Here is a 225154-nt window from a genome sequence, read left to right as displayed (position 1 = left end):
GCAAGACGTCAGTGCCACCCGCGATCAGCCGCCATTTTCCGCATCTTCAATGGATGGCTATGCACTGAAGGCGACCGAGGTCGAACTGCACGCGATGTTCAAAGTCATCGGTGAGTCCGCCGCCGGTCGTCGTTTCGAAGGCACCGTCGGGCCAGGTCAGGCCGTGCGCATCTTCACCGGCGCTCCGATACCAAATGGCGCAGATTTTGTTGTTATTCAAGAAGATACCGACCGTCGCGGCGACCTGCTGACGATCACGGACGAGCCCGGCACCAAGTCCAACATCCGCCCGGCCGGAATCGATTTTCAAAGCGGCACGCAGATCTCGACGCCGCGCGTTCTGCGCCCCGAGGACATTGCGTTGATGGCGGCCATGAACATTCCGGCGGTGCCAGTCACGCGCAAACCCGTCGTTGCATTGATCTCAACCGGGGACGAACTGGTCATGCCGGGCGAAACCCCCGGGCCCGATCAGATCATCGCCTCGAATACCTTTGGCCTGAAAGCCCTGCTGGAAAACGCAGGCGCGCAGGTGCGTATCCTGCCGATTGCTCGCGACACCGTCGCCTCGCTTGAAACCGCCTTTGGGCTGGCAGAGGGTGCCGATCTGGTCGTTACTATCGGCGGCGCGTCGGTCGGTGAATACGATCTTGTCGCCGATGTCTCGCAATCGCTGGGGATGGAACGGTCCTTCTACAAAATCCGAATGCGGCCGGGTAAACCTCTGATGGCTGGTCGGCTGGGCAATGCCGCGATGGTCGGCCTGCCGGGAAATCCTGTGAGCGCAATGGTTTGCGGCTATCTCTTCCTGGTCCCGATGGTGCGTCGCATGTTGGGCATTGAACAGATTCTAACGCCATTTCGGCGAGCCCGTCTGGCCGAACCGATCACCGAAAACGGCCCGCGTGAACACTATATGCGCGCGATATTGGACGACACTGGCATTCGCGCCTGCACCGATCAGGACAGTTCTCTGCTAAGCGTTCTGGCGCAGGCAAACGCCTTGTTGGTACGCGAACCGCATGATCCCGCGCGCGCCGCCGGGGATAAGGTGCTGTACCTGCCGATTTAGGAGGCGTGCAAATCCGTTGACACAAAACGTGAACATGCGTAGAACAAAAGAAAACGCATGACCGACGAGGTGTGAGCAATGCTGACCAAGAAACAGTTGGATTTGTTGGAATTCATCCACAAACGCGTTCAGGCGGACGGCGTTCCGCCCAGTTTCGACGAAATGAAGGCTGCATTGGATCTGAGGTCGAAATCCGGCATCCATCGCCTGATTACGGCACTGGAAGAACGCGGCTTCATCCGCCGCCTCGCCCACCGCGCCCGGGCGATTGAGATTGTCAAGTTGCCGGAAAGCCTGGGCGGTGAACCTACTGTCGCCTTCAAACCGCGCGTCATTGAAGGCGACAAGCCCGAGGGGCCACGCCCGGCGAATTTCGAACCGGTCACTGTGGACGCCATGGAACTGCCGGTTATGGGTCGCATCGCTGCAGGTGTTCCGATTGAAGCGATCAGTCACGTGTCGCACCGCGTTGCGGTTCCGGGCAGCATGGTTTCGGGCAAAGGTGATCATTATGCGTTGGAAGTCCGCGGGGATTCGATGATCGACGCGGGCATCAATGATGGTGACGTTGTGGTCATCCGCGAAACCAGAGTGGCAGATAACGGCGACATCGTGGTTGCTCTGGTCGAAGATCAGGAAGCTACGCTGAAACGGTTTTTCCGCCGCGGCAACGCTATTGCCCTTGAGGCCGCGAACCCCGCCTATGAAACCCGCGTTCTGCCTGAGGACAAGGTTAAGGTACAGGGACGGCTGGTCGGGCTGATCCGCAGCTACTGAGCCTTTTTTGAGTAAACGTCCCCGGTCAACTCCGGGGACCACAAACGATGGCCGATGACCGCTCGACTGGTTGTAATGCGACCGTTGGATAAAGCGAGACTTCCGGTCTCTTTCAGACGGTCCGGGTCGAAGAGGCCGCAATCCCCAGCGATATCCAAGGGAACGGCAGAAACAACAATCTGATTTTCCCGGCATTCCCCGAAGCCCTGAGCGGCGCGCTTTCCTGTAACGTGGACCAGTTCCTTGCCCTGCCAGACATAACGTTGGATCGCGCCGGACGTATCGGGCCAGCGGCGGGCGGCGTTGGTCTGGTCCGCACCATCGCCGTCGTTTTCAAGCCAAACGGTCGCAATAAACCCACTGCCCTTTTCCTTGCTGAGTGCCCGGCCCTTTTCGGTCATGACGCCCACCAATCCGCCGGAATCCGCTATCAGAACTTCGGGCCGTTGCCCTTGCCCCCAAAGCAAAAACGCCACTGCTACCGGCGCTACTCCGATCCACTTCGCCCGCCCGCGCCACAGCGCCAGCCACAAGGCGCCGAGGGCAAACATCGGCAAAACATAATGCGGCGGGCTAACGACAAACCCTTGAGCGCCCTCCAGGCCGGAGACCCTGTCCGAGACAATCAGAATCCACTGTAACCCCAACCCCATGACGTGTAGCGCCAGTGCCTCCAACCCGAACGGGGCCAACAGCGCCGCAACAAAGGCCGCTGGCACCACAACCGTCCCCATCACCGGCACCGAGAGCAAATTAGCCAACAGCCCGTAATGCGACATCGTGTTGAAGTGGGCCGCTCCGATTGGAGCTGTCGCCAGACCGGCAATGGCTGACGACAGTACCAGCCCCGCAACAGGTTTCGTCCATTTCGGCCCCGGCAATGGACCATAATCCCGCAATTGTCCGAACACTGCCACAAGCGCGGTCGTCGCTGCAAAAGACATCTGAAAGCCTGGGCTCAGCAGAGATTCTGGGCGCAACACTAAGACAATCAAAGCGGCCACTGCAACGACCCGAAGAGAGATCGCGCGACGGTCGATCAGTATTGCCCCAAGCATGACGCTTGCCATGACAAAGGCCCGCTCGGTGGCGACGTTGCCACCGGACAGCATCAGATAGATGACAGCTGCGACAAGTGCGCAGAGTGCCGCCAGCTTACGCACAGGCAGACGCAAGGCCACGGCGGGAACAGCGGACAGGGCCAGTCGGCAGACCAGAAACACGAACCCCGTCAGCAGCCCCATGTGCAGGCCGGATATCGCCAGCAAATGCGCAAGGTTTGATGCGCGCAAAGATTTCAGCGTCTCCTGCCCCATCCCACTGCGGTCACCTGTGGTAACCGCAGCAGCGAACCCACCGATCTCACCGGGCAGGATCGAACGGACCCGTTCAGAGATGGCCATCCTCATCGCCGTGACGCGCACCCCTTCGGTCGCCCCTCCGGGCGGCGCAATTGTCATCACTGGAACGCGGGTGTATCCAACCGCGCCGAGACGCTGAAACCAGGCATGTCGGCGGAAATCGAACCCTCCGGGCTCGACCGGGCCTTGCGGTGGTGAAAGGTGGCCCGTGGTCATAATCCTTTGGCCCGGTGCCAGCGATGCCGGTTCGCCATGTAATGAAAGCCGGACGCGCTGCGGGCGGCGGTCCTCGTGCACGTCCCCTATGCGCACCTGGTCCAGCGTCACCCGCAACGCGTCCGAGGCAGAGCGATCCATGGCCACGACCCTCCCCTCGATCGGACCGTAATAACGCCAAGACAGAACCGGCTCTGCGACCGTGTGGGCCCGCGCGCCGGCCAGTACAAAGCCAGCCGCGATCAGCGCGCCCCCCGTTACCAACGCAGCCCAACCGGTTCGCATCTTGCGACCGGCCCAGACCAGGCCCAACATCAGCGCCAACAGGCATGAATAAACCAGCCAACCCGGTTCGAACCGGAGACTGAAGTACAGACCAATGCCGACGGCCAGACATACCGGAGACCACTGAAACAAATACCCGGTCTGGTTCAGCAATGCGGCCTCGACCCGTGCCAGAACACGCATGGTTGCCCCCGTCCTTCGGGCTCGTTAGACAGACGCCAAACTATGCCAGACACGGTTACCAAAAGGTTAATCCACACAATGTCCGATCAGGTCGTCACCCGTTTTGCCCCTTCGCCCACCGGTTTTCTGCATATTGGCGGAGCCCGTACAGCGCTTTTCAATTGGCTTTATGCCCGTGGGCGCGGCGGCAAGTTCCTGCTGCGGATCGAAGACACCGACCGTGAACGCTCGACCCCCGAGGCAACTGCGGCGATCTTGCAGGGAATGGAATGGCTGGGACTGGACCATGATGGCGACGTGATCAGCCAGTTCGAGGGTGCAGCGCGTCACGCCGAAGTGGCCCATCAGCTGCTGGACGAGGGCAAGGCATACAAGTGCTTTTCGACTCAGGACGAAATCGCCAAATTCCGCGAACAGGCCCGGGTCGACGGCAAATCAACACTGTTCCGCAGCCCTTGGCGTGATGCCGACCCGGCGACCCACCCGGACGCGCCTTTCGTGATCCGCATCAAGGCTCCTCAAGACGGCACAACCGTGATCCGAGATCAGGTGCAGGGCGACGTGACCATCCGCAACGATCAGCTGGACGACATGATCTTGCTGCGCTCAGACGGGACACCGGTCTATATGCTGGCTGTTGTGGTCGATGATCACGATATGGGCGTGACCCATGTGATCCGTGGTGACGATCACCTGAACAATGCCGCGCGCCAAATGATGATCTATGAGGCGATGGGCTGGGATGTTCCAGTCTGGGCACATATCCCGCTGATTCACGGACCGGACGGCAAGAAACTGTCGAAACGTCACGGCGCCTTGGGCGCCCAGGAATACCAGGCGATGGGCTACCCTGCGGCAGGTATGCGCAACTATCTGGCCCGTCTCGGCTGGAGCCACGGCGACGACGAGTTTTTCACCGACGAACAGGCGAAGGAGTGGTTCGATCTTGACGGAATTGGTAAAAGTCCGGCCCGCTTCGACTTGAAAAAGCTCGAAAATCTCTGCGGGCGACATATTGCTGTTTCGGATGACGCTGCACTGCGGCAAGAAATCGAAGCCTATCTGGACGCAGCGGAACTTCCCCGTCTGAGTGCGAAGCAATCAAGCGATCTTGAACGTGCGATGTATTGTCTTAAGGATCGTGCGCGTACATTCCCGGAACTGCTTGAAAAAGCTCACTTTGCACTGATTTCCCGCCCCATTAACCCGGATGAAAAAGCAGCCAAGGCACTGCAATCTGTATCCGACGGTATACTGAAAGAATTGACGCCGCACCTGCAAAATGCTAGCTGGTCGCGAAACGAACTGGAGGAGGCCCTCAACGCCTTTGCAGAGGCACAGGGGATCAAGTTTGGCAAACTGGCCGGCCCTCTTAGGGCGATACTGGCGGGTCGCGCTGTAACACCTTCGGTTTTTGACATGATGCTTGTGCTGGGGCGCGATGAGACTCTGGCGCGGCTTTCCGACGCAGCAAACTAATCCTGGGTTCATATTCAGGTAACGCTGCTCCGCTACGACCCGGTCAGCGCATCCGTGCGTGACCGCCGACCGCACAGCCGATCACTCTTTCGGCACGCGCATGAACGAGGAAGGGACAAAAATGACCGACAACAAAACAGCCACTCTAAAAGTCCATGGTCAAACTTACGAGTTGCCGGTTCATTCGCCAACCGCAGGACCTGACGTAATCGATATCCGTAAGCTCTATGGCCAGGCTGGCGTATTCACCTATGATCCTGGCTTTACGTCGACGGCCAGCTGCGACAGCACCATCACCTATATCGACGGTGAAAAGGGCGAGCTTCTACACCGCGGTTACCCGATCGACCAACTGGCCGAGAAATCCCACTTCCTCGAGGTTTGCTACCTGCTGCTGTACGGAGAGCTGCCAGCCGCCAAGGATCTGGAAAAGTTCGAAACCACCATCACCCGTCACACCATGCTGCACGAGCAGATGCAGTATTTCTACCGCGGTTTCCGCCGTGACGCGCATCCGATGGCGATCATGGTTGGCGTAGTTGGCGCAATGTCGGCCTTCTACCACGACTCGACCGACATTTCGGACCCGCATCAGCGCGAGGTCGCCTCACATCGTCTGATCGCCAAGATGCCGACCATTGCGGCCTGGGCGTTTAAATACCACATCGGTCAGCCCTTCGTGTATCCGCGCAACGATCTGGACTATGCGTCGAACTTCCTGAGCATGTGCTTTGCCGTTCCGGCTGAAGATTATGAGGTCAACCCGATCCTAAGCCGCGCGATGGACCGGATTCTGACTCTGCACGCGGATCACGAACAGAACGCATCGACATCGACCGTGCGTCTGGCCTCGTCTTCGGGCGCGAACCCGTTCGCCTGTATCGCTGCCGGCGTTGCCTGCCTTTGGGGCCCTGCCCATGGCGGCGCAAACCAGGCCTGTCTGGAGATGCTGGAAGAAATCGGCTCGGTCGATCGAATCCCCGAATATATCGCCCGCGCCAAGGACAAGAACGATCCGTTCCGCCTGATGGGATTTGGCCACCGCGTCTACAAGAACTTCGACCCGCGCGCCAAGGTGATGAAGCAGTCTGCAGACGAAGTGCTGGATCTGCTGGGCATCGAAAACAACCCGAAATTGCAGGTTGCAAAGGCGCTTGAAAAACAGGCGCTGGAAGATCCGTATTTCTCCGAGAAGAAACTGTTCCCGAACGTGGATTTCTATTCGGGCATCATCCTCGAGGCGATGGGCTTCCCGACCTCGATGTTCACTCCGATCTTTGCGCTGTCGCGCACCGTTGGCTGGGTCAGCCAATGGAAAGAGATGATTGCCGATCCGCAGAACAAGATCGGTCGTCCGCGCCAGTTGTATCTGGGCGAAACCAAACGCGATTACGTGGACATCGAGAACCGCTGATCGCCGCGATTGAATGCCAAAGCCCCGGACCTGCATCCGGGGCTTTTTTCTATAGCAGGGTCAATTGATCACCAATCTGAGCCGGGCGGGCAAACAAATCGTATCGCAAAGGTGCTGTGCGCGTCGCCAGCCCCAGACGTTTGACCGCCAGCGCGAACCGCTTGGCAATCAGCCCTGCGTATTCCCCTTCACCGCGCATCCGGTGACCCCAGCGTGGGTCATAGTCCCTGCCCCCATGCATTTCACGCAGCTTTGACATGATCTTTTCAGCGCGTGCTGGCTCGTGATCCTTCAGCCAACCCTGCCAAAGTTCCGAAACTTCGCGCGGCAGGCGCAACATTATCCAGCTGGCGGCATCCGCGCCCGCATCCCTGCCCGCCTCAAGCAAGTATTCCAGTTCGTGATCCGTTAGCCCCGGAATCACTGGAGATGTCATGACCCGCACCGGTACACCCGCCTCGGTCAGTCGGCGAATGATGGCCAGCCGCCGCCGTGGTGACGGTGCGCGCGGCTCCATCCGGCGGGACAAATCTGCGTCCAGTGTGGTCAGCGAAATCCCGACCCGAACCAACCCCTTCGTCGCCATCTGTGCCAGAATATCCAAATCCCGCTCAATCAATGCCCCTTTGGTGACAATGCCGACAGGATGGTTGAACTCCTGAAGAACCGAGAGGCAATCTCTCGTTATTTTGCGGTTTTTCTCTATCGGCTGATACGGGTCCGTATTTGTTCCCAATGCGATGGTCGCCACTTTGTAGCTCTTGGCAGATAGCTCTTTGCGTAGGGTATCCGCCGAATTCGGGCGGGCAATCAGGCGGGTTTCAAAATCCAGACCCGGAGACATTCCCAGATAGGCGTGAGTCGGGCGGGCAAAGCAATAAACGCAGCCATGTTCGCACCCGCGGTAAGGGTTGATCGAGCGGTCAAAAGGCAGGTCTGGCGAGCGGTTATACGTAATCAGGCTGCGCGCGACCTCATCTCTGACAACTGTCCGTAAAGGCGGGATATCCTCTTCAATCTCCCAGCCGTCGTCACAGGGCACCGTGTCGAACTGCTCGAACCGACCAGCTGTGTTTGAGGCGGCTCCCCGGCCTCGGATATGCGGTGCAGCCATATTTGTTCCCGTTATGTTCACCTCTTGGTTATATAGGTTTTCATGGAACCCGACAAGCAGGCTGCACAGTTTCGAGGATTTTTCAGCCACTTGATCCCGACGAGACCAGAAAGCAGGAAATTGAACAGAATGCAGGATCATCTTGCAGAAAATTCTGTCGAGCCGAGCAAGAATCTGACGTATAGGTCGGTCTCGAAACTACTGAGGTCGCAATCGTCACAGTCAAACTGCGGCGTTTTGGCCAAAACGGCAAAAATGCCACCACGGGCCGATGGTCCGCACAGCTCAGGGAAGCGCCCCATGTCCGACGAAGAAGACATCGTCCTGTCCGAACTCAACGACGAAGAACTTGTCGAACAGATGTTCGACGATCTTTACGACGGTCTGAAAGAAGAAATCGAAGAAGGTGTAAACATCCTGCTGGAACGCGGATGGACTCCTTATAACATTCTGACCAAGGCTCTGGTCGGTGGTATGACCGTTGTTGGCCACGACTTCCGCGACGGCATCCTGTTCGTCCCCGAAGTTCTGCTGGCTGCCAACGCGATGAAAGGCGGCATGGCCATCCTCAAGCCGCTGCTGGCCGAAACCGGCGCACCGCGCGTCGGCAAGATGGTCATCGGCACCGTGAAGGGCGACATCCACGACATCGGCAAGAACCTGGTTTCGATGATGATGGAAGGTGCAGGTTTCGAGGTTGTCGATATCGGCATCAACAATCCGGTCGAAAACTATCTGGAAGCGCTGGAAAGCGAACAGCCCGACATTCTGGGCATGTCGGCCCTGCTGACCACGACCATGCCTTATATGAAGGTTGTGATCGACACGCTGGTCGAACAAGGCCTACGCGAAGAATATATCGTTCTGGTTGGAGGCGCACCGCTGAACGAAGAGTTCGGCAAAGCGATCGGTGCAGACGGTTACTGCCGTGACGCGGCTGTGGCCGTGGAAATGGCCAAGGATTTCGTCTCGCGCAAGCACAACCAACTGGCCGGCTGATCGGACAATTTATGTGTTCAAGGGTCGTCCGGTTTTCGGGCGGCCCTTTTTTGTTTCCGCAAGCTGCACTATCTGTCGCATAGATTTCCGAGGGGTGCCCGATGCAACAGGACAAATTGCCGGAAGATGCCAGCCTGACAACCAAGGGCTACGCCGCTGACACGCAGGGGCAAATTCTGCTGTTGGCCTGCGGCGCACTTGCGCGCGAGATTCTGGATTTAAAACGCCGAAACGGCTGGGACCACATGGCGCTGACCTGTCTGCCCGCGATTCTGCATATCCACCCGGAAAAGATCACTCAGGCGGTTCAGGAGGCGGTGGCAAAGCATCGCGATCACTATGATCAGATCTTTGTTGTCTATGCTGACTGCGGCACTGGCGGCTTGCTGGAGAAAGCGTGCAAGGAATTGGGCGTTGAGATGGTAAAAGGCCCCCACTGCTATTCTTTCTTCGAAGGAAATCAAGCATTTGAGGCTCGGGGCGAGGATGAAACCACCGCCTTTTACCTGACCGACTTTCTGGCGCGCCAGTTCGATGCCTTTGTCTGGAAACCTCTCGGCCTCGACCGGCACCCGGAACTGCGCGACATGTATTTCGGCAATTACACCAAGCTGGTCTATCAGGCGCAGATCGAAGATCCTGACCTGACCGCCCGCGCCCGTGAATGCGCCGCGCGGATGGGTTTGGAGTTCGAACGTCGCTTTACCGGCTATGGCGATCTCGAATCCACGCTGACTGATTGGGCAAACCGCAAACCGGCTGATTGAACCGCGTCAGGCGTTTTCCTGCGCGACGTCACGGATGCGTTCGATCATCGCACGCAGCCCGTTTGAACGCTGCGCCGACAGGTGATCGTTCAGACCCAGACGCGCCAGTTCACCGCCTGCGTCCACCTTGGGCACCTCGTTGACCGGCAGCCCGTTATACAGCGACCGCAATACCGCGATCAGCCCCCGCACAATCAGCGCGTCACTGTCACCGTCAAAGCGAAAGACACCACCTTCGATAATGGGGTGCAGCCAAACTTGACTTGCGCAGCCGTTAACTTTTGTGGCTGGCACCTTGAGCGCGTCGTCGAGCGGCTCCATCGCTTTGCCCTGATCAATGACATGGCGGTACCGGTCTTCCCAGTCCTCCAGAAATTCGAAATCCTCGACAATTTCCTCAAAGGCAGGCGTGGCCATTTTGCGGCGGTCCTTTTGTTGCGATCACAATTGTGACCTATGCCGCCGACCTGCGCCTGTCCACCCCCAAGCGTGGCTTTTCAAACCGTGGAATTTGCGATAACCCATTGCTGGAATTACTGCTCTGGACGCCTGCACCATGCAAAAAACGTTTACTGTTCTTCTGGTCGCCGCCCTGACCGTCTCTGGCTGCAGCAGCTGGAGGGACTCGCGAGCCAACCCGTCCAACTGGTTCGGGTCAGGCACACCGGTTGAACCGGCAGAAGATGACGCCAACGTTCTGGTTCCGGAACAAAAGGAAGGCGGCGGGCTGTTCTCTCGCCCCGAGGTCGAGGACACCAGCGTTCCGATTGCCAGAATTGACGAATTGCGGATCGACCCAACCGCGGGCGGCGCAATTGTCTATGTAGCTGGAACCGCAGCCCGCCAGGGAGCATACAACGCTCAGCTTGTTCGCACGGTGAGTGACGAGAACCAGAAGAACGGCATTCTGGAATTCACGTTCCGCGTGAATTACCCAACCAAGGCGACCAATCAGGGTACCGAGCGGTCACGCATGGTGTCGGACGCCATCAACATCAGCAGGAAAGACCTGGAGAGCACGCGTTTGGTACGGGTCGTAGGACAGCAGAACGCATTGGAATCCCGTCGCCGGTAACCGGCGTTACAGCGATACAACCTCGACGTTCTGGCCCTTTGCAGCCAGCGCGATCTTGCCTTCGCAGAGTTTCAGGGCGTCTTCGCCAAACACCTCGAATCGCCAGCCAGACATGGAGGGCAACTCCCGCTCGCCCGCTGCAATCTGGTCCAGTTCCGAACTGGTGGCGATCAGCTTGGCAGCCACGCCCGAACTTTCGGTTTTAGACTTCAACAGCACCCGCAGCAAATCCGCCAACGCCGGGTTCACCTTTAATTTGTCACGGCTGTTGTCGACGCGCGGCAATCGGTCCGAGGGACAGTTCACCCCTTCTTTGACGGCCGTTAATATACCCTCGGCAATTGCACCTTTTCGCGCCTCGCGCAGCAGCAGGCGCGAGCCGCCCAGATCGGACGGAGACTTGGGTTTGGTCGAGGCCAGCTCGATCAATGCATCATCCTTGAACACCCGGCTGCGCGGGACGTTGTTTTCCTGCGCATAAGCCTCGCGGAACTGTGCCAGCGCGCGCACCACGGCTAGAAACTTGGCCGAGTTCGTCCGTGTCTTTACCCGTTTCCACGCATCTTCGGGGCGAACATCATAAGTCGTGGGCAAGGTCAGTGTCCGCAACTCCTCGGCCACCCAATGACTGCGCTTCGATTTTTCCAGCTGGGTTGCAAGGTGTTCGTAGATCTGACGCAGATGGGTCACGTCGGCCAACGCATAGGTCTTTTGCGCCTCGGACAATGGCCGCCGGGACCAGTCGGTAAAGCGCGACGTCTTGTCCACCCCCTGCTTGCAGATCTTGCGTACCAGGGTTTCATAGCCCACCTGCTCGCCAAAGCCACAGACCATCGCGGCAACCTGGGTGTCGAACAAGGGCGTGGGAAAGACACCCGCCTCTACCCAGAAAATCTCAAGGTCCTGACGAGCAGCGTGGAAGACCTTGACCACGTTCTCGTTTCCAAACAGTTCATACAGCGGGTCCAGCGACAACCCGTCCGCCAGCGGATCGACTAGAACCGCGCTGTCTTCGCCCTCGGACGGAACTGCCAGCTGAATCAGGCAGAGTTTCGAATAGTAGGTCCGCTCGCGCAGAAACTCGGTATCTACGGTGACATAGTCATATTCCGCCGCGGCCTTGCAGAAATCGGCCAGCTCTTGCGTCGTTGTCAGGGTTTTCATGCGCGATGCTATTCTTGCTCTTGTTTTCTTCGGCTGATCATCTTGTCCGTACCCGGCCGTAGTGCAGACCATAGGCTGATTATGACACATGTGTAAATCACCCCGAGACGTTCAGGGCAGCAACACCGGAGTCCGATCTCCACTGGCGTAACGGCGCAACACTGCGGGATAAAGCTTGTGCTCCCACACCAGCACGCGGGCGGCCAGGTCTTCAGGCGTGTCGCCAGGTTCGATGTTCACCCGTGCCTGCCCTAGGATCGGGCCATCATCCAGCGCCGCCGTAACTTCATGCACCGAACATCCATGTTCGGCATCCCCGGCCTCAATTGCGCGGGCATGGGTATTGAGCCCTTTGTATTTCGGCAGCAGCGAAGGGTGGATGTTCAGCATCCGCCCCTGAAAGCGTGAAACGAAATCGCCGGTCAGAACCCGCATGAACCCGGCAAGGCAAACAATATCGGGTTGCACCTGTTCCAATGGTTTCAACAATTCGGCCTCAAACGCGGCCCGGTCGCCCTTGAAGGGGCGATGGTCTACCGACGCCGTCGGGATGCCGCGCGCGGCCGCTTTTTTCAGCCCGCCTGCCTCGGCGTCATTCGACAGAACCAGACAGGGCCGCGCCGGATGGTCTCCGACCATGCTGTCGATCAGCGACACCATGTTGGAACCACCCCCGGAAATAAGGATGGCGACGCGTTTTTCACTCACAGCAGCTTGCCCGAATAGGTCATGCCGGGGGTGCCGGTGACGGTGCCAAGACGTGAAACCGTCTCACCCGCCTCGGCCAGAAGCGCAGTCAGCCCGTCGGCGCGATCTTCGGCGCAGACTACGATCATACCGACACCGCAGTTGAAGGTCTTCAGCATCTCGGTCTCGGCGATACCGCCAGTTTCGGCCATCCAGCGGAAGACGGGCGGCAGGTCCCAGGCGTTCAGGTCGATCTCGGCGCCCAGCCCCTCGGGCAGAACGCGCGGCAGGTTCTCGGTCAGACCGCCGCCGGTGATATGGGCCAGCGCGTGCACGCCCCCTGCCCGGATCGCCTGCAGCGCTGGTTTCACATACAGCCGCGTGGGCGTCAGCAGTACCTCGCCCAGCGAGCCGTCCCCAAAGGGCGACGCGACATCCCAGCCCAGACCCGACATTTCAACCAGCTTGCGCACCAGCGAATAGCCGTTCGAGTGGACCCCGTTCGAGGCCAGACCCAGCAGAACATCACCCTGCTGAACGTCTGCGGGCAGATGCGCTCCACGCTCCATCGCACCGACCGAGAACCCGGCCAGATCGAAATCACCGTCGGGGTACATGCCGGGCATCTCAGCCGTCTCACCACCGATCAGCGCGCAACCAGACTGCACACAGCCCTCGGCAATGCCTTCGATGATCCGCGCGGCGGTGTCGGTATCCAGCTTGCCGGTGGCGAAATAGTCGAGGAAGAACAGCGGCTCGGCACCCTGGCAGATCAGGTCGTTGACGCACATTGCCACCAGATCGATGCCCACGCCATCGACTACACCAGTATCAATGGCGATCCGCAGCTTGGTGCCAACGCCGTCGGTCGCACCCACCAGAATCGGATCCTGATACCCGGCATCCTTCAGATCGAACAAGGCACCAAACCCGCCCAGCCCGCTCATCACGCCCGAGCGGTTGGTCCGCTTGGCCGCGGGCTTGATCCGGTCGACCAGAGCGTTCCCTGCATCAATATCAACGCCTGCATCGGCATAGGTGATTCCGTTCTTGCCCGTCGTCATGGCCAGCCCCTCATGAATGGTTCCCGCGCGGGTTATTCGATTGTGCGTCCTGTTGCAACGGTCAGGCTTGACGCGGGCGTTCACCGTGATAGGCAAAGCGCTCAGGCGGGCCTGTAGCTCAATTGGTTAGAGCAGAGCGCTCATAACGCTTTGGTTGGGGGTTCGAGTCCCTCCGGGCCTACCAGAAAATCCGCCAACTTATTGTTTTTATTAAGCTTAACTACTTCACGGGGTAAGACTTCCACCCTCAATGGAATCAAACACTTAGGTTGTCGACTACCCCACGAAATTCAAAACCTAACCGAATCCACCTCTGGCCGCCCGGTAGCTTTTCCGGCGCCGGCACGTCGTGGCGTTCCTACCAATCCGTGATCGCTGCCCAATGATCCTGCGTCTTGGTGGTGCACCTGCCGGAATGCAGATCGGTCACGGCATTCTCAAGCTATCGCCACCACTGGATCTTGAGATTCACTCCGTGCAATTTTACCCAGTCGCGCTATGCGGACTGCCAGTCACCGATCGGGCGGTCTTCAAGTTCTTTATCGCCCTCATCGCCACCAATGCTGTTGTCCAGATCAATGTCGGCTCGGGTCCATTTGTTGCCATTGGCGTCCGTAGCCGTGTAGGTGGTCGAGGAGTTCTTCGTTCCGATGGCAGCATATTCTGCCTGTGTCAGGCTCTTGGCGTTGGCCGTCTGATCTGCGCCGGCTACGCCTGTAGGATCGCTGTCGATTGTGTTTGCCTCGGTCCCATCAGCTACGTTCAGATCTGAGCGAACCTCAACCTCAGAATGACCTTCGACCGTGTCGACATCGGTAAATCGGGCAATGTCATTGGCCGCAGGAGTTTCAGAGGTATCAACCGGCGCGGTCGCGTCCGATAAACGCGCCTCAAGCAGATCCTTTGCCAAGCAGATCCTTTACTTTGACGTCTACAGATGATCTGCCATCCAGTCCGAGAAGGTCGGTATATGACCGATCTCTCCGTAAACCTCCACCTGAGACAGTGGAAGCCAACCGCCTCTTCGAAACGACTTATAGCGCTTATAGGCCGAGAACCTCAGGGTTCGAAAAATACAAAAACAAAAGGACCATTAGCGCAATGAATGCCAATGTAAGAATAACCCGCCAAAAAAAGCTGGTAACAACTCCTATTAATGCAGATTGAAACAACAACTCTCCCGGATCGCTACTGTAGTCGAAGAATGACGGAAGAAACACAAAGGCAATTCCTGCGGCGGCAGCACCTACTAGTACTCGCCCCATGTAAGGCCATAGAGCATTTGCAACGAGACCAATGGCGGCAGCCATCGCTATGGGGTACCAAGTTTCGGAAAAATCATAGTTTTCAGTTAGCACGGCGAAGGACAACAACCCAACGCCGGCTCCAAAAACGATACTTGCGGGAGTGTACTCACTCTTATTTACCTGATTGCGTGCTCCTGGCTTTGCCGTCACAGGAGTTTTCTTTTTGGGAGGGGGTGCTGGCTTCGGACTTTCAGGGAGTAAGCCTCTTCCCGCGCAGTTCCAACACGTAACCCAGTTTTCGTGCGTCGATTGACCACTACCCCCACAAGCCGAACATCTGGCCGAAGTATTGGATGCGACGTACCCGTTTCCACCACACCTAATACAAGATTTGTATCCGTCTAAAATCGAACCGGATCCGCTACATGTCGGACAACTCGCCATAACAATTCACCAAATCAAAAAATTGCGTAACAATGTACCAGAAGAGAAAATCTTTAGCTACTCTGGCAGAAATACGGTTCCAACGTTCTCGATCTTAATTTCCCATCTTCCGCATTTTTTTGATGTACCGCTCCAGTATATTGATCGCCGCGCCCCATGTATTGGGACCTTGATTGCTGTTGATGCTCTCGCCGATGTCCTGCGGTGATATTCCCTGCTCACGACATCAGCAGCAGTGTTAAGGGCTTCATCGAACGCCGATATGGAGTGATCATCCTCTAAGATTTTTGGATCTGGCTTCCGGTCCTGCCGCGGGCGCTGTCGGCGCGGTAACCTGGCTGGGTATCGATCGCTTCCACCGAATTTCCATGCTCGTTTCGACGCAGAGCTTTCCCGGGAGGATGTCGCTTCTGGTTTAACCGTTCTAGCCGCCTATCTCACTTTCACGACGCTGATCCGTCGGGCGTCTATTCCGACCTCCTGAAATGCTTCTACTATGGTTTACAACGCGTCGACCAAGGTTGCTTTCAGCTTCCGGGATTTCTGTGTAGGTATGAACCTTGATCTGGTGTCGCTGCGCTGCGACCACCAACCGAGCCGTATGGCAACTACGATTATCTCGTACCCGTAGATACGGTTCGTATCGACCAGATCGCGGACAGGAGTATCGTTGCGCGCACCCACCTTGAATTTCTTACCATTGGCGTGATGGCGGATGATGGGAAAGTCCTTCATACAGCGTTGCCCGACGTCCGCGATATGGCGGGCCTCAATCATCGCCGGATTAACGCCGCCCCCCCTGACCCGTGCTTGCCACCGTCGACGGTTTCCTGTGCGAAAGTGTTGCCGTAGCCCATTTGAGCGAATTCAACGTTACCAACATGGTAGTTTCCAGCCGCCCGGAGTGCCTCAGATCAGCACTTGCGGGACTGGTCAGAGAATTTGAGTAACGGAAGGTTTCTGGCTCATCCGAACCATTGAGGAGTGAAGATGAGACGGAAAGCTGGAACTGCAACATATCTGTCATCTGCCTTAGGGGAAGGCGTCCAGCCTCCAATTCACGTTCCAGTTACCGTCGGAGCTTCAGGGACAGGTGGGCGCAAGCCCAACGCGTGATGTGGCCTAATCTTAGTGTTTTGCCTGAGCCATGTATTGATGACGGCTCGAGCGCGTTGTTGGCGAGAGGACGAAGAACCTTCGCCAACGGCAGCCGCATCTGATAACGTTCGATCCCCAGTAATGCTGCTATTTCCGCCTGAATCCCCGGAGGTATGGTTTTGAGACGGCTGCTTTTTCTCCTTCTCGCGACTGTCGTGACAGTCGTGTCTGCCAATGCTGAGACGGATGTGGAACTGGAACTGGTGTTGCTGGCCGACGCATCATCGAGCATTCGTGGAGATGAATTCGATCTACAGATCGGAGGATATGCACGGGCCTTCCGCGATCCGCAGGTGGTGCGGGCGATAGAGGATCTTGGCGGCAATGGCATTGCCATTACGTTTGTCCAGTGGAGCGCAACATTCCAGCAATTCGATATTGTACCCTGGCGAAGAGTTCATGACGCGGAAAGTGCAGAAGCTTTTGCCGAGGCGATTGAACACCAAGCGCGTCAGGTTGTCAGCTTTGGCACAGCTACGGGCAGTGCCCTTGCCTACGGCGAAAAACTATTTGGTCGTAACGCGTTCCGAAGCAAACGCAAGGTGATCGACATTACGTCGGATGAACACTCTAACCAGGGTCGGCATCCCCGGAACGTGCGCGACGCTATTGTGGAACAGGGCATCACGATCAACGGTCTGGCGATCCTCGATGACAGTTTTAAACTGGAAGCCTATTTCAGAGACGCTGTGATTGGTGGGCATGGCAGTTTCGTTATCGTTGTCGACACATATGCGGATTTCGCTTGGGCAATTCGCCTGAAGCTGTTGCATGAAATTAGTGGTGAGCCAATTTCGTAACGAAAGTCATTGGTAGAAACCGATCTGACGGACGTCCGGAAGCCACTTTGTTGGAACTCTCGAATATCCGCTCTGAACCCCAACAGGTCATTTCGGAGAGGCTGGTTTGCCGCATTCACATTGGCCCGCGCTCCAGTTCCTGGTGGACATTCGCGACCAGATATTGCAATTCCCAAAAGCGCTAAAAAGGCGAGCTTTCAATGTCCCTTCAAGGCGTTGCTATATTGCAGTCGTTCTTCGAATTGACCTGACTTAGCGGTTGAGACGACCGAACAGCCCGACAACGCGCTATTTCATAGATGTTGCTAGAACTTGATCCGCAATCCAATCGAACACAAGCCTGGGACCCCGGCCCGAACTGGTATGGCTCCGTGACATTACATAACCAGCGTCGCTAGTGACCAAATCGTCCGTAACGGTCACCAGAGAGCCTTTGCTGAGCAAATCATCAATCAATCCAATCCAGCCCAAAGCGACGCCATCGCCTGACAAAGCAGCCTGAGTGACCATGTCGTAATTGTTGAAACTGATGTAATTTTTCTTCCTTTCGCCAGTTATGCCAAAGCTATCAAACCACCCTTGCCAGGTTTGCCAGGCTGCGGTTGCAGGTTTTGAAAGGCTCAGAAGTTGAACATCCAGCAAGTCCGCGGGATATTGGATTGGTCCAATCTTCTCTAATAGCTGAGGGCTGCAAACAGCGGCGACGACTTCTTCCAAGAGTAGTATTTCATCAGGTTTGATCCGGTCTTTGGGCGCAACATGGATATGAATGTCGCAATCGGTATCATCCAGACCGGGCGGCACAGTTGAGGCCAAAATCTGAATTTCGATTTCATCCCCAATTTCCTCTCGGAGGTAACCAAGACGCGGTAGCAACCAGAAAGTTGAGAACGCAAAATCGGCTGAGATTCGAACCCTGGGTTTGGTTTTTCGTTCAAGCAAAGAATTTACCGCATAGTTCATCTGCGTCATTGCGGGTCTGACAACATTCAATAGCCGCAACCCCTCGTATGTCAGTGAAACGCCACGGTGTTCTCTCTTGAAGAGGACGACGCCCAGATCAACCTCCAAACCTTTTATCCGTTGCGAGATCGAGGACTGGGTCAGCCCGAGAGCGTCTCCGGCACTTGTAAAGTTCCCGTGTTTCGCAACCATTTCGAACGCATAAAGCGCCACAAGGTTGCGACTTAGGTTGGTATTAACTCTGCTAATGTCATCCATAACTACTCAGCTACTGCAAAAGAGAGAAAATATATACCAAAAACTGTGCTAATGGGCGCGAACGCAGCCCTGTGAGAGAAACACGGGAGCCAATGATAACCAAACAAAGCCGCGGCCATAAGCGCGGACAGACATCCGATTAACGAGATTCACGTGCATACGTTGGCTCTAAGAAGCTGAGAATTTCGGCAAATCTTAACTCCCGGACCCAATGAGATTGGCGAAGCAACTTGTTTGCATCGTTGGTCTCATTGGTTTCCCGGGAATATGGGCGGTCGGGTCAAAACAGACAGACTGCTCGGCCTGAAAACAATAAAAACAGGGAGAAGTTGATTATGGCAATAAAGCCACCTCTTTCAGAGCTTCCGATTAAGACCGCTGATAACGGTTTTTATCGGGGGTTCAGCGTCAACGTCACGGTGATCAGTAAGATCATCATCAGTTTGCTGGTAGTCTGGTGCATCGTGTGGCCAACCCAGGCAGGCAGGATCCTCGGCGACTGGAACGCAGCCATTCTGGCTCAGTTTGCTGCATGGTACATCTGGGTCGTAACCGGGTTTGTTATCGTCTGTATTGGTTTGGCCATCTGGCCAGCCGCAGGACGTTTGAACCTGGGTGTTGACGGTGAAAAGCCGGAATTCTCAAATTTCTCATGGTTTTCGATGATGTTCGGTGCAGGTATCGGTGTTGGAATGTTGACCTGGGCCGTTGCGGAACCTGTCGCGCATTTCAAGAACAACCCATCGGTTATTCAGGGAGTCACCACAGCCTTAGATGCAGACAACGTGCGTACCGCTTACGTCTGGTCCTACTTGCATTGGGGCTTGGGCGCCTGGGCGTGCTACGCGATTGCAGGTCTGGCACTGGCGTTCTTCAGCTATCGCCGTGGGCTACCGCTGACGATCCGCTCATCCCTGACACCGCTTTTTGGCAAGGCACTTTCGGGAAATCTTGGGCACCTGATCGATATCGTTGCCGTTGTTGCCACGATCCTCGGTGTGGCGCAGACACTTGGCTTCGGTGTCGAGCAATTTGTGGCGGGTCTGACACGTATCGGCATTGGCGGTCTGGCAAATACGGACGGTTCAGCCACAACTCTAGGCATCGTAGTCGCCCTACTGGTCATTATGGGGGCTTCGACGATGTCGGCTTTGTCCGGTGTGGGTAAGGGCATCAAGTGGCTTTCGAACATCAACATGGCATTGTCGATCTTCCTTTTGAGTTTCTTCATCCTGTTCGGGGCGACATTCTTTGGTGCCAAGGCCTTTTTTGTCGGCATCTGGGATTACCTGATTGCTTTGCCCTGGCTCAGCTTCAACGTCTATGCATCAGATGGCGTCGAAGGGTCCGAATCTTTCCTGCTGGCACAATGGCAGGGCTGGTGGCCAGTGTTTTACTGGGCGTGGTGGATTGCGTTTGCTCCGTTCGTGGGGCTGTTCCTGGCGCGTATCTCGCGCGGTCGTTCCATCCGTGAGTTTGTTCTGGGCGCAATGATCGTGCCCTCGCTGATGTGCTTTGTCTGGTTCGCATGGGCTGGAGGCACCGCCATCGACCTTGAGCTGAACGGAAACGCGAATGGTGTGATCCTTGATGCAGCCAATGGTGACAAGATCTTTGCCATGACCACGTACATGCTCGCGCCGATAGCGGAGTTCCTTGCATGGGCAATGGCGGTAGTGATCGTGATCCTGTTGATGACGTTCCTTGTCACCTCGGCTGACTCGGCTGTGCTAATCGTGAATACGATCAATGCGGCTGGTGACGAAGGTCCCAAGGCTCGTCCGCATATCATGTTCTGGGGTGCTGCTCTGGCATTGGTGGTTGGTGGCTTGCTGATCTCAGGCGGAACAGGAGCAATCCAAACTGCGATGGTCATCGGGGCGCTGCCATTCTCAATTGTCATGGCGCTAATGTGCATCGCGTTGATCAAAGCGATCTGGAACGATGGGCGCCGCGAAGCCGCCGGCGTCGCATCAACTATTGATCCAGAAACATCGACGATGCCAGCCGAATAATTTTCGTGTATCCAACTGTGACCCCAGGTCAAAACTGGGGTCACGAATAGGATAAAGACATTTGCAGAAATTTACCGAAAATACGAGTTCAAGCGCGGCATACTGACGGCTAAATTATAGTCGAAAACGTTCCGCGGACCGAAGTTTGCAAAGCCTGCTTTGTGCAAAGCTGCAATCGATGATGGTAGATGCTGCAAACGCAGCGAATGGCGGCGTGACGGCCAGTCGCTAAATGCACCCGTTTCAAGGGGAGCGACTCTGGCAACCTTCCCGACCGCGTCACTCATTCTTGCAAGTTATTCTCTGGCAAATTTGGCCGGCTTTTCCGAGGATGCATCGGAAATACTGCCAACCTCGGTGTCCCAATGACATCGAAAGTTGTCTATTTCTTTTCTTCTCAACATCTCTTCAATGAAAAACTTTTTATATTTTGTCTTGCAATGGGTGTTTCTTCCATGAGTCTTTCCCCCTGTGACACTGAAGGAGACGAACGAATGAAACCTCCCGATAACAGCCTCGGACAGCTACTGCCCATCAGCAGGATTGAGTTCTGTGAATGGGCAGCTCGGCAGGACGTCGACCATTGTGTCGAGTGGCCGTTCGCAACCTTTCTCAATGGCTACGGACACATCAAAAACATAGGTGAGGGAACCACGGCTCATAGAGTGGTTCTGATCATGACATCAGGAAACTCACTATCGCCCGATCACATCACAGCACACGAGCCAGTAGTTTTTCACTACAGGTTGCGCGTGAACCCGAAACACCTGCGTTGGGCGACCACAAAAGAAAACTCAGATGACCGGCTGTTAGACGCAACTGTAATTTGAGGCAAAGACGTACTGACTGGTGTATCCGAGACTCCGAGCGAACAGTGCCGCACGTATGTCTATCAGTACAACAAAGGACGTCAAAAGCAGGTCCATCTCGGAGTATTCGAAACCGCTGATAAGGCAGCCGAAGTTGTAACAGCAGCCACGCGTGAAGATTCGTTAGCAAAGGAGCCAATCGTGCTGACAGTTAATGACAGCGACAAAATTTGCTCAGAATGCGGCGGTTCGAACAATGCTACGGCGGCTCGTTGGTGCCAGAAAGAACGAACGAGCCAGCACCTTACCAAGGAAGCAAGACGCGATCTCGTTGAGCTTCTCGCCGGGGATCCCGCTGGTACTGGTCCCGATCATTCCCGCGCGGTTCTGATCGACCTGATCGGCGCGGCAATCGTCAACAACAACGACATCGACGCCACGCCTGAGAGGCAGGCTGATGGTTCGATGAGGCAAAGGTGCAAGGTTAGCTCCGCGGCGTAAGAAAGGGCCCATCGTCCATCCTGCCTCACTTGGGTGCACCCAGCTATGAAATCGACGTGTTGCAGGGCCAAGAGTTGGGCAACGACGAAACCAAGCTCTACATAGAGGAAGCGGAGCGGAGAGCCATCGCATCAAGCCTTGGCAAGTGCATGTCGAGGCTCAAATGGTGAAAACAATTACCCCATGCCGAAAGTTCTAGTTACCTAATGCTCGCCAAAACCCCTTGTTTTTATATTTCTTTTTGACCTGCTCGCAGTCCCTACGGGCGTACCAAAACCGCAATGATCTAAATAAAAAATGCGCACAATCTTCTCAGAACCCCGCTGTGATTTCCAATGGAGTTGAAGATAAATGCTCCGAGAATCCGATTGTTTTTACCCGATTCCGGTTCAAGCTGCCCCGGCGGTGGAAATGGCACCGGCAGTTCTTGGTGCTCAGACCATTCCGCGCAAACAGCCCCCTTTTTAGTTTTGGCTACGGAATCTGACCTTTCCTCAGGTTGCGGCCTCACGCTTCTGGATAGAAGAAAGCCAAGCGGCACGCGCTGCCGCCTAGGGCACGTCAAACCAAAATCAGGATGAGGTACGCAGATAAAGCTGCGAGCAATGCCAGCAGTCCTGCCGTCGTTGGACTTGAATCGGACCGCTTCTGCTCATGAAGAACGCCAGCGATGAAGGAGAGGAACGTCGATGCGCCGATTAAACCAAGCGCGACTATTTTCAACAAAACCGCAAAAGCAACACTCATCTTACTCCCCCCTACCGCAATAAATCTCACGTTGATCCTTTGATAGCTAGCAATATGTTAAAAATATGTTTTTTCTTCCCGGCACCTACTTGGCCTTACGTTATTACAAGGTTCACACGTTGCCTGCATTTTCTGGCGCTTCAGCCCCGGCCCGTCACCTACAAGAGCTTAGCCACTTGGTCTGATAGTCATCTCACCAGCCGACCTGTTCCGAACAATGTCGATCCGTTGCTTTCGGCCAGTCCATCCAAACACCTACTTCTCATCTTGCTTCGTTTCCGGATTCGTTTTCTTCTGCATCCCCGAGGCTGATTGTGAGGTCACATCGACATGGTAGGAAAAAACCAGCCCGCGACCCGTCTTGTTGTCTTCGTCGCCGCCAGCTTCAATATGTCGGCCACAATGGGATTTATTGATCCGTTCCGCGCCGCCAATTACCTGGACGGTCGCTCTTATTTCAGATGGGAATTCGTATCGGAAACCGGAGGGATTTGTGTTTCCAGCAATGGGGCTGGGATTGATACGCAAGCGCTGCGCGATCTCGACCCTGCCGCACCCGACATTGCCATTATCTCGACCAGTTGGAACCCTGAAAAGCATCTGACTGACAAACTCGGTAGCGTTTTGCGCCAATGGGCGCGGTCTGGCACCACGTTGGGCGCGTTAGACACGGGGGCCTTTGTTCTGGCGCAGGCTGGGTTACTGAACGGGCGACGCGCGACGGTCCATTACGAACATATCGACGCCTTTCAGGAGCTTTACCCAGACATTGAAGTGGTCGAAAACCTCTATGCGCTGGATGGCAACCGGATTACCTGCTGTGGTGGTGGAGCTTCGGTGGATTTCGCGCTGCAGATTGTTCAGGGAATCCATGGCAGCGCGCAGGCCAATGCCGCCGCGCGGTATATCTTCCATGACCGCCTCCGAGGCCCAGCCGCCATGCAGCAGCCCGAAGGCAGCGAGCCGCTGGGGGCGCAGGTTCCAGCCACCCTGAAGACCGCCATTCAGGTGATGGAGTCGCATCTGGAAGACCCCCTGCCGATACCCGAAATTTGCGAAAAATCCGGTGTCTCGCATCGCCAACTCGATCGGCTGTTCGCCACCTATATCAAGAAGACACCGGCCCTGTATTACCGCGACATCCGGCTGGACCGGGCGCGTGGGTTGGTGACGCAGACCGAGTTGCCGATTGCTCAGGTCGCTATGGCGTCAGGCTTTGCCAGCCAGGTCCATTTCAGCCGCTCTTACAAGGATCGCTTCGGTCTATCGCCCAGTCAGGACCGGACCGAAGGTCGTATTCCGTTCGAATACCGCGCTTGGCCAATGCACCGGAAGCCCAAAACCTGAACCAACCGTGTGGCGTAAATAGTTAACTAGATGGCGTAAAAAGTTAAGCTTACCTGCGCGGTTTGGAGGAACATAGCTTTAGCAAGCCAACCCTCCGGGCCAAACCCGGACGCGTTACGTGGAGCACAAAAATGAGCGCGCTGCCGTCCAAAGAGCAATTCGACCGGATATCCGACGGGTTCAGCCCCGACCCGTTCAACACCCAATCCCTGAAGGCCGAGGCCTATGTAGACCCAGCCTGGCATCAGGTGGACCTGAACGAAATCCTGGCCAAGACATGGCAATGGGTTTGCCATGTCGAAAAGCTGCGCGCGCCGGGGTCCTATGTGACGACTGAAATCGCAAACCGCCCCGTTGCCGTGGTGCGCGACCGCGAAGGCACGCTGCGCGCCTTCTACAACGTCTGCAAACACCGCGCCCATCATCTGTTGTCTGGTGAGGGTGAAACAACCCGCATAATGTGCCCCTACCACGCGTGGGTTTACAAGCTGGACGGTCAGTTGGTGCGCGCGCCCGAAACCGAGAGCCTGACCAACTTCAAAACCAAGGACATCTGCCTGGATCAGGTACAGGTCGAGGAATTTGCGGGCTTCATCTATGTCAACCTCGACCCCACCGCGCGGCCGTTGCGCGAGGTCTCGGGCAATTTGGAAACCGAAATCCGGCACTGGGCCCCGGATATCGAGAACCTGACCTTCGGCCACCGACTGACCTATGACATCAAGTCGAACTGGAAGAACGTCGTCGATAACTTCCTTGAATGCTATCACTGTCCGACCGCGCATAAGGACTTCTGCGATCTGGTCGACATGGACACCTACAAGGTGACCACCTACGGCATCTACTCCAGCCATATGGCCGAGGCAGGCAAAGGCGCAAACACAGCCTATGACGTTTCGAACGCGACCGTGCGTACCCATGCAGTCTGGTGGTTGTGGCCCACAACATGCCTGATGCGCTATCCGGGACGGTCGTCGATGATCGTGCTGAACATCATCCCGATTGGACCTGATCGTACACTGGAAACCTACGACTTTTTTCTTGAAACCCCGGAACCCGATGAGATGGAGCTGGAGGCTGTCCGCTACCTCGACGAGGTTCTGCAACGCGAGGATATCGACATCGTCGAAAGCGTACAGCGCGGCATGAGCACACCTGCATTTACACAAGGCCGCATTGTGCATGACCCGAACGGATCGGGAAAATCAGAGCACGCGGTGCATCACTTTCACGGGCTGGTACTGGACGCCTACGCGCAGGCTGCACCGTGACACAACCGAATATCGTTGTGGTCATGGCCGACCAACTGGCACCGCATTTCTGCGGTGCTTACGGTCATCCGACGGTGAAAACGCCCCACATGGATGCACTGGCCGCGCGCGGGATGCGGTTCGACGCCGCCTATTGCAATTCTCCGCTCTGTGCACCGTCGCGCTTTGCCTTCATGTCGGGACAATTGATCAGCCGGATCGCGGCCTATGACAATGCCTGCGAGTTCCGCGCCTCGGTCCCCACCTTCGCGCATTACCTTCAGGCCCTGGGCTATCGCACCTGCTTGTCAGGCAAGATGCATTTCATCGGCCCGGATCAGAAACACGGGTTTCAGGACCGGGTGACCACCGACATCTACCCCTCGGATTTTGCCTGGACTCCGGATTGGGAAGCCCCGGACGAGCGTATCGACAAGTGGTATCACAACATGCAAACGGTCAAGGAAAGCGGTGAGGCCATCGCCACCTTCCAGACCGATTACGATGATGAGGTCGAATTTGCCGCCCGCCGCTGGTTGATCGATCGCGGGCGCGACCGGGCCGTCGGAGATGAATCGCCATTCTGTCTGGTCGCCAGTTTCATCCACCCGCATGATCCATACGTGGCCAAACCGGAATGGTGGAACTTCTATTCAGACGACGACGTACCGTTGCCGGAATTCACCCTGACGCCCGAAGAACAGGACCCGTTTTCGCGCCGGGTAATGGACGGGATCGAAGCAAGTTATGTCCCTCTGACCGAAGAGGAAATCCGCCGCGCCCGTCGCGCCTATCTGGCCAATGTCAGCTATTTCGACAGCAAGCTGGGCGCGATGGTGAAGACGCTGAGCGATATCGGAGAGCTGGACAACACCATCGTCATCGTCACTGCCGACCACGGCGACATGCTGGGCGAGCGCGGGCTGTGGTACAAGATGAACTTTTTCGAACACTCTGCCCGCGTGCCGCTGATCATGGCCGGTCCGGGTGTCGCGCAGGGCACCGCATCGAACGCCTGTTCTCTGATCGACATGCTGCCGACCTTCGTGGAAATCGCCGGAGGCAGCGACGCTGCGTTCGGCGAGCCCGTGGACGGTCGCTCCCTGATGCCGTTGGCGCGCGGAGAGGCTGACTCAATCGATGAAGCCATTGGCGAGTACTGCGCCGAGATGACCCCCTACCCGGTATTCATGATCCGCAGCGGGTCATTGAAATATATCCATTGCGATCCTGACCCTCCGCAACTCTATGATCTGGCCATTGATCCGCTGGAAAAAGTGAACCGGGCGCGAGACCCGGATTACGCCGACCAAGTGGCGCAGTTTGCGGCGCGCGTCTCACAGCGTTGGGATAGCGAGAAGCTGCGGGCGGATGTGATTGCCACACAAAAATCCCGCCGCGCCCTGCATGCGGCTATGGAAGCCAACCCGGTTGAGAGCTGGGACTACAACCCGCCACGCGACGCCTCGCAAGATTACGTACGCAACCACATGGACTGGACGGTTGCGGCGACACGCTATCGCTACCCGCCTTTGAAGGAGGCCAAGGAATGATGCTGAAAGGCAAAACCGCTCTGGTCACCGGCGGGCGCGGTGGAATCGGCCGCGCTATCGTCGCCCGGTTTCTGCGCGAAGGGGCACGGGTCTATGCCGCCGACCTGAAGCCTGAAGGGTCTCTGGCCGCGCATGACGACGACGGCAGCATCTTTGTCAAACTTGATGTGACACTGGAAGCGGATGCTATTGCGGCTATGGAGCAGGTCGCACAGGACGCGGGCCAATTGGACATTCTGGTCAACGCAGCAGGGATCGAGATTGAGAAGACGATCGAGGAAACAACACTAGAAGAATGGAACCTGTCCTTTGCGGTCAATGTCACCGGCACGTTTCTGACTTCGAAACACGCGCTGCCGTTGATGCGGAAGGCGGCTAAGGGCGGCACGGCCTCGATCATCAATTTCGGCAGCTATGACGGCTTTATCGCGGACCCCGGCCTTGCCGCCTATTGCGCGACCAAGGGGGCGGTTCATGCGTTGACCAAAGCGATGGCCTGCGATCACGGCCCCGAAGGTATTCGCGTGAACGCCATCTGCCCCGGCTATGTCGATACCCCAATGTTGCAGAGCTTTTTTACCGGCGACGGTTCGGGTGGCGGTGGCAAAACCATCGATCAATTGCAGCAAGCCGTGCGCGATGTGCATCCAATGCGCACGTATGGAACGCCGGAAGACATAGCGAACTTAGTCAACTGGTTGGCCTCTGACGAAGCCCGTTACGCCAGCGGCCAGCTATGGGTTTTGGACGGCGGGCTGAGCGCGCAGGTTCAGCAGATGAAGCTATGAGAAATCTGGGCCGATGGGGGAAGACATGCGGACAAAAATGCTGATCAACGGAGAGATGGTCACCGGCAATGGCGACCCCTTCCCGGTTTTGGATCCGACGACCGGAGAAACCGTCGCGCAGGTGCCCGAAGCCACGCCGGAACAGGTTGAGGCTGCAACACGTGCGGCGCACGAGGCATTTGAAACCTATCGCCTAAGCACTCCCTCTGAACGGGCCGGGTATCTCAACGCGATTGCTGATGTGATTAAAGAGAACATCGAGGAACTGGCCGAGCTGGAAACGCTGGATGTCGGCAAGCCCTGGCCGATGGCCCGGGACGAGGAAATGCCGCTGACCATCGACACGTTTCGGTTCATGGCCGGTGCCGCGCGCACCATGACCGGATCGGTGGCCGGGGAATATGCGGCGGGCCATACCTCAATGATCCGCAAGGATCCGATTGGTCCTGTCGCCTCAATCGCGCCGTGGAACTATCCGCTGATGATGGCCGCGTGGAAAATCGCGGCCCCACTGGCCGCGGGCTGCACCATCGTCATGAAGCCCTCCGAGATTACCCCTCTGGCAACGTTTCGGCTGGCCGAACTGCTGGCCGATGTGCTGCCCAAAGGTGTGCTGAATGTTGTGCATGGCCGGGGGTCGTCGGTCGGGGACAAGCTGATCAACGATCCGCAGATCGAGGGCATTTCGATCACCGGCTCACCTGCCACCGGGATGGCGGCGATGCGGGCGGCCTCGAACCAGATCCGCCATGTGCATCTGGAGCTTGGAGGCAAAGCCCCGGTCATCGTGTTCGACGATGCCGATATCGACGCGGTGGCGGAAACGATCCGTTATGGCTCGTTCTTCAATGCGGGTCAGGACTGTGCCCAACCCTGCCGTGTGATGGTGCAGGACAGGGTTTACGACAAGCTTGTCGCCGCCGTCTCGGATCAGGTCAGCCAGATCAGGATCGACGCCCCCAAGGCCGACGGCACCGAAATGGGCCCCATCGTATCGTCCGCCCAAAGGGACCGCGTTGCGGGGTTCGTTGACCGCGCCCGCTGCAATTGCGAGATAGCGGTCGGTGGACAGGCCGCAGACGGCCCCGGATATTTCTACCAGCCGACCGTTGTCGCCAATGTCGACAATGACGCCGAGATCGCGTGCAGCGAAGTCTTTGGCCCCGTCGTCACTCTGTCGCGCTTCTCCGAAGCAGAAGACGCCCTGCGGATCGCCAATGCCGGGCGCTATGGTCTGGCCTCGTCGGTCTGGACCAAGAATGTGTCGACAGCGATGAAAATGACCGCCCAGCTGCGCTATGGCATGACCTGGGTGAACACGCACGGGATGCCAGCGGCGGAAATGCCTTGGGCCGCGATGAAGGGCTCGGGAACCGGATGCGACATGTCGGTTTATGCGCTGGATGCCTATACATCCGTGCGGCATGTGATGGTGGCGCACTGATGCGGCTGGCTGGGAAAAGAGCACTGGTGACCGGTGGCCGCCAGGGCATTGGGCGCGGGATTGTCGAAGCCTTCCTGCGCGAAGGTGCGGCCGTCACGACCTGCGGACGTGGCCCAAGGCCCGATGGGTTGACGGACAGCGTGATCTGGTATCCGTTGGACGTCACCGACGCAGCCGCTGTCGAAGAACTGGCCAACACGACAGACGGTACAGAGATCCTAGTCAACAACGCAGGCGTTCAGATTGAAAAGTCCGTCACCGACAGCACGGACGCCGATTGGGATGTGGTGATCGGCACCAATTGCCGGGGCGTGTTCAACATGTGCCGCGCCTACATCCCCCGAATGCCCGAAGGTGCGTCGATCATAAATATCGGCTCAATTTCAGGGCAGGTCGCCGACCCGTCGATGGCGCTGTACAACGCGTCCAAGGCGTTTGTGCATGGGCTGACCCGTTCGATTGCCGTGGACCACGGCCCCAGGATACGCTGCAACGCGATCTGCCCCGGATGGATCGAAACGGGAATGCTGGATGCTGGTTTTGATCAGGCGACCCATCCCGAGGCCGCGCGACAGGATGCTTTGGCCCGCCACGCCACGCGCCGCTTCGGCAAGCCCGAGGACATCGCCAGCATGGCGGTCTGGCTGGCCTCGGACGAAGCCGGATTTGCCACCGGCCAATTGTTCACAGTGGACGGGGGCCTGACGGCCGCCTCTCCCCTCAACCCGGGACTGTTCTGATGGAGTTCTCACACACGGCTTGTTTGGGTGGCGGCACCATCGGTGCCAGTTGGGCATCGCTGTTTCTTGCCTCGGGGCGCTCAGTAGCGATGTATGACACGGACCCGGACGTCGAACGGAAAGTGCGGACCTATATCGAAACCGCCTGGCCCACAATGACTCAGCTTGGGTTGGCTACCCAAGGCACGCCCGACGCCATCACGTTTCACACCAGCGCGGCCCAAGCGGTCGAAGGTGCGGCCTTCGTGCAGGAAAACGTCCCCGAACGCCTACCGATCAAACACGCCACCTTTGCCGACATTGAACCTGCTCTGGCCCCCGATGCCATTGTCGCCAGCTCTGCCTCGGGGCTGACACTCAGCCAGATGCAGCCGGGGTGGAAGGACCCTGCGCGATTCGTTCTGGGTCACCCGTTCAACCCACCGCATCTAATCCCTCTGGTCGAGGTTTTGGGCAACGAGCATACCGCCGATGGTGTAGTTGATGCGGCTGAGCGCTTCTATCAGGCGGTCGGCAAAACCACGATCCGTCTGCACAAAGAGGTGCCCGGCCATGTCGCCAACCGTCTTCAGGCCGCGATCTGGCGCGAGGCGATCAGCCTCGTGGTGTCTGGCGTCGCCTCGGTCGAGGACGTGGACAAGGCCGTCTGGGCCGGACCGGGTCTGCGATGGGCGGCCATGGGACCGACCATGCTGTTCAACCTCGGGGCGGGAGAAGGTGGGTTACAGGCCTTCTGCGACCATTTCACGGATACCTTCAACGGCTGGTGGGATGATTTGGGCCAAATCTATCTGACCGATGAGGTCACCCGCATTCTGACACAGGGTGTCGAGGCCGAAGCGGCGGGCAAGTCCCCGTCCGAACTGTCCAGGACAAGGGACGCCCTGATCGTTGCCATGCAAAAATCGGTTGCCGGATTGCGGTGACCGCCATGCCGTCAACGTCCGATGATGATATCCGCACAGAGGCCACCCAGCCGTTCGCTTTTGCTCAGGCGCAGCACGCCGCCATGGGCGCGCGCGATATCCGACACGATGGCAAGGCCCAGCCCGACACCGGTACCCTGATTCTGATTGCGCGCCGGATCAAGGCGCGAAAAGGGTTTCACCGCCTCGGATCGCTGGCTTGGAGGAATGCCCGGCCCGTCATCCTCGACCCGAATACGTATGGATTTCGGAGAAATCGACAGGCTGACATCGGCACGCTTGCCGTATCGCACAGCGTTCCCGATAAGGTTCTCAACCGCGCGCCGAATGGCGGTAGGGCGCAACATGGCCGTTCCTTCCCCGTCGACCGAGATCAGATCAGCTGCATACCCCGCCCGCCCCGCATCTTTGACGATCTGTCGCAACAGGGCTTCGGGATCAACGGATTCGGGCGATCCTTCTGCCGCCCCACGCGAAAACTCGAGGAAAGCGTCCAGCAGCAGCTGCATCTCATCGACATCCTGTTGCAAGGGCGCGGCCTCATCCTCGGGCAGCATCGACAGGCCCAGTTTCAGACGGGTCAGCGGGGTTCTGAGATCGTGACTCACCCCTGACAGCATCATGGTGCGTTGCTCCATCTGGCGTTCGATACGGGCGCGCATATCCAGAAAGGCACTGCCCGCTGCGCGCACTTCGATGGCGCCGCCCGGTGAATAAGGCACCACCCGACCCCGGCCAAAGGCCTGCGCGGCCTCGGCCAGACGGGTGATCGGACGCAATTGATTGCGCATGTAGAGGAACGAAATTGAGGTCATGATGATCGCAAAAAACAGCATCGTAACGATCAACTGATGTGGTGCCACCGGGGAAAGGCGGCGGCGATCAAAGGTCAACTGCAACTGGCCAAGGTCGGTTTGCATATAGACGCGCGCCTCTTGCCCGCTGGGCAAAGCAACCGCAGCAAGGTCCGGCAACAAGGCGCGCAGATCCGCTTCGACCTGCGGTGCGATGAAATCGTACCAGCGGCGTCGCCCAACTGTCGGCTCTTCGTTGATGTCCAGAAAGCGCGCCTTCATATCCAGCGCCTGCAGATCGGGTCGGACAGCCGCCAACGCTTGTTGCTGCGTTTCGGTTGCATTCACCTCATCAACCACCAGCATCACCTCGCGCGAGGCCGCCCGGGTCATTTGCGCAGTGACATCTTCAAGATGCTTTTGCAGGAACGCGACACCTACCACCAAAAGCAGGACGACCACTGGCAGAACCAGTATCAGCGCAGCACGGGCATACAGGCTGCGCGGCATATAGGGTTTGAGCCATTGCGCGGACATGCGCTAAATCTAACGGGCTGTTACGACAAGAGAAAGAGCACAGAATGCAGGCCCCAGACGATTTCGACCCACCCGCCGGCCCAGCCGTTGAACTGCAACCGGGTTTGCGCCGCATTCTGGCCCCGAATCCGTCTCCTATGACCTATCGCGGGACCAATACCTATCTATTGGGAACCGGCGATCTGGCGGTGATAGACCCCGGGCCGCTCAATAATGCGCATCTGGAGGCGATTCTGGATGCCGTGCAGCCCGGCCGGCGCATCAGTCATATCATCGTCACCCACAGCCATCTGGACCACTCTCCGCTGGCGCGCCCACTGGCAGAGCGCACCGGCGCGCCTGTTCTGGCCTTTGGAGGCCCCGAGGCCGGTCGCAGCGCGGTAATGACCAAATTGGCCCAAGGCGGGTTGGCGGGCGGCGGCGAAGGTATCGACACCGCTTTCCGCCCGAATGTCGAGCTGCCCGACGGCGCGCAGATCACCGGCGACGGCTGGCAGCTTGAGGTGATTCACACCCCCGGGCACCTGGGCAACCACATCGCTTTGGGCTGGGGCAACGTCTGTTTCACCGGCGATCACGTCATGGGTTGGTCCAGCTCACTGGTCTCACCCCCGGACGGAGACCTGACGGATTTCATGGCCGCCTGCCATCGCCTGCGCGCGCGCGACTGGTCGGTGTTTCACTCCGGTCACGGCGCCCCGATTCCCGACCCCGCCGCTCGGCTGGACTGGCTGATCAATCACCGCCTGACGCGCGAGGCACAGATTCTGTCGGCACTTGATGACCAACCCGGCACCGCACGTGATCTGGCCAAGCGCATCTATGTGGAAACTCCGGCCGCGCTGTTGCCAGCTGCTGAAAGAAACGTTTTCGCGCATCTGATTGATCTGCTTGGAAAATCAATGGTCGCCACGAATGGAGCGTTATCCGCCGCGACCCGTTTTCACAGACAATCCTGAGGGCGCGGAACTTTTTTGGGAAAACGTCACATTCCCCTCTGGACGGCGAAAAACCGGGTTGTTATATGCGCCTCAGTTCCGGCGTAGCTCAGCGGTAGAGCAGTTGACTGTTAATCAATTGGTCGTAGGTTCGATCCCTACCGCCGGAGCCAATATCCCCAATTGATGACTCGGTTTTTTGCGCAGAACACTAATGTGTTGCGCAGGGTTTGTTGGAGAAACAACCCGTAAACCGACCTTCTCTGATTCACGCATTTTGAGTATGAGTTCACTCTAATCAACTGGCGACACTCATGTGCGTTTCACGATAGCCTGTTTACTGGAAATACCTATTCAAATTCGGAAAAAAAGCATGAGTTGAAAAACCTAAGGCATTGATAATAAGCGAATAATATGGATCAACTTTTCAGCCGGAACCTGAAGAGGTTCTACTGTGAATATCGCCATACGACCTACAAGTTCGGGTTTATTCAGGAATTCCTCAGCAACTTGCATTCGCGGACGATCTCCGTAGTCGTCAAACAAAAGCGTTACGGGGCGTTTAATATTGAATGCTGTAGCCAAGGCGCAACCGACTCGGAAACGACCATCGACCAGAACTACATCAGGGTGCTTGAACCCTTCGCTTTGCCAAATTGACAAAGGGTACCTTGGATACAGATCCGCCCTATCACGGTTTGCGGGAAAACCCCATTTTTTGGTTTGGCCGATATTTACCCACGAAATACTGACCTCAGTTCCTGAGTTAGGTGGGTTTTCCTGGAACCAACGTCGCATTTTGCGGGCCCATCTCCGGTCGCTTTCGACACTAAAAACAGTTTTTGCCTCCATCTCTCCGGCCACCACGGTTGAGCCGCCCGACCCGTATTCGAGGATGACAGAAGCCCCCTCGTAATGTTCGCGAAGGGCTTGTTGGGCCTCTTCAGGCATGGTCAAAACAGGTTTTTCAAGTTCGGCTGTTTTCAAGTTGTTCTCCAGTATTTCTTGGCAATTCACACCTGACGCCGGAATGCTAAGCGAATGGCAAGCCTTTAGTGTATTTATATTGCAAGTCCTCCCACCACAATGAACGCAACTGGAGTGTTTTTCAGGCCTATGCAGAGTGTCTTGGGCCAAGGCGGTTGCTGGCCTGACAGGAAGCGGTCAAAGCCTTCTGGGGTGTTGAGTTATTCCAATACTCTAATCAACGTTTTCTTCGAATATGATCTCGAACGTGGCTGCAAGGTCGCAGATTTTCGACTAGGTGATTTTTCCAAAAAAATCTTGAGGACCTCTCTGGACGCCGCATAAACAGGTTGCTATACGGCGCGAACCGTTCCGGCGTAGCTCAGCGGTAGAGCAGTTGACTGTTAATCAATTGGTCGTAGGTTCGATCCCTACCGCCGGAGCCAAATCCCCATGTTTTTAAGATCAGCCCGTCAAGGCGCCCTCGAAATCCGCACGTAGATTTCGTTTCAGAACCTTCCCCGTGGCGTTCAAGGGCAACGCATCGACAAACACCACCTTGTCCGGCACCTGCCAATTGGCGATCTTGCCGTCGTAGAACGCCAGAATCTCTTCTTCGGTCGGCTCTTCCCCTTCGGCTTTGACCGCGACCAACAGGGGGCGTTCGTCCCATTTCGGATGCGGTACACCTACCACGGCGGCCGTCGCCAGTTTGGGATGTGCGACGGCGATGTTTTCCAACTCAACCGAACTGATCCACTCACCCCCGGATTTGATGATGTCTTTCGAGCGGTCGCGGATGGACATGTACCCGTCGGGGTCCAGCGTGGCCACATCTCCGGTGGCGAACCAACCGTCCTGCAACAGCTCCTGATCCTGCATGTGGAAATAGCTGTCCAGCACCCAATACCCGCGCACCAGAAGATCGCCCTGAGTTTCGCCGTCATGCGGCAGGTCATTGCCACCGTCATCCACGATCTTCAACTCGACGCCGTAACATGGCCGCCCCTGGCTTTCCCTGAGCCTGTGTTGCTCATCCAGCGGCAGGTTTCGATGTTTGGCCAAGGGGTGGTTTGCGGTACCCAGCGGGCTCATCTCGCTCATGCCCCAGGCGTGGACGGTGTCTACGCCATAGGTTTCGCGGAAGGTTTCGATCATCGACGGCGGGCACGCGGCCCCGCCGATAACCGTGCGCTCAAGACTGGCAAGCGTAGTACTGGATTGCGCGGCATAGGCCAGCAATCCCTGCCAGATTGTCGGCACTCCCAAGGCCAGGGTGACACCATATTTGTCGATCAGCTTCACCAAAGCCTCACCATGCAAATCCGGCCCCGGCAGCACCATGCGCGAACCCGACATCGCGCAGGCATAGGGCGACCCCCAGGCATTCACATGGAACATCGGGACCACGGGCATCACCACGTCCATCGCCGAGAACCCGATCACGTCGCGGGTGTTCGACCCAAAGCTGTGCAGCACGGTCGAACGATGCGAATACAGCACTCCCTTGGGGTTCCCTGTCGTGCCTGAGGTGTAGCACAGGCTGGACGCGGTGTTTTCATCGAAGCTGGGCCATTCAAAGCCCGCATCGCCAGTTTCGATCAGGTCGTCATAGAATTGGATGCCGGGGATCTGGGCGACCGCGTCGTCATTCCGCGGCCCCATCAGGACGTAGTGTTGAACTTCGGTCAGATTCTCGTGCAATGCAGCAACAAGCGGAATGAAGGTCGCGTCAAAGAACAGCACCCGATCCTGCGCGTGGTTGATGATATAGGTCAGTTGCTCGGGAAACAGGCGCGGATTTACCGTATGGCAAACGAAACCTGCGCCCGATGTGGCAAAATAGATCTCCAGGTGCCGTCGGTTGTTCCAGGCCAGGGTTCCGATCCGGGCCTGTGGCTCTAACCCCAATGCGGTCAGCGCCGACGCCAGTTTTCGCGCGTTGTTCGCAACTTCTGTCCAGTTTGTCTCGGTCACCGTACCGTCGGTTTCAACCGAATAGATCTCGGTCTGACCATGGTATTTGTCGGCATGATTGATCAGCGACGAGATCAGCAAAGGCTGCGTCATCATCTGTCCCAGCATGGGCGTCCTCCCTTTGGTGGCCCCGCTTCTGTGTGGCGGAACCATTTATTGCCTGCGCCGGAGCTTACGAATGCCCGGGCGTCATGGCTCTTGCTTGGGAGGGAATCCTGCCGACTATTTATTTTTCTGACAACAAAAGAATGCAGCCCGCCGCAGCAACAGCCTGCGAGGTTACGCTTACTTAATCCCTGTGGCGCATCGCATAGGCGACCAGCGCGGCGGTCGAACCGTCCTTGCCGTCCGCGCTTGCCTCACAATCCACAATCGGCCCAAGCGAGGTCGCCAGCTCCTTACCCAACTCCACCCCCCACTGGTCAAACGAGTTGATCCCCAGCAGCACCCCTTCGACAAAGACGCGGTGTTCGTAAAGTGCAATGATCTGGCCCAGCACAAAAGGCGTCAGCTTCGGATAGATCAGGGTCGTGGACGGCCGATTGCCCGGGAACACGCGGTGACGGGCCTGACGCTCCAACTCGTCGCCTTGCAATCCCTTGTCGGCCATGCGCTGCCGCGCCTCATCCAGCGACCGGCCGCGCATCAGCGCTTCGGACTGGGCCAGGCAATTGGCCAAAAGCAACCGGTGGTGGTGGGCCAGTTCGGGCTCATGCCCCTCGGCGGCGACCATGAACTCGCAGGGGATTACGTCGGTTCCCTGATGGATCAGTTGATAAAACGCGTGCTGGCCGTTGGTGCCGGGCTCGCCCCAGACTACCGGGCCAGAGGGCAAGGTAAGCGAGCTGCCATCCATGGCAACGGACTTGCCGTTTGATTCCATCTCGAGCTGCTGGAAGTAGGCCGGCAGGCGCAGCAAGCGCTGATCATAAGGCAAAACCGCTCGACTGGTGTGGCCCAGAACCTGCCGGTGCCAGATGCCGACAAGCGCCAGCATCACCGGCATGTTCTCCACCCAGTTCGCGGCCCGGAAATGCGCGTCCATCGCTTGCCCTCCGCGCAGGAAAGCGTCAAAGGCTTTAGAGCCAACAGCGATCATCACTGGCAGGCCCACCGGACCCCAGACCGAGTAACGCCCGCCGACCCAATCGGCAAAGCCGAACACGCGATCTACGGGGATGCCGAAGGCTTCGGTCTTATCCACGGCGCTGGACACAGCGGCAAACTGCTTGGACGGATCGCCCCCACCGTCCACCATCCAAGCCCGCGCGGTGCGGGCGTTGGTCATGGTCTCGATAGTGGTAAAGGTTTTGGACGCCACGATCACCAGCGTCCGCGTCGGATCAAGCTGTCGCAGCGTATCGGCGATGTGGGCACCATCCACATTGGACACATAGTGCAACCTTGGACCGTCGTGATACGGTGACAGCGCATGTGTCGCCATCACCGGACCCAGATCGGAACCGCCAATGCCGATATTCACCACATCGGTGAAACTGCCCCCTGCCCCGGTGATTGCACCACCGCGCACCTGTTCGGCAAAGACCCGCATTCGCTGTAGCGTGTCCAGCACGTCTGGCATCACATCCAGACCGTCAACCTCGACCGGACCACCGTCCAGGTTACGCAATGCCGTGTGCAACACCGCGCGCCCTTCGGTTTCGTTGATCTTTGCCCCCGAGAACATCGCCTCGCGCCGCTCGGCCAGCCCGGCCGCGTCGCATAACTGGATCAGCGCATTCCGGATCTCTGCATCGATTTGGGTTTTCGAGTAATCGAACAACAGATCACCGGTCGAGGCCGAAAACACCCCGGCCCGGTTTGCATCCTTGCCGAACTGATCGAGGATGGTCTGGTCTTTCCGTTCGTTGGCCAAGGCGGTGAGTCTATCCAGTTGCATCGCGTTTACTCCGCCCAATGAACTGTCATGCCGCCCAGGACCGCCGCAATGGGCGCCTCTTCCGGCGGCAGGGACATGGCCTGTTCCAGCGCGTCTCGCTTGGCCGCGCCAAAGATAATCAAGTGTTTGGACAAGGCGCCGTCCAGAACCGGAGCGGTCAGCGTGATCCGGGGCTCAGGCTGCACATCGGTTCGCGCAACCGCCAGCGGGGGCGCGTGACTGTCAAGCGCGGCCTCAAGCCCATCCATGCCCGGGAACAGAGACGCAGTATGCATGTCCTGTCCCATGCCCAGAACCAACACCGACAAGGGACGGATCGGCGCTATCAGGCTTTCGAGTTCCGGCAGCACGTCCTCGGGCTCTTCGCCGGGCACGTAAAGGGGGATGTATTGCGCCGACGAGGCGCGGTTGGTCAGCAGCCGCTCGCGGATCAGGCGTTCGTTCGAACGCTCATGGTCGCCGGGTACACAGCGTTCATCAGTGGGCAGAACTCGCACCCGGTCCCACTCTAAGTCTGCAGCGCACAAAACGTCGAAAACCGGGCCGGGCGTGGTGCCCCCCGGAACCGCCATCGAGACCACGTCATGATGCAGCAAGGCAGATTCCAGTTCGCCCGCCAACACATTTGCAACGTCGATGGCCAGCATATCCCTGTCGGCGTATTCCTGTAGTTTCATGGGTTTATCCCTTGCCAGCGGCGACCGTCTCGTTTCATCAGCAGCTCGGCGTCGCCCGGGCCAGTGCTGCCACTTTCATAGGGTTTGGGGACATCTCCACGCGCCTGCCAGCCCGCGACGATCGGGTCGGTCCAAGCCCACGCAGCCTCGACCTCGTCGCCGCGCATGAACAGGGTCTGGTTGCCGCGGATCACGTCCATCACCAGCCGCTCATAAGCATCCGGCGGGTCCTGGTTTTCCGGTCCCAGCGCCTCGGCAAAACTCATGTCCAGCGGCACGTCGACCAGACGCATCCCCCCCGGACCCGGCTCTTTGATGGTCACCTTCAGCGTGATGCCTTCGTTCGGCTGCAGCCGGATCGACAACACGTTAGCGTGCCGCCCGGCATCCGCACCAAAGATCGAATGCGGCGCGTCCTTGAACATCACATTGATAACCGAGGACCGCGCCACCAGTCGCTTGCCCGTCCGCAAGTAGAACGGAGTCCCCGCCCACCGCCAATTGCTGACATGCGCCTTCAGCGCTACATAGCTTTCCGTAGTCGAGCGCGGATTGCCCACGACCTCACGATAGCTCGGGCCGTCGCCTTCGAACTGGCCGCGCACGATGTGATGCGGCTCTACCGGGTCCAGCGCGCGAATCACTTTCAGCTTTTCGTCCCGCACCGCATTCGGGTCAAACTTAGCCGGAGGCTCCATCGCGATCAGACAGAGCAGCTGCATCAGGTGGTTCTGCATCATGTCGCGCATGGCACCCGCGCGATCATAGTATTCCTCGCGCCCGTCGATGCCAACGGATTCGGCCACCGTGATCTGGATGTGATCGACATACTGGCTGTTCCAAAGCGGCTCGAACAGCATATTGCCAAACCGTACGGCCATCAGGTTCTGAACAGTTTCCTTGCCCAGATAGTGATCGATCCGGTAAATCTGTCCTTCGGAAAAGTGTCTGGCCAACGTCGCATTCAAGGTTCGGGCACTCTCCAGATCGTGACCGAACGGTTTTTCCACAACAATCCGCGTTTGCTCCGTCGCCAGCTTGTGTGATTTGATGCTTTCCGCCAACGGACCAAACAAGCGCGGCCCGACCGAGAAATAAAAGGCTCGCACCCGTTCGACGGTCAGTTTTGCCGCCAGCAGGTCCCACCCCTCATCCGACAGTGCATCCAGCGGCACATAGTCGACACGTTGCAGAAAAGAATTCAGCGCATCGACATCCTGACATTGCCGGGGCGCATGACTGCGCAACGATTCGGCGACGATGTCCCTGAACGCATCCCGGTCATAGACGGCACGAGCGGCACCGATGATCTGCACGTTATCCGGCCATTGCCCCGCACAAAACCTCCGGAACAGAGCCGGAAGGATCTTGCGCTGTGCAAGATCGCCGGTACTGCCGAAAATGACCAGATCGAACGGGTCAACGGGTATGACACGAGAAACCATGTGTTTTCCCTACCTTACCCCTGCGGACATGTCTAATGTTAGCGCAATCATTTTTGGTATTTTTTTGCTCATCAAAACTCTGTCAGGTGCGGCGCGATGCCCTTAACTAACCGGTACTGAAAGGCTAAGTCACTTCTTAGACAGCACAGAACCGGATACCGGAATGAAAGACAACGCCCCTCAGAGCGCCAATATCGGCAAGTTTCAGGACAAATTAGTGACAGCTGACGGGCAAACGCGGGCCTCCGTTGCGCTCAGCAATCCGGAAACGCTTTGGTTCAACACCGGTACCTTGTGCAACATCGAATGCCTCAACTGCTATATCGAAAGCAGCCCGACCAATGATGCGCTGGTCTATATCACCGCCGATGAGGTGCGGGATTACCTGGACCAGATCGAAGCCCGCAACTGGCCGGTTCGCGAGATCGGGTTCACCGGGGGTGAGCCTTTCATGAATCCCGAAATGATTGCCATGACCCAAGCCGCGCTGGATCGGGGCTACGAAGTGTTGATCCTGACAAACGCAATGCAGCCGATGATGCGCCGCAAGATGCGCGAGGGTCTGCTCAACCTGAAACGTGACTTTGGCGACAAGCTGACGCTGCGGATTTCGGTCGATCATTACCGTCCCGAATTGCATGACGAAGAACGCGGCAAAGGCAGCTTCGCCAAAACCCTGGTTGGAATGGAATGGCTGCGTGACAATGGCTTCAACATGACCGTCGCCGGGCGCACCGTCTGGGGCGACACCGATGCCGAAAGCCGTGCCGGGTATGAGGCGTTCTTCAAGGAACACAGCTTGGACATCGACGCGCAAAACCCCGGTCAAACCGTTCTGTTCCCCGAGATGGACGAGGCTGTCGAGGTTCCTGAAATCACCACCGCCTGCTGGGGCATTTTGAACAAGTCACCCGATGCCGTGATGTGCGCCAGCGCCCGAATGGTCGTGAAACGCAGGGGCGCAAACCGTCCGGCGGTTCTGGCTTGCACCCTGCTGCCTTACGCGCCTGAGTTCGAGATGGGTCATACTCTGGCCGAGGCCGAAGCAGACGTGCACCTGAACCACCCGCATTGCGCCAAATTCTGCGTTCTGGGCGGAGCCAGCTGCTCGGGTTGATCAATTCAGTTCGGGGGATTTCCAGAATTTCGTGCCGGACGCTCCGGCCGAGACCCGCCAGCCTTTCTTGCCCAACACAAAGAACGAGCGGCCATCGGTGAACCGCACGGTCTCTCCGCTGCGGTCTTCGCCGTACATAGCCCCGGTTTCCGCGGTCGCGTCGTAGCCGTGTTCAATGAATTTTTCCAGATCAGCCGGGGTTTCGAACAGGATCACGAATTTGGTCTCGAACCCGCCGATGCCCACAGCCGCGCCAACGCCGCCCGTCCCCATGTTCATATAGGTGTGTTGGCCTGTGTCTTTTGATACCGCCACCCCACGTCCATACCCGGCCGAGACCGGGAACACTGTAACCTTGCGCGAGTCGAACACCGCATAGCCTGCGCTGATGCCGAACAACTCGTCCGCCTCGGGGTTTTCCGCCAGTAGCTGGGTCAGAACCTCGCTGGCCATCAGGTCCAACTTGGCGCGGGTCTCTTCCGGCGTGGCCTCGTTCGTCACCAGATCGGCGGTCGAGTTGACAGTCTCGCTGACGACTTCAGCGCCTTTTTCCACGGTGTCACCCACCGCTTCGGCCCCGTGCCCGATGGCATCGGCCGCGTTTTCCGCACCTTTTTTGATTTTGTCCAGAACGCCCTCGGAGGCGGCAGGTCCACCGATCAACAAAGCGGCAGCAAAAAACAATACTCGGGACATAAAGCGAATCCGTATGTGACCAACAATTTGGTCGACACCATAACCCAAGCACTTAAAAAAAAACGCGTCTCAATCGTTACTGGCCAAAAAACATGGCCTGATACTCAATTTACCCTGAATTCACCCACCATATTGCGCCATTCTCCGGGCGCGATCATCTTGCGGTGCGTGAACCGGACCGAGTGCAGCGGGCCTTCAATCTCGCGCTGCCAGAACTCGACAAATTCGAAGAGCTTCGGATGGTCCGGTGCCAGATCGTAATCCTGCCAGATGAACGTGTTCAGAACGTGGATATAGTCAGGCATGTGGTAGAAGAATTCTGCGGTCGTCAGCCCGTACCCCTTGAGCATCAATTCGGTTTCGCTTTGCTCCATGCAGACCTCCAATTTTGTTGCAAGGTCTCTTCATAGTAGCACAAAAACCTCCTAATCCTTAGTTAACAATATGTTACTCTGGTGTTACCGGTGTTTTTCGTGCTTAAAAGGGTTGCTTGCTTGCACCTTATGTGCCGGGTCTGATAAGGTACATCCACAAGATATAGACCCAGAACAATACACGGGCAGTTTACGTGAGCGATACGCCAGATATTCCTGAAAACATGGATGAAACCCCGCCCGAGCGCCCCGTTTACGACGGCCCGACGGTGTCCATCGAATCCGAGATGCGCACGTCTTATCTGGACTATGCGATGTCGGTCATTGTCTCGCGCGCGATCCCCGATCTGCGCGATGGCTTGAAACCGGTGCACCGGCGCATCCTCTATGCGATGCACGAGACCGGGAACACCCATGATAAAGCGTACCGCAAGTCGGCCCGCCCTGTCGGCGACGTCATGGGTAAGTACCACCCGCATGGTGACAGCGCGATTTACGACGCGCTGGTGCGGATGGCGCAGGATTTCTCCATGTCGCTTCCGTTGCTGGATGGTCAGGGCAACTTTGGTTCGATGGACGGCGATAACCCGGCGGCCATGCGCTATACCGAAGTGCGGATGGACAAACCTGCCGCGTCTCTGTTGGCCGATATCGAAAAAGAGACGGTCGATTTTCAGGACAACTATGACGGCAAGGATCGGGAACCGACCGTCCTCCCTGCCCGTTTCCCAAACATGCTGGTCAATGGTGCCGGTGGTATCGCCGTGGGGATGGCGACGAATATCCCGCCGCATAACTTGGGCGAAGTGGTCGACGCCACTTTGGCGCTGATCGACGATCCGGACCTGACCTCGGAACAGCTGATCGAATATGTCCCCGGCCCGGACTTTCCGACCGGCGGTGTGATGCTGGGCCGATCCGGTGCGCGCAAGGCATATCTTGAAGGTCGTGGCAGCGTTATCATCCGCGCCAAGACCCGCGTGGAAGAAATCCGCAGGGACCGTTACGCAATTGTCGTGGATGAGATCCCCTATCAGGTGAACAAGGCCGCGATGATCGAAAAGATCGCCGAGGCCGTGCGTGAAAAACGCATCGAAGGCGTCAGCCACGTACAGGACGAATCCGACCGCAATGGTGTGCGTGTCGTGGTCGAACTGAAACGCGATGCAACGCCCGAAGTGGTGCTGAATCAGCTCTACCGCTTCTCGCCGATGCAGACCTCATTTGGTTGCAACATGCTGGCGTTGAACGGTGGTCGACCCGAACAGTTGACCCTGCGCCGCTTCCTAACCTCGTTCATCGACTTCCGCGAAGATGTTGTTGCCCGCCGCACAGCCTATGACTTGCGCAAGGCGCGTGAGCGCAGTCACATCCTGTGTGGTCTGGCCGTGGCCGTTTCGAATGTTGACGAAGTGGTTGCCACGATCCGCTCGTCGGCAGACGCTGCTGAAGCGCGCGAGAAACTGATGACCCGCCGCTGGCCTGCATCCGAGATCGAAGGCTATCTACGCCTGATCGACGATCCGCTGTCCAAGATGAATGACGACGGCACCTATAACCTGACCGAGGTACAGGCCCGCGCCATTCTCGAACTGCGGCTGCAGCGTCTGACCCAACTGGGTGTAAAGGAAGTCACGGACGAACTGGAAGAACTGGCCGACAAGATCAAGGAATACTTGGATATTCTGTCTTCGCGTGAGCGCATCATGGGCATCATCGCCGATGAGCTACGCAGCGTGCGCGAGCAGTTCGCTGTCGACCGCCGCACCGAGATCGTTGACTGGTCCGGTGATATGGAAGACGAAGACCTGATCGAACGCGAAGATATGGTCGTGACTGTCACCTCAGGCGGCTACATCAAACGCACCCCGCTGGCCGATTTCCGGGCGCAAAAGCGTGGCGGCAAAGGCCTGTCGGGTATGCAGACCAAGGAAGAGGATGTTGTCACCAATCTCTTCGTGGCGAACACGCATACGCAACTGCTGTTCTTCACCACCGAAGGCATGGTCTACAAGCTCAAGACCTGGCGTCTGCCGCAATCCAGCCGGACCGGTAAGGGCAAGGCGATCGTCAACATCCTGCCGATCCCGACCGGTGTTTCGATCGCGGCGATCATGCCCGTAGATGTGCCGGATGAAGAGTGGGAGAACCTGCAAATCGTCTTCGCCACCAGCGCGGGTGACGTGCGTCGCAATCGTCTGTCAGATTTCACTAACGTTCGTCGCAACGGCAAGATCGCGATGAAGCTGCCAGAGGATGTGGAACTGGTAAATGCCCGCATCTGTTCCGAGGACGAAGACGTGATGCTGGTCACCAATTCCGGCCGCGCGATCCGCTTCCGGACTACAGATGTGCGCGTCTTCAACTCGCGCGAATCCACCGGTGTGCGCGGCATCAGGCTAACCAATGGCGACCGTGTTGTGTCGATGTCGGTGATCCGCCACTTTGAGGCGGGGCCGGATGAACGTGCCGCCTACCTGAAGATGCGCCGCGCCGTGGCTGGCATCGCCGATGATGGCGAGACCGATGAGGATGAAGCAACCCCCGGCACCATCACGCAGGAGCGCTATGCCGAAATGTCGGCCGCCGAAAACCTGATCCTGACGATCACGACGGGCGGCTCGGGCAAGCTCAGCTCCAGCCACGATTATCCGGTTCGCGGACGCGGCGGTATGGGCGTCGCGGCGATGGACAAGGCAATGCGCGGCGGCGCGCTTGTGGCCTCGTTCCCGGTCGAGATTGACGACCAGATCATGCTGGCCACATCCAAGGGCCAGTCGATCCGGGTGCCGGTGGACGGCATTTCCTTCCGATCCCGCAGCGCAGGCGGCGTGAAGGTGTTCAACACCGGCAAGGGCGAAGAGGTCGTCAGCGTTGCCTGGATCGCCGATCAGGGGGACGATGAGGCAGACGCCTAATGTTAACAAAGATGAGCGGCACAAAAGCCGCTCATTTTCTTTTCGGAAAGCAAAATGAAGCACCTCCTTCTTCCCATCACTGCTGTTTCTGCCTTGGCCGCGCAACCTGTACACGCCGAAGAGTTGCTCGGGTCAGCATTAATAGAAGAAATCAGAGGTCAGCATTTTGACTGCATGATGGGAGAGACGCCTCTGGAATGGATCGTTTCAGACGTGACGCTGGACACCACGTCCATTCCTTATTCCGCTATCGTGCGGGGTAAGACAGTAGAGGCTGAATATAGCATAAGCGTCGAAGGTCGCCTCACCTCGGACGGATATGGCGATGAACGCCGGGTCGAAAAATTTGCCGATGGATCGCTGAGCGTTGCGCGTTCCGACGGACGTGTCATGAAATGCACAGCACGCTAAAGCGCCGGGCGCGTTCAGCCAGTACCGATTTTTCGGTCACCAAGCGGGGTAGCCGAGGCCACCCAAATCATTTCAGACCGTACAGCACCCCAAACTTCTCTTCCAAATAGCTGAGCAACGGTTCCGGCCCCGGCTCCATCCCGCCGGCACGACGGATGGTGTCGCGCGGGGCGTATAGGCCGCCGTGGCGCTGCAGGTTTTCGCGCAACCAGCCTGTTGCTCCGGATGTATCACCCGCGGCCAGTTGCTTATCCAGATCCGGTACCGCTACGCGCAAGGCCTGATAAAGGCAGCCAGCATAGACATTGCCCAGCGAATAAGTCGGGAAGTAACCAAACAGCCCGACCGACCAGTGCACATCCTGCAGGCACCCGTTTGAGGGCTTGTCGACCGCGTATCCGAAATCGGCCATGAACCGGTCGTTCCACGCGGCCTCCAGATCGCTGACCTGCAGGTCTCCGGCCATCAGGGCACGCTCCAGATCAAAGCGCAGCATGATGTGCAGGTTGTACTGAACCTCATCGGCCTCGGTGCGGATATAGCCGTTATGGACACCATTGACCGTGGCATAGAAGGCGTCGGCATCCGCGATCCCGAAATCGCCGAATGTCTCCACCATCTGATCGTAGAGCCAGCCGGTAAAGGCGCGTGAGCGGCCCAGCTGGTTTTCGTAAATCCGGCTTTGGCTTTCATGCACGCCCATCGATACGCCCTGCCCCAACGGCGTCAGAGCAAAAGCCGGGTTGATGCCCTGCTCATAGGCGGCGTGGCCGACCTCGTGAATGGTCGAGTAGAAGCAGTTGAACGGGTCGGTCGCGCTGGTGCGGGTGGTGATCCGCACGTCCAGCCCGCTACCCGAGCTGAACGGATGTACCGCCTTGTCTACGCGTCCAGTATTCAGGTCATAGCCGAAGGTCGTCGCCAGTTTCTGCGACAGGCGCATCTGTGCCAGCTCGTCGAACTTTCCGGTCAGAGCTTGCGGCGCAGGTTTGTCCAGAACGGCTGCGCGCAGGGTCACCAAACGCGGGCGCATCTGGTCGAAAATTTCGGCAATCTGTGCGCCTGTCGTGTAGGGTTCGTAATCCTCGACCATGGCGTCATAGACATCACCGCCTTGCGCCAGCGCCGCGCCCTCTTCGCGTTTCAACGCGACAACCTCTTGCAGGACGGGCAGGAACGCGGCTACGTCCTCATCCGCACGGGCCTGCGCCCAAGTTCCCTGCGCGGCAGAAGTTACACGCGCGATGGCTTTTGCCAGTTCAGCGGGCACCTTGACCGTGCGTTCATAGGACCGGCGGATGTCGCGCAGTTGCGCGCGGGCGACGTCGTCTTGTGGGTCGGCCTGCTCCAGCCACTCGGCCACGCGCGGGTTGGATCGGCGGGCGTGCAGCACCGCCTCGATCGCGGCCATCTCCTCGGCGCGTTGCGGGGCCGCGCCGCGGGGCATCACCGTTTCCTGATCCCAACCCAACCGACCGGCAATCTGCCCGAGGGCCGAGGTTTCGCGCTGAAAGGCCATCAGGTCGTCATAGGCGGTCATCGGGGTCAGGCTCCGCGGATTGAGGTGGCGATTGGGTACGCGGTCAGGAACCGCGCGCGCAGGATCAGGGTCCAGACGACAACGGCCATGAACTGGTGGAAGATGGCCAGCTGCCACGGGGCCGCATAGACCACGGTCAGGATACCGATCACAATCTGCAATGACAGCGCCGCAAAGGCCGCGTTGAAAGCGAACCGCGTCTGCGGGTGCGCGCTGGTGCCGCCACGCCGCCAGACGATGATGGCGAAGATGAACAGCAGGTATCCCGCACAGCGGTGGATGAACTGCACCAGACCGGGGCTTTCAAAGAAATTGCGCCACATCGGTTCCAGCATTGCAGCATCAGGCGGCAACAACTGCCCGCCGATCAGCGGCCAGTCGGTGTAAGACCGGCCGGCATCGATCCCGGCCACCAACGCACCAATCAGAATTTGTAGAAACGCAAAGTGCATCAGGCCGGTCGACAGCGAGAACAGTTTCGCCTCTTTCGCGCGGCGTGCCTGCATCAGATCGCGTTCTTCGCGGCCCAGTTCAAAGATGTACCAGGCAAGGAAGCCAAGGATCACGAAGGCCAGGCCCAGATGCACCGCCAGACGATAGCTGGCCACAGCAATCATGCCTTCGCCCTGTGTCACGCCCGACGCGACCATCCACCAGCCAACAACACCCTGAACACCGCCCAATACGCCGGGGATCAGCAGTTTTCCGGTCCATCCGGTTGGGATTTTCCGCGCCACGAGGAAACCAAGGAACCCAAGCGCCCAGACCAGACCGATTACGCGGCCCAACTGGCGGTGGCCCCATTCCCACCAATATATGGATTTGAAATCACTGAGCTCCATCCACTGGTTCTGGATGCGCCACTGGTCGATCTCTTTGTACTTGTCGAACTCGGCTTGCCAGTCGGCCTCGGTCATCGGCGGGATGGCCCCGGTGATCGGACGCCATTCGGTGATCGAAAGGCCACTGTCGGTCAAGCGCGTCAGGCCGCCGACCGCGATCATCACAACGACCAGCGCGAACAGGATCATCAGCCAGACGCGGATCGCACCGCGCGCGCCGCCCCGGCCCCGGTCAATCATGCCGGGCTGCACCGCCTGTTGTTTCTCGGTGTCCGAGACCTCTTCGAAGATGCTGCGCTTACCGCTCATGCCGTCCTCATGTCCTGATTTTCGTCGCAAGCTAGGGCCTGAGTGGAGATAGGTCCAGCCTCAGCCCTTTTCCTTCCAGCGGACCATCTGCCGCATGATCCCGTGCAGCATCTGTACATCCGCCCGCGTCATCCGCATCCGCGACCACAGATTGCGCAGGTTGGTCTTCATCCCTTCGGCCTTTTCCGGCGGATAAAAGAAGCCCGCCTCTTCCAGCCGGTCTTCGTAGTGTTCGACCAGCTTTTCAACCTCGATCCCAGTGGCCCAGTCGCCCTTGCCCAGATCGGTGGCCTCATGCACCACGTCTCCGGTCTGGCGCATCCATTCATAGGCAGTCAGCAGCACGCATTGGCCAAGGTTCAACGAGGCATATTCCGGGTTCACCGGCACCGAGATGATGGCGTTGGCCTTGGCGATATCTTCATTCTCAAGCCCTGCCCGTTCGGGGCCGAAGAGCACCGAGACCTTCTCGCCTGCCGCCACCTTTTCGGCCGCGATCTGCATGGCGCGCTCCGGGCTGAAAACCGGCTTGGTCAGGCCACGCTGCCGCGCCGTCGTGGCAAGGACAAAGGTACTGTCGGCCAAAGCACCACCCAGGTCATCGAACAGCTGTGCCTCATCCAGCAACCGCCCCGCGCCGCTGGACATCGCCACCGCCTTGGGATTCGGCCACCCGTCACGCGGCGCCACGATCCGCATCCGGTCCAGCCCGAAATTCCACATCGCCCGCGCGGCGGCACCGATGTTTTCGCCCATCTGCGGGCGCACAAGCACAAAGGAGGGCTGAGATTTGTCGCTGGGCATGGCTGTCTCCGGAAAACTTCGGGATGCTGTAATAGGCGTACCCCAACAGGGCAAGGCGCTGAGGTGGCAATTTACCCCCCGAATGCCATAAAAGTTTGCTTCCCCTGCGCAATCCGCTAAACCGCGCCAAAGACAAAAGACGAAGGACGCGCCATGGACACCCCTGAGCAGCCGCAGATTTACCTGATTACGCCTCCGGCCATTGCGCTCAGCACTTTCCCCGAGCAGTTGGGCCGCGTGCTGGACAGCACCGAAATCGCCTGTATCCGGCTGGCTTTGGCGGGCAATGACGAAGACACCATCGCCCGCGCCGCCGATGCCTGCCGCGAGGTGGCACATGCGCGCGACGTGGCAATCGTGATCTCGAACCACGTTCTGCTGGCGCAGCGTTTGGGGCTGGACGGGGTGCATCTGGACGACGGTGCACGCTCGGTTCGGGCCGCGCGCAAGGAATTGGGCGCGGATGCCATCGTCGGCAGCTTCTGCGGGGCGTCCAGCCATGATGGCATGACCGCCGGTGAAGCGGGCGCAGATTACGTGGCCTTCGGGCCGGTCGGCACGTCGACCCTAGGCGATGGAACCACCGCTGAAACGGACCTGTTCCAGTGGTGGTCCGAGATGATCGAAGTGCCGGTTGTCGCCGAAGGCGGCCTGACCGCTGACCTGATCCGCAAACTCTCGCCCCATACCGATTTCTTCGGCATCGGCGATGAAATCTGGTCGCAGGACGACCCCGTCGTCGCACTGAAGACCCTGACCGACGCGATGTGAGCGTTAACCCTTGCGCCCGCGTCGGGGCTGCGGCAAGAGTTTGGCATGACTCAGAACAGTGAAATCCTGTGTATCGGCTCGGTCCTGTGGGACGTGATCGGACGCTCGGCCAGCGCAATGCGGCAAGGTTCAGACGTGCCGGGGCGGATCACCCGCCTGCCCGGCGGCGTGGCCATGAACATTGCCATGACGTTGGTGCGCTTCGGCATGACCCCGACCCTGCTGACCGCCATTGGCCGCGACCCCGAAGGCGACGAGCTGGTCAACGCCTGCACCCGACTGGGAATGGTAACAGACCATGTCTACCGCTCTCAGGACTTGCCGACCGATCGCTATATGGCGGTCGAGGGCGCTAATGGCCTGATCGCCGCTATTGCCGACGCGCATTCCTTGGAGGCTGCGGGGGCCAAGATTCTGCGCCCTTTGATGCATGGTCCGTTAGGCAATGAGAATGCGCCGTTCGAAGGCCCCGTCGCTTTGGACGGCAACCTGACGCTGACCCTGCTGGAAGAAATCGCCCAAAGCCCGGCATTTACGCGGGCCGATCTGCGTGTGGCCCCGGCCTCACCTGGTAAGGCCGAACGCCTGTTGCCATTCCTGAAGCACGCCCGCGCGACGCTTTATTTGAACCTCGAAGAGGCAGGCATCCTGTGTCAGCGTGAATTCACGGATTCCGAGAGCGCCGCCAAAGGCTTGCTGGGCCGTGGTGCGTTGCGGGTGCTGGTCACGGATGGCGGCAACTCGGCCACCATTGGTAGCGCAGATGGAATCCTGACTCAAACACCACCGTCGGTTCTGGTCACCCGTGTGACCGGTGCAGGCGACACATTCATGGCTGCCCATATCGCATCAGAATCCGGCGGAGCATCTAACGAGGAGGCCCTGACCCGCGCTCTGAACGCCGCCGCAACATACGTATCCGGAGAAACCCCACTGTGATCGACATCCAATATTCCGCCGAGGTCCGGGCCGCAAAAGACTCAGGCCAACCCATCGTCGCGCTCGAAAGCACTATCATCACCCACGGGATGCCCTACCCGCAGAACATCGAGGTTGCGGCACAGGTTGAACAGGACATCCGCGACGCGGGCGCTGTTCCGGCCACGATTGCGGTGATTAACGGCAAACTGCACGTAGGCCTGGAAGCTGACGAGTTGAGTGCACTGGGTCAGGCCCAAGGTGTTGCCAAACTGTCTCGCGCCGACATGGCCGCCTGTATCGCCACCGGTGGCACCGGGGCCACCACGGTGGCCGCGACCATGATCGCGGCGCATTTTGCCGGGATCGAGGTCTTTGCCACTGGCGGCATTGGCGGCGTGCATCAGGGGGCCGAAACCACGTTCGACATCTCCGCAGACCTGCACGAGCTGGCGCAAACCCCGGTAACCGTTGTAGCGGCGGGCGCGAAAGCGATCCTTGATCTGGCGAAAACGCTGGAAGTTCTGGAAACGCTAGGCGTTCCGGTTATCGCCCATGGTCAGGACGAATTTCCTGCCTTTTGGTCTGCCCAATCGCCCTATGCCGCGCCCCTGCGCATGGACACGGCCGAGGACATCGCCAAAGCGCACGCCACCCGCCGCGCGCTTGGCCTGCCCGGAGGTCAGCTGATCGCCAACCCGATCCCCGCCGCCGACCAAATTCCAGCCGAGGAACTGGCCCCCATCATTGCGTCGGCCCAGGCCGACGCCGACACTCACCGGATCACCGGCAAAGGCGTCACGCCCTACCTTCTTCAGCGGATTTACGAACAAACCGAGGGCCGTTCGCTGACCGCCAATATCGCACTGGTGCGCAACAACGCGAAACTGGCCGCCGGGATCGCGCGGGCACTGAACGCAGACTGAGTGACATAAGCCTATTGTACCAAGGCCCCGGACTGCTTAACTAAATCCGCAAACCGCTCAGGATCGCAATGAACACACCGTTTGACGAAGAACCCCATCGCCGTCCGGGCCTGTTTTCCCGGCTGCGCGCGTCGTTCCTGACGGGCATCGTCGTCATTGCACCTGTGTGGCTGACTATCTGGCTGATCTGGTCGGTAGTCGGTTGGATCGACAGCGCAGTTCTACCGCTGGTGCCGCAACGGTTCCAACCACAGGAATATGTAGGTATCAACCTGCGTGGTGTCGGGGTGGTCATCTTCCTGATATTTACCGTCCTGGTGGGCTGGATCGCCAAAGGCATTCTGGGTCGGTCGCTGATCCATTTCGCTGAAAGCCTGGTAAACCGAATGCCCGTAGTCCGCTCGGTCTACTCCGGGATCAAGCAGATCTCGGAAACGGTGTTTGCCCAGACCGAACGGTCGTTCGAGAAAGCCTGCCTGATCCAGTACCCTCGCCGCGGCATCTGGGCGATTGGTTTCGTCTCGACCACCGCCAAGGGCGAGGTCAGCGAACGCGCTGAAACCGGTGGTGAGCTGCTGAGCATTTTTGTCCCGACCACGCCCAACCCGACCTCGGGCTTTCTGCTGTTCTTCCCCGAAGAGGACGTGATCCTGCTGGACATGTCGATCGAGGAGGCCGCGAAGCTGGTGATTTCCGCCGGGCTTGTCTATCCGAACGAAAAAGACCCGACGCAGCCGCCTGAGTGATCAGCCGAACATTTCGGGCAGGTTGACTGTGCTGCGCTCGCCAAGATCGGCCTTGTGATCATTGATAAACCGATGCGCCGCCGCGCGCCCTGCCTCTTTCAGCTTATGCAGGACCACCGGGTTCGGCACCGTCTTAGTCGCCACCGACAGATCGTTCATCAATTCGTCATCCGCAATCATGTGGATCAGAACGCGGCTCATTTCTCCGGCCTTCAGCTTCCCTTCGGCCAGCAGCCGCTGAACGAAACTGATCGCGCGCAACTCGCGGAAGAGGGAGGAGTTAAAGCTTATCTCGTTGATCCGGTTCTGGATTTGCTGCGGCGTTTTCGGCGCCTCGTCGCGCTCCAGCGGATTGATGTTCACGATCACCACGTCATCTGGCAGATCATTGTTAAACAGCGGGTACAGCGCCGGATTGCCGGTATAACCGCCATCCCAATAAGCCTCGGTCCGGCCCGATTTGGGATCGAAGATTTCAACCGCCTGAAACAGTGTTGGCAGGCACGCCGAGGCCAAAATCGCATCTGTCGAAATCTCATCTCCGGTGAACACCCGAATCTTGCCGCTGCGCACACAAGTCGCGCAGACATGCAAACGCGGGCCTTCGTCGGCGCATATCTCATCAAAGTTGAACCGGTCCACCACCGGCTCCAGCGGGTTGCGGTAGAACGGACCATAGGCATAGGGCGACACCAGCCGCGACCAGGCGTCTCCGACCGAAAACGGCAGAGAGTACTCCATCGCCTGTGCAATCTGCGCCGGCTCTATGGCCTGCATCCAGTTGGCAAGGCGCATGTCACCGACAGCACCCATCCGCTCCCACAGTCCATTCAGATTGGCGCGCGCACCGTCGCGCCCATCCCGGACCATGCCGGACTTGAAAGCCGCCCCATTGAGCGCCCCGGCTGAGGTTCCGGTGATCGCCGCAACCTCGATATCCTCCTCATCCAGTAGCCGGTCGAGAACACCCCAGGTGAACGCCCCATGCGCCCCGCCGCCTTGCAGAGCCAGATTGATCCGTTTCACTGTGGGTCTCTCTTTCGTTGAAGCCAAAGTAGGCGTTGCAGAAACGAAGCAGCCGCAATTCCAAAAACTATAAAACCCAGTAATCGATAGAGGGGAAAACTTTCAGCCGCATGAAGCCCGTCTGACAGTCCCAACCAAACATATGGATCAACCAAATAGGTCAAAAACGAAACTAAAAAGCCGAATGACACTAACGAAAACACCCATGCGATAAAACGCGCCGTCGCCACTTCTTCGCCTGATCCTCGTCCGAAATACTTAACCCAGCGCTTTTTTGCAGTGTTATCGTCGATACACCAAATTCTTCGACCCATGATGGCTGAAGCCAAAAATGCCGAAATCCCCGAAAAAGTCGCGGCACCCGGTGCATCTCCAACGCAAACTTGCCATCCTGCGAGAGCAGCACTGACAATTACCCATAGCCATGGCTTAAATATTGCCCCGAAACTCAACGCTTGCTCCCTTGTGGCGTAATGATCAAAGGGCCGTCCAGCCACCATCCACCGAAATCGTCGTCCCGGTGATCTGAGCCGCTGCGTCCGAGCACAGGAACACCGTGGTGCCGCCCAGCTGCTCAACGGTCGCGAACTCTTTCGAGGGCTGACGTTCCAACATGACGTTCTTGATCACGTCTTCGCGGCTCATGTCGTATTCTTTCATCGTATCAGGGATCTGCGCCTCGACCAGCGGCGTTAGGACATAACCCGGGCAAATCGCATTGCAGGTGATCGGCTCCTGCGCGGTTTCCAGCGCCACGGTCTTGGTCATCCCGACGACGCCATGTTTCGCCGCGATGTAGGCTGCCTTGAAGGGTGATGCCGTCAGCCCGTGCGCCGAGGCGATATTCACGATCCGTCCCCATCCTGCCGCGCGCATCATTGGCAGCGCCGCTGCCATGGTGTGGTAGGCCGAGTTCATGTTGATCGCGATGATCGCATCCCATTTCTCTACCGGGAACTGGTCGATTGGTGCGACGTGCTGAATGCCCGCGTTGTTCACCAAGATATCGCAAGCCCCTGCCTTTTCGATCAGCGCGCGGCATTCGCCGCCAACGGACATGTCCGCCTTGATATAGCGCGCCTTGGTGCCGGTCTCTTGCGCAATCTCAGCGGCCAGCGCGTGATCTTCCTCCCGGTCGGTGAACGAGTTCAGAACAACATCGGCCCCGGCCTTCGCCAGCTCGCGTGCGACGCCCAAACCGATCCCTGAATTCGACCCCGTGATGATCGCTGTTTTTCCCGAAAGGTTCATGGGCTCTCTCCCTCAAAATCTGCTTCCCACGCACAGTGCCATGCTGCATCTGCAAAGAAAACGGGGAAACAACCGGCTTCTATAGCCACACAATAAAATGCCAAAAAAAACGCCCGCACGAAGCGGGCGTTAAGTTATTGAGGCAGGTTTCATACAGGCAAGAAACCTATCGAGCAGTGCACCCTTTATACGCAATTCCCCGCCTTCGTCCAAGCTAAAAGTTTGAAAACAAGAAAAATCATCGGTACGGTGAATCCCAACAAAATAAGGCCAGAGCAGGATTGTTTCCAAAATGTGCCCCGATTTTCTACGACCCGTTCGCCCTGTGATTGCGGGAATCGCTTCTGTTTTTGCCGCCACAATTGCTTATGCAGAATCGGCCCATGGCATAGCTATGTACGGTGACCCTGCCCTACCACCGGATTTTGTGTCTCTGCCCTATGCCAACCCCGAGGCGCCGAAAGGCGGTAAAGTTGTTTTTGGCAATACCGGCGGCTTTAACAGTCTGAACCCCTTTGTACAAAAAGGCACCGTGCCCTGGCAGCTTCGTTTCTGGACGCACGAAAGCCTGATGGGCCGATCCTGGGACGAACCTTTCACTCTTTACGGGTTGTTAGCCGAATCAGTTGAGACCGCTCCTGACCGGTCCTGGGTCGAATTCACCCTGCGCGAAAACGCCCGGTTTTCGGATGGCACCCCGGTAACCGTGGACGACGTTATCTGGTCGTATCAGATACTGGGCACCGAAGGGCACCTTCGTTATCGCGGGCTGTGGGGCAAGATCGACAGTATCGAACAAACCGGCCCACGCTCGGTACGGATTACCTTCAACGAGCCGGATCGGGAACTGGCCCTGATCACCGGCCTCCGCCCGATTCTGCAGAAAGCGCAGTGGGAGGGGAAGAGTTTTGCCGACGCGGCGCTGCATGATGTCCCGGTCGGATCGGGGCCCTATGTGGTCGATGACTATGAGGCCGGTCGCTATGTGACCCTGCGCCGCGACCCCGACTATTGGGGGGCCGATATCCCCTTCCGGCGCGGCACCATGAACCTCGATGAGATGCGGATCGAATTCTACGGCGACGGCACAGTCCTGTTCGAGGCGTTCAAGGCTGGCGAACTGACGGCGGTACGGGAATTCAATGCTGACAAATGGGACACGCAGTACAACTTCCCCGCCGTGCAACGCGGCGATGTCATCAAGACCGAGATCCCGCACGGCAAGCCGTCGGGCATGACCGGGTTCGTCATGAACACCCGCAAAGCCCCCTTCGACGATTGGCGTGTGCGCGAGGCGCTGATGTTGGCGTTCAACTTCGAATACATCAACGATACGATCACCGGCGGCACACAACTGCGGATCACCTCATATTTTTCCGGTTCTGATCTGGGTATGCAGCCCGGTCCCGCCACCGGCCGCGTTGCCGAGTTGCTGCAGCCCTATGCCGACGACCTGCCACCCGGCGCACTTGAAGGGTATGCCCTGCCTGTGGGCGACGGCTCGGCCCGCAACCGCACCAATATCCGCAAGGCGAACCAGCTGTTGACCGAGGCGGGCTGGACCGTCCAGGACGGCGTGCTGCGCAATCAGAACGGCGAAGACTTCACCGTCACCGTCCTGCTGCAACAAGGTGATACCGAGGGCCAGACGGCCATCGAAATTTATACCCGTGCGCTTGAAAGGCTCGGGATTCAGGTCGCCGTCGAACAAGTGGACAGTGCCCAGTTTACCGGTCGTAATGCCGAACTTGATTTCGACATGACCTTCTTCCGCCGTGCCATGTCCCTGTCGCCGGGCAATGAACAGCGCCTGTATTGGGGCAGCGAAAACGCCGACACTCCGGGCACGCGCAACCTGATGGGTGTTGCTTCTCCGGCGGTGGACGGGTTGATCGACGCTATGCTGGCATCTGAAAGTCGCGAGGATTTCATGGCCGCCACCCGCGCCCTGGACCGGGTTCTGACCGCTGGGCGCTATGTCATCCCGATCTGGAATTTCGACGTCGGACGCATCGCTCATGCCAAAGAGCTGAAACAGCCCCAGACCGTGCCAATTTATGGTGATGGGCCGGAGTATATGCCACAGGTTTGGTGGTACGAAGAGTGACCAAATCGGCCGGATCGTTGGCGCGATCGGCCCCATAGCCTCCAACGCGCGGATTGCTCACATCTGCAGGTTAGTATCTTAAGTTGTGTCATGCCAAATGGTCGCACCTTTCGGCGGAATTTGGCACACGCACCAAATACACCCATATATCGTGCAGACATATCTGAAGCCGTCTACATATAGCGGAAACACCCATTTCCAGCTAATGCCCAAAAAATAACCACAAGGGGCTTTACGGATCGCCCCCCAACGATATAGCCTACCCGTGTTTTGGCGCACCGGTTGATCGGATTAATTGTGAAAAATTCGCTAGATAGCTGATCGTTGGACGCGTCAGACCCGAGTTTTGCGGACCGGCCTCCACTCACTCACACCTCAGGTCCGTAGGCCCGTCGCGCGATCAGTGTGGCGGGCCTCTTTAACCTTACGTAAGCCCAAATAAGGTGCGACATTTTGTCATGCACTTGGACCCCTATGCCCTCCGTACGCTTATATGGGGGCCGAGCAGCCGTGAAACCCGAGTTACGGAAGCTGACAAATGTTGAACTGGACTGACCTGACGCAAGACTGGGACGCTATGTACTCTCGTGCTAAACGGCGTTTTCCGAACCTGCGTGATCAGGACAAGGTGCGGCTGAGCAAAGACCGCAAAGGGTTCGAAGCGTATTTGGCCGAACGCCACCACCTGACCGTGAATGAAGCACACGAAGAGCTTGAGGATTTTCTGTTTACCGAAGGCTTGAACCGAGAGTTCAGCCGGTCTTTAAGCAAGTGATGTGACCCAGAGGATCGTTGCATCTTCGTCACTGACCGAAATCACGTTGTGTCCCATGCTACCGTCGTAATACGCGCTGTCTCCCCGACGCATTTCGACGGGTTCGTAGAACTCGGTGTAAAGCTGGACAACCCCTGTCAGCACATAAAGGAACTCTTCGCCATCGTGGCGCACCCAGCCATCAAACTCATCCATTGACCGCGCGCGCACGCGGGCGCGATACGGAAGCATCTGCTTTTTCGTCAGGTTCTCGGCCAGCAGCTCATGTTCATACGTCGTCGTGGGATGCGCGGCCCCTTCGCCCATCCGCGTCACGGACATACGCCCGATTACCTGATCCCGCTGCGGCGGCGTGAACAGTTGCGGCACCGAAATCTCCAACCCGATCGCCAGCTTTTTCAGCGCGTCGTACGTGGGTGACATCTGCCCGTTTTCGATCTTGCTGAGGGTCGAGCGCGCAAGCCCTGCCTGCGAGGCCGCCTGTTCCAGCGTCCAGTTCCGCGCCTTGCGCAATTGGCGCACGCGCGCACCCAGATCGAGCGGTTCAAGCTCGGCGTGGTTGCCCGAGTCCCGCGCAATGCGGATCAGGGAAGGTTGTTCATTGGTGCTCATGCGCAACTCTATAGGCCCAGCCCGTCCCGCTTGCAACGCGCCAAGCACCAAGGTAGCCAGTGGCCATGCTGTCTGTTTTTGATCAGGGGCCGCCCATGGCCTGCCCCGCGCCCTTCAACCTGGCCGCACATGTGCTGCGCCGAACGGATGATGATCCCGATAAGATCGCGCTGTCAGTTCTGCGGTCCGATGGCGCCGAGGACTGGAGCTATCGCGCGCTCAAGTCGGCCATTCTGGGCACCGCCACCGGGTTGCTGCGCGCGGGGTTAAAACCGGGTGACATTGCGCTGATTCGGTTGGGGAACACGGTCGATTTCCCCATTGCCTACCTCGGGGCGATTGCGGCGGGGATCGTGCCTGTCCCGACATCCTCGCAACTGACCGAGCCGGAAACGGCGCGCATGATCGCGGATCTTCAACCAGCCGCCATTTTGCGGGACCCGGCCGTTGCCTGCGCTCCACATCCACTGCAGATCACGATGTCCGAATTGACCGCGATGCGGCCCCTGCCCCCAACCGAGTTTCAAATGGGCGACCCCGAGCGGCTGGCTTATGTCGTCTATACCTCGGGCACGTCCGGCAAACCGCGCGCAGTGGCCCATGCGCACCGTGCGATTTGGGCACGCCAGATGATGGTGGATGGCTGGTACGGGCTGCGGGATACGGATCGCCTCTGTCATGCCGGTGCATTCAACTGGACCTATACGCTAGGCACCGGATTGATGGACCCCTGGACTATCGGCGCGACCGCTTTGATCCCAGAGCCGGGAACCGACCCGGACGCCCTGCCCGCCTTGCTGCGGCGACACCGCGCGACGATCTTTGCCGCCGCCCCTGGCGTGTATCGCAAGCTGCTGAAAACGCCAGAGGACCTACACCTGCCCACGCTCCGCCACGGCCTTTGTGCCGGCGAGAAACTGTCTCGACACCTGCACGCGCAATGGGTCGAGGCGACCGGGACGGAGCTTTACGAAGCCTACGGTATGTCCGAATGTTCCACCTTCATCTCGTCCAGCCCGGCCCACCCGGCGCGGGGCGAGTCGCTGGGACAACCACAACCGGGCCGACGGATTGCGATCCTTGGGCCGGATGGTCCGGTGCCGCAGGGACAGGAAGGCACCATCGCCATTCACCGCTCGGATCCCGGCCTGATGCTGACCTATCTGAACGCGCCGGACGAAGCCGAGGCTCGGATGCAGGGCGATTGGTTCCTGACCGGCGATCAGGGTGCCATGGCCGTCGACGGGCAGATCACCTATCTGGGCCGCGACGATGACATGATGAATGCGGGCGGCTATCGCGTTTCTCCGGTCGAGGTCGAGGCCACCTTGTCCAAATTCCCCGGGATCTCACAGGTTGGCGCGGCGGCTGTTGAGGTCAAAGAAGACACATTTGTGATAGCAGCCTTCTATACCGGGCCGGAAAAGCTGGACGACGTTGCCCTGCAAACCTATGTGGAGGCAAATCTGGCGCGGTATAAACAGCCGCGCGCGTTCATTCACCTGCCCGAGCTTCCGACCGGTGGTAATGGCAAACTCCTGCGCCGGGCTCTGCCGGCCTATTTCAAGGCGACCACACCATGACCCAGACCGTCAAACTCGACATTATGTCCGATCCGATCTGCCCATGGTGCTATATCGGCAAAACCCATCTGGACAAAGCACTGGCCGCGATTCCGGATCACCCTATGGTGATCGAGTGGCATCCGTTCCAGCTGAACCCCGACATGCCGGATGAAGGCATGGATCGGCGTGAGTATCTGGAGCGAAAATTCGGCGGCAAAGACGGCGCCGTGCGCGCTTATGCTCCGGTGGTTGAGCACGCCGAGAAGGCCGGGCTCAGCATCGACTTCGAAGGCATGAAACGCACCCCCAATACCCTGGACGCCCATCGCCTGATCCACTGGGCCGGGATCGAGGGAAAGCAGAATGATGCCGTGGATGCCCTGTTCGATGCCTATTTCGTGCAGGCCCGCGACATCGGCGACCACGAAGTGCTGGCCGATATCGCTGACAGCATCGGCATGGACGCCGCCGTGGTGCAGAAACTGCTGAAGTCCGATGCCGACCGCGAGGACATCCGCAACCGCGATACCCATTCCCGCCAGATGGGCATCCAATCTGTTCCGACCTTCGTCGTGGCCAATCAACACGCAGTTCCGGGCGCGCAACCGCCGGAAATGTGGGAAAAAGTGATTGGCGAGATCATGTCTCAGCTTGAGGGTTCTCCTGCAAATTAGCACAGAGGTCTGTGCGCTTTGATCCCTAGCGCCACCTGATCTGTCGTGATAGCGCGATCAGGTCAGGAGGACGCAATGACCAATCGCATGTCAAAAGGAGAGTTCATCGCTCTTGTCGCAATGATGTTTGCGACGATTGCGTTTTCCATCGACTCGATGCTGCCTGCCCTGCCCGAGATTGGCGCGCAGCTCAGCCCCGAGGACATTAACCGGGCACAGCTGATCCTGACCTCATTCGTGCTGGGCATGGGGATCGGCACGTTCTTCATGGGTCCGCTGTCGGACGCGTTTGGTCGCAAGCCGGTGATTTATGCCGGCTCAGTTTTGTACATCGTTTCAGCTGCCGTCGCTTGGGCCAGTTCTTCGCTGGAACTACTTTTGATTGCCCGGGTCGCGCAAGGGGTCGGCTGTGCCGCGCCACGCGTGGTCGCCATGGCGATAATCCGGGATTTGTACTCGGGTCGTGAAATGGCGCGGATCGTGTCAATCGCCATGATGATCTTCACGCTGGTTCCTGCTGTGGCGCCGATGCTGGGGGCCGGCATGATCGCCCTCACAGGCTGGCGCGGGATATTCGTCTCGTTCATCCTGTTCTCAGCGATCACCGTGGTCTGGATGGGCCTGCGCCTACCGGAACCTCTGAAGCCTCAGAACCGCAGGCCGCTGCGCCTGCCCCTGATGGTCTCTTCCGCGCGCGAGATGTTCGTGCACCCCACCGTCCGGGTTTCGATTTTCGTGCAAACCCTTTGTCTGGGCATGTTGTTCACCACGCTGACCATGGTGCAACCGGTCTATGACGTGATCCATGACAGCGCTGACAGTTTTCCCTTCTGGTTTGGTTTCGTGGCCCTGATCTCGGGGTCTGCCAGCCTGCTGAACGCGGCCCTGGTGATCCGCGTGGGGATGCGGCGACTGGTAACCTGGGCTTTGGGTGCGCAGATCGTCATCACCATGGGCGTCATTGTTTTGAACTCGGTGCATCTGTCGCCGAACCTGTCCTTTGCGGTGTTCGTCTTCTGGCAGACCTCTATCTTTTTCATGGCAGGCATGACGATGGGCAACCTGAACGCCATCGCCATGGAGCCGATGGGTCATATCGCCGGTATGGCGGCCTCAGTCATCGGTGCGGTCTCGACCGTTCTGGCCGCGGCCATCGCAGCCCCCATAGGGTTGTTGTTCGACGGCTCGTTGACCCCGCTCACCACCGGCATTCTATCAATGAGCGTGATCGGCTTTGGACTGATGCTGCATATGGGCCGGATTGAAAACAGACTACCCGCCTGACCTGTGCAGATTACGCGAATCCCGCTAACCTTCCCTTGATCCGAGAGGAGGTTTCAATGCGTTACGATTACGATCTGGGTTCTCATTCCTGTCCGGTCACCACATCCTCGCCCGAGGCGCAGCTATGGTTTGATCGGGGATTGGTCTGGACCTACGGCTATAACCATGAAGAAGCCGTGGTCTGTTTCCAACGCGCGGCTGAACATGATCCAAACTGCGCCATGGCCCATTGGGGGATCGCCTATTCGGCCGGTCCAAACTACAACCTGCCTTGGGATTTGCTCGATGAAAGCGGGCAGCAAAAGGCGCTTGCGCAGGCCTTTGATGCGGCGCAACAGGCGCTGGCTTTGCTGGACAGCTGCACCCCGGTCGAGCAGGCCCTGATCCGCGCCCTGCCCGCCCGCTACCCGCAGCGTGACCCGGTTGAGGATATGCACAGCTGGGACCACGATTTCGCTGACGCGATGCGCACGGCCTTTGCCGAACAGCCCGATCATCTGGACCTGCGCACCATCTATGTCGAGGCGTTGCTGAATCTGACACCCTGGCAGATGTGGGACCTCAAAACCGGCCAACCTGCCCAAGGCGCCGCCACGCGCGAGGCGCAGAAGGCCTTGGAAGACGCGATGGCCTACGACCCCGCTGCGATGTCTCATCCCGGCCTGCTGCACCTCTATGTGCATCTGATGGAGATGTCGCCAACCCCGGAAAAGGCGCTCAAGGCCGGGGATGTGCTGCGCACGCTGGTTCCCGATGCGGGTCACTTGGTGCATATGCCCACCCATATTGACGTGCTGTGCGGGCATTACCACAACGTTGTTTACTGGAACGAAAAGGCCATCGAGGCCGATCTGAAGTATTACGAGCGCGAAGGCGCCTTCAACATCTATACCGGCTACCGCCAGCACGATTATCACTTCGTCATCTACGGCGCATTGTTCCTTGGGCAGATGGAACCGGCCCTGCGCGCAAATCAGGGCATGTGGGACACCACACCCGAAGACATGCTGCGCGTCGAAAGCCCTCCGATGGCGGATTACTTCGAAAGCTACATGTCGATGGGCCCGCATATCCTGATCCGCTTTGGCCAGTGGGAAGAGGCCAAGGCGTTGGAGATACCATCGGACCCCGACCTCTATCGCACGCTGACGGCGACCATTCACTATGCCCGAGCCATCGCCCATGCCGCCACCGATCAGGTCGTCGAGGCAGAGGCCGAGGAACAGCTGTTCCTTTCCGCAAAGGAATGCGTCCCCGAGACACGCTTGCTGCACAATAATCGTGTTGTTGATCTGCTGGAGATCGCCCGCGAAATGCTGCGCGGAGAGATCGAGTATCGCAAAGGCAACTATGAGATCGCCTATGCCCACCTGCGCCGCTCGGTCGAGTTGGATGACACGTTGCCCTACGACGAACCGTGGGGGTGGATGCAGCCCACCCGCCACGCGCTGGGGGCACTGCTGTATGAACAGGGTCATGTGGCCGAGGCCGAAGCGGTCTATCGTGAGGATCTGGGGTTGGGTGGTATGCTCAGCCGTGCCTCGATCCATCCGGACAATGTCTGGAGCCTCAAGGGCCTGCATGACTGTTTGAAAACGCGTGGTGACACCGTTGAGATTGTGCAGGTAAAACAACGGCTCGATCTGGCACTGGCCCGGGCAGATCGCGCGGTGGGTGCGTCGTGCTTCTGCGCCCAAGCGGCGATGAGGGCCGCCGAATGAGAAACGCCTTTTTGTTGACGGCCCTGCTCTGCGGCCCCGCCCTTGCGGATCGTCAATCCTTTCCTCCGGTCGATCAGGCCGCGCGAGATTCCTCGCTGGTGGCCTTCCGCGATGCGCTGCTGGCCGAGGTGGCCGCAAGGGATACCGATGCCGTGGTCGCGGCGGCCTGTCCCGACATCTACCTGAGCCACGGAGGAAATGGTGGTCCAGAAGAGTTGCGCGCCAATCTGATCCTGGATCCGGAAACCCTGTCGGAAGAGAACCGAAAAGACGCGGATGCCTTACGCGAAGCCTATTGGTTGGATCTGGAAAACACCCTCTCCCAGCCCGGCTATTTCGATGACGAGGGCGAGTTCTGGATGCCGCATCAGTGGCAAATCACCCTGCCCGTTTCACTGGACCCGTTCATGGCCTATTTCGTCACTGGATCAGATGTGGCCTTGCGGCAGTCGGCTGATCGCGACGCACCGACCTTGGGCCTCATCAGCCACGAGGTCGCGATCATCCGCGATTTTCAGGACGGCTCGGACTATCAACGGGTGCTGCTGACCGATGGGACCCAAGGCTACATGCACCGTGACTACTTGTGGCCGATGACAGGCCACCGCGCCGCGTTCGTGAAATCGGACGCGGGCGCATGGCAGTTGTGCACCTTTGTCAGCGGAGACTAGGCTTAGGCCTTTTTCTTCTCGGCCATCAGCTTTTCAGCCAGATCCCGAGCGATTGCGAAGGCCCCTTTGATCTTGTCGCTGTCCTTCTTCCAGTCACGGCGCACGACGATCTTGTTGTCCTTTACCTTGGCCAGTCCGCGCTGGTTCTGGATAAACTCGACCAGCCCCTGAGGCGATGCGAACTTGTCATTGTGGAACTGGATCGTTGCACCTTTCGGCCCACCGTCCAGCTTGGCAATGCCCGCCCGCTTGCACATGGCCTTGATGCGGACGACCAGCATCAGGGTATTCACCTCTTTCGGCAGGGTACCGAAGCGGTCGATCAGTTCGGCCGCAAAGCCTTCCAGCTCAACTTTGGTCGAAAGCGACGACAGGCGGCGATAGAGACCCAGACGCACGTCCAGATCGGGCACGTAGTCCTCGGGGATCAGAACCGGCACACCCAGATTGATCTGCGGTGCCCATTGGTCATCCGCGTCGGAAAGCCCTTCCATCTCACCGGCTTTGATCTTGGCAATCGCCTCTTCCAGCATCGACTGGTAGAGTTCATAGCCCACGTCGCGCATCTGGCCCGACTGTTCCTCGCCCAGCAGGTTGCCTGCTCCGCGAATATCCAGATCCTGCGATGCCAGCGTGAACCCGGCCCCAAGCGTATCCAATGAGCCCAGAACCCGCAGCCGTTTCTCAGCTGTGGCGGTCAGCTTTTGGCGCGGCTTGGTGGTCAAATAGGCATAAGCGCGGGTTTTCGACCGCCCCACCCGGCCACGTATCTGGTAGAGTTGCGCCAGACCGAACATATCCGCCCGGTGCACAACCATCGTGTTGGCGGTCGGGATGTCCAGCCCGCTTTCCACAATCGTCGTTGCCAGCAGCACGTCATACTTGCCGTCGTAGAAAGCATTCATTCGGTCGTCGAGTTCCCCCGCCGCCATCTGCCCATGCGCGACCATATAGGTGAGTTCCGGCAGTTGGTCCTTCAGGAATTCCTCGATTTCGGGCAGATCCGAGATGCGCGGCACCACATAGAAACTTTGTCCGCCGCGATAATGCTCGCGCAGCAGAGCCTCGCGAATGGTGACTGCGTCGAACTCGCTGACATAAGTCCGAATGGCAAGGCGGTCGATGGGCGGTGTGCCGATAATCGACAGGTCTCGCACACCAGTCAGGGACAATTGCAGCGTCCGCGGTATCGGCGTGGCGGTCAGGGTCAGGACGTGAACATCCGAACGCAGCTGCTTCAGACGTTCCTTGTGACCGACGCCGAAATGCTGTTCCTCGTCGATTATCAGCAGGCCCAGATTGTTGAACCGTATCCCCTTAGCCAACAGCGCATGGGTGCCGATCACGATATCGACCGTGCCGCGCGCCAGCCCGTCGCGGGTTTGCTGCGCCACTTTGGCAGAGACAAATCTCGACAGCTGGCGCACTTCCAGCGGGAAACCCCGAAACCGTTCCTTGAATGATGCCGCGTGCTGTCGAGCCAACAGCGTGGTCGGCGCTACAACCGCGACCTGAACGCCGGACATGGCGGCGACAAAGGCCGCACGCATAGCAACCTCGGTTTTGCCAAAGCCCACATCACCGCAGATCAGACGATCCATCGGCGCGCCAGAGTGCATGTCCTCTATCACCTCTGCGATAGCGCGCAGCTGGTCGTCGGTTTCCTGATACGGGAAGCGTGCGCTGAACTCTTCCCACGCGTGCGGAGGCGGGTCCATGACCGGAGCCTTGCGCAAAGCACGCTCAGCTGCGATGCGGATCAGCTTGTCCGCCATCTCGCGGATGCGCTCTTTCAGCTTCGCCTTCTTGGCCTGCCATGCACCGCCGCCCAAGCGGTCCAGCAGACCTTCGTCATGGCCGTATTTCGACAGCAGTTCTATGTTTTCAACCGGCAGGTACAGTTTGGCCTGCTCGGCATATTCCAGCAGCAGGCATTCGTGCGCAGCACCTGCGGCGGTGACGACCTCCATTCCCATATAGCGCCCGATGCCGTGATCTACATGCACCACCAGATCACCGGGGCTGAGCGATTGGGTTTCGGTCAGGAAATTCTCGGCCTTGCGGCGTTTCTTGGGCTGGCGGATCAGGCGGTCGCCCAGCACATCCTGCTCGGCGATGACCGTCAAGTCAGGCGTTTCGAACCCATGCTCCAGCGCCCAGACGGCCAGATGCAGCCCGCGTTTGCCGATGCGGGTGCCGTCCGAAACCGGGATTGCCTCGGCCAGACCTTCATCCTCGATCAGACCGGTCAAACGTTCGCGCGCGCCCTCAGAGTAGGACGCGATCAACACCGGTCCCTTGCCCATCTTGTCGGTAATATGGCTTGCCAGCGCACCAAACAGGCTGATGCTTTCCTGTTGCCGCTCGGGCGCAAAGTTTCGTCCGATCCTGCCACCCGCATCGATCACTCCAGGACCGCTGGCCTGTGGCAGAGGGCTGAACTGCAGCACCCGCCGGTCACCCACTGCCTGCTCCCACGCGGCGTCGTCCAGATACAGCAATCCGGGCGGTGTCGGCTTATACACAGTATCCATGCGCGACCGGTTTTCCAGTGCCAGCCGCCGGGTTTCATACTGATCGGCAATCGTATCCCAGCGCACAAGCCGAGCGGGCGTGACCTGATCGTCAACGGTAATCGTGGCATCCGGCAGGTAATCGAACAGGGTTTCAAGTTTCTCATGAAAGAACGGCAGCCAGTGCTCGATGCCCTGATGCTTGCGGCCCGCGCTGACGGCCTCGTATAGCGGATCATCCGTGCCCGCAGCACCAAATTCGATGCGGTAATTCTGTCGGAAACGGGTGATGGCTGCCTCATCCAGAATAACCTCAGAGACCGGAGCCAGTTCCACCACGTCCAGTTTCTCGGTCGTGCGCTGCGAAACAGGATCGAACCGACGCGCGCCGTCCAGAACATCACCGAACAGATCCAGGCGCACGGGACCAGATTCGCCCGGCGGGAAGATGTCGATAATCCCACCCCGAATGGCATAATCACCGGGTTCCATCACCGTCGGGCTTTGCGTGAAACCCATCCGCACCAGAAAGCTCCGCAGCGCGGTTTCATCAACGCGGTGGTCCACGCGCGCGGTAAACGCAGCCTCTCGCAGCACATCACGCGCGGGCACTCGTTGGGTGGCTGCGTTCAGCGTGGTCAACAGCACGAACCGGTCCGGCATCTGATGCACCAGCGCCGCCAGCGTCGCTACGCGGGCTGCTGCGATATCCGCATTGGGCGACACCCGATCATAAGGCAAACAATCCCAGCCCGGGAACACAAAGACAGGCATGTCCGGCGCAAAGAAGGCCAGCGCGGCCCGCATAGCCTCCATCCGCTTGTCATCACGCGCGACATGGGCCACGGGCCCGCCGGAACGCGCGATCTCGTTCAGGACAAGCTGCGCGTCAAACCCCTCGGGGGCGCCGCCAACAGTTACGTGGTTCGGAGCCGTCATCGCCTAGCCTTTCCGAATTTCCTATCCCAGAACCCCAATCGAGAAGTTCTGATACATACCCCAAAGCGACGTGATCAAAATCGAGATCATACCGATGACCTGCGTATAAATCCGGCAGCGGGTCAAAACCTTGCCGACAAACTCAAGCGATCCGTCACTGCGCCGCAATTTATGTGCGGCCCTGATGTTTATGAGCGTCACCAGGCACATGGGAAACAACAGTAAGAATACAGCCTGGGCGAACTCGACCCCATAGTAAAAGCCAAGCATCGCCAGCCCGGTAAAGAAAAAACAACTCAGCCCCAGAATGATCAATCCGGATTTATCAACGATAAACAGAATGCGGTTGCCGTTGATCCGGACGATATCCAGCAAGTCCTGCTCGGTCTGACCTCCGACACGCCGGGCGCGCACCAGCAGGTCGAACGGGACGCCCATAGCCCAGTGGCTTACCGATGACCAAAGCACGGCCAGCACGATCCAATACCACAGATTCGAAAAACTGCGCATATCGATGATTTCGAAAAGCGAAGAGTATAAGTCCAAGCGTCAGCCCTTTGTTCACTGTCCTTAGGGGCCTTCTTTACGCAGGCGCGACCATCGTTACCCTTGAGACCTCGTGGAATTCATGCCACCCAATGCGAAAATATTCAAGGAGAGCGCGACATGAAGCCGACCATCGCCCCCTACCCCCTGACCCGCTTTCGCCGGGCGCGCCAATCCCAGTCCGTGCGCGGCCTGGTTCGGGAAAATACGCTGACCACCGACGACCTGATCTGGCCGGTTTTCGTACGCGAAGGCGAGGGTGTGGAAGAACCTGTGCCGTCGATGCCCGGCGTGGTGCGCCGCTCGGTCGACCTGATCGCAAAGGCCGCGGTTGAAGCGCAGGCCTTGGGTATCCCGGCGATTTGCATCTTTCCCTACACCGACGCCAACCTGAAAACCGAGGATTGCGCCGAGGCCTGGAACCCTGACAATCTGTCCAACCACGCCATCCGCGCCATCAAGGCCGCGGCCCCGGATATCGCAGTGATGACCGACGTGGCGTTGGACCCCTACAACATCAACGGGCATGACGGCTACGTCGTCGATGGCGAAATTGTGAACGATCAGACGGTCGAAGCTCTGGTCAAAATGACGCTCGCGCAGGCCGAAGCTGGGGCCGACATCATCGGCCCGTCCGACATGATGGATGGCCGCATCGGCGAAATGCGGCGGGCGCTGGAATCTGCGGGGCATCAGAACGTGATGATCCTCAGCTATGCCGCGAAATACGCCAGCGCCTTTTACGGCCCGTTCCGCGATGCTGTGGGCGCCTCGGGCGCGCTGACCGGGGACAAGAAAACCTATCAGATGGATCCGGCCAATTCGAACGAAGCCCTGCGCCTGATCGAGCGCGACCTGACCGAGGGCGCCGATATGGTGATGATCAAGCCGGGGATGCCCTATCTGGATATCTGCCGTAGGGTTAAGGACACCTTTGGCGCGCCAACCTATGCCTATCAGGTGTCGGGCGAATACGCGATGATCCAGGCCGCGGCGCAGAACGGCTGGATCGATGGTGAGAAGGTGATGCTGGAAAGCCTGCTGGCCTTCAAGCGTGCGGGCTGCGACGGCATCCTTACTTACTTTGCGCCCGAGGTTGCCCGCATCCTGCAGGGCTAAAACCCCAAATTGTCGCAATTTTTCGCCGATTGTGATCGGCCGCTGGTCAGCTTTCCCGTGACACGCAGCCGCAATCGGCGTACTCTTGCACACAAGATCGGGATCACCCGACATATCAGGCACTTATACAGAGAAAAAACATGAGCAGTTCCAACGCACCCCGACTAAGCCGTCGTGGCTTTGCCTTTGGCATGGCCGGTTTGACGGTAACCGCAGCTTGCGGCAATGGCGTCGGCAATTCCAACGCCGCCACCATCGACGCCCGTGTCGATGCCACGCTGACCGAAATGTACGCGCGCTATCCCAACACGGTTGAGATCGCCAACAAGGCCAACGGTATGCTTGTCATGCCGCTGATCACCGAGGCCGGATTTATCTTTGGCGGCGCGTATGGCCAGGGCGCCTTGCGCATCCAGGGCGCGACGGTTGACTATTATTCCGCAGTGTCCGGCAGTGCTGGCCTGCAGATCGGCGCGCAGCAATACGCGCACGTGCTGTTCTTCATGACCCAGGACGCGCTGAACGATTTCCGCCGCTCCAATGGTTGGACCGCCGGGGCCGATATCGGCTACGTCGTCGATGCAACAGGTGACTCACTCTCGACCGATACCACCACACTGCGCTCTCCGGTTCTGGCGGCGGTCTTTGGTCAGGCTGGCCTGAAATTCGGCGCCACGGTCGAAGGCACCAAATACACGCGGATCATTCCTTAACTCCGGGCTACCACGCGCCCCTCGAACGGTCCCCGCCAACAGCCCACTGTGGCGGGGTTTTTCTTTGTATAGTTCTGTAAACACAAATATTCCCGGACTGTTCCTCTTTCGGTCAGCCCGGCCATCCACTAGTCTTGCCAAAATCGGAAATGGATCGGGATTAAAGGCCACAAATGGGTTTCGTTTTTCGCTGGCTGTTGCGTATTACAACGGGTCTGGTCCTGCTGGCTCTGGCCGCTGTGGCGCTGGTGTATTTCCTGGCCAACCAGTCCCTGCCGGACTACAATCAGACGGTTGAAGTCACCGGTCCAACCGCCCCGGTCGAGATCATCCGCGACACTGCCAACGTCCCCCATATTCTGGCCGAAAACGATCCGGATGTGTTCTTTGGCCTTGGTTTTGCCCATGCTCAAGACCGTCTGTGGCAGATGACCGTTATGCGCCGCACCGCTCAGGGTCGCCTGTCCGAAGTGTTCGGCACCCGCACCGTTCATATCGACAAGCTGCTTCGCCGGCTGGACCTGTACGGGCTGGCCCACCGCTCGGTCGAGGTACAGGACGATTACACCAAAGCTGCGTTGCGGGCGTATGCCGCCGGAGTAAACGCGCGGCTGGATGAGATCAACGAGGCCGCCCTTGGTCGGGGCGCGCCCGAGATGTTCCTGTTCAACGCGCCCGTTTCCCCGTGGCAGCCCGGCGACAGTATCGCGGTGATCAAACTAATGAGCCTGCAACTATCCGGCCATCTTGAGGACGAAGTGCTGCGGGCCCGCACTTCGCTGATGCTGAACGACCCCGCACGGCTGGCCGACATACTGCCGAACGTTCCAGGTGCGGGCATCGCGGCCCTGCCCGAATACGCCGCGCTGTTTCCAGGCCTGCCCCGCTATGCCCGCGGCACACCGATGCCCGACAGCCCGCTGTCGCCTTTCCCAAAACGCGGGTTGGCCGGCGCGTCAAACGCCTGGACTGCCGCGCCTTCGCGTTCGGCCAGCGGAGGCACGTTGCTGGCCAATGACCCCCATCTGGGCTTCACCGCGCCGGGCGTCTGGTATCTGGCCCGGCTGGAACTGGCCAAGGGCGGTGTGATCGGCGCGACAATCCCCGGCATTCCCGCCATTATGACCGGGCGCAGCGATCGGCTGGGCTGGGGTCTGACGTCCTCGTATCTGGATGATCAGGATGTGCATATCGAGCAGCTGAACCCGGAAAACTCCGAGGAATACCTGACGCCGGACGGCTACAAAACATTCCGCACCCGCCCGTCGATCATCGAGATCAAGGACGAGGCCCCGATTACCCTGACCCTGCGCTGGACAGATAACGGCCCCGTTCTGCCCGGCAGCCACTATGATCTGGAGACGATCACACCACCCGGTCACGTCGCCTCTTTGTCTTGGACGGCGCTAAGCCCGCGCGATACGTCGATGACGGCGTCAATGGCGTTGATGAACGCGGACAGCGTCCGGCAGGGCATCGATGCAGCCGAGTTGTTCATTGCACCCTCGCAAAACCTGTCGCTGGTGGACAAGGACACGATCGGCCTCAAGCTGATCGGAGCGATGCCGAAACGCGACCTGCAAAATCAAAGCCGGGGCCGCATCCCGACACCCGGCTGGCTGGCCGAGAACCTCTGGCAGGGCCGCCTGCCCTATGCCGACAACCCGGAATTCGTAGCCCCAGTGGGGGGCATCCTGGGAAATACCAACAACAAGATCATCGACCGCCCGTTCCCCGAGCATGTGTCCTATGAATGGGGCGACACCCAGCGCGTGCACCGCTGGGAACGCCTGATGCAATCGCGTGAGGTCCACACCCGCGACAGCTTTATCGAAGCACAGTTGGATACCGTCAGCTTCACCGCCCGGTCCTTGCTGCCGCTGATCGGCGCAGACCTGTGGTTCACCGGCGCCTCAGCCCCCGAGGGCACGCCCGAACGCCAGCGCCAGATCGCGCTGTCCCTGCTGGCAGAGTGGAATGGCGAGATGAACGAGCATCTGCCCGAGCCATTGATCTATGCGGCATGGTTGCGGGCGTTGCAGATCCGGCTGATCTCGGATGACCTCGGCCCGCTGGCTGCCGAATATAAGCATGTCGAGCCACTGTTCATCGAACGCGTCTACCGTGATATCGATGGTGCGTCGGTCTGGTGTAACGTACGCCAGAGCGCCCCGACCGAAACCTGCACCGACATGGCACGGCTTGCGCTGGACGACGCGCTGATCTGGATTTCCGAGAATTTTGGCAGCGCTCTGAAATCCTTGCGCTGGGGTGACGCTCATCAGGCCACCCATGACCACCCGGTTCTGGGCACGGTTCCTGTGTTGCGGTTCTTTGTCAACATCCGCCAATCCACCAGTGGCGGCGATAATACACTGCTGCGCGGGCGCACTTCGGGCGAAGGCAGGAATCCGTTCCAGAACGTCCACGGTGCGGGTTATCGCGGGGTCTACGATTTTGCCGACCCGGATAGTTCGGTCTTTATCACCGCCACCGGCCAGTCCGGCCATTTCCTGTCTCGCTACTACGACGATCAGGCGCAGCTGTGGCGGCGCGGAGAGTATATCCCCATGTCGCTGGACCTCAATCTGGCCCGTGCCGCGGCCGTGGGTGTGACGAACCTGATCCCGCGCTGATTTCGCCTGTTTCGGCAGGACCTTGCCCCTTTTTCCGGGTGCCGTGGACGCCGACCTGTCTTTTCGCCTACGATCTGGAGGCCAACACGTTGGGACCGGGGGGCACAAATGGCAAGTATACGGGATAGGCTGAACAATCTCGCGCGCGACTACGCAATCGCCTGGAGTTCGGGTGACCCGAACGCGGTGGCCGAATTCTTTGCGCCTGAAGGGCAGATTTCGATCAACAAGGGTGAGCCCATGATCGGTCGCGGGGCAGTAGCCGACGTGGCCCGCGAGTTCTTTGCCGACTTTCCCGATCTGGAACTCAGATGCGATATGCTGCGATGGGCCGGTTCACACGCGATCTTTGTCTGGACATTGGAAGGCCATCACACAGAAACCGGCAACCTTGTGGTCACCCGCGGCTGGGCTGAATGGGAACTGACCCAGGACCACAAAATCCAGTCCTCATCGGACTGGTTTGACGCGGACGACCATCAACGACAGATTGGCAGGACCTAATCTCTAAAGCGCCGCGAACCGAGCCGCCTGTTTGTCGGTCCACAGCACGGTGATCTCAAAACCGTCCTCGGTCTGCTTTTCGGATCGCACAACATCCTGCCTGAACAGCCAGGCGCGCTTGTTGCCTTGGGCGAAACCCAGCATCAGGGTCTCTTCGTGGCGCGCGCCTTGCAATTTGGTTGCGATCTCGGCCAGAAGAGGGTCAACACCCTCTCCCGTCACCGCCGAGATAGCAAAGATCGATGGATCGCGATTCGCGCGTTTGAAGGTGGCTTCGCGTTCGTCTTCATTCAGCAGATCGATCTTGTTCCAGACCTCAAGCCGGGGCCGTTCGTCATCGACGCCCAAAGAGGTCAGGATCGCCTCGACATCCTGCGCCTGCGCGTCGGTTTCCTCATGGCTGATGTCACGGACATGGATGACGATATCGGCACCCAGAACCTCTTCCAGCGTTGCCCGGAAGGCCGCAACCAGTTCCGTCGGCAGGTTTGAGATGAACCCTACTGTGTCCGACAGGATAACCTCGGGTCCATCGGGCAGTTCAACCCGTCTCATGGTTGGGTCCAACGTGGCGAACAGCATATCCTTGACCATCACCTCGGCCCCGGTCAGGCGGTTGAACAATGTGGATTTTCCGGCGTTGGTATACCCCACTAAGGCCACAATCGGATACGGCACCTTGGCCCGCGCGGCGCGGTGCAGCGTGCGGGTCTTCACCACTTTCTGCAACTGACGCCGCAGACGGACCAATTGTTCATCGATCGCTCGGCGGTCAGCCTCGATCTGAGTTTCACCAGGACCACCGACAAACCCCAGTCCACCCCTTTGCCGTTCAAGGTGAGTCCAGGCCCGGACCAGACGCGTGCGTTGATAGCTAAGCGCGGCCATCTCGACCTGCAGCACACCTTCACGGGTACGGGCGCGGTCGCTGAAAATCTCAAGGATCAAACCGGTCCGGTCGAGGATCTTGACCTTCCACGCTTTCTCAAGGTTGCGCTGCTGAACTGGGGAAACCGGGCCGTCGATCAACACCAGTTCAATCTCGTTTTCGTGCAGACGCTGGGCCAGTTCCTCGATCTTGCCGCTGCCGAAAAGCAACCCCGGCTGGGCGCGTTGCAGGCGCACGATCTCGGACCCGATCACATCCAGATCGGGCAAAGCGGCGGCCAGTGCCACCGCCTCTTCCAGCGCCGGTTCGGGGACACGGCGCTGTTCATCTGATTTGATTTCCGGATGCAGCACCCAGGCCCGGGTGCGCGTCCTTTCATGTTCCATCAAGAGGCGTCTTCGCCCTCATACAGGCTGATCGGCTGCGACGGCATGATGGTCGAGATCGCGTGCTTGTAGACCAGCTGCGACTGTCCGTCGCGGCGCAACAATACGCAGAAATTGTCGAACCAAGTGATCACGCCCTGCAATTTCACACCGTTGATCAGGAAAATTGTGACCGGTACCTTTGCTTTCCGTACATTGTTCAGGAACGCGTCCTGAAGATTCTGTCTGTCCGAAGCCATTTTTTATTATCTCGCCATTGTTCTTGCTACGCGCTGCGGACCAACGCGCTCCCTCTGGCTGAGTATGGAGTGGAGTTAACCGAGTTTCCAGATCAAAAATCAGTCATAGCAAATCTGTTGAAAGTTAATCCCGCCAGAGACTTGGCGTAATCAGCGCAATGATCGCCAGCGTTTCCAGCCGTCCGATCACCATCGCCGCGCACATGGTCAGCTTGGCCCCGGCAGACAGGTCCACAATCCGGATCGGGAAATCCGTGGCCAACTCAATCAACGGACCCGTGGTGCTGAGCGAAGCGACAGTCAGTACCATGGCCTGTTCGAACCCCGCTCCCATCAACCCCAACAGAAGGTTGAACAACGCCGCCGTCAGCGCGAACATCATCAAGAAGATCCACGCGATGAAGGCACCGTCGCTCTGAATGCGCCGGTTACCGCCGCCCTCGCCGCTGACCGACGAGGGATAGATCAGCCGGTCAATCTCGCGCGCGCCGTTCAGATATAGGGCGAAAACCCGCAGCAGTTTGACCCCACCTGCGGTGGTGGCGACGCCACCACCGATCAGGGCCAGCCCCATCAGGATCAACCCGGGCGTACCCAACCCCGAAAGCTGCTGCGCGTCATTCCAATTGGCGCTCTCGAACCCGGCAGTGGTCAGGAAGGACAGCACCGTGAATACCATGCCCCAGAACACCTTCACGGCTTCTATTGGGTGCAGCGTGCCGCCGATTTCGTTGACGCCGGCCCATACGCGGAAGAACAGCAGTGTGGCAACGACGATCACGATCACCAAACCGATCCGGAATTCAGGGTCCTTGTCCAGCCGCGAATACCCCGTTGTGGCGGTATCGGTGGAGAAGGTCAGCCGCGACAGAGCAAAAAACAGAAACAGGAACAGGATCGCTTCGCCGGTAATACCGGCCTGCGCGCCTTCCAGCCCGCCCACAGGCGAAATTCCGGACGTGGCCATGGTGGACATGGCATGGCAGACGGCGGTCAACCCTTGCTCACCCACGATCAGCAACAGCAGCCAGATCACCGCCGTCAGCCCCGCATACACCGGCGTCAGCGTCAGTGTCACCCGTATCAGACGCCCGCGAGGGTCGACCTTTTCGCTTTGCGCCACGCCCGAGACCGGACGGCCGGGCTGCCCCCGCGCGGTCACCTCGAACCCGCCCAGCGACAGTGGTGCCAGGATCGCCGCCGCCGAAATCCACATCAGCAAACCACCCATCCAGCCCACTAGCGCCCGCCACAGATGCAGAGGCGCTGTCAGTCGGTCGGGATCGGGGAAAACGTCGGCGCCCGTGGTCGTCAGTGCGCTGACCATATCGAAATAGGCGTTCAGGAAAGTCGTGTTTCCCAACGCATCATGCAGCGGGATGGCAAGGAACACCGGCAGGACTGTAAAACAGCCTAACAGCACCGCCAACTGCCCCAGCGTTCCGCGGCGCGGCACCCGGCTGGACGCTGCCATCGCAATCGTTGCCACGACAAACAGCCCCAACAAACCCGAATAAAAAAACGAACGCGAAGTGTCGTGGTTGTCCAACGCCAGCGCATGAATCGCGGGTATCCACATGGACAGCGAGAAAACACCCCAGATCAGCAGAAACAGCGGCAAGCGCCGCACCAGCCCGATCCGTTGTGTCCTCGCGCGTATCATCAGAAGAAATCGATCGAAACCTGCATCAGTCGCTCGACCTCGGGGACATCCTTGGCCATGGCAAAGATCGCCACCACATCTTTTTCCTCGATCCGCAGACTGCCGGTGGGGCGCAACAACTCATCACCTTTGAGGACCGCCCCCACCAGAACACCCTCGGGGAAGTCGATGTCGCGCAATCTTTGCCCGGCCATGGGAGAGGTTGACAGTACCTCGGCCTCGATCACTTCGGCCTCGGCATCGCCGATGGAATAGACCTGCCGTACACGCCCGTGGCGGATGTGGCGCAGAATCGAACTGACCGTGGTCGCGCGTGGGTTGATATAGGCGTCGATCCCGAGCGGGCCCATCAGCGCCACCATGCTAGGATCGTTGATCAGCGCAATTGCCAACGCGCAGCCTTCTGCCTTGGCCCGCACGGCGGCCAGCATGTTTGCGCGGTCGTCATCGGTGACCGCCAGCATCGCGTCCGCGCGTTCAATACCAGCCTCGCGCAGCAAGGCAGCATCCAGCCCGTCACCGTTCAGAACAATAGTGCGCTCCAGCGCTTCGGCAGCCAGCTCAGCACAGTGACGGTCACGCTCAATAATCTTGGCGCGCACCCGGCTTTCACGCTCCTCCAGCGTTCGCGCGACTTCCAGTCCGACGTTGCCGCCCCCCACGATCACCACGCGATCCTGTTTCTTTTGGGTTTTACCGAAAACCTCCATCGTGCGGTCAACGTCTTTTACGTTAGTAAAGACATAGCATTCGTCACCGACAAACAGTTGATCCTCGGATTCCGGAGCGAACAGGCTGCCGTCGCGCCGAACCCCAACGACAATCGAGCTGAGCGTCGAAAAGAGATCCGTCAACTGTCGCAGCGGCGTGTTTATGATCGGGCAGTCTTCGTCGATGCGGATGCCCAGCAGCTGCGCCTTGCTGTCCATGAACATCTCGGTGTCAAAGGCCGATGGCGCGGAGAGGCGGCGCATCGCGGCGGCGGCCACTTCACGCTCGGGGCTGATCACCACGTCAATGGGCAGGTGGTCGCGGCGGTACAGATCCGAGTGGATTGCCTCGAGGTAGGATTTCGACCGCAGGCGTGCGATCTTGCGCTGGATCGAGAACACCGAATGCGCCATCTGACAGGTGACCATATTCACCTCGTCCGAATGGGTCGCGGCGATGATCATATCGGCGTCGCGGGCTCCTGCTCGCTCCAGCACATCCGGGTAACTGGCGAACCCGGCGATCCCCTGCACATCCAGAGTCTCGGTCGCGCGGCGCACCAGATCGGAGTTGTTGTCCACCACCGTTACGTCGTTGAGTTCGCCCGACAGGTGCCGTGCAATCTGCCAGCCAACCTGACCGGCACCGCAAATTATGACCTTCATGTTTTTGGCCCTTCTGCCTGAAATCTTTGAATGACAGATGCCCCCATAGCGGTCAATTGAATTGTCATACCTGCGCAGCTAAGGCAAGATAAGCCTATGAAAACAGTGCTTCGTCTGCTTGTTCCAATGATTGCCTTGTCCGCATGTAGCGGTCCGCTTTCGCTGTATTACCGCGAAGGCGAAAGCGTATCGCGTGTGCAGTCCGAAACCACGCAATGTCAGGTTCTGGCACTTGAGGACGTGCCGGTGGCTAATCAGGTGCGGCAAAACCCGCCTACCTACTGGCCCGGCCGCACCTATTGCGATGGCCGGGGGCGCTGCTACCGCTCGGCCGGCTGGTGGCAACCAGGGAGCGTGTACACCGTCGACGTCAACCAGGGGCTGCGCAACCTGGTCGAGACGCAGTGCATGGCCAAGAAGGGATTTCGCCCGGTTAGCCTACCGCCCTGCAAGCAGAACGTAAAATCACAGACCGCCGCGGTGCCTACAACAAAACTGCCGCCATTGAGCACCCAGTCCTGTTACGTGAAATTCGACAACGGGTCGTTCCAGATCATAACGCCCGGTCAGGCCGGGTAAGGACCCGGCGAATTATTCCGCCGGTTCCGGTTCGTCCAGTTGCGCCACCCGTGCGCCGGATTTGTTCGAGGTCACCACACCCAGCGATTTCAGTTTGCGGTGCAGCGCGCTGCGCTCCATCCCAACAAAGCTGGCGGTTCGGCTGATATTGCCGCCAAAGCGATTGATCTGGGTCAACAGGTATTCTCGTTCGAACGCCTCGCGCGCTTCGCGCAGCGGCAAGGTCGCAAGGGCCCCCGAAAGAACCACGCGGCCCGAATCGTCGGTCTTTTCCTCTTCTGCCGGCAGTTCCTTGGCCTCAATCGGCCCTGATTCATCACCAAGGATCAACACACGTTCGATCAGGTTCTTGAGCTGACGTACGTTGCCGGGCCAGGTCATGGTCTGCAGCAACGCCACGGCCTCTTCCGAGATTTCGCGCAGGGCCAGCCCCTGAGATTCGTTGCACATTTCAATGAAATGCTGTGCCAGAACCGGGATATCCTCGCGCCGCTCTTCCAGCGACGGCACCGCTATCGGCACCACGTTCAGGCGGTGGTAAAGTTCCTCGCGGAAGCGGTCAGCGCTGATCTCATGCTCCAGATCGCGGTTGGTGGAAGAGATCACCCGCAGATCAACCCGCACCTTGTCCGATCCGCCCACACGTTGAAACTGCTGGTCAACCAGCACGCGCAGGATCTTGGACTGGGTGCCCAGTGGCATATCCGCAACCTCGTCGAAGTAAACCACACCGCCATGGGCCTCCTCCAACAGACCGGATTCGATGCCGCGCTCCGAGGATTCGCGGCCGAACAGCACCTCTTCCACGCGCTCAGGTTCAATCCCGGCGCAGTTCACGGTCACGAAGGGCGCGTTGGCGCGGTTGGAATGAGCGTGAATATACCGCGCCGCGATTTCCTTGCCTGACCCGGCCGGACCGCTCAGCATCACACGGCCATTGGATTTAGTCACCTTGTCCAACTGGCTCTGCATCGCGCGGAAAGCGGCAGATTTGCCAATCATGTCGGAACTGGTGACCTCTTTGCGCTTGAGCGACGCATTCTCGCGACGCAGGCGAGAGGTTTCCATCGCCCGGCGGATCACCACCATCAGTTGGTCGATATTGAAGGGCTTCTCGATAAAGTCGTAAGCGCCCTGTTTGATTGCCGCTACCGCAATTTCGATGTTGCCGTGGCCGGAAATGATAACCACCGGCACATCCGGGTTATCGCGTTTCACCGCTTTTAGAATGTCGATCCCGTCCATGCGGCTGTCCTTCAGCCAGATATCCAGAATCAACAGCCCCGGCGGTTCGGAATTGATCTCGGCCATGCACTCGTCCGAGTTGCCAGCCAGCCGGGTTGAATAGCCTTCGTCCTCCAGAATGTCGGACACCAGTTCGCGAATATCGCGTTCGTCATCTACGATCAGAATGTCGCTCATCTTTGGCCTGCTTTCAGTTTGTTTGTATGAATTGCCTGCTTCTGTGGCGCTGCGGTCGGAGAGAGATTACCCCCCGGCAAACGGATCACGGCCATCGCACCGAAATGGTCCTGTCCGTCAAAGACGGGCGCATCTTCCAGGGTGAGCGCTCCGCCATGTTCTTCGATGATCTTCTTGACGATGGGCAGGCCCAGCCCGGTGCCCTCGTCCCGTGTGGTCACATACGGCTCGAACAGGCGCGCCCGGTCTTCGGGCAGGCCAATGCCGTTGTCTGCAATGGTGATGACCGTCCCCGCATCGTCGCCGGTAACGTCCACTTTGATCTGTGGTTTCAGATTGTCTGGTGGGTCTTTTTTCTTTAAAGTCTCAATGGCCTCACCTGCGTTCTTGATCAGGTTGGTCAGCGCCTGATTCAGCATCGTCGCATCCAGATCCGCCAGGATCGGGTAATCCGGCAGAGTAGCGTCGATCTGAACATCCGGCTGCCCGGCTTGTTGCAACAACACCGCTTCGCGCACCAGTCCGACGACGTCTTCTTCGCGCCGGTCCGGCTCCGGCATCCGTGCGAACTTCGAGAACTCATCCACGATCCGCCGCAGGTCATTGGTCTGCCGCACGATCACGTCGGTCATGGATTCGAGGCTGTCGCAATCCTCTTCATTCAGTTTGCGTGAGAATTTGCGTTTGATCCGCTCGGCGCTCAGCTGGATCGGGGTCAGCGGGTTCTTGATCTCGTGCGCGATGCGCCGCGCCACATCCCCCCACGCGGCCATACGCTGCGCGCTGACCAGATCGGTCACATCGTCGAACGCCACCACATACCCTTCAAGCCCGCCATCCTCACCGCGTCGCGTCGCCATCCGAACCAGCAGGTTTTCCAACCGCCCTTTGCGTGTAACTTTAACCTCGCCCTGAACTGCTTCCTGCCCGCTATCCTTGAGGCTTTCAAACAGCGGAAGAAACTCTGGCACTGCGATACCAATCGAGAGCTTCTCGTCCACATGCGCCCAGTCCAGCAGACGTTCGGCCGAGCGGTTCACGAAGGTCACGCAGCCATCCGGATCAACCCCAACCACGCCAGACGTCACCGAGCTGAGTACCGAATCGAACAGGCGTCGACGGCGTTCGATCTGGCGGGTGTTTTCCAGCAGTGTGTCGCGTTGGCCTTTAAGTTGCCGGGTCATCTGGTTGAAATAACGGCCCAACATGGCGATCTCATCGTCACTGGCTTCTTCGATCACCTGCACACTCAGGTCACCGGCGCCAACGCGCTGCGCCGCCGTGGTCAGCCGCCCAACCGGGCGCGACAGGCGCTCGGCGAACCACATGCCCAGCGACATCGCCGCCAGAATCAGGATCACCGCAAAACTCAGGTACAACAGACCGAACTCGAACAGCACCCGGCCCCGTTCACTTTCAAGCTGCTGATAAAACTGCACCGTCTCCTTGGTGTCGTCCAGCAGCGTCAGCAACTGGCCATCCACCTCGCGGCTAACATAGAGATACCGGTCGAGATAGGCCTGCAATGGTACCAGCGCGCGAAACTCGCTGTTTTGCCAGTCTGCAATTATCAGCAAGCCATTATCCGTGGATTCGACCATCTGTTCGGGTGTGGGCGCCTCGTAATTGAACAGATAGGAACGATCACCACGTGATCGGATTTCCCCACTGCTGTCAATGACATAGGCTTCACGCAGCCCCCGCTGGATTTGCGCCTGCCCCTGAGCCAGAACCTCTCGCAGTTCGGCATCCGAAATATAGTAGTCCCGCGCACGGGCTGCATCCAGGAAACGTGCCAGTACAACCGCGTCCTGCGTCAAACCCTCACGGTGTTCCTGCTCATAGGCCTCGGCTGCTGTCAGGGATGAACCCACAACCTCTCGTACGCGGTCCGAGAACCATCCCTCGAGACCGATATTCACCGTCAGGCCTGCAAAGATCGCAACAGTGACGGTCGGCACCAGGGCTAACAGCGTGAATGCGCCGATCAGCCGAAGGTGCAGACGGGAACCAGCCGATTTCGCTCGGCGGGCAGCGATCAGACTGCCGACCTGCCCCAGAACCAGCGCAGCGACGACAAGCACATAAACAAGGTCTGCAAGAAGGATCAGGCGCAGCGTGGGGGCCGTTGCCCCCAGATCAAACGGACCGATGACAAGATAGGTGGCAAGCGCCAACGCAGGGCCTAGAAGAACCAGCCCCAAGGTGCCGAAATTGCGCAGTTTTCGGGATTTCCGCCACCGATTGATCGCCGGAATCGGCCCGCTCTGTGCCCGGGTTGCCACCGTCTGCCCTCATCCTGATGTGTCGCATGCGCGACGTACCGCCATATGTCGTGGTCCTTGCCGGGGGAGAACCCGGATGCCACGGTTTGTGTGGCGATATTACATCAGTTTGCGTCGACGTGTCACCTGAATATCGAGATCTGTAATTTTTTTCCGCAGGGTATTTCGATTGATCCCAAGCAAATCCGCACATTTCGCCTGATTTCCGCCGGTTGCGTCCAGCGCCAGTTCGATCAACGGCGCCTCCACCTCACGCAGGATACGTTGATACAGACCCGGAGGCGGCAGCAAATTGCCGTGCAGGTCGAAATACCGACGCAAATGGCGCGCCACCGAGGCTGACAGTTTCTCGCGTTCGCCATCGCCCAGAACCGGTTCGGCCTCGGGCTGGCTACCCAGCACCATCTCGACCTCGGCCTTGGAGATTTCATCGGCGCGGCTGGTCAGGCTCAGACGGCGGATCGCGTTTTCCAACTGCCGCACATTGCCCGGCCAGGAATAGCGCCGCACCAGTTCCACCGCATCCGGGCTGAGCCAGCGTTTGGCGCCGTGCTCACGTTCTTCGCGCGCCAGAAAATGATCCGCCAGCAGGGTGATATCGTCGACCCTCTCCCGCAGGGCTGGCACATGCACGGTCGCGCCGCACAAGCGGTAGTAAAGGTCTTGCCGCACCCGACCGCTCTCCATCGCTTCGGTCAGGTCCGACTGGCTGGTGGCCATGAAACGCGGTACGTGATCGCCGGGTGTGTCCATCATTCGGACGATACGAGCCTGCAACTCGTCCTCAATATCCGCGATCTCATCGATCAGCAGCGTGCCGCCACGTACCCGTGCCATCACCCGCGCAGGGCCTTCCAGATCACGCAGATCACCAGCGGTGGCCGTAACAAACGGCAATGTGCGTCGGTCCGAGAAATCGTGAATAGCACGTGCGATCAAAGACTTACCGGTGCCACTTTCACCGGATATCATCACCGACAGATCGGTATTCATCACCCTTGCGACAAGCCGATACAGGGCCTGCATCACCGGAGTCCGCCCAACCAGAGGCAGTTCTTCCGGCCCGTCATCAGTAGTTTCCAACACTTCGGTCTGTACGCGCTGTTTCTGCTCCAGCGCCCGCGCGGTGCGTTTCATAAGATCGGGCAGATCGAACGGCTTGGGCAAATAGTCGTATGCATCGGCCTCCGCCGCCTGAATCGCCGTCATGATCGTGTTTTGGGCCGAGATCACGATGACCGGCAAGCCGGGCCGGTCCTGCGCAATCTTGGGCAGCATCTCTAACCCGTTGCCATCCGGCATGACCACGTCCGAGATCACCACGTCGCCCTTACCTTCCCCGACCCAGCGCATCAGCGTAGTCAACGAGGATGTGGCGTGAACCTTGCACCCGGCCCGCGTCAGGGCCTGAGTCAGAACGGTGCGGATCGTGCGATCGTCATCTGCGACCAGTACTGTGCCATCCATCGGGTGCTCTCCTTATATCGCTGCTCTTGTCGGCTGTTTCAGGTTGCGTCTTTCGGTGCTCGCCTCAGCGAGATGCGGAACACCGTGCGGCCCGGCACCGAGTCGGTGGAAATCCAGCCGTCATGGTCCGAGATGATCTTGCTCACCAGCGCCAACCCAAGGCCGGTGCCGTTTTCCTTGCCCGACACGAACGGGTCGAAGATATCGCTGCGAATCTTCTCGGGCAGGCCCGGGCCGTCATCGATGATCTCGATCTGCAGCGGCAGCGAATGGCCGGAACCGTCACTGCGGCGCAGTCGAAAGGAGTGTTCGAAATAAGTACGCAAGCGAATGGTGCCACCTTTGGAATCAGCGGCTTCCGAGGCGTTCTTGAGCAGGTTCAGCACCACCTGCAAGAACTGATCCGGGTCGCCATAGGCCAACGGTAGCGAAGGGTCGTAATCCTCGATGATCTTCATGTGCGCGCCAAACCCCAGCAGCGCCGAGCGTCGGGCACGATCCAGAACGTCGTGTATGTTGACTGGCTTGAAATCGGGCTGAGAAAGGTTACCAAACTGCTCGACCTGTTCCAACAGCTTCACGATACGGCGACTTTCGGCGACGATAAGATCAGTGAGTTCAAGGTCTTGCTGAGGGATATTCATGCTCAGTAACTGCGCCGCCCCGGTGATCCCGGCCAATGGATTCTTGATCTCATGCGCCAGCATCTCGGCCATGCCAATAGCGGATTGAGCGGCGGACTTGACCGTATTGCCTCGCGTCATCCGCCCCGCCAGTTCGCGCGGAGATATGATCATGATCATCGAGCCCGGATGCCCGACCAAAGGCGCGATCTGCAACGCGCATTGCAGCGGCGCACGGTTGCCCGACCCAGCATCCACGTCGTTGACGAACAGTGGCGTACTCTGCGCCCGCGCGCGCAAGAAGGCTTCTTCCAACGGCGCGTCCACGGCGATCTGGTCCCAGACCGGGTGCCCGATCACTGACTTGCGCGAGGCGTTCAGAAACCCCTCACCAGCCGAGTTTACGTCGGCAATCCGGTCCTCGGCGTCGATGATGAAGGCCGGAACCGGCAGCGAGGTCCAGATGCTTTGATCCGAAATCATGCCGCCACCTCAGTATCAGCGCTCAACGCGTCGCCTAGCAAGCGCAACACTTCATCCGTATCGCGCGAGGTCAGAACGGCGCGGCGCAGCGCGGGGGGCGTTCCGGCCTCCTCCATGTACCAGCCGAGATGCTTGCGCGCGACGCGCAGACCCAGATCATAACCGTAGAATTCGAGCATCGCCTGATAATGCGCGCGAACCATATCGATTAGTTCTTCGCCCGTGGGAATGTCAGGAGCCTCGGCGCCGTACAGGTCGTGGCAGATTTGCGCCAGCAGCCAGGGTTTGCCCTGCGCCCCGCGTCCGACCATGACCCCATCGGCCCCCGACTGATCCAAAGCCCTGCGCGCAGAGCCCGTATCCACAATGTCCCCGTTGGCGATGACCGGGATCGAGACCGCCTCTTTCACCGCCCGAATTGCGCGCCAGTCTGCGTGCCCTTTGTAAAACTGGCAGCGGGTGCGGCCATGGATTGTGACCATGCGGATACCGGCCTCCTGCGCTCGTCGCGCCACGTCAGGCGCGTTCAGCAGGGTGTCGTCCCAGCCCAAACGGGTCTTCAGCGTGACCGGCACATCGACGGCCTTAACCACCGCTTCGATCAGGGTTAGCGCGTGATCCGGCGTCTTCAACAGGGCAGATCCGGAATAGCCATTGGTCACCTTCTTGGCCGGGCAGCCCATGTTGATATCAATCACCCGCGCGCCGCGATCCGCCACCTGACGCGCGGCCTCGGCCATCCAATGCGCCTCGCGCCCCGCCAATTGTACAGCAGTGTTTTCCACATCCGCCGACAGTTCGGCCCGTTCGCGCACGCCGGGCTTGGCCTGCACCATCTCCTGACAGGCGACCATCTCGCTGACAACCAAGCCCGCGCCAAAGCGCATCACCAGATCACGGAACGGCCGGTCGGTGATTCCGGCCATCGGAGCCAGCAGCACCGGCGGGTTCAGGTCTTTTTCGGCGAGTTGAAGAGTCAACGTGCTTAATCCTTGGGCAGTTGTGGCTTTGATATCGAATTCAGCGCATATGAACAACAAAACGGCGGTCATCAAGCCCGCAAAATCATCACATGCCTAATTTTTAGGCAGGTTAGCGCGGGTGATTGCCTCTGCATTCACCGCACCCTAAACATTGCCCTCGAAACACCGGAGTAAATGCCCTCATGACCACCGCCGCCATCATTGTTGCCGCAGGACGCGGGCTGCGCGCCGGAGGGGGAATTCCCAAACAATGGCGCCAGCTGGCCGGGCGGCGCGTCGCAGACTGGACCATTGATCGGTTTCGAGGCCAAGTGGACCACATCGTGCTGGTCCTGTCGGAAGATGACAGCCCCGCGTGGGTTGAATTCGAAAACACCGACCTGATTCTGGCCAGTGGCGGCAGCGACAGGGCGGGGTCGGTCCGCAACGGCCTTGCTGCGCTTGCAGAGCTTGCGGTCGATCATGTCCTTATACATGACGTCGCCCGCCCCTGTGTCGGATTGCAAACCATTCAACACGTTCTGGTCACACTGAAAACTCATTCCGCGGCGGCACCGGGATCGCCGGTGACGGATGCGCTCTGGACCGGGGACGGCGCTGTAGTAACAGGTACGCAGGATCGCTCGGGCCTGTTCGCCGCGCAGACACCGCAAGGCTTTCACTATGATGCAATCGTTGCGGCACATAATGCTCATCCCGGAGGGGCTGCCGATGACGTCGAGGTCGCCCGCGCTGCCGGTCTGGACGTGGCCATAGTGCCGGGCGATGCGGATAACATCAAAATCACACGGCCCGAGGATTTTGCCCGGGCGGAACGCTTATTGGGAACGGATATGGATGTAAGGCTGGGAAACGGGTACGACGTGCATCGGTTTGGCGACGGAGATCACGTGATCCTTTGCGGCGTGACAGTGCCGCATGATCGCGGCCTGCAAGGGCATTCGGATGCCGACGTGGGGATGCACGCGGTGACAGACGCGATCTATGGCGCATTGGCACAGGGCGATATCGGTCAACACTTCCCGCCTTCAGATCCGCAATGGAAAGGCGCGGCCAGCGAGGTTTTCCTGCGTCACGCGGTCGAACTGGCCGAGGAGATGGGCTACCAGATTTCGAATGTCGATTGCACGCTGGTCTGTGAATACCCCAAGATCGGCCCCCACGCGCCTGCCATGCGGGAGGAGATGGCGCGGATCATGGGGCTGCGTGCCGATCAGGTCTCGGTCAAGGCGACCACGTCGGAACGTCTGGGCTTTACCGGCCGCAGTGAGGGAATTGCCTCGCTGGCCACAGCCTGTCTGGTGAAATCATGAATGCCGCGCGTTTGATCGGAACCGTCTTTGGCGTTGGATATCTGCGTCCGGCACCGGGCACATGGGGGTCTTTGGTCGCCCTGCCCTTGGCCTGGGTCTTGCATGTATTGGGTGGCTTCCCGTTACTGGTGATCGCGACCTTGGCCGTGTTTTTCGGCGGCCTCTGGGCAACCCGTGTGATGACCGCGAGCCAGGACAACCACGACCCGTCCGAGATCGTCATAGACGAGGTCGCCGGGCAATTCACCGCTCTGTGGGCGATATCCTATCCTTCCTGGGCGCATGGGATCGAGATCACGGCGCTCTGGCCCGGCTGGATCGCCGGATTCTTGCTGTTCCGCCTGTTCGACATCACCAAACCCGGCCCGGTCGGCTGGGCTGACCGTCGCAACGATGCGTTGGGCGTGATGCTCGATGATGTGATCGCAGGCGTCTTTGCCGGGGTTGGCGTGCTGATCCTTGCCGGTATCGCACACGGAGTACTGGGCCTGTGACCGTCGCCGCGCTTCTTGACCGCGCCAAGGCGCAAGGCGTGATGATAGCGACCGCCGAAAGTTGCACCGGCGGCATGGTCGCCGCGGCGCTGACCGACATCCCCGGCAGTTCCGCCGTGGTCGAGCGGGGCTTTGTCACCTACACCAACACAGCCAAACAGCAGATGTTGGGTGTACGAACCAAGACGCTGGCGGAGCATGGCGCGGTGTCTGAACAGGTCGCAGGCGAAATGGCCGAGGGCGCGCTGCGTAACTCGGATGCGCAACTCACCGTTTCGGTCACAGGTATTGCTGGCCCCGGCGGGTCCGAGTTCAAACCCGAGGGCCGGGTCTGCTTTGGACTGGCCGTTGACGGTGTACCGACCCACACCGAAACGGTGGAGTTTGGCGCGCTCGGTCGCGACAACGTTCGTCGTGCGGCGCGGGATCACGCGCTGGAACTGCTTTCAAAAGGGCTTTTCACTATCGCCCAAAAATAAGGCATCATACACATTATGGCGCGCATTTAATCACCAGTTAACAAAAAGCCGCCAAAACAGGCGCAAACAATCGCGTCTGCCTCTTTTTTCCCCGACCTCTCTCCGCTTCATGGCACCACGCAAGCTGAAGAGGAGACCGGCCGATGAATGGAGCCGATACCGCCTGGATCATAGTGGCAACCGCCCTGGTCCTGTTCATGACACTGCCGGGACTGGCCCTGTTTTATGGTGGCCTCGTGCGGGCCCGCAACGTGCTGAGCGTCTTTATGCACTGCTTTAGCATCGCCTGCCTTATGAGCATCCTGTGGCTGGTCGCAGGATATTCCATCGCATTCGGCGACGGCGGGTCGGGCCTGTGGGGCGGTCTGGGTAAGGCCTTCCTGAACGGTGTCGATGCTGACAGCCTGTCCGGCACCCTGCCCGAGGTTCTGTTCTTTGCCTTCCAGATGACCTTTGCCATCATCACCCCGGCCCTGATCGTCGGTGCCTATGTGGAACGCGTGGGCTATGGCTTTGTCCTGATGTTCTCGGCTCTTTGGATGCTTTTGTGCTACGCGCCCGTCGTTCACTGGATCTGGGGCGGCGGCATCCTGACCGATGGCGGTATCCTGGGTGAGGTCGGTGTCCGCGACTTTGCAGGCGGCATCGTGGTGCACGAAACCGCCGGTCTCGCCGCGTTGATCATCGCCGTCATCCTCGGGCCGCGCCGCAACCGCACCACCCCTCCACACAACCCCGGTTTTGTTATGATCGGCGCCGCGATGCTGTGGGTTGGCTGGTTCGGCTTCAATGGCGGATCGCAACTGGCGGCCGATGGCGGCGCTGCGATGGCGATGACCGTGACACATATCTCGGCCGCGACCGCCTCTCTGAGCTGGGCGCTGTATGAACGCATCAAATATGGCAAAGCCTCGATGGTGGGTCTGGTGACCGGTACAATCGCGGGTCTGGCCTCGATCACCCCGGCCTCGGGCTATGTCGATCCGGTGCAGGCATTGATTATCGGTGCTGTGGCTGGCGTCCTATGTCAGGAAGCCGTGAACGTTATCCGCAACATGCTGAACATCGACGATACGCTGGACGTGTTCGCGGTACACGGTGTGGGTGGCATCTTCGGTACCATCATGATCGCCGTCTTTGGTCTGGGCGCTTGGACCGCGCAGCTCGGCGGGCTGGTGATCGTAGGTGCCTTTACGTCAGTTGTCACATTTGTGTTGATCAAGGTGGTTGCGCTGATCACGCCGCTTCGCGTAGACGCAGAGACTGAAACAAACGGGCTCGATCTGTCGGCACATGGCGAGCGGGCCTACGATATGAGCAGCTGAGCCCACCTTGGCTGCCACCTGCCCGCGAGGGCCAAAGCGGACCTCTTGAAGGGGTCCGCTTTTCTTTTGCGCGCAAGCCTCTCGACTCTGGGTCGAGGGTCAGGCTATCAGCCCGCAACGTCATATTGTCCCGAGGTTGCACCATGATCCCCAGTTCCTTCCCCGATAGCACCGAAATCGCCCGGCTGACCGCGCGGATGCTGCTGGAGATCAAGGCCGTTCACTTCAATTCGCGCGAGCCGTTCACGTTGGCCAGTGGCCTGCCCAGCCCGACCTATATCGACTGTCGCAAGCTGATATCGTACCCGCGTATCCGCTCTACCCTGATGGACTTCCTGACCGTGACTGTGATGCGCGACGCGGGTTTTGAGGCGTTTGATAACATCGCAGGCGGTGAGACGGCCGGCATCCCCTTTGCCGCTATGGTCGCCGAGCGCATGGCCCTGCCGATGACCTATGTGCGCAAAAAGCCCAAGGGCTACGGCCGCAACGCCCGCATCGAAGGCGCGATGAGCGAAGGCGAGCGTGTCCTGTTGGTCGAAGACCTGACCACCGATGGCGGCTCGAAACTGTCTTTTGTGGATGCGATCCGCGAGACCGGCGCGACCTGCGGGCATACAGCGGTGATTTTCTACTACGGCATCTTCCCCGAGACCGAAAAAACCCTCGGCGATCATGGTGTAAAACTGCATCACCTGTGCACATGGTGGGATGTTCTGGCCGAGGCCAAGGCGCAGAAAGCCTTTGACCAAGAGACACTTGATGGCGTCGAGGCCTTCCTGAACGACCCGCGCGGATGGCAGGAAGCCAACAAAAGCTGACGTGACGGCACCTGTTGAGCAGTGTCAAGCACCGTCCGACAGGTCAGTGAAAACCACACAATATGTTGACGGCGGTCCCATTCATGTTTCAACATGATGGGGTCCGGAGATATGCACAGTCTATCCCCAGAAACATACAATTTGCCCCGACTCACGGGGCTCGGTTATGGACAGTGCCCAACAGGCATAGAGAGCAGCAATGAACGAGATCAGCAGCATCGAGCAGGCAGCGGCGCAGATTCAAAATGCCGAAACCATGCCGCATTCTATTGAAGCCGAGCAGCAGCTTCTGGGTGCGATCCTGACCAATAACGACCTCTATGACCGGGTGGCGTCGATCATCGGGTCCGAGCATTTTTATGATCCGGTTCACGCCCGCATCTACGAGGTTGCGGCCAATCGCATCGCCAAGAATGCGCTGGCCTCACCTGTGACGCTGAAATCCTTCATGGCTGAAGACGAGGGCCTGAAGGAGCTGGGTGGCCCGGCCTATCTGGTGAAACTGGCCGGTGCATCGATCAGCGCGTTCGCGGTGCATGACTATGCCCAGATGATATATGACCTTGCCATCCGGCGCGAGTTGATCCGGTTGGGTCGGGACATCTCGGACAAGGCGGCGCGAGTGGATGTATCCAGCGAGCCCAAAGAACAGATCGTCGAAGCCGAACAGCAGCTTTATCAGTTATCCGAGCAGGGCCAGACCGAACAGGGTTTCCAATCTTTCCTCAAGGCGGTCACAGAAGCCGTCAACGTCACCAATGAAGCGTACCAGCGCGGCGGTGGCATGGCGGGGATCTCTACCGGTCTGGCCGACTTGGACAAACAGTTGGGTGGCCTGCACCCGTCTGATCTGATCATCCTGGCGGGTCGCCCATCGATGGGGAAAACCTCACTTGCAACCAACGTGGCCTTCAACGTGGCCAAGGCGTACAAGCGCGGCACCAAGCCCGACGGCAGCGAAGGCGCGATTGACGGCGGCGTAGTCGGGTTCTTTTCGTTGGAAATGAGCGCCGAACAGTTGGCAGGCCGGGTCCTGGCCGAGGCTTCCGAGATCTCCTCGCACAAAATCCGGCAGGGCGACATGACCGAGGCCGAGTTCCGCCGTTTTGTGGACGCCGCCAAGGAATTGGAAGCCTGCCCTCTGTTCATCGACGACACCCCTGCTCTGCCGATCTCGCAGCTTGCCGCCCGCGCACGGCGGTTGAAGCGAACCCACGGGCTGGACTTGCTGGTGATCGACTACCTGCAGCTCTGCCGTGGCATGGCCGATAATCGGGTCAACGAAATCGCCGAGATTTCGATGGGCATGAAGGCCATCGCCAAGGAACTGAACATCCCGGTCATCGCGCTGTCCCAGCTGTCGCGTCAGGTCGAAAACCGCGATGACAAGCGCCCGCAACTATCAGACCTGCGGGAATCCGGCTCGATCGAACAGGATGCCGACGTGGTGATGTTCGTATTCCGCGAAGAGTACTACAAGGAACGCGAAAAACCCGGTGATCACGAACTGGAAAAGATGGAAGAATGGAAGCAGGCCATGGAACGCCTGCATGGCAAGGCCGAAGTCATCGTCGGCAAACAGCGTCACGGTCCCATCGGCACGGTCGAGCTGTCCTTCGAGGCGCAGTTCACCCGCTTCGGCAATCTGGTCAAACCCTGGCAGCAGGACGGCCAGATCGAGAGCTACTGATCTACCACAACTCGGGCCTGTTGAACGCGCTGACACAGCGCGAAGGGCCTTCAATTGGCGTCTCATTACCCCGCAAAGATTGCCCGATCCATCCATGTGGCATACTCAGCGGCATGGGCGGTTGAGCGTCCGCTTCGGTCATCGGCTGAAACCCGGTTTTGCAGTAGAAGGCCGGGTCGCCGTAAGTCACGACAAAATCCACACCATGCAGGCGCAACTGCTCTAGCCCGAAACCGATCAGCTTTTGACCGACCCCTGATTTCTGCCGATCAGTCCGCACCGCCACCGGAGACATCAGGAACACCTGTCGCGGGTCCTGATCATAGTGAAGCCGAGAAAACAGGATACACCCGGCCAGCACGTCGCGGTCCACGGCCAGAACGCCCAGCAGATCCTCCCCGGGGGTCGCGTTCAAAAGATCTGCCGCCAAAGCTCCGACCACGCGCCCTTCGTCCTCTCCCTCGGACGCGGTAAAGACATCCCGAAACAGTCCCGGCAACTCAGCGGCTCTGGCCTTGTAGTCAGCGGTCAGGTTCAACATATTCCGCTCCAATTCAGCAACATCGACAGTCCCCTTCAATGCCCGCAGTTGATCACAGCGCGAACACAATGGCGATACTCAGTGCAAGGCCATAAAGGCCTTTTTTCGCCAAGGCCTTGCGACACTGGCCAAAAGCTGCGCGGTATCGCAACGATATGCACAAGAATTGCCGTATTCCCCCTTGACCTGCCGCGCTCCAATGTCATGAACAGCACCATGAGTACCGCACGTTTGACGATCAATCTTCAGGCGCTGGCCAGCAACTGGCGGGCGCTCAACGCAAAAACGGATGTCGAGACCGGCGCCGTGGTCAAAGCCGATGCCTATGGCCTGGGGGCTGGGCCGGTGTCCGCGACCCTTGCCGAGGAAGGCGTCCGCAAGTTTTTTGTTGCCGTTGCGGAAGAAGGTGTCGCCGTGCGCAAGGCCATTGGCGCCGGCCCCATGATCGGCGTGTTCTCGGGTCATATGGAGGGTGACACCGACCTGCTGCGCGCTCATGACCTGACGCCGCTGATCAATTCACCCGAACAATTTCTGCGCCACCAACAAGCACTGCCGGATCGCCCCTTTGGCATTCAGCTGGACAGCGGTATGAACCGACTGGGTCTGGAACCGGCAGAATGGGCCGAACTGCGCCCCAAGGCCGAGCCGTTGAACCCGGCGGTGGTCATGTCGCACCTGGCCTGTTCGGATGAACCCGACCACCCGATGAACCGCCAGCAACTGAAAACCTTCCACGAGATGACGGACGGCGTCACCGCCCCCCGGTCTCTGGCGGCCACAGGCGGCACGTTGTTGGGACCCGAATTCCATTTCGACTTCTGCCGCCCCGGTGTCGGCCTTTACGGAGGCATGCCCTTTGCCGACGCCAAGCCCGTGGTGACAGTCGATCTGCCCGTCATTCAGGTACGCGCAGTCGAGGTCGGAGAAACCGTCGGCTACGGCAACAGCTGGATTGCCCGTCGCCCATCGCGCATCGCGACCGTGGCAGCAGGTTATGCCGACGGTCTGCACCGTGCCATAGGCGGCGGTATTGACACATTCGCTAGCGGTAAGCCCTGCCCAGTGGTTGGCCGGATCTCGATGGATCTGATCACCGTCGACGTTACCGACCTGCCCGAAGACCCTGAACGCCTGCGCATTCTGAACGGTCACCAAACTGTCGATGATCTGGCCGAGGCCGCGGGCACAATCGGGTATGAAATCCTCACCTCGCTTGGCGCGCGCTTTTCTAGGGGTTACGTGGAATGAACCCGCTCAACCTGCTGGGCGGTCTGGGCCGGGCGGTCCTGGCGCTGTTCGCCACCTTTGGCAAAGTCGCGCTGTTTTCGGTGGATGCGATCTCGCACATCTTCCGCCCGCCTTACTACCCGCGAGAGTTTGTCGTTGCGCTGATGAATATCGGCTGGCTGTCGCTGCCGGTTGTTGGCATGACCGCCATCTTCACCGGTGGCGCGCTGGCCCTGCAAATCTACGCTGGTGGCGCCCGTTTCAACGCCGAGGCCGTGGTACCACAAATCGTCGCCATCGGAATGGTACGCGAACTGGGGCCCGTTCTGGTCGGCCTGATGATCGCGGCACGCGTGACCTCTTCCATCGCGGCCGAGATCGCCACCATGAAAGTGACCGAGCAGATTGACGCGCTGGTCACCCTGTCCACCCACCCGATGAAATACCTGACCGCCCCGCGCGTTCTGGCCGCGCTGATCACCGTTCCGCTGCTGGTCGGGATCGGAGACATCATCGGCATCGCAGGCGGCTATGCGGTCGCGACACAGAATTTGGGTTTCAATCCGGCAAACTACCTGTCGAACACGGTCAATTTCCTTGAAGCCCGTGACATCGTCTCATCGCTGGTCAAAGGGGCCGCTTTCGGCCTGATCGCAGCGATCATGGGCTGCTATTACGGTATGGATTCGGGCCGCGGCGCGCAGGGTGTGGGCCGCGCCACAAAGTCCTCGGTCGAATCCGCCGCCATCATGATTCTGGCCGCCAACTTCATTCTGACAGGGGTGTTCTTCTCGCTATGATCCGGATGGAGAATGTACATAAGACATTTGGCGATAACCAGGTTCTGCAAGGCATGAACCTTGAGATCCCCAAAGGCACTTCGATGGTCATCATCGGCGGTTCTGGCACCGGTAAATCTGTGGCGCTGAAATGTATCCTGGGCCTGATCAAGCCCGACAGTGGAATGATCTACGTGAACGGCAAGGACGCGACCAAGGGCGACCGCGATAAATTTCTGGCCCGGTTCGGCATGCTGTTCCAGGGCGCGGCCCTGTTTGACTCGCTGCCCGTCTGGCAGAATGTCAGCTTCCGACTGCTGCGTGGCCCGCTGAAGCGCCCGCCGGAATACGCCCGCGAGATTGCCATCGAGAAACTGCGCCGCGTGGGTCTGAAATCCGACGTGGCTGACCGCTTTCCCTCAGAACTGTCGGGTGGCATGCAGAAACGCGTGGGCCTCGCCCGCGCCATCGCCGCCGAGCCCGAAATCATTTTCTTCGATGAGCCCACCACCGGCCTTGACCCCATCATGTCCGGCGTCATCAACGACCTGATCCGCGAGATCGTGACCGAGATGGGCGCCACCGCGATGACCATCACCCACGACATGAGTTCCGTCCGAGCCATTGCCGACAACGTCGCCATGCTGCACGGGGGCGTCATCCAATGGACCGGCCCGGTCAGCCAGATGGATGCCTCGGGTGATCCCTATGTGGAGCAGTTCATCAGCGGAAGCGCTGAGGGGCCTATTGAGGCGGTGCGGTGACGAACTTAGTTTCGGACTATTTATTGGGCCTCGGGCTGCTGTTTTGCTGGGCTTTCGCTGCTTACTTTGCGTTGGTGGGGTTTACACGGTTTCGAGTACTGTCCGTGTTGATACTTGCAACCTTTGCCTATGGGGTCCTATACGCTCTTCAACCAAGCTTCGCCCTACCCCAAACACCCTTTCTGATAGGTAACGCCCTGTGTTATGCCGCAATTTCAGTCGTTCTTTTGTGGCCTGGGCGTTTTTTTGATCTAAAGCCTTTTACAAGGCTAGTGGGCCTGGTTTTTATCGTCGCAGGTCCCGCAACAGTGTGGGCAGTTTTTCAGGGTTTAAAAACTGCCGTACCACCCATTGGCTAAGATCATAGCAAATTCTCAGAACACTAATTACGTATCAGTGATGCCAATGACCCTCCGCCTCGCCACACTCTCTCTCCTGATCCTCTACCCCATCGCGTGGTTCGCCCCACTGATGCGCGCTGGCCTGTTGCCGATCTTCGGCCTGTCGGAAATCAGCGTCATCACCGGCCTGCAATCCCTATGGAAATCGGACGTCTTTCTGGCGCTGATCGTCACCATCTTCGCTCTCTTCGCACCCTATATCAAAACCATCGGCACCGCTCTGATCCAATGGGACTTGCTGGACGCACGCGTCCAACCCGCGCTCAACATCCTCGGGAAACTGGCCATGGCCGACATCTTTCTGATCGCGCTCTACATCACGCTGGCCAAAGGAATCTCTTACGCAACTATTGAAACCGCATGGGGCCTCTACCTGTTCACGGCCTGTATTCTGGCCTCAATCGCATTGGGCCACATTACCGAAATGACACGCAGATCACGAAATTCTCAGAGCTAATTGATTGAAAACATTTATCTGAGTATCATTATTATATTTCGAGCAGCAAAAATTTGTAGTTTACGGGTCCGCAGCGGATCATTCTGTGTGTTTTAGGTGTCTCCGCTTGGGCTTGGTGTTAACCGGTTCCAGAAGGAGTTCGTCAATCATGACCGCCCTCCACACTATCACATTGCAATTTCAGAATATCTTTTTAAAACTGACTTTTTTCCTGATATGCTCAACCGCTTTGCTATCCGTCTCAGCCACACTTCTGTCCGCTTTGGGAGTTTTACCTTGGCTCTCGATTCAAGCCGGGTTCGGTGACGGCACGGTAACCGATGCCGGGATGTACGTTCAGATCGGCCTGACCGCGCTGATTCTGATGCTGGCGTTCTACCTGCCAGCCAATGCGCGGATGATGGCGTTGGAAAACAACCATCGAAAGTTCGCGCTGAACATGCATGACATCTCGTCGGCTTATCAGATGGCCCATGCGACCGATCGCGAAGGACTGTTCATGATGTCGTCCGAATTCGACGCGGTCAAAGAGCGGATGGCCTTCTTGCGCCAGCACCCTGACCTTCAATCGCTTGAGCCTGAGATACTGGAGCTTGCAGCTCAGATGAGCCAGATCAGTCACGAACTGGCCGAGACCTATGGCGACGTCCGGGTCAACCGCGCGCGAACCTTCCTGCAGCAACGCCAGGAAGAGATCGAGCTTTTCCAGAAGCGGCTCGAAGAGGCCCGGGTAATCCAGAGCGAACTGCGCCAATGGACGCGGGATGTCGAGTTGGAAGAATCCATCGCCAAATCGCAGCTATCCCGTTTGCGTGATGAACTGTTTGAACTGCTGCCCGAGTTGTCGGCCCAGTTGCAGACCCCTCCGAAGGACAAGACCTCCAAAGCGTCCAGCGTTGTTGCCATGTCGCGACCGCCCCGCGCCGCGGAATAGGTGCGACAGCACCCGCTGCGGACGATGGTCCCGTTTAGGGGCCTGAGGACGCGGCCCCTCACCGGCCGAGATGAAAGCCCGTCAGGGCTTGAAGAAACGCTTGTCCTCGGGCACCAAGGCCCCATGGCAAAGACGACTTTCTCCTGCTCGGCCTGTGGCGCGACACATTCGCGCTGGTCCGGGCGTTGCGACGGATGCGGTGAATGGAACACCATATCGCAGGACGTCCCCCTTTCCGCTGGCCCGGCCAAGAAATCTTTGGGCGGCAAACGCGGTCAATCCATCGCTCTCACCGACCTGTCGACCGAAGAAACGCCCCCGCCGCGTACCCTTTGCGGGGTCGAGGAACTGGATCGCGTGTTGGGCGGCGGACTCGTCCCCGCCTCTGCCCTGTTGGTGGGCGGAGACCCCGGGATCGGCAAGTCCACTCTGCTTTTACAGGCCGCTGCTCGGTTTTCCCGCGCGGGCGTTAAAACCATCTATGTTTCGGGCGAGGAAGCCAGTGCGCAGGTTCGCATGCGCGCGCGCCGTCTTGGTCTTGAGGATGCGCCGGTCCAACTGGCCGCCGAGACAAACCTGCGCAACATCCTGACGACGCTCGAAGCGGAAAAGCCCGGCCTGGCCATCATCGACTCGATTCAAACCATGTGGGCGGACAATGTGGACAGCGCCCCCGGCTCGGTGTCACAAGTCCGGGCCGCAGCGCATGAATTGACCACGTTTGCGAAACGACACGGTGTTTCGATCATCATGGTTGGTCACGTCACCAAGGAAGGCCAGATCGCAGGCCCTCGCGTGGTCGAGCATATGGTCGATACTGTGCTTTACTTCGAGGGCGAGCGCGGCCATCAGTTCCGCATCCTGCGCGCGGTCAAGAACCGCTTTGGCCCCGCAGATGAGATCGGCGTGTTCGAAATGACCGGCAAAGGGTTGGCCCAGGTGACCAACCCCTCGGCCCTGTTCCTGTCGGAACGCGGCACACCCAGCCCCGGATCGGCCGTGTTCGCAGGTATCGAAGGAACACGCCCTGTTTTGGTAGAATTACAAGCACTTGTGGCACCATCCCCTCATTCCCAACCCCGCCGTACCGTGGTCGGATGGGACAGTGGGCGGCTGGCCATGATCCTGGCCGTTCTTGAAGCCCGCTGCGGTATCCCTTTCGCAGGTCTTGATGTCTATCTGAACGTGGCCGGAGGGCTGAAAGTCAGCGAGCCCGCCGCCGACCTCGCCGTCGCTGCTGCCCTGCTAAGTGCCCGTGAAGACACAGCCCTGCCCGCAGATACTGTCGTTTTCGGAGAAATCTCGTTATCTGGGGCACTTAGACCGGCCCCACAGACAGAAAACAGGTTGAAAGAAGCCCAAAAACTTGGTTTCACATCGGCGATCGCTCCGGCGGGCGGCAAAACCGGCACTGTGGCAGGTCTGACACTCACCCGACCCTCTGATTTGGTGGGGTTTGTTGGCGAAACCTTCGGAGCAGGTTAAAGTAACGCCTTGAGGGGCAGAAAAAAATACAGGCGAGGGCCATGGAAGGTTTTACAATAATCGACGGGGTGGTTGCCCTGATCATCGTCGTGTCGGGCCTGCTGGCCTATTCGCGCGGGTTTTTACGTGAGGTATTGGCCATCGCGGGCTGGGTCGCGGCGGCTGTTCTGGCCTTCATTTTTGCACCCCAAGCCGTGCCGCTGGTGAAAGAGATCCCGGTTGTCGGAGATTTCCTGCGCGACAGCTGCGAATTGTCGGTGATCACCGGCTTTGCCGCAGTGTTTGCCATCGCGCTGATCGTGGTCAGCATCTTTACACCGCTGTTTTCGTCGATCGTTCAGCGTTCGGCCATTGGCGGGCTGGATCAGGCACTTGGCTTCTTCTTCGGCATCGCACGCGGCATCCTGTTGGTGGCCATCGCCTTCTTTGTCTATGACACCGTTATGACCGGTCAGTCTTATACGATCGTCGACGAAAGCCGCTCGGCCAAAGTTTTCGAACAATTCAGCGACCGGATCGAAGAACAAAACCCGGAACAGGCTCTGGGCTGGGTCACTCGGCAATATGAGGAGCTTGTGGCAAGCTGCAACGGTGGCACCGAGACTACGGAACAACCGGCGGCACCGGCCACCACCGAATAAGAAATATCGCCCGGCATTGTCCGGGCGTTGTTTTTTGCTGCTGCGCGGCAGGGTTTAGCTGACAAAACCCTCGCCCGAGCAGACTGTACATCTGATGGTTTTAAGACCGAAGCAGCCTTCGCAGCGACCCATTATAGGTTTGCCGTGTATATCGCGGCTCTTGAGGACCTCTCCCGCTCCATTGCAAATTGGGCAAGGCGCGCGTCCCATACCGCGGCATCGATGGCACCGGCGCTTTACAGGCTCTTCCTTTTTTTTTCCTTGCTTGTGTTGCCACATGGCGCTGCCCCAGTCGAACCGAGTTTTATGAAACTACTCATGACTTTCGTCATGACAGCACAAGCCTGCGCCCATGTCACCTTTTGAAGCCGTGACAGGCAAAATACACCCGCAGGAAACAACAATTGTGATCCTTTGATGACACAGGCCCCGTAAGGCATTATGTGGATGCCGAACTGACATGGAATCGGAGCCACCGATCTTGCTGACCCTGTTTACTTTCGCGCTCGCCCTCGTGACGATGACGCGTCTGCACCAACAGCCGGGATGGCGGCAAGGCGAACAGTTACACCCATGCAGATGTTCAGATCATCATCGCTAGTCAAAACGTCGTAGAAGTTGGAGCCCGTACATGTGTGGGATTTTGGGGATCGCAAGCAGGACGCATGATGTCTTTGCGGAAATCTATGACGGGCTGCTGATGCTGCAGCACCGGGGTCAGGACGCCTCGGGCATCGTCACTTATAACGGTGAGTTCTTCCGTGAGAAGAAAGCCAACGGCCTGGTCAAGGACGTGTTCAACGCGCAGGACGCCGAGACCCTGCTGGGCAAGATCGGGATGGGCCATGTGCGCTACCCCACCGCGGGATCGCTCAGCGCAGCCGAAGCGCAGCCATTTTTTGTGAACGCGCCTTACGGCATCTATCTGGTCCACAACGGCAACATCACCAACACCGCCGAACAGCGCGAGAAAGTGACCGCCAAATACAGCCGCCACCTACGCACGACATCGGATTCCGAGATCCTGCTGAACGTGCTGGCCGACAAAGTGGCCGATGCGATCAAGGTGAATGGCAATGCCGAGCCCATCCGCAATCTCTTTGCCGGCGTGAAGATGACGATGGAACGGGTTCAGGGTGCCTATTCGGTGATCTGTCTGGTTGCCGGTGTCGGCATGTTGGCCTTCCGCGACCCCTATGGCATTCGGCCGCTGTCCGTCGCCAAGCGCAACGTGGATGGCAAAGGTGACGACTATGCCTTTGCCTCGGAGGACGTGGCATTCGGTATCAACGGTTTTAAAAAATTGCGAGACGTCAAACCCGGTGAGGCGATCCTGATAGATCTGCAAGGGAACATGCACACGTTCCAGGCGGTCCAAGGGAAACTGACACCTTGTATCTTTGAGTATGTCTATCTGGCACGGCCTGACTCGCTGTTGGACGGTGTTTCGGTCTACAAGACCCAGATGCGCATGGGCCAGACACTGGCCCGGCAGATCGAGGACGCCGGGCTAGATATCGATCGTATCATTCCTGTGCCCGACAGCGCCCGTCCGGTCGCGCTGGAAGTCGCCAAGGCAATCGGCATCCCCTACCGCGAAGGTCTGGTCAAGAACCGCTATGTCGGACGGACCTTCATCATGCCCGGTCAGGAAGAGCGTCAGAAATCAGTGCGTCGCAAGCTGAACGCCGTGCCGCTGGAGTTCAAGGATCACAACGTGCTGCTGATCGACGACTCGATCGTGCGCGGCAACACGATCAAGAAGATCGTGCAGATGTGCCGCGAAGCCGGGGCGAAAAAAGTCTATATCGCCAGCGCCTCGCCGCCGGTGAAATTCCCCAATGTCTATGGCATCGACATGCCCACCAAGCATGAACTGGTCGCTCATGGCAAAGACATTGAAGAAATCAGACAAGAGCTGGGGGCGGATGCCCTGTTCTACCAGAACCTCGAAGACCTGATCTGGGCCGCCAAGGAAGGCAACCCCGAGATCGAGGCTTTCGACTGCTCCTGTTTTGATGGCAACTACATCACCGGCAGTGTCAGCGACGACTACCTGGACAGTCTGGAGAACAGCAGCCGCGTCAGCAAAAAGCGCGAGGACATGCTGGTGCCCGGTGGGTCGTGGAACGGAGCGAAACTGGCTTCGGGATAAGTTCTAAAACCGAATCAATACAGCTTTCGGCCCGCCTCGCTGACGTGACGCGGGCCAATTTGTGCCCGGAATTCAGGTCCATGAGTGGGTTTTCGCGCACAACCCTTCGGTGAAGAAATTGCAATCGCAAGGGTTTCGGCGGGGTTGTGACGCCAGCCGCTTTCTCGTCCTTCGGTCAGGCTTTTAGTCGTGGCTCCGGTTTGCTAGGCCTCCGGCAACCAACCACTCATAACAAGGGGTCGGGCCACCGCGGTCAGGCCGGAATTAATGTCAAACGCAACCGTCACAAGTGCAGCCACGCAAAAGGGTGCGCTGAACAAAAGCTCTGTGTCCGTTCTGGGGGTCTTCGGGTCGAAATCGGATATGCGCGCGCTGGTGCGCATGTCTTCGGGGCGCGTGAAAGAGGTCAAACCGGGCAGCCGGGTCTCAACGGGCACAGTGGTCGCCATTGATGACAAAGGTGTGATGCTGCGACAAAGCGGCCAGACCAAGCGGATCGTTATACCCGGCAGCTAATCCGGCTTGACGCCCTTCGCGCAGGGGTTCAAACCGCTGTCATGACCGATCAGAGTAAAATTGCCCTCGTCACCGGGGCCTCTCGCGGGCTGGGCGCTGCCCTGGCCGAGGCACTGGCACCCGAATATCACATCGTCGCCGTTGCCCGCACCACCGGCGGGCTGGAAGAGCTGGATGATCGCATCCGCGCCAAAGGCGGTGCGGCGACGCTTGCGCCCATGGACATCGCTGATCCGAATGCCATGGCGACCCTGTGCCGGGGCATTCACGACCGTTGGGGCAAGGTGGACCTGTGGCTGCATACCGCAGTTCACACATCCGCCCTGACACCCACGCACTTCATCGACCCGAAGGAATGGACCAAAGCCGTCAACACCAACGCCACGGCCACGTCGGTCCTGATCCCCTATATCTCTCCCCTGTTGGGTGAGGCGGGCCACGCGGTGTTTTTCGACGATCCCAAAGCGGGTGAAAAATTCTATGGCATCTATGGTGCGACCAAGGCCGCTCAGTTGGCGCTTGCGCGCAGCTGGGCGCTGGAAACCGAACGGACCGGTCCACGCGTGACAATTGTCGAGCCCAAGCCGATGCCAACAGCTGTGCGCGCCCGGTTCCATCCCGGCGAGGATCGGGATGCGTTGACCAGCACGGCGGATGAGGCTGCGCGAATTCTGGCGTTACTGTAAGGAATGGCCCATTGGGCCATGCCTCCGGCGAAGGTTTTTTTGACCAGATGAAGCGGGCGGGTTACGCGATGTGAACGCCGTTGCGCCCGGCGAGATCGACAAAAAACTGCCAAGCCACGCGGCCCGAGCGTGCGCCGCGTGTGGCCTGCCATTCTATGGCTTCGGCGCGCAATGTCTCGGGGGCGACGGACACTCCGTAGGCCGCGCAGTAGCGGTCGATCATGGCCAGATACTCGTCCTGATCGCAGGGATGGAAGCCCAGCCACAGGCCGAAGCGATCAGACAGTGAAACCTTTTCCTCGACCGCCTCGGACGGGTTGATGGCGCTTGAACGCTCGTTCTCGATCATGTCCCGCGGCATCAGGTGGCGGCGGTTCGATGTGGCGTAAAAGACGACGTTTTCGGGGCGGCCTTCGATGCCGCCATCCAACACAGCCTTGAGTGATTTGTAGTGTTGATCATCGTGGCTGAACGACAGGTCATCGCAAAACAGTATAAATCGGTGTGGCGCGGCGCGCAGATGGTTCAGCAGGCGCGCGACCGAGCCCATGTCCTCGCGCTGCAGTTCGACCAGCTTCAAGTTCGGATGCTCGGCCTGTAGGGAGCCATGCACTGCTTTGACAAGGCTGGATTTCCCCATCCCGCGCGCGCCCCAGAGCAACGCATTGTTGGCCTTGAAACCAGCGGCGAAGCGGCGCGTGTTGTCCAGCAACGTATCGCGGGATCGGTTGATACCGACCAGCAGATCCAGATCGACACGGTTGACCTGCGTAACAGGCTCCAGCCGATCGGGCTCCACATGCCAGACAAAGGCCGGAGCTGCCGCAAAGTCCGGCGCAGCCAGAGGGGCTGGCGCCATACGTTCCAGCGCGTCGGCGATGCGGTTCAGGGCTTGATCGTCCATTGGGGCCTCCGGTCTTGTCTTGCGGGGTTCAAACCATGTTCCGCCCGGCACAACAAGAGCGCGGCACGAAAAAGGCGCGCCCCGAAGGACGCGCCTGATTTTTAGCAACCGACAGGATTACTTGCCGTCTTCTTCCAGAATGATCTCTTCGTCGGCCTCTTCTTCTTCGTCGTCATAGTAGCCATCTGCGCGCAGTTGCTCTTCGCGCTTTTTCTCGACCCGAGCGACGAGGAAGATCGACACCTCATAGAGCCCGTAAACCACCACAAACAGGATGATCTGTGTGATCACGTCCGGCGGGGTCACCAGCGCGGCCAGCACCAGAATGGCGACCACAGCGTATTTGCGTACCGAGCCCAACCCTTCGGCGGTTACCAGTCCCGCCTTGCCCATCAGGGTCAGCAGAACCGGCAGCTGGAAACACAGGCCAAAGGCCACAATGAACTTAATCGTCAGGTTGAGGTATTCCTGCGCCGAGCCCTGGAATACCACGCTCAACGGCGCCGCGGTTGCGCCCTCGGTCACGGCCTCACCTTCGGCTCCGAATTGCTGGAAGCCAAGGAAGAAGTCATAGGCCAGTGGCGTGACCACATAGAACGCAAAGCTCGCCCCCAGCAGGAACATGAAGGGTGAGGCCAGCATGAACGGCAGAAACGCGTTCTTCTCCGATTTGTACAAGCCCGGCGCCACAAACCGCCACATCTGCATTCCGATATACGGAAAGGCCAGAATGAAACCGCCCAGCAATGAGACCTTGATGGCAACGAAAAACCCTTCCTGCGGCGAGATGAAGATCAACCCGCAGTCCTGTCCTCGTTCGGCCAGAACACTGCACAGGGGGTTGGTCAGGAAATTAAACAGCGGCGTGGCGACCGTAAAACAGATGATCATCCCGACCAGAAACGCCACGACGCAGTGGATCAACCGCGTGCGCAGTTCCGCCAGGTGCTCGATCAGTGGGGCCGAGCTGTCCTCGATCTCGTCGGTTTTGGTCATGTCTTGCTTTCGGTTTTCAGCGCGGCTTCGGCCTCTTCAGCCTTGGCCAGCGCGTCAGCAGCTTCCTTGGCCTTGCGTTCGGCGGCGGCCCGCGCGGTCGAGGCCTGGATCTTCTTGGCCTGCTCGGCCCGTTCAGCGGCCAGCTTGCCGGTCTCGCTGTCAGGGTCAAACTTGGTCGGGTCGATGCTTTTCGCCAGATCCTGCGCGGCCTCTTTTACGCCATCCATTGCAGTTCCGACAGGGTTGGTGGCCGCGTTGAGACCTTTCTTGATCTCATTCACGCCCGCCTGATCGGCGGCCTCGTTCATGGCGCTGGAGAACTCGCGCGCCATGCCACGCGCCTTGCCGACAAATCGCCCGACATTGCGGAACAGCACCGGCAGGTCCTTTGGCCCCACAACGATCAGGGCAACAACGCCGATGACCAAAAGCTCGGTCCAGCCCAGATCAAACATCTGGACTTAGGCCTTGTCTTTGTCGGTCTCAGGAGTGACGTCCTTGGCCACTTCGGCTGCGTCCTGCTCCAGCTCGTCTGCGCCTTCCTTCACGCCGCGCTTGAACGAGGTGATGCCCTTGCCCACTTCGCCCATCAACGAGCTGATTTTGCCGCGGCCAAACAGCACCAGCACCACTACGGCGATCAGCAGAAGACCGGGAAGGCCGATATTGTTGAGCATGTCTCTTCTCCTTGTACGTCGGCGCCTCGCGCCGGGAATGTTGTCTGGCCCCGTGTCTACGCCCACAAGCCCGCGCGCAAAAGTGACGCAAATCAATTCCGCGCCGAATTGTGAACGGATCGTACGTTTTTTACGGGCTGGCCTTCCTCAACTGACAGGTTTATGTCAGTTGCAGGTGGCTAGGAAGAGGGCATCGAAACCTGGTCAACGGAGATTAAAATGACCCATGTTGCAGAAATCGTCACTTTCACCCTCGCCAATGGCACAACGACGGAGGAGTTTGTGAGACTTAGTCAGGCGTCCGAGGCGTTCGTCCGTTCAGCCCCCGGATTTGCCCACCGTCAGCTGAGCCAGGGGGAAGATGGTCGCTGGACTGACTACGTCATCTGGACGGATATGAAGGCCGCGCATGACGCAGCAGCGCAATTCCCGCGGCAGGATTTTGCCCCGGCCCTTATGGCCGCGATCCAGCCAGACAGCGTACAGATGCGCCATGAGAATGTGCTATGGAACATGACCGCCTAAACGCGGTTGGGACGGCGTGTCATGCGCCGTACTGACCGCCTTTTTGATATCATTCAGATCCTGCGCGACGGCAAACTGCACCGCGCGCAGGACATCGCGGACCGGCTCGAGGTGTCGGTCCGCACGATCTATCGCGACATGGATACGCTGGTCGCGTCCGGCGTCCCGGTCGAAGGCGAACGCGGTGTTGGCTATTTGGTGCGCGAGCAGATCACCCTGCCCCCGCTGAACCTGACCCCGGCGGAGTTGGAAGCTCTGAACCTCGGCATGGCAATCGTCGCCGAAGCTGCCGACCCGGACCTCAAAGCAGCAGCCGAGTCACTGGCCGACAAGATCGATGCGGTGCTGCCCACTCAGGTCGTGGCAGAGGCCGATACGTGGAAATTCGCCGTCTACCCTTTTGCCGACGCCGCGCGGGGGCTGGCGCATATGGCCCCGATCCGGGCCGCCATCAAATCACGCCAGAAACTGCGTTTGTCCTACCGCCGTATCGACGGTGTCCTGACGGAACGCACTATACGACCCCTACACATGGAATACTGGGGCCGTGTCTGGACCCTGACCGCCTGGTGCGAGTTGCGCGAGGGATTCCGAGTATTCCGAATCGACCTGATCGAAGCGGTCGAGCCCTTGCCGGAAATTTTCGCCGACGAACCCGGCAAACGTCTGGACGACTTCGATCCACACACCTGACCCGTTCTTCATCTGGCCAATGATATACCCGCCCGCGACATGGCCCGGAGCGGGTCCTTTCCGTCACTTCAAGTAAGGCTCAGGATCAACTGACTCGAATCCCTTGCGCACTTCAAAATGAACATAGGAGTTATCCCCACCGCGCAGGGACGCGATCTGCTGCCCACGGCGCACGCGGTCGCCTTTCTTGACTGTTGCTTTATCGACATTCGCATAAACCGTCAGAAGATCGCTGTTGTGCTTGATCACGATGATCGGCACCTGATCGGCATCCGCGGTGATGGCTGCAACCGTTCCGGCCTCGGCCGCCTTTACGGCAGAACCCGGTGAACCTGCGATATCGATCCCCTCGTTCTTGCCCTTTGCATAAGTCCGAATGATCGTCCCTGTGACCGGCAGGCCAAGGGCCGAGTTGCTCTGACTGGTCGGCGCTTCTGCGGTCACGTCAGGCGCAGGCACGGCCGGGGATATCTGCTCGTCCGGTAGAGGTTGCGTCGCGCTTGGCGGTGTCGGCGTGGGCGATCCCTGCCCCGGCTGCGTGACATTGGTGGCCGGCACAGCGGCCTGTTGCGGCGCTGGTTGGTTCTTGATCGGGATCAGCAGGAATTGATCTTCCCGCACTGTAAAGTCCGGTCCCAACCCGTTCCATTCTGCCAGTGAATCAATCGGCACATCATAGAGCCGCGCAATGGTGTAGGCCGTCTCGCCCCGTTTGACCTTGTGGCGAACCGGCTCTGGCCCCGAGGCGACAGGCGGTGTCGGCGCCGGTGCCGCGACGGGTCGCGCAGGTTCCAGCGTCGATGTCCGAACCGAACCATCCGCCGGAGCCTCGTCAATCGCTGTTCCGGCAATAGTGGCGATATCCACCGTGCTGGCCGCATTGACGGTGCGCGGCAGAGCAATCACTTCGCCGTCACGCAATTGGTCTGCGGGTTGCAACCCGTTAAATCTGGCCAACTCGCCCGCTGGCAGACCGATACGCGCGGCGACATCACTGACCGTGTCGCCCCGGCGCGCGACGGCCACCTGGTAGTTAGGATAGGTAATCACTCCGCGCGCGTCGGGCGTTGGGCGATTAGCGGTCACGCCTCTCGCTGCGTCAGCGGTAGAAAATCCACCGACCTCCCCGCGCAGATCATAGTCGAACGGGCCCTCGCATCCGGCAAGGAACGCCACAACCGCAACCCCTCTCGCGCAGCGAAGCATCGCTGATTTGGAAACTGCTCTCATCTTACTGTCCTCAACGCCTGCCCCTGTTCTCCGGGGTTCCGGCGCTTTTGCAGAATATTTACTTACGCCCCGTCCCTGCCAAGCCCCTCTAACAGGGGCACGAAACGAACGGGCAACAATTCGTCATAGTCCAGACCGGTTTCGGTACGCCGGACCCGGATCAGGGTCTGAACCGCATCCGATTGTCCCACCGGCAACACCATGATACCGCCGATTTTGAGCTGCGCCAAGAGTGGCCCGGGCGGGTCTTCCGCCGCAGCGGTCACAATGATTCGATCAAACGGTGCCTGCTCGGACAAACCGAAAGAGCCGTCCGACAGCATCGCGGTGACATTGGTCAGCCCCAAATCGCGAAACAACTGCCCGGTTTCGCGCACCAGACGCTTGTGACGCTCCACCGTATAGACCCGTCGTGCCAGCTTGGACAGGATCGCAGCCTGATAGCCCGAGCCGGTTCCAACCTCTAGCACCGTATCCCGCGGGCTGACCTCGAGCGCCTGCGTCATCAACCCCACTACCGAGGGCTGGCTGATCGTCTGCCCACAGGCAATCGGCAACGGCGTGTCCTCATAGGCGCGTTCGGCAAACAGACCTTTGACGAACCGGCCCCGATCAATCTGCTCCATCGCCGCCAGCACGCGCGCATCCGTCACACCCCGCGACCGCAAGGCGAACAGGAACTGCATTTTCGTTTCGGGATCCAGTCCGGTCATTCGATTGTCTTCAGTGCCTCAAGCGCATCATGCGCCGTCAGATCGGCCCGCATCGGCGTGACCGAGATATAGCCCGCCAGATTGACTGCCGCATCCGTACCTGGCGCGGTCGGGTTGTGCTGATAGCCGCCCTTGATCCACAGGAACCGCCGCCCTGAAGGCGAGCTGTGCGGTTCGACCGAGAAATGGGTATCGCGGCGATAGCCTTGCGGGGCCACACGCGTGCCCAACACTTCATCCGCAGGCACGGGAGGGAAATTTACGTTATAAAACAGCCGATAGTCGCCCTGCTCTGTCGGAGTCGCATGCAGGATTTTCCGCACCAGATCGGCACCAAATCGGGTCGCAGCCTCGAACGGGTCATCCAATCCCAGGTTGCGCGGGCCGAAGTACTGCGAAAGCGCGATGGCCGGGATGCCCTGCAAGGCGGCCTCCATCGCGCCACCGACGGTACCGGAATAGAGCGTGTTTTCCGCCGAGTTGTTGCCCCGGTTCACCCCTGACAACACCAGATCAGGCCGTGCGTCCTTCATCACGTCATGCAGCCCGGCCAACACGCAATCGGCAGGCGAGCCTTCGGCGGCAAAGCGACGCTCGCCCAGCTTGGCAACCATCATCGGGTGGGTATAGCTGATGCAATGGCCGACACCCGATTGCTCGAAAGCAGGTGCGACCACCCACACCTCTCCATCCGGCCCGGCCAGATCGGCTGCAACCGCCTCCAATGCGATCAGGCCCGGAGCGTTGATGCCGTCATCATTGGTCAAAAGAATACGCATATGCCCCATCCACCGCTGCTTTTTGACCTTGATAGACCCGCCCTAGCGTGGCGGCAAGCAATGCGAACCCGCAATCTGCGGCTTTCGCGCACCACTTGGGCTCAAACTGTGATTTCAGACCCTAATCCGGGAAAACAAAGCACCGATCCCGGCGAACGGTCAACCACATGACCCGCCCCGGATTGGGCACAAAGACATTCGGCACGGTGGCCCGCAGGATCGAGCCATCATGATCCATCCGAAACTCCACCAGGCTTTCATTGCCCAGAAACCGCGCCCGCTCGACCACGCCGCGGGCGGCGACGCCGTCGGTCACCGTAGGCAAAGGTCCCTTGCCGTTGCGATCGAAATCCAGCCGGACGTGCTGAGGCCGAAAAACAATCTCGACATCCGTGCCGTCTGGTACGCCCGGCGCCAGGAACTGACCGAATGGAGTTTTTGTCAGGGCGCCTTCAACTCGACCACGTACCACGTTGACATCACTGAAAAATGCCACCGCAGCCTTGTCGACAGGACGGGTGTAAACGTTGTAAGGCGCACCTTGCTGCACGATCTTACCGCGCCGCATCAGGGCAATCTCATCAGCCATGCGCATCGCCTCTTCGGGCTCGTGCGTCACCAGTACAACAGCGGCGTCCTCTTCCTTGAGGATCGCCAAAGTCTCATCGCGGATACCGTCGCGCAAACGGTTATCGAGACCCGAGAACGGCTCGTCCATCAGCATGATACGCGGGCGCGGTGCCAGCGCGCGCGCCAATGCCACCCGTTGCTGTTCACCGCCGGAAAGGTGGTGCGGGAACTTGTCAATGAAATGGATCAGGTCGACCTTGCGCAGTAGTTCCTCGACACGAGCGCGCTTTTCCTCTTTGCGCCCCGTCAGGCCAAAGGCCACGTTGTCGGCCACGTTCAGATGTGGGAACAGCGCAAAATCCTGAAACATCAGCCCGATCTCGCGGCGCTCGGGCGGTACGCGAAAGACTGTGTCGCAGATCAGCTTGCCGTCCACATAGATTTCACCCGACTCCTGCATCTCGACCCCCGCGATCATGCGCAGAGTGGTCGACTTGCCGCAGCCCGACGGCCCCAGCAAACAGGTTACCTTCCCCGCCTCAACGGTCAGAGAGACGTCGTCCACAACGACCCGCCCCTCGTACCGGGCGATCAGATTGCGGATTTCCAGACGAGGAGGAGTTGCGTCAACTGTCACCGATGGACCCCATTGCCTTTTCCCGATCAAATTCATCGGGCTTCAGGCGGGGATAGCAACCCCGCCCGTTAGGTGCAAGGGATCAGCAACACCCACCCGAGGGTGCCTCACCGGTAGCTTCGAACGGGCTTTCACCACCACAACCTTCGAAGATGCCATAGTGGGTCGAGAAATCACCGATGAAGTCGAAATGCCGGGCAAAACGCGTGTTTTTCAGCATCATCCAGGTGTTGCCACAGACCGGAAACACCTTGCCAGCCTCAATCGCGTGGTGGTCGTCCAATTCGAACAGATGCAGCGCGTTGGGGATGGTGCCTTTGTAGATCACCGCCTGACCATAGTCCTCACATGCTGGTTCCAGTTCAGGCAGCTTGAACAGCCGATACGTGGCAGAGAGGAATTTCAGCGGCGCAACGCGCTGTTCCAGCACTGGGTTTTCGATGGTCAACGGGCGGTGCGTGACGCGGCGCGGATCGCCGAAACCTGCCCTGCGCGAGAGCGTCAGGAAATCGTTCCAATACAGTGCGCCAGACAAGCACTCGCCATACAGCACCTCATCCTCGGCCATTGCGGTCGGGATGCGGCGATCGGCATAGACGTCCGAGAAATACATCTCGCCGCCCTCTTTCAACAGGCGGTGCGCGCCCCGCAGGACAGCCTCTTTATCGGTGGCCAGATTGATCACGCAATTCGAAACGATGATATCAAAGGATCCGGGTTCCAGGTCCAATTCGTCCAGCTTTTCGATATAGCCGTGGTGGAATTCCACATTGCTGGTCGCGTGACCAAAGGCCTGCGCGTGATAATCCTGATGCGTGCGGGCAACGTCCAATTGCTCGGGCGTCATATCGACACCGACGACACGGCCGTTTTCACCCACCATCGCCGACAGGGCATAGACGTCACGGCCCGCACCGCAACCCAGATCGAGGATGCTCATACCTTCCAGATCCAGAGGCGCGATCAGGCCGCAGCCGTAGTAACGGGTCAGCACATCGTCATGGATTTGCGAGAGGATCTTTTTCACATGATCCGGCATGTCGTCGGGCGTGCAGCACGCATTGGTTTGCAGATCTGCGCTGCCTTGCAGCACCTCGCCATAGTAGTTCTGCACCGATTCATGCTTCATCGCGGCTATCCCTTTCCTTACTGGCTGCACCGCAGCTAATACAGCGTTGGCCCGCGTGCAATCCGCACCCATAGAATCTGACGAAAGCGTGAGACGACCGAGCTACTCCAGCAGGTCGAAATCGACACCTGTACGCACCTTCCCGTTCACCTGAATCTCAAGCCGGTGCGTACCCGGGACGAGCTTGAACGTGGTCGCGTTGCCCTTCAGCTTGTGCTTCTTGCTCAGTTTCAGCGTGCCATCCCGCAACGCAGCCTGCTTCAGCTTATGCACTTTCGCTGAGGTTTTACCTCCAGGCCTTTGGAAGTGAACGATATAATCCACTAAAACCGGAGGATTCCCGGCTCCGCTTAATGTCACTTCGAATTCCAGCGCCTCACCGATCCGGGCGTCACCGGTCACCTGTACGTCCGCCGTGACTTTGACATCCGGATCATAGCCCAACATTTTCATGGCGCCCGGGTGGCCAGATTTCACCAACCCCCGCAGAGTATGAGAGGTCATCCAGCGCAATTCATCCTTGCACTGTTGCTTTGCCGAGGCCCAGCTCTGCAATCGGGCCAGCACCAGATCAGGGTCTTTCTTGGAGATGTCGTTCAGGTGGTTCGCCACCGACCGCGTGACAAAGCGCGTCGGGTCCCCATGCAACCTGTCCAGCAAAGGCAGCGGGTCGGTCATGTTCAACCCAACCGCCTGCCCCCATGGCAGTCGCGGTCGTGTGCCTTCACTGACCAATCGGCGCACGTGATAGCTGTCATGGGCACACCATATCTCCATCCGCGCCAGCACCTGATCCGGGTAACGGTTGAGGAAGGGGCGGATGGCCCATTCCATCGAGAACCGCTGCGTCAGTTCTTCAAGTACATCCAGTGCCAGATCGGGATGATCCAACCCAACACTGACCACCCAATCTCCCAAAGGTGCAAAGATGAAATCGCCGAAATCATCATCAGTCTTGGTTGGGTCCAGCGGTGGTGGCAGCGCGCGCAGCAGGGTCAGCGCGATGTCAGGCAAGTCACCGGGCACGGCCTGTTGCAGGCATACAGCGATCCAGGACATGCGTTCTTTCAGTTCAAGCTCCAGCAGGCGGGACATGACGCGCGCCTGGAATGCCTCAACATCAAAGGACGGAACAGCCCCGGCAAAGAGCCCTGCCAGATAGCGGGTCTTTTCGGCATTGAATAACTGATCTTTTAGCGAAAAGTTCTCGGCCATCGTCACATCGTCAAGTTGGTCGCCCCGCCGTCCAACAGGATGTTCTGGCCTACGATGAAGCCAGCATGCTGCGAACACAGGAACGCACAGGTTGCACCAAATTCCTGCCGCGACCCATATCGCCGGACCGGAACCGTCGCCGCGCGGTTCGCGCGGGCTTCGTCAATTGAAATGCCCTGCTGCGCCGCGACACCGCCATCCAGCGAATCCGCGCGATCAGTGGCGTGAATACCCGGCAGCAGGTTGTTGATTGTCACACCATACGGCGCCACCTGTCGTGATGTCCCGGCCACATAACCGGTCAGCCCGGTGCGTGCCGCATTCGACAGGCCCAGCACCGCAATCGGCGCACGGACGGATTGCGAAGTGATGTTCACCACCCGGCCCCAGCCCTTGTCGGTCATCCCAGGCAACAGTGCCTTCATGAAGGCAATCGGCGTCAGCATGTTGGCGTCCAGCGCTTTGATGAAATCGTCACGCTCCCAGTCCGACCACTGGCCCGGCGGTGGGCCACCTGCATTTGTCACAAGAATATCAACGTCCCGAGCTGCATCGATCACCTGCGCCTGCCCCTCAGCCGAGGTCACATCACAAGCCACCGTCTGCACATCCACACCGTGTTCGGACCGCAAGCGTGCTGCTTCGGCCTCCAGCACTTCGGCCCCACGCGCATTCATCACCAGATTAACGCCCGCCTGCGCCAAAGCCTCGGCGCAGCCCAGACCCAGACCTTTGCTGCTGGCACAGACTAGGGCGCGTTTTCCCTGTATTCCCAGATCCATTCAGTCCTCCGCAATTTTTCTGCAAGCACGGAGTGCCTCCAAAGCCATCCGCATTTACCTGTCATATTCTTGATGTTGGCGCAAAAGCTCGCGCATTTCCGCCACTGCCATTAAGGTTGCTTGTGCAAGTCCTATCCACGAGCAGTCGCTGTCGCAACCAACAGGCAATGCCCAATTAAGTCGGTGGTTGGCTCTAAAAGCGTCAACAATTAACACTGCGAAATCTTCGCTCGGCCTCAGAACTCAAGCGATCAACCCTACACCCCTCGATCGGGAATCCCCGCTCTGACACCATCCCAAGGTGTTGCTTGGCAATATGAACGTCGTCCGGGGCAACAAACTGACCATCCGATACTAAATCCGACCCAATAAATGCAATGAGCGCTATAGCACGGTCTCGCGGTTCTGCATGGTTTGGAGAATGCACCAGAAAGACTACTTCGGTCTGCTTAGCCAGTTCCAGAAACTCAGGATCCTGAATGCCCCCCATAAGCGGAATCGGGCGCACACCGCCCGAAGGCGTCATACTTGCATTCTGTTCATCCGCGTTCTGTGCCGTCACTAGCGCACTGGAAAAAGCAAAAAAATCGCAAAAACAGATACATACGACTTCAATCTGATCCTCTCCATCTGTTGTTACCCGCATGCCCGGAAACGGCCAGAGGGAGACGACTAGATTTCAACGCCGATCAGTAAAAGAACTCCTCACGTACGATCTTGCCATTGGTAACGTGATAGACACCAACCTCTTTCATATCGAAGCTCTCACCTGTTTCCTTCACCTTGCCCTGAACCTCGAAGATCACGGCAAAGCGGTCATCGCCGTGCAGGTACGGGTCGCTAACCGTCGCTCCTGCGACTTCGTGGGCGCCTTCCCACCATTCGTGCTTGCCACGGATACCGTCGACACCGTGGGTCTCGCGCCCCATCCCGTCCATGTCCTGGGCTTCGACTGAAACGGCATCCGCCGCGTAGAGTTTCGGCAAGTTCTCTTTGGCGCGGTCCTCGCGACAACCGGCGACCAATTCGGCTGCGATTTCTTTCAAATTCATTGATATTCTCCATGTTTTGTTCACTATATGTTCTTATTGCCACAGCCATACGATTCGAACCAGCCCCTTTGTCTTGCCTCGGCAGGATTCCCCGCCTATACGCGCGAATATGCTTGATACTTCGAACCAACCCACCCTGCCGCCCGAGATCGCCCGGCGCCGGACATTCGCCATCATCTCGCACCCGGATGCGGGCAAGACGACTTTGACGGAAAAGTTCCTCTTGTACGGGGGCGCGATCCAGATGGCTGGTCAGGTGCGCGCCAAGGGTGAGGCGCGGCGGACGCGATCCGACTTCATGCAGATGGAGAAAGATCGGGGCATCTCGGTTTCCGCCTCGGCGATGTCGTTTGATTACGGCGATTTCCGGTTCAATCTGGTGGACACACCCGGTCACAGCGATTTCTCGGAAGATACTTATCGGACACTGACCGCCGTGGACGCCGCCGTCATGGTAATCGACGGTGCGAAAGGTGTGGAAAGCCAGACGCAAAAACTGTTCGAGGTCTGCCGCCTGCGTGATCTGCCGATCCTGACCTTCTGTAACAAGATGGACCGCGAAAGCCGCGATACGTTCGAGATCATCGACGAGATTCAGGAAATGCTGGCTATCGACGTCACGCCTGCCGCGTGGCCGATTGGCGTGGGCCGCGATTTCATTGGCTGCTACGACATGCTGCGCGACCGGCTGGAGCTGATGGACCGCGCCGACCGTAACAAGGTGGCCGAAAGCATCAAGATTGACGGTCTGGACGACCCAAAGCTTGCCGAGCACGTGCCCGAGCATCTGTTGGAAAAACTGCTGGAAGAGGTTGAAATGGCGCGCGAACTGCTGCCCAAACTCGATCCGCAAGCGGTACTTGAAGGGCACATGACCCCGATCTGGTTCGGGTCGGCAATCAACTCGTTCGGCGTAAAAGAGTTGATGGAAGGCATCGGAGCGTATGGTCCGCAGCCGCAGGTTCAGTCCGCTGAACCGCGTCAGATTTCACCGGATGAGAAAAAGGTCGCGGGTTTTGTCTTTAAGGTTCAAGCCAACATGGACCCCAAACACCGTGACCGGGTGGCCTTTGTCCGCATGGCTTCGGGGCACTTCAAGCGCGGCATGAAACTAACCCATGTGCGGTCGAAGAAGCCGATGGCGATTTCCAACCCGGTTCTGTTCCTGGCATCTGATCGCGAACTGGCCGAAGAGGCCTGGGCCGGCGACATCATCGGCATCCCCAACCACGGCCAGCTGCGCATCGGTGATACGCTGACCGAGGGTGAAGCGCTGCGCGTCACCGGCATTCCGTCATTCGCACCGGAACTGCTGCAAGGCGTCCGCGCGGGCGATCCGATGAAAGCCAAGCATCTTGAAAAGGCCCTGATGCAGTTCGCCGAGGAAGGTGCCGCCAAGGTGTTCAAACCCTCGATCGGCTCGGGTTTTGTCGTCGGCGTTGTCGGCGCGTTGCAATTCGAAGTGCTCGCCAGCCGGATTGAGATGGAATATGGCCTGCCTGTCCGGTTCGAGGCGTCTCAGTTCACCTCGGCCCGCTGGGTCAGCGGCGAAAAGGCTGAGGTCGAAAAATTCGTCAACGCCAACAAGCAACATATCGCCCACGACCACGACGGTGACATCGTTTACCTGACCCGCCTGCAATGGGATATCGACCGGATTGTGCGGGACTATCCGGCGCTGAACCTGACGGCGACGAAAGAGATGATGACTTAATGCAACTCTCTGATTGCGCGGGCAAGTTTAGCCATGCCATCTTGCGTGAATGAGCAGCGAAGAATTGACCTATCCGGGCGGTTTGCCCCAAATGCTGGACCGGTTCGAGGGGCGGCGAGCCCCCTTCGATTTCGGTCCCGAGGCCTTGCCTCCTCTGGATGTGAAACTCGATGTGCTTGCTCTGCAAGTCGTGCATCAGAATGCGACGCAGATCACGGCCGACAGTCCCAATACTTCCTGGGCGCGCAAACGCGCCCGGATCGGCACCGAATTCGTTGGGAATTCAGAGCTGGCCTTTCTCAACGCTCAGTTGGTATCGAACCTGCGTAAACGGTCGTACCCCCGACATGCCCCTTCGCTGTTTCAGCGCCTATGGTCCGAACAGTCCCGGCATCTATTGCAGGCTCTGGATTTGCGCTGGCAAGTCTCATCCATACAAACCTTCGCAGATCACGGCCAAACGGCCACCCAACGCGAGGTTGGTCAGGCATTGCGCATGCTTTTTGGCATGATGAAACTCTATGAATTCGAGCGCCTATTCTCAGGTTTCACACCAGAAACCCCGTTCCGGTTCAGACGCAAAGTTAATGCGCCTTTGCCTGTGGGCATGGAGTCATTTTCGCTCGAACATGGGGGGCTGGACATAAACCTGATCGCACCAATTTGGGAAAAGGCCCTGACAGATCCAACGATTGCTCCATTGGCCAATCATCTGTTGCAATCCCTTAACAATGATCCGGGCGGGGTTTTGCGCAGGTTGAAAACCATGCGGGACACCCGCGCAGCCAAGACGTCTCGGGCATGACAAGCTGGGGTATTGTTTCGACGGTTCGGGGCTCTGCATCGGACATTCTACGCTTCGTGGCCTATCACCTCGATCTTGAGGTCGACCGGATGTATATCTATCTGGACGAGCCCAATCCCAAGGCGTTCAACGCGCTGAACCGTCATCCAAAGGTCGAAGTCCGCAATTGCGACGACGGGTTTTGGGCCTATCGACAACGCGAACGTCCAGACAAACACCAGATCCGTCAGACCGCCAACGCGACCTTTACCTATCGCAAGGCCGTTGAGGACTGGTTGGCTCACATAGATCTGGACGAGTTCTTCTGGCCGGACCGTCCGATTGCTCAGCTGTTGGCCAAGGTCCCGGATGACATCAACGTTGTTCGTGTCCGCCCCGACGAGGCTCTGGCCAGTGGCGAAGACCTGTACAAGGCCTACATCCCGTCCGGTCCGGACCGCGTGGACATCGTGCAAGCTCTGTATCCAAATTTCGGAGCCTTCGTGAAGGGCGGCTTTCTAAGCCACCTGCAAGGCAAAGTATTTGCTCGCACAGGACTGCCCCGGATCAACTTCCGCATCCACAGCCTGTTTCAGAATGGCGAGAGGATACCTTGCAGGACAGAATTGCCCGGTGTTGGTCTGTGTCACCGGCACGCCCCCGATTGGGACCATTGGCTGGCCCACTACCGGTTCAGGCTGGAACGCGGCTCGTACCAGAGGGGCATGTCGCCCAATGTCCCGCGCGAGCGTGGCGGCATGAACATGAATGAATTGCTCACTTGGATCGAGGCGGAAGAAGGCTGGGACGGACTGCGTGCTTTTTTCAATGAAATGAGCTGCGCGGACCCCGAAGGGCGGGCCCGACTGGAAGACCACGGCATGATCCTTCACCGGCCGCTGTATCTGGAAGATAAACTCAGGAAACACTTTCCCGGAAGTGTCTGAATTGTTGCGAGAAATCCGCACCGCTGGGCCTCAGAAAACCCTAAAGGGGTCTTCATTTGACCCCGATCAACGTTTTTGTTATGTCCCCCTCAAGCCGAAGTTCGCAATGACGCGTATGGCCATCCGGGCCCGGCAAACCTCTGACGCGCGGGCCAGGTAAGTGTCCGCAAAAACCGGACATACATGACAAAGTTTAACGAACTGAACCTGAACCCGAAGGTCCTCAAAGCCATTGAGGAAGCCGGATACGAAACCCCCACCCCGATCCAGGCCGGAGCAATTCCGCCTGCGCTTGAGGGCAAGGACGTTTTGGGGATCGCCCAGACCGGCACTGGCAAGACCGCCAGCTTTACCCTGCCGATGATCACACTGCTGGCACGTGGCCGCGCCCGTGCGAGGATGCCGCGCTCGTTGGTCTTGTGCCCGACGCGGGAATTGGCCGCGCAGGTGGCCGAGAATTTCGACACATATGCCAAAAATGTGAAACTGACTAAGGCGCTGTTGATCGGCGGTGTCAGCTTCAAGGAACAGGACGCCCTGATCGACCGTGGTGTTGACGTGCTGATCGCCACTCCGGGCCGTCTGCTGGACCATTTCGAACGCGGCAAGCTGCTGCTGACCGGCGTTCAGATCATGGTGGTGGATGAGGCCGACCGGATGCTGGATATGGGCTTCATCCCTGACATCGAACGCATCTTCTCACTGACGCCGTTCACCCGCCAGACGCTGTTCTTCTCGGCCACCATGGCGTCTGAGATTGAGCGGATCACCGACACGTTCCTGTCCGCCCCGGCCCGGATCGAGGTTGCCCGTCAAGCCACCGCATCCGAGACCATCGAACAGGGCGTGGTCATGTTCAAAGGTGGCCGCCGCGACCGCGAAGCCAGTGCCAAGCGCAAGGTTCTGCGCGCGCTGATCGATGGCGAAGGCGACAAATGCACCAACGCGATCATCTTCTGCAACCGTAAGACGGATGTGGATATCTGCGCCAAATCGTTAAAGAAATACGGCTACAATGCCGCCGCCATCCATGGTGATCTGGACCAATCGCAACGGATGAAAACGCTGGACGGATTCCGCGATGGCTCTCTGCGCCTGCTGGTTGCCTCGGATGTGGCCGCGCGCGGGCTGGACATTCCGTCGGTCAGCCACGTGTTCAACTTCGACGTGCCTGGCCATGCCGAAGATTACGTTCACCGCATCGGCCGTACTGGCCGTGCCGGGCGTGAGGGCAAGGCAATCACAATCTGCTCTGGCCGGGACGAAAAGGCCCTGGATGCGATCGAAAAACTGATCCAGAAAGATATCCCGCGACTTGATAATCCCGTCAAGGAAGAGCCGAAGGACGAAAAACCGAAGCCTGAGAAAAGATCCAGATCTTCGGACGAGAAAAAGAGCGACAGCAAGAAAGGCGACCGCAAGAAGGACAAAGAGTCCAAGGGTCGCGGTCGCCGCGATGACAACGGCCCCGCCATCGTGGGCATGGGGGATCACTTGCCCAGTTTTATAGCGCTGAGCTTTGATGAACGCCGCGCTGGCTAGCCGGGTTTGATTGCATTGAAACGGATTTCGCTGCCTCTCGCCTGTCGGCTTCAACGCAGAATTCCAGTGGTTCCGAGATCCTGAAATCAAACACGACCTAAATTGCCAGCACCAATGCCAGTATCGACGCGCCAAGTAACGTCATCCCGGCAATCTCTCGCCGGGTGATGGTTTCACGGAAAAACAGCAGCGAAGCGAACAGGCTGAGCAGCAGTTCGACCTGCCCCAGCGCTTTGACATAGGCCGCGTTCTGCAGCGTGAAAGCAAAGAACCAGCAGAACGAGCCGCAGAGGCTGGTCAGGCCAACAAATACGCTGGTTCGGCGGGTCTGCCACACTGCAATCAGTTCTGATCGGTCGCGCCATAACAACCAGATCCCCATGCTGAGAAACTGGAACGTCACTACGAAAGCCAGCGTAACCAGCGCGCGGAACCACGCGTCGATATCGCCAAGCTCCAGCGAAGCACCGCGATAACTGACCGATGAAAACGCGAACAGCACACCCGACCCCAGCCCCAGCCGCGACGCGCGGTTGGTCAGGTGCTTCCACCATGCTCCGTCACCTCCGGGTGATTTTGACAGCAGCAGCACCGCCATAAGACCCAGAATAATCGCCGCCAGCGCCCCGGCCGAGACCTGATCGCCGAGCACCAGAAAACCGACAATGGCGGTCTGGATCACCTCGGTTTTCTTAAAGGTAATCCCGACGGCAAAGTTGCGTTGTTTGAACAGGGCCACCACGCAGATGGTCGCCAGAATTTGCGCCGTTCCACCGATCACCGCAAACAGCCAGAACTTTGCCGTCAAAGTCGGCAGGCTGAGCCCGGTCAACTGCAGCGCCAGAAACAGCCCCAGCAGCGCCAGCGGCATCGAATAGGCAAACCGGGAAAAGGTCGCGCCAGCCGCAGTCAGTTTCACGGTGCTGAGCGACTTTTGCAGCATGAACCGCACGGTCTGGAATGCGGCGGCGGCGATTGTGACGGGAATCCATAAACTCATGGATTCCCTTGTGTCGTCAAATCAACCCTTTGGCCATAGAGGATGCGCTACTGGGTCTTTCGATCTCAGGAAGTATGACCGGAAAATCTGCGCGTATGAACGGTAAACATAGGCCTCATTCCGGGCCTGATACTGCTCTTTTTCAGCGCGGTACAGCGCGGGCAACCGATACCAAGGCGCGCCGGGTTTCATATGATGAACGACGTGCAGATTGTTGTTCAGAAACAGAAAAGCCAGCGGTCCACGATCTTCGATGATCACTGTACGGGCGCCGGAGTTTTCATGCGCGCGGTGCTCCAGAAAGGTGCGGATTTTCACCAGACCCAATCCGAAATAAGCGGATAGCACATAAGCCCAGATCGGCATTTGGGACTGCGCGACAATCCACAGGACCACAACGACTCCGGGCAGATGAAGTGCCCAAGCCTGCAGTACATCACGACCGCCACGCAACTCATTGCGTATGAAAACGGCCTGCCCGATGGCTGGACCCAACACGATCCGCCCCAGCAGAGTATTGTTCACACTCAGTAACCGCCTTTGCCAACCGGGCAAGGTGCTCCAGACCTGCGGGTCCAGATAGTTGGATTCGGGATCGTCATAGGGATCGGTCAGCGTTTCATCCCGGTGATGCGCCAGATGCAGGTCGCGGAATCTCTGATACGGGATGAACAGGGTCAATGGCAGCGCCATCAGCATCTCGTTCAGCCATTTTGTACGGAACGGGTGCCCATGCAACGCCTCATGCGTGAGTGAAGAGTGCAGCGCTGCCACCACTGCCATCATCGGAATCGCCAACCACAGCGGCAGCAGAAACACAACAGCCAGCCAGGCGCCATAACACGCCACGATCAGGGCCAACGTGCCCCACTCGGGGGTTGATGGCCTAAACATTGCGGCCCCACGAAATACCCGACCAGATACGTTCGTAAATCACGTACATGGTCAGACCGATAGCCGTATTCACAATCGCCAGCGTGCCGCCAATCGCCGCCGACCCGGTGGCCAACAAACCCACCAGCGTCATCACGATCAGGCCCATTACATTCCACAGCACCGCTTTCACGACTGATCTTCGTCGTGTTTCCATTCCGTCACCCATATTATTGTTATGTATTTAAAATTACGGGTTGCCGCGCCCGTTGAAAATTCTGAATATGATTAACAAAACTCATCATCTGTGATATTTTCCATCAAATGCAGGATAAAATCGACAAACGAGACCGCGCAGCGCAGTTCCGCCTGCGACTTGCCCGGGCCATGGAAGAGCGTCACGTCAGCCAAAGTGCGTTGGCGCGACATATCGGTGTGGATCGCTCGACCGTATCGCAGCTTTTGACTGATGAGGGCGCGCGCCTGCCGAATGCGCATGTGGTTGGTAGCTGCGCGTCGGCCCTTGGGGTGTCTGCAGACTGGCTGCTGAGCCTTTCAGATCGACCGGAAAGTGCGGCGGAATTGCTGGCCAGTTCCCTGACCATGACCGAGGCCCCACGCGCACTGGTGGACGAGCGTATTTTCGAATGGCACCAGGAGGCTGCGGGCTATAAAATCCGTTACGTTCCAGCGACTTTGCCAGATATGTTAAAAACTCGTGCCGTGCTGGAATGGGAATACGCGCCGCATCTTGGCCGGACTGCGGATCAGGCCATCGGTGCCTCGGCGGACCGGCTGACATGGATGCGCAGTGCCCAGTCGGATTATGAAATCGCCATGCCACTGTATGAGATTGACAGTTTCGCCTACGCCTCGGGCTATTACGAAAGTCTCTGCCCCAACATAAGGCTGGAACAGATTGACCACCTGCTGGAGATTTGCGAACAGCTCTACCCCCGTCTACGCATTTATCTTTTTGATGCAAAAAGGCTCTATTCGGCCCCGGTGACCATTTTCGGCCCACTTCTGTGTGTGTTCTACGCAGGCAGCCACTATATGGCCTTCCGCGACCGCGACCGGATCGAGATGTTTACACGTCATTTCGACCGCCTGGTACGCGAGGCCGACCTGACCGCGCGCGACTTTCCGGACCACCTCAGACAGCTGCGCGCGGCGATTTCCGGCCCACCCCAGAGTTGAGGATGCACCTGCGGCGTTCTTGTGCTATCGTCCTTCGGCGCGAACCTTCGGGTATTCCGATCATAGACGGGAGGACGACAGGAATGGACGCACTACAAACCGCTCAATACGCACGAGCCCTCTATACCGCTCATGGTGATCAGGCCGAGGCGGAAGCTGCAAAGAAAATGCGCGAATGCGAAGCCGCCGGGAATATGCAGCAAGCGCAGGACTGGCAGGCGGTCCGTCAGACCATCCGCCAGTTTCGTGGGCCAAATCAGGGCTAATTCGGTTTAGATTTTCGGGTCAGGGTTCACCGTATGACCATCTACGGCTATCACCTGGCCCGACACCAACCGCGCCGCGTCCGAGGCGAGGAACACGGCCATATTGGCAATATCCTGCCCTTCGACGAACCGGCCCATCGAGGTGCCGGCAGCATAGCCGTCATAGACCTGATCCCGGGTCATGCCCTTGGCGGTCGCTTCGCGGGCCAGCACGCCCTCCATCCGCGGGCCTTCAACCGCACCGGGGCAGATGACGTTGCACCGCACACCGTGTGACCCAAGCTCCATCGCCAGCGTCTTGCCCAATCCGATCACGCCCCATTTCGCCGCCGCATAGGGCGCGCGGTTGGGGTATCCGTATTGCCCGGCGGTGGATGACGTGATCAGTACCGCTCCGCCGCGTTGCCGTTTGAGGATCGGTGCCGCGTATTTCGCGCACAGGAACGCCCCCTCTAGGTTGACCGCTAGACAGAACCGCCACTCATCCAGCGCCACGTCCTCGACCAAAGCGGTTGGGCCAGCAACGCCTGCATTTGCACAAAGCGTATCCAACCCGCCCCACGTAGCTTCGATGTCTGCGAACAACGTGGAAACGGCAGTTTCGTCCGCCACGTCCACGTCCGAGCGCTGCCAATGCCCAGGACAACCGTCCAGCGCGGCCTTGTCCACATCCGCCACCCACACTTGCGCGCCAGCTGCATCGAAGGCTTTAGCCATGGCCCGACCAACGCCCGAAGCACCGGCGGTGATCAGAACGCGCCCGCTCATGCTGGTTTCCGGATCGCGGCACCGGCGCCTTCCGGATACGGCAAACCGGCCTGTGATTCGGCGATACGGGCCATTGCGGCCTCGATTTCGGCCGAAGGAGCGCTGGGGCGACGGGTTTCAAGGCTGACATGCAGCAGGAAGCTTTCTCCTGTAGCGATCAGCTTGTCGCCCTCATACATGCTGTGGAAGACATGCAGCTTCTTACCCTGCCCCAGCAGCATCTGCGTGCGAATCTCGATCTTTGCGCCCGCGTGAACCTCATCGATGTAGCGGATGTGGTTTTCGGCAGTGAAATAGCTGCCGCCCGAGGCGATATAGTCCGCGTCACAGCCGATGATCTCCATGAACCGGTCGGTCGCGTCCGCGAAGGCCTCAAGGTAGCGCGCCTCGTTCATGTGACCGTTATAGTCGGTCCAGTCCAAGGGCACCGCGCGGGAAACGGTCAGGATCGGCTGGCTCAGATCAGCCTGCTCCATCGTCGGCAACGCGCCGGGTTTCAGCGCCGCGTCATGCTGGTTCAGCACCGCGCCCGCACCCCAGTTCTGCGCCTTCAGGGCCCGCATCATGCCAACAAGGTTGTTGTCACGAATACGCTCCAATTCGCGGATCGAATGCATCCCCGATTGCGCATCCGACTGATCGGCAATCATGTCGACCAGCTCATCCGTGAACTCGGGCACGTCCATCAGCTTGGTCCATGGCCATTTTAACGCAGGCCCGAACTGTGCCATGAAATGCCGCATCCCGGCCTCGCCCCCCGCCACGCGGTAGGTTTCGAACAGGCCCATCTGCGCCCAGCGGATGCCAAAGCCCATGCGGATCGCTTCGTCGATTTCTTCCGTCGTGGCGATGCCGTCCTTGACCAGCCACAGTGCCTCGCGCCACACGGCCTCAAGGAAACGGTCGGCGATATGCGCGTCGATTTCCTTTTTGACATGCAGCGGGAAGAAACCGACCGATTTCAGTAGCTGCTGCGCGCGTTCAATCATTTCGGGTGCGTTTTTGTCCGTAGGCACCAATTCGATCAGCGGCAACAAGTAAACCGGGTTGAACGGATGCGTCACCACGATCTGTTCCGGGCGCAGAGCACCGTACTGCAATTCGGACGGTTTGAACCCGCTTGTCGAAGAGCCAATGATCGCGCTTGGATCACATGCCTCTTGCAGGCCCTTGTAGACCTTCAGTTTCAGGTCCAGCCGCTCGGGCACGCTTTCCTGAATCCACGCTGCATCCTGCACCGCCTCAGCCATGTCATCATGGAAAGTCAGCGCGCCTTCGGGCGGCAAAGGCACATTGCTCAGTCCGGGCAGCGACCGCCGGGCGTTGTCCAGAACCTCGCCAATCTTGCGCTCGGCCTCGGGGTCCGGGTCAAAGATCCGAACATTCCAACCGTTCAGAAGAAACCGCGCGGCCCATCCGCCGCCGATAACACCGCCGCCAATGATCGCTGCTGTATTTGTCATTTCGCTCTTTCATTCAGATAAATCCTCCGGTCAGGAACCAGAGAAACGTCAACATCCAACCGCCTAAAAAGGCGATCCCGGCAACTTGGCCTGCGTTGCGGAAGCGACGCAAAACAAGCGCTGAAACGCTTCCGATCCCAATGATGACAGCACACCACCAAGCGCCAACTACAAGAAAGGCGGCAGGTGATGTAAAGCCGGTCGCTTCGGTCAGCGGCACAAAATAAGCGGCCAAATAACCCAAAACGACCAGAAGAACAGCCCATGCGGGGCCGGTCCACCAACGGGCTTCAGATTGAAGATAAGCAGTCAAGCCAAGCATCGACGCGACGAGAAGAGAAAAGAAAAACAGTATAGTCATTCTTAACTCGCTACCGCCCTAGAAAACGTTTGTCACGCCGAGTTTTGCCGCTTTACGCACTGACCGGCGCTCGCTTCACCAGCCCCAGCTTGTCACGCACTTCCTGAGCACCGATCACCCGCGCGCCCATGTTTTCGATGATGGTTCCGGCACGCTCTACCAGTTGCCAGTTCTCCGCCAGCACGCCCTTGTCCAGCCACAGATTGTCTTCCAGACCTACGCGCACATTGCCTCCCGCAAGGACCGCGGCCGCCGCAAAGGCCATCTGGTTACGCCCCAATGAAAACGCGCTGAAGGTCCAGTCGTCCGGCACATTGTTCACCATGGCCATGAAGGTGTTCAGATCATCCGGCGCGCCCCACGGCACTCCCATACACAGCTGGACCAGAGCATTAGGTTCCAGAATCCCTTCTTTCACCAATTGCTTGGCAAACCACAGATGACCGGTGTCAAACGCTTCGATCTCGGGCTTCACGCCCATATCGGTCATCATCTGCCCCATCGCGCGTAACGCGCCGGGGGTGTTGGTCATGACATAATCGGCCTCGGCAAAGTTCATGGTGCCGCAGTCCAGAGTGCAGATCTCGGGCAGGCACTCGGCGATATGGGCGACTCGCTCCGAGGCCCCGATCATATCGGTCCCCGCCTCGTTGACCGGAAATGGGTTTTCGACGCCACCGAACACGATATCCCCGCCCATCCCGGCGGTCAGGTTCAGTACCACGTCCACTTCGGCATCGCGAATACGGTCCGTCACCTCACGATACAGGTCCAGACGGCGGCTGGGTGCACCGGTCTCGGGGTCCCGCACATGGCAATGCACCACGGCCGCCCCCGCCTTGGCCGCGGCAATAGCACTATCGGCAATTTGCTGCGGCGAGCGCGGCACGTGCGGGCTGCGATCCTGTGTTCCACCAGAGCCGGTAACGGCGCAGGTGATGAAGACTTCGCGGTTCATTTCCAGAGGCATGACGTTTTCCCCAAGTTATACCCGGTTTTACCGTGGGTTTTCCCCAGGCTTCTCCCCGGATTCCGAATTGCGTTACCCTCAACTCTGACGCAGCCTTGTAGAAACACTTGCCAGAATGCGAATCGAACTTGATGAAATCCGCAAAAAACATACTCCAACCCGAACATCGCGCCCTGAAAACGGCGGTGCTGGTGCTGGACGAATGCAATACGCTCAGCTTCGCCTCGGCTGTTGATCCGATGCGCGCTGCCAACCGGTTGGCTGACCGTCCGGCATTCGATTGGGACTATGTGACCGCAACAGCAGAACCAGCGATGCTGACAAGCGCGCTGAGCGTGCCGGGCATCCCCCTGGCAAGGTTGCAAAGTTGTGATCTGATGATCGTGGTGGCCGGATTCCAGCTGGCGCGCCACGCCACACCCAGCCTGCTGGCCGGCCTGCGCCGCATCGCGGGCACCGGCGCGACGATGGCCGGCATTGACGGGGGGCCCTGGCTGCTCGCCGAGGCCGGACTGCTCGACGGCCACACCGCCACGACCCATTGGGAAGACCTCGACAATTTTGCGGCCCGTTTCCCCCAAGTGGACGTGCGACCTGACCGGTTCACCGTGTCGGGTAACCGCCTAACGTCAGGTGGTGCGATTCCGGCAGTCGAAATGATGCTGCACATCATCGCCGCCCGCCACGGCGCAGGTTTTGCCGCGCGTGTGTCCGGCCTGTTCCTTTATGACGGTATGCCGGACCCCGCAAAACCGCAAAGCCGGACCGGAGCCCCTCATCGCCATACCGCCCTGACTTCCAAGGCGAATTCGCTGATGCAATCGTCCCTCGACGAGCCGCTTCCGCTGGCTGATATTGCCGAAACCCTGGGCACCAGCCCCCGCACCCTGCAACAGCAATTCCGCCTGCGCCTGAATACCACGCCGCAGGATCACTACCTGCAATTGCGCCTGGCCGAGGCCCGCCGTCTGGTCACCGACACCGACTTACCGCTGATGGACGTGGCGCTTGCTACGGGGTTCGCCTCTCAGTCCAGCTTCGCCCGCGCCTTCCGCACCGCCCACGGCCTGTCGGCCCGCGACCTGAGGCAAGAGCGCACGCAGCCTACCCATCACTGACGGAATCCTCTTACAAAGGCCAGAAATATACCCCCGGATTGCCTACAACGCAGCGGGGGCAATCCCCCTAATACGGCATCGGATACGCGCGGTGCGTCTGGCCAATCTCGGCCACGACCTCATCCGACAACCGTTGGTCTTTTCCAGCCAGAATATGCTCTAACTGAGCCACGGTGGTCGCTCCAAAAATAGCGGACATCATGAACGGTCGCGTCTGACACCAGGCCAGCGCCATGTGAACCGGGTCCAGCCCATGCCGATCGGCGATCTCAAGATAGGCTGCAACTGCATCAAAGACCCGATTTGATTTCCTCCCGCCCATCTCGGCTACCAACGACATTCGCGAACCTTCGGGAACTGCTCCACCCTGATATTTGCCGGTCAGAAAGCCCGCTCCCAGTGGAGAAAAAGCCATAAGCCCTACACCCTCGTGTACGCTGAGTTCCGCCATATCCGTATCGAAATGACGGCAAAGCAGTGAGTATTCGTTCTGCACTGAAGCCACCCGCGGCGCGCCCATCTGCTCGGCAATCCGCAACCATTGCGCGGTGCCCCAGGCGCTTTCGTTCGACAGGCCAAAAGCGCGAATGTTGCCCTTGTCGACCTGCGCCTGCAGCGCCGCGAGGCAGTCCTGCATGTTGTCCAGAACTTCGTTGGTGTTGTGTCCTGATGGCGAATAGTTCCAGTTCTGCCGGAACATGTAACTGCCCCGGTTCGGCCAGTGAAACTGGTAGAGGTCAATGCAATCCGTCTGCAAGCGCCGCAGTGAGCCTTCAATCGCATCGGGAATGGTTTCACCCGAAATCCACGCACCATCGCGGGCATGAGCGAACCCAGCGCCCGAATGCTTGGTCGCCAGAACATAGTCGCCCCGCCGCGACGGGTTGGCGCCGTTCCAATTGCCCAAGATCTCTTCGGTACGGCCCACGGTTTCTTTCGAGATTGGGTTGACCGGGTACATCTCTGCGGTGTCGACGAAATTGATTCCGGCTTCCAGCACCATGTCCATTTGCGTGTGGGCATCGGCCTCAGAGGTCTGCGTGCCAAAGGTCATCGTGCCAAGACAAAGGTCGGTCACCATAATGCCGGTGCGGCCCAACGGCTTCATTTCCATCTGTCGCTCTCCTGAGGTTCTTTTTTAGCCCGCGACTTATGCCTCGGCCTTTTTCTCCCACCGGCCCGATTCCTCGGACCAGTATTGCGCCGCGCAGCCCGCGCCGGTCAGGGCTTTCCATTGTCCCCGCGCTTGCTGAACGGCTTCGCCATCATTGCCGTCGAACAGGATACAGACCCGTTCCAACGCCGTCACTTCATCCGGGTCCACCGGTGCCCCGTCCACGGCCATGACACAGGCCGGTTCATTGGCGGCCACGGGTCCGGTTGTCAGCAAAATGGGCTGCGCCGCGTCATGCGCGCCACCTTCGCGGCCATGTGGCAGGAAACCTTCGTCAGGTCCCAGCCACAGCTTTTCATCCAGCCAGTCCATCCGTGCGGGATCGGTGCCCCGCACGGCGATCTTCCACCCGGACTGTCGCGCCTTATCCAACAGAACCGGCAAGGTGTGTTCCAGCGGTTGCCGGGTCAGGTGGTAGAAATATACGGCGCCCATAGGATTACTCAAAATTGTCCTGCACAAGACGGCTGAGTGCGCGAACGCCCCAGCCAGTGGCCCCTTTGGGCGCATAAGAGGTCTCGGACGACACTGACGCCACACCCGCGATATCGAGGTGAATCCACGGCGTCTCCTCTTTCACGAACCGCTGCAGGAACTGCGCGGCGGTGATCGAGCCCGCCGGGCGACCGCCCACGTTCTTCATGTCCGCGATGCGCGATTTCAGTTGCTTGTCATAGGCCTCGCCCAGCGGCATACGCCATGCACCCTCGTCCTCGACCTTGGCCGATTTCAGGAAGGCATCGCAGAACGTGTCGTTGTTCGAGAAAACACCCGCATTCTCATGCCCCAGACCGATGATGATCGCACCGGTAAGCGTTGCCAGATCAATCATGCCCACGGGCTGGAACCGCTCCTGCGCGTACCACATCACGTCGCACAGAACCAAACGGCCCTCGGCATCCGTGTTGATGATCTCGACCGTGTCGCCCTTCATCGATTTGACCACGTCACCCGGACGGGTCGCGTTGCCTGAGGGCATGTTCTCGACCAGACCCACCAGCCCGACCACATTGGCCTTGGCCTTGCGCTTGGCCAACGCGCGCATGGTGCCCGCGACGACACCCGCGCCACCCATGTCCATGGTCATGTCTTCCATACCGCCCGCGGGCTTGAGCGAGATACCACCGGTATCGAACACAACCCCCTTGCCGACCAAGGCCAGCGGTGCGTCGTCCTTATCGCCACCGTTCCACTGCATCACCACAACCTTCGAGGGGCTGACCGAGCCCTGCCCCACGCTCAGCAGCGTACGCATGCCAAGTTCGGCCAGTTTGTCCTCTTCCAGCACTTCGACTTCGAGCCCCAGCGCCTCCATCTCAGCAAGACGGTCGGCGAATTCGGTGGTGGTTAGAATATTGGCGGGTTCGTTGATCAGGTCGCGGGTCATACGCACACCGTCGGCCACAGCGTATTGCGGGGCAAAGGCGGCCTCGACCTCATCGGCCTTCTGGTGGCTGATTGTAACGGTTCCGACCTCGTCCGGTTCCTTGGTCTTGTGCGCATCGAAATCATAGCTGCGCAGGGCGATGCCCATGGCGATGTCCTCGGTGCGCACCTGATTGCCCGCCATCACCAGCAGGGCTTTACCTCCAGCCAGCTTGGCCAGCGCGGCACCGGCCCTGCGCGCCTCGGCCGTGTCGGGACGGCGCGGCAGAACCACGATGTCCAGCGCCTCGGCCGCCATACCGCCGGGCCACGCCAGCGAGATCACATCACCCGATTTGACCTTTTCGAAGCGGGCGCTTTCGATCAGCCGAGCAACCGCACCGCGGGTCAGACGATTGGCGCGACGCACCGCAGGGCTCATTTTGCCCTCGGGCGATACGATCACAACCACACGCCCTTCCGCCTGTGCCATTATGTCCACGTCAAAGGTTTGAAACCGGATCGGTACAAGACTGCTCATTGCAAACTCCTCAAAATCTGTTCCCCAAGACCTAGCCCGCGCCGGGCGGCTTGACCAGATAGCAGTTTTCCCCGCGTACCAATTGCATTACAGTCCCCGAAAAATTCCGGCAGGATCGGGGGAGAACGAGTTGGCGAGACAGGGCAGGCATAAGCCGGTGCGCATCCGCGCAGGCGACGGTGAATCCGGCCCGATGATCGCCCGTTTCCCCAAGAATGCCCGCTGGGCGGAGGCGCATTCGTGATCCTCGACCGCTATTTCGCCCGCCGGTTCATTCAAAGCTTTCTGGTCATCGGCGGCATTTTCCTGACCCTGCTGATTCTGATCGACCTGGTCGAACAGGCCCGCCGGTTCGACTCGGAAAACCTGTCCTTCGGCGCACTGTTGCACCTGACCTTGCTGAATACACCAGCGGCGATCAGCGAAATGCTTCCGCTGCTGGTGATCTTGTCTACCATCGCACTGTTTGTCGGGATGGCGCGCAGCTCGGAACTGGTGGTGACCCGCGCCATCGGGCGGTCGGGGATCCGGGCGCTGCTGGCGCCCGTGACACTGGCGCTGGTGATCGGTGCTCTTGCAGTCGCCTTGCTGAACCCGATTACCGCCGCCACGTCCGAGGAGTTTCGGCGCCTCTCCGACACCTATAAGAACAATGGCGACTCCGTCCTGTCCATCACCAGCGAAGGGCTTTGGCTGCGTCAGGGATCGGCAGATGGGCAATCAGTTATTCATGCCCGCGGCACCACGAATGCTGATACGCTGGAGCTGATCTGGGTAACAATCATCTCGTTTTCGCCGGATGGCAAACCGACGCAGCAGATCGTTGCCAATCGGGCGCGGCTGTCAAACGGTTCGTGGATTCTGTCCAACGCAAAAATCTGGTCTCTGGCCGATGACGTGAACCCCGAAGCCGTCGCCAAGGCGCACGCGCAGATCGAAATCCCGACCACCCTGACACGGCAACGCATTCTGGACACGCTGGGTCAGCAGGATTCGGTCTCGGTCTACGACCTGCCTCAACTGATCCGCGACCTCCGCGAAGCTGGGTTTTCCACCAAACAATATGAGGTCTGGCTGCAGGTACAGCTTGCGCGGCCCTTATTTCTGATGGCGATGGTGATGATCGGCGCGGCCTTCACCATGCGCCATGTGCGCTTTGGCGGCACTGGCATAGCGGTTCTGTCCGCCGTTCTACTGGGCTTTGCCATCTATTTCGTTCGCAACTTTGCCCAAATACTCGGGGAAAACGGTCAATTGCCAATCGTCGTCGCGGCCTGGGCTCCGCCCTTTGCAGCCATTCTTCTGTCCCTCGGCCTTCTGCTTCATGCGGAGGACGGCTGATGCGGATCATATCCCATCTTCTGCTGTCAGGCGCCGTTGCTCTGGCACTGCCAACCGGTGCCGTGGGCCAAACCCAACCTACTCCCGGTCCGGCGCAGGATGTCCAACAGGAAGACCAGCCCGCCCTGCTGGTCGCGGACGAGATTTTCATCACGCCCGAACGCGTGCTGGTGGCCGAAGGCAATGTCGAGGCCTTTCAGGGCGATGTCAAAATCACTGCCGACCGCATCACTTATGACCGCGAGACCGGTGCGCTGTCGCTGGAGGGTCCGATCCGGATCGATGAGGCAGGCGCGACGACGATCCTGGCAGATTCGGCGGAACTGGATGACAGTATTCAGAACGGTCTGCTGATCGGTGCCCGGATGGTGTTTGACCAGCAGGTTCAAATCGCCTCGGTTCAGGCCACCCGCGCGGCGGGCAGATACACGCAGTTCAGCAAGGTCTCTGCCACCTCGTGCCACGTCTGCGCCAATGGCAAACCACCGATCTGGCAGATTCGCGCGCGAAAAGTCACGCACGATCAACTGGAGCGTCAGCTCTATTTTGAAGGGGCGCAGCTGCGGGTGCTGGACGTGCCTGTGTTCTATTTCCCCTATTTGCGGCTGCCGGACCCGACCCTGGAACGCGCAACCGGATTTCTGGTGCCATCGATCCGGACAACATCACAACTGGGAACCGGAGTACAGGTGCCCTATTTCATCAAGTTGGGGGACCACAAGGACCTGACGCTGACCCCCTATGTCTCGTCCAAGACCAAAACGCTTGGACTGCGCTATCGGCAGGCGTTCAAGAACGGTCGCATCCAGCTTGAGGGCGCATATACCCGCGACGACCTGCAACAGGGCGAGGATCGGGGATACCTGTTTGCCAATGGCTGGTTCAACCTGAACGACGGATACCGATTCCTGTTCAACGTCAGAACCACGTCCGACGACGCCTATCTGGCTGACTACGGCCTGCCTGATCTTGACCGGCTGCGAAGCGAGATCGCCCTTGAGCGGATCAGGCGCGACACTGCCTTCCGCACCAGTTTTATCCACTACAAAACTCTGCGCGATAGCGAAAACCAGGATGAAATCCCGTCCCGGATCTTCGACCTGTACTATCAGAAACGCATGTTCCCCACGACTCTGGGCGGCGAGGTCCGGCTGAGCTTCATCACGCACGCGCATGAGCGTACCAGCGATGAAGACGTCCTCGGCCGCGATATCGCCCGCGCCACCTTTGATGCGGAATGGCTGCGCAACTGGACCTACGCGTCAGGTCTGCGGGCTGAGGCGCGTGTGGGTACGTCAGTTGATACGTTCAACATACGCCACGACAGCAATTTCCCAGATCAGGTGACCCGGGCCACGCCCCGTGCGGCGCTGACGCTGCGCTATCCGATGCGAAAACGGGAAACGTCCGGAGCGACCCAGATTCTTGAACCGATTGCGCAGGTTGGCTGGACCCATGTGACCGACGACGATGTCCCCAACGACGAAAGCACCTTTCAGGAATTCGATCAGGGTAACCTGTTGTCATTGTCCCGATTTCCGGCACCGGACCAGCGCGAAGACGGCTTGACCGGCGTCATTGGCGTCAACTGGTCGCGCTATTCCGCCGGCAACTGGCGGGCTTTGGCCACGATCGGCCAGGTGTTTCGCGCCGATGCGGATCCAAATTTCAACCTGACCTCCGGTTTGCAGGGCACGAGCTCGGATCTGTTGCTGGCCGGTCAGATTCAGACCCCAAATGGCTGGTCTCTGGCCGGACGCGGCCTTCTGAACGGGGATTTCAGCTTTGCCAAGGCCGAACTTCGTGCCGCATGGCAGCAATCAGAAATGGGCGTCACCGGCAGTTATGTCTGGCAAGAGCCCGATCCGGCGGAAAACGTGGATGACGAGATTTCCGAGGTCTGGTTGACCGGACGTTACCGTGTGGATCAGAACTGGAACACAACCGCCCTGGCACGCTATGACCTGAGCGAATCCGAACCGATCCGTTATGGGTTGGGGGTCACGTATCAGAATGAATGTGTGCAGGTTAACATGAACGTCAGCAGGCGCTATACCTCGTCATCAAGTATTGAGCCTTCGACAGAATTCGGCTTTACCGTAGCCCTGACGGGTTATTCCGTTAACAGTGGCGGCCAACAGTACAAGAGAAGATGCAGTTGATTTCAGGTTTCACCAGTTTCCTTCGCTCCGGTTGGCTAAAACCGGTCACCCCTTTGCTGGTCGGGGCAATGCTGGCTTTGACGTCGCCTCAGGCCGATGCGCAAAGCCTGTTTTCGCCGGCGATCAAGGTCAACCAGGATATCATCACGTGGTACGAGCTGGACCAGCGGCAACAGTTCCTGACCGCTCTGGGTGCACCCGGCGCGTCTGAGGACGCAGTGCGCAAGACTTTGATAGACGAGCGGCTGCGCAAACAGGTCATGCGCGACGCCGGAGTTCAGGCCGCGCCCGAAGACATTCAAGTCGGCATCGACGAATTTGCCGCGCGAGGACAGTTGTCGACCGATCAGTTCCTGCAATTGCTGGCCGATCAGGGCGTCGATCGTGAAACAGTTCGTGATTTCGTCGCCGATCAAATTACCTGGCGCGACTATGTCAGCGCGCGTTTCCTGTCGCAGGCGCGCCCGACCGATGACGAGATCAACCGCGCGCTGGGACAAACCGACAGCGGCGGCCTGCAGGTCCTGTTGTCAGAAATCATCATCCCGGTGAACCAGCAGACCGTGGCACAGGCCGAGTTGCTGGCCGAGGAGATTTCCCAGTTGGAAGGCTTTGATGCTTTTTCAGCTGCAGCGACTCAATATTCGGCCGCTGCCACGCGCGATAATGGCGGACGGTTGGACTGGCTGAACCTCTCGAGCCTGCCACCGGCGCTGCAACCGGTGATCATCGGGCTGAAAAACGGCGATATCACCCAACCACTGACCCTGCCCAATGCCATCGCTCTGTTCCAGATGCGCGGCCTGCGCGAGGTTGCGACAGGCACCACCCGCTATTCCGAAATTGATTATGCAGTCTACAACATGCCCGGTGGCCGCAGTGCCGACACCTTGGCCAAGGCGGCCCGGCTGAGGGAAGAGATCGACAATTGCGATGACCTCTACGGCATTGCCAAGGATCAGCCCGCCGAAGTGCTGCAGCGTATTCAGGCCAGCCCTGGCGAGATCCCCCGCGATGTGGCGCTGGAGCTTGCCAAGCTGGATCTGAACGAAGTCTCCACAACGCTGACCCGAAACAACGGCCAGACATTGATGTTCCTGATGCTCTGCACCCGTACCCGCGACCTGGGCGAAGAGACGACGCGCACAGACGTGGCAAACGCGCTTACCCAACAACGGCTCGAGGCCTTTGCGAACAGCCTGCTGGCGCAGCTTCGCGCCGAAGCAACCATAATCGAACAATGACAACCCCGATCGCGCTCAGCTGCGGAGACCCGGCCGGTATAGGTCCGGAAATCGCAGCCAAAGCCTGGTCGGAACTGCGCGACACCTGCCCGTTTTTCTATATCGGTGACGCCACCCATTTGCCGTCCGACACACCGGTTGCGCGCATCACGCACCCTTCCGAGGCGGCGAATATCTGCGCCAACGCCCTGCCGGCTCTGCATCTGGAGTTTCCTGCCCCCAACGTTCCGGGTCAGCCGGACCCGGCCAACGCGCCCTACGTCATCGACGCTATTGAACAGGGTGTCTCGCTGGTACGATCCGGTGCGGCCTCGGCGCTATGCACTGCGCCCATCCACAAGAAGGCCCTGATCGACGGGGCGGGGTTTGGCTATCCCGGCCATACAGAGTTTCTGGCCACCCTCGCGGATCGCAAACACGTGGTGATGATGTTGGCCAGCGACCAATTGCGCGTGGTGCCCGCAACCATTCATATCCCTCTTTCGCAAGTACCCTCGGCCCTGACACCGGATCTGCTGTGCGAAACCATCTCCATCACTGCCGACGGCCTGCGCCGCCAGTTCGGTATCTCACATCCCCGCATCGCCGTTGCGGGACTGAACCCTCATGCGGGCGAAGGCGGCAAGATGGGCCGGGAAGAGCTGGACTGGATCACCCCGCTGATTGAAACACTGACCACCGACGGCTACACGGTCACCGGCCCGCACCCCGCGGATACGATGTTCCACGCCGCCGCTCGCGCGACTTATGACGCGGCGATCGCGATGTATCACGATCAGGCGCTGATCCCGATCAAGACGCTGGATTTTGATCGCGGCGTGAACGTGACGCTGGGCCTGCCCTTCATTCGCACCTCACCCGACCACGGCACCGCGCTTGATATCGCGGGAAAAGGCGTCGCCACACCCACCAGCCTGATTGAGGCCCTGAAACTCGCGCAACGCATGGCACAAAGCTCTTGATCCTTCACTTGGCTCCAAATATCCCCGCCAGAGTCAAAAAATCTCTGGCGCATTACCCGAAACCCGCGCCACGGTAACCGGATCATGAGCGCAATAGACAACCTCCCCCCTCTGCGCGAGGTCATCGCAGCACACCAGCTCTCAGCCCGCAAGTCGCTGGGCCAGAACTTCCTGCTGGACCTGAACCTGACCGCCAAGATCGCGCGTCAGGCCGGAGACCTGACGAGTTGCGACGTGCTGGAAATCGGCCCCGGTCCCGGAGGTTTGACCCGCGGGCTGCTATCCGAAGGCGCGCGCAAAGTCGTGGCGGTCGAAAAAGACACCCGCTGCATCGCCGCCTTGAACGACATCGCCGCCGCCAATCCCGGTCGGCTCGAGGTGATCAATGGTGACGCATTGGAAATCGACCCGCTGGCGCACCTGACCCCGCCGATACGAATAGCGGCCAATCTGCCCTATAACGTTGGCACTGAGTTGCTGGTCCGCTGGTTGACCCCACCCGAATGGCCGCCCTTCTGGCAGAGCCTCACCCTGATGTTCCAGCGCGAGGTCGCCGAGCGTATCGTCGCCCAGCCTGGCAGCAAGGCCTATGGCCGCCTCGCCATCCTCGCCCAATGGCGGGCCGAGGCGCGTATCGCCATGTCCCTGCCCCCCGGTGCCTTCACCCCGCCGCCAAAAGTGTCGAGCGCGGTGGTGCACCTGACTGCTCTGCCCGAGCCCCGCTATCCTGCCGACGCCGCGACCCTGTCACGCGTCGTCGCGGCAGCCTTCAACCAGCGCCGTAAGATGCTGCGCGCCTCATTGAAAGGCGTCGCCTCGGATATTGAAGATCGTCTTTTGGCGGCTGGTATCCAGCCCACGGAACGGGCCGAGCAAGTACCGCTTGAGGCATTCTGCGCGCTGGCCCGTGAAGTGAAAAAAGGCTGAGTACAAATGAAAAAGCCCCGGAAATCCCGGGGCTTCTGCAATTTCCGTACCAGCGCTTACTCGGCTGCTTCCGGCGCGTCCCCATCCGTCTTGGGCGCATCCTCGGCAGGCGGTGCTTTGGGTTTACGAGCCCGGGGCTTACGAGCAGGTTTTTCCTTCTTCTCCGGTGCCGGGGCCGACTCGGACCCTTTGTTTTCCGGCGTCTCGACCAAACCGCTTTCGGGTGCGGCCTCGGGCGCGCCGAAATCCATCACGTCGGGCTGCGGCGCATCGGCCGGGTCGGCCTGGCGGGCCGCTTCGCGTTCCTGGCGTTCGGCGCGTTCGCGGTCACGCTCGGCCTGCCGCTCGCGATTCTGGCGCTCCTGCTCCTCGCGACGCGCTTCCATCTCGCGCTGCGCTTCACTCAGAAGGCGCAGGTAATGCTCGGCGTGCTGCTGAAAATTTTCGGCAGCCACACGGTCATTCGACAGCTGTGCATCGCGCGCCAACTGATTGTATTTATCAATGATTTGCTGGGGCGTACCGCGCACCTTGCCTTCAGGACCCGAGCTGTCAAAAACCCGGTTAACAACGTTGCCGCCAGAAGGACGATTGCGGTTATTCTTGGCCCGCGAGCGGGATTTGGAAGATCTCATCTTACTTTACGTCAGCCTTGTCATTCGGTGCCGATGAAGTCGCGTCCTGCACTGCTCAATGGCTTTAGCCGTCACGCGATGTCGACTTTTTTGGGCTTGGCGTCAGGGGCCCGCTGAAACAGCGTCAACCTCTCCGACTATCTCTGAGTAAGCATGTCCAGCGCGCGCAGACAAGAGGTTTGTCCAAAAATTTGCAGCTTTTTTACATTAATCGGCGTTTTTCAGCCTCACCTCACGCCGTATTTACGGCAATCTGGCAAGAACTACACGATCACGGCCATCCAGATCGGGAATGATACGCGTTTCGGCCAATCCCGCCGCCTGAAACAAGGATGCGACGCTTTGACCCTGTGTCGGGCCAATTTCTACCAGAATCCGCCCACCCGACATCAGGAAATCCGGCGCTGCGGCCGCAATATGGCGGTATGCGCCAAGCCCGTCGCCCTCATCCGTCAGGGCCATCCGGGGCTCATGCTCACGCACTTCGGGCGACAGGTCGTCCATTTCGGAAAGCGAAATATACGGTGGATTTGAAACAATCAGGTCGAATTCGCCTTCAATGTTCTCAAACCAGTCCGAGCGCAATATCTCAACGCGTCCCTGCACCTGATGCTGTACCGCGTTGGCGCTGGCTTGCAAACAGGCGGATTCGCTCAAATCCGCACCGATCCCACTGGCGCTGGTGCGCTCGGCCAGCAACGTGATCAGGATGCAGCCGGAGCCAGTGCCCAGGTCCAGCACATGCTCGAACGGTTCGCTTAGCGCCGCCTCGATCAGGGTCTCGGTTTCGGGCCGCGGGTCCAGCACGTCACGGCTGACACGAAACTGGCGACCATAGAATTCACGCTCACCCAACAGATGCGACACCGGCACCCGAATGGCCCGCAGCGAGATCAACTGGTCATAGCGTTCGGCAATTTCGGGCGAGAGTTCCTCGGGCGCGATCAGCGTGACACGGCTGGCCTCGATCCGTGCGGCATGGGCCAGCAATACCCGTGCGTCCCGCGCCGGATCGGCCACCCCTGCGGCACGCAGGCGCGCGGTGGCGACGACCATTGCCTGCGCTGCTGTCAAAGCTGCGATCATTGCGCCATCTCCGCCAGCAAACGCGCCTGATCGTCGGCGGTCAGCGCGTCGATTACCTCGTCCAGATCGCCCTGCATGACCTGATCCAGCTTATACAGCGTCAGATTAATGCGGTGATCTGTCATACGGCCCTGCGGGAAGTTATAGGTTCTGATCCGTTCGGACCGGTCGCCCGAACCCACCTGACTGGCACGATCCGCAGAGCGTTCGCCGTCGATGCGTTGCCGCTCCAGATCATACAGGCGCGTTTTCAGCACCTGCATCGCGATCTCGCGGTTGCGATGCTGAGACTTCTCGGAACTGGTCACCACCAGACCGGTCGGTAGGTGCGTGATCCGCACAGCCGAATCTGTGGTGTTCACGTGCTGCCCGCCCGCGCCGGAACTACGCATGGTGTCGATGCGAATGTCATTGGCATCAATCTGGATGTCCACATCCTCGGCCTCGGGTAGAACCGCGACGGTGGCGGCCGATGTATGGATGCGCCCGCCGCTTTCGGTTTCCGGGACACGCTGCACCCGGTGTACTCCGGATTCGTATTTCAACCGGGCAAAGACATTGTCGCCCTTTATATGGGCCACCACTTCTTTGATCCCGCCCAAGTCCGACGCCTGTTCCTCGATAATCTCGAACTGCCATCCGCGTGCTTCGGCATAGCGCTGATACATGCGCAGCAAGTCGCCTGCGAACAGGGCTGCCTCGTCCCCGCCGGTGCCCGGACGGATTTCCAGCATCGCGGGCCGGGCATCGGCCTTATCCCGGGGCAGCAGCGCCAGTTGCAAGGCGTGTTCCGCCTGGGGGATGCGGGCCTGAAGGTCGGGGATTTCCTCCTCGGCCAGTTCTTTCATGTCGGGGTCGGCCAGCATCACCTCGGCCTCGGCCAGATTGGCGACCAGCTGCCGCCAGGCCATGATCTGATCAACTACCGGCTTGAGGTCCGAGTATTCCTTGGCCAAAGCCGCAATATCGCCGCCCGAGGCGCCGTCTGCCATGGCCGCTTCGAGGTACTGGAATCGCTGGGTTATCTGTTCAAGGCGTTCTTCGGGGATCATTCGCGCGGTGTCTATCAATCCGAAGCTTTGGTCAAGTGCCGTCCCTGTGCTAAGCTGACGCGTATGACACGTTTGGCGCTTGTATTCCTGCTGTGCGCGACCCCTGCCATGGCCGATGTTGTCGGCCCCAAAGGCAAGGTACAAGACTGTTATTGCACCGATAAATCGGGATCGCGCATCGAGTTGGGCGAGATGATCTGCCTGCAGGTCGATGGACGCATGTTCACCGCCCAGTGCCAGATGTCGCTGAATGTACCGATGTGGCGCGAGGTGCAGGAGGGGTGTTTGTCTTCAAATTTACAAACTGACAGGCCTACCCCGGACGCGCCCAATAATCTTGCTAGCGCCCTATAGGTGTCAAAAGTCTTCCCAGTTGCTTAAATTCTGCCGCTTGCGCTGCCGAAGGATCGTGATTTCGGACAATCCCGTAAGAAAATAACCGAATGCAGCGGACATCAGAACGAACATCGCCAGCAAGCACATTGGAACATCGGTCACCAAGAACATTGCCAACCCCCAAACGCCACCAAGGATCAGTGGATCATAGGCAAATCGAGATACTGTCGTTCGGTAATACTGAGGTCGTGGCTCGAACCCGATTTTCCTGAGAATACGGGTAATCGGCGGCGTCACACCCCTTTCCTGTAGTCCCGCATTCTCCAGCTCCGCAGTTGCGCGTTGACACTTTCTTTCATAGTCACTCATACTACCCATATGGGAATAAATTACGTGAATTCAACCTATTGAAGAACCGCCAGCCACCCATCGACCCGGGTTTTGTTCACGCCAAAATCCTTCCGGCCGAACCTCAGGCGGGCGTGGATTCGAAGTGTATCCTCGTCCTGCTGAACGGTTGTGTAATCGGGAAAACCGATCACCTTGGTTCGGGTGACATAGGTGATCATCCCCTCATCCACCGATCCGGCCAGCACCGTGGTGCGTGGCGTCGCCTTTGCAATGGCGTCCAGCCGGGCCAGGCCGTCCGGCCCGGTTTCTATCACCCGAAGGGCGCCGCCTTGCATGTCGAGATCGGCCCCGCCCACAGGTGCCACATGCCATATCCCGGGGTCGGATGGGGCCAAACGAATATAGGCACCCACAAGCACCACCGAACCGACGATCAGCCAAAACACCTTCTTCTTCATCCCGAATCCGTTCTTTTCGAAAGCATTATTCGCAACGGCGCGCCGGACAAGGTAGCGATCCCCCTACCGTTGCGTCACGCCGGGCAGGATGCACAGCATCTCGAACAGCAGGTTCGCGGCCGTCAGCGCCGTGTTGCCCGAGGGGTCATAGGGCGGAGAAACCTCAACCAGATCGCAGCCCACCACGTTCATTCCGGCCAGTGCATGGATCAGTTGCAGCGCCTGCGGTGTCGTCAGGCCTCCGATCTCGGGTGTGCCGGTGCCGGGTGCAAAGGACGGGTCCAGGCTGTCGATGTCATAGGAAATATAGGTTGGGTGGTCCCCGACCGTTTTGCGGATTTGTGAACCGATCTCAGTCAGGTTCTGCTGCCACAACTCCCACGCCGGGAACTGGCGGAAGCCCCAGCCCTTGGCCTCGGTAAAATCGCTGGCAGCATAGCCCGAGCCGCGAATGCCGATCTGGAAGGTCTTGTCGGGGACGATCAGCCCTTCTTCGTAGGCGCGACGAAACACTGTACCGTGGGTTTCCTTTTCGCCGAACATCTCGTCATTCACATCCGCATGGGCGTCAACATGCACCAACGCCACCGGGCCGTGTTTGGCCGCGATTGCCCGCAGGATCGGCAGGGTGATCGAGTGGTCCCCTCCCATCGCAACGGGTGTCACACCCTGCGCCAGAATGGCGTCATAGCTTTCCTTGATGATCTTAAGGCTATCGGCCAACGAAAACGTATTGATCGCCAGATCGCCGATATCCGCAATTTGCAGACTGTCGAACGGCGCCGCGGAGTTGGCCATGTTATAGGGCCGGATCATCGCACTTTCACTGCGAATTTGCTTTGGCCCGAACCGCGTACCCGACCGCCACGAGGTACCGATATCCATCGGAATGCCCAGAACGGCCACATCCAGCCCGGCCAACGTATCCGCCTGCGGCAAGCGCATGAATGTATTCGGCCCAGAAAACCGCGCCAGATCATTGCCGCTGATGGGTTGGTTAAAGTCAGTCATTTTCTTCCTCGACAAGCCCCAGAGTGTTTGCTTTACGAACCCTTTCGAAGTTCGCGCAAATTTTCCGAAACATCATCATTATTTGGATAAGAAAAGCTTAACGACATCTGTGCGTCTTCATCAAAATCCCACCGCGCATAAACCACTATGCGGCGTCTTTTGTCGTCTCGAGGGTGGCTCTGCCAAACCATAAATGCCGGCCATGCCTCGATTAAGCCTTCAGGGTCGCGGACCAGATGTGAAAACACTCTTTCGACAAAAACCGAGACCCGCTCATCCATCTCCTTCGCAGATCGCGCATCTAACGCGCGCAGCGTGTCCGTTAAACTACATTCTCGTCGCGAATAGCGTAGCAGCATCACGGATTGAGGATCGGCCCAAGTATAACCTTCTACCGACCTTAACGGAACAAGTGCCTCATCTGGCTCAAGAAATCGTCCTTCTGCGAACGGTAAGCAATACGTTTCAAACAGATCAAGCGCGGATTGAACACGGTCCACGGGTTGGTGAAAATATTCACGTCCGAAATAGCCTATGGGCAGGCCAATCGTAACTATGCAGCACCAGATCAGCGCCTTTTGGATTTTCATACCAGCTTGTTCCACCCCAAAAGGCAAATGATCTGGGTCGCCACATGAGCCCCGGCAATCGCCGTTGCGCCGGATGTATCATAGGGTGGAGAGACCTCGACTACGTCGCCGCCCTTGATGTTGATCCCGGCGATGTCGCGCAGGATGATCTGCGCCTGAATGGAACTCAGCCCGCCCCAGACTGGTGTGCCGGTGCCGGGAGCAAAAGCCGGGTCCAGGCCGTCGATGTCAAAGCTCAGGTAAACAGGGCTGTCGCCGAGGATGCCCTTGATCTTTTGCGCCACGGCGGCGGGGCCGGACTCGTAAACCTCGCGTGCGTCGATGATATTGACACCCAACGTATCCTCGTTGGTGGTGCGGATGCCAACCTGAACCGAGCGTTTGGGGTCGACGATCCCCGACTTAACCGCCTTGTAGAACATGGTTCCGTGATCCACGCGGGTCATGTCGTCATCGGCCCAGGTATCCGTATGCGCATCGAATTGCAGCAGAGACATGGGGCCGTATTTCTCGGCATAGGCTTTCAGGATCGGGAAGCTGATATAGTGATCCCCACCCAGTGAAACCGAGGCCACGTCGGCCTCCAGAATGGTTCGGATGTGATCGGTCAGAGTATCCGGAAAAGCCGGGATATTGGCGTAGTCATAGGCCACATCCCCATAGTCCACGATAGCCAACTCGCTGAGCGCATCAAATGGCCAGCCATAGGGCGCATCCGGTGATTGCAGCGCGCTGGCCTCTCGGATGGCCCGGGGCCCCAGCCGGGTGCCGGGGCGGTTGGTCACCGCCTGGTCGAACGGCACACCGGTCACGGCAATATCGACACCCTTCAGATCCTTGGTGTAAAGCCGCCGCAGAAACGAGGTAGCGCCGCCAAAGGTGTTCTCGAATGACAACCCTTTGAGGTCCGGGTTGGTGAACGCCTCATCCACCTGATTTTTTGCGTCTTCCAGTGCCATGTCTTTCCCCTATCAACCCAGCGGCTGCGCCTTTTCCACGATCCGTGCAAAGAACGAAGCTCCCACCGGCGCGATCTCGTCGTTGAAATTGTATTTCGGATGGTGCAGACCAGCTCCCTCGCCCTGCCCAAGGAACAGATAGGCGCCCGGTCTAGCTTGCAGCATGTACGAGAAATCCTCGGCCCCCATCTCGCGACCCGCATTGGCAGTCACGCGGTCAGCGCCTGAGATTTCGCGGGCCACGCCAGCGGCGAAACCTGCCTTTTCAACGTCGTTGATCGTGGCTGGGTAATTCACCTCATAGTCAAACCGGGCCTCAACCCCGTAAGAGGCCGCCTGCCCCTGCACGATCTGCTCCATCCGTTCCATTACCATTTTCTGAACGGCCGGATCAAAGGTACGCACGGTACCGTTGATGTAGGCCGTATCCGGAATCACGTTATTAACTGTACCGGTGTGGATTTGCGTGACCGAGACGACCAGATCATCCAAAGCATAGTGGTTTCGGCTGACAATGGTCTGGATCGCCTGCGCGATACCACAGGCGGCCATCACAGGATCGCGTGTCTCATGCGGCATAGCCCCGTGCCCACCAACCCCCTGAATATAAACGTGAAACGTGTCCACCGCTGCCATAATTGGACCCGGTGTCGTGTGAAAATCTCCCACAGGAATCCCCGGCGCATTGTGCAGCGCATAGATCTCAGAAATGTCGAACCGGTCCATGATCCCCTCTTCGACCATTACACCGGCACCGCCGCCATCTTCTTCGGCAGGTTGAAAAATCAACGCGACGCGGCCCGCAAAGTTCCGTGTCTCAGCCAGATAACGTGCGGCCCCCAGCAACATCGCGGTGTGCCCGTCGTGGCCGCAGGCGTGCATCTTGCCGGGCTTCTTCGAGGCATATTCGACACCGGTCTCCTCGGGGATCGGCAACGCATCCATATCGGCACGCAAGCCGATGGTCGGGCCTTCGGTCTGCCCGTTGATGATTGCCACAATACCGGTTTTGGCGATCCCATCGTGCATTTCATCCACGCCAAATTCACGCAAGCGCTCTGCGACAAAGGCTGCCGTCTCATGACATTCAAACTCTAGTTCGGGGATGGAATGCAGGTGCTGCCGCCACGCGGCCATATCGGCAGAGAAATCGGCAATTCGGTTGACGACGGGCATCTGGGGTGGACTCCTGATCCTGACTGCGGAATGGATGCATCTGACACCGGAAAGAAAGGGTTCGCAATGGCCGAAAATCCTCTGATCCATGACAGCGATGCGGGTATCGAGCGTTTGCTGGAAATCATGCGCCGCCTGCGCGACCCAGAAAACGGCTGCCCGTGGGACATCGAACAGGACTTCTCGACCATCGCGCCCTACACGATCGAAGAGGCTTATGAGGTCGCGGACGCTATCGAACGAAACGCCTATGACGAGTTGAAGGGAGAGTTGGGCGATCTGCTGTTCCAATCCGTCTTCCACGCGCAAATGGCTGAAGAAGCAGGGCATTTCAGCTTTCAGGACGTGGTACGCACGATGTCGGACAAGATGGTTGCCCGCCACCCGCATGTCTTCGGCGACGAATCCCGTGACAAATCCGCCGAACAGCAGACCGTGGATTGGGAAACCATCAAAGCCGCCGAGCGCGCAGGCAAAGAGCAGAAAGGCGCACTGGACGGGGTGGCCGCAAACCTGCCCGCCCTTTTGCGCGCCCACAAACTGCAGAAACGTGCGGCCCGCGTCGGATTCGACTGGCCCGATGCCAGCCATGTGCTGGCCAAGATCACCGAAGAGGCCGCCGAATTGGAAGAGGCGCGCAACAGTATGGACCAGGACGCGCTCGAGGACGAGTTCGGTGATCTTCTCTTTGTGATGGTCAATTTGGGTAGGCATCTGGGGATCGAGCCCGAGGCCGCCCTGCGCCGCACCAACGCCAAGTTCACGCGACGGTTCGAACAGGTCGAGACACGTTTGGCTGCACGGGGAAAAACCCCGTCTCAAAGCGATTTAGCCGAGATGGACGCGCTCTGGGACGAGGTGAAAACCGAAGAGCATCGCGCCAACGGCAAACTCCCGCCTGTGGACGCCACGACCGGGGCTTGAAACCGCTGGACAAGCGCGGTGACACTTGCGAGTGTCCGCGCTTCAATACCCCGGAGGCAGAGCATGGCAGCCCGCAAAATCATCATCGACACCGACCCCGGACAGGACGACGCCGTCGCCATTCTGTTGGCGCTGGCCAGCCCGGATGAGATTGATGTTCTGGGCATCACGGCTGTGGCCGGAAACGTGCCGCTGGAGCTGACCGCAAAGAACGCGCGGATCGTCTGTGAACTTGCCGGGCGCACGGATATCCCTGTTTACGCCGGGTGTGATCGCCCTTTGAATCGGCCTTTGGTGACAGCCGAGCATGTGCACGGCAAGACCGGGCTGGACGGCCCTGTGCTGCCCGACCCCGAGATGCCACTGACCGATGGGCACGCGGTCGACTTTATCATCGACACCCTGCGCGCGCATGAACCCGGGACGATAACGCTCTGTCCGCTTGGGCCGCTGACCAACATTGCCACCGCTTTCCAGAAAGCGCCCGACATCATCGATCGCGTTCAGGAAATCGTGTTGATGGGTGGGGCGTATTTTCAGGTCGGCAATATCACTCCCACCGCCGAGTTCAACATTTACGTTGATCCGGAAGCTGCTGAAATTGTGTTTAAATCTGGCGTTCATATCGTGGTGATGCCGTTGGATGTCACGCATGATGCCCTGGTCACCAAACACCGCAACGAAGCCTTCCGCGCACTGGACTCAAAAGTCGGCCATGCGGTTGCCGAGATGACAGATTTCTTCGAACGGTTCGATAAGGAAAAATACGGCTCTGAGGGCGCGCCGTTGCACGATCCCTGCGTGACTGCCTATCTGATCCGACCCGAGCTCTTCTCGGGTCGCCACATCAACGTTCAGATCGAAACGCAATCCGACCTCACACTTGGGATGACCGTCGCGGATTGGTGGCGTGTCACGGATCATCCGCCCAACGCCATGTTCATGGGCGAAATCGACGCCGACGGATTCTTTGACCTGCTAACAGAAAGGCTGGCCCGCCTATGAGCGCCGCACTGAAACTCGCCCGCCCCGAAGATCTGGATCGCCTGATGGGGCTGGTCGCGGCCTTTCACACCGAGGCCGGAATTGAGCAGGACGCCGACCATCGCCGCGAGGCATTGGCCCCTCTGCTTGAGGGTATCCCCCACGGCTGCATCTACCTGATCGGACCCGGCCGCGCACCGCTGGGCTATATCGTCCTGACTTTCGGTTGGTCGGTTGAATTCGGCGGCATGGACGGGTTTGTCGACGAGATATACATCCGCCCCGCTGTTCGCGGACGCGGGATCGCGAGCGAAGTTCTGCTGGACCTGCCCAAAGCCTTAGCCGGAGCTGGCCTGACCGCGCTGCATCTGGAAGTCGACCGTACCAACGAAGCCACTCAGAACCTGTATCTGCGCACCGGCTTCAGACCGCGTGAGCGTTACATGCTGATGACCAGAAAGCTCTGACGAACGTCCCCATCACGATCGCAAATATCCATGATTGGCTCAATAGCGCCTAGCGGGACTCGCCGCGGAAGATATATGTGGGCGTGTCCATTTTCTGAACCGGATCATTTGCAGACACCGGATCGCCGGTAATCGGGTAAGTATCCGGCCCTGCGCAAGCCGCCAAGAATACAGTGCCGATCACTGAGGCAACGAGAAGGAATTTCGAACCAGTCATGGTGTTCTCCTTTCTGTACTGCCGGCAGAATATGTCAGCTCAATTTGATACAAATAGGAAAAAGTTCACACATAACCCGATTTATGTCGGCAAAAAGTCCGTTTTCTGAAAAAGTAACCGCCTTTTTAGGACGTTACGCAATCAAGTTTTTCTAGTTTTTTTGGGCGCGAGCCGCTCTTAACCAAGCCTGTCGGCCAGATCTGCAAAATCTTTGGCGACAATATCCCAATTCCCTTCGGCCTGCAGGTCATGGGATTGGGAGGGCCCGTGCTCGGTCGGGCGGGCCACAAAAGCGGTTTTCAAACCGGCCTGCCGGGCCGCGTACAGGTCATCGTTATGCGCGGCGACCATCATGACCTGATCGGGGCTCAGACGCAGCGTTGCACAACTCGCCTGATACACTTGTGGTTTGGGTTTGTAATCCCGCGCAATCTCGGCCCCAAGAATACAGTCCCAAGGCAGTCCGCCATACTTCGCAAGTCGGGTCATCAACGCAATAGAGCCATTGGAACAGGGTGCGACGATCCGATTGCGTTTCAGCGCTAGCAGACCGGCGACCACATCGGGCCAAGGGTCCAGTCTTTCCCATGCTGCCGTCAGATCGGCGGGGTTCGGGACGGTAACACCAAATCGGGTTGCGACGAGTTCCAGGTTTTCGCGGTGCAGGTCGTCCAGGGGCACATAGCCCCTGCCCCCTTCACGGATGGCTGCCATGGAGGGATCGTATTCCGCCCGCCACGCATCGGCGAATTCCAGAGCGTCCAGTTCCGGCAAAACCGTAGCCACTTCGCGCGCTATGGAACTACGCCAGTCAACGCAGGTGCCAAATACGTCAAAGATCAACGCTTCTACCATGACCTGGTCCCCGTCCTGACAAGCCCTGCCCGGATTCAGGCAGGGCTGTGTTCGCCGGATTACCGCTTAAGGATCGAGGCTCCGGCATATTCAGCAACCTCGCCCAGCGATTCCTCGATGCGGATCAGTTGGTTGTATTTCGCCAAGCGGTCCGACCGCGCCAGCGAGCCGGTTTTGATCTGACCGCAATTGGTCGCCACCGCCAGATCGGCAATGGTGGCATCCTCGGTCTCGCCCGAGCGGTGCGACATCACGTTGGTATAACGGGCACGGTGGGCCATATCGACGGCGCGCAGGGTCTCGGTCAGCGAACCGATCTGGTTCACCTTGACCAGCATCGAATTCGCGCAGCCACGCTCGATCCCCTCTGCCAGACGCTCGGGGTTGGTCACGAACAGATCGTCGCCCACCAACTGCACCTTGTCGCCGATCATATCGGTCAAGGCCTTCCAGCCGTCCCAGTCATCCTCGGACATGCCGTCTTCGATCGAGATGATCGGATAGTCGTTGACCAGCGCCGCCAGGTATGCCGCATTCTCTTCCGAGCTCAGAGAGATCCCCTCGCCCGCCAGCACGTACTTGCCGTCCTTGAAGTATTCGGTCGCGGCGCAATCCAGCGCCAGATGGACTTCCTCACCCGGCTTGTAGCCTGCCTTTTCGATGGACTTCAGAATGAAATCCAACGCTTCGCGGGTGCTGGCAATGTTCGGGGCAAAACCGCCTTCGTCACCGACGCCGGTGGCCAGACCAGCGGCCGAGAGTTCCTTTTTCAGGGTGTGGAAGACTTCCGAACCCATGCGCACCGCCTCGCGGATATTCGCGGCCGAGGTCGGCATGATCATGAATTCCTGAATGTCGATCGGGTTGTCCGCATGCTCGCCGCCATTGATGATGTTCATCATCGGCACAGGCAGAACGCGGGCCGAGGTGCCGCCGACATAGCGATACAAAGGCTGCGTGGTGAAATCCGCCGCCGCCTTGGCGGTTGCCAGCGAGACACCCAAAATGGCGTTGGCACCCAGCCGGCCCTTGTTCTCGGTCCCGTCCAGTTCGATCATCGCCTCGTCGATAGCAACCTGTTCGGTCGCGTCGAAGCCCACCAGTTCTTCGGCGATCTCGCCGTTCACGGCGGCGACAGCTTCCAGCACTCCCTTGCCCATGTAACGGGCCTTGTCACCGTCACGCTTTTCCACCGCCTCATAGGCACCGGTTGACGCGCCCGAGGGCACAGCGGCGCGGCCCATGGTGCCGTCTTCCAGGATCACGTCCACTTCGACCGTCGGATTACCCCTGCTATCCAGAATTTCGCGTGCGTGAATGTCGATGATGGTGCTCATGAGGCCCGTCCCTGTGGCTGCAATAAGTTGCATGCCTCATACCATCACCGGGTAAAAAGTAAACCGGTCATGTTATCGCTAACAGGTATATAATCGGAGCTTTAGGGCTAACAGGTTCCTGTTTGCGCCAACGTGCGACGATCCGTCAGGCCGCGACGGCCAGTTCACGGGCCAGCTTGCGCTCTCGGATAAAGGTGTACATGCCCGACCCCATGATCAACGCCGCCCCGGCGAAGGTCAGGAAATCAGGGCGCTCCCCGAACATCAGCATCCCTGCCATGATCGAAAAGATCAGCCGGGTATAGCGGAAAGGCATCAGGGCCGAAGCCTCGCCGATCCGCATGGCGGTGACGATGCCGTAATACCCAAGCACACCGAATCCGACGGCGCCCAGATAAGGGCCGAGTTGCGCCGATTGCAGCGGAATGACGGGCTGCGCCGAAAACACCATCAGCGCCACACCTGATACGGCCACTGCAAGATAAGCCTGCAAAGCCACCACCGAAGACGCGACCCGCGGATCAAGCTTGCGGGTGATCAGGTCCCGCGCGGCGATGGCGATTACGGTTGCCACCACGAACAGGGAGTCGGGTTGAAACCCTTCAAATCCCGGCCGAATGATCATCAGAACGCCGATGAAGCCCAGCCCGACGGCGCTCCAACGCCGCCAGCCGACTTTTTCCCCCAGAAACAGCGCCGCGCCCATGGTGACGGCCAGCGGCATCGCCTGAAACACGGCGGCCACGGTAGACAGATCAACCAGCGACAGCGCGGTGACAAAGGTCAGCGCCCCAACCATCTCGGTCGCAGCGCGGGCCAGCGGCAAGGGCTGCCAGGCCACGGGATCAAGGATGCGCTTGCGGGTGACCACAGCCAACAAACCGAACAGAATCCCACAGACAACGCCCAGAACAACCATGATCTGACCGGTCGGCACGGTGACCGACAGCAGCTTGATGAACATATCCTCAAGCGCAAAAGCCGCCATAGCGCCGACGACCAGCAAAATGCCGTTTACGTTGTTCATGGTCATTTCCGTAAATCTCTGCGGCCCTATTCGCCGCCCCTTATGTCACCCAAAACGCAAGACACTCATTCAAGCAAGCATTATCCCACGGGAAATCATGATTTCCCGTGGGCCTGCCGTTCGAGTTTGGTGATGGATCAGTCCTGGTCCAGCGGCACGCCGTACAGTTCCAGCCGGTGGCCCTTCAGCTTATAGCCCAGTTTGGCGGCTATTTTTTCCTGCAGCGCTTCGATCTCGGGGTCTACGAATTCGATCACCTCGCCCGATTGCATGTCGATCAGGTGATCGTGGTGGTCACGCTCGGCATCTTCATAGCGCGCGCGCCCGTCACCGAATTCCAGACGCTCAAGAATCCCGGCCTCTTCGAACAGTTTCACGGTGCGATAGACGGTAGCGATGGAAATCCCCGAATCCACCCTGGAGGCGCGGGAATAGAGTTCCTCGACATCCGGATGATCTTCGCTTTGTTGCAAAACCTGTGCGATCGTGCGGCGCTGGCCGGTCATGCGCAGGCCTTTGGCTTCGCATCGGGCGATGATCGTGTCGGACATATGTGATCCCCAGAGTAGTTCGGGTTTCTGTCTTAATACGTCTGGGCGGCTGGCGCTACCGGGGAATTGCGGTTTCCCGCGCCGCCCGCAAATCGGCCCAGATCGGCAGGTGGTCAGAGGCGATATGCGCTGGCCGCGCATCGTGGACGCCATGCACCACGGCCTCAAGCCCCACGCCCAGCGCGATCCGGTCCAGTGCCCCCAAGGGTTGCGCGGCCGGGAAGCTTGGAACGGGCGGTAAAAAGCGCATGTCAGGGGCTAGGTGATCCAGCACCGGTTGTCGCGACCATTCGTTGAAATCGCCGGCCCAGACGGTGGGCATATGGTCCAGATCATTGTCAAAACGACGGATATGGGTGATCTGCTGGCGCCGGGACGCAGGCAACAACCCCAAATGCATTCCCATCACCCGCAATGGCCCGATATGTGTGTCGAACTCTACCCGTACCGCGCCCCGGGGCTCCAACCCCGGCAGGTCGTGGTGACCGGCCTGCCGGACCCGGATCGCGTCCCCACGCCAAATCACGGCGTTACCGTGCCAGCCCAGACTGCCCGCGCCGCCCAGATCGACAATCTGCCACCCGGCCTCATCCAGCATGAAATGCGGCAAGGCGGCGGGACGCGGCGGCAGGCGTTTATCGGCTTCTTGCAGCACCACGATATCCGCCTTCATGCTTTCGATGACCTGCATGATGCGTTGCGGTTGCCGTCGAAAATCCAGACCAACGCATTTCTGGATGTTATAGCTGGCGATGCGCAGGGTTGAGGATTGGATCATGGATGTCCTGTGATTGGCATGTAACAGTGCGCGGCAACCGGTTTCTCTCAAAACTGCGTAACCATTAAATTGACGGGTTCGCCCCCTTCGGCGGATGAGGCATGACCCGTTCCGGTAATGTCCTCTGCCCAGAACAGATCACCGGCCGTAAAGTCGCGAACCTCACCCGACCCCGCCTGAACGCGAAACGTCCCCGACAGAACCGTCGCAAGCTGCCGCTTGGGAGAGCGGTGCTGTATTCCTTTCCACCCTGCAGGCAATGTGAGGAAGACAAAGCGCGAGGCGTCAAACTCGCCGGACACATGGAAAGGCGCGGCGGGCGGGGCAAAGGTCTTGAGTTCCAGATCAATGTCCCGGTCTTCAAAATACGAAAGGCCCTCTGCGTCTTCCAACAACAAGGAGTAGCGCATGATGTGCTCCTTAAATCAAATTAGAGTTTTCCCCCGAAACACCCATTATGCAGCATTCTTCTTTGAGGGTAAGTCGGAGGGCGGTTGGATCTGGTGTTTCTTTCAGTTTTCCCCCAGTTCACAAGGTACGACGGGGAACTCTCATTCCTTCCCACATTTCGGCTTCTCTGCCGTTGAGTATCAAAAGGAAGTCATCGTCGATCCGATAACTTGCGTTGCGACATCACCGCGCTGATTTCATCTCCGGGCATCGCATCACGGGCATAAGTGAAGGTTCCGTTGACCCTGACCTCATGCGCGGCACGCTGTAACGCCCCAAACGCAGCGCGGGTGAACGACCCTCCCACGCTGATCCGCCTCACTCCGGCGTCTGACAGTTGCGCCACGGTATACGACGGAGCCTGCAGCCCCATGACGACATTCACGGGCTTGTCCACAGCGCTGCATACCGTTCGAATAGCGTCGATATCCGGAAGACCGGGCGCGTATAAAATATCGGCCCCAGCATCCGAGAACGCCTGCAGGCGGTTGATTGTTTCTGACAGGTCTTTTTGTCCCCACAGAAAACCCTCGGCCCGGGCGGTCAACAGAAATGGTTTTCCCCTAACAGCATCCGCAGCTGCACGAATGCGGTCGACCGCAATGGGTAGCGCGTAGATCGGATCACTTTCATCACCCGTCGCATCCTCGATGGACCCACCGACCAAGCCGACCTCGATCGCCTGCCCGATCGTCTCTGCGCAGGTTTCGGGAGCAGCGCCAAACCCATCTTCCAAATCGGCAGTGATTGGCAAATCCGTCGCCCGAACGATTGCGGCCGCATTTAACAGAATTTCCTCTCGCCCAAGGCTGGCAAATGAATCCCGCTTACCATTGGAAAAGGCGTATCCGGCACTTGTTGTTGCCAATGCGTCGAACCCCATGCTGGCCAGCAACCGCGCAGAGCCCACATCCCAAGGGTTCGGAATAACAAACGCTTCGTCCTTGTCGTGAAGCGCTTTGAAGCGTTCGAATTTTGTATCCTGGTTCACTTTGCATCCTCTTGGCAGCGGGAAGTATATCTATCCGGAACAAGCAGAGAACCCTTTTCTCAGCCGCTTGAAGACCTACTCACGTCCCGCAGAATGTCGCGTGGACCACTTCCTTTTCGGTCGGAGGATAGGTCAGATCGACCGCCTCGGGCTGATCGCTGTAGGGTTGCGCCAGAACCTTAGTCATACGAAGAAACGGGGCATAATCCCCCTGAACGGCGGCCTGTATCATCTGTTCAACCCGGTGGTTGCGCGGGATGAAAGCCGGGTTGGCGTCGTTCATCACCGCCTGTGGGTCCTGTTCCCGTTCCAGTCGTGTTTGCCAGCCAACAGTCCATGCGTCATAGGCCTCGGGCTTCAGGAACTGATCGCGGGCCTTATCACCCCCCAGCGCCCGGAATGTGTTGGTGAAATCGGCGCGGCTCTCGGCCATACGGGTCAGCAGATCGGAGATCAGGGCTTCGTCGCTTTCCTCTTTGGTGGTCAGCCCGACCTTGGCGCGGAACCGCCCCAGCCATTCCTGATGGATCAGACCCGGCATGGCGTGCACGATCTCAGTGGCTTCTTCGACGGCGGCCTCGGGTTCATTGACCTGTTGGATCAGGGCGGTGGCCAGTTGCGCCAAATTCCACACCGCAATGTCCGGCTGGTTGGAATAGGCATAGCGCCCCATCTGGTCGATCGAACTGTAGACCGTATTCGGATGATAACTGTCCATGAAGGCGCAGGGCCCATAATCGATGGTTTCCCCGGCAATCGAGCAATTGTCGGTATTCATCACTCCATGGATGAACCCGACGCTCATCCACTGCGCGATCAAACGCGCTTGCGCATCCCGCACTCCGCGCAGCAGACCCATTGGTCCCTCGGCACCCGGATAGTGCCGGGCAATGGCGTAATCGGTCAGTTTCCGCAGGTTGTCGGTCTGCCCGCGTCCGGCGAACACCTGAAACGTCCCCACACGCAGATGGCTTTGCGCCACGCGGGTCAGCACCGCGCCGGGCATCGGGCCTTCGCGGAAAACGATCTCTCCGGACTCAACCGCCGCAAGGGCGCGGGTGGTCGGAATGCCCAGCGCGTGCATCGCCTCGGACACCACGTATTCGCGTAGCACTGGCCCCAGCCAGGCCCGGCCATCCCCCCTGCGGCTGAACGGCGTCGGGCCAGAGCCCTTCAGCTGGATGTCCCGCCGGATACCATCCGTTCCGACCGTCTCACCCAACAAAACCGCGCGCCCGTCGCCAAGCTGAGGGTTATAGCTGCCAAACTGATGCCCCGAGTAAAGCTGCGCAATCGGCTCGGCCCCCTCGGGCAGCGTGTTTCCAGCGAACGTTTCGGCCATCTCGTGCACGTCACCAGGGGTGACACGCAGAATACGCGCCAATTCCTCGTTGAACGCCACAAGACGCGGCGCGCGCACCGGTATTGGCGCTTGCCGCGCATAGAAGCTGTTGGGAAGCCGGGCGTAGCTGTTGTCAAACGGGATCGTCAGGGTCATGTCGCAAACATATTGCTGAACCACACGAATACCATAGCGGATCGCACCTGCGCGTGCATAATCACCGCATATGACAATGAGGCCCCAATGACCGCGCAAGAAATCATCGATCACCTGAACCTGTCCCGCCATCCCGAGGGGGGCTGGTTCCGCGAAACATGGCGCGCGGATAACGAAGGCCGCGCCACTGGCACATGCATTTATTTCCTGCTGCCAAAAGGTGAGCGCAGCCACTGGCACCGCGTAGATGCGACTGAGATCTGGCTGTACCACGCCGGTGCGCCGCTGACCCTGTCGCTCAGCCCAACGGATGACGGCCCCGCGACCGACCATCTGCTGACCCCGGACCTGACCAAGGGTGCACCGCAGGTCATCGTGCCCAAGAACCACTGGCAATCGGCGCAAACCACCGGAGACTTCACTCTGGTCAGTTGCACCGTCTCTCCAGGGTTCGAGTTCGACGGGTTTGTTCTGGCTGAGCCGGTTTTTGATATTCCCCGCAGCTAAAGCATGGATCACCGCGAACTCATATCGTCGATCCCGCCCGAGGCGAAAGACAACTTGCAGCGTCGCTCGAACACAGCCGGGCTACGGCATCTTGCGCTTTACATCGCTGTGCTGGCGGCTACGACGACCTGGATCGCGCTCAAGATTCCGTATTGGTCTGTGTTCTTGGTGCCCCAAGGGGTGCTGTTGGTCTTCCTCTTCACTCTCAGCCATGAATGCACCCACAAGACACCGTTTCGCAATGGATGGCTGAACGACATAATCGGGCATCTGGTCTCGATCCCCATTGCCCTGCCTTTCAAATGGTTTCGATATTTCCACCTGGCGCATCACAAATGGACCAACCACCCGGAAAAAGACCCCGAGCTTGCGGGTAAACCGCGGCCAGACAACTGGCCCGAATTGTTGATCTATCTCAGCGGTTGGCCCTATTGGACCGGAATGGCAAAGACTCTGCCGCAAAACGCCTTTGGCCAGATCGATGCGCCTTACCTGCCCGCCTCCCAACACCGTGCTATGCGGATCGAGGCACGGCTATTGTTGGCTCTCTACACCTTCTTAGGTCTCAGCCTGTTCTACACGCCGCTTTTTTTCTGGTTGTGGCTCTGTCCGGTCCTGATCGGGCAACCTTTTCTGCGCCTCTACCTGTTGGCCGAGCACGGGTTATGCCCCCCGGTCGCTAACATGCTGGAAAACTCGCGCACGACCTTCACCAACCGAATCGTCCGATTTCTGGCCTGGAACATGCCGTATCACGCGGAACACCATGCTTTTCCGAATGTGCCTTTCCACCAATTACCGGCCTTGCACGACTGGACACGAGCACACCTGAAATCAACCTCGGATGGGTACCCGAAATTCGCGGGTGAGTATGCAAAGTCTCTCAGATGATTTTTTACCTGGGATGCCTTCCCACAAAGATGGCATCATGAAACGGTCGGGCCCACAGTTACGCACGCAGGTTCCAAGCCGGTCTGGCTTCAGGTGACTTTAACAACGCATGCTCCTGTTCAACATAGTCCTTGCAAGCCCGCCACCTGAAAGAAACATATCCACCTTCGGAAAAGTTGGAATTTATCTTCGCGTTGGTTCGGCACTTTTGCAGTTGCCCGCCCTTAAACGGATGCCGTGGGGAAACCGTACCGTATTGGACGCTGAGGCGGTTGTGCAGGTTTTTTGCCCTGCCGATGTAAACAACCGCATCATTTGCCAATATCCAGTATACCCCCGAGGTTTTCGGTGCGTTGATCTTGAACGAGCAATAGGGCACATCATACTCTACCCCAATGGCATAACCTTTTGGGTTCGAGAAACGGTCCTGCGGTCTGAGGTTCAGGTCTGCGACAACGCTCTGTTCACTGTCGAAATTCATCTCTCAACCTCAAACCGCACTCAACACCCCGCCTCCGACCAGGGCCTTGACCCCCGTCGTACCCGGGCAAGAGGTCGGCAGCCCCCTAGCCACGCGCACGGCCAGATAGGCAAATGCCTGCGCCTCGAGCATGTCGCCGTCCAGACCCACGGCCTCAACCGGTTCAACCGGACACTCGAGCGACACCCGCAGCATTTCCATAAGCACCGGATTGTGGCGTCCGCCGCCGGTCACCAGCACGCGCGAAGGCGGTTTTGGGCAGTGCTCCATCCCCTGCACCACGCCGGCTGCACACATTCCCGTCAGGGTGGCCACGGCATCGGCGTCAGAAAGCTCCTGCACCAGTCCGATCATCTCGGCAAAATCGTTGCGGTCCAGCGACTTTGGCGGCATCCGGGTAAAGAACGGCTCGGCCAGAAACAGCTCCAGCGCCCCGGTTTCAACCGTCCCGCCCCGCGCGACTGCGCCGTCGCGGTCCATCGGCAGGCCAAGCCGGGCCTGCATCAGGTCGTCCACAGGCGCATTTGCGGGGCCAGTATCGAAGGCCAACAGCGCGCCCGGCTTTTCGGGCCCGTCAAAGCTGGGGTCTACATAGGTCAGGTTCCCGACCCCACCGAGGTTCAGAAAACAAAGCGGCTCGGCAGCGCCGATCCACTTGGCACAAGCAAAGTGGAAGAACGGCGCCAGCGGAGCGCCCTCGCCCCCCATCGCCACGTCATCGCTGCGGAAATCCCAGACCACTGGCACGCCCAGCGCTTGCGCCAGACCTTTGCCATCACCCACCTGCAACGTTCCCTGTCCGCTTGGTTCGTGCGCAAGGGTCTGGCCGTGGAAACCGATCAAGTCGACGTCTTCAAACTCCGACAGCGCCTCGGCATGGGCAATGGTCACCAACTCGGCCGCCCGGTCCACCGCCGGGCCGTGCCATTGGCCAAGGGCGGCGCGCAGATCGGCGCGCTCGGCATCGGAATAGGCGCGATAGCCGCTGGGGCCAAAGCCGATGATCCTGTTTCCGTCGGTTTCGACCACTGCCGTGTCCACACCGTCCAGCGAAGTTCCAGACATCGCACCCAGGGCCTTGATCGGCCCGCTTTTCCTGATGGCCCGGTTCACGCTCACCTCTTGTGTTTATTGGCGTCGTCTGCACGACGCGGCGCGCCAAACCTGCACGTTTCAGGCAGTCCAAGGCAAGCCAGAATGCACCTTTCGCGTGTATTTTTGACGCAACCTGCGCGCCTGCAACCACATCGCACCCATCGGGACAGTTGCACGAAGACACGGGCTGAGTAACCATTGAACCTAACTGTATCTCAAACGGACTGCCATGACGGACACACAGACACCCAAGCAACCCGCCGAGGGGCGCAATTACCAGTTGATCTTTTGGTCCGGATCATTGGCGACGATTGGCGGGCAGTTGGTGAATCCCAATCTGGTACTGCCGTTCCTGTATCTGGCCCTGGGCGCACCAACGTTTTTCGCCGGACTGCTGTTGCCTTTCGTGACCGGGTCGCGGCTGATCGCCGAGATTTTTATGTCTCCATTCATCAATCGGGTGACCCGCGCGAAATTGGCAGTTTACGTGCCCAACATCCTGACCGCTGGGATTCTGGCCATCGTGGCCCTGTTCGCGACCAATCTGCCCAATTTTATGATAGTGCTGCTGTTCCTCACGACCGCTTTGGTCATGGGTTTATGTCAAGGCATCACCAGTCTGGGCACCAGTCAGATTTACGGCATTTCCGTCCCCAATGAGAAACGCAACCGGATGGTATTCGCGCAGGCTACGATATCGGGCATTTTGGCCATCCTTGTTGTCTGGGTGACCCGGGACCTTCTGGCCTCGGACCTACCGATGCAGCGCCATATCGTCGTTTTGTGGTGTGGGGTCATTGCGATGTTCGCCGCCGGGGTCAGCTTTGCCGGTGTCCGCCTGCTGGAAGAGGAACAGGTCCACGCGCCTGCTCCGAAGGCAAAACCAAAACCGCTGGCCGAGCTAGTGACCGGGTTCAAAACCGGCATGGCCTACGGGTGGTATCGAAAGTTTCTGACGGCCCGGCTGATCTTTGTCTCGGTTGAACTGGCGATGCCCTTTTACACGATCCATGCGGCAACGTTCCATGTAGGGACCAAACACTCGCTGAGTTACTTCGTCATGGCGGCCAGTCTGGGGATGGTGCTCGGCTCGATCATCTGGGGCTGGCTCAGCGGACGGATCTCGGTCAAGCCGGTGATGTGGCTGGGATGCCTGATCTCGGCGGTTTCGGCCATCATGGCGCTGGCCTTCACCTTCATGGGCTATGCGCAGAATGTCTGGATCTATGCTCTGGTCATCCTGCTGCTGTCATTGGGCGGGAACGGCGTGATCTATGGGCGCTACCTCTACATCATCGAAATGACCTCGGAAAAGGAACGCCCGTACCTGGTTGCCCTCGGAGATGTCAGTGCCGGTCTGGTCGGGATGGTCTTTGCCGCAATCCTTGGTGCAGTGGCGCATCTACACGACCCAGTGACGCCGATCATTGCGCTGGCGGTACTGAATCTGATCGCAATGCTCTATGCCTTCCGCTTGCCACCAACCAAAAGCTGACACAGGCCCGCGTAATGTTGGAAAAGGTGCCTTTTCCTTACCCAACGCGCCGCCTATACAGTGCCCCGCAACTTCTACCCAAAGGGCACGCTATGACCTACCATCCCAAATCGGATTTCATCGCCACGATGATCGAGCGCGGCTTTCTTGCCGACTGCACCGATTATCAGGGCCTTGACGAAGCGCTGATGAGTGGATGCAAGCCGGCCTATATCGGCTTTGATGCAACGGCCAAGTCGTTGCATGTGGGCAGCCTAATCCAGATCATGATGCTGCGCTGGTTCCAGAAAACCGGCCACCAGCCGATCACCCTGATGGGCGGCGGCACCACCAAGGTGGGCGACCCGTCCTTCCGCGCGGATGAGCGTCCGCTGCTGGGTCCCGAACAGATCGACGAAAACATCGCGGGCATCAAAAAGGTGTTCTCGGCCTATATCGACTATGACAGCGACGCCGAGAACAAGGCGCTGATGCTGAACAATGCCGAATGGCTGGACGGTCTGAACTACCTCGATTTCCTGCGTGATATCGGGAGACATTTCTCGGTCAACCGCATGCTTTCGTTTGAGTCCGTGAAATCGCGGCTGGATCGTGAACAATCGCTGAGCTTTCTCGAGTTCAACTACATGATCCTGCAGGCCTATGACTTCCTTGAGCTGAACCGCCGCTATGGCTGCGTTCTGCAAATGGGTGGCTCGGATCAGTGGGGCAATATCGTCAACGGGATCGACCTGACCCGCCGCGTGTTGGACCACGAGATCTATGGCCTGACCTCGCCCCTGCTAACCACCAGCGACGGCAAGAAGATGGGCAAGTCTCAGGATGGAGCGGTGTGGCTGAACGCCGACATGCGCTCGCCCTATGAATTCTGGCAGTTCTGGCGCAACACCACCGATGCGGATGTTGGGCGGTTCCTGAAGCTCTATACCGAAATGCCGGTGGATGAGTGCGACCGTCTGGGCGCCCTGAAAGGGTCCGAAATCAATGAGGCCAAAATCCGCCTTGCCAACGAGGTAACCACTCTCGCCCACGGGGCCACAGCCGCCGCGACCGCCGAAGCGACCGCGCGCGAAGTGTTCGAAAAAGGCGGTGTTGGGGGCGATCTTCCCACCCTGACCCTCAGCCCTGCTGAGCTGGGCGACGGCATGTCCATCGTGCAGATTATCGTTAAGTCGGGTCTGGCGAAGTCGGGGAAAGAGGCTAAGCGCCTGATCGCCGAGAATGGTGCCAAGCTGGATGACGCTCCGCTGACTGATGCCGGGCTGATGATCGACGCAGGCGCGCTGTCGTCCCCGATCAAGCTCAGCGCGGGTAAGAAACGGCACGCGCTTGTGCAACTAGGCTAATCCCCGCGGAAACTCACAAAAAATCGGCCACCCAAAACGGGTGGCCGTTTTTATTTTAACCACTTCAGCTTGAAACATCCGCGGGTTTAGCGTTTGCCGCCTTTGCCGCCACCTTTTCCGTCGCCGCCTTTGCCGCCACCGTGGCCACCTTTGCCGCCACCTTTGCCATCGCCGTTGCTGCCACCGTTGCCGTGACCCCCGCCGCCTTGGCCAGAGCCATTGCCGTGACCGTTGTTGCCCCCACCGTTGCCGGTTCCGGGGCCGGATCCGCCGTTGTTTCCTCCGCCATTGCCAGAGTTTCCGTTGTTTCCGTTCCCGTTGCCGGGACCACCATTGTTGCCGCCGTTTCCGCCACCATTGTTGCCGCCGTTGCCACCACCGTTGTTGCCGCCGTTGCCGCCGCCGTTGTTGCCGCCGTTGCCGCCGCCGTTGTTGCCGCCGTTGCCGCCGCCGTTGTTGCCGCCGTTGCCGCCGCCATTTCCGGGATTGCCACCCCCATCACCGGGACCACCTCCGCCATCGCCAGGGTCACCGCCGCCATCACCGGGATCGCCACCACCGTTACCGGGGTTACCACCCCCACCTCCGCCGCCCGAACCCGAGTCATTTCCGTTGTCAGAGTCGAAGCCCGCAAACTGATCATTGCCCCGCGCCTCACCCCGGTTTTCCGACGCACTGATTGAGCCTGTCGGCTGGTCCGTCAGCAATGCTGCCAAACCCGGGCACTGCGCGGTTGTGTTGCGCAGTGTCACTGGGAAATCCTGCCGCGTTTGCAGACGTTTCAGAAAGCTGGGCGTCACCTGCTGGCAATCGCACATCGCCTGATAGTCCCCGCGATTTGCCGCGTCCCGCGCCGTTTTCCAGTTGCACACCTCGGGTGCTGCTGCGGCGCTGCCTGCCGCCATCATTGTCAGAAACGGTGCTGTCACCAGCACGGGAATTCCAACCTTCAAACTCTTAACCATAACGATTGTCTCCTTGCACGACGCCCTTTGGACGCGTCATTTCGCCTGATATCGATGTGAGACCCGCGCATTAAGCATGGTTAAAGGTCTTCTGAGAAAGGTTTGAGAAATGCCTGATTTCCCGGAAAATTGGCGTCAAAATGATGGACAAAATCTAAACCGTCGGATTAAATGAACATACGTTCATATCCTGAAAGGAAGGATCTTTCATGCAATTGTCGACCACAGCTGCGGTCATCACCGGCGGTGCCTCAGGCCTGGGTGAAGCCACCGCCCGCCATTTCGCGGATCAGGGCGCACAGGTCACCATCCTTGACCGTGACGCAGAACGCGGCACTCAGGTTGCCGCGGAAATCGGTGGGTATTTCGCGGAGACGGACGTTACTGATGAGACCTCAGTCGCGGCGGCGATTGCACAGGCGGCGGATCGGATGGGTCGGATCACGGCTACCGTAAACTGCGCCGGCATTGCCTATGGCATCAAGACGGTCGGTAAAGACGGCCCCCACCCACTGGACGCGTTCCAACGCACCATCGATATCAATCTGGTCGGAACCTTCAACGTCTCGCGCCTGGCAGCGGTCGAGATGGCCAAGAACGACCCCGAACCGGATGGCGCGCGCGGGGTGATCATCAATACCGCCTCGATCGCGGCGTTTGACGGGCAAAAGGGACAGTCGGCCTATGCGGCCTCGAAAGGGGGCGTAGTTGGAATGACCCTGCCTATGGCGCGTGATCTGGCCTCGACCGGAATTCGGGTGATGGCCATCGCGCCGGGCATCTTCATGACCCCTATGCTGGCCGGTCTTCCCGAAGAGGTGCAGCAGCAACTGGCCGCCGATGTCCCCAACCCGGCCCGTTTGGGTGACCCGCGTGAATACGGACGGCTGGCCGGGTTCATCGTCGAAATGGGTTACCTGAACGGAGAGGTCATCCGCATCGACGGTGCCCTGCGGATGCGGTAAGTCTGGTGCATGACCGAACGGGAAAAGATGCAGACCGGGCAGTGGTATTGCTGTCTGGACCCGGAACTGGACGCCCTGCGCGCGCAAGCCCGTCGCGTGGTTCATGCGCATAACACCTGTCCACCGGATAGCCGCGGTGCGATGGCACCGGACTTACGGGCGCTGCTGGCCAGCACCGGGCCGGATTGCTTTTTCGAGGCCCCGTTCCACTGCGCCTATGGGATCAACATTCACCTCGGCGCGCGGGTTTACTTCAATGCCGGTTGCGTGGTTCTGGACACCGCACCTGTGCGCATCGGTGACGACACGATGTTCGGCCCGCACGTCCAGATCTATTGCGCCCAGCACGCTCAAGACCCGGCCGAACGGGCGCAGGGTCTGGAAATTGGGTTGCCTGTGACCATTGGCCGGAATGTGTGGGTTGGCGGAGGTGCTATCCTGATGCCCGGCGTCACCATCGGCGACAACGCGACCATCGGCGCGGGCAGCATCGTAACCAAAGACATCGCTGCCGGAGAAACGGTGGTCGGCAACCCTGCCCGACCGCTGCCCCGAACCTAAGCGCCCTCGGCCTTTTCTTCCAGCGTCAACCACTCTTCCTCTGCCGCCGCCAGTTTTTCCTGCCGCTCGACCAATGCCTCGGTCGCCTTCTGGAACTTGACCGGCTCGCGGGTGAACAGCTCGGGGTCAGACATGAGTTCTTCCAGCTTGCCGATCTCGGCCTCAAGGCGTTCGATCTCGGCGGGCAGCTTGTCCAGCCGGTGCTTCTCCGAGAAGGACAGACCCGATTTCGATGGGTTCTCCTGCTTTATCTTAGACTTAGAGGTCTTTGTTTTTTCTTCCTTCTTCGGAAGAAGGTCGCCCCTCTGCGCGATATAGTCCGACCACCCGCCCGCATAGACCGTGGCGCGGCCATTGCCCTCCATCGCGATGGTAGTAGTGGCGACCCGATCCAGAAAGTCCCGGTCGTGGCTGACCAGCAGGACGGTACCGTCATAATCGTCCAACAGTTCCTGCAGCAGGTCCAGAGTTTCGACATCCAGATCGTTGGTCGGTTCGTCCAGCACCAGCAGGTTCGAGGACTTTGCCATCAGCTTGGCCAGTAATAACCGTGCTTTTTCGCCACCTGACAGAGACTTAACGGCCGCTCTTGCCTGCCGTTCGTCGAACAGAAATTCCTTGAGGTAGCCGACCACGTGTTTGGGTTGCCCTCCGACCATCACCTGATCGGCCTTACCCGACACTCGCATCTCGGGGTCGCCGGTCAGGCTGTCCCACAGGCTCATTTCGGGGTCCAGCTGCGCACGGGTCTGGTCGAAAACCGCGATTTCGAGATTGGTGCCCAGTGTCACCGAGCCTTCATCCGGTTGCTCCTGCCCCAACAACATCTTCAACAGCGTCGTCTTACCCACACCGTTAGGGCCGACAAAGGCTACACGGTCGCCGCGCTGCACCAAAAGATCAAAGTTCCGAACAATCTGCTGCGCGTCAAAAGACTTGGCCAACCCTTTAGCCTCAATCACCTTTCGTCCGGATTTCGGCCCTGCCTCCAGTGTCATCGCCGCTGAACCCTGCCGCTTGATCTGCGCCGCCTTCTCGGCCCGCAACGCCTGCAGTGCCCGCACCCGGCCCTGATTGCGTTTGCGACGGGCGCTGATGCCCTCAACGGCCCATTTGGCCTCGGACTTGATCAGGCGGTTCAGCTTATGGCGCTGCTGGTCTTCTTCTTCCCAGACCTTATCGCGCCACGCCTCAAAGGCGCTGAACCCCTGCTCTTGCCGCCGCACCATGCCCCGGTCGATCCACAGCGTTGCGCGGGTCAAAGCGCGCAGAAACGCGCGGTCGTGCGAGATCAGCACATAGGCTGTCCGCGTTGCACCCAATTCACGTTCCAGCCAAGCGATGGCCTCGATATCCAGATGGTTGGTCGGCTCGTCCAGCAGCATCAAGTCGGACGCCTCGGCCATCAGCTTTGCCAGTGCCGCCCGCCGCCGCTCACCGCCCGAAGCGGTTTCGACCGGACGCGAAGGATCGAACTTTAGTCCTTCGCCGGCGCGTTCAACTTTGTACAGCTCGCCCGGCTCCAACCCGCTCGAGGCGTAGTCGCCCAGCGTGGTAAATCCCTCCATACCGGGGTCCTGCTCCATGTATCCGACGGATTTGCCCGGAGGCACCACGATATCGCCGCGATCAGGCTCAACCAGACCGGCCATCACTTTCATCAATGTGGATTTGCCGGACCCGTTCCGCCCGACCAGCGCCACGCGGTCGCCCGGTTGAACCACCAGATCAAGTTCGGAAAACACCGGATCGCCCCCGAAAGTCAGGGATATGCCGGACATCTGCAACAAAGGAATTCTCACCATGCCTGCCAGCTAAACCGGCAGGGCCGAAGCGTCAACTTGGATTACCTGGCCACTGCCCGCAGCAGACGTTTCCGGGCCGGCGGAATCGCGCCAATCTCGAGCCCGGTGAAGACATGCAGTGTGTTCATGTGGCGATCCACCACCGCATGATCACTGACCCAGCCGCCCATCATCAGATAAGTGCGCAGCAAGGGTGGCATCCGCAGCATTGCCATTTTCTCATCCGGGCGGCGGCGCAAACGGGCGGCAAAGCGAAACACATCCGGTGCCTTGACCCGCGGCAGCCAGCGTTTTGGCGCCAAATGCCTTTGTTTCAGCATGGCAAAGGCATCAAGATAATCCGCTGTTTCCGTCCCTGCAAAAGAGGAACAGCCAAACAGCATCTCGACGTTGTTCTGATCGACATAGGTCGTCATTGCCCCCCATGCGACGCGAAGAATGTCCGGGTCGGTCCAGTCGGGATGAATGCAGAAGCGTCCCATCTCGACCATCCGCCCTGTGAACCCTTGAAGGGCAGAAAGGTCATAAAACTGCGCCGAATAGCTGCGGGTGATCTCGGAGCCGTCTTCCATGGTCAGCATACGAAAACAGCAGACCAACTGCCTGCCTTCTCGCATATCTTCGACCAGGATATGGGCACAGATCGAATCGAATGCGTCCTGATCAGTCTGATCGGATCCGAAAGCCATCGTGCGCAACCGCTGGGCAGCCGTCACATCCTGCGGTGTCTGCGCCAATCGCGCGCGATATCGGCCTTTACCAAGCAATAGTGCCATGGTCGCATCCTCCGCGGTTGCTGACCCGTTACGTCTTGCTGTGTCACTATCACATCATGTGTGACTGCCATGTGACCATAGCAAGGTATGGCATTCGTTACTGCGACGCGCCGGGAATATTGGCTGGGTTGAAGTTGCCGATGTTGCCCAAGAGCTGACGAATAAAGCCCTGACCCTGAATTGTCGATTCGGTAATGCGGCGATCCAGCGGAACAACGATACCGTCCTCAAGCCCGAACCGCTCGATGTTCCGAACGACGCCACGGTCATCAAAGCTGATTGCCACCAGCTCACGCGAGACAACTTCGGGTTTTTTCGGGCCATAGTGACGAACGCGTGACCGGACGTAATAGAACCCGGAATCGCGCACCACTCCGGATGAGCTTGGCGCACCAACGGTTTCGAGAACACTGTCACGGGTGTCGACACCCACTTTGATCTCGGCAAGATCCTCAGGGGGCGGGATATACCCGTGATTCTTGAAGACCGGAGTACATGCACTGGCCGCCGCCAGACAGGCCGCAAAGACAAGCGTTCTGGACGCCGGTTTCAACCTGTTCACAACCTTCAACATTTACACCCTCTTGCCTTGGCCCTTTGCGGGCCCTATCCGCTTACATCAAACCGCAGCCCCGGTTCAACACAGGAAAGGGTCACGAATGAGCAACCAGACATCTCTGCGGGTGGCCGACCTGCCCCAAAACGCAGCCACGCCTTTTGACTTGCGCCCGGACAACAAGGCGTTGGAGGCGATAAGGGACGACTTGGGCTTGCTTGGCCTGCGCAAACTCAGCTTTGTGGGTGACGTAAGGGCACAGGGCAAACGCGACTGGGCGCTGAATGCAAAATTGGGCGCTACAGTAGTTCAGCCCTGCGTGGTGACTCTGGAACCGGTGACCACCCGCATCGACATCCCCGTAACCCGAGTATTCATTGCCGACTGGGTTGATCCCGAAGAGCCCGAGTTCGAAATCCCCGAAAATGACGAGACTGAACAATTGGGCGCTGAGATCGACCCGGCACTTGTGATGATCGAGGCGCTGTCGCTGGCCCTGCCCCAATACCCGCGCAAAGAAGGCGCCGAGCTGGGCCAGGCCGACTTTACCGAGCCGGGAAAACAGGCGATGACCGATGAAGACGTCAAGCCGTTTGCCGGGTTGGCAGGATTGCGCGATGCGTTGAAAAAAGACGAGTGACATAGGTCTGTTTTCCTGTCATAGCAGGCGCTCAGAAAAATCGCTTGAACATACCGAGAATCGCAGTATTTTCGCGCGCTCATCGGAATTTGGGTTGGACAACGTGGGGCTCGTACCCTAAACGCGCGTCAAACCACGAGAAAAACGAAGAATGAAACCCGGCCACAGCGAATCTGTCGGCCCTTAGTTAGACAAAGGTTGAGACCATGGCCGTCCAACAGAACAAAGTTTCCAAGTCGCGTCGCAACAACCGCCGCGCACACGACGCTCTGGTTGCTGCAAACCCGAACGAATGCCCGAACTGCGGCGAGCTGAAGCGCCCGCACCACGTGTGCGCGTCCTGCGGTCACTACGATGATCGTGAAGTCGTCGCACAAGCCGACGAAATCGATCTGGACGAAGACGCGGCCTAAGCCTTTTAAAAGCGAAGGCAAGGCATGACTGAACAGCCCACGCACGCCGGACGGATTACCATCTCGGTTGACGCTATGGGCGGAGATTCGGGGCCCGCAACCGTGGTTGCGGGCATCGCCAAATCGGCAAACATAAACCCCGACATCGCGTTCATCCTGCACGGGCCTGAGCAAAGGCTGCGCAAACTTGTCGCCAAACGGCGTGTCCTGCAGGGGCGCGTCGTTTTTCGTGATTGCCCCGACGTAGTCACGATGGAGGACAAGCCCAGCCAGGTTGTCCGCAACGGCAAACAGACCTCGATGTGGTCGACGCTGGATTCGGTGCGCAATGGCGAAGCCCATGGCGCCGTCTCCTGCGGCAATACCGGCGCGCTGATGGCATTGTCGATGATGCGGTTGCGTAAATTGCCGGGCGTGAACCGCCCGGCAATTGCGATTCTGTGGCCGTCGCGCAACCCGCAAGGGTTCAACGTGATGCTGGATGTGGGCGCGGATGTGCGGGCCGACGCCAAGGATCTGCTGCAATACGCGCTGATGGGCGCGTCTTATGCCCGTAACGGCATGGCGCTGGAACGTCCGCGCATAGGCCTGCTGAATGTGGGCACAGAAGAACACAAGGGCCGCGCCGAGCTGAAAGAAGCCCACGCAATGATCGCCGAGTTCGCAGAGCAGGCGAATTTCGAATTTGTCGGCTTCGTCGAAGGCAGCGACATTCCCGGTGACAAGGCAGATGTCATTGTAACCGATGGCTTTACCGGCAACGTCGCGATCAAGACCGGCGAAGGCACGGCCAGCCTGATTGGCGACCTGTTACGTCAGGCGTTCAAATACTCGCCCCTATCGCGCTTGGCCTCGGTTCTGGCGATCACATCGCTCAACCGTCTGAAAAAACGTATCGACCCGCGCCGTGTGAATGGCGGGGTATTCCTTGGCCTCAACGGAATCGTGGTCAAGTCGCATGGTGGCGCCGATGCCACCGGAGTCTCAGCGGCAGTCAAACTGGCCTTTACCCTCGCCCAGTCTGGCTTCGCCGAAAAATTGGCGGCACGGGTTGCATCAACAGCCGAGCTTGCACAAGATGCCGCCCACACGCCGCCAAAGGCCGGCGAATAACAAAAAAGGCAGTACCCAAGCATGGCAGGCCGTTCAGTTGTCGTAGGTGTCGGACATTATTTGCCAGAGCGCGTCGTTCCGAATTCCGAGTTTGAAAAGACGCTCGATACAACGGATGAGTGGATCAAGACCCGCTCGGGGATCGAACGCCGCCATTTTGCAGCCGATGATGAATCCACTTCGGATCTGGCCACCAAAGCCGCCGAGGCCGCGCTAGCCGATGCGGGTCTGACTGCGGAAGACATCGACGCGATCATTGTGGCAACCTCGACTGCCGATCTGACATTCCCGTCTGCTGCAACCATGGTTCAGGCGCGTCTGGGCATGACCAAGGGCTTTGCCTTTGACGTTCAGGCCGTCTGCGCTGGTTTCGTCTTTGCACTCAGCAACGCCAACGCTCTGATCCTGTCCGGTCAGGCCAAACGGGTTCTGGTCATCGGGGCCGAGACTTTCTCGCGAATCATGGATTGGACCGACCGATCGACCTGCGTGCTGTTCGGAGATGGTGCCGGTGCGCTGGTTCTTGAGCTGCAAGAAGGCACGGGCACATCCGATGATCGCGGCGTTTTGGCCACCGACCTGAACTCGGATGGCCGGTACAAGGACCTGCTGTATGTGGACGGCGGCGTGTCGACTCAGTCGACCGGCCATTTGCGGATGCAGGGCAATCAGGTTTTCCGCCATGCCGTTGAAAAACTAACAAAAACTGCGGAAACCGCCCTGGAGACCGCGGGCCTTGGCAATTCGGATGTCGACTGGATCGTGCCGCATCAGGCCAATATCCGCATCATACAGGGCACTGCCAAGAAAATGGGCCTGCCGATGGAAAACGTGGTCGTCACCGTACAGGACCACGGCAACACCTCAGCCGCGTCGATTCCTCTGGCGCTGTCGGTGGGCAAACAGCGTGGCCAGATCAAGCAAGGTGATCTGATCGTAACCGAGGCCATTGGTGGCGGTTTGGCCTGGGGTGCGGTTGTCCTGCGCTGGTAACCGGCGCAAAACGGCTTACACACAGGCCTGCAATTCATTGATATTGACAGTGAAATTGCCTCCACCATATTCTTTGGTATCAACAGGGGAAATGGTATGGGCGATAAAACACTGACCAGAATGGATCTGAGCGAGGCCGTCTTTCGCGAAGTTGGCCTGTCACGCAACGAGAGCGCGCAACTGGTCGAAAGCGTTCTGAACCACATGTCCGATGCGCTGGTGCGTGGCGAACAGGTAAAGATTTCATCCTTTGGTACTTTCAGCGTTCGGGACAAGACCGCTCGGATCGGCCGTAACCCCAAAACCGGCGAAGAGGTTCCGATTCAGCCCCGCCGGGTTCTGACTTTCCGCCCGTCGCACCTGATGAAGGATCGCGTCGCGGCAGGGAACCGCAAATAAGATCAGGACGGCAAGGTTATGAGCAAGTCCCCCGACGCGTTTCGCACGATCAGTGAAGTTGCGGATTGGCTGGGCGTTCAGGCTCATGTCCTGCGATTCTGGGAAAGCCGTTTCAATCAGGTCAAACCGGTGAAACGCGCCGGGGGTCGACGCTATTACCGGCCCAACGACATGCGCCTTCTGGGTGGCATCAAAAAACTGCTGCACGAGGATGGTATCACCATCAAGGGCGTTCAACGAATCCTGCGCGAACAGGGCGTGGCATATGTTGCGGCGCTTTCGCAGGGGCTGGACGAGGTGGCCGAGCCAGAAGCCCCGAAAAACGACAGCGTTGTCGTACCCTTCAACTCAAACTCTGCGCCGACCAGCGAACAGATCAATCTGGATTTGGGCGACTCATCTTCCGAACCTACGTCCCCGCAAACAGCAGAGACTCCGCCGCCCAGTCCCGCAGCACCGAAACAAACCACCCCGATGGCCGCGCCTGAATATCTGGATGAAAGCCCCCTGCTGGGAGGAATCGCAACGCAGGCGTGGAATCGAACCGAATTCGACGACCAGTTGCTGAAACAGATTGCACCGGTGGCTAAAGATCTGCGCGCCGTTCTGAACCGCATTGAAAACCGATCGGCGGGATAAGAAAAAAGGCGATGATTTCCTCTTGCCCCTGCCGGGAAAGTCTTTATGAACACCTCAACGTCGGGCTATGGCGCAGCCTGGTAGCGCGTCCGTCTGGGGGACGGAAGGTCGCAGGTTCGAGTCCTGCTAGCCCGACCAAATCACACCGACGTTTATGGCAGACAGGCCAGATCCCGCTCTGGCATCAGGGGGGATCGGAATGACTGGCGTATGCCCAAACCAACAGATCGAAGGCATGATTGAACGCGGTGAAATCACTTCCAGCCCTCAGATCATCCCTGCTCAGGTTCAACCGGCCAGCCTGGATTTACGCCTGGGAACAGTAGCTTACCGCGTCCGCGCGTCGTTTCTGGCAGGCGAAGGGCGCTCGGTCGCCGACCGCCTGGCCGAGTTCGAGATGCACCGCATAGACATTTCCGACGGTGCCGTGCTTGAGAAAGGCTGCGTTTACCTGGTGCCGCTTATGGAATCGCTGGCCTTGCCCGCCAGCGTGACCGCTGTTGCCAACGCCAAAAGCTCTACCGGGCGGCTTGACCTACTGACCCGCACCATCACCGATGGCGGCACGGAATTTGACCGAGTGCCGGCAGGTTATTCCGGACCGCTTTATGCCGAGATTTGCCCGCGCTCATTCTCGGTTCTGGTGCGTCCGGGAATGCGGTTGAATCAGATACGCTTCCGGCAGGGTCAGGCGGTGCTCAGCGATGCCGAGTTGATGGCGCTCCACAACGAGTCGCCGCTGGTCGATGGCCCGGCGGTAATTCAGGATGGGTTGGGTTTTTCCGTCGACCTGCAACTGCCCGACACCGATCTGGTGGGTTACCGCGCCAAGCCGCATACCGGCGTCATCGATCTGGACAGGATCGGCGAATACGACCCTCAGGAATACTGGGAAGAGGTACGCACCCGCGATGGCCGCATTATTCTGGACCCCGGTGCGTTCTACATTCTGGTCAGCCGCGAGGCCGTTCACATCCCACCGATGTACGCCGCCGAAATGGCCCCCTATCTGGCGATGGTCGGTGAGTTCCGGGTGCATTATGCCGGTTTCTTCGATCCCGGCTTCGGCCACGCCGAAGCCGGCGGTGCCGGGTCGCGCGGTGTACTGGAAGTACGCTGCCACGAGGCGCCCTTCGTGCTGGAGCACGGCCAGGTCGTCGGGCGGCTTGTCTATGAGAAGATGGCAGAAATGCCCACGCAGCTATACGGCGCGGGCATTGCGTCAAACTATCAGGGACAGGGGCTGAAACTGTCCAAACATTTCAAGGCTGTTGGCTAGAACTTCATGAACCGGCGCATTTGGCGGGTCATCCGCTGTGCCTGTCTCAGGTTCTGCGACGGGTGCGGGCCACTGCTGTTCGCGCGGTTGGGGTCGTCAGGCTGTTGATCCGACTTTCCACCCATACGGCTGGCCATGTCAAAGCCCTTGTCCACGCCCTTACTGACAAGGCGGCGCATGACCTGACGTACGATCATGTCGATGATCCGATTGGCGTTCATTGCTCAACTCCGTTTCCTGCTGTCCAACATAGGGGTCTCATGTGACAACAAAAGGGCTATGTGATCACTCTTCCTCGAACAATTCGGTCTGATCCTCGTCTTCTTCGTCCTCACGCCCTTCCCCCAAGGGAATAGTGCCCGGCGGTGGCCTGTTTTCAAGCAACCCTGCGGCGCGCAATTCCTTGAGGCCTGGTAGATCGCGGGCGTTCTCCAGCCCGAAATGGTCGAGGAAATGCGGTGTCACCACAAAGGTCACCGGACGGCCCGGTGTCATGCGGCGGCGGCCCAGCCGGATCCACTCCATTTCCAATAATTGGTCGATGGTCCCGCGCGAAACCGAAACGCCGCGGATTTCCTCGATCTCAGCCCGGGTGCAGGGCTGATGATAGGCAACGATGGCCAGCGTTTCGATGGCGGCCCGACTCAACTTGCGAGTCTCAACCGTTTCCTTCTGCATCAGAAAGCCTAGATCGGGGGCGGTGCGGATGGCCCAGGCCTCGCCCACGCGGACCACGCGAACGCCACGCCCTTGATAGCGTTTTTGAAGCATTTCAACCGCTTGTGCTGCATCGCTGCCATGGGGCATACGGGCTTCAAGGTCACCAACCGTCACCGGTTCAGCACTGGCGAACAGCACGGCTTCGACCATACGTTCCTGTTCCGCAACGGGCGGAGCTTCGAACAGGGTGCCGGTGCCTTCGTCTTCGGGGGCGTCAGTCACGAGTTTCGGTCCTCTTACGCAGATGGATCGGGGCAAAGGTTTCGCTTTGCTTGATTTCCATATGTCCTTCTTTCACCAACTCCAGCGAGGCTGCAAAGGTCGCCGCCGTGGCCGACCGGCGCCGGACCGGGTCGGCGTCCCAACCCTCGGGCAAATATGTCTCCATATCCGTCCAGGCACCGGCAAACCCGATCAGAGGGCGCATCCGTTCCAGCGCCTGTTCCATCGTGAATACGGCGTCGCGGTCCATGACAAAAGGCCGGAATTCGTCACGCGTGCGAATGCGGGCATAGCCCTGCATCAGGTCCAGCAGAGTGGCAGAATAAGTCACGGTGCGGATGCGGGTGACGTCCTCGCCCTGCCCGCGTTTGAAAAAATCGCGGCCCAGCTGATCGCGTGCCATCAGGCGGGCGGCGGCATCCCGCATAGCCTGTAAGCGTTCCAACTGAAAGGCCAGGTGCGCTGCCAGTTCCTCACCCGACGGGCCTTCGTCATCCGGGTCCGGCGGCAGCAACAGACGGGATTTCAGGAAAGCCAGCCAGGCCGCCATCACCAGATAATCAGCCGCTAGTTCAATCCGCAGTGCTCGGGCCTTTTCGACAAAGGCCAGATATTGTTGCGCCAGCGCCAGTACCGAGATTTTCCGCAGGTCAACCTTTTGTGTGCGCGACAGGGTCAGCAGCACGTCCAGCGGGCCTTCGAAGCCGTCGACGTCAACGATCAGTGCTTCGGCCGCAAGGCGATCCGCGACCGAGACCGGGTCTTCGCTGAAAAGATTATCGTTCATATACCTGCCCGCCCATTAGGGCAGATAGTTCCGCCTCGGCGGCCTGGATGTCAAGTTCCGCAGGCTTTTGCCGCATCGTCAGCGCCTTTTCTGCGCGCTTCGCGGCCTGCTCGGTCATTTGTCCGGCCGCGTCCAGCACCTTGGCGCGGGCGTCAAACGTGCCATTGCAGTGCAAAACCACATCACACCCCGCGTCCAGCGCCTGACGGGCAATGTCCTCGGGCGCACCGCTCAGGGCCTTCATCGAGATATCGTCGGTCATAATCAACCCGTCGAACCCGATCTTGTCGCGGATCAGGCCGATCATTGTCGGCGAGATCGTCGCTGGTTGCGGGTCGATCCGGTCATAGACCAGGTGCGCCGTCATCCCCATCGGCAGATCGTTCAGATCGCGGAACGGCACGAAATCGACCTGTTCCAGCGCGTCCTGTGTCAGGTCCACGTGTGGCAGGTCGTGGTGACTGTCGAGCGTGGACAGACCATGGCCCGGCATATGCTTGATGACGGGCAAAACGCCGCCATCCAGATGGCCCCTGGTAACGGCCTTTCCCAGCCGCGAAACCTGTTTGGGATCAGAACCATAGCAGCGGTTTTTCAGAAACGCGTGCGTATTGTCCCGCGCCAGATCAACCATCGGGGCGCAATTGCTGTCAATACCCAGCCCGAATAGCTCATCGGCGATCAGACGATACCGCAGATACATCGCCCGTTCGGCCTGTTCCCCGGCCCGCGCAACGTGATCCAGTGGTGGCAGCCATTCGCGGGCCAGTGGTGCGCGCAGGCGCTGGACCCGACCGCCCTCCTGATCGATTGTGATGGGGCAATTGCGGCCCACGGCATCGCGGAATTCATCGCACAGGGTCCGGACCTGATCGGCGCTGTCGATATTGCGCGCAAACAAAATGAACCCGAACGGGTTCATCTCGCGAAACAGTCTCTTTTCCTGTGGCGTCAGGCGCAGGCCTTCGGCGTCGGTAATGGCCGCACCAAAACTCACCGAGCGGCCACCGGGATGCAATCGGCGCCGCTCGCCTCAAGCGCAGCACAGAACTGACGCGAGTCGCTCAGGTCGTCAAACCCCAGAACGCGCAACCGATAAAAGGTCCGTCCGCCGCGTGAGGTTTTCTGGATAACACGCTGTTTTCCATCCATATAATCCCCAAACTGGCCATTCAGTCGATCCCATTCGGCGCGCGCCACGTCCGAGCTTTCATAAGCGCCAAGCTGCGCCATGCGGGTGCCTTTGGACAGCGTGTCAGGATCAATATCCACCCCAACAGCAGCTTTGACGGCGGCATTGATCGCGTCTTCGGTGCTGCTGTTCGGAGTGATGCGGCTGGGCGTTGCGCGGGCCGGGCGCGTGATCGGGCGCAAAGACCGGCGGACCCCAGGCAATGCGGCCAGTTCTGGATCGGGCAGTTGTGCGGCCAGATCCGTGGGATCGATTGCAGGCTCTTCGTCGGGCAAGGACAAGGCAGCCAGTTGCACGCCTTCGGCCGTCGGTTCGTCAATCCGGGCCGCGTCCCCTGCCAGCTCGGAAACCAGAGCATCCACCGTATCCTGACGCAGCTCGGCGGCCTCTTGGTTGGATATCTCTTCCTGAACCACATGCACAGCCGGAGTGGGTTTCAGAGGTTCAACCGGCGTGTCTTCATCGGTCAGTGAAACTGGGCGCGGCGCAAGGATCAGACGGTCCGCAGGCGGTGCGGCGGTTCCCACCGCAGCCACGGCGTTGACGGCCAGACCCTGATGATCCGCAGGCGTTCCGCCGGGGTTATCGGGCTGAACGCGCATCGGCCCCTCGATGGCCCGCACGACCGGCACACCGGACACATCGCGCATCACCAACTTGTAGCCCCAAACGCCGATCCCGGCGACCAGAGCAAGGGACGCAACCGCGCCCATCGCATTGACGATACGGCTCAGCCCCGCTGCGCGCGGGGCCTCTTCATATCCGTGCATGTCGTCGGAATACTCGTACCCATCCTCAGGATTCGGTTGATTCGTGTAATGCATCTGCTCGGGGCGCATCTGCCCCGAGTAATCGTAACTTGCCATATCCGCCTCACCGCCCGATAGCGCCTTAAAACATGGCGCGCGGGTCATTTCTTGTCTGCCTCGTTCCGGCGGTTCGGGCGGTGTTAGTTACCGCATCTCCTGCGCCGGAGTGACGCCAAGAATACCCAAGCCCGCTGAAATCACAACAGAAACAGCCCGGACCAATGCGATTTTTGACTGGCTTGTGGCAACATCGCCATCCTGGATGAACCGCAGTTGGGTTTCATCGTTGCCCTTGTTCCACAGCGCGTGGAAGTCCCCCGCAAGCTCATACAGGTAGAAGGCAACGCGGTGCGGCTCGTTGGTGCGCGCGGCAATCTCAACCAGGCGGGGCCATTCGGCCAGCTTCTTGGCCACGGTCAGTTCCGAGGCATGGTCGTTCTTGCTCAGATCCGCCCCGATAAGGGTCGCATCATCGGCGGCAATCCCTGCCTCAGCCGCGCGGCGAAGCACGCTCATGACGCGGGCATGGGCGTATTGCACGTAGAACACGGGGTTCTCACGGCTCTGCTCCAGCACCTTATCGAAATCGAAATCTAGGGGCGCGTCGTTCTTGCGGGTCAGCATGACGAAGCGGGTCACGTCCGGGCCCACCTGATCGACCACATCGCGCAGGGTGACAAAGTTCCCTGCCCGCTTGGACATCTTGAACGGCTCGCCATTTTTCCACAGCTTCACCAACTGGGTCAGCTTGATATCCAACGGCACCTTACCATCGGACAGAGCCGAAACGGCTGCCTTCATCCGTTTGACATAGCCGCCATGGTCCGCACCAAACACGTCGATCAAAGCGTCAAATCCGCGGGTCACCTTGTCATAGTGATAGGCGATGTCCGGGGCGAAATAGGTCCAGCTGCCGTCCGATTTCTTGACCGGGCGGTCGACGTCATCACCGTGCTCGGTGGACTTGAAAAGGGTCTGCTCGCGCGGTTCCCAATCCTCGGGCTTTTTGCCTTTGGGTGGTTCCAGCACTCCTTCGTAAATCAGGCCCTTTTCGGTCAGGGACTGAAGCGCAGCCTCGATCCGGCCCGTGCCATAAAGAGATTTCTCCGAGAAGAACACATCCATCTCGACACCCAGCGCCTTCAGGTCGGCCCGGATCAGATCCATCATCGCGTCGGTCGAGAACTCACGCAGTTCATCCAGCCACTCGGCCTCGGGCTTGTCGATCAGGCTGTCGCCGTATTTCTCTTTCAGCGCCTCACCGATCGGGATCAGGTAGTCACCGGGATAGAGACCTTCGGCAATCTCAGGGCTCAGGCCATTGGCCTCGCGATATCGTTCGTACGCTGACCGCGCCAGCACATCCACCTGCGCGCCGCCGTCGTTGATGTAGTATTCGCGGGTCACGTCATGGCCGGAATAGGCCAGCAGGCTCGCCAGAGCATCACCGAACACAGCGCCCCGCGTATGGCCCACATGCAGCGGACCGGTCGGGTTGGCCGAGACATATTCCACGTTCACCCTCTGGCCATGACCCATGGTCGAGCGGCCATAGTCGGTGCCCTTCCCCAGCACCGCTGCCAGCACACCCTGCCAGACCGACGGCGCAAGCCGCAGGTTCAAAAAGCCGGGCCCCGCCACCTCGGCGCTGGTGATCCGGTCATCCGCCGCCAGCTTCCCGGCCAGCACATCGGCAATGTCGCGCGGTTTCATCTTGGCCGGTTTCGCCAGCACCATCGCAGCGTTGGTTGCCATGTCGCCATGCGCGGCGTCGCGCGGCGGTTCGACCGCCACGTTGTCAAAGCTCAGCCCCTCGGGCAGCGCGCCTTCGGACTGCATCTGTGCCAGCGCGTCCAATACAAGGCCGCGGATCTCGGAAAACAGGTTCATTTCGGATGTCCTTTTGCTTGCTCGGCGGTTTACCACGCAAAGCAGCAAGGTCAATGCAAGCGATCAGTTTCCGCTTGGATTAACCGTAAACGGGGCTAAGGTCACAGGAAATACGAACCCGGAGACCGTTTCATGCGCCTAGCCCTGCCCCTTGCCATCGCCCTGACCACATCGCTGCCGGTCTGGGCCGAGATGCCTGCGCCTCAGGGTCACGTTCTGTTGACACTTGGCGGAGCGGTCACCGAGACCAACCTGCCGGCCCGGGGTGAGAACGACGGCGGCCTTTTGGGGTATCTTGAGGTTCAGCACGACGGAGCCGCCGGGTTTGACGCCGCCCTGCTGGATGATCTGGAACAGGTCGAAATCACGATCACCTACGGCCCCGAAGGCAATCAGCGCGACATCGCGTTTTCGGGCCCGCTGCTGTCGGACGTGATGACGATGGCGGGTGCCGCGGGCAAAACCGCAAAGCCAATGGCATTGGATGGCTATCAGTCCGAAATCGCTTGGGAGAGCGTCACCGCGCATCAGCCCATTGTTGCCACCCATGCCGACGGGGCTCCGATGGGAATTGGCGGATATGGCCCAACCATGATCGTCTTTCCCCCGACCGAAGATGCGGAACTGGCACAAAAACAATCTGGTCAACAGGTGTGGGCGCTGGCCTATATCGGGGTTGAGTAATTACCGGGCCGTCAGCCTTTTGTGATCCTGTAGCGCGAAGCGGTCCGTCATTCCGGCTATATAGTCCGACACAATCCGGGCGAGCGCCGTTTCATCGCCGGCCGCCTCGATATCTTCGTGCCAGCGCGCAGGCATCTGCTTGGGATCATTAAGGTATATCGGGAACAAGTCCTGCACGACTGCACTGACCTCTGCGCGCACCTCCATCACACTGGGCGCGCGGTACATCCGCGTGAACAGAAAAGCGCGAATTTCCTTGAGCCGCGCCCACAAACCGTTGGAGAACTGAACCACCGGAAATCCCAAGTGCCGGATCTCCTCGACTGTCTGCGCCCCTGACGCGGCGATCAGCCCGCACGAGGTGTCGATCACATCTGACACCATGACGCCAAACACCCGGCGAAGCGCTTCATGCCTGCGGCGATACGGATCCAGACCAGGGTATTTCCGGTCTACCTCTGCATAGCAGTCGCCCACAATCGGCAATTGCTGGATTTCATCATCCGTGAACAGGTTGGCCCGCAGACCGTCCAGCAGATCGTGGTTGTTGTAGGCAATGTCGTCTGACAGTGCGGCCACCTGCGCCTCGGCACTGGCGTGCGTGTGCAGCTCAAGATCGAAACCTTCGTTGCACTCGGCCAACGCCCACGGCAACTCTCCTTCGACCGGTCCGTTGTGTTTGGCAATGCCTTCAAGACACTCCCAAGTCAGGTTGCAACCGTCGAATTCGGCGTAGTGCCGTTCCAGCTTGGTGACGATCCGAATGGCCTGCGCGTTGTGATCGAACCCTCCATAGGGCTCCATCAACGCGTGCAGAGCGTCTTCTCCGGTATGGCCGAAGGGTGTGTGCCCCAGGTCATGCGCCAGCGCCACTGCCTCGGTAAGTTCCGGGTTCAGGCCAAGCGCGCCAGCAATCGTGCGCGCCACTTGTGCCACTTCGATGGAATGGGTCAGACGTGTGCGGTAGCTGTCGCCCTCATGCTCCACAAACACTTGCGTCTTGTGTTTGAGCCGCCGAAAAGCACTGGCATGAATGATCCTGTCCCGGTCGCGCTGAAAGCATGACCGAAAACTGCTTTCCTCCTCTGGAACAAGCCGCCCCCTTGCGCGGCCCGGGTCCGAGGCAAAACCTGCTCTGTCCAAAGGCCATATCCTTGTCGCCTGTCCTTGCACTTTCTATATTGTAAGGAGTAAAGGAAATAAACCTTTGGAGACTGGCATGAATCTGCCCCCCACAGTCACAGAACGCGCCTTTGACCGCCTCGCCGAGATCGGTGCAGCGGATCAGGGTCAGGCCCTGCGCGTCGCGGTGGAAGGCGGCGGATGTTCCGGATTTCAATACGAAATCGCGTTGGATGAACCCAAAGAGGACGACCTTGTACTGGAAGGCAAAGGCCAAAAGGTGATTGTCGACTCGATTTCACTGCCGTTTCTGGAAAACGCCGTAATCGATTTCACGCAGGAACTGATCGGCGCAAGGTTTGTGATCGAGAACCCAAACGCCACCTCGTCCTGCGGTTGCGGTACTTCATTTTCAATGTGACCTTGCCCTGCCCGCGCGGTTGAGGGATAGATCGACCGGCAGCCAGCCGGAGGATCGCGCATGAAAATCGCCACGTTCAACATCAACGGCATCAAAGCGCGGGCCGAGGCCCTTCCGCGGTGGCTGGATGATGCGCAGCCCGACGTTGTACTGCTGCAAGAGATCAAGTCGGTCGACGAAAACTTCCCGCGCGAGATTTTCGAGGAACGCGGCTATATCGTCGAAACGCATGGGCAAAAAAGCTTCAACGGTGTGGCAATCCTGTCAAAGCTACCGCTTGAAGACGTATCTCGCGGCCTGCCCGGCGACGACGATGACGAACAGGCGCGCTGGATCGAGGCCACGGCAATTGGCAAAAAGGCGCTGCGTATCTGCGGGCTGTACCTGCCCAACGGCAACCCGGCCCCAGGTCCGAAATACGATTACAAACTGGCGTGGATGGAGCGGCTTTATTACCGCGCGCGTGACCTGATGGCCAGCGAGGAACCGGCGCTGATGGCGGGCGACTACAATATCATCCCACAGCCCGAGGACGCAGCCCGTCCGGATGCCTGGCGCGAGGACGCCTTGTTCCGTCCCGAAAGCCGCGCCGCGTTTCGCAAAGTGCTGAACCTCGGGTTCACCGAGGCTTTCCGAGCGCGCATTCAGGGGCCGGGGCACTATTCCTTTTGGGACTATCAGGCCGGGGCATGGAACAAGAATGACGGCATTCGAATCGACCATTTCTTGCTGACACCGCAGGCTGCCGATCTGATGCGCGACTGTCAGATTGATTCAGCGGTGCGCGGGTACGAAAAGCCATCGGATCACGTGCCGGTCTGGGTTGACCTCGACCTGTAACTGTTCACGCCGTCGCGTCGAAGCTGTAGATCCACTCGTATTTCTTCGCCAATTGAGCCCCAACCGCCATCAGAGCCATCTGCGCCGCCAATCGCATTGGTCCGCGCAGGTGGAAGTTGCGCGCATTTGCTCCGGCGGCGGCAACAACTTGCCTTGCCCTGGGGCGGCGCTGCGTTTCGTAGGCGGTAAGGGCTTGTTTCACACCCGATTGATCTTCGAAAGCACGGGCCAGAATCCACGCATCCTCCAACGCCAGACATGCGCCCTGCGCCAGGAAGGGCAGCGTGGGATGGGCCGCGTCGCCCAGCAGCGCTAAACGCCCGTTTTGCCAGCTTTGCGCAACGGGGCGCAGGAACAGGGCCCACAGGTGGGTTTCGGTCACCTCGGCCAGAATATCGTGCACCGGACCGCCGAAATCTGCAAAGCGCGCGCGCAGATCATCGGTGTCGCCTTGCAGACGCCAGCCTTCCTCTCGCCAGTCCGAACGTTCTTCAATCGCCACCACATTCATCAGACGCTGATCGCGCAGCGGATAGGTGACCACATGGCGCCCAGGACCCATAGTCAGCGATGCACGTGGCATCTCTTCGCGTTGCGACCAGGGGATCGTTGCCCGCCAAGCGACCTGATGGGTGAACTGAGGTGCCTCGGTGCCGTTCAGGATCGGTCGGATCGTGCTGCGCCCGCCATCTGCGGCAATGACGCATTCCGACCGCAACCGCTCGCCGCCCTCCAGCACGACATCGGCCTCGCTTGGATGCTTGACAACCTTTGTCACGCGTGCGCCAAGCTGGATATCAACCCCAGCATCCCGCGCCGCCCGTTGCAACAGGTCCAGCAGATCGGCACGGTGGTAATAGTAGGTCGGACCAGCCGCAGGCGCAGGAACCCTACTGATCACGCGGCCCTTGCGATAATCGCGCAGCGTCGTTCCGTGGGACAGCTGCCCGTCCTCGGGCACGCTCCCCACCACGCCAAGCGCCCGTAGAACCGCTACACCGTTGGCGCTGATCTGCAATCCTGCGCCGACCTCGGTCAGGGCCGGAGCCTGCTCCAGAACCGTCACCTGCGCACCGCGGTGCCGCAGCGCCAGAGCAGCCGCCAGCCCGCCGATGCCGCCGCCGATGATACTGAATTTCAGACCGTCGATATTCATGGCACCGCCTTAACGCAAAAACGCCGAGGCCACAGGCCCCGGCGCTGGTGTTTTCCCGAATTTTCCAGCGATCAATCGTCGCGGTGGACCTTTTCGCGGCGCTCGTGGCGCTCCTGCGCCTCAAGCGTCATGGTCGCGATCGGACGCGCGTCCAAACGTTTCAGCGAGATCGGGTCGCCCGTCATTTCGCAATAGCCGTATTCACCCTCGTCAATGCGGCGCAGGGCCGAGTCGATCTTGGCCACCAGCTTGCGCTGACGGTCGCGGGTGCGCAGCTCTAGCGCGCGGTCGGTTTCCTCGCTTGCGCGGTCAGCAACGTCCGGAATGTTACGGGTGTTGCCCTGCAGCCCTTCGATCGTGTCGCGGCTGCCCGCCAAAAGTTCATTCTTCCAATCCAGCAGCTTGCGGCGGAAATACTCAAGCTGACGGTCATTCATGAAAGGCTCATCTTCGGCCGGACAGTAATCCTCCGGCAGAAAAACTTCCTGCTTCATCTTTGCTCCCTCGGTATGGCCAGAAACGTCGGTTGCAGTTGTTTCACCAGACATTTGGCTCTCCCTTCTGCGGAGCGTTTATCTGACGCACGTGCGAATGTCACTACACAAACGTCGTCTTGATACGTCACGTTTCTGACTTGTCTAAATATGATACATGTAACAACAAAAGCTTGTTTTTCTGCGGAATTCATTGGGCATTTTTGCGGCAAATCACAACCAATGGGGCATTCGATTTCAATCGAATCACGCCAAAAGGACTGAAGGCGCAGGTTATTTCGCGGTGCTGGACGTCGCGGCCCCGCTTGTCAAATTCATCGCCTCTCTGTAACCCGAACGGCACAGATTGCGCGAAACCACACGAGGGGCCCATGACCGCACGTTTCCAAGGCACCGCAGAGTATGTTGCCACCGACGACCTGAACATTGCGGTAAACGCTGCCGTGACGTTGGAGCGTCCGCTGCTGGTCAAGGGTGAGCCCGGCACCGGCAAGACCGAGCTGGCGAAGCAGGTAGCCGGTGCGCTGGGGCTGAAGATGATCGAGTGGAATGTGAAATCCACCACCCGCGCGCAGCAGGGCCTGTATGAATATGATGCGGTCAGTCGCCTGCGCGACAGTCAATTGGGCGATGCGCGCGTGCATGACGTTTCGAACTATATCCGCAAAGGCAAACTGTGGCAGGCGTTCGAGGCCGACGAAAAGGTCGTTCTGCTGATCGATGAGATCGACAAGGCCGATATCGAGTTTCCCAACGACCTCCTGCAGGAACTCGATAAAATGGAGTTCCACGTCTATGAGACCGGTGAGACCATCCGGGCAAGGCACCGCCCCATCGTCATCATCACCTCGAACAACGAAAAGGAACTGCCGGACGCCTTCCTGCGCCGCTGCTTCTTCCACTACATCCGCTTTCCGGACGAGGCGACCATGCGCCGGATCGTCGAGGTGCACCACCCCGGCATCAAAGATGCGCTGCTGACCACCGCGCTCACCCAGTTCTATGAAATCCGCGAGACGCAGGGCCTAAAGAAAAAACCTTCGACATCCGAGGTCCTGGACTGGCTGAAGCTGTTGCTGGCCGAGGACCTGACGTCCGAGGATTTGAAACGCGATGGCGCCAACGCCCTGCCCAAACTACACGGTGCTTTGTTGAAGAATGAACAAGACGTGCATCTTTTTGAACGTCTCGCGTTCATGGCGCGTGCCAAACGCTGAGCGCATAGAACAACCGGTGATCGCCGCTTGCTTTGCGCTGGCCTGCCTGTCAGCATTGCAGATGGCGGTCCGGTGTGTCCGGGCTATGTATGACCGGACAAGACGGGACATTCTGAATGGCTGACTCTCTGACCATCCGCGCGTTGCAGCCCGAAGACCGCCCAGACTGGTCGGACATGTGGCGCGACTATCTGGCCTTCTATGAAACAACGGTGCTGGATGCGGTCTATGACACCACCTTCGCACGCCTGCTGGGCGACGATCCGAATGAGTTTTCGTGCTTTGTCGCCGAGACAAATGGGCGACTGGTTGGTCTGACCCATTACCTGTTTCATCGCCACGCTTGGAAAGTTGAATCCGTCTGCTACTTGCAGGACCTTTACGCCCGGCCCGAGACACGCGGCACCGGCGTCGGTCGCGCCCTGATCCAAGCTGTCTATGATGAGGCCGATCGTCAGGGAGCCCCGTCCGTCTACTGGCTGACGCAGGATTTCAATCACACCGCCCGCAAGCTGTATGACCGCATCGGCAAGCAAACGCCATTCATCCGGTACCAGCGTCCATGATGCGTTGGACCGCGATCATTGCCGCTTTGGCGCTGACGGGCTGCGCGACTGTTGAGACAAGCGAAGTCCCGACCCGCGTTCAGGTCATTGAGGAAAAACTGCCGCCAGCCAAAGCGTTTACCCGTTCGACCCCCACGCCTGCGGGCAGGTCGAACGCAAATATCGCGGCTGATTTCGTATCCTTGCATTTCGCGCTGGAAGGGGGCGCTCAATTACCAGTGTTCACGCGGTTCGAAACCCCGATCACCGTCCGCCTGACCGGTGCCCCTACCCCGTCGATGCAGCGCGACCTGACCCGTTTGCTGAACCGCCTGCGCCGTGAAGCCGGAATAGACATCCGTCAAATCTCTGACGGTACGGCCAACATCACCATCGAGGCTGTCAGTCAGGACGAAATCCATGCCATCCTGCCGCAGGCGGCCTGTTTCGTGGTGCCCAACTCCTCAAGTTTTCAGGAATACCGCCGCGACCGACGCAAACGAAAAAGCAGCTGGTCCCGCCTGCGCAGCCGCGAGCGCCTGGGTATTTTCATCCCCTATGACGTCAGCCCGCAGGAAAAGCGCGACTGTCTGCACGAAGAGGTCGCGCAGGCGTTGGGCCCGTTGAACGACCTGTACCACCTACCGGATTCGGTGTTTAACGACGACAATATCCACACCGTTCTGACGGGTTTCGACATGCTGATCCTGCGCACGGCCTATGCGCCCGAACTGCGCAGCGGCATGACCCGCGAACAAGTTGAATCCGCCCTGCCCGACGTTCTCAGCCGCCTGAACCCGCGCGGAGACGCTTTGCCTGCGCAACCGGTTTCCGAGACACCGCGAGAGTGGGTCAACGCGGTTCAGAAATCTCTGCGACCGACACGCGGGGTAAAAAGACGTCTGAGAGACGCCAAACTGGCCGCCCGGATCGGGCAGGAACAAGGTTGGACCGACCACCGCCGCGCCTATCCCTATTATGTGATGGGCCGTATGGAACAGTTCGATAACCCACAGGAGGCGCTGCGCAACTATCAGATTGCCCTGCAATTTCTGCGCGCCACTCCCGGCACCGAGGTCCATCAGGCCTATGTCACCACCCAAACCGCTGCCTTTGCGCTGGCGCAGGGCAAAGGCCCCGAAGCTCTGCCTGAACTGGACAAGGCCATCGACGTGATGACACGTGCCGAAAACGCATCGCAACTGGCCACGTTGCTGCTGCTGAAATCCGAAGCGCTAAATCAGGCAGGCCGGACCGCTCAGGCACGTTCCGTCAGGCTGGACAGTCTAGGATGGGCACGCTACGGCTTCGGCTCGGAAACGGTGGTCCGGTCGCTGATGCAGGACGTTGCGGAAGGACCTCGCAACAACAGGGGCGGATAACGCATGGTCGTGGTTTTGGGAATGGCGATACTGGGGGCGATCCTTGGGGCGCTGACGGCACGCAAACGCAATGGCAATGGTGCCGACATGGCCCAATACGCTGCCGGTTATGGCATTGCCTTTGCACTTACCGGGCTGGTGCTGTCGCTGATCCTTGTAAGGTTCGTGGGGTAAGCGATGTTCCTGCCCTTTTTCGAAAACCTCCGCAAAGCTGGCATTCCCGTATCCTTGCGCGAATACCTGACGTTTCTTGAGGGCATGAAAAAGGGTCTGGCCACCTATGATGTCGAGGCATTCTACTATCTCGCCCGCGTCTCGATGGTGAAGGACGAGCGCAACATCGACAAGTTCGACCGCGCCTTTGCCGCCAGTTTCGAAGGGTTGAACGAAATCAGCTTTGATCAGGTGCTCGAGGCCGTCGATATCCCCGCCGATTGGCTGGCCAAGATGGCCGAAAAGCACCTGTCCGATGAAGAAAAGGCCGAGATTGAGGCCTTGGGCGGTTTTGAAAAGCTGATGGAGACGCTGCGCGAGCGTCTGAAAGACCAGCAAGGCCGCCATCAGGGCGGCAACAAGTGGATCGGCACTGCCGGGACCTCACCCTTCGGGGCCTATGGTTACAACCCCGAAGGCGTGCGCATCGGCCAGAAGGAAAGCCGCCATCAGCGTGCCGTGAAAGTCTGGGACAAGCGCGAATTCAAGAACTTGGACGACACGGTTGAACTGGGCACCCGCAACATCAAGGTCGCGCTGAAACGCCTGCGCCGCTGGGCACGTGAAGGTGCGGCCGAGGAACTGGATCTGGACGGCACCATCCGCGCCACCGCCGAGCACGGCTATCTGGACGTCAAAACCCGCCCCGAGCGTCACAACGCGGTCAAAGTGCTGCTGTTTCTGGACGTGGGCGGCTCGATGGACCCGCACATCAAGGTGGTGGAGGAACTGTTCTCGGCCGCCCGGACCGAATTCAAGCATCTGGAATATTACTATTTCCACAATTGCCTGTATGAAGGCGTCTGGCGCGACAATCGCCGCCGCTGGGATCAGCAAACCCCAACGCATGAGGTACTGCGGACCTATGGCTCGGACTACAAGTGCATTTTCGTCGGCGACGCCTCGATGAGCCCCTACGAGATCGCCTATCCCGGCGGTGCCAACGAGCACTGGAACAAGGAGGCTGGTCAGGTCTGGCTGCAGCGCGCCCGCGAACAGTGGGCATCGAACCTGTGGATCAACCCGGTGCCCGAGAAATACTGGGGCTACACCCACTCGATCGGCATGATTCAGGAAATTTTCGAACACCGCATGGTCCCGATGACGCTGGCCGGACTGGAACAGGGGATGCGAGAATTGACGCGTTAAGTGAAGATTGGCTGATGGCGGCTTTGAGCCCCAAGGCAGACTTTTTCACAGCACTGTGCTAAAGTGCGTCTCACCAAACTTGACGTTTGGCCTCTCGATAGATTGGGAGAGTGAAACATGCGAGCTTCGCGGTTTTTGGGAGTCATTGTCAGTTTTCTAATACTGTTCGGTGGGAGTCCGGATGCAGCGTCAGGACAATCCGAATCCGACGAGCGAGTTGAACTGATCCGGGCCCAAAATTCGCTAAGACTATTTCGAGAATTCGAGCAAAACAGCAGGCACCTCTATTTTCTACAGGCAAATGCCATCATCGCTGTTCAAGGCGGGTGGAACGAAGGTGATTTGGGTTACGGGACCCATGCCGCATTGTTGGGTGAAGCAGCAGAAAGCCTGCTATTACCTAAGTTTAAAAGGCTATCTGCACACTTGGACACGAACGCTGATCTAAATGAAGAAGAAAAAAGGCGTTTGAAAGAGTCTGTAGCACAGGTTCTAGTTTTAGTTGATCTATCCGGGTCAATTTCCGATGCATTGAAAAATGGGGACTTGGAAACAGCCATTTTACTATACCACGACCAAGCCACCCCAATGTTCGAATCCATTTGGGCCACCAATTACACTTTAATCAGTGAAGCTGAACGCAAGTTCCCCCGACGCTAGGAATTGCCCAGATTCTCTTTCGGAAAAGCACCCACTAACAGTCTAGTGGTCAATTTTTCGTAGTGTTCGGATTGCTGCTTTGTCGCGCAAAGCAGACAAAATGCCCAAACCGATATTGTCTCACAACCAGCGTTTACCCATATTTACCTTATGCTTCGCCTAACCCCGATCCTGCTGGCCATAGCCTACGCCGTTGTGATGTACCGGATTTCTGTCTGGCGTACACACAGGGAACTGGACGCGAAATCGACCGAACTGGCCGATCCGGCGCTGAAACGCATGACCGACCGGCTGGCGGCGGCGTTGGAGATCGACCGGGTGCCCGTCTACATCTACGAGATCGACCCGGTGAACGGGCTGGCCGCACCGGACGGGCGGATATTTATCACCCGTGGGTTCTACCGTAAGTTTCGGAACGGAGAGGTCTCGGCCGAAGAAATGGCTAGTGTCATCGCGCATGAGCTGGGGCATGTGGCCTTGGGACACGCGCGGAGGCGGATGATCGATTTTTCCGGCCAGAACGCATTGCGGGCCGCGTTGATGATGTTGCTGAACCGGTTCATCCCGTTCATCGGTGCGTGGATCGCCAATATGCTGACGCACCTTCTGGGGTCGCGCCTGTCGCGCGGGGACGAGTATGAGGCCGATGAATATGCTGCCGCTTTGCTGACCAAGGCCGGGATCGGGATCGGGCCGCAGAAATCCCTGTTTCACAAGCTGGAAGGCCTGACCCAGCAACGCGCCGGAGTGGTGCCCGCATGGTTGATGAGTCATCCCAACACCGATGAGCGGATTGCGGCGCTGGAAGCGCTTGAACAGCGTTGGGGCGCCGGCGGATAGGTTTGGGCCGCGAGGAGGTCAGCCTTTCGCGCTCTCCGGGATTAATTCAGCTAGATGAAGGAAGATCCTGCTTAGTGAGTTAAGGCTTTCCCCAGTCTTGGAAGACGCGCCTTTTTCATCAGGGCGCGTAATGTCCATTGGTCTCCGGACAGGCGGTTGGCCTCGGCCAGCACCCGGTTCGCAAGATCGATCATGCCATCAGTGTCGTTTTGCCAGAAGCCGTGTAGCAAGCTGTCAGGGTCGCGCCGCTCAAGCCCCTCATCCGACAGAATATTTCTTGGGAAATCCTTGGCGTTGACGGTGACGATGACGTCCGCCGAGGCTGCGATGGCCGTGGCGAGAACGTGAATATCGGCGCTGTCCGGCAACCAGAGGCGCTGTTCGAGGCCCGGTTGCGCCGCGCGCTCCGCGTCTGGCCAATGCGCTTGGGTCAGGGCGATTTCGGCGCGGGCCTGTGCCTCGCCATCAGGGCCGAGTTTGCGGGCGGCGCGGGCCCATTCCTCGAGGATACGGGCCGACCAAAGAGGTTGAAAGTGACCGCGCTTGGCCGCGCCCAGCAGCATCTCTCGCATCACCGTGGGGTAGATGACGCAGGTATCCAGAACCGCCCTCACAGCCGATAGAACACAGCTTTGAGGTAACCGCTTTCTGCCAGTTGCGGCAATTGCGGGTGATCAGGTCCGGCAAAGCCTGTGTGGATCAGCAGTGCCTGCCGCCCTGCCCGACCTATGCCGCGCGAGGACGCATCGCGGAAACGGCCAAGATCGGCGGCATGAGAACAGGAACACAGGCCGAGATAACCGCCGGGCTTTACCAAAGGTGCCGCCAGCCGCGCCACGCGTTCATAGGCGCGAAGCCCTGCATCCAGCGCCTGTTTCGAGGGCGCAAAGGCGGGCGGGTCGCAGATGACCACATCAAATTGCGCGTCTTCTTCGCCCAGTTGCGTGAGGACGTCGAAGGCATCGCCCTGCCGGGTTTGGAAACGGTCGGCGCAACCCGAGGCGTTCGCCCCCTGTGTGGCCAGTTCAAGTGCTGCGGCAGAACCGTCAACGGACAGAGCCTGAGCCGCCCCTCCGGCCAGCATGGCCAGACCGAACCCGCCCACATGGCTGAACACGTCGAGCACCTGCGCGCCCGGCTGTACCAGCCGCGCGGCGAAGGCATGGTTGGGACGCTGGTCGTAGAACAGGCCGGTTTTCTGACCGCCGGTCAGGTCGGCCATATAAATAGCCCCGTTCATCGGCACCCGCAGCGGTGCATCGGGCGCGGCGCCGCGCAGAGTTTGGTTCTTGTCGTCCAGCCCCTCCAGCCCGCGGGTGCGGCCCGAGGCGTTTTTCAACACCGTCGTCACGCCGGTGACACGGACCAAAGCATCGGTAAGCTTGTCCAGGTGCGTCTCGGCCCAGGCAGCGTTAGGTTGGATAACGCAGGCGTCCCCGAACCGGTCGATGATCACGCCGGGAAAGCCGTCCGCCTCGGCATGGATCAGGCGGTAATACGGCGCGTCGAACAGGCGCTCGCGCATCTCCAGCGCGCGGCGCAGGCGGGTTTCGAACCATTCGGCGTTCAGCTCGGCATCCAGATCGCGATCCAGAACGCGGCACATGATCTTGGACTCGGGGTTCACCGCAACCAATGCGATGGGCGCGCGTTTCTCGTCCTCGAGCACCGCCAAGGCACCTACCGGGATTTTGCGCGTGCGGCGGTCGGTGACGATGTCATTGGCATAGACCCACGGGAAGCCATGGCGCAAACCACGCGCGTTGGCTTTGGGTTTCAGGCGGATACGGGGGCGGTCGGTGGCTTGGGTCATGACGCCCTCTTAGTGGTGAACGCGTCGGGGGGAAAGCCCTAGCGGGACCGGGATCGCCAGCCGCCGCGCCGTTTCGGTGCCTGCGCCGATTGCAGCCCTTCGGCCAGTACCTGAGTCATCGGGTGATCGGCCTCTTGCGCGGCGTAGGCGGCGTGCAACTCGGTCAGAGCCTGCTTTTGGTCCCGCTCTGCCGGCAGGCTGAGCGCCCAGTCCAGGAAGATGCTGCGGCATTCGGGCAGCGTGATGCCGTCGATGCGATAAGCCTCACGGATCAGGCCCTTGTGATCATTCGGATCGTCACTGCGCGGCATCTTTGCCCTCCTCGATCACGCTGCCGATGATCCCGGCGGCGGTGGTATAACTGTCCTGCAAGGCGGCCTGAAGCTGTTCGACCTGTTCGAACCCGGTCGCGCGGCACAGGAATGCTGCACCACCCTCGCCGATCTTGTCGGCCTCGATCACCTTGCCCGACAGCAGCCGGGCCGCGCATTGCACTGACCAGCATAGTTCGTAGCAATCGTTGAGCGTTTGCGCTTGAGCGACATCCAGCAATCCCGCAGCGACAGCACCGTCCAACCCGGACTGTACGTCACGCTGCGCGACGCCCGACAACAGCGCCCCGGTTTCCGCCATCAGCTCGATATCCATCATCCGGCCCGCACCGTTCTTGGCATCCCATATCCCGGCCGGAGATTTGGCTGCCGCGAGACGAGCGCGCATCTCGGCCACTTCACGCAGGACCTTTCCGCGATCTTCGGGCTTTTTCAGGAAATCGGCGCGGAAGGTCTCGATATCCTGCACCAGCCCAGCGTTTCCAGCCACCACGCAGGCGCGGGTCAGGGCCAGATGCTCCCACACCCAGGCTTCGTTCTGTTGATAATTGGTAAAGCTGGCCCAGCTGGTCGCCACCGGCCCCTGATTGCCCGAGGGGCGCAAGCGCATGTCGACCTCGTAAAGCCGCCCCTGAGACATCGGTGCCGACAGCGCGGTGATTAGCGCCTGCGTAAAACGGGCGTAATAGGTGCGCGTGGCCAGTGGGCGCGGGCCGTCGGACATGTCCTGATCCTGCGGGTCATAGATTACGATCATATCCAGATCGGATTGAGAATTGATCCGCCCCGCCCCGATCGATCCCATGCCCAGCACAGCCGCCCCACGTCCCGGCGCAGGTCCGTGTTTCTTGGCAAATTGCTCGGTCACACAGGGCAGGATCGCAGCGATTACCGTGCTGGCCAGTTCGGCATATTGCTGCCCGGCTTGCGCCCCGTCTATCAACCCGCGCAGATGGTGAACCCCGATGCGGAAATGCCATTCCTTGCACCAGCGGCGGGCGTAATCGAGCTGTGTTTCATAGTCCGCCTCATGCGCCAGCGCCTGTGACAGTTCGGCCTGTAACACCGGCTGCCCGGGCCAGTCAGCGAAGAAACTGCCGCCAATCACCGCATCGAACACGGCTGCATTGCGCGACAAATGTTCGGCCAGCGCGTGCGAGGTCCCCACGATATCCACCAGCAGATCGATCAGTTGTGGGTTGGCTTCGAACAGGGAAAACAGCTGTACCCCGGCGGGCAAGCCTGACAGGAACCCGTCCAACGCCATCAGCGCCTCATCCGGTTTTGCGGTTTTCGACAAACGCGAGAGCAGTTCGGGCTTGAGCCGTTCGAATATCCGTGCGCCCCGCTGTGAGCGCAGCGCCGGATAGGTGGGCCAGCGGGCCAGAACGCTTTGGTCGAACTCGGCTTCTTTGGCCGGTGCTGTGGTTGAAGAGCCGGGGGCAAAAAACCCTTCGGTCAGTTCATGAACCTCGGTCAGGCGGCGCGTCAATTCGGCGGTCAACTCGGCGCTGCCGATCCCCATCAGACAGGCAATGCGTTCGATCCCGTCCTGCGATTGAGGCACCTTGTGGGTCTGCGAGTCATGAACCATCTGGATGCGATGCTCGACCTCGCGATGGGCGCGGTAGTGGTCGGTCAGCTTGTCGGAAACCTCCTGGGGGATCCAACCTTTTTCAGCCAGCGCGGCCAGACCAGGCACGGTGCCCCGCACCCGCAGATTAGGGTCGCGGCCCCCGGCGATCAATTGGCGGGTTTGGGTGAAAAACTCAATCTCGCGGATACCGCCCTGCCCCAGCTTCATGTCATGGCCCGGGATCGTCAGCGCTCCGCCGGTGCCCTTGTTCTCACGAATGCGCAGGCGCATGTCGTGAGCGTCCTGAATGGCGGCAAAATCCAGATGGCGGCGCCAGACAAAGGGTCGCAGCGTATCCAGAAAGCGTTGTCCTGCCGCCAAATCGCCGGCACAGGCGCGCGCCTTGATATACGCAGCGCGTTCCCATGTGCGGCCGAGGCTTTCATAATACCGTTCGGCCGCCTCAGCCGCCATGCAGACCGGGGTCACCGCCGGATCGGGGCGCAAGCGCAGGTCGGTGCGAAATACATAGCCATCGGCGGTCTTGTCGCTAAGCGTGGCGCAGAAATTCCGCGTCGCCCGCACCATGCCGTGCCTAACGTCGTAGAAATCATCCGGGTCAAAGCGGGTTTCATCGAACAGCACGATCAGGTCGATATCCGAACTGTAGTTCAGCTCGTGTGCGCCCATCTTACCCATCGCCAGAATGATCATCCCGGCGGCGGTTTCGACATCATCCGGCCCCATACCGGGCAGCTTGCCGCGCCGGATCAGCGCCGCAATCTCGGCCTTGGCGGCCACATCCGCAGCCAACGCACCGAAATCCGTCAGTGCCGCTGTGACCTTCTCCAACGGCCACGCCCCGGCCAGATCAGCCAGCGCGGTTAACAGCGCCATCTGCCGTTTTGCCTGACGCAATCCCGGCTTTAACTGATCCGGCGGCAAGGCTTTTGCCGCAGCCATGACCTCGGCCAGCGCCTGATCGGGTTGCTGAAGGGCTTGCGGCAACCATCCGCGTTCATGCTCGATCAGGCTCTTCAAGTAGGGGCTGGACCCTGCCGCCCCTGCAATCAACTCGCCCTGTTCGTGAGAAACGTCGGAAACCGCATTCAGCGCCTCTTCACCCAAGGAGGCATCGAAGGCACGCGGAACGCGGTGGATGTTCAGCGGGCCGGTCATTGCGCCTCCACCGGGGTATCCTGGCTGAAACTGTTGACCCAGACGTCCAGGCGCCGCTCCCACAGGGATGAGATCAGCATCGCCTCCCACGTATCTGATCCGGGGCGCTGATAGTCCGCGCGATAGGTCAACAGCACGATGTCACGGGTCAGAACCCGTAGTTTCGTCTCGCTCAACTCATACCGGGCCATGGTCGGCGCATCGGCAAACTGCCCAACATGATCATCCCGATTGGCAAAGCCGGTCGGATACACTCCCAGAAAATCCGCACTCAGCAGCGCCCGGTCGGCCGAGGCATTGCCGTCAACCAGCGCAGCCCAGACCTGCTTTTCCAGAGAAAGAATTTCGTCCAGCGTCGGAGGTGATTTTTGTTCTGTATTCTGCATGCGCAAAACCTGCGCCCGATCCGGGCGAAGGTCAACCGAAGAAGGTCCCGCCGCACCTAATGTGAATCTTTTTCACATCGACCCCTTGCAACGGGCCGCGCGCTCCCCATCTTAACAATGTCAAAACGATTAACATCAACCCCGGAGACCACAAATGACTGCACTATCCGACCCCGCCGTCCCTGAAAACCCGGGATGGCTGCACCGTATCGAAGCCTGGCTTGACGACAAGGGCAAGGGCGCCTGGATCGCCGTCATGGTCCTTGGTTTCATCTTCTTCTGGCCCGTTGGCCTTGCCCTTCTGGCCTACATGATCTGGAGCAAACGCATGTTCAGCAAATCCTGCAGCCGCCGCAAATCCTGGCACAGCCACATGAGCGCGATGAAGCCTTCGGGCAACAGCGCGTTTGACGCCTACAAGGCCGACACTCTGGCGCGTCTGGAGCGGGAACAGCAGGACTTCGAGGCTTTCCTGCGCCGTTTGCGCGAAGCCAAGGACAAGGCCGAGTTTGATCAGTTCATGGATGAACGCGTCCGCGAAAGCCGCGACGAGGCTGAAAACGGCGAGCGCGCGTGATCCAATCTTGCCCTGTCCCGTCTTTCGGGACAGGGTGACCCCAATCAACGACGCGGATTACACTGAATGACTCACCTGCCTGATCCAGACAACCAACCCGAATTCTATCAATCGGTTGCAACCAAGCGCTTTGTTGCATGGCTTTTTGACATCGCCTTTATCTCACTGCTGTGCATCGTGCCGGTTTTTCTGACATTCGGCGCGGGGCTGTTCTTTTTACCGCTGATCTATGGAGTGATCAGTTTCGTCTATCGCGTCGTCACGATTGCCAACGGATCGGCAACGCTGGGGATGCGGTTCATGGGGATCGAACTGCGCGACGCCTTTGGATCTCGCATGGATACGGGTAAGGCCGTGGCCCACACTGCCGGATATTTCATCAGCATGGCGTTTTTCGTGGTTCAGATCATTTCCGTCATAATGATGCTGACCAGCGCGCGCTGTCAGGGCCTGACCGATGCGTTCCTCGGTACGGTAATGATCAACCAGCGGGCATAAAAATCAGCCGATTGAATCACTTGGCGGCTCAAGGAACCGTTGTTATCATCCTATCTCAGGAAACACGGAACCTTCATGCGACACACGCTGCCAATCGCGCCGCAATTCTATGTGACGGCACCCCAGCCCTGCCCTTACCTTGAGGGCAGGATGGAGCGCAAGCTGTTCACCGCCCTGCAGGGCGAAGGGGCCGATCAGCTGAACAACTCACTGTCGCAACAGGGGTTTCGCCGGTCTCAGAACGTGCTTTACCGCCCGTCCTGCACCGATTGTGCAGCCTGTCTGTCCGCCCGCATCGACGTCTCGGCCTTTCGCCCCAGCAAAAGCCAGAAACGCACCGCCAAACGCAATGCGCACCTGCGGCGCCGGGCAAATTCGCCTTGGGCAACGGATGAACAGTACGATCTGTTTCGCCGCTATCTCGATAGCCGCCACGCCGATGGCGGCATGGCCGATATGGACGTGTTTGAATTCGCCGCCATGATCGAAGAAACCCCGATCCGCAGCCGCGTGGTGGAATATGCCGACCCCGAAACCGATCAACTGATTGCTGTCAGCCTGACCGACGTTCTGGATGACGGGCTTAGCATGGTCTATTCCTTCTATGACCCGGAACAGCCCCAAAATTCGCTGGGCACCCATATGATCCTCGATCATATCGACATCGCGCGCGAGGCTGGCCTGCCCTATGTCTATCTCGGCTATTGGGTGCCTGGCAGTCCCAAGATGGGATACAAAGCGCGTTTCTCGGGGCTTGAGGCCTATATGCAGGGCAATTGGAACCGCGTCGACAATCCGGCCGCATTGGCCGAGGCCAGCCATCACCCCCTTTCTACGGCCCCAATCGCGGAACAGGTCGCAGGCATTCAGCTGCCCGACCGCCACCCGACCAAAGGGTGATCCTTCATGCATCAGAGCCTACACGCCGTCACCCTTGTGGTGCCGGATTACGATACCGCCATCGCATTCTACACCCGCACACTGAGCTTCACCCTGACGCAGGACATTGATCTGGGCGGCGGTAAACGTTGGGTGCTGGTGACACCTCCGGGTTCAGCCGGTGCCTCCCTATTGCTGGCCCGGGCTGACGGTCTGAACCAGACCGCCGCCATCGGCAATCAGACCGGAGGACGCGTTGGCTTCTTCCTGCAAACGGATGACTTTGACCGCGACCACGCCGCAATGCGCGCCAAGGGTGTCCATTTCGAAGAAAACCCAAGACACGAACCCTATGGCACAGTTGCCGTTTGGCGCGACCCTTTCGGCAATCGTTGGGACCTGATCCAGTTCACCTGATCCACCTTTCCTCCGGCTAAAACACCTCGGGGTTAAATTGGCCGCAGGCCAAGAAGGGGCTGGTCCCTTCCGCAATTCACCAAAGCAAAGGGGGCCATATGGCCCCCTTTTCTATTTAATCACAGCAACATATCAGTTCGGGATCAGATCCGGTACGATGGTCACAATCGACGGGAAGAACCACAGGATCGCAATCCCAACAACCTGAATGATCACGAAAGGCACGATACCGCGATAAATATGGCCTGTTGTCACCTCTTTCGGCGCGACCCCCCGCAGGTAGAACAGCGCAAAGCCGAACGGAGGCGTCAGGAACGAGGTCTGCAGGTTCACAGCCACCATGATTGTTACCCATTTCGGATCGAACGACCCGCCATAGATCACCGGACCCACAATTGGGATCACGATGTAGATGATCTCGAGGAAGTCCAGCACGAACCCAAGAATGAACAGCACCAGCATCACGATCAGGAAGACCGTGAACTCGTTGTCAAAGCTCTTGAGGAACTGCTGGATATAGTGCTCACCCCCAAACGAGATCACCACAAGGTTCAGCAACTGCGACCCGATCAGGATGGTAAAGACCATCGAGGTCACCTTGGCCGTCTCACGCACCACCGGGGTCAGCACCCCACTGGAGAACAGGACCCAGCAGCCGTAGATCAGGCCGAACAGCGCATACAGGTACGTTGCATAGGCCAGAACGAAGGCAATCCAGGTTTCCACCGTTACGTTGCCTTGGTTGACGCGCAGGTCGAAGTTCACACCCAGAACAAGGCAGATGATGACGGCAAAGGTCGACCAGATGATCACTTTGCCCGAGCGCTCCTGATCCTGCAGCTTGCGATAAGCCGCCAGCATGATCGCCCCGCCTGCCCCCAGCGCAGCCGCCGGTGTCGGGTTGGTGATACCCCCAAGGATTGATCCGAGCACTGCGATGATCAGAACCAGCGGCGGGAAGACCACCCGGATCAGATCGTTGCTCGAACACCGTATCGCCGCCTCCTTAGACCCGTAGATGGCCAGCGCAAACGGTACCGCCAGCAACAGGAACGTGGCCCCGGACGAGGTCGTCGGCGCGATCAAGACCAAATCAACCAGCAGCATCAGCAGCAGGCCAATGGTGCCGACGATCAGCGGCTGCGGCGATTTCGACGGTGCGATACCGCGTCCCATCAGCAAGGTCAGACCCAGCAGCACCACAACCACGGCAACACCATTGCCAATCGGAGCAGCCGCGGCAATCTTGGCTTCCAGAGCTGAGGCCAGTTCTTCCTCGCTCAGGCGTGTGGACGCGGCCGTTCCACCGGCTGCGTCGATAGCCTCTTGCTCGGCTACGGCCTGATCCCATGCAGATTGCCCGTGCAGCTCGATCATCGATGCCTGACACTCCGCCGACACGTTGGTGCGCAGCGAGGCGCCGGCGCCGATATCCGAAAACGCAGAGACATTGATATTCTGGCTGCCTATAACACCGGCGCTGCCCAGCAGAACCGCGCCCACGATCAGCGCGACCGGCGCCCCCAGAAGCCAGGTCAGCCCTTCGGCACGGGTGATCGGCTCACCGCTTCCGCCCGCCATCTCAACCGCTGGTGCCTTTTCCGGGTTCAGCAGCGCATAACCAAAGGCGTAAAGCGCATAGAGCAAGGCCAGCATGATCCCCGGCAATAGCGCCGCCTGGAACAAAGTACCCACCGAGACAACAGCAGGCTCACCCAGATAGGTCAACGCATCAGTGCATCCGGCCTCAACAGCGCGGGTTTCCTGCGCGGTGGAATACAGATCTCCGGCCAGCGTCCCCAGCAGAACGATCACGATCGAAGGGGGAATGATCTGTCCCAGCGTCCCCGAGGCCGCAATCACACCGGTCGCCAGTTCCGGCGAATAGTTGTTCCGCAGCATGGTCGGCAGCGCCAGCAGGCCCATGGTCACAACGGTCGCGCCCACGATCCCGGTCGAAGCCGCCAGAAACGCGCCCACAACCACGATCGACACGGCCAGACCACCCGGCAGGGGGCCAAAGACACGCGCCATCGTGGTCAGCAGGTCGTTGGCAATCTTCGAGCGTTCCAGCGTGATACCCATCAGCACGAACATCAGCACAGCCAGCAGGGTCTCGATGGATTGACCTGCCAGAACACGCTCGTTGATACGGTTCACGATGAACGAGACGTTGCGATCCAACGCGGTTTCCCAACCCTGCACAAAAACAGGCTCGGCGATCCGCGGTAAGTCCGGGTATCGGAACACGGACACGGTATCGGGCTTAACCCCTGAATTGACCAGATCCCGATAGGCTTGTGATCCGGTGTCAATCGCCTGGTGGATCAACAGCCCTGCACTGTCCAGCGCCGCGATGATCCCGAAGGAAATGATCCCTGCCCCACCAATGGCAAAGGCCACCGGAAAACCGGAAAGGATGCCTCCGAAAAGGCAAAAGAATACGATAATGAGGCCTATCTCGACGCCATCAAGTCCGAATAGCATTGTCTTGGTCTCCGTCCTTAATGTGCGCCTTCGTAGGCTTCTTCACCCTCGCCAAGGGTGTCCTTGTCGAGGTATTTTCCAACGCTGTCCGGTCCTTCAACGTATTCCAGATACGATCGGTACAGGAAGGCGATCGCGTGCAAGAACACCATGGCCGCGAAGCAGACCAGCAGGATTTTGAACAGGAAATAAGCGTTGAATCCGTTTGGGCTGAACCCGATGGTTTCCACGTTCCACCGCAGCGCGCGGGACTTCGCGATCAACCGATCCAGCGCGTCACTGGCCGATGGTTTCGGTACGATCAGGTGCCGCCACATGAAATACCAGCCATACATCCATGTCAGCACGGCGATGGGCATCATGAAAAACAACGATCCCAGCATATCGATCACGCGCTTGGCCCGGTGGCTGATCCCGGCATAGACCAGATCGACACGTACATGACCGCCCTGAACGAAGGTGTAGGTGCAGCACAGGCAAACGACCATCGCGTTATACAGCTTCAGCTCTTCCGCGTACCAGCTGATATCCTGATTGAACGGTATGCCCAGACCAAAAGACATGTCCGGCCGCGCAAACACCCGTTGCATGAAAACGATAACGATTTGCTGAATCACCATCAGCAGTCCCGCCCAGGCAAAGAAACGCCCCGTCGTGTTGGCAAACCCTTCAAGGACGCGAACCATCCCCCACATAAAGCTCCGGTAGTAGAACCCGATGGCCGTCAAAACCAGAAAGAAGGTGAATACCACAAAGAAGAACTCGACCGATCCGCCGTAATAGACAAAGCGCATGATTGCTTCTTTGTCCGACCAGTTCAGCCAGAGTTGCGGATGCGTGATGGCGTATCCGAAATTATCGAAGGCTTCGGCGATGTTCTGAACGAACCAGATCAGTCCGTTCCACAGGGCGCCAAAGAACGAGATACCGTTATCGTCCTGCATGTTGTCCCCAGGTCGTATCGGTTGCACTGCTATTGTTTGCGGCTTTGTCCGAACCGCGCATGTGCAACAGGAAAGGTTTCCCCACTATTGCGGGGAAACCAGTCTAGCATAGTTTCAAGAATTAACCGCGTACGCGGTCGCGCTGCGTGGTGTAAGCACCCGACGACAGGTTCAACCAAGCCGACGACGCGGCCATCGACGCCATCGCGCTGTCGTGGATTTTCTTGAACAGTTCATCACCCATGTTTTCATCCAGAACTTCCTGGCTGGCCTGACCGAAGGCATCCCAAACGCTGTCCGGGAATGCCAGAACCTTCACGCCACCCGACTGCAGACGCTGCAGAGCGGCACCATTGTTGGCAAGGAATTGCGCCAGGTTCCACTGGTGCGCTTCGGCGGCGGCAAGCTCGATGATCTTTTGCTGCGCCGGGGTCAGCTCGTCGAAGACATCGCGGTTGGTTGCCAGGGAAAGACCCGCTGCCGGCTCGTGGAAGCCCGCTGTATAGAAAGTCTTGGTGATTTCCTGGAAGCCCATCTTTTCGTCGGCCCATGGACCGATCCATTCGGTGCCGTCGATCGCGCCCGAGGACAGTGCCTGGTAAACTTCGGAACCGGGGATGTTCTGAACGGATGCACCCAGCTTGCCCAATGCCTGCCCGCCAAGACCCGGCATCCGGAACTTCAGGCCCTGGAAATCTTCGGGGCCGTTGATCTCTTTCGAGAACCAGCCGCCCGCCTGCGCGCCGGTGTTCCCGGCGAGGAAGGATTTCAAACCAAAGATTTCACCCAGTTCGTCATGTAGCTCCATGCCGCCGTCATGGTAGTACCAGTTCACCTGTTCCTGCGCGGTCATGCCGAAGGGAACGGCGGTGAAGAAGGCATAGCCAGGGTGCTGACCGACGAAGTAGTAGTCAGCCGCGTGATACATATCGGCCTGACCCGACGATACGGCGTCAAAAACCTCAAACGCGCCAACCAGTTCACCGGCGGCTTTGATGTCAATCGTAAGGCTGCCATCCGACATCGCATTAATGCTGTCTGCACACCGCTGCGCGCTGTCAAACACACCTGCCGCACCACGACCCCACGAGGTCACCATGGTCAGGGTACGATTACCCTGCGCATAGGCCGGAGCTGCCAGCGTGGTGGCCGCAGCTGCCGAGCCGCCCAGAGCAGATGTTTTCAGAAATGAACGACGATCCATATGAGTGTTCCTCCCCTACATATTCTAAACCCGGACAAAATCCGGGCGCGGTCGTTGTCAGTGCGCGTCAGACTAAGGGGCAGGTCCTGAATGTGAATACCTATTACTGCGTAGACGGCCGGGTTTTTCGGGCCTCAACGACTGAAAACGCGCAAGTTACAAAGAATTCCCAAGATTTCTGGCCAATATAATGCGCGTGTGACCCAAAAATTTTGCATTTTCCCGCGCGCTTGCGTATCGATTCGACCATGAGGGGACTTCGAAACCTGATCTCACTGACCTATGGCCAGAAGCTGTCGCTTGTTGCGGCAATTCCACTGGTCGTGGCCGTGGCAGCAATTGCGTTGCTGGTCGCCCATGAATCCCGCGCAACCGCCGAGCGCGAGATTCAGGCGCTGGAGCGCCGGTTGATCGAAGCCAAGAAAGAAGAGCTGAAGAACTACGTCACGCAGGCCAGGAACGGTTTCGCCTATATCTACGGACGTGCCTCGCCTGATGATCATGTCGCCAAAAAACTGGTAACGCAGATCCTGTCCGCAATGATCTACGGGAAAGACGGATTCTTTTTCGTCTATGACTATGACGGCAACAACCTCGTTAGCCCGCGTCAAACCGAGTTCATCAACCGCAACTGGGAGGGCCTGACAGACAGCGACGGCATCCCGATTGTGGACGAGTTCATCAGCCTCGCCCGGCAAGGGGCTGGTTGGCACAGCTTTATGTGGCAAAAGCCTTCGACCGGGGAAGAGGCGCAGATGATCGCCTACGTCGTCGGCCTGCAGGATTGGCAATGGGCCGTCGGCACCGGCGTCTTCATCGACGATATCGTGGCGACCGTCGCCAACGCCCGGGCAGAAGTCGAAGCGCGCGTACAGCGCACCTTCTTGTATATTGGTGGTATCGTTGTGGCCGCCGTGCTGATTGTCTTTGCCTCGGGCATGTTGCTCAATGTCCGCGAGCGACGGCTGGCAGATGCCAAGCTCAAGGAACTGACCCAGCGGGTTTTTGACGCGCAGGAAGAAGAGCGCGGCCGCGTAGCGCGCGAATTACACGACGGGATCAGCCAAATTCTTGTCGGGGTTCGTTACGCGCTGGACAACACAAGGCGACGGATGGATCGCGGAGACGATGATGGCGCCCGCGCGCCCTTGGACAAGGGCATCGACCACCTCGGCACCGCCATCACCGAAGTCCGCCGCATCAGCCGCGATCTGCGCCCCGGCGTCTTGGACGATCTGGGCCTCGGCCCCGCCCTGAAAACGCTGACCGACGATTTCCGAGAACGCACTGGGATCGAGACCGAGTTCACGACGGTGGTGTTCCGAAACCGTCTGGATCAGGACAGCAAGATCGCCCTCTACCGCATCGCGCAAGAGGCCCTGACGAATATCGAACGCCATTCTGGCGCAACCCGTGTTAATATCGACCTGCGCGGCCATAAAAAAGGCGCCACGATGCGCATCACCGACAACGGTCGGGGCCTGCCCAACGGACAGGGTCAGGCAAGCACCGGGATCGGGTTGCGCAACATGCAGGAACGTATCGAACAGCTTGACGGCTCCCTGCGCATTCTGTCATCACGCGGCCCGCGTGGCGGCACCGTGATCGAGGCCAGTCTGCCGCTCAGCCACCTGCTCCCGCCGCGGGAAGATGCATCTCCGAACCGAAAGGCCGGTACATGACAATCCGAGTACTCATTGTAGACGATCACCCGATGGTGGCCGAAGGGATCCAGTCGATCCTTGAAAGCTATCCCGAAATCGCGGTAGTCGGCACGCTCGGCACTGGTCAGGAGGCTGTTGACCAGGCTACAGACCTTTCCCCTGATGTCATCCTGATGGATCTTAACATGCCTGGTCTCGGCGGTCTCAGCGCAACCGAGATGATCCTCGAGCGTTTGCCCAACACCCGCATCCTGATCCTGTCGATGCATGACAGCCCGGAATACATCTCGACCGCGCTCAGCCACGGTGCCAAGGGCTATGTGTTGAAAGACGTCCCGACAGACGAGATCAAACAGGCCATCGATGCTGTGATGCGCGGCGAGCAATACCTGTGCACCGGGGCAAGCGGATCACTGGAACCCAAGAAAGACAGCGCACGCGAGGCGCTGACGGGGCGCGAACAGACGATCCTGCTGGAACTGGCACAGGGTAAATCCAACAAAGAGGTCGCCCTGGCACTGGAAATCTCGGTGCGCACGGTGGAAACCCACCGCAAGAACATCAAGCGCAAGCTGGGGATTTCCTCCACCGCCGGCCTGACCCGCTACGCTCTTGAACATGGGGTACTGCAAGGCACCAGCCCAGGCTTCTAGGCGCACCCGCAGCGCGGCACGCGCTGCCCGGCCCAACCGACGGAGATGTGCCGCAGGCGCGTTGACAGCGGGCGGGAGCGCCTAACCTCTCGGGCGGATGTCCTGACCAAAAAACACCAGCGTGCCATCTTCGTCGATGACATGAAACTCGCGTTGCTGATAGGGCTGATCGAAAGGTGGGCGCACCCGTCCATTGGGAAGATCTGCCAATCGAGTACTCAGGTTCTCATACAGTTCGTCGATCCCATCCACATCTACGTAAAACGATTGATCATCCCCCAACGGCAGGCCGTCGTCGCGCGGTGGGCATTCCAGCAACCGGATGGCCACAGAGCCCAAAGACAGGAACGCGTAATTGTCCTGCCGGAACCCGCAGGAAAACCCCAAACGGTCGCAATAGAATTCAATCTGCTTCTGCAAGGATGAACACAGAACAAAAGGCGTAAGCTGCAATATCTCTGGCACCAGTACCTCCGGCCGCAGAATGACTCAGCCATAGTCTAGCACATCTTAGTCCAGCAACTGATCCTTTCTCAGCCCCTCTCGTTCATGATGACGCGGCAAAACCCGCCCATAGAGTTGCTGCGTGCGTTCGACGCTGCCGCACATCCCCTCGGCCTCGACAAACGAGAATATCCCGACATAACGGTTGCGCGCGCCCTCTACCGGAGCCACCCGGTGCAACGCATATCGCCCCTTGAATATCTGCAGATCACCCGGCTGCAGTTTCAGTTCACGCACTCTCGACATATCCCCGTCCAGAATGGACGCCACTTCTCTGAAATTCTCATCCGCAGCAGTTCTCAGGTTTGGGACATATTCAAATGCTCCCCCGGCCTCACCGTTCTGAATGGCCAAAGTGACAGTGTAGTTGTTGGTGTCGAAATGCCACGGGAACCCCTGCCCCTCTTCCACCACGTTGATGATCACATCGGCCAGTGGATCGTCGTAGCGAAAGAACCGGTCATCAGTTTCATTCAGAGCGTCACGTATAAACGGCATGAATCCCTCGAACTCATATATGCGACGCAATGGGCCGGTTTGGGGAAAGTTATCTGCCGGAACAAACGCGTTCGAGCGGTCGAAGAAACGGCGTATCGGGTGGCCGATCCCAAAGCTCGGATCATCCTTGGTAAAATAGGCGTTTGTCCTGTTGAAAGACCGGTGCGCCCGGGGCGCGACAGCGACTGCTTCTTTGACCAGCGCTTCAAGCCCCGCCTCATGGGCAAACCCTGGCAAAACCGCGCACCCGTCCTCATCCAATTCCCGTCGCAGATCCGAAATCAACTGATCATAGGCGCGCGAGCCCGGGCAATCGATGGGATATCGACCAAGATCCACCAAATCCGCCAACATGAACCACCTCCCTGAACGCACTCTTTGGGAATAGCGTGCATCAGGGACAGGAGGGCCTCATGTCAGTTTAAGACATTGCACTGGCGTAATCTGACAAGTGTGAATTCGGATTCTCTCCCTTCCCACAGACCTTAATTGGCGGATATTCCCAACCTGCGTCAATCTGCGCAATAAAATGTCGCAAAATCCACCCATCAGGTTACAAAATTGGTGCAATTGCCTGTTGACGCCCCGTCGCACCGCTCATAATGTCCCAGCACGCAAAAAAGGAGCCTCTGGCGATGAAAGCGCTAGTCGTAATCGTAGGAACAACGCGCATGGGCCGGTAACGGTAAACCATAATCGAACCCATGCGCCTCCGAAAAATCTCGGGGGCTTTTTTTATGCAAAACGCAAGACACATGTCGCGAACGGAGCAAAGCAGATGACACGTGAGATGACCGGCGCAAAGATGGTGGTTCAGGCCCTCAAGGATCAGGGCGTGGACACGGTATTCGGATACCCCGGCGGCGCCGTGCTACCGATCTATGATGAGATATTTCTGCAGAACGACATCCGTCACATCCTGGTGCGGCATGAACAGGGCGCGATCCACGCCGCTGAAGGTTATGCGCGGTCGACAGGCAAACCCGGCGTAGCCCTTGTGACATCCGGTCCCGGCGCGACCAATGCGGTGACGGGTCTGACGGATGCATTGCTGGATTCGATCCCAATCGTCGTTCTGACCGGACAGGTCCCGACCTTCATGATCGGCTCTGACGCCTTTCAGGAAGCCGACACCGTTGGCATCACCCGCCCCTGCACCAAGCATAACTGGCTGGTGAAGGACACGGATTCGCTGGCCGATACCATTCACGAGGCGTTCCACGTTGCCACCTCGGGCCGCCCCGGTCCGGTGCTGATCGACGTTCCCAAGGACGTGCAGTTTGCCTCGGGCGAGTATTCGCCCCCCAAACCCTCGACCTCGCACTATCAGCCGGTTTTGAAAGGCGATCTGGAAGAGATCACCGAACTGGTCGCAGCTATGGAGACAGCAAAGAAGCCCGTCTTCTACACCGGCGGCGGCGTCATCAACTCGGGTCCGGCGGCCAGCCAGTTGCTGCGCGAACTGGTGGACGCAACCGGATTCCCGATCACCTCGACCCTGATGGGTCTGGGTGCCTATCCGGCATCGGGTGAGAACTGGCTGGGCATGCTGGGGATGCACGGGTTGTACGAAGCCAATCTCGCGATGCATGACTGCGACCTGATGATCAATATCGGCGCGCGGTTCGATGACCGTATCACTGGTCGGATCGACGCGTTCTCGCCGAATTCGAAGAAGGCGCATATCGACATCGACCCGTCATCGATCAACAAGGTCATCCGTGTTGATATACCGATTGTCGGCGATGTAGGCCATGTGCTCGAGGATGTCCTCAAGGTCTGGAAGGCACGCGGTCGCAAGACCGACGCGGCCGCCGTCAAGCAATGGCAGGCACAGATCAGCGACTGGCGCAAGGTCAACTGCCTCGCCTACACCAACAGCGAAAAGACCATCAAGCCGCAATACGCGCTGCAACGACTTGAAGAGCTGACCAAAAACCACGACCGTTACATCACCACCGAAGTTGGCCAGCACCAGATGTGGGCGGCGCAATACCTCGGGTTTGAAGATCCCAACCGCTGGATGACGTCGGGCGGCCTGGGCACGATGGGCTATGGCTTCCCTGCCTCTGTTGGCGTGCAGATGGCGCATCCGGACGCGCTGGTGATCAATGTGGCCGGTGAAGCCTCGTGGCTGATGAACATGCAGGAAATGGGCACCGCGGTTCAGTACCGCCTGCCGGTGAAACAGTTCATCCTGAACAACGAACGTCTTGGTATGGTCCGCCAGTGGCAGGAGCTGTTGCATGGCGAGCGGTACTCGCAATCGTGGTCCGAAGCCCTGCCCGATTTCGTCAAACTCGCCGATGCGTTTGGCGCCAAAGGCATCCTGTGTTCCGATCCCGCCGATCTGGATGACGCGATCATGGAGATGCTCAACTATGACGGCCCGGTGATCTTTGACTGTCTGGTTGAAAAGCACGAGAACTGCTTTCCCATGATCCCGTCGGGCAAAGCGCATAACGAGATGCTGCTGGGCGAGGCCGAGACGCAGGGCGTGATCGATTCCAAAGGCTCGGTGCTGGTTTAAAATTCGACGAATTTTGTCGGGCGTCCCGCGCGCCAGACACCACATGGATGATGAAAGGGACATAAATGTCTGCCCTACATATCAAAAAAGGCTCCACCCGCCACTCGGCCTATAATCTACGGCCCACCTTCTCGGATGTTCAGGAACGCCATACGATTGCGGTTCTGGTCGAAAACGAACCCGGTGTTCTGGCCCGTGTGATCGGCCTGTTCTCGGGCCGTGGCTATAACATTGAAAGCCTGACCGTGGCCGAAGTGGACCACACCGGTCACCTCAGCCGTATCACCATCGTCACCACCGGCACACCGCAGGTGATCGAACAGATCAAGGCCCAGTTGGGCCGTATCGTGACAGTCCACGACGTGCATGACCTGACCGTTGAAGGAGACTCGGTCGAGCGTGAGCTGGCGATCATCAAAGTTGTCGGCGCCGGCGACAAACGGGTCGAGGCACTGCGACTGGCCGATATCTTCCGCGCCAACGTGGTCGATAGCACGCTGAACTCCTTTATCTTTGAAATCACCGGTGCACCGGACAAAATAGACGCATTTGCCGATCTGATGCGCCCGTTGGGCCTGGTCGAAGTTGCCCGCACCGGCGTCGCAGCCCTACTGCGCGGCGAGTGAGTATTGCCCCCACCCTGTCGGCGCGTCCGGCAAGGGTGGGGAATTCGGTTCGTCCATCGAATTTGGCCACCGTGAACGTGCCAGGTGCAATAAAGCCAAAAAGATCACGCAAAATAAAATAAAGCCTATTGCGTTTATAGCATTGAACGTTAGCCTCTGGATAAGACGAGGCGTTGGGATGCGCCCGTTCGTGTCATCTGTACGATTTCTACGTAGTGTCGCCCTGCCGGTCGAACACGTTGCGTATATCGAAACAAGTCGCGAGAACCTGGGACGCCTATGACCAATTCCATCCGTAACCCGGACGAGCTGCGCCGTATGTTCGGTGCGAACCTCAGGCTTCTTGCACAACAGTACACGTCGGTATCCGAACTTTGCCGACAACTCGGGATTAACCGCACGCAATTCAACAGATACTTGGGTGGCGAAAGCTTTCCCCGCCCCGACGTGCTGGACCGTATCTGCCGTTTTTTCGAAGTCGACGCCCGTATTCTGCTGCGGCCACTGGACGAGATTGACCACGCGCCCAAGCACCCGGCAGCCTCGGCCTTGACCGATTTCCTGGGCTCTGGCCCGACGACGCTGACCGAAAGCCTGTTCCCGGCCGGGTTTTATTATGCCACCGAAACCGAGTTGGACGAAACCCAGCCTTCGCGGCACAGGCTGTTTCACGCGCGCCGACTGCCGCAATGTACGCTTGTGCGAGGATACGAGCCACGTCCCGGAATGCCCGGAGCCGCCCCGAACGACCGCGAGGTTCAGGGGATCGCCGCCTGCGCCGGGCGGCAGATCTATATCCTGATGTCCAGCCGAGCGTCGCAGAATAGCCGGATTTATCTGGTGACGCGCGGGTCGGACGGAAACTCAAACCGGTGGCGCGGCGTAGCGATCTGCCTGTCGAAAACCACTGCCAGCGCCACAACGACCCGACGGATTCTTCTGCGCCATCTGGGTGAAAACCCCTCGGCGATACTGGCGGCGGCGCGCACCGCACGCCGCTCGGAAAGGCCTGTTCAGCAGGTCGTCGGATAATTCATCCCGCACCCTGATCGGACGACTGAGTGATTAACCGATACAGGTGCCAGCTTGCGTGACCCAACAGCGGCAACACGATCAACAGCCCCAAAAACCACGGTATCATCGCCACAAACGTCAGGATCGCGATGAACGCAGCCCAGACCAGCATCACACCCAGATGGTCCCGCACATAGGCGAAGCTGGCGATCATGGCGGTCACGAAATCCAGTTCCCGGTCCAACAGCATCGGGATCGAAAGCACCGTGATCATATACAGGATCGTCGCAAACACCGCGCCCACGGCGGTTCCCACAGCCAGCATCGTCAGCCCGTTGGCGGTGAAGTACACTTCCAATGAAGTCGAGACATTGGTCATCGTCGACAGTCCCATGAACAGGGCAAAGATCATATGGCCCAGAAAGAACCAGAACAGAAACATCACCACGATGATCGCGCAGATCGAGGGCAATTGACGCCGCCCCTGCTGTATGACAACGCCGAAAATGGCGCTGAAATCCAAAGTCTCCCCCTGCTCCAGCCGATGCGACACTTCATACAGCCCGACCGCAGCGAATGGTCCCAGCAGGGGAAACCCGATCGCCGCAAGCACCAGCCAGTACGAGGTACCTGTCTGCACCGTAACCCAGGCGATCGCCCATCCCGCCAGCACGTAGAAAGCGGCGAACAACAAGCCAAAAACCGGCGCGCGCCGGAAATCGACCCAAGCCCTGTGCAACGCTTCGCGCAGCATTCCCATGTCCACCGGCCCCATGTCCGGAACGCCGAAGGGTTTGTCCATTATGTCTCTCCTCCCTTGCCGGCCCTGAAATCAGGCCGGTCGTTTTTGCGGCCACCCGGTTGCGGCGTGATAGGCCGCACCGATTGACAGGATATGTGGGTCCGATCCATGCGGGCCAAAGACCTGCATCCCCATCGGCAGCGCCTCGGCCCCGAAGCCAACGGGCACTGACAGGCATGGCAAGCCGATCAGACTGACCGGTACCATGACCTCCATCCATCGATGATAGGTATCCATCTCTGTCCCGGCGATATCCGTCGGGTAAGGCGTTTCAATCTCGAACGGCCAGACCTGCGCTGACGGCAGGACCAGCGCGTCGTAGTTTTGAAACAGTTCCACAGCAATTCGGAACCACTCTGATCGTGTGACGCTGGCCTCGTGCACCTGCATCGCAGTCAGGGCCAGCCCCCGGTCCAGTTCCCACAGCGCGGTGTCTTTCAACGCCGCTCGTTGTTCCGACAACTCTGCAAGGCTGGCGGCCACGCTCCACGCGCGCAACGTGATCCAACTGTCCCAAATCCGGTCGGCCGCAAAAGGCGCAGCAATCGGAACAACCTCGGCCCCAAGTTGCGCAAACACATCCAGCGCGTCCCGGCATAACTCGCGAATGCCGTCCTGAAAAGGAAAGACCCCACTCCAATCATCCAGCCAACCGATCCGCAGTCCGTGCATATCGGCAGCCTGAACCGGCGACACTGTTTGGCTTTTGTTCCCATTAGGCTGCCGCGAATCTGGCCCCGAGATCACATCTAGCAACAGGCCCAAATCCTCGGGGCTGCGCGCCATGGGGCCAAGCGTGGACAGTTGATGCAGATACCCGTCGCCCACAGGTTCGGACGGCACCCGCCCCCAGCTTGGCCGAAACCCGTAGACATTGTTCCATGCGGCCGGATTACGCAGACTGCCCATCATATCTGACCCGTCCGCCAAGGCGACCATCCCGGTCGCCAGCGCAACAGCCGCTCCGCCTGACGACCCACCACAGGTCCGCGCCGAGTTATAGGGGTTGCGCGTTGCCCCATAGACCGGGTTGAAGGTATGAGACCCCAGCCCGAACTCCGGCACATTGGTCTTGCCAATCAGGATCGCCCCCGCCGCCCGCATCCGAGCGGCAATCAGGTCATCGTTCTGCGGCACATGATCCTTAAAAACGGGCGAACCCTGAGAGGACACGATCCCCGCAACATTGACCAGATCCTTGACCGCAATCGGCAACCCATGCAGCGGCCCCCGGTTTGGCCCGGTATCCAATACACGTGCCTCGGCCAGCAAATCATCTGGATCGCGCAAGGCCACAATGGCATTTGCCGACCCGTTGACCGCGTCGATCCGCGCCAAAGTCCGCTGCATCACTTCTACTGCTGACAACCGCCCTGCGGCGATCGCGTTCAACAAGTCGATTGTAGTCGTTTGGCTCAGATCCATTCCCGGCTCGTGCCTCCTCGGGGATCAGCCTAGCCGGGGCACTTCTCTATTTAAACCCACTGTTTGAATACATCTTTTGGCAAAGTCGGCTGGTGATCGGCAGGGCTACTGGCCAAATCTCAAGTTGCTGTCGGGCCCAAGGAAATATTTCATGCACAGAACGATCGACAAGAGGCTGAGGATAAGCCACACACCCCCCCACAGCATGGTGGTGCCACCGAATTCCTCGGCCAACATATATGCGTCCGAACGTATGCCCGAGCGGCGGATCGTGTCGTCAAAAATATCATAGGGAACATAGATCATGCTGGTCAGTCCGATGATCCGGAGAAACAGGTCACATAGAGGACGACTCAGATACCAGCCCATGGCGCACATCCCAACACCAACAACACCGCAGAACAGCATCGCGAATGGCTCGCGGACGTAAAGTAGGGTCACCAACAGCATGACCCCGCCGAAACCGCCCAGCACGGCCCTGTCCCAATGCGTGCGCAGCGCAATGAACAAGAGCCCCATGCCAAGTGCCAATGATCCGAGATAGCCCGCCGACAGGGTCAGAAAGCGATTGCCACCTCGGGCCATCACAAGCCCACCCTGTCGCGGAGAAATGGTGAAGCTTTCCACCGATCCGCCGGTTACGACAACCACGATTGCGTGCGAAAGCTCGTGCAGGAAAACGACAAGAATCTTCAGCGGAAGCACGACCGGAGTATGCCAGAGCGCAAACACCAACGTGACAATCACGATCAATTGCCAGTGGCTTTTGATCATGCTCATCCCTTGTATCCCGCAGGTCTGCAGTTAGCCTTCTCCCCGCGCCTCGGACCGGCTTTTGCCTGCCACGTTCAACGCCAGCGTTGCCGCCATAAACCCATCCAGATCACCGTCCAGTACCCCTTTGGTGTCCGAGGTTTCATGGTTGGTGCGCAAGTCCTTGACCATCTGATAGGGCTGTAAAACGTAAGACCGGATCTGATTTCCCCAGCCCGCATCGCCCTTGGCTTCATGCGCCGCATTTATGTCGGCGTTGCGACGGTCCAACTCTTGCTGATACAAACGCGATTTCAGCGCTTTCATCGCGATATCCCGGTTCTGGTGCTGCGATTTTTCGGACGAGGTAACGACAATCCCGGTCGGGATGTGGGTGATCCGTACCGCCGAATCCGTGGTATTCACGTGTTGACCGCCCGCACCGGACGAACGATAGGTATCGATGCGAATATCGGACGGGTTGACCTCGATTTCGATATTGTCGTCGACCACAGGATAGACCCAGACCGAACTGAACGAGGTGTGCCGCTTAGCCGCCGAGTCATAGGGCGAGATACGCACCAGCCGGTGCACACCGCTTTCGGACTTCAACCAACCATAGGCGTTATGGCCGGAAATCTTGTAGGCCGCGGATTTGATCCCCGCCTCTTCGCCTGCGGTCTCAGATTGCAGCTCGACCGTATAGCCCTTTTTCTCGGCCCAACGCACATACATCCGCGCCAGCATTGAGGCCCAGTCGCAGCTTTCGGTACCGCCTGCGCCCGAGTTGATTTCAAGGAAGGTGTCATTGCCATCTGCCTCGCCATCCAGCAGCGCCTCAAGCTCTTTCTTGGCAGCTTTGGCCTTCAGGCCTTTGATGGCGTTTTCAGCGTCGTCGACAACCTCTTGATCCTCTTCCATCTCACCCAGTTCGATCAGTTCAATATTGTCGCTCAGATCGGTCTTGATCGACTCATAGGTCTCAATCGCATCCACCAGCATCTGACGCTCGCGCATCAGTTTTTGTGCGTTCTCGGGATTGTCCCACAGGTTGGGATCCTCGACACGCGCATTGAATTCCTCAAGGCGATGAGGCGCGGTTTCATAGTCCATACGCTGCGCCAGCAGCTCCAGTGACTTTTCGATTTCCGCCACGGTATTCTGGGTTTCGGCGCGCATGGTCTTGTTCCAACTAGCTCAATCAGGCCTGCGTGATAGCAAGAGGTTCAGGACACCACAAGACAGCGGTGACCCTAAACATTTCTGTTGTCAGTAAAGGCCGCCGGTTGAAAGATCGCCCTGGCTTGCATTGGGCCCAACCGTGACGGTGTTACCGGTCGACGTGGTGACCTGACGGCCCGAACTGGCTTCCTCGAACAGCGGCAGGTCTGATCCCATGGCGAAACCACCGTCATACACTCGGTCGATAAAGCCATCGACGCCATCGCGGAAGTATTCGGCCACGACATAGTCGCCGGTCGCATCCGCAGGTAGGCGTGCGCCGCTGAAGCGGTCGATCTTGATGAAATGGCCACCCTCAGGCACTTCAAACGGGCCGCCCCCGTATTTCTCAACCGCTTTTTCCATAAAGCTCTGGAACACCGGACCGCACATGGTGCCACCGTAGGCCCCCTGACCCATCGGGCGTGGACGGTCATAACCGATATAGCAGCCCGCCACGATGTTCGAGGTAAACCCGATGAACCAAGCATCCTTGGATTCGTTGGTCGTTCCGGTCTTACCTGCGGTCGGCACCGGCAGATTGACGACACGGGATGCCGTACCGCGATCCACCACGCCCTTCATCATCGAGGTCAGCTGATAAGCAGTAATCGCGTCCATGACCTGAGAGCGGTTGGTCTCGATGGTCGGGGATTCATCCGGTTCCAGCCAAGCCGAGTTGCAGTCCAGACACTGGCGGTCGTCGTGACGGTAGATCGTCTTGCCGAACCGGTCCTGAATACGGTCAACCAGAGTGGGTTCGACCCGTTCCCCACCATTTGCGAACATCGCATAGGCGGCAACCATTTTGTACAGCGTGGTTTCTTCGGATCCCAGCGAGTTGGCAAGGAAAGCACCCATGCGGTCGTAAACACCGAACCGTTCAGCGTACCCCGCCACAACCGGCATCGTGACCTCTTGCGCCAGACGAATGGTCATCAGGTTCCGCGATTGCTCGATCCCCGTGCGCAACGGCGTCGGACCGTAGAATTTGTTCGACGAGTTCTTGGGGCGCCACAAGCCCTGCGGTGTATTCACCTCGATCGGGGCGTCCACAACGATGGTCGCAGGGCTATAGCCGCTGTCCAGCGCGGCGGCGTAGACGAAAGGCTTAAAGCTCGACCCTGGCTGTCGCTGTGCCTGCGTGGCGCGGTTGAACACCGAATCCTGATAGGAAAATCCACCCTGCATCGCCAGAACACGGCCCGAGTTCACGTCCATCGCGACAAAGCCGCCCTGCACTTCGGGCACCTGACGAGCGGACCACTGCCCCTCTTCCCCGGCCATTACCAGAATGACGTCGCCGCGTTTGAAGTTGGCAGAAAAGTCGCCCTGCATCCATTTGATGTCGGACCGCGGAATGACACCATCCGCCGGGCCGTTTTCAATGCCCACGGTCAGCGACTGTTCGGCCACGTTCAGAACCACTGCCGGGTACCATTGCGCCGGCAACACCACGTCGCGGGGGATTTCCATGATTGCCAGCGCGTCGCGCCATTGGGCTTCGTCGGCCAATTTCGCCTCGGGGATCACTTCACCCGTGCCGCGCCACTTGCCGCGCGACCGGTCGTATTTCTGTAGGGCGGTGCGCAGGGCCTTGGCGGCCTCGACCTGCATTTCCTCATCGACCGAGGCGCGGACGGTGAAGCCGCCGGTAAAGAACTCACCCTCACCGAAATCCTCGCTCAGTTGGCGGCGGATTTCGTCAGTGAAATAGTCGCGCGGCGGCAGCGCGGTGCGGAAGCTTTCGAAGTCGCCGTTCTGGACCGAACGCAGCGGCATCTCAACCTCGGCGTCATAGGTCGCCTGATCGATAAAGCCGTTCTGCCGCATTTCCCGTAAAACATAGTTGCGGCGATTCAGCAGGCGTTCTTTTTGCCGCACCGGATGGTAGTCCGAAGGTGCCTTGGGCATCGCGGCCAGGGTCGCGGCCTCATGCGGGGCCAATTCCTGCAGCGTTTTGTTGAAATAGGTCTGGGCAGCGGCGGTCACGCCATAAGAGTTCTGGCCCAGAAAAATCTCGTTCATATAGAGTTCGAGGATCTGTTCCTTGTCCAGCGTATCCTCAAGCCGCGTGGCGAGGATAATCTCTTTGATCTTGCGCTCGGCGCGGCGGTCACCGGACAGCAGGAAGTTCTTCATCACCTGCTGGGTAATCGTGGACGCACCGCGAACGTTTTCCCCCTTGGACTTAACGGCCTCGACCCCTGCGGCGATGATACCCCGCGGGTCATAGCCCTGATGGCTATAGAAGTTCTTGTCCTCGGCCGAGATGAATGCCTGTTTCACCAGATCGGGTATTTCCTCGGACGGCGTGAACAGACGGCGTTCCTGCGCAAACTCGTCGATCAGCTGTCCTTCACCAGAGTAAATCCGGCTGATCGTCGGCGGCTTGTACTGCGCCAGCGATTCATGGCTGGGCAGGTCACGGCCATACATCCAGAACACCGCGCCGATTACCAATGCGGCCATGAAGATACCCAAGGTGACGAGGCTGAAGATCGCCCCGAAAACGGAAAGAATGAAACGGATCACGTTGCTGCCTTTTACTCGCGCTGCCGCCTATATAGGGATGCCCCGGCGCAGGGTCAAAACACGATGGCCAATATTAGCCGGTTTGTGCCGCAGGGTCACTGGCCAATCAGGGACCGTTTGACCAGATCATCCTGCCGCCATCGCTCCAACCCGTTCAGGATACCAAGTGCCATACCTTTGCGCCATTCGGGATTTTGGATGTTTTTCAAGTCTCTGGGGCTGGACAGAAATCCAAGCTCGATCAGAACAGACGGAATATCTGCGGCCTTGAGAACCGAAAATGACGCCGAGCGGATCGGGCGGCTGTTCATGGGCCCGCCCTGCTGCGCCATTCCATCTGCCAGCGACAGCGCCAAGGCGTCCGTACGCGGTTTTGTTTCCTGCCGTGCGATGTCAAGCAGGATGTCCGTCACCTGATCGTCCGCACCGTTCAAATCAACACCCGAGATCAGATCGCTCCGGTCATGGCGCTCGGCCAGTTTTTGGCTCGCCACGTCCGAGGCTTCCTCGGACAATGTGTACACCGCGGCCCCATGCGCGCGCCCTTCCAAAAGGATATCTGCGTGCAGAGAAATGAACACATCTGCTTGCGCCCGATGCGCCAGTGAGATGCGGCGTTCCAGACTGACAAAATGGTCATCAACTCGGGTCAATACCACCTGATAACTCCCTGCCCGCAATAGCGTTTCTCGCAGTTCGCGCGCGAAAGTCAGCATCAGGGTTTTCTCATTGGTGCCCCCGGCTTCAGCCCCCGGATCAATCCCGCCATGACCGGGGTCCAGCATTACCAGTAAGGGGCCCGTACCGTCGCGACCGGGTCTCGCCGGTGTCACCGCAGGTTCCGGCAGGTCCCAGCCCGGTTGACGCGGCGCACCGGCACCGGCGGCGAAACTGTCGAAATCGGTGCCGCGCAGGTTCAACGACAAATGCGCCCTCCCCGTGACCTCATCCACCCTCAGATCTGAGGTATCGACGGCCAACGGCGCACCAAGCTCCAACACCATGCGCGACCAGCCCGGAACATAGGCCCCGAACCGCACGCCGCTGATCCGGTCGGTCCGCAAGAAGGTTTCGGCGTCCAGCCCGGTCCAGTCGACCTCCTGAAAATCCAGCACCATGCGGTAAGGATCGCGCAAGGTGAAGACCCGGTACGGCACCCCCTGGCTGAGCCCAAGCTCAACCCGAACGCCCGCGCGGCCGTCATCAGTGATGCGGCTTTGATCCGGCACGACGCGCGCAAGTGCATTGAAGTCCTGCGCATACGCAGTACTGATCAGCGCCCAGATCAGCGTGATGGCGTAGAAAATCCTGCTCATAGCCTCAAGTTATCCCGAGATCGTTTGACCGCCAGCCTACCTGACCCGTGCGGTTTTGTGAACGCCCTAGGCCTGCTCGGTGATCGCACCACGTTCGGCCATGAAACGACGCAACCTCAGCAGGCCTTCCTCGATATCTTCCGACGACCGCGCATAGGAAAACCGCAACGTGTGGTGCCCGCGCGCCGGGTCGAAATCCAGACCCGGCGTAACGGCAACCCCGGCCTTGTCCAGAATCTCGGCTGCAAAGGCGCGGCTATCATCGGTCAGCTCGGAAACATCCGCGTAGACATAGAAGGCCCCATCCGGCGGTGCGATGTTCGTGAAACCGGCCTTGGGCAACCCGTCCAGCATCAGCGCGCGATTGCGGCGGTAGACATCCAGATTAGCCTTCAACTCACTTTCGCAATCCATCGCGGCCAGTGCGGCCAACTGACTGGCGTGCGGAGCACAGATGAACATGTTCTGGGCGATGCGCTCGACAACACGCACCTGATCCTCGGGCACGACCATCCAACCCACGCGCCAGCCGGTCATCGAAAAATACTTGGAGAATGAGTTGATCACATAGCAATCATCCGCCAACTCCAGCGCCGTGACGGCTTTAGCCTCATATTCCAGACCGTGGTAGATTTCATCGCTGATGAAAGAGGCTCCCTGCCGCTGCGCCGCTTCGATCAGCGCACCCATCGCCGCATGATCCAACATCGTTCCAGTCGGGTTGGCGGGCGATGCCACCATCAGACCCTGCAGATCGAGCCCGGCGAAATCCGCAGGCACCGGCTGCAGACGGTTTTCCGGCGCGGTCGGCAGATCGACCGGCACCAGACCCAACGCCTTGAGAATCTGCCGGTAAGACGGATAACCCGGCGCACCGATTCCCACACGATCCCCGCTGTCGAACAGCGCCGTAAAGGTCAGCAAGAACCCACCCGACGACCCAGGCGTGATTACCACGCGTTCGGGATTCAGATCGACATTGTACCACTTGCCGTACAACCGTGCGATCCGTTGCCGCAGCGCAGGCAGGCCCAATGCAACAGTATAGCCCAGCGGGGCTTGATCCATGGCCTTGGCAAGGGCTGCGGTTGCCCCTTTGGGTGCACCGGTGCCAGGCTGTCCGACCTCCATATGGATGATGTGGCGCCCGGCCTCTTCGGCTTTGCGTGCGGCCTCCATCACATCCATCACGATGAAGGGATCGACCCCGGATCGGGTTGAGTTTCTCATGCCCATCTCCCATGTTGCAGCCATGGCTTTTGAACGCTTATCCAGGCTGGCGTCAATCCCGGCCCTGTTGTTGGTTGCAGCGACATGGATGGCAAGCGCTGTGCCATCGACCGCGCAAAGCCTGATCCGGGACCCAGATATCGAACACGGGCTACGTGAACTGGCCTTTCCTGTTCTGCGGGCCGCCGGGCTGAACACCAACCGGGTCCGGATACTGGTGGTCAATGACAGCACGTTTAACGCCTTCGTGATCGACTACGGCGCAATCTACGTTAACTACGGATTGATTCTGACTGTCGAAAGCCCCGAGATGCTGCAGGCCGTCATCGCACACGAGGCCGCCCATATCGCGAATGGGCATCTGGCCCGAAGGGTAGAAAACCTGCGCGCGGCTCAGCGAAATGCAGGATTGGGCACCGCGCTTGCGCTGATAGCCGCCGCCGCTGGTGGCGGCGAAGCCGCGGCAGGCATTGCGGCAGGAACCCAAAGCGCCGCGTTGCGCGGCTTTCTGGGGCATACGCGGGCCGAAGAATCCTCGGCGGACCAGAGCGCCGCCAGCTATCTCAGATGGGCCGGTATCTCGCCCAGCGGCATGGTGGCCCTGCACCGCAAGTTCGCTGGTCAGGAATTGCTGAGCACAATCAATCAGGACCCCTATATGCGGTCTCACCCCACCAGCCGGGAACGCCTGCGCGCTGCCGAGGCGTTTATGGAACAATTCGAGGACAGGGCACAGCCAGACCCGAATGCCGATTACTGGTTCGCCCGTGTCAAAGGCAAATTGTCCGCGTTCCTGCGGTCGCCGGGCTGGACCCTGCGACGCGCAAAGGAAGAAAGCGCAGAGGATATCCGCCTGATGCGTGAGGCTGCAGCCCATCACCAAAACCGCGATCTGGCAAAGGCGCGCGCGGCGATAGACGCCGCGCTGGCCGTTCGTCCGAACGATCCGTTCTATTATGAACTCAAAGGCCAGATTCTGCTGGAAAACCGGCAGGTACAAGAGGCGGTTGCTGCCTATGGCGAGGCGGTTGAAATGGCCCCGTACGACGCCTTGATTCTGGCTGGTTACGGCCGGGCCATGTTGGCGCAGGGCAACACGAAGAGCGCCCTGCAAGTACTTGAAAAAGCAAGACAGAGAGACTATCGAAATGCCCGCCTGATGCAGGATCTCGGGGTCGCATATGCGAAGGTCGGGAACAATGGCATGGCCTCGGCCGTGACCGCAGAACGATATGCCTTGCAGGGCCGGATGGCCGACGCGGGCATCCATGCAAAACGCGCCGTCAGGCAATTGCCCGAAGGATCACCGGGTTGGCAACGGGCACAGGATGTGCTGATTGCCTCGGAACGCGCAACGAAAGCAAAAAGGAAACGGAAATGATCCTCAGACATGCAGCACCCGCCCTTCTGGGGCTTTCCATGATAACCGGGCCGGCACAGGCGCTGGACCTGAATGCACTCAGCGAGGCTGAAAAGGCCGAGTTCGGCAAACAGGTGCGCGAGTACCTTCTGGAGAATCCCGAAGTGATCATTGAGGCGATCGATATCCTCGAGCAGCGCAATGCAGTTGCCGAGGCCGCAGCAGACAAGGAATTGGTTCAGGCCAATGCTGACGAATTGTTCAATGACGGGTACAGCTGGGTTGGTGGCAATCCGGACGGCGACATCACCCTTGTCGAGTTCATGGATTATCGCTGCGGTTACTGCCGCCGGGCCGTGCCCGAAGTAGCCAGCCTGCTGGCAGAAGACGGCAATATCCGCTTGGTAATTAAAGAGCTTCCTATTCTAGGCGAAGCTTCGGTCATGTCCTCGCGCTTTGCTGTCGCCACGAAACAAGTTGCTGGCGACGATGCTTATAAACAGGTCCACGATGCGCTGCTGGAATTCAGCGGAGAACCGACCGAGGTCACCTTGCGCCGCATTTCAGACGGCCTTGGGCTGGACAGTGACGCGATCATCGCGGCAATGAACAGCGACGAGGTGACCGAGGAAATCGCACAGACCCGCGCTCTGGCGCAGCGGATGAACATCTCTGGCACGCCGTCCTTTGTGCTGGGTACCGAAATGCTGCGCGGCTTTCTTCCCGCCGCACAAATGCAGCAGATCGCCGATGGTGTGCGCGCGGATCAGAGCTGATGGGCTTGGGGCGGTCTGACCGCCCCCTTCCCTTCTTACAGCCCGGACATCTGTTCAGCTCTGAGAACGTATTCGTCGTCGTGACGCCCAAAGCTGTCATCCAGCCACAGTCGAAAACCCATGATCGGCGCCGACAGGTCATAGCTGCGGCTGGACACCAGTTGCGTTCCCTTTGATGTTTTGTTGAACGTTCTCTCAAGCACCCCGCTCGCGCCATTTGCGCCCGCCTTGGAACTGAGCGACCCGAAACGGCCACGAAAACGCGTGTCAGGTTCGCAGATCTCGATCCTCGTCATTTCCTGTATCCGGCAGTGATCATCGAATTGCTCGGTCTCTAAGAAGCTGACGCCGGGTTCAACCCAGGTCATCGACACCGTGTTTTGCCGGCCGTAAGTGTCTACTGTGTCGGGCGTGACCACCAAAAAAGGCCACAGCTCCTTTGGGCTGAGCCCCGTTTTCACTTTGCTGGAAAACGTCCTTCTTGTTGCAGGCAGATACCGATCAAGCCAACCACCGGCGTAAACGGCGAACACCAGATACAGGAACAGGATCGACAGGACCGTGATCACGTTCTGAACCGCAGCACCTTCGGACCTGATGCCGTACAGCTTCATCCAACACACAAACGTAAGTGAAAAGCAACGGCTTCCGTGGTGTGTCGGAAATTCGGAAACACCAACGCGATAACCATCAACACAGGCGTAAGGATCGCTACAAAAGCCAGACCATATACCAGTTGAAACGGGATGCCGAACAGAATCCGGTCGACATTTATGCCCTGGACAAGCCCAGCGATGAACGACATGAATGCAATGGCAATCAGCCTGCGTCTTTCTCGGTAAAGGCGACGTATCAATGAAATCATAAACGCTCCAATCAACTATAACGTGTTGTGAAAGGCAATTGAGGCACAAGTCTGACCAGCACACTGCCGGCTCGTCCCGAGATTCAGACATTCCCCGCAGGTACAGAATTCAGCAATAATCAGCGCGTTTTCCGACCGCCGCCTCCTGCCTAGGTTCAAGTTCACAACTTTTGTATTGATCGCTTCCTTGGTCTCGGGCATTGAACCAGCGAAGTATTTGATCCAAAGCCAGAGGCACGCATGAGCAATAACAGAAAATCAGGTTTGTCCCGAGCAGCGGCCAAAGTGCGTGAGGCTGGCCGTACTCTTCGCGGAAAAAACCAGACCTCTCGTAAAACCGCGCCCCTGAGCAAAGTACCCCAAGCCGAAACGGCCGCTGAAACGCCGTTTCCCGCCGCGGATCAGGGCATCATCGTCGATATCGGCATGAATGACGGGACGGATACGTTCTACTATCGCAAAAGGGGTTTCCACGTCATTGCCGTTGAAGCCATTCCCGATCTTTGCGCTGCCGTGTCGGAGAAATTTGAAGAGCTTGGCGTCGATGGCGTCGACATCAGAAACTTCGCGGTCACCGACGGCAGCACGGACGAGGTCACGTTCTATGTGAACAAATTCAACACGGCCTGGAGTTCCGTCGACGAAGAGATCGGAAGCCGGGCGGAAGGGTCCGAAAAGATCGTCGTTCCGGCGGTTGACCTTTCGAACGAACTTCGGGACGTTTCGAAACAGATCCGCTACGCCAAGATCGACATCGAAGGCTTTGACAGCGTTGCCCTTTCGCAGCTCATGTCGCTGGAAAACCTGCCGCCTTATATCTCGGTTGAGAACGGAAGCTCGGAGATGCTCCAGACGCTCTACGAGCACGGGTACGACAAGTTCAAGTTTTCCAATCAAAAATATGTGGAGTTTCAATCCATCCCGGCAAACTCGCAGCATGGGCAAGTGTCCGATCACCAGTTCGCATCAGGCGCGTCCGGTCTGTTCGGTGAAGACCTTCCGGGGGATTGGATTTCGTATGAGGATGCAATGAAGGTTCAAAAGGGCCTGAACTTTGCATCGCAGAGTGCACCGGACAACCTGTTTGCGGTTATCATCGGCTGGTTCGACCTGCACGCAAAGCACTCATCCGCCAAATAGCAAGGAATTCAGCCCTGCCCTTTGGGCGGGTGCTGCAGTCCCAGAGGTGTTGCGAAGTCTTTGGCGCCCAAGAAAAGATGCGCGATCCGCGGGTGAAACGGATCCACATCCACTGCAGATTTCGCAGCGAAGATGTTCCCTCAGACGCGCCAAGCACCTATTCGGCCGCTTCCTGCGCTGCGTCCAGTTCTGCCGCTTTTCTCTCGACCTCTTCGACGATGTGATCGATCATCTGGTCGTTGGACAACTTGTGGCTCGCCTTGCCCGCCAGATATACCATTCCCGACCCGGCCCCGCCGCCGGTAAAGCCGACATCGGTCATCAGAGCCTCACCCGGGCCGTTCACCACACAGCCGATGATGGAAAGGCTCATCGGCGTCTTGATGTGCTCAAGCCGTTGTTCAAGCGCCTCGACCGTCTTAATGACGTCGAATCCCTGCCGCGCGCAGGAGGGGCACGAGATGATGTTCACGCCGCGATGGCGCAAGCCCAGGGACTTCAGGATTTCATATCCGACCTTGACCTCTTCGACAGGATCGGCGGACAGGCTGACGCGGATCGTGTCGCCGATCCCCATCCACAGCAGGTTGCCCAAGCCGATGGACGATTTGATCGTACCTGACACCAGCCCTCCGGCCTCGGTGATGCCCAAATGGATGGGCGCGTCTGTGGCCTCGGCAATGCCCTGATAAGCGGCAGCCGACAGGAACACATCGCTGGCCTTCACGCTGATCTTGAAGTTGTGAAAGTCGTTGTCTTCCAGAATACGGATATGCTCCAACCCGCTTTCCACCATCGCTTCGGGGCACGGCTCACCGTATTTCTCAAGCAGGTGCTTTTCCAGAGAGCCCGCGTTCACGCCAATGCGGATCGAGCAGTTGTGGTCGCGTGCGGCCTTGATGACTTCTTTCACCCGCTTTTCATCACCGATATTGCCCGGATTGATCCGCAGACAGGCGGCACCGGCTTCGGCAGCCTCGATCCCTCGTTTGTAGTGAAAATGGATGTCGGCCACGATCGGCACCGGGCTTTCGCGCACGATGTCCTTCAAGGCTTTCGACGATGCCTCATCCGGGACCGAGACTCGCACGATATCTGCACCTGCCTCAGCGGCTGCCTGCACCTGCGCCACGGTCGCCGCCACATCGGTTGTCAGCGTGTTGGTCATCGTCTGGACCGCGATCGGGGCATCGCCCCCAATGGCAACGTCACCGACCATGACCTGACGGGATTTGCGGCGATAAATATTGCGCCACGGGCGAACGTGATTGAGCGACATGGGGACGGGTCCAAGACAGCCTGAGTTGGGTTTTAAATAGTCCGCCTACCGGGGCATCGCAATGGCTAGATCACTCGGCGGTGTCTTCGGTGCCCTGCGCCTGAAACTCGGCTACCAGCTGCGTGATGGTGCTGTTTTGATCGGCCGGAAGATCCGCGACGGCATAGGTCTCGGCCACGGCATCCTTGGAAAGGACCACGCCTTTGGCAACGGTCCCCGGCGCACCGGCCGGACCGAAATGTTCACCATTAATCGAGAAGAACACAGACCCCGACGCGCCCGCGCGCAGCAGCGGCGGCTCTTCGGTCAGAGGCACTTCATACACACTGCCCTGTTCGACTGTGCCAAGGGTGCCTTCGAAAATCACACTGCCATCAGCAGCGGTGACCCGCATCCAGGCAGGATTGACCGCGACGATCTTGAGCGTTGTGTCAATCTGTTCGACCACCTGCGGCAAGGCCGGGCGTTCAACGGTATGAACCTCGGCCACTTTAACCTTGGGCAGTTCCTGCGGCTGGAACGCGCCAACTGTGCGCGGATCAAGCGTGGATATCGGCGCGTCGCGGGCGACCAGAACCGGAACGTCCAAAGCCTGAGGGCGATACAGACGGTCCAGCGCCTCGGCACTGGGGGTATCGGCAACTGCAACCTCGGTATTCACCGTACCAGCGGTATCCAACGGATCGAGATCAGACAGAACCACCGGGGCTTGTTCAACCGGGCTGACCTGTACCTGTTGGATCTTGTTCAAAACCGACCAGCCACCATAGCCAATGCCGCAGATAACGGCGATCAGAACCAGAGAAGAACCAATCGCCCGCGGTTCAATCTGACTGACAAAAGATTCCTTGCCCGGAACGAAAGGCGTGTTGGGTGAGATGAAGGGATCGCGCCCCATCGGCCCCCGCGCGGGCAGGCCACCCGAAGGTTTGCGGACAACAGACGCCTCAGCAGACATGCCATGCGCAACCTCGAACCCGCTCTCCTTGCAGAAGGCGGCGAAAGTTTCATCCGGGTTCATCCCCAAGTAACGGGCATAAGAACGCACATACCCGGCGATGAAGCCGGGTGTGTCAAACGCCTCTGGGTTCGAGTCTTCGATGGCAGCGATGTAGTTGGCTTTGATCCGCAATTCCCGCTGCACATCCAGAAGAGACTTGCCCATGGTGGCGCGTTCGCCGCGCATCATGTCGCCAAGCCGTACCTCGTAATCGTCATAGCCCTTCGGCCTGACGTCGGTATCACCTTCGGAATCGCGCTGAGATCTGCGCCCAATCATCCCTGCTGCCCCATTCTGCCTGCGCGTGTTTCGCGCCAACGGCGAATCATCCCATTAACGATTCGTCCGCTAGTTTTGTTAGCCTAAGCTTAACACGCGGCAAACACGATGCACACTTTAGCGTGAGGTTAACCAGCAAGTTCGGCGCGATTTAGCGCACAATGTGACCAAAGTTCGTCCATAGCTTGCACCAGACGGTTCATTTCGTCAGGCCCATGAACCGGTGACGGGGTAAACCGCAGACGCTCGGTTCCGCGGGGTACGGTCGGGAAATTGATGGGCTGCACGTAAATACCGAAGTCATCTAGCAACCGATCGCTGAGGATTTTGGTGTGCACAGGGTTGCCCACGATCACAGGAACAATGTGGCTGCCGTGGTCGATCAGTGGCAGACCCAGTCCCTTGAGCCGCAGCTTGAGGATCTTCGCCTGTGTCTGGTGCTGCTCGCGCAGTTCTGGCGAGACCTTGAGGTGAGCAACCGAGGCCGCCGCCCCTGCAGCGACCGCCGGCGGCAGCGAGGTGGTAAAGATGAAGCCCGGCGCATAAGAACGCACGGCGTCACACATTTTCTCGCTGGCAGCGATATAGCCCCCCATCACGCCAAAGGCTTTGGCCAGGGTGCCGTTGATGATGTCGATACGCTGCGCCAGACCATCACGCTCGGTCACGCCACCACCGCGCGGGCCGTACATGCCAACAGCATGAACCTCATCGATGTAAGTCAGAGCACCGAATTCATCCGCCAGATCGCAAATCGCTTCGATCGGACCGAAATCGCCATCCATCGAGTAAACCGATTCAAACGCGATCAGCTTGGGCGCCTTGAGATCGTCTGCCTCAAGCAGCTCACGCAGATGCTCAACGTCATTGTGACGGAAGATACGCTTGGCACCACCGTTGCGGCGCACACCTTCGATCATCGAGGCATGGTTCAGCGCGTCGGAATAAATGATCAGGCCGGGGAACAGTTTCGGCAGCGTGCTCAGCGTCGCGTCATTGGCGATATAGGCACTGGTGAACAGCAGCGCGGCCTCTTTGCCGTGCAGATCGGCCAGCTCGGCCTCAAGCTGTTTGTGGTAGACCGTGGTGCCCGAGATATTGCGTGTACCGCCCGACCCCGCACCGGCCGCATCAACAGCATCATGCATCGCGTTCAGTACAACCGGGTTCTGCCCCATGCCCAGATAATCATTGCCGCACCATACGGTGATGTTCTGCTGCGACCCGTCCGGGCGCGTCCGCACCGCATGCGGGAAATGGCCATTCCGGCGTTCGATATCGATGAAAGTCCGGTAACGTCCTTCATCATGCAGCCTGGCAATCGCTGTATCGAGCTGAGCAGTATAGTCCACCGGTATCTCCTTACGTGCCCGACCAATGCCTTCACCAGCCGGACGTCCTTTCTGACGCGTTGACCAGACGAATCCGGATTTGCGCCGATGCGTTCCCTTGTACCCATCACGTATAAACGACATTGGGATCACACATTTGATTTGCATCAAATATCCCCTCACGGTCGTTCCGACAAGTAAAGTTACGGCCATCAGACGCGAGGAAACGACGCAGCCCCACGTAAGTGTTTCCGATATTATACCACATTCCCGACAATGCGCACTGGACGGCGCCGACGGCGCTGATAGGGTTCCGGCAAATCTCAAAAAAGCAGGAGAACCCCATGTCGCTGGACGCCGTTCTGAATCGCATCGACACTGATCTGCAAACCTCGATCGACCGCCTGATGGAACTGCTGCGCATTCC

General features: G+C 59.1%; 223 protein-coding genes and 4 tRNA genes (2 of these 227 only partly in view). 112 read left to right on the top strand and 115 right to left on the bottom strand.

The window, feature by feature from the left end:
• A protein-coding gene (locus ACR0IK_RS02240; RefSeq protein ID WP_480640317.1) for a molybdopterin molybdotransferase MoeA crosses the window boundary here: on the top strand, positions 1-1072 show its 3' portion. It extends 101 nt beyond the left edge of the window; 1072 of the gene's 1173 nt are visible here — the last part of the coding sequence; its start codon lies off the left edge, out of view; it ends in the stop codon at positions 1070-1072.
• A gap of 78 nt (positions 1073-1150) precedes the next feature.
• Positions 1151-1849 (top strand): transcriptional repressor LexA, encoded by a 699-nt coding sequence (lexA, locus tag ACR0IK_RS02235; protein WP_480589188.1) that lies wholly within the window; start codon positions 1151-1153, stop codon positions 1847-1849.
• On the opposite strand, the gene ACR0IK_RS02230 is transcribed toward lexA, so the two are convergent.
• On the bottom strand, positions 1843-3894 hold the full coding sequence (locus tag ACR0IK_RS02230; protein ID WP_480640316.1) for a ComEC/Rec2 family competence protein: 2052 nt from the start codon (positions 3892-3894) through the stop codon (positions 1843-1845). The genes lexA and ACR0IK_RS02230 overlap by 7 nt on opposite strands.
• Before the next feature lie 78 nt (positions 3895-3972).
• On the opposite strand from ACR0IK_RS02230, the gene gltX reads away from it, so the two are divergent.
• A complete protein-coding gene (gene gltX / locus ACR0IK_RS02225) occupies positions 3973-5373 on the top strand; it encodes a glutamate--tRNA ligase (protein WP_480640315.1) in 1401 nt (466 codons plus the stop codon).
• 121 nt (positions 5374-5494) lie between these two features.
• On the top strand, positions 5495-6787 hold the full coding sequence (gltA, locus tag ACR0IK_RS02220; RefSeq protein WP_480589194.1) for a citrate synthase: 1293 nt from the start codon (positions 5495-5497) through the stop codon (positions 6785-6787).
• A gap of 49 nt (positions 6788-6836) precedes the next feature.
• Here the strand turns inward: gltA and ACR0IK_RS02215 are convergent, their stop codons facing one another.
• Positions 6837-7901 (bottom strand): PA0069 family radical SAM protein, encoded by a 1065-nt coding sequence (locus tag ACR0IK_RS02215; RefSeq protein WP_480640314.1) that lies wholly within the window; start codon positions 7899-7901, stop codon positions 6837-6839.
• Positions 7902-8201: 300 nt separating this feature from the next.
• On the opposite strand from ACR0IK_RS02215, the gene ACR0IK_RS02210 reads away from it, so the two are divergent.
• Both ACR0IK_RS02210 and ACR0IK_RS02205 read left to right on the top strand, forming a co-directional pair.
• Positions 8202-8900: a corrinoid protein gene (locus ACR0IK_RS02210; RefSeq protein ID WP_480589198.1), complete on the top strand. Its 699-nt coding sequence runs from the start codon at positions 8202-8204 to the stop codon at positions 8898-8900.
• Between the two features lie 101 nt (positions 8901-9001).
• Positions 9002-9667 (top strand): DUF1638 domain-containing protein, encoded by a 666-nt coding sequence (locus tag ACR0IK_RS02205; protein ID WP_480640313.1) that lies wholly within the window; start codon positions 9002-9004, stop codon positions 9665-9667.
• Positions 9668-9673: 6 nt separating this feature from the next.
• Here the strand turns inward: ACR0IK_RS02205 and ACR0IK_RS02200 are convergent, their stop codons facing one another.
• A complete protein-coding gene (locus ACR0IK_RS02200; RefSeq protein WP_480589202.1) occupies positions 9674-10084 on the bottom strand; it encodes a SufE family protein in 411 nt (136 codons plus the stop codon).
• A gap of 139 nt (positions 10085-10223) precedes the next feature.
• On the opposite strand from ACR0IK_RS02200, the gene ACR0IK_RS02195 reads away from it, so the two are divergent.
• Positions 10224-10742: a hypothetical protein gene (locus tag ACR0IK_RS02195; protein WP_480640312.1), complete on the top strand. Its 519-nt coding sequence runs from the start codon at positions 10224-10226 to the stop codon at positions 10740-10742.
• A gap of 6 nt (positions 10743-10748) precedes the next feature.
• On the opposite strand, the gene rnd is transcribed toward ACR0IK_RS02195, so the two are convergent.
• From rnd to purM, 3 genes are all read right to left on the bottom strand, one after another.
• Complete coding sequence (gene rnd / locus ACR0IK_RS02190) at positions 10749-11906, bottom strand: ribonuclease D (protein ID WP_480640311.1); 1158 nt, start codon at positions 11904-11906, stop codon at positions 10749-10751.
• Between the two features lie 111 nt (positions 11907-12017).
• A complete protein-coding gene (gene purN, locus ACR0IK_RS02185) occupies positions 12018-12614 on the bottom strand; it encodes a phosphoribosylglycinamide formyltransferase (RefSeq protein ID WP_480640310.1) in 597 nt (198 codons plus the stop codon).
• A complete protein-coding gene (gene purM / locus ACR0IK_RS02180) occupies positions 12611-13657 on the bottom strand; it encodes a phosphoribosylformylglycinamidine cyclo-ligase (protein ID WP_480640309.1) in 1047 nt (348 codons plus the stop codon). Before purM ends, purN begins: the two co-directional genes overlap by 4 nt.
• Before the next feature lie 107 nt (positions 13658-13764).
• Between purM and ACR0IK_RS02175 the strand changes: the two genes are divergently transcribed.
• Positions 13765-13841 (top strand) — tRNA-Ile (locus ACR0IK_RS02175).
• 312 nt (positions 13842-14153) lie between these two features.
• Here ACR0IK_RS02175 and ACR0IK_RS02170 read toward each other — a convergent pair.
• The 3 genes from ACR0IK_RS02170 to ACR0IK_RS02160 all read right to left on the bottom strand — a co-directional run bounded on the left by ACR0IK_RS02170 (position 14154) and on the right by ACR0IK_RS02160 (position 16083).
• On the bottom strand, positions 14154-14567 hold the full coding sequence (locus ACR0IK_RS02170) for a phage upper tail fiber protein (protein ID WP_480640308.1): 414 nt from the start codon (positions 14565-14567) through the stop codon (positions 14154-14156).
• Positions 14568-14700: 133 nt separating this feature from the next.
• Positions 14701-15114, bottom strand: a complete 414-nt coding sequence (locus tag ACR0IK_RS02165) for a hypothetical protein (protein WP_480640307.1) — start codon at positions 15112-15114, stop codon at positions 14701-14703.
• A gap of 735 nt (positions 15115-15849) precedes the next feature.
• Positions 15850-16083: a hypothetical protein gene (locus tag ACR0IK_RS02160; protein WP_480640306.1), complete on the bottom strand. Its 234-nt coding sequence runs from the start codon at positions 16081-16083 to the stop codon at positions 15850-15852.
• Between the two features lie 611 nt (positions 16084-16694).
• Here ACR0IK_RS02160 and ACR0IK_RS02155 point away from each other — a divergent pair.
• A complete protein-coding gene (locus ACR0IK_RS02155; protein WP_480640305.1) occupies positions 16695-17306 on the top strand; it encodes a DUF1194 domain-containing protein in 612 nt (203 codons plus the stop codon).
• A 288-nt stretch (positions 17307-17594) separates the two neighbouring features.
• Here the strand turns inward: ACR0IK_RS02155 and ACR0IK_RS02150 are convergent, their stop codons facing one another.
• Entirely contained in the window at positions 17595-18527 is a 933-nt protein-coding gene (locus ACR0IK_RS02150) for a LysR family transcriptional regulator (RefSeq protein ID WP_480589220.1), read from the bottom strand.
• A 335-nt stretch (positions 18528-18862) separates the two neighbouring features.
• Between ACR0IK_RS02150 and ACR0IK_RS02145 the strand changes: the two genes are divergently transcribed.
• The 3 genes from ACR0IK_RS02145 (at position 18863) to ACR0IK_RS02135 (ending at position 21852) form a co-directional block, all read left to right on the top strand.
• A complete protein-coding gene (locus ACR0IK_RS02145) occupies positions 18863-20542 on the top strand; it encodes a BCCT family transporter (RefSeq protein ID WP_480589222.1) in 1680 nt (559 codons plus the stop codon).
• Positions 20543-20907: 365 nt separating this feature from the next.
• Positions 20908-21372, top strand: coding sequence for a hypothetical protein (locus tag ACR0IK_RS02140; protein WP_480640304.1), 465 nt, complete (start codon positions 20908-20910; stop codon positions 21370-21372).
• 180 nt (positions 21373-21552) lie between these two features.
• Complete coding sequence (locus ACR0IK_RS02135; RefSeq protein ID WP_480589226.1) at positions 21553-21852, top strand: hypothetical protein; 300 nt, start codon at positions 21553-21555, stop codon at positions 21850-21852.
• Positions 21853-22413: 561 nt separating this feature from the next.
• Here the strand turns inward: ACR0IK_RS02135 and ACR0IK_RS02130 are convergent.
• On the bottom strand, positions 22414-22599 hold the full coding sequence (locus ACR0IK_RS02130) for a hypothetical protein (RefSeq protein ID WP_480640303.1): 186 nt from the start codon (positions 22597-22599) through the stop codon (positions 22414-22416).
• A 330-nt stretch (positions 22600-22929) separates the two neighbouring features.
• Between ACR0IK_RS02130 and ACR0IK_RS02125 the strand changes: the two genes are divergently transcribed.
• The 7 genes from ACR0IK_RS02125 (at position 22930) to ACR0IK_RS02095 (ending at position 30647) form a co-directional block, all read left to right on the top strand.
• Positions 22930-23946, top strand: coding sequence for a GlxA family transcriptional regulator (locus ACR0IK_RS02125; RefSeq protein WP_480640302.1), 1017 nt, complete (start codon positions 22930-22932; stop codon positions 23944-23946).
• 131 nt (positions 23947-24077) lie between these two features.
• On the top strand, positions 24078-25217 hold the full coding sequence (locus ACR0IK_RS02120; RefSeq protein ID WP_480589232.1) for an aromatic ring-hydroxylating oxygenase subunit alpha: 1140 nt from the start codon (positions 24078-24080) through the stop codon (positions 25215-25217).
• Positions 25214-26749: a choline-sulfatase gene (gene betC / locus ACR0IK_RS02115; RefSeq protein WP_480589234.1), complete on the top strand. Its 1536-nt coding sequence runs from the start codon at positions 25214-25216 to the stop codon at positions 26747-26749. The genes ACR0IK_RS02120 and betC overlap by 4 nt, the downstream gene beginning before the upstream one ends.
• Positions 26746-27537, top strand: coding sequence for an SDR family NAD(P)-dependent oxidoreductase (locus tag ACR0IK_RS02110; protein WP_480640301.1), 792 nt, complete (start codon positions 26746-26748; stop codon positions 27535-27537). Before betC ends, ACR0IK_RS02110 begins: the two co-directional genes overlap by 4 nt.
• A 25-nt stretch (positions 27538-27562) precedes the next feature.
• Complete coding sequence (locus tag ACR0IK_RS02105) at positions 27563-28981, top strand: gamma-aminobutyraldehyde dehydrogenase (protein ID WP_480640300.1); 1419 nt, start codon at positions 27563-27565, stop codon at positions 28979-28981.
• Positions 28981-29721, top strand: a complete 741-nt coding sequence (locus tag ACR0IK_RS02100) for an SDR family NAD(P)-dependent oxidoreductase (RefSeq protein WP_480640299.1) — start codon at positions 28981-28983, stop codon at positions 29719-29721. Before ACR0IK_RS02105 ends, ACR0IK_RS02100 begins: the two co-directional genes overlap by 1 nt.
• Positions 29721-30647: a 3-hydroxyacyl-CoA dehydrogenase NAD-binding domain-containing protein gene (locus ACR0IK_RS02095; RefSeq protein ID WP_480640298.1), complete on the top strand. Its 927-nt coding sequence runs from the start codon at positions 29721-29723 to the stop codon at positions 30645-30647. The genes ACR0IK_RS02100 and ACR0IK_RS02095 overlap by 1 nt, the downstream gene beginning before the upstream one ends.
• Before the next feature lie 11 nt (positions 30648-30658).
• On the opposite strand, the gene ACR0IK_RS02090 is transcribed toward ACR0IK_RS02095, so the two are convergent.
• The gene (locus tag ACR0IK_RS02090) at positions 30659-31978 is read right to left on the bottom strand and encodes an ATP-binding protein (RefSeq protein ID WP_480640297.1); all 1320 of its coding nucleotides are present in this window, start codon (positions 31976-31978) and stop codon (positions 30659-30661) included.
• A 44-nt stretch (positions 31979-32022) separates the two neighbouring features.
• Between ACR0IK_RS02090 and ACR0IK_RS02085 the strand changes: the two genes are divergently transcribed.
• Together ACR0IK_RS02085 and ACR0IK_RS02080 are read left to right on the top strand one after the other, a co-directional pair.
• Positions 32023-32937 carry an MBL fold metallo-hydrolase gene (locus ACR0IK_RS02085; RefSeq protein ID WP_480640296.1) on the top strand — a complete coding sequence of 305 codons (915 nt, stop codon included), beginning with the start codon at positions 32023-32025 and terminating at the stop codon, positions 32935-32937.
• 77 nt (positions 32938-33014) lie between these two features.
• Positions 33015-33089, top strand: a tRNA-Asn gene (locus ACR0IK_RS02080).
• 214 nt (positions 33090-33303) lie between these two features.
• On the opposite strand, the gene ACR0IK_RS02075 is transcribed toward ACR0IK_RS02080, so the two are convergent.
• Complete coding sequence (locus ACR0IK_RS02075) at positions 33304-33903, bottom strand: hypothetical protein (RefSeq protein WP_480640295.1); 600 nt, start codon at positions 33901-33903, stop codon at positions 33304-33306.
• 350 nt (positions 33904-34253) lie between these two features.
• Between ACR0IK_RS02075 and ACR0IK_RS02070 the strand changes: the two genes are divergently transcribed.
• Positions 34254-34328, top strand: a tRNA-Asn gene (locus tag ACR0IK_RS02070).
• 19 nt (positions 34329-34347) lie between these two features.
• Here ACR0IK_RS02070 and ACR0IK_RS02065 read toward each other — a convergent pair.
• The 4 genes from ACR0IK_RS02065 to zwf form a co-directional block, all read right to left on the bottom strand.
• Positions 34348-35967, bottom strand: a complete 1620-nt coding sequence (locus ACR0IK_RS02065; RefSeq protein WP_480640294.1) for a long-chain-fatty-acid--CoA ligase — start codon at positions 35965-35967, stop codon at positions 34348-34350.
• 181 nt (positions 35968-36148) lie between these two features.
• A complete protein-coding gene (gene pgi / locus ACR0IK_RS02060; RefSeq protein ID WP_480640293.1) occupies positions 36149-37759 on the bottom strand; it encodes a glucose-6-phosphate isomerase in 1611 nt (536 codons plus the stop codon).
• 5 nt (positions 37760-37764) lie between these two features.
• The gene (pgl, locus tag ACR0IK_RS02055) at positions 37765-38436 is read right to left on the bottom strand and encodes a 6-phosphogluconolactonase (RefSeq protein ID WP_480589255.1); all 672 of its coding nucleotides are present in this window, start codon (positions 38434-38436) and stop codon (positions 37765-37767) included.
• Positions 38433-39881: a glucose-6-phosphate dehydrogenase gene (gene zwf, locus ACR0IK_RS02050; protein ID WP_480589257.1), complete on the bottom strand. Its 1449-nt coding sequence runs from the start codon at positions 39879-39881 to the stop codon at positions 38433-38435. The genes pgl and zwf overlap by 4 nt, the downstream gene beginning before the upstream one ends.
• Before the next feature lie 163 nt (positions 39882-40044).
• On the opposite strand from zwf, the gene ACR0IK_RS02045 reads away from it, so the two are divergent.
• Positions 40045-40998 (top strand): radical SAM protein, encoded by a 954-nt coding sequence (locus ACR0IK_RS02045; RefSeq protein WP_480640292.1) that lies wholly within the window; start codon positions 40045-40047, stop codon positions 40996-40998.
• Here the strand turns inward: ACR0IK_RS02045 and ACR0IK_RS02040 are convergent, their stop codons facing one another.
• Complete coding sequence (locus ACR0IK_RS02040) at positions 40999-41694, bottom strand: lipid-binding SYLF domain-containing protein (protein WP_480640291.1); 696 nt, start codon at positions 41692-41694, stop codon at positions 40999-41001.
• A gap of 104 nt (positions 41695-41798) precedes the next feature.
• Positions 41799-42068 carry an usg protein gene (locus ACR0IK_RS02035; protein ID WP_424833538.1) on the bottom strand — a complete coding sequence of 90 codons (270 nt, stop codon included), beginning with the start codon at positions 42066-42068 and terminating at the stop codon, positions 41799-41801.
• 194 nt (positions 42069-42262) lie between these two features.
• On the opposite strand from ACR0IK_RS02035, the gene gyrA reads away from it, so the two are divergent.
• Positions 42263-44986, top strand: a complete 2724-nt coding sequence (gene gyrA / locus ACR0IK_RS02030) for a DNA gyrase subunit A (protein WP_480640290.1) — start codon at positions 42263-42265, stop codon at positions 44984-44986.
• A gap of 54 nt (positions 44987-45040) precedes the next feature.
• Positions 45041-45397: a hypothetical protein gene (locus tag ACR0IK_RS02025; RefSeq protein ID WP_480640289.1), complete on the top strand. Its 357-nt coding sequence runs from the start codon at positions 45041-45043 to the stop codon at positions 45395-45397.
• 67 nt (positions 45398-45464) lie between these two features.
• Here the strand turns inward: ACR0IK_RS02025 and ACR0IK_RS02020 are convergent, their stop codons facing one another.
• The 3 genes from ACR0IK_RS02020 to ACR0IK_RS02010 are packed head-to-tail and all read right to left on the bottom strand — an operon-like array spanning position 45465 to position 48892.
• Positions 45465-46937 (bottom strand): carboxypeptidase M32, encoded by a 1473-nt coding sequence (locus ACR0IK_RS02020; RefSeq protein ID WP_480640288.1) that lies wholly within the window; start codon positions 46935-46937, stop codon positions 45465-45467.
• 5 nt (positions 46938-46942) lie between these two features.
• On the bottom strand, positions 46943-48088 hold the full coding sequence (gene ctaA, locus ACR0IK_RS02015) for a heme A synthase (RefSeq protein ID WP_480640287.1): 1146 nt from the start codon (positions 48086-48088) through the stop codon (positions 46943-46945).
• A gap of 60 nt (positions 48089-48148) precedes the next feature.
• Entirely contained in the window at positions 48149-48892 is a 744-nt protein-coding gene (locus ACR0IK_RS02010; protein ID WP_480640286.1) for an RNA methyltransferase, read from the bottom strand.
• Between the two features lie 153 nt (positions 48893-49045).
• Here ACR0IK_RS02010 and ACR0IK_RS02005 point away from each other — a divergent pair, with 153 nt between their 5' ends.
• The 4 genes from ACR0IK_RS02005 to ACR0IK_RS01990 all read left to right on the top strand — a co-directional run bounded on the left by ACR0IK_RS02005 (position 49046) and on the right by ACR0IK_RS01990 (position 52253).
• Positions 49046-49663 (top strand): thiamine phosphate synthase, encoded by a 618-nt coding sequence (locus tag ACR0IK_RS02005; RefSeq protein WP_480640285.1) that lies wholly within the window; start codon positions 49046-49048, stop codon positions 49661-49663.
• A gap of 45 nt (positions 49664-49708) precedes the next feature.
• Entirely contained in the window at positions 49709-50602 is an 894-nt protein-coding gene (locus tag ACR0IK_RS02000) for a PfkB family carbohydrate kinase (RefSeq protein WP_480640284.1), read from the top strand.
• Positions 50599-51507, top strand: a complete 909-nt coding sequence (locus tag ACR0IK_RS01995) for a pseudouridine-5'-phosphate glycosidase (protein ID WP_480589277.1) — start codon at positions 50599-50601, stop codon at positions 51505-51507. Before ACR0IK_RS02000 ends, ACR0IK_RS01995 begins: the two co-directional genes overlap by 4 nt.
• Before the next feature lie 68 nt (positions 51508-51575).
• Positions 51576-52253 (top strand): DUF502 domain-containing protein, encoded by a 678-nt coding sequence (locus ACR0IK_RS01990; protein ID WP_480589279.1) that lies wholly within the window; start codon positions 51576-51578, stop codon positions 52251-52253.
• On the opposite strand, the gene ACR0IK_RS01985 is transcribed toward ACR0IK_RS01990, so the two are convergent.
• From ACR0IK_RS01985 to ACR0IK_RS01975, 3 genes are read right to left on the bottom strand one after another with little or no spacing between them, the layout of a single operon-like run.
• Positions 52254-53279 carry a patatin-like phospholipase family protein gene (locus ACR0IK_RS01985; protein WP_480640283.1) on the bottom strand — a complete coding sequence of 342 codons (1026 nt, stop codon included), beginning with the start codon at positions 53277-53279 and terminating at the stop codon, positions 52254-52256.
• Positions 53276-53731 carry a hypothetical protein gene (locus tag ACR0IK_RS01980; protein ID WP_480640282.1) on the bottom strand — a complete coding sequence of 152 codons (456 nt, stop codon included), beginning with the start codon at positions 53729-53731 and terminating at the stop codon, positions 53276-53278. The genes ACR0IK_RS01985 and ACR0IK_RS01980 overlap by 4 nt, the downstream gene beginning before the upstream one ends.
• A gap of 25 nt (positions 53732-53756) precedes the next feature.
• The gene (locus ACR0IK_RS01975; protein WP_480640281.1) at positions 53757-54530 is read right to left on the bottom strand and encodes a 3-hydroxybutyrate dehydrogenase; all 774 of its coding nucleotides are present in this window, start codon (positions 54528-54530) and stop codon (positions 53757-53759) included.
• Positions 54531-54822: 292 nt separating this feature from the next.
• Between ACR0IK_RS01975 and ACR0IK_RS01970 the strand changes: the two genes are divergently transcribed.
• Both ACR0IK_RS01970 and ACR0IK_RS01965 read left to right on the top strand, forming a co-directional pair.
• Positions 54823-56637, top strand: coding sequence for an extracellular solute-binding protein (locus ACR0IK_RS01970; protein WP_480640280.1), 1815 nt, complete (start codon positions 54823-54825; stop codon positions 56635-56637).
• A 538-nt stretch (positions 56638-57175) separates the two neighbouring features.
• Positions 57176-57412, top strand: a complete 237-nt coding sequence (locus tag ACR0IK_RS01965; RefSeq protein ID WP_170325112.1) for a hypothetical protein — start codon at positions 57176-57178, stop codon at positions 57410-57412.
• On the opposite strand, the gene ACR0IK_RS01960 is transcribed toward ACR0IK_RS01965, so the two are convergent.
• On the bottom strand, positions 57401-58024 hold the full coding sequence (locus ACR0IK_RS01960; protein WP_480640279.1) for a helix-turn-helix domain-containing protein: 624 nt from the start codon (positions 58022-58024) through the stop codon (positions 57401-57403). The genes ACR0IK_RS01965 and ACR0IK_RS01960 overlap by 12 nt on opposite strands.
• Positions 58025-58089: 65 nt before the next feature.
• Between ACR0IK_RS01960 and ACR0IK_RS01955 the strand changes: the two genes are divergently transcribed.
• The 5 genes from ACR0IK_RS01955 (at position 58090) to ACR0IK_RS01935 (ending at position 63939) form a co-directional block, all read left to right on the top strand.
• A complete protein-coding gene (locus ACR0IK_RS01955; protein ID WP_480640278.1) occupies positions 58090-59607 on the top strand; it encodes a class I adenylate-forming enzyme family protein in 1518 nt (505 codons plus the stop codon).
• Complete coding sequence (locus ACR0IK_RS01950; RefSeq protein WP_480640277.1) at positions 59604-60263, top strand: DsbA family oxidoreductase; 660 nt, start codon at positions 59604-59606, stop codon at positions 60261-60263. Before ACR0IK_RS01955 ends, ACR0IK_RS01950 begins: the two co-directional genes overlap by 4 nt.
• Before the next feature lie 75 nt (positions 60264-60338).
• Entirely contained in the window at positions 60339-61547 is a 1209-nt protein-coding gene (locus tag ACR0IK_RS01945) for a multidrug effflux MFS transporter (protein ID WP_480640276.1), read from the top strand.
• Positions 61548-61603: 56 nt separating this feature from the next.
• A complete protein-coding gene (locus tag ACR0IK_RS01940) occupies positions 61604-63268 on the top strand; it encodes a hypothetical protein (protein ID WP_480640275.1) in 1665 nt (554 codons plus the stop codon).
• On the top strand, positions 63265-63939 hold the full coding sequence (locus tag ACR0IK_RS01935; RefSeq protein ID WP_480589297.1) for an SH3 domain-containing protein: 675 nt from the start codon (positions 63265-63267) through the stop codon (positions 63937-63939). The genes ACR0IK_RS01940 and ACR0IK_RS01935 overlap by 4 nt, the downstream gene beginning before the upstream one ends.
• Before the next feature lie 2 nt (positions 63940-63941).
• Here ACR0IK_RS01935 and mfd read toward each other — a convergent pair whose 3' ends face one another.
• Positions 63942-67391, bottom strand: coding sequence for a transcription-repair coupling factor (mfd, locus tag ACR0IK_RS01930; protein WP_480640274.1), 3450 nt, complete (start codon positions 67389-67391; stop codon positions 63942-63944).
• A gap of 21 nt (positions 67392-67412) precedes the next feature.
• Complete coding sequence (locus ACR0IK_RS01925; protein ID WP_480589301.1) at positions 67413-67937, bottom strand: component of SufBCD complex; 525 nt, start codon at positions 67935-67937, stop codon at positions 67413-67415.
• Positions 67938-68057: 120 nt separating this feature from the next.
• Between ACR0IK_RS01925 and hemB the strand changes: the two genes are divergently transcribed.
• The 4 genes from hemB (at position 68058) to ACR0IK_RS01905 (ending at position 72909) form a co-directional block, all read left to right on the top strand.
• Positions 68058-69056 (top strand): porphobilinogen synthase, encoded by a 999-nt coding sequence (hemB, locus tag ACR0IK_RS01920; protein ID WP_480640273.1) that lies wholly within the window; start codon positions 68058-68060, stop codon positions 69054-69056.
• 140 nt (positions 69057-69196) lie between these two features.
• Positions 69197-69769: a lipid-binding SYLF domain-containing protein gene (locus tag ACR0IK_RS01915; protein ID WP_480589306.1), complete on the top strand. Its 573-nt coding sequence runs from the start codon at positions 69197-69199 to the stop codon at positions 69767-69769.
• Positions 69770-69942: 173 nt separating this feature from the next.
• Positions 69943-72405 (top strand): penicillin acylase family protein, encoded by a 2463-nt coding sequence (locus ACR0IK_RS01910; protein ID WP_480640272.1) that lies wholly within the window; start codon positions 69943-69945, stop codon positions 72403-72405.
• Positions 72406-72513: 108 nt separating this feature from the next.
• Positions 72514-72909, top strand: a complete 396-nt coding sequence (locus ACR0IK_RS01905) for a nuclear transport factor 2 family protein (protein WP_480589310.1) — start codon at positions 72514-72516, stop codon at positions 72907-72909.
• A 3-nt stretch (positions 72910-72912) separates the two neighbouring features.
• On the opposite strand, the gene hflX is transcribed toward ACR0IK_RS01905, so the two are convergent.
• The 4 genes from hflX to trkA all read right to left on the bottom strand — a co-directional run bounded on the left by hflX (position 72913) and on the right by trkA (position 77462).
• On the bottom strand, positions 72913-74184 hold the full coding sequence (gene hflX, locus ACR0IK_RS01900) for a GTPase HflX (protein ID WP_480640271.1): 1272 nt from the start codon (positions 74182-74184) through the stop codon (positions 72913-72915).
• Positions 74184-74423 carry an RNA chaperone Hfq gene (gene hfq, locus ACR0IK_RS01895; protein ID WP_010440340.1) on the bottom strand — a complete coding sequence of 80 codons (240 nt, stop codon included), beginning with the start codon at positions 74421-74423 and terminating at the stop codon, positions 74184-74186. Before hfq ends, hflX begins: the two co-directional genes overlap by 1 nt.
• A gap of 124 nt (positions 74424-74547) precedes the next feature.
• On the bottom strand, positions 74548-76086 hold the full coding sequence (locus ACR0IK_RS01890; protein WP_480640270.1) for a TrkH family potassium uptake protein: 1539 nt from the start codon (positions 76084-76086) through the stop codon (positions 74548-74550).
• Positions 76086-77462: a Trk system potassium transporter TrkA gene (gene trkA / locus ACR0IK_RS01885; RefSeq protein ID WP_480640269.1), complete on the bottom strand. Its 1377-nt coding sequence runs from the start codon at positions 77460-77462 to the stop codon at positions 76086-76088. Before trkA ends, ACR0IK_RS01890 begins: the two co-directional genes overlap by 1 nt.
• Positions 77463-77558: 96 nt before the next feature.
• Between trkA and ACR0IK_RS01880 the strand changes: the two genes are divergently transcribed.
• Positions 77559-78041, top strand: coding sequence for a hypothetical protein (locus tag ACR0IK_RS01880; protein WP_480640268.1), 483 nt, complete (start codon positions 77559-77561; stop codon positions 78039-78041).
• A gap of 12 nt (positions 78042-78053) precedes the next feature.
• On the opposite strand, the gene ntrX is transcribed toward ACR0IK_RS01880, so the two are convergent.
• The 5 genes from ntrX to dusB form a co-directional block, all read right to left on the bottom strand.
• Complete coding sequence (ntrX, locus tag ACR0IK_RS01875; protein WP_480589322.1) at positions 78054-79463, bottom strand: nitrogen assimilation response regulator NtrX; 1410 nt, start codon at positions 79461-79463, stop codon at positions 78054-78056.
• The gene (locus tag ACR0IK_RS01870) at positions 79460-81748 is read right to left on the bottom strand and encodes a sensor histidine kinase NtrY-like (protein WP_480640267.1); all 2289 of its coding nucleotides are present in this window, start codon (positions 81746-81748) and stop codon (positions 79460-79462) included. The genes ntrX and ACR0IK_RS01870 overlap by 4 nt, the downstream gene beginning before the upstream one ends.
• 99 nt (positions 81749-81847) lie before the next feature.
• A complete protein-coding gene (locus ACR0IK_RS01865; RefSeq protein ID WP_480589327.1) occupies positions 81848-83215 on the bottom strand; it encodes a response regulator in 1368 nt (455 codons plus the stop codon).
• 38 nt (positions 83216-83253) lie between these two features.
• On the bottom strand, positions 83254-84321 hold the full coding sequence (locus tag ACR0IK_RS01860) for a two-component system sensor histidine kinase NtrB (protein ID WP_480589330.1): 1068 nt from the start codon (positions 84319-84321) through the stop codon (positions 83254-83256).
• Complete coding sequence (gene dusB, locus ACR0IK_RS01855; protein WP_480640266.1) at positions 84318-85301, bottom strand: tRNA dihydrouridine synthase DusB; 984 nt, start codon at positions 85299-85301, stop codon at positions 84318-84320. The genes ACR0IK_RS01860 and dusB overlap by 4 nt, the downstream gene beginning before the upstream one ends.
• Before the next feature lie 185 nt (positions 85302-85486).
• On the opposite strand from dusB, the gene ACR0IK_RS01850 reads away from it, so the two are divergent.
• From ACR0IK_RS01850 to ACR0IK_RS01825, 6 genes are all read left to right on the top strand, one after another.
• The gene (locus ACR0IK_RS01850) at positions 85487-86617 is read left to right on the top strand and encodes a bifunctional 2-C-methyl-D-erythritol 4-phosphate cytidylyltransferase/2-C-methyl-D-erythritol 2,4-cyclodiphosphate synthase (protein ID WP_480640265.1); all 1131 of its coding nucleotides are present in this window, start codon (positions 85487-85489) and stop codon (positions 86615-86617) included.
• On the top strand, positions 86614-87111 hold the full coding sequence (locus ACR0IK_RS01845; protein ID WP_480640264.1) for a phosphatidylglycerophosphatase A family protein: 498 nt from the start codon (positions 86614-86616) through the stop codon (positions 87109-87111). The genes ACR0IK_RS01850 and ACR0IK_RS01845 overlap by 4 nt, the downstream gene beginning before the upstream one ends.
• Entirely contained in the window at positions 87108-87590 is a 483-nt protein-coding gene (locus ACR0IK_RS01840; protein WP_480640263.1) for a CinA family protein, read from the top strand. Before ACR0IK_RS01845 ends, ACR0IK_RS01840 begins: the two co-directional genes overlap by 4 nt.
• 143 nt (positions 87591-87733) lie before the next feature.
• Positions 87734-88915: an ammonium transporter gene (locus tag ACR0IK_RS01835; protein WP_480589343.1), complete on the top strand. Its 1182-nt coding sequence runs from the start codon at positions 87734-87736 to the stop codon at positions 88913-88915.
• Between the two features lie 143 nt (positions 88916-89058).
• Positions 89059-89736 carry an orotate phosphoribosyltransferase gene (locus ACR0IK_RS01830; RefSeq protein ID WP_480640262.1) on the top strand — a complete coding sequence of 226 codons (678 nt, stop codon included), beginning with the start codon at positions 89059-89061 and terminating at the stop codon, positions 89734-89736.
• 199 nt (positions 89737-89935) lie between these two features.
• Positions 89936-91426 (top strand): replicative DNA helicase, encoded by a 1491-nt coding sequence (locus tag ACR0IK_RS01825; protein ID WP_480640261.1) that lies wholly within the window; start codon positions 89936-89938, stop codon positions 91424-91426.
• A 1-nt stretch (position 91427) separates the two neighbouring features.
• On the opposite strand, the gene ACR0IK_RS01820 is transcribed toward ACR0IK_RS01825, so the two are convergent.
• Positions 91428-91967, bottom strand: a complete 540-nt coding sequence (locus ACR0IK_RS01820) for a GNAT family N-acetyltransferase (RefSeq protein ID WP_480640260.1) — start codon at positions 91965-91967, stop codon at positions 91428-91430.
• A gap of 216 nt (positions 91968-92183) precedes the next feature.
• On the opposite strand from ACR0IK_RS01820, the gene alr reads away from it, so the two are divergent.
• The 10 genes from alr to ACR0IK_RS01770 all read left to right on the top strand — a co-directional run bounded on the left by alr (position 92184) and on the right by ACR0IK_RS01770 (position 102015).
• Complete coding sequence (alr, locus tag ACR0IK_RS01815; RefSeq protein WP_480640259.1) at positions 92184-93218, top strand: alanine racemase; 1035 nt, start codon at positions 92184-92186, stop codon at positions 93216-93218.
• Positions 93215-93997 (top strand): MlaE family ABC transporter permease, encoded by a 783-nt coding sequence (locus tag ACR0IK_RS01810; protein WP_480589355.1) that lies wholly within the window; start codon positions 93215-93217, stop codon positions 93995-93997. Before alr ends, ACR0IK_RS01810 begins: the two co-directional genes overlap by 4 nt.
• The gene (locus ACR0IK_RS01805) at positions 93994-94740 is read left to right on the top strand and encodes an ABC transporter ATP-binding protein (protein WP_480640258.1); all 747 of its coding nucleotides are present in this window, start codon (positions 93994-93996) and stop codon (positions 94738-94740) included. Before ACR0IK_RS01810 ends, ACR0IK_RS01805 begins: the two co-directional genes overlap by 4 nt.
• Before the next feature lie 405 nt (positions 94741-95145).
• Positions 95146-95598: a paraquat-inducible protein A gene (locus ACR0IK_RS01800; RefSeq protein ID WP_480589360.1), complete on the top strand. Its 453-nt coding sequence runs from the start codon at positions 95146-95148 to the stop codon at positions 95596-95598.
• A gap of 148 nt (positions 95599-95746) precedes the next feature.
• On the top strand, positions 95747-96532 hold the full coding sequence (locus tag ACR0IK_RS01795; RefSeq protein WP_480640257.1) for a DNA repair protein: 786 nt from the start codon (positions 95747-95749) through the stop codon (positions 96530-96532).
• Between the two features lie 123 nt (positions 96533-96655).
• The gene (gene radA, locus ACR0IK_RS01790) at positions 96656-98017 is read left to right on the top strand and encodes a DNA repair protein RadA (RefSeq protein WP_480640256.1); all 1362 of its coding nucleotides are present in this window, start codon (positions 96656-96658) and stop codon (positions 98015-98017) included.
• Between the two features lie 41 nt (positions 98018-98058).
• On the top strand, positions 98059-98658 hold the full coding sequence (locus tag ACR0IK_RS01785; RefSeq protein WP_480589363.1) for a CvpA family protein: 600 nt from the start codon (positions 98059-98061) through the stop codon (positions 98656-98658).
• Positions 98659-99289: 631 nt separating this feature from the next.
• A complete protein-coding gene (purF, locus tag ACR0IK_RS01780; protein ID WP_480589364.1) occupies positions 99290-100813 on the top strand; it encodes an amidophosphoribosyltransferase in 1524 nt (507 codons plus the stop codon).
• 267 nt (positions 100814-101080) lie between these two features.
• Positions 101081-101329 carry a hypothetical protein gene (locus ACR0IK_RS01775; RefSeq protein ID WP_480589366.1) on the top strand — a complete coding sequence of 83 codons (249 nt, stop codon included), beginning with the start codon at positions 101081-101083 and terminating at the stop codon, positions 101327-101329.
• A gap of 41 nt (positions 101330-101370) precedes the next feature.
• Entirely contained in the window at positions 101371-102015 is a 645-nt protein-coding gene (locus tag ACR0IK_RS01770; RefSeq protein ID WP_480589367.1) for an SDR family NAD(P)-dependent oxidoreductase, read from the top strand.
• A 61-nt stretch (positions 102016-102076) separates the two neighbouring features.
• Here the strand turns inward: ACR0IK_RS01770 and ACR0IK_RS01765 are convergent, their stop codons facing one another.
• The 4 genes from ACR0IK_RS01765 to ACR0IK_RS01750 form a co-directional block, all read right to left on the bottom strand.
• Positions 102077-102919, bottom strand: a complete 843-nt coding sequence (locus ACR0IK_RS01765; protein ID WP_480640255.1) for an ATP-binding protein — start codon at positions 102917-102919, stop codon at positions 102077-102079.
• A 117-nt stretch (positions 102920-103036) separates the two neighbouring features.
• Complete coding sequence (tatC, locus tag ACR0IK_RS01760; protein ID WP_480640254.1) at positions 103037-103915, bottom strand: twin-arginine translocase subunit TatC; 879 nt, start codon at positions 103913-103915, stop codon at positions 103037-103039.
• The gene (gene tatB, locus ACR0IK_RS01755; RefSeq protein ID WP_480589369.1) at positions 103912-104370 is read right to left on the bottom strand and encodes a Sec-independent protein translocase protein TatB; all 459 of its coding nucleotides are present in this window, start codon (positions 104368-104370) and stop codon (positions 103912-103914) included. The genes tatC and tatB overlap by 4 nt, the downstream gene beginning before the upstream one ends.
• 6 nt (positions 104371-104376) lie before the next feature.
• Positions 104377-104592: a twin-arginine translocase TatA/TatE family subunit gene (locus tag ACR0IK_RS01750; RefSeq protein ID WP_170325152.1), complete on the bottom strand. Its 216-nt coding sequence runs from the start codon at positions 104590-104592 to the stop codon at positions 104377-104379.
• Positions 104593-104811: 219 nt separating this feature from the next.
• Here ACR0IK_RS01750 and ACR0IK_RS01745 point away from each other — a divergent pair, with 219 nt between their 5' ends.
• Both ACR0IK_RS01745 and ACR0IK_RS01740 read left to right on the top strand, forming a co-directional pair.
• Complete coding sequence (locus ACR0IK_RS01745; RefSeq protein ID WP_480640253.1) at positions 104812-105117, top strand: hypothetical protein; 306 nt, start codon at positions 104812-104814, stop codon at positions 105115-105117.
• 21 nt (positions 105118-105138) lie between these two features.
• Positions 105139-105810 (top strand): helix-turn-helix transcriptional regulator, encoded by a 672-nt coding sequence (locus ACR0IK_RS01740; protein ID WP_480640252.1) that lies wholly within the window; start codon positions 105139-105141, stop codon positions 105808-105810.
• Between the two features lie 63 nt (positions 105811-105873).
• On the opposite strand, the gene ACR0IK_RS01735 is transcribed toward ACR0IK_RS01740, so the two are convergent.
• From ACR0IK_RS01735 to ACR0IK_RS01695, 9 genes are all read right to left on the bottom strand, one after another.
• Positions 105874-107040 carry a peptidoglycan DD-metalloendopeptidase family protein gene (locus ACR0IK_RS01735; protein WP_480640251.1) on the bottom strand — a complete coding sequence of 389 codons (1167 nt, stop codon included), beginning with the start codon at positions 107038-107040 and terminating at the stop codon, positions 105874-105876.
• 62 nt (positions 107041-107102) lie between these two features.
• Entirely contained in the window at positions 107103-107753 is a 651-nt protein-coding gene (locus ACR0IK_RS01730) for a protein-L-isoaspartate(D-aspartate) O-methyltransferase (protein ID WP_480589375.1), read from the bottom strand.
• On the bottom strand, positions 107750-108532 hold the full coding sequence (gene surE / locus ACR0IK_RS01725; protein ID WP_480640250.1) for a 5'/3'-nucleotidase SurE: 783 nt from the start codon (positions 108530-108532) through the stop codon (positions 107750-107752). Before surE ends, ACR0IK_RS01730 begins: the two co-directional genes overlap by 4 nt.
• Positions 108533-108653: 121 nt before the next feature.
• Complete coding sequence (locus ACR0IK_RS01720; protein WP_480640249.1) at positions 108654-109775, bottom strand: ABC transporter ATP-binding protein; 1122 nt, start codon at positions 109773-109775, stop codon at positions 108654-108656.
• A gap of 46 nt (positions 109776-109821) precedes the next feature.
• Positions 109822-110868, bottom strand: coding sequence for a methyltransferase domain-containing protein (locus ACR0IK_RS01715; RefSeq protein ID WP_480640248.1), 1047 nt, complete (start codon positions 110866-110868; stop codon positions 109822-109824).
• Between the two features lie 102 nt (positions 110869-110970).
• Positions 110971-112083 carry a DNA alkylation repair protein gene (locus ACR0IK_RS01710; protein WP_480640247.1) on the bottom strand — a complete coding sequence of 371 codons (1113 nt, stop codon included), beginning with the start codon at positions 112081-112083 and terminating at the stop codon, positions 110971-110973.
• A gap of 2 nt (positions 112084-112085) precedes the next feature.
• Positions 112086-112865, bottom strand: a complete 780-nt coding sequence (locus ACR0IK_RS01705; protein WP_480640246.1) for an SDR family oxidoreductase — start codon at positions 112863-112865, stop codon at positions 112086-112088.
• A 202-nt stretch (positions 112866-113067) separates the two neighbouring features.
• Entirely contained in the window at positions 113068-113511 is a 444-nt protein-coding gene (locus tag ACR0IK_RS01700) for a hypothetical protein (protein ID WP_480640245.1), read from the bottom strand.
• A 43-nt stretch (positions 113512-113554) separates the two neighbouring features.
• Positions 113555-113917: a SnoaL-like domain-containing protein gene (locus ACR0IK_RS01695; RefSeq protein WP_480589384.1), complete on the bottom strand. Its 363-nt coding sequence runs from the start codon at positions 113915-113917 to the stop codon at positions 113555-113557.
• A gap of 109 nt (positions 113918-114026) precedes the next feature.
• On the opposite strand from ACR0IK_RS01695, the gene ACR0IK_RS01690 reads away from it, so the two are divergent.
• From ACR0IK_RS01690 to ACR0IK_RS01675, 4 genes are all read left to right on the top strand, one after another.
• Entirely contained in the window at positions 114027-115631 is a 1605-nt protein-coding gene (locus ACR0IK_RS01690) for a peptide chain release factor 3 (RefSeq protein ID WP_480589385.1), read from the top strand.
• Between the two features lie 49 nt (positions 115632-115680).
• Positions 115681-116436: a hypothetical protein gene (locus tag ACR0IK_RS01685; protein WP_480640244.1), complete on the top strand. Its 756-nt coding sequence runs from the start codon at positions 115681-115683 to the stop codon at positions 116434-116436.
• Positions 116433-117362 carry a glycosyltransferase family 2 protein gene (locus ACR0IK_RS01680; protein WP_480640243.1) on the top strand — a complete coding sequence of 310 codons (930 nt, stop codon included), beginning with the start codon at positions 116433-116435 and terminating at the stop codon, positions 117360-117362. The genes ACR0IK_RS01685 and ACR0IK_RS01680 overlap by 4 nt, the downstream gene beginning before the upstream one ends.
• Before the next feature lie 183 nt (positions 117363-117545).
• Entirely contained in the window at positions 117546-118904 is a 1359-nt protein-coding gene (locus tag ACR0IK_RS01675) for a DEAD/DEAH box helicase (RefSeq protein ID WP_480589390.1), read from the top strand.
• A gap of 97 nt (positions 118905-119001) precedes the next feature.
• On the opposite strand, the gene ACR0IK_RS01670 is transcribed toward ACR0IK_RS01675, so the two are convergent.
• Genes ACR0IK_RS01670 through ACR0IK_RS01660 form a run of 3 tightly spaced genes read right to left on the bottom strand, consistent with a single transcriptional unit; the run spans position 119002 to position 120994 of the window.
• Positions 119002-119904: an EamA family transporter gene (locus ACR0IK_RS01670; protein WP_480640242.1), complete on the bottom strand. Its 903-nt coding sequence runs from the start codon at positions 119902-119904 to the stop codon at positions 119002-119004.
• A gap of 21 nt (positions 119905-119925) precedes the next feature.
• Positions 119926-120798 carry a fatty acid desaturase gene (locus ACR0IK_RS01665; protein ID WP_480640241.1) on the bottom strand — a complete coding sequence of 291 codons (873 nt, stop codon included), beginning with the start codon at positions 120796-120798 and terminating at the stop codon, positions 119926-119928.
• Positions 120791-120994 (bottom strand): DUF2061 domain-containing protein, encoded by a 204-nt coding sequence (locus ACR0IK_RS01660; RefSeq protein ID WP_480589396.1) that lies wholly within the window; start codon positions 120992-120994, stop codon positions 120791-120793. Before ACR0IK_RS01660 ends, ACR0IK_RS01665 begins: the two co-directional genes overlap by 8 nt.
• Before the next feature lie 107 nt (positions 120995-121101).
• Between ACR0IK_RS01660 and ACR0IK_RS01655 the strand changes: the two genes are divergently transcribed.
• Positions 121102-121977: a helix-turn-helix domain-containing protein gene (locus tag ACR0IK_RS01655; protein WP_480640240.1), complete on the top strand. Its 876-nt coding sequence runs from the start codon at positions 121102-121104 to the stop codon at positions 121975-121977.
• An 83-nt stretch (positions 121978-122060) separates the two neighbouring features.
• Positions 122061-122243, top strand: coding sequence for a hypothetical protein (locus ACR0IK_RS01650; RefSeq protein WP_480589400.1), 183 nt, complete (start codon positions 122061-122063; stop codon positions 122241-122243).
• A 6-nt stretch (positions 122244-122249) separates the two neighbouring features.
• Here ACR0IK_RS01650 and ACR0IK_RS01645 read toward each other — a convergent pair whose 3' ends face one another.
• From ACR0IK_RS01645 to bcoG, 4 genes are read right to left on the bottom strand one after another with little or no spacing between them, the layout of a single operon-like run.
• Positions 122250-123011, bottom strand: coding sequence for an SDR family oxidoreductase (locus tag ACR0IK_RS01645; RefSeq protein ID WP_480640239.1), 762 nt, complete (start codon positions 123009-123011; stop codon positions 122250-122252).
• Positions 123008-124474, bottom strand: a complete 1467-nt coding sequence (locus ACR0IK_RS01640; protein WP_480640238.1) for a carnitine 3-dehydrogenase — start codon at positions 124472-124474, stop codon at positions 123008-123010. The genes ACR0IK_RS01645 and ACR0IK_RS01640 overlap by 4 nt, the downstream gene beginning before the upstream one ends.
• A gap of 13 nt (positions 124475-124487) precedes the next feature.
• Positions 124488-124835, bottom strand: coding sequence for a hypothetical protein (locus tag ACR0IK_RS01635; protein WP_480640237.1), 348 nt, complete (start codon positions 124833-124835; stop codon positions 124488-124490).
• Between the two features lie 52 nt (positions 124836-124887).
• Positions 124888-125805: a 3-dehydrocarnitine:acetyl-CoA trimethylamine transferase BcoG gene (gene bcoG, locus ACR0IK_RS01630; RefSeq protein ID WP_480640236.1), complete on the bottom strand. Its 918-nt coding sequence runs from the start codon at positions 125803-125805 to the stop codon at positions 124888-124890.
• A gap of 131 nt (positions 125806-125936) precedes the next feature.
• On the opposite strand from bcoG, the gene ACR0IK_RS01625 reads away from it, so the two are divergent.
• Complete coding sequence (locus ACR0IK_RS01625; RefSeq protein ID WP_480640235.1) at positions 125937-126923, top strand: GlxA family transcriptional regulator; 987 nt, start codon at positions 125937-125939, stop codon at positions 126921-126923.
• 67 nt (positions 126924-126990) lie between these two features.
• Here ACR0IK_RS01625 and ACR0IK_RS01620 read toward each other — a convergent pair whose 3' ends face one another.
• From ACR0IK_RS01620 to ACR0IK_RS01610, 3 genes are read right to left on the bottom strand one after another with little or no spacing between them, the layout of a single operon-like run.
• Positions 126991-128037, bottom strand: coding sequence for an aldo/keto reductase (locus tag ACR0IK_RS01620; RefSeq protein ID WP_480640234.1), 1047 nt, complete (start codon positions 128035-128037; stop codon positions 126991-126993).
• A 36-nt stretch (positions 128038-128073) separates the two neighbouring features.
• Positions 128074-128532, bottom strand: a complete 459-nt coding sequence (locus ACR0IK_RS01615) for a DNA polymerase III subunit chi (protein WP_480640233.1) — start codon at positions 128530-128532, stop codon at positions 128074-128076.
• Positions 128533-128536: 4 nt separating this feature from the next.
• Entirely contained in the window at positions 128537-130003 is a 1467-nt protein-coding gene (locus ACR0IK_RS01610) for a leucyl aminopeptidase (protein ID WP_480640232.1), read from the bottom strand.
• 240 nt (positions 130004-130243) lie between these two features.
• Here ACR0IK_RS01610 and lptG point away from each other — a divergent pair, with 240 nt between their 5' ends.
• From lptG to rsmA, 5 genes are all read left to right on the top strand, one after another.
• Positions 130244-131344, top strand: a complete 1101-nt coding sequence (gene lptG, locus ACR0IK_RS01605; RefSeq protein ID WP_480640231.1) for an LPS export ABC transporter permease LptG — start codon at positions 130244-130246, stop codon at positions 131342-131344.
• Entirely contained in the window at positions 131344-133506 is a 2163-nt protein-coding gene (locus tag ACR0IK_RS01600; RefSeq protein ID WP_480640230.1) for an LPS-assembly protein LptD, read from the top strand. Before lptG ends, ACR0IK_RS01600 begins: the two co-directional genes overlap by 1 nt.
• Complete coding sequence (locus ACR0IK_RS01595; protein ID WP_480589419.1) at positions 133497-134750, top strand: peptidylprolyl isomerase; 1254 nt, start codon at positions 133497-133499, stop codon at positions 134748-134750. The genes ACR0IK_RS01600 and ACR0IK_RS01595 overlap by 10 nt, the downstream gene beginning before the upstream one ends.
• Complete coding sequence (gene pdxA, locus ACR0IK_RS01590; RefSeq protein ID WP_480640229.1) at positions 134747-135712, top strand: 4-hydroxythreonine-4-phosphate dehydrogenase PdxA; 966 nt, start codon at positions 134747-134749, stop codon at positions 135710-135712. Before ACR0IK_RS01595 ends, pdxA begins: the two co-directional genes overlap by 4 nt.
• A gap of 84 nt (positions 135713-135796) precedes the next feature.
• Positions 135797-136639, top strand: coding sequence for a 16S rRNA (adenine(1518)-N(6)/adenine(1519)-N(6))-dimethyltransferase RsmA (gene rsmA / locus ACR0IK_RS01585; RefSeq protein ID WP_480640228.1), 843 nt, complete (start codon positions 135797-135799; stop codon positions 136637-136639).
• A gap of 56 nt (positions 136640-136695) precedes the next feature.
• Here the strand turns inward: rsmA and ACR0IK_RS01580 are convergent, their stop codons facing one another.
• From ACR0IK_RS01580 to prfA, 3 genes are all read right to left on the bottom strand, one after another.
• A complete protein-coding gene (locus ACR0IK_RS01580) occupies positions 136696-137274 on the bottom strand; it encodes a DUF4167 domain-containing protein (protein WP_480589425.1) in 579 nt (192 codons plus the stop codon).
• 243 nt (positions 137275-137517) lie between these two features.
• Positions 137518-138360: a peptide chain release factor N(5)-glutamine methyltransferase gene (prmC, locus tag ACR0IK_RS01575; protein ID WP_480640227.1), complete on the bottom strand. Its 843-nt coding sequence runs from the start codon at positions 138358-138360 to the stop codon at positions 137518-137520.
• Complete coding sequence (gene prfA / locus ACR0IK_RS01570) at positions 138357-139412, bottom strand: peptide chain release factor 1 (RefSeq protein WP_480640226.1); 1056 nt, start codon at positions 139410-139412, stop codon at positions 138357-138359. The genes prmC and prfA overlap by 4 nt, the downstream gene beginning before the upstream one ends.
• Positions 139413-139475: 63 nt before the next feature.
• Between prfA and ACR0IK_RS01565 the strand changes: the two genes are divergently transcribed.
• Positions 139476-139766 carry a hypothetical protein gene (locus ACR0IK_RS01565; RefSeq protein WP_480640225.1) on the top strand — a complete coding sequence of 97 codons (291 nt, stop codon included), beginning with the start codon at positions 139476-139478 and terminating at the stop codon, positions 139764-139766.
• A gap of 3 nt (positions 139767-139769) precedes the next feature.
• Here the strand turns inward: ACR0IK_RS01565 and ACR0IK_RS01560 are convergent, their stop codons facing one another.
• The 6 genes from ACR0IK_RS01560 to ACR0IK_RS01535 all read right to left on the bottom strand — a co-directional run bounded on the left by ACR0IK_RS01560 (position 139770) and on the right by ACR0IK_RS01535 (position 144293).
• Positions 139770-140117, bottom strand: a complete 348-nt coding sequence (locus ACR0IK_RS01560) for a DUF6404 family protein (protein WP_480640224.1) — start codon at positions 140115-140117, stop codon at positions 139770-139772.
• 35 nt (positions 140118-140152) lie between these two features.
• Complete coding sequence (locus ACR0IK_RS01555) at positions 140153-140557, bottom strand: DUF1499 domain-containing protein (protein WP_480640223.1); 405 nt, start codon at positions 140555-140557, stop codon at positions 140153-140155.
• Positions 140558-140620: 63 nt separating this feature from the next.
• Complete coding sequence (gene speB / locus ACR0IK_RS01550) at positions 140621-141568, bottom strand: agmatinase (RefSeq protein WP_480640222.1); 948 nt, start codon at positions 141566-141568, stop codon at positions 140621-140623.
• Positions 141569-141600: 32 nt separating this feature from the next.
• Positions 141601-142158: a hypothetical protein gene (locus ACR0IK_RS01545; RefSeq protein ID WP_480640221.1), complete on the bottom strand. Its 558-nt coding sequence runs from the start codon at positions 142156-142158 to the stop codon at positions 141601-141603.
• Positions 142155-143117: an agmatinase gene (gene speB / locus ACR0IK_RS01540; RefSeq protein WP_480640220.1), complete on the bottom strand. Its 963-nt coding sequence runs from the start codon at positions 143115-143117 to the stop codon at positions 142155-142157. The genes ACR0IK_RS01545 and speB (ACR0IK_RS01540) overlap by 4 nt, the downstream gene beginning before the upstream one ends.
• 12 nt (positions 143118-143129) lie before the next feature.
• Positions 143130-144293, bottom strand: a complete 1164-nt coding sequence (locus ACR0IK_RS01535) for a M20 aminoacylase family protein (RefSeq protein WP_480640219.1) — start codon at positions 144291-144293, stop codon at positions 143130-143132.
• 66 nt (positions 144294-144359) lie between these two features.
• Here ACR0IK_RS01535 and mazG point away from each other — a divergent pair, with 66 nt between their 5' ends.
• The 3 genes from mazG (at position 144360) to ACR0IK_RS01520 (ending at position 146668) form a co-directional block, all read left to right on the top strand.
• A complete protein-coding gene (mazG, locus tag ACR0IK_RS01530) occupies positions 144360-145217 on the top strand; it encodes a nucleoside triphosphate pyrophosphohydrolase (RefSeq protein WP_480589442.1) in 858 nt (285 codons plus the stop codon).
• Positions 145218-145280: 63 nt separating this feature from the next.
• The gene (locus ACR0IK_RS01525) at positions 145281-146222 is read left to right on the top strand and encodes a nucleoside hydrolase (protein WP_480589444.1); all 942 of its coding nucleotides are present in this window, start codon (positions 145281-145283) and stop codon (positions 146220-146222) included.
• Positions 146219-146668, top strand: coding sequence for a GNAT family N-acetyltransferase (locus tag ACR0IK_RS01520; protein ID WP_480640218.1), 450 nt, complete (start codon positions 146219-146221; stop codon positions 146666-146668). Before ACR0IK_RS01525 ends, ACR0IK_RS01520 begins: the two co-directional genes overlap by 4 nt.
• 49 nt (positions 146669-146717) lie before the next feature.
• Here ACR0IK_RS01520 and ACR0IK_RS01515 read toward each other — a convergent pair whose 3' ends face one another.
• The 9 genes from ACR0IK_RS01515 to ACR0IK_RS01475 all read right to left on the bottom strand — a co-directional run bounded on the left by ACR0IK_RS01515 (position 146718) and on the right by ACR0IK_RS01475 (position 154372).
• The gene (locus tag ACR0IK_RS01515) at positions 146718-146885 is read right to left on the bottom strand and encodes a hypothetical protein (protein ID WP_480589448.1); all 168 of its coding nucleotides are present in this window, start codon (positions 146883-146885) and stop codon (positions 146718-146720) included.
• Positions 146886-147062: 177 nt separating this feature from the next.
• Entirely contained in the window at positions 147063-147740 is a 678-nt protein-coding gene (locus tag ACR0IK_RS01510; protein WP_480640217.1) for a haloacid dehalogenase type II, read from the bottom strand.
• 59 nt (positions 147741-147799) lie between these two features.
• Positions 147800-149077 (bottom strand): phosphopyruvate hydratase, encoded by a 1278-nt coding sequence (gene eno, locus ACR0IK_RS01505; protein ID WP_480640216.1) that lies wholly within the window; start codon positions 149075-149077, stop codon positions 147800-147802.
• A 145-nt stretch (positions 149078-149222) separates the two neighbouring features.
• Entirely contained in the window at positions 149223-150104 is an 882-nt protein-coding gene (locus tag ACR0IK_RS01500) for a DMT family transporter (RefSeq protein ID WP_480640215.1), read from the bottom strand.
• 137 nt (positions 150105-150241) lie between these two features.
• Positions 150242-150655, bottom strand: a complete 414-nt coding sequence (locus ACR0IK_RS01495; protein WP_480640214.1) for a Fur family transcriptional regulator — start codon at positions 150653-150655, stop codon at positions 150242-150244.
• A gap of 55 nt (positions 150656-150710) precedes the next feature.
• Positions 150711-151433, bottom strand: a complete 723-nt coding sequence (locus ACR0IK_RS01490; protein ID WP_480589458.1) for an endonuclease/exonuclease/phosphatase family protein — start codon at positions 151431-151433, stop codon at positions 150711-150713.
• A gap of 47 nt (positions 151434-151480) precedes the next feature.
• Entirely contained in the window at positions 151481-151843 is a 363-nt protein-coding gene (locus tag ACR0IK_RS01485; RefSeq protein WP_480589460.1) for a cupin domain-containing protein, read from the bottom strand.
• A 191-nt stretch (positions 151844-152034) separates the two neighbouring features.
• Positions 152035-152874 (bottom strand): isocitrate lyase/PEP mutase family protein, encoded by an 840-nt coding sequence (locus tag ACR0IK_RS01480; RefSeq protein ID WP_480640213.1) that lies wholly within the window; start codon positions 152872-152874, stop codon positions 152035-152037.
• 79 nt (positions 152875-152953) lie between these two features.
• Positions 152954-154372 carry a protein adenylyltransferase SelO gene (locus ACR0IK_RS01475; protein ID WP_480640773.1) on the bottom strand — a complete coding sequence of 473 codons (1419 nt, stop codon included), beginning with the start codon at positions 154370-154372 and terminating at the stop codon, positions 152954-152956.
• Between the two features lie 87 nt (positions 154373-154459).
• Between ACR0IK_RS01475 and ACR0IK_RS01470 the strand changes: the two genes are divergently transcribed.
• Positions 154460-154879: a cupin domain-containing protein gene (locus tag ACR0IK_RS01470; RefSeq protein WP_480589462.1), complete on the top strand. Its 420-nt coding sequence runs from the start codon at positions 154460-154462 to the stop codon at positions 154877-154879.
• A 3-nt stretch (positions 154880-154882) separates the two neighbouring features.
• On the top strand, positions 154883-155770 hold the full coding sequence (locus ACR0IK_RS01465) for a fatty acid desaturase (protein WP_480589463.1): 888 nt from the start codon (positions 154883-154885) through the stop codon (positions 155768-155770).
• A 58-nt stretch (positions 155771-155828) separates the two neighbouring features.
• Here ACR0IK_RS01465 and ACR0IK_RS01460 read toward each other — a convergent pair whose 3' ends face one another.
• Together ACR0IK_RS01460 and ACR0IK_RS01455 are read right to left on the bottom strand one after the other, a co-directional pair.
• The gene (locus ACR0IK_RS01460) at positions 155829-156251 is read right to left on the bottom strand and encodes a GIY-YIG nuclease family protein (RefSeq protein ID WP_480640212.1); all 423 of its coding nucleotides are present in this window, start codon (positions 156249-156251) and stop codon (positions 155829-155831) included.
• A 9-nt stretch (positions 156252-156260) separates the two neighbouring features.
• The gene (locus tag ACR0IK_RS01455) at positions 156261-157364 is read right to left on the bottom strand and encodes an anhydro-N-acetylmuramic acid kinase (protein WP_480589464.1); all 1104 of its coding nucleotides are present in this window, start codon (positions 157362-157364) and stop codon (positions 156261-156263) included.
• A gap of 211 nt (positions 157365-157575) precedes the next feature.
• Here ACR0IK_RS01455 and ACR0IK_RS01450 point away from each other — a divergent pair, with 211 nt between their 5' ends.
• Both ACR0IK_RS01450 and tyrS read left to right on the top strand, forming a co-directional pair.
• Positions 157576-158841: an MFS transporter gene (locus ACR0IK_RS01450; protein WP_480640211.1), complete on the top strand. Its 1266-nt coding sequence runs from the start codon at positions 157576-157578 to the stop codon at positions 158839-158841.
• Positions 158842-158933: 92 nt separating this feature from the next.
• Complete coding sequence (gene tyrS / locus ACR0IK_RS01445) at positions 158934-160187, top strand: tyrosine--tRNA ligase (RefSeq protein WP_480640210.1); 1254 nt, start codon at positions 158934-158936, stop codon at positions 160185-160187.
• An 86-nt stretch (positions 160188-160273) separates the two neighbouring features.
• Here tyrS and ACR0IK_RS01440 read toward each other — a convergent pair whose 3' ends face one another.
• The gene (locus ACR0IK_RS01440) at positions 160274-161152 is read right to left on the bottom strand and encodes a hypothetical protein (RefSeq protein ID WP_480640209.1); all 879 of its coding nucleotides are present in this window, start codon (positions 161150-161152) and stop codon (positions 160274-160276) included.
• A 209-nt stretch (positions 161153-161361) separates the two neighbouring features.
• On the opposite strand from ACR0IK_RS01440, the gene ACR0IK_RS01435 reads away from it, so the two are divergent.
• Together ACR0IK_RS01435 and ACR0IK_RS01430 are read left to right on the top strand one after the other, a co-directional pair.
• Complete coding sequence (locus ACR0IK_RS01435; RefSeq protein WP_480589468.1) at positions 161362-162117, top strand: SDR family NAD(P)-dependent oxidoreductase; 756 nt, start codon at positions 161362-161364, stop codon at positions 162115-162117.
• Between the two features lie 9 nt (positions 162118-162126).
• Complete coding sequence (locus ACR0IK_RS01430; protein ID WP_480589469.1) at positions 162127-162678, top strand: sugar O-acetyltransferase; 552 nt, start codon at positions 162127-162129, stop codon at positions 162676-162678.
• On the opposite strand, the gene ACR0IK_RS01425 is transcribed toward ACR0IK_RS01430, so the two are convergent.
• The 3 genes from ACR0IK_RS01425 to ACR0IK_RS01415 form a co-directional block, all read right to left on the bottom strand.
• The gene (locus ACR0IK_RS01425; RefSeq protein WP_480589470.1) at positions 162675-164483 is read right to left on the bottom strand and encodes an ABC-F family ATP-binding cassette domain-containing protein; all 1809 of its coding nucleotides are present in this window, start codon (positions 164481-164483) and stop codon (positions 162675-162677) included. The genes ACR0IK_RS01430 and ACR0IK_RS01425 overlap by 4 nt on opposite strands.
• Positions 164484-164524: 41 nt before the next feature.
• Positions 164525-165259 carry a GNAT family N-acetyltransferase gene (locus ACR0IK_RS01420; protein WP_480589471.1) on the bottom strand — a complete coding sequence of 245 codons (735 nt, stop codon included), beginning with the start codon at positions 165257-165259 and terminating at the stop codon, positions 164525-164527.
• 97 nt (positions 165260-165356) lie between these two features.
• Positions 165357-165833 carry an outer membrane protein assembly factor BamE gene (locus ACR0IK_RS01415; protein ID WP_480589472.1) on the bottom strand — a complete coding sequence of 159 codons (477 nt, stop codon included), beginning with the start codon at positions 165831-165833 and terminating at the stop codon, positions 165357-165359.
• A gap of 85 nt (positions 165834-165918) precedes the next feature.
• Between ACR0IK_RS01415 and ACR0IK_RS01410 the strand changes: the two genes are divergently transcribed.
• The 8 genes from ACR0IK_RS01410 (at position 165919) to ACR0IK_RS01375 (ending at position 171291) form a co-directional block, all read left to right on the top strand.
• Positions 165919-166455, top strand: coding sequence for a YceD family protein (locus ACR0IK_RS01410; RefSeq protein ID WP_480589473.1), 537 nt, complete (start codon positions 165919-165921; stop codon positions 166453-166455).
• A 206-nt stretch (positions 166456-166661) separates the two neighbouring features.
• Positions 166662-166868 (top strand): 50S ribosomal protein L32, encoded by a 207-nt coding sequence (rpmF, locus tag ACR0IK_RS01405; protein ID WP_008756996.1) that lies wholly within the window; start codon positions 166662-166664, stop codon positions 166866-166868.
• Between the two features lie 24 nt (positions 166869-166892).
• Positions 166893-167981, top strand: a complete 1089-nt coding sequence (plsX, locus tag ACR0IK_RS01400; RefSeq protein WP_480589474.1) for a phosphate acyltransferase PlsX — start codon at positions 166893-166895, stop codon at positions 167979-167981.
• A 21-nt stretch (positions 167982-168002) separates the two neighbouring features.
• Positions 168003-168974 carry a beta-ketoacyl-ACP synthase III gene (locus tag ACR0IK_RS01395; RefSeq protein WP_480640208.1) on the top strand — a complete coding sequence of 324 codons (972 nt, stop codon included), beginning with the start codon at positions 168003-168005 and terminating at the stop codon, positions 168972-168974.
• A gap of 96 nt (positions 168975-169070) precedes the next feature.
• Positions 169071-169373, top strand: coding sequence for an integration host factor subunit alpha (ihfA, locus tag ACR0IK_RS01390; protein WP_008755922.1), 303 nt, complete (start codon positions 169071-169073; stop codon positions 169371-169373).
• A gap of 18 nt (positions 169374-169391) precedes the next feature.
• The gene (locus ACR0IK_RS01385; RefSeq protein WP_480640207.1) at positions 169392-170012 is read left to right on the top strand and encodes a MerR family transcriptional regulator; all 621 of its coding nucleotides are present in this window, start codon (positions 169392-169394) and stop codon (positions 170010-170012) included.
• 61 nt (positions 170013-170073) lie between these two features.
• A tRNA-Pro gene (locus ACR0IK_RS01380) sits at positions 170074-170150 on the top strand.
• Between the two features lie 61 nt (positions 170151-170211).
• Entirely contained in the window at positions 170212-171291 is a 1080-nt protein-coding gene (locus ACR0IK_RS01375) for a 2'-deoxycytidine 5'-triphosphate deaminase (RefSeq protein WP_480640206.1), read from the top strand.
• Here the strand turns inward: ACR0IK_RS01375 and ACR0IK_RS01370 are convergent.
• The 6 genes from ACR0IK_RS01370 to argS all read right to left on the bottom strand — a co-directional run bounded on the left by ACR0IK_RS01370 (position 171288) and on the right by argS (position 176911).
• The gene (locus tag ACR0IK_RS01370; RefSeq protein ID WP_480640205.1) at positions 171288-171512 is read right to left on the bottom strand and encodes a hypothetical protein; all 225 of its coding nucleotides are present in this window, start codon (positions 171510-171512) and stop codon (positions 171288-171290) included. The two genes, ACR0IK_RS01375 and ACR0IK_RS01370, sit on opposite strands and share 4 nt — an antisense overlap.
• 64 nt (positions 171513-171576) lie before the next feature.
• The gene (gene scpB, locus ACR0IK_RS01365) at positions 171577-172233 is read right to left on the bottom strand and encodes an SMC-Scp complex subunit ScpB (RefSeq protein WP_480589479.1); all 657 of its coding nucleotides are present in this window, start codon (positions 172231-172233) and stop codon (positions 171577-171579) included.
• Entirely contained in the window at positions 172226-173020 is a 795-nt protein-coding gene (locus ACR0IK_RS01360; RefSeq protein WP_480640204.1) for a segregation and condensation protein A, read from the bottom strand. The genes scpB and ACR0IK_RS01360 overlap by 8 nt, the downstream gene beginning before the upstream one ends.
• Positions 173010-174017, bottom strand: coding sequence for a beta-N-acetylhexosaminidase (gene nagZ / locus ACR0IK_RS01355; protein ID WP_480640203.1), 1008 nt, complete (start codon positions 174015-174017; stop codon positions 173010-173012). Before nagZ ends, ACR0IK_RS01360 begins: the two co-directional genes overlap by 11 nt.
• Entirely contained in the window at positions 174014-175126 is a 1113-nt protein-coding gene (locus tag ACR0IK_RS01350; RefSeq protein ID WP_480640202.1) for an SPOR domain-containing protein, read from the bottom strand. The genes nagZ and ACR0IK_RS01350 overlap by 4 nt, the downstream gene beginning before the upstream one ends.
• A gap of 39 nt (positions 175127-175165) precedes the next feature.
• Positions 175166-176911 carry an arginine--tRNA ligase gene (argS, locus tag ACR0IK_RS01345; protein ID WP_480640201.1) on the bottom strand — a complete coding sequence of 582 codons (1746 nt, stop codon included), beginning with the start codon at positions 176909-176911 and terminating at the stop codon, positions 175166-175168.
• A gap of 132 nt (positions 176912-177043) precedes the next feature.
• Here argS and ACR0IK_RS01340 point away from each other — a divergent pair, with 132 nt between their 5' ends.
• Entirely contained in the window at positions 177044-177595 is a 552-nt protein-coding gene (locus tag ACR0IK_RS01340) for a putative pterin-binding protein (protein WP_480640200.1), read from the top strand.
• Here the strand turns inward: ACR0IK_RS01340 and ACR0IK_RS01335 are convergent, their stop codons facing one another.
• A complete protein-coding gene (locus ACR0IK_RS01335; protein WP_480640199.1) occupies positions 177596-178738 on the bottom strand; it encodes a deoxyguanosinetriphosphate triphosphohydrolase in 1143 nt (380 codons plus the stop codon).
• A 76-nt stretch (positions 178739-178814) separates the two neighbouring features.
• On the opposite strand from ACR0IK_RS01335, the gene ACR0IK_RS01330 reads away from it, so the two are divergent.
• Positions 178815-179138, top strand: coding sequence for a HesB/IscA family protein (locus tag ACR0IK_RS01330; RefSeq protein WP_170325221.1), 324 nt, complete (start codon positions 178815-178817; stop codon positions 179136-179138).
• A gap of 60 nt (positions 179139-179198) precedes the next feature.
• The gene (gene xth, locus ACR0IK_RS01325) at positions 179199-179978 is read left to right on the top strand and encodes an exodeoxyribonuclease III (protein ID WP_480640198.1); all 780 of its coding nucleotides are present in this window, start codon (positions 179199-179201) and stop codon (positions 179976-179978) included.
• Positions 179979-179982: 4 nt separating this feature from the next.
• On the opposite strand, the gene ACR0IK_RS01320 is transcribed toward xth, so the two are convergent.
• Both ACR0IK_RS01320 and dksA read right to left on the bottom strand, forming a co-directional pair.
• Positions 179983-181134: an FAD-dependent monooxygenase gene (locus ACR0IK_RS01320; RefSeq protein WP_480640197.1), complete on the bottom strand. Its 1152-nt coding sequence runs from the start codon at positions 181132-181134 to the stop codon at positions 179983-179985.
• A 71-nt stretch (positions 181135-181205) separates the two neighbouring features.
• Positions 181206-181628 (bottom strand): RNA polymerase-binding protein DksA, encoded by a 423-nt coding sequence (gene dksA / locus ACR0IK_RS01315; RefSeq protein WP_480589500.1) that lies wholly within the window; start codon positions 181626-181628, stop codon positions 181206-181208.
• 371 nt (positions 181629-181999) lie between these two features.
• On the opposite strand from dksA, the gene ACR0IK_RS01310 reads away from it, so the two are divergent.
• From ACR0IK_RS01310 to ACR0IK_RS01280, 7 genes are all read left to right on the top strand, one after another.
• Positions 182000-182845, top strand: a complete 846-nt coding sequence (locus tag ACR0IK_RS01310) for an AAA family ATPase (protein ID WP_480589488.1) — start codon at positions 182000-182002, stop codon at positions 182843-182845.
• Between the two features lie 116 nt (positions 182846-182961).
• On the top strand, positions 182962-183411 hold the full coding sequence (locus ACR0IK_RS01305; RefSeq protein WP_480589489.1) for an N-acetyltransferase family protein: 450 nt from the start codon (positions 182962-182964) through the stop codon (positions 183409-183411).
• Positions 183408-184772: a DUF2927 domain-containing protein gene (locus ACR0IK_RS01300; RefSeq protein ID WP_480640196.1), complete on the top strand. Its 1365-nt coding sequence runs from the start codon at positions 183408-183410 to the stop codon at positions 184770-184772. Before ACR0IK_RS01305 ends, ACR0IK_RS01300 begins: the two co-directional genes overlap by 4 nt.
• Before the next feature lie 3 nt (positions 184773-184775).
• Positions 184776-184946, top strand: a complete 171-nt coding sequence (locus ACR0IK_RS01295; protein WP_480589491.1) for a hypothetical protein — start codon at positions 184776-184778, stop codon at positions 184944-184946.
• Positions 184947-184949: 3 nt separating this feature from the next.
• Positions 184950-186134, top strand: a complete 1185-nt coding sequence (locus ACR0IK_RS01290; RefSeq protein WP_480640195.1) for a vWA domain-containing protein — start codon at positions 184950-184952, stop codon at positions 186132-186134.
• 117 nt (positions 186135-186251) lie between these two features.
• Entirely contained in the window at positions 186252-186794 is a 543-nt protein-coding gene (locus ACR0IK_RS01285; protein ID WP_480640194.1) for a hypothetical protein, read from the top strand.
• A 150-nt stretch (positions 186795-186944) separates the two neighbouring features.
• Positions 186945-187634, top strand: coding sequence for a M48 family metallopeptidase (locus ACR0IK_RS01280; protein WP_480640193.1), 690 nt, complete (start codon positions 186945-186947; stop codon positions 187632-187634).
• Between the two features lie 71 nt (positions 187635-187705).
• On the opposite strand, the gene ACR0IK_RS01275 is transcribed toward ACR0IK_RS01280, so the two are convergent.
• From ACR0IK_RS01275 to ACR0IK_RS01255, 5 genes are read right to left on the bottom strand one after another with little or no spacing between them, the layout of a single operon-like run.
• Positions 187706-188248 (bottom strand): RSP_2648 family PIN domain-containing protein, encoded by a 543-nt coding sequence (locus ACR0IK_RS01275; RefSeq protein ID WP_480593576.1) that lies wholly within the window; start codon positions 188246-188248, stop codon positions 187706-187708.
• Positions 188245-189447: an RSP_2647 family RNA methyltransferase gene (locus tag ACR0IK_RS01270; protein WP_480640192.1), complete on the bottom strand. Its 1203-nt coding sequence runs from the start codon at positions 189445-189447 to the stop codon at positions 188245-188247. The genes ACR0IK_RS01275 and ACR0IK_RS01270 overlap by 4 nt, the downstream gene beginning before the upstream one ends.
• A 38-nt stretch (positions 189448-189485) precedes the next feature.
• Complete coding sequence (locus ACR0IK_RS01265; protein WP_480593572.1) at positions 189486-189758, bottom strand: hypothetical protein; 273 nt, start codon at positions 189756-189758, stop codon at positions 189486-189488.
• A complete protein-coding gene (locus tag ACR0IK_RS01260; protein ID WP_480640191.1) occupies positions 189745-192534 on the bottom strand; it encodes a [protein-PII] uridylyltransferase family protein in 2790 nt (929 codons plus the stop codon). Before ACR0IK_RS01260 ends, ACR0IK_RS01265 begins: the two co-directional genes overlap by 14 nt.
• Positions 192531-192920, bottom strand: a complete 390-nt coding sequence (locus ACR0IK_RS01255) for a DUF4440 domain-containing protein (RefSeq protein ID WP_480593568.1) — start codon at positions 192918-192920, stop codon at positions 192531-192533. Before ACR0IK_RS01255 ends, ACR0IK_RS01260 begins: the two co-directional genes overlap by 4 nt.
• Positions 192921-193074: 154 nt before the next feature.
• Here ACR0IK_RS01255 and ACR0IK_RS01250 point away from each other — a divergent pair, with 154 nt between their 5' ends.
• The 4 genes from ACR0IK_RS01250 to ACR0IK_RS01235 all read left to right on the top strand — a co-directional run bounded on the left by ACR0IK_RS01250 (position 193075) and on the right by ACR0IK_RS01235 (position 195291).
• Positions 193075-193497: a DUF2852 domain-containing protein gene (locus ACR0IK_RS01250; RefSeq protein ID WP_480593566.1), complete on the top strand. Its 423-nt coding sequence runs from the start codon at positions 193075-193077 to the stop codon at positions 193495-193497.
• A gap of 66 nt (positions 193498-193563) precedes the next feature.
• Positions 193564-193995, top strand: a complete 432-nt coding sequence (locus tag ACR0IK_RS01245) for an RDD family protein (RefSeq protein WP_480593564.1) — start codon at positions 193564-193566, stop codon at positions 193993-193995.
• A 75-nt stretch (positions 193996-194070) separates the two neighbouring features.
• Positions 194071-194895 (top strand): arginyltransferase, encoded by an 825-nt coding sequence (locus ACR0IK_RS01240; RefSeq protein WP_480593561.1) that lies wholly within the window; start codon positions 194071-194073, stop codon positions 194893-194895.
• Positions 194896-194901: 6 nt separating this feature from the next.
• Entirely contained in the window at positions 194902-195291 is a 390-nt protein-coding gene (locus tag ACR0IK_RS01235; RefSeq protein ID WP_480593556.1) for a VOC family protein, read from the top strand.
• A 132-nt stretch (positions 195292-195423) separates the two neighbouring features.
• On the opposite strand, the gene ACR0IK_RS01230 is transcribed toward ACR0IK_RS01235, so the two are convergent.
• The 3 genes from ACR0IK_RS01230 to ACR0IK_RS01220 form a co-directional block, all read right to left on the bottom strand.
• Positions 195424-197778 (bottom strand): TRAP transporter large permease, encoded by a 2355-nt coding sequence (locus ACR0IK_RS01230; protein WP_480640190.1) that lies wholly within the window; start codon positions 197776-197778, stop codon positions 195424-195426.
• A gap of 17 nt (positions 197779-197795) precedes the next feature.
• Positions 197796-198722 (bottom strand): TRAP transporter small permease subunit, encoded by a 927-nt coding sequence (locus ACR0IK_RS01225; protein WP_480640189.1) that lies wholly within the window; start codon positions 198720-198722, stop codon positions 197796-197798.
• Positions 198723-198843: 121 nt separating this feature from the next.
• Positions 198844-199926 (bottom strand): TRAP transporter substrate-binding protein, encoded by a 1083-nt coding sequence (locus ACR0IK_RS01220; RefSeq protein WP_480593549.1) that lies wholly within the window; start codon positions 199924-199926, stop codon positions 198844-198846.
• A 248-nt stretch (positions 199927-200174) separates the two neighbouring features.
• Between ACR0IK_RS01220 and ACR0IK_RS01215 the strand changes: the two genes are divergently transcribed.
• Both ACR0IK_RS01215 and ACR0IK_RS01210 read left to right on the top strand, forming a co-directional pair.
• Positions 200175-201608, top strand: a complete 1434-nt coding sequence (locus ACR0IK_RS01215) for a cache domain-containing protein (protein WP_480640188.1) — start codon at positions 200175-200177, stop codon at positions 201606-201608.
• Positions 201605-202243 carry a response regulator transcription factor gene (locus ACR0IK_RS01210; RefSeq protein WP_480593543.1) on the top strand — a complete coding sequence of 213 codons (639 nt, stop codon included), beginning with the start codon at positions 201605-201607 and terminating at the stop codon, positions 202241-202243. The genes ACR0IK_RS01215 and ACR0IK_RS01210 overlap by 4 nt, the downstream gene beginning before the upstream one ends.
• 81 nt (positions 202244-202324) lie before the next feature.
• Here ACR0IK_RS01210 and ACR0IK_RS01205 read toward each other — a convergent pair whose 3' ends face one another.
• Both ACR0IK_RS01205 and ACR0IK_RS01200 read right to left on the bottom strand, forming a co-directional pair.
• The gene (locus ACR0IK_RS01205; RefSeq protein WP_480640187.1) at positions 202325-202708 is read right to left on the bottom strand and encodes a bleomycin resistance protein; all 384 of its coding nucleotides are present in this window, start codon (positions 202706-202708) and stop codon (positions 202325-202327) included.
• A 45-nt stretch (positions 202709-202753) separates the two neighbouring features.
• Complete coding sequence (locus tag ACR0IK_RS01200; protein ID WP_480640186.1) at positions 202754-203599, bottom strand: HalD/BesD family halogenase; 846 nt, start codon at positions 203597-203599, stop codon at positions 202754-202756.
• 424 nt (positions 203600-204023) lie between these two features.
• Here ACR0IK_RS01200 and ACR0IK_RS01195 point away from each other — a divergent pair, with 424 nt between their 5' ends.
• The 3 genes from ACR0IK_RS01195 to ACR0IK_RS01185 all read left to right on the top strand — a co-directional run bounded on the left by ACR0IK_RS01195 (position 204024) and on the right by ACR0IK_RS01185 (position 207433).
• The gene (locus ACR0IK_RS01195) at positions 204024-205775 is read left to right on the top strand and encodes an acetolactate synthase 3 large subunit (protein WP_480640185.1); all 1752 of its coding nucleotides are present in this window, start codon (positions 204024-204026) and stop codon (positions 205773-205775) included.
• A gap of 65 nt (positions 205776-205840) precedes the next feature.
• Positions 205841-206401 carry an acetolactate synthase small subunit gene (ilvN, locus tag ACR0IK_RS01190; RefSeq protein WP_480593532.1) on the top strand — a complete coding sequence of 187 codons (561 nt, stop codon included), beginning with the start codon at positions 205841-205843 and terminating at the stop codon, positions 206399-206401.
• Between the two features lie 279 nt (positions 206402-206680).
• Positions 206681-207433: a helix-turn-helix domain-containing protein gene (locus ACR0IK_RS01185; RefSeq protein ID WP_480593529.1), complete on the top strand. Its 753-nt coding sequence runs from the start codon at positions 206681-206683 to the stop codon at positions 207431-207433.
• A 1-nt stretch (position 207434) separates the two neighbouring features.
• Here the strand turns inward: ACR0IK_RS01185 and ACR0IK_RS01180 are convergent, their stop codons facing one another.
• The 7 genes from ACR0IK_RS01180 to ACR0IK_RS01150 form a co-directional block, all read right to left on the bottom strand.
• Complete coding sequence (locus ACR0IK_RS01180; protein ID WP_480640184.1) at positions 207435-208217, bottom strand: DUF2189 domain-containing protein; 783 nt, start codon at positions 208215-208217, stop codon at positions 207435-207437.
• Between the two features lie 30 nt (positions 208218-208247).
• Positions 208248-209642, bottom strand: a complete 1395-nt coding sequence (locus tag ACR0IK_RS01175; RefSeq protein ID WP_480640183.1) for an amidase — start codon at positions 209640-209642, stop codon at positions 208248-208250.
• A gap of 105 nt (positions 209643-209747) precedes the next feature.
• Entirely contained in the window at positions 209748-210422 is a 675-nt protein-coding gene (locus tag ACR0IK_RS01170; protein WP_480640182.1) for a M50 family metallopeptidase, read from the bottom strand.
• Positions 210423-210446: 24 nt separating this feature from the next.
• Positions 210447-211574 (bottom strand): peptide chain release factor 2, encoded by a 1128-nt coding sequence (gene prfB, locus ACR0IK_RS01165; protein WP_480593520.1) that lies wholly within the window; start codon positions 211572-211574, stop codon positions 210447-210449.
• Between the two features lie 90 nt (positions 211575-211664).
• Complete coding sequence (locus ACR0IK_RS01160; RefSeq protein WP_480640181.1) at positions 211665-214151, bottom strand: penicillin-binding protein 1A; 2487 nt, start codon at positions 214149-214151, stop codon at positions 211665-211667.
• A 95-nt stretch (positions 214152-214246) separates the two neighbouring features.
• The gene (locus ACR0IK_RS01155; protein ID WP_480640180.1) at positions 214247-215467 is read right to left on the bottom strand and encodes an N-acetylmuramoyl-L-alanine amidase; all 1221 of its coding nucleotides are present in this window, start codon (positions 215465-215467) and stop codon (positions 214247-214249) included.
• A gap of 66 nt (positions 215468-215533) precedes the next feature.
• A complete protein-coding gene (locus tag ACR0IK_RS01150) occupies positions 215534-216697 on the bottom strand; it encodes a pyridoxal phosphate-dependent aminotransferase (protein ID WP_480640179.1) in 1164 nt (387 codons plus the stop codon).
• Between ACR0IK_RS01150 and ACR0IK_RS01145 the strand changes: the two genes are divergently transcribed.
• Together ACR0IK_RS01145 and ACR0IK_RS01140 are read left to right on the top strand one after the other, a co-directional pair.
• Positions 216696-218078, top strand: coding sequence for a M48 family metalloprotease (locus tag ACR0IK_RS01145; RefSeq protein ID WP_480640178.1), 1383 nt, complete (start codon positions 216696-216698; stop codon positions 218076-218078). The genes ACR0IK_RS01150 and ACR0IK_RS01145 overlap by 2 nt on opposite strands.
• Positions 218075-218833 carry a DsbA family protein gene (locus ACR0IK_RS01140; protein ID WP_480593510.1) on the top strand — a complete coding sequence of 253 codons (759 nt, stop codon included), beginning with the start codon at positions 218075-218077 and terminating at the stop codon, positions 218831-218833. The genes ACR0IK_RS01145 and ACR0IK_RS01140 overlap by 4 nt, the downstream gene beginning before the upstream one ends.
• Positions 218834-218868: 35 nt before the next feature.
• On the opposite strand, the gene ACR0IK_RS01135 is transcribed toward ACR0IK_RS01140, so the two are convergent.
• Entirely contained in the window at positions 218869-219447 is a 579-nt protein-coding gene (locus ACR0IK_RS01135; protein ID WP_480593508.1) for a hypothetical protein, read from the bottom strand.
• Positions 219448-219938: 491 nt separating this feature from the next.
• Here ACR0IK_RS01135 and ACR0IK_RS01130 point away from each other — a divergent pair, with 491 nt between their 5' ends.
• Entirely contained in the window at positions 219939-220838 is a 900-nt protein-coding gene (locus ACR0IK_RS01130; protein WP_480593506.1) for an FkbM family methyltransferase, read from the top strand.
• A 157-nt stretch (positions 220839-220995) separates the two neighbouring features.
• Here ACR0IK_RS01130 and ispG read toward each other — a convergent pair whose 3' ends face one another.
• From ispG to hemA, 3 genes are all read right to left on the bottom strand, one after another.
• Positions 220996-222117: a flavodoxin-dependent (E)-4-hydroxy-3-methylbut-2-enyl-diphosphate synthase gene (ispG, locus tag ACR0IK_RS01125; protein WP_480593504.1), complete on the bottom strand. Its 1122-nt coding sequence runs from the start codon at positions 222115-222117 to the stop codon at positions 220996-220998.
• A gap of 70 nt (positions 222118-222187) precedes the next feature.
• Entirely contained in the window at positions 222188-223396 is a 1209-nt protein-coding gene (locus ACR0IK_RS01120; protein ID WP_480640177.1) for a helix-turn-helix domain-containing protein, read from the bottom strand.
• A 128-nt stretch (positions 223397-223524) separates the two neighbouring features.
• The gene (gene hemA, locus ACR0IK_RS01115; protein WP_480640176.1) at positions 223525-224748 is read right to left on the bottom strand and encodes a 5-aminolevulinate synthase; all 1224 of its coding nucleotides are present in this window, start codon (positions 224746-224748) and stop codon (positions 223525-223527) included.
• 323 nt (positions 224749-225071) lie between these two features.
• On the opposite strand from hemA, the gene ACR0IK_RS01110 reads away from it, so the two are divergent.
• Positions 225072-225154 carry the beginning of a M20/M25/M40 family metallo-hydrolase gene (locus tag ACR0IK_RS01110; RefSeq protein ID WP_480593497.1) on the top strand. It continues 1303 nt past the right edge of the window, so 83 of the gene's 1386 nt are visible here — the first part of the coding sequence; its start codon is at positions 225072-225074; its stop codon lies beyond the right edge, outside the window.

Source organism: Ruegeria sp. BF7 (assembly GCF_056538605.1).
This window is presented reverse-complemented; position numbering and strand designations above follow the sequence as displayed.

Excerpts from the sequence above, each read along its gene's own strand:
- ACR0IK_RS01975 (WP_480640281.1), bottom strand. The coding sequence starts at position 54,530 with ATGAACCTTTCGGGAAAAACAGCGATCATCACGGGGTCGAATTCAGGG.
- ACR0IK_RS02205 (WP_480640313.1), top strand. The coding sequence starts at position 9,002 with ATGCAACAGGACAAATTGCCGGAAGATGCCAGCCTGACAACCAAGGGC.
- ACR0IK_RS01170 (WP_480640182.1), bottom strand. The coding sequence starts at position 210,422 with ATGAGCATGATCAAAAGCCACTGGCAATTGATCGTGATTGTCACGTTG.
- purM (WP_480640309.1), bottom strand. The coding sequence starts at position 13,657 with ATGACGACGGGCAAGAACGGAATCACCTATGCCGATGCAGGCGTTGAT.
- ACR0IK_RS01385 (WP_480640207.1), top strand. The coding sequence starts at position 169,392 with ATGAGCAAGTCCCCCGACGCGTTTCGCACGATCAGTGAAGTTGCGGAT.
- ACR0IK_RS01300 (WP_480640196.1), top strand. The coding sequence starts at position 183,408 with ATGATGCGTTGGACCGCGATCATTGCCGCTTTGGCGCTGACGGGCTGC.
- ACR0IK_RS01685 (WP_480640244.1), top strand. The coding sequence starts at position 115,681 with ATGAGCAGCGAAGAATTGACCTATCCGGGCGGTTTGCCCCAAATGCTG.
- purF (WP_480589364.1), top strand. The coding sequence starts at position 99,290 with ATGTGTGGGATTTTGGGGATCGCAAGCAGGACGCATGATGTCTTTGCG.
- ACR0IK_RS02100 (WP_480640299.1), top strand. The coding sequence starts at position 28,981 with ATGCGGCTGGCTGGGAAAAGAGCACTGGTGACCGGTGGCCGCCAGGGC.
- plsX (WP_480589474.1), top strand. The coding sequence starts at position 166,893 with ATGACTGAACAGCCCACGCACGCCGGACGGATTACCATCTCGGTTGAC.
- ACR0IK_RS01535 (WP_480640219.1), bottom strand. The coding sequence starts at position 144,293 with ATGCCCGTCGTCAACCGAATTGCCGATTTCTCTGCCGATATGGCCGCG.
- ACR0IK_RS02035 (WP_424833538.1), bottom strand. The coding sequence starts at position 42,068 with ATGGAGCAAAGCGAAACCGAATTGATGCTCAAGGGGTACGGGCTGACG.
- ACR0IK_RS02000 (WP_480640284.1), top strand. The coding sequence starts at position 49,709 with ATGACTCAGAACAGTGAAATCCTGTGTATCGGCTCGGTCCTGTGGGAC.
- ACR0IK_RS01245 (WP_480593564.1), top strand. The coding sequence starts at position 193,564 with ATGACTCACCTGCCTGATCCAGACAACCAACCCGAATTCTATCAATCG.
- dksA (WP_480589500.1), bottom strand. The coding sequence starts at position 181,628 with ATGAAGCAGGAAGTTTTTCTGCCGGAGGATTACTGTCCGGCCGAAGAT.
- prmC (WP_480640227.1), bottom strand. The coding sequence starts at position 138,360 with ATGATCGCAGCTTTGACAGCAGCGCAGGCAATGGTCGTCGCCACCGCG.
- ACR0IK_RS02045 (WP_480640292.1), top strand. The coding sequence starts at position 40,045 with ATGAAAGACAACGCCCCTCAGAGCGCCAATATCGGCAAGTTTCAGGAC.
- ACR0IK_RS01450 (WP_480640211.1), top strand. The coding sequence starts at position 157,576 with ATGACGGACACACAGACACCCAAGCAACCCGCCGAGGGGCGCAATTAC.
- ACR0IK_RS02095 (WP_480640298.1), top strand. The coding sequence starts at position 29,721 with ATGGAGTTCTCACACACGGCTTGTTTGGGTGGCGGCACCATCGGTGCC.
- ACR0IK_RS01830 (WP_480640262.1), top strand. The coding sequence starts at position 89,059 with ATGATCCCCAGTTCCTTCCCCGATAGCACCGAAATCGCCCGGCTGACC.
- ACR0IK_RS02145 (WP_480589222.1), top strand. The coding sequence starts at position 18,863 with ATGGCAATAAAGCCACCTCTTTCAGAGCTTCCGATTAAGACCGCTGAT.
- ntrX (WP_480589322.1), bottom strand. The coding sequence starts at position 79,463 with ATGAGCGACATTCTGATCGTAGATGACGAACGCGATATTCGCGAACTG.
- ACR0IK_RS01475 (WP_480640773.1), bottom strand. The coding sequence starts at position 154,372 with ATGACCCTGACGATCCCGTTTGACAACAGCTACGCCCGGCTTCCCAAC.
- ACR0IK_RS01305 (WP_480589489.1), top strand. The coding sequence starts at position 182,962 with ATGGCTGACTCTCTGACCATCCGCGCGTTGCAGCCCGAAGACCGCCCA.
- ACR0IK_RS01635 (WP_480640237.1), bottom strand. The coding sequence starts at position 124,835 with ATGACTATACTGTTTTTCTTTTCTCTTCTCGTCGCGTCGATGCTTGGC.
- ACR0IK_RS01225 (WP_480640189.1), bottom strand. The coding sequence starts at position 198,722 with ATGCAGGACGATAACGGTATCTCGTTCTTTGGCGCCCTGTGGAACGGA.
- ACR0IK_RS01865 (WP_480589327.1), bottom strand. The coding sequence starts at position 83,215 with ATGGATGGCACAGTACTGGTCGCAGATGACGATCGCACGATCCGCACC.
- ACR0IK_RS01410 (WP_480589473.1), top strand. The coding sequence starts at position 165,919 with ATGAGCAACCAGACATCTCTGCGGGTGGCCGACCTGCCCCAAAACGCA.
- rsmA (WP_480640228.1), top strand. The coding sequence starts at position 135,797 with ATGAGCGCAATAGACAACCTCCCCCCTCTGCGCGAGGTCATCGCAGCA.
- ACR0IK_RS01430 (WP_480589469.1), top strand. The coding sequence starts at position 162,127 with ATGACCGAACGGGAAAAGATGCAGACCGGGCAGTGGTATTGCTGTCTG.
- ACR0IK_RS02040 (WP_480640291.1), bottom strand. The coding sequence starts at position 41,694 with ATGTCCCGAGTATTGTTTTTTGCTGCCGCTTTGTTGATCGGTGGACCT.
- ACR0IK_RS01665 (WP_480640241.1), bottom strand. The coding sequence starts at position 120,798 with ATGTTTAGGCCATCAACCCCCGAGTGGGGCACGTTGGCCCTGATCGTG.
- gltA (WP_480589194.1), top strand. The coding sequence starts at position 5,495 with ATGACCGACAACAAAACAGCCACTCTAAAAGTCCATGGTCAAACTTAC.
- ACR0IK_RS01200 (WP_480640186.1), bottom strand. The coding sequence starts at position 203,599 with ATGTTGGCGGATTTGGTGGATCTTGGTCGATATCCCATCGATTGCCCG.
- ACR0IK_RS01845 (WP_480640264.1), top strand. The coding sequence starts at position 86,614 with ATGAATGCCGCGCGTTTGATCGGAACCGTCTTTGGCGTTGGATATCTG.
- ACR0IK_RS01705 (WP_480640246.1), bottom strand. The coding sequence starts at position 112,865 with ATGGATCTGGGAATACAGGGAAAACGCGCCCTAGTCTGTGCCAGCAGC.
- ACR0IK_RS01560 (WP_480640224.1), bottom strand. The coding sequence starts at position 140,117 with ATGAGTGACTATGAAAGAAAGTGTCAACGCGCAACTGCGGAGCTGGAG.
- ACR0IK_RS01645 (WP_480640239.1), bottom strand. The coding sequence starts at position 123,011 with ATGAGCGGGCGCGTTCTGATCACCGCCGGTGCTTCGGGCGTTGGTCGG.
- ACR0IK_RS02025 (WP_480640289.1), top strand. The coding sequence starts at position 45,041 with ATGAAGCACCTCCTTCTTCCCATCACTGCTGTTTCTGCCTTGGCCGCG.
- ACR0IK_RS01775 (WP_480589366.1), top strand. The coding sequence starts at position 101,081 with ATGTCAAACGCAACCGTCACAAGTGCAGCCACGCAAAAGGGTGCGCTG.
- ACR0IK_RS01955 (WP_480640278.1), top strand. The coding sequence starts at position 58,090 with ATGCTGTCTGTTTTTGATCAGGGGCCGCCCATGGCCTGCCCCGCGCCC.
- ACR0IK_RS01440 (WP_480640209.1), bottom strand. The coding sequence starts at position 161,152 with ATGGTTAAGAGTTTGAAGGTTGGAATTCCCGTGCTGGTGACAGCACCG.
- ACR0IK_RS01395 (WP_480640208.1), top strand. The coding sequence starts at position 168,003 with ATGGCAGGCCGTTCAGTTGTCGTAGGTGTCGGACATTATTTGCCAGAG.
- ACR0IK_RS01615 (WP_480640233.1), bottom strand. The coding sequence starts at position 128,532 with ATGGGCGCCGTATATTTCTACCACCTGACCCGGCAACCGCTGGAACAC.
- argS (WP_480640201.1), bottom strand. The coding sequence starts at position 176,911 with ATGAACCTGTTTTCCGAGATCCGCGGCCTTGTATTGGACGCGCTGGCA.
- speB (WP_480640220.1), bottom strand. The coding sequence starts at position 143,117 with ATGGCACTGGAAGACGCAAAAAATCAGGTGGATGAGGCGTTCACCAAC.
- ACR0IK_RS01360 (WP_480640204.1), bottom strand. The coding sequence starts at position 173,020 with ATGAACGATAATCTTTTCAGCGAAGACCCGGTCTCGGTCGCGGATCGC.
- ACR0IK_RS01715 (WP_480640248.1), bottom strand. The coding sequence starts at position 110,868 with ATGAAGCATGAATCGGTGCAGAACTACTATGGCGAGGTGCTGCAAGGC.
- ACR0IK_RS01675 (WP_480589390.1), top strand. The coding sequence starts at position 117,546 with ATGACAAAGTTTAACGAACTGAACCTGAACCCGAAGGTCCTCAAAGCC.
- ACR0IK_RS01155 (WP_480640180.1), bottom strand. The coding sequence starts at position 215,467 with ATGAGCAGGATTTTCTACGCCATCACGCTGATCTGGGCGCTGATCAGT.
- mfd (WP_480640274.1), bottom strand. The coding sequence starts at position 67,391 with ATGACGGCTCCGAACCACGTAACTGTTGGCGGCGCCCCCGAGGGGTTT.
- ACR0IK_RS01670 (WP_480640242.1), bottom strand. The coding sequence starts at position 119,904 with ATGAGTTTATGGATTCCCGTCACAATCGCCGCCGCCGCATTCCAGACC.
- ACR0IK_RS01270 (WP_480640192.1), bottom strand. The coding sequence starts at position 189,447 with ATGACCCAAGCCACCGACCGCCCCCGTATCCGCCTGAAACCCAAAGCC.
- tyrS (WP_480640210.1), top strand. The coding sequence starts at position 158,934 with ATGACCTACCATCCCAAATCGGATTTCATCGCCACGATGATCGAGCGC.
- ACR0IK_RS02150 (WP_480589220.1), bottom strand. The coding sequence starts at position 18,527 with ATGGATGACATTAGCAGAGTTAATACCAACCTAAGTCGCAACCTTGTG.
- ACR0IK_RS01175 (WP_480640183.1), bottom strand. The coding sequence starts at position 209,642 with ATGGATCTGAGCCAAACGACTACAATCGACTTGTTGAACGCGATCGCC.
- ACR0IK_RS01235 (WP_480593556.1), top strand. The coding sequence starts at position 194,902 with ATGCATCAGAGCCTACACGCCGTCACCCTTGTGGTGCCGGATTACGAT.
- ACR0IK_RS01195 (WP_480640185.1), top strand. The coding sequence starts at position 204,024 with ATGACACGTGAGATGACCGGCGCAAAGATGGTGGTTCAGGCCCTCAAG.
- ACR0IK_RS01610 (WP_480640232.1), bottom strand. The coding sequence starts at position 130,003 with ATGAGCAGTCTTGTACCGATCCGGTTTCAAACCTTTGACGTGGACATA.
- ACR0IK_RS01735 (WP_480640251.1), bottom strand. The coding sequence starts at position 107,040 with ATGAGAGCAGTTTCCAAATCAGCGATGCTTCGCTGCGCGAGAGGGGTT.
- ACR0IK_RS01210 (WP_480593543.1), top strand. The coding sequence starts at position 201,605 with ATGACAATCCGAGTACTCATTGTAGACGATCACCCGATGGTGGCCGAA.
- ACR0IK_RS01555 (WP_480640223.1), bottom strand. The coding sequence starts at position 140,557 with ATGAAGAAGAAGGTGTTTTGGCTGATCGTCGGTTCGGTGGTGCTTGTG.
- ACR0IK_RS01485 (WP_480589460.1), bottom strand. The coding sequence starts at position 151,843 with ATGCGCTACTCCTTGTTGTTGGAAGACGCAGAGGGCCTTTCGTATTTT.
- ACR0IK_RS02195 (WP_480640312.1), top strand. The coding sequence starts at position 10,224 with ATGCAAAAAACGTTTACTGTTCTTCTGGTCGCCGCCCTGACCGTCTCT.
- ACR0IK_RS01890 (WP_480640270.1), bottom strand. The coding sequence starts at position 76,086 with ATGATACGCGCGAGGACACAACGGATCGGGCTGGTGCGGCGCTTGCCG.
- ACR0IK_RS01490 (WP_480589458.1), bottom strand. The coding sequence starts at position 151,433 with ATGATCCAATCCTCAACCCTGCGCATCGCCAGCTATAACATCCAGAAA.
- surE (WP_480640250.1), bottom strand. The coding sequence starts at position 108,532 with ATGCGTATTCTTTTGACCAATGATGACGGCATCAACGCTCCGGGCCTG.
- ACR0IK_RS01640 (WP_480640238.1), bottom strand. The coding sequence starts at position 124,474 with ATGACAAATACAGCAGCGATCATTGGCGGCGGTGTTATCGGCGGCGGA.
- rnd (WP_480640311.1), bottom strand. The coding sequence starts at position 11,906 with ATGAAAACCCTGACAACGACGCAAGAGCTGGCCGATTTCTGCAAGGCC.
- ACR0IK_RS01500 (WP_480640215.1), bottom strand. The coding sequence starts at position 150,104 with ATGAACAACGTAAACGGCATTTTGCTGGTCGTCGGCGCTATGGCGGCT.
- ACR0IK_RS01620 (WP_480640234.1), bottom strand. The coding sequence starts at position 128,037 with ATGGAAATGAAGCCGTTGGGCCGCACCGGCATTATGGTGACCGACCTT.
- ACR0IK_RS01215 (WP_480640188.1), top strand. The coding sequence starts at position 200,175 with ATGAGGGGACTTCGAAACCTGATCTCACTGACCTATGGCCAGAAGCTG.
- ACR0IK_RS01765 (WP_480640255.1), bottom strand. The coding sequence starts at position 102,919 with ATGGACGATCAAGCCCTGAACCGCATCGCCGACGCGCTGGAACGTATG.
- ACR0IK_RS01470 (WP_480589462.1), top strand. The coding sequence starts at position 154,460 with ATGACCGCGCAAGAAATCATCGATCACCTGAACCTGTCCCGCCATCCC.
- tatB (WP_480589369.1), bottom strand. The coding sequence starts at position 104,370 with ATGTTTGATCTGGGCTGGACCGAGCTTTTGGTCATCGGCGTTGTTGCC.
- ACR0IK_RS01230 (WP_480640190.1), bottom strand. The coding sequence starts at position 197,778 with ATGCTATTCGGACTTGATGGCGTCGAGATAGGCCTCATTATCGTATTC.
- ACR0IK_RS01135 (WP_480593508.1), bottom strand. The coding sequence starts at position 219,447 with ATGAAGCTGTACGGCATCAGGTCCGAAGGTGCTGCGGTTCAGAACGTG.
- ACR0IK_RS01910 (WP_480640272.1), top strand. The coding sequence starts at position 69,943 with ATGGGTTTCGTTTTTCGCTGGCTGTTGCGTATTACAACGGGTCTGGTC.
- ACR0IK_RS01820 (WP_480640260.1), bottom strand. The coding sequence starts at position 91,967 with ATGTTGAACCTGACCGCTGACTACAAGGCCAGAGCCGCTGAGTTGCCG.
- prfA (WP_480640226.1), bottom strand. The coding sequence starts at position 139,412 with ATGATCCCCGAAGAACGCCTTGAACAGATAACCCAGCGATTCCAGTAC.
- ACR0IK_RS02200 (WP_480589202.1), bottom strand. The coding sequence starts at position 10,084 with ATGGCCACGCCTGCCTTTGAGGAAATTGTCGAGGATTTCGAATTTCTG.
- ACR0IK_RS01255 (WP_480593568.1), bottom strand. The coding sequence starts at position 192,920 with ATGCAGAATACAGAACAAAAATCACCTCCGACGCTGGACGAAATTCTT.
- ACR0IK_RS01510 (WP_480640217.1), bottom strand. The coding sequence starts at position 147,740 with ATGGTAGAAGCGTTGATCTTTGACGTATTTGGCACCTGCGTTGACTGG.
- ACR0IK_RS01905 (WP_480589310.1), top strand. The coding sequence starts at position 72,514 with ATGGCAAGTATACGGGATAGGCTGAACAATCTCGCGCGCGACTACGCA.
- ACR0IK_RS01810 (WP_480589355.1), top strand. The coding sequence starts at position 93,215 with ATGAACCCGCTCAACCTGCTGGGCGGTCTGGGCCGGGCGGTCCTGGCG.
- pdxA (WP_480640229.1), top strand. The coding sequence starts at position 134,747 with ATGACAACCCCGATCGCGCTCAGCTGCGGAGACCCGGCCGGTATAGGT.
- ACR0IK_RS01850 (WP_480640265.1), top strand. The coding sequence starts at position 85,487 with ATGACCACCGCCGCCATCATTGTTGCCGCAGGACGCGGGCTGCGCGCC.
- ACR0IK_RS01280 (WP_480640193.1), top strand. The coding sequence starts at position 186,945 with ATGCTTCGCCTAACCCCGATCCTGCTGGCCATAGCCTACGCCGTTGTG.
- ACR0IK_RS01730 (WP_480589375.1), bottom strand. The coding sequence starts at position 107,753 with ATGACCGGACTGGATCCCGAAACGAAAATGCAGTTCCTGTTCGCCTTG.
- pgl (WP_480589255.1), bottom strand. The coding sequence starts at position 38,436 with ATGAAACTACAGGAATACGCCGACAGGGATATGCTGGCCATCGACGTT.
- ispG (WP_480593504.1), bottom strand. The coding sequence starts at position 222,117 with ATGTCGCTCAATCACGTTCGCCCGTGGCGCAATATTTATCGCCGCAAA.
- ACR0IK_RS01290 (WP_480640195.1), top strand. The coding sequence starts at position 184,950 with ATGTTCCTGCCCTTTTTCGAAAACCTCCGCAAAGCTGGCATTCCCGTA.
- ACR0IK_RS02230 (WP_480640316.1), bottom strand. The coding sequence starts at position 3,894 with ATGCGTGTTCTGGCACGGGTCGAGGCCGCATTGCTGAACCAGACCGGG.
- ctaA (WP_480640287.1), bottom strand. The coding sequence starts at position 48,088 with ATGAGCGGTAAGCGCAGCATCTTCGAAGAGGTCTCGGACACCGAGAAA.
- ACR0IK_RS01425 (WP_480589470.1), bottom strand. The coding sequence starts at position 164,483 with ATGGTGAGAATTCCTTTGTTGCAGATGTCCGGCATATCCCTGACTTTC.
- ACR0IK_RS02110 (WP_480640301.1), top strand. The coding sequence starts at position 26,746 with ATGATGCTGAAAGGCAAAACCGCTCTGGTCACCGGCGGGCGCGGTGGA.
- ACR0IK_RS02120 (WP_480589232.1), top strand. The coding sequence starts at position 24,078 with ATGAGCGCGCTGCCGTCCAAAGAGCAATTCGACCGGATATCCGACGGG.
- ACR0IK_RS02005 (WP_480640285.1), top strand. The coding sequence starts at position 49,046 with ATGGACACCCCTGAGCAGCCGCAGATTTACCTGATTACGCCTCCGGCC.
- hemB (WP_480640273.1), top strand. The coding sequence starts at position 68,058 with ATGAAGCCGACCATCGCCCCCTACCCCCTGACCCGCTTTCGCCGGGCG.
- ACR0IK_RS01375 (WP_480640206.1), top strand. The coding sequence starts at position 170,212 with ATGACTGGCGTATGCCCAAACCAACAGATCGAAGGCATGATTGAACGC.
- gltX (WP_480640315.1), top strand. The coding sequence starts at position 3,973 with ATGTCCGATCAGGTCGTCACCCGTTTTGCCCCTTCGCCCACCGGTTTT.
- ACR0IK_RS01950 (WP_480640277.1), top strand. The coding sequence starts at position 59,604 with ATGACCCAGACCGTCAAACTCGACATTATGTCCGATCCGATCTGCCCA.
- ACR0IK_RS01770 (WP_480589367.1), top strand. The coding sequence starts at position 101,371 with ATGACCGATCAGAGTAAAATTGCCCTCGTCACCGGGGCCTCTCGCGGG.
- ACR0IK_RS01515 (WP_480589448.1), bottom strand. The coding sequence starts at position 146,885 with ATGACTGGTTCGAAATTCCTTCTCGTTGCCTCAGTGATCGGCACTGTA.
- ACR0IK_RS01945 (WP_480640276.1), top strand. The coding sequence starts at position 60,339 with ATGACCAATCGCATGTCAAAAGGAGAGTTCATCGCTCTTGTCGCAATG.
- ACR0IK_RS01565 (WP_480640225.1), top strand. The coding sequence starts at position 139,476 with ATGACACGTTTGGCGCTTGTATTCCTGCTGTGCGCGACCCCTGCCATG.
- trkA (WP_480640269.1), bottom strand. The coding sequence starts at position 77,462 with ATGAAGGTCATAATTTGCGGTGCCGGTCAGGTTGGCTGGCAGATTGCA.
- ACR0IK_RS01915 (WP_480589306.1), top strand. The coding sequence starts at position 69,197 with ATGAGCAGTTCCAACGCACCCCGACTAAGCCGTCGTGGCTTTGCCTTT.
- ACR0IK_RS02090 (WP_480640297.1), bottom strand. The coding sequence starts at position 31,978 with ATGTCCGCGCAATGGCTCAAACCCTATATGCCGCGCAGCCTGTATGCC.
- prfB (WP_480593520.1), bottom strand. The coding sequence starts at position 211,574 with ATGCGCGCCGAAACCCAGAATACCGTGGCGGAAATCGAAAAGTCACTG.
- ACR0IK_RS01150 (WP_480640179.1), bottom strand. The coding sequence starts at position 216,697 with ATGAGAAACTCAACCCGATCCGGGGTCGATCCCTTCATCGTGATGGAT.
- ACR0IK_RS01310 (WP_480589488.1), top strand. The coding sequence starts at position 182,000 with ATGACCGCACGTTTCCAAGGCACCGCAGAGTATGTTGCCACCGACGAC.
- ACR0IK_RS01220 (WP_480593549.1), bottom strand. The coding sequence starts at position 199,926 with ATGGATCGTCGTTCATTTCTGAAAACATCTGCTCTGGGCGGCTCGGCA.
- ACR0IK_RS01795 (WP_480640257.1), top strand. The coding sequence starts at position 95,747 with ATGACCGCCCTCCACACTATCACATTGCAATTTCAGAATATCTTTTTA.
- ACR0IK_RS01710 (WP_480640247.1), bottom strand. The coding sequence starts at position 112,083 with ATGGCCGAGAACTTTTCGCTAAAAGATCAGTTATTCAATGCCGAAAAG.
- ACR0IK_RS01940 (WP_480640275.1), top strand. The coding sequence starts at position 61,604 with ATGCGTTACGATTACGATCTGGGTTCTCATTCCTGTCCGGTCACCACA.
- ACR0IK_RS01805 (WP_480640258.1), top strand. The coding sequence starts at position 93,994 with ATGATCCGGATGGAGAATGTACATAAGACATTTGGCGATAACCAGGTT.
- ACR0IK_RS01295 (WP_480589491.1), top strand. The coding sequence starts at position 184,776 with ATGGTCGTGGTTTTGGGAATGGCGATACTGGGGGCGATCCTTGGGGCG.
- ACR0IK_RS01330 (WP_170325221.1), top strand. The coding sequence starts at position 178,815 with ATGAATCTGCCCCCCACAGTCACAGAACGCGCCTTTGACCGCCTCGCC.
- ACR0IK_RS01695 (WP_480589384.1), bottom strand. The coding sequence starts at position 113,917 with ATGAATTTGAAAGAAATCGCAGCCGAATTGGTCGCCGGTTGTCGCGAG.
- ACR0IK_RS01340 (WP_480640200.1), top strand. The coding sequence starts at position 177,044 with ATGCGCCTAGCCCTGCCCCTTGCCATCGCCCTGACCACATCGCTGCCG.
- ACR0IK_RS01495 (WP_480640214.1), bottom strand. The coding sequence starts at position 150,655 with ATGTCCGACACGATCATCGCCCGATGCGAAGCCAAAGGCCTGCGCATG.
- hflX (WP_480640271.1), bottom strand. The coding sequence starts at position 74,184 with ATGGAACATGAAAGGACGCGCACCCGGGCCTGGGTGCTGCATCCGGAA.
- ACR0IK_RS01120 (WP_480640177.1), bottom strand. The coding sequence starts at position 223,396 with ATGATTGGGCGCAGATCTCAGCGCGATTCCGAAGGTGATACCGACGTC.
- ACR0IK_RS01990 (WP_480589279.1), top strand. The coding sequence starts at position 51,576 with ATGAACACACCGTTTGACGAAGAACCCCATCGCCGTCCGGGCCTGTTT.
- ACR0IK_RS01860 (WP_480589330.1), bottom strand. The coding sequence starts at position 84,321 with ATGATTTCGGATCAAAGCATCTGGACCTCGCTGCCGGTTCCGGCCTTC.
- ACR0IK_RS01600 (WP_480640230.1), top strand. The coding sequence starts at position 131,344 with ATGCGGATCATATCCCATCTTCTGCTGTCAGGCGCCGTTGCTCTGGCA.
- speB (WP_480640222.1), bottom strand. The coding sequence starts at position 141,568 with ATGACTGACTTTAACCAACCCATCAGCGGCAATGATCTGGCGCGGTTT.
- ACR0IK_RS01700 (WP_480640245.1), bottom strand. The coding sequence starts at position 113,511 with ATGCGGGTAACAACAGATGGAGAGGATCAGATTGAAGTCGTATGTATC.
- alr (WP_480640259.1), top strand. The coding sequence starts at position 92,184 with ATGAGTACCGCACGTTTGACGATCAATCTTCAGGCGCTGGCCAGCAAC.
- ihfA (WP_008755922.1), top strand. The coding sequence starts at position 169,071 with ATGGGCGATAAAACACTGACCAGAATGGATCTGAGCGAGGCCGTCTTT.
- hfq (WP_010440340.1), bottom strand. The coding sequence starts at position 74,423 with ATGGCTTCGGACAGACAGAATCTTCAGGACGCGTTCCTGAACAATGTA.
- ACR0IK_RS01260 (WP_480640191.1), bottom strand. The coding sequence starts at position 192,534 with ATGACCGGCCCGCTGAACATCCACCGCGTTCCGCGTGCCTTCGATGCC.
- ACR0IK_RS01350 (WP_480640202.1), bottom strand. The coding sequence starts at position 175,126 with ATGACCCGCGCGCCATGTTTTAAGGCGCTATCGGGCGGTGAGGCGGAT.
- ACR0IK_RS01580 (WP_480589425.1), bottom strand. The coding sequence starts at position 137,274 with ATGAGATCTTCCAAATCCCGCTCGCGGGCCAAGAATAACCGCAATCGT.
- ACR0IK_RS01420 (WP_480589471.1), bottom strand. The coding sequence starts at position 165,259 with ATGGCACTATTGCTTGGTAAAGGCCGATATCGCGCGCGATTGGCGCAG.
- ACR0IK_RS01835 (WP_480589343.1), top strand. The coding sequence starts at position 87,734 with ATGAATGGAGCCGATACCGCCTGGATCATAGTGGCAACCGCCCTGGTC.
- ACR0IK_RS01285 (WP_480640194.1), top strand. The coding sequence starts at position 186,252 with ATGCGAGCTTCGCGGTTTTTGGGAGTCATTGTCAGTTTTCTAATACTG.
- ACR0IK_RS01180 (WP_480640184.1), bottom strand. The coding sequence starts at position 208,217 with ATGGACAAACCCTTCGGCGTTCCGGACATGGGGCCGGTGGACATGGGA.
- ACR0IK_RS01680 (WP_480640243.1), top strand. The coding sequence starts at position 116,433 with ATGACAAGCTGGGGTATTGTTTCGACGGTTCGGGGCTCTGCATCGGAC.
- ACR0IK_RS01465 (WP_480589463.1), top strand. The coding sequence starts at position 154,883 with ATGGATCACCGCGAACTCATATCGTCGATCCCGCCCGAGGCGAAAGAC.
- ACR0IK_RS01460 (WP_480640212.1), bottom strand. The coding sequence starts at position 156,251 with ATGAATTTCGACAGTGAACAGAGCGTTGTCGCAGACCTGAACCTCAGA.
- ACR0IK_RS01145 (WP_480640178.1), top strand. The coding sequence starts at position 216,696 with ATGCCCATCTCCCATGTTGCAGCCATGGCTTTTGAACGCTTATCCAGG.
- ACR0IK_RS01800 (WP_480589360.1), top strand. The coding sequence starts at position 95,146 with ATGACCCTCCGCCTCGCCACACTCTCTCTCCTGATCCTCTACCCCATC.
- ACR0IK_RS01935 (WP_480589297.1), top strand. The coding sequence starts at position 63,265 with ATGAGAAACGCCTTTTTGTTGACGGCCCTGCTCTGCGGCCCCGCCCTT.
- ACR0IK_RS01750 (WP_170325152.1), bottom strand. The coding sequence starts at position 104,592 with ATGCTCAACAATATCGGCCTTCCCGGTCTTCTGCTGATCGCCGTAGTG.
- ACR0IK_RS02020 (WP_480640288.1), bottom strand. The coding sequence starts at position 46,937 with ATGACCGCCTATGACGACCTGATGGCCTTTCAGCGCGAAACCTCGGCC.
- ACR0IK_RS02215 (WP_480640314.1), bottom strand. The coding sequence starts at position 7,901 with ATGGCTGCACCGCATATCCGAGGCCGGGGAGCCGCCTCAAACACAGCT.
- tatC (WP_480640254.1), bottom strand. The coding sequence starts at position 103,915 with ATGACCAAAACCGACGAGATCGAGGACAGCTCGGCCCCACTGATCGAG.
- ACR0IK_RS02085 (WP_480640296.1), top strand. The coding sequence starts at position 32,023 with ATGCAGGCCCCAGACGATTTCGACCCACCCGCCGGCCCAGCCGTTGAA.
- ACR0IK_RS01970 (WP_480640280.1), top strand. The coding sequence starts at position 54,823 with ATGTGCCCCGATTTTCTACGACCCGTTCGCCCTGTGATTGCGGGAATC.
- ACR0IK_RS01745 (WP_480640253.1), top strand. The coding sequence starts at position 104,812 with ATGACCCATGTTGCAGAAATCGTCACTTTCACCCTCGCCAATGGCACA.
- ACR0IK_RS01825 (WP_480640261.1), top strand. The coding sequence starts at position 89,936 with ATGAACGAGATCAGCAGCATCGAGCAGGCAGCGGCGCAGATTCAAAAT.
- ACR0IK_RS02210 (WP_480589198.1), top strand. The coding sequence starts at position 8,202 with ATGTCCGACGAAGAAGACATCGTCCTGTCCGAACTCAACGACGAAGAA.
- ACR0IK_RS01960 (WP_480640279.1), bottom strand. The coding sequence starts at position 58,024 with ATGAGCACCAATGAACAACCTTCCCTGATCCGCATTGCGCGGGACTCG.
- bcoG (WP_480640236.1), bottom strand. The coding sequence starts at position 125,805 with ATGCCTCTGGAAATGAACCGCGAAGTCTTCATCACCTGCGCCGTTACC.
- ACR0IK_RS01660 (WP_480589396.1), bottom strand. The coding sequence starts at position 120,994 with ATGGAAACACGACGAAGATCAGTCGTGAAAGCGGTGCTGTGGAATGTA.
- ACR0IK_RS01370 (WP_480640205.1), bottom strand. The coding sequence starts at position 171,512 with ATGAACGCCAATCGGATCATCGACATGATCGTACGTCAGGTCATGCGC.
- ACR0IK_RS01130 (WP_480593506.1), top strand. The coding sequence starts at position 219,939 with ATGAGCAATAACAGAAAATCAGGTTTGTCCCGAGCAGCGGCCAAAGTG.
- ACR0IK_RS01415 (WP_480589472.1), bottom strand. The coding sequence starts at position 165,833 with ATGTTGAAGGTTGTGAACAGGTTGAAACCGGCGTCCAGAACGCTTGTC.
- ACR0IK_RS01265 (WP_480593572.1), bottom strand. The coding sequence starts at position 189,758 with ATGCCGCGCAGTGACGATCCGAATGATCACAAGGGCCTGATCCGTGAG.
- ACR0IK_RS01320 (WP_480640197.1), bottom strand. The coding sequence starts at position 181,134 with ATGAATATCGACGGTCTGAAATTCAGTATCATCGGCGGCGGCATCGGC.
- ACR0IK_RS02140 (WP_480640304.1), top strand. The coding sequence starts at position 20,908 with ATGACATCGAAAGTTGTCTATTTCTTTTCTTCTCAACATCTCTTCAAT.
- zwf (WP_480589257.1), bottom strand. The coding sequence starts at position 39,881 with ATGGTTTCTCGTGTCATACCCGTTGACCCGTTCGATCTGGTCATTTTC.
- mazG (WP_480589442.1), top strand. The coding sequence starts at position 144,360 with ATGGCCGAAAATCCTCTGATCCATGACAGCGATGCGGGTATCGAGCGT.
- ACR0IK_RS01965 (WP_170325112.1), top strand. The coding sequence starts at position 57,176 with ATGTTGAACTGGACTGACCTGACGCAAGACTGGGACGCTATGTACTCT.
- ACR0IK_RS01650 (WP_480589400.1), top strand. The coding sequence starts at position 122,061 with ATGGACGCACTACAAACCGCTCAATACGCACGAGCCCTCTATACCGCT.
- ACR0IK_RS01655 (WP_480640240.1), top strand. The coding sequence starts at position 121,102 with ATGCAGGATAAAATCGACAAACGAGACCGCGCAGCGCAGTTCCGCCTG.
- ACR0IK_RS02065 (WP_480640294.1), bottom strand. The coding sequence starts at position 35,967 with ATGCTGGGACAGATGATGACGCAGCCTTTGCTGATCTCGTCGCTGATC.
- ACR0IK_RS01140 (WP_480593510.1), top strand. The coding sequence starts at position 218,075 with ATGATCCTCAGACATGCAGCACCCGCCCTTCTGGGGCTTTCCATGATA.
- ACR0IK_RS01520 (WP_480640218.1), top strand. The coding sequence starts at position 146,219 with ATGAGCGCCGCACTGAAACTCGCCCGCCCCGAAGATCTGGATCGCCTG.
- ACR0IK_RS01525 (WP_480589444.1), top strand. The coding sequence starts at position 145,281 with ATGGCAGCCCGCAAAATCATCATCGACACCGACCCCGGACAGGACGAC.
- ACR0IK_RS02125 (WP_480640302.1), top strand. The coding sequence starts at position 22,930 with ATGGTAGGAAAAAACCAGCCCGCGACCCGTCTTGTTGTCTTCGTCGCC.
- ACR0IK_RS01690 (WP_480589385.1), top strand. The coding sequence starts at position 114,027 with ATGCTTGATACTTCGAACCAACCCACCCTGCCGCCCGAGATCGCCCGG.
- ACR0IK_RS01625 (WP_480640235.1), top strand. The coding sequence starts at position 125,937 with ATGAAATCCGCAAAAAACATACTCCAACCCGAACATCGCGCCCTGAAA.
- ACR0IK_RS01720 (WP_480640249.1), bottom strand. The coding sequence starts at position 109,775 with ATGAATTTGATCGGGAAAAGGCAATGGGGTCCATCGGTGACAGTTGAC.
- ACR0IK_RS01595 (WP_480589419.1), top strand. The coding sequence starts at position 133,497 with ATGCAGTTGATTTCAGGTTTCACCAGTTTCCTTCGCTCCGGTTGGCTA.
- ACR0IK_RS01240 (WP_480593561.1), top strand. The coding sequence starts at position 194,071 with ATGCGACACACGCTGCCAATCGCGCCGCAATTCTATGTGACGGCACCC.
- xth (WP_480640198.1), top strand. The coding sequence starts at position 179,199 with ATGAAAATCGCCACGTTCAACATCAACGGCATCAAAGCGCGGGCCGAG.
- rpmF (WP_008756996.1), top strand. The coding sequence starts at position 166,662 with ATGGCCGTCCAACAGAACAAAGTTTCCAAGTCGCGTCGCAACAACCGC.
- ACR0IK_RS02160 (WP_480640306.1), bottom strand. The coding sequence starts at position 16,083 with ATGAAGGACTTTCCCATCATCCGCCATCACGCCAATGGTAAGAAATTC.
- pgi (WP_480640293.1), bottom strand. The coding sequence starts at position 37,759 with ATGCAACTGGATAGACTCACCGCCTTGGCCAACGAACGGAAAGACCAG.
- ACR0IK_RS02010 (WP_480640286.1), bottom strand. The coding sequence starts at position 48,892 with ATGCCCAGCGACAAATCTCAGCCCTCCTTTGTGCTTGTGCGCCCGCAG.
- eno (WP_480640216.1), bottom strand. The coding sequence starts at position 149,077 with ATGAGCACCATCATCGACATTCACGCACGCGAAATTCTGGATAGCAGG.
- ACR0IK_RS01785 (WP_480589363.1), top strand. The coding sequence starts at position 98,059 with ATGGAAGGTTTTACAATAATCGACGGGGTGGTTGCCCTGATCATCGTC.
- ACR0IK_RS02130 (WP_480640303.1), bottom strand. The coding sequence starts at position 22,599 with ATGAGTGTTGCTTTTGCGGTTTTGTTGAAAATAGTCGCGCTTGGTTTA.
- radA (WP_480640256.1), top strand. The coding sequence starts at position 96,656 with ATGGCAAAGACGACTTTCTCCTGCTCGGCCTGTGGCGCGACACATTCG.
- ACR0IK_RS01185 (WP_480593529.1), top strand. The coding sequence starts at position 206,681 with ATGACCAATTCCATCCGTAACCCGGACGAGCTGCGCCGTATGTTCGGT.
- ACR0IK_RS01545 (WP_480640221.1), bottom strand. The coding sequence starts at position 142,158 with ATGAAAATCCAAAAGGCGCTGATCTGGTGCTGCATAGTTACGATTGGC.
- ACR0IK_RS01435 (WP_480589468.1), top strand. The coding sequence starts at position 161,362 with ATGCAATTGTCGACCACAGCTGCGGTCATCACCGGCGGTGCCTCAGGC.
- ACR0IK_RS02105 (WP_480640300.1), top strand. The coding sequence starts at position 27,563 with ATGCGGACAAAAATGCTGATCAACGGAGAGATGGTCACCGGCAATGGC.
- ACR0IK_RS01250 (WP_480593566.1), top strand. The coding sequence starts at position 193,075 with ATGACTGCACTATCCGACCCCGCCGTCCCTGAAAACCCGGGATGGCTG.
- ACR0IK_RS01740 (WP_480640252.1), top strand. The coding sequence starts at position 105,139 with ATGCGCCGTACTGACCGCCTTTTTGATATCATTCAGATCCTGCGCGAC.
- ilvN (WP_480593532.1), top strand. The coding sequence starts at position 205,841 with ATGTCTGCCCTACATATCAAAAAAGGCTCCACCCGCCACTCGGCCTAT.
- lexA (WP_480589188.1), top strand. The coding sequence starts at position 1,151 with ATGCTGACCAAGAAACAGTTGGATTTGTTGGAATTCATCCACAAACGC.
- ACR0IK_RS01880 (WP_480640268.1), top strand. The coding sequence starts at position 77,559 with ATGAAAACAGTGCTTCGTCTGCTTGTTCCAATGATTGCCTTGTCCGCA.